Raw genomic sequence first — 227,477 nt, forward strand, 5'->3', positions numbered from 1 at the left:
GGGGATAACAGGCTGATACCGCCCAAGAGTTCATATCGACGGCGGTGTTTGGCACCTCGATGTCGGCTCATCACATCCTGGGGCTGAAGCCGGTCCCAAGGGTATGGCTGTTCGCCATTTAAAGTGGTACGCGAGCTGGGTTTAGAACGTCGTGAGACAGTTCGGTCCCTATCTGCCGTGGACGTTTGAGATTTGAGAGGGGCTGCTCCTAGTACGAGAGGACCGGAGTGGACGAACCTCTGGTGTTCCGGTTGTCACGCCAGTGGCATTGCCGGGTAGCTATGTTCGGGAAAGATAACCGCTGAAAGCATCTAAGCGGGAAACTTGCCTCAAGATGAGATCTCACTGGAACCTTGAGTTCCCTGAAGGGCCGTCGAAGACTACGACGTTGATAGGTTGGGTGTGTAAGCGCTGTGAGGCGTTGAGCTAACCAATACTAATTGCCCGTGAGGCTTGACCATATAACACCCAAGCAATTTGCTGACCTGAGAAGGCACCAGATTGCGGTGTGTGAAGACGAAACGAACCGAAAGTTCGAAGCGCACAAACACCGAAAGCTGTCACATACCCAATTTGCTGAAGCGAGGCCATCTGGTCACGAGTCAGTACCCGAATTTCTTGACGACCATAGAGCGTTGGAACCACCTGATCCCATCCCGAACTCAGCAGTGAAACGATGCATCGCCGATGGTAGTGTGGGGTTTCCCCATGTGAGAGTAGGTCATCGTCAAGATTAAATTCGAAACCCCAATTGCGAAAGCAGTTGGGGTTTTGTTTTGCCTGCGGGAAAGTTTTCAGCCTGCTACCGGGGAAATTCATCCTGAAGTGGATGGCGAGTTTTGGTATGGTGCAGCTCGTTTTTTAACGGACTGATATCCGGCCCACGGATCGGCACTCATTTATGTCAAAGAGTTGCTGTAGAAATGCCTGAACCAATCCCAATCAAGGATCATGAAAAAGAGACGCGGCTGGTCAACAAACGATTGATCGCCTGCGCTCTGTTTGTCTTCGCCATCAGCTGCGCTCTGGTGGTGCGCCTGTACATCCTCCAGGTCGTGGAATTCGACTATCACTCGACCATCTCCGAAAACAATCGCGTCCATGTCCTCCCGATACCGCCGACGCGTGGATTGATCTACGACCGCAACGGTGTGTTGCTCGCCGACAATCGCCCCAGCTACAACCTGACCATCACCCGTGAGCGTGCCACCGACGTCAATCAAGAATTGGACGAAGTCATCAACTTGCTGCACTTGCCTGCTGAAGACCGCACGATATTCGACAAGGCGATGAAGCAATCCCGGCATCCGTTCACACCGGTCACCCTGTTTTATGAGCTGACGGAAGAGCAGATTGCCGTCCTGGCGGTTAATGAATTTCGTCTGCCGGGTATTGATGTCGAGCCGCAGTTTGTCCGGCACTATCCCCTTGGGGCCCATTTCGCCCATTCGATTGGTTATGTCGGTCGGATCAATGAAAAAGAATCGAAGACCCTCGATTCCGTTGAATACCGAGGTACGCAATCCATTGGTAAAACTGGTATCGAGCGTTTTTATGAAGCGCAGTTGCACGGCCATGTCGGTTACGAAGAAGTGGAAACCAATGCTCAAGGCCGCGTGCTGCGGGTGCTCAAGCACACGGATCCGGTTCCAGGTAAAAACATCATCCTTAGCCTCGATGTAAAGCTGCAGGAAGCTGCCGAAGCTGCTTTGGGTGACCGTCGTGGTTCAGTGGTAGCCCTTGATCCGTCCACGGGAGAAGTGCTGGCGATGGTCAGCAATCCGAGCTTCGATCCGAATCTGTTCGTGACTGGCATCAGCTCAAAGGAATATTCAGCGTTGCGTGATTCCATCGACCGTCCGCTGTTTAACCGCGTACTGCGCGGCCTGTACGCCCCAGGCTCGACGATCAAACCGGAAGTCGCCATCGCAGGGCTGGACGCAGGCGTCGTGACCCCGCAGACCCGCGTATACGATCCCGGCTACTACCAATTACCGGACTTCGATCACAAGTATCGCAACTGGAACCACAGCGGTGATGGTTGGGTGGACATGGACGCGGCGATCATGCGCTCGAACGACACCTACTTCTATGATCTGGCGCACAAGCTTGGCATCGATCGTCTGCACGACTACATGGCGATGTTCGGCCTTGGTGAAAAAGTCTCGCTGGACATGTTTGAAGAGTCCCCCGGTCTGATGCCGTCGCAAGCGTGGAAACGCGCTACACGGCGGCAGGCCTGGTATCCCGGCGAGACAGTTATTCTCGGCATCGGCCAGGGCTACATGCAGGTCACCCCGCTGCAATTGGCCCAAGCCACGGCACTGATTGCCAACAAAGGGATATGGAATCGGCCGCACCTGGCCAAGTCGGTCGACGGTGTAGCGCCGGTTGACGAGCACCCGATGCCGAACATTCTGCTCAAGGATCCGCGTGATTGGGAGCAGGTCAACCACGGTATGCAGATGGTCATGCACGATGCTCGAGGCATCGCCCGAGCGGCGGCTGCGGGGGCGCAATACCGCATCGCTGGCAAGAGTGGTACGGCGCAAGTGGTGGCGATCAAGCAGGGTGAGCGCTACAACCGTGAGAAAACCCTCGAGCGCCACCGTGACAACGCCCTGTTTGTAGGATTTGCACCGGCCGAACATCCAAAGATCGCCATCTCGGTAATGATCGAGAACGGCGAGGCGGGTGGTCGTGTTGCCGGTCCAGTAGTGCGGCAGATCATGGACGCCTGGTTACTCGATCAGGATGGTCACCTTAAACCTCAATACGCTGCGCCGAGCAAAGCGCCGGGCGATCCTCACGTCTGAGGCGTAACGGTTTCACAGCACAGGCTCCCGTAAGTGAGCCTGTGATTACGCACCGGGTACCGGGCAACTCATATCACCTTCCTCACATTTCAAATACTGCTTCAGCGTTTCTACTCTGGCCTTGGTTAACGCGTTAAGACAACTACTGTAAACCAATGGATAAACACTCCCGCCCGCCACCCCGGATGCCGAAAACTTGCACTCGGCATCCCGAAAGCTGACCCATGCCCGCTGCGCGTTGACCAGCAGCTTCTTTCCGTCCGGGTTGTCCTTAAGGCGCCCGGTGACCTGCTGATAGAGCGTATTCAATTCCTTGTCCGCCGCTTTGAAGGCTTGCCCCGCGCATTGATTCATCGTCGCCTGATCGCTGGCGTTGGCGCAATCAACGGCGGCATGGGCGAAAGGGGCAAACAAAAAAGGCACAGAGGCCATAAGCAAACGTACTGACATAAGGTTCTCGCTATCTCGAGTGGAAAGAGTGTATCGATTGTTATGTACGTAGCCGGGAGGCCTCAAGCAAGCGATCCGCAGTGGCGGTGATTTCCTCGCCTTCATGCAACTGCTCCAGCCAGTGTTCGGGAATCGCCCGAGCGCCGTAGTAAGCACCTGCCAACTGACCGACGATAGCAGCCGTTGTATCCGCATCATCACCGAGATTGGCTGCTTTCAACACCGCTTCGGCGAATGTCTGCGTATGGTGAAAGCACCACAAAGCGGCTTCCAGAGCTTGCACGCTGTAACCGCTGCCTTTGATTTCGTTTGCCGTTTTTTCGAGGTACTCACCTCGCGCAATCGCAACCACCTTAGGCTGGGAAAGCTGGAGCAGTGGCGACCGCCGAAGCTGTGTTTTCTCCGCTCCCTCAAGCGCTCGTGCGATCAGATCAGCCAGCAATTGGCAGCACTCGATTGCCTCCGGCGCCGCATGGGTTGTGCGCGAACTGTCGGCAGCTTGGATCTGGATCTGTCGAGCGTCCGGAAAATAAAACAGCACAACTGGTGCCAACCGCATCAGCGACCCGTTACCAGCAGTCAACGGATCAGTCGACCCTGCGAAAGGCTCTCCGGTTCGCTGATACTGTTGCAGCGCCTGGCTGACGGTCATGCCGATGTCGAAACATTCTCCGGTGGAGCTTAGGTATCCCCATTTCCACCAATTGAGATAGCGGCCCATCTGATCAGCCGCGTCGAAACCGTTTTTGCGCAGCAGGCTCTCAGCCAGGCACAGTGCCATTGAAGTGTCATCGGTCCATTGCCCTGGCTTGAGCTGGAACGGGCCACCGCCGACCATGTCGCTCAGCGGCTGGAATGATCCTCGCGGCTGGAACTCAACCGTTGTGCCGACCGCATCGCCGCAAGCCAGGCCGAGGAGGGCGCCGCGATACCGATCGGCAAGAGAGGGCTGCATGATTCGTCCTTGTTTCTGCGGATTCGCTGGAAAGATAACAGGTCATGCGGCGCCGATCACAGAGCGCAAACTACCGCAGAATGTGTCCGCTCGAATCGGTGTCTGCAGCGCTTCGATACAACTTCGCATTGGACATGTGGTCATACAAGCCTAGTGTTCAGAACAGGAGGTGACGTATGAAACCAGTACCTAACAGTTTCGAACGCAAGATCAAGCTCAAGGCGTCGCGTTCCCACGTCTGGCGTGCATTGGTCGATGCAGAGGCGTTTGGCCAGTGGTTTGGCGTGGCGCTCGAGGGCCGGCGTTTCATTGCCGGCGAGTGGACGCAGGGCCAGGTCACGTACCCCGGTTATGAACACGTATTGTGGAATGTGCTGATCGAGCGGGTCGAGCCGCAGCAGTTGTTTTCTTTCCGCTGGCACCCGTATGCGGTCAACCCGAAGATCGACTACTCACAAGAGCCGACCACGCTGGTCAAGTTCGAATTGCAGGACTTCGAAGACGGCACACTACTCAAGGTCTCGGAATCCGGCTTCGCGCACATCCCTGATATCCGTCAGAAAGAGGCGTATTACATGGACAGTCGCGGCTGGGAGGAGCAGTTGAGCAGGCTTGAACAGTTTCTCGCCGAAAGCGCCAGGGCTCGTGAAAGCGGCGGTGCCTGACAGGTCTAAGGGTTTTCGGAAGTGTTTGTATGGCGAATGTCTTACACGCGTTGGTAGCTTTTACGACTATTGCTGATTGGATCCACTGGGTAATCTACACACATCAACTGAGACACAGGGAGTGTTTCAGGATCATGGACGATCGACCATCGCAAGGATCGCTGCCGACAGGGAGTCGATAATGGTCTTGGGAAAAACCCGCTTCGGCGGGTTTTTTTTCGCCTGAATGCAGGAGCCGCCGAAGGCTGCGATCTTTTGATCCTGCCTTTGAAAGCCAAGTCAAAAAGATCACAGCCTGCGCGAATTTCACTCCATTACGAAGCAATCAACTGCCGCAACACATAATGCAGAATCCCCCCGGATTTGAAGTACTCAACTTCATTCAAGGTATCAATCCGGCACAAGACTTCAATCTTCTCCTGACGCCCATCCTCGCGAGTGATAACCAGCGGCAGGTTCATCCGCGGCGTCAGCTCGACGCCGGTCAATCCCAGAATCTCGAACGTCTCTTTGCCGGTCAGATTGAGGCTCTTGCGGTTCTGATCAAGCTTGAACTGCAACGGCAGCACACCCATGCCGACCAGATTCGAGCGGTGAATGCGTTCGAAGCTCTCCGCAATCACGGCTTTAACGCCCAGCAGATTGGTGCCTTTCGCCGCCCAGTCACGGCTCGATCCTGTGCCGTACTCCTGACCGGCAATCACCACCAGCGGCGTGTCCGACGCCTGATATTTCATCGCTGCATCGTAGATGGCCATTTTTTCCCCGGTGGGGATGTAAATGGTGTTGCCGCCTTCCTCGCCGCCAAGCATTTCGTTGCGAATACGGATGTTGGCAAACGTGCCGCGCATCATCACTTCATGATTGCCGCGACGGGAACCGTAGGAGTTGAAATCGCGCGGTTCGACGCCTTTTTCCTGCAGATACCGCCCGGCCGGGCTGTCGATCTTGATGTTGCCGGCGGGGGAGATGTGGTCGGTGGTCACTGAATCGCCGAGCAAGGCCAAAACCCGCGCACCTTTGACGTCTTTGACTTCCGGCAGCGGGCCGGAAATGTCGTCGAAGAAAGGTGGATGCTGAATGTAGGTCGAATCGTCCTGCCAGACGTATGTGGCCGCTTGCGGCACCTCGATGGCCTGCCATTGTTCGTCGCCGGCAAACACTTCGGCGTATTCCTTGTGGAACATCGCCGTATTGACCTGATTCACCGCTTCGGCGATTTCCCGGCTGCTCGGCCAGATATCGCGCAGGTACACCGGATTGCCCTGCTGATCCTCGCCCAGCGGTTCGCTGCTGATATCGGTGCGCACGCTGCCAGCCAGTGCGTAAGCGACGACCAGCGGAGGCGAGGCCAGCCAGTTGGTTTTCACCAGTGGGTGTACGCGACCTTCGAAGTTGCGGTTGCCGGACAGGACTGATGCGACGGTCAGATCGGCCTTTTGAATGGCTTTCTCGATCGGCTCCGGCAGTGGCCCGGAGTTGCCGATGCAGGTGGTGCAGCCGTAACCGACCAACGAAAAACCGAGCTGATCAAGGTACTGAGTCAGCCCGGCAGCCTTGTAATAGTCGGTGACGACTTTCGAACCGGGGGCCAGTGAGCTTTTGACCCAGGGCTTGCGCGTCAGACCTTTCTCGACGGCTTTCTTCGCCAGCAACCCGGCCGCCATCATCACGCTCGGGTTGGAAGTGTTGGTGCAGGAAGTGATCGCGGCGATGACCACGGCACCGTTTTTCAGGCGATAGGTCTTGCCCTCGTATTCGTAGTCCGCTTCGCCGACCAGATCGGCGTTGCCCACCGCCACGCCGCCACCGCCCTCGCTTTCCAGGCGTCCTTCTTCCTTGCTGGTCGGTTTGAATTGCAGGTCGATGAAATCACTGAAGGCCTGTGCGACGTTCGGCAGCGAGACGCGATCCTGCGGCCGTTTCGGCCCGGCCAGACTGGCTTCGACGCTGCCCATGTCCAGCGCCAGGCTGTCGGTGAACACCGGCTCCTGACCAGGCAGACGCCACAGGCCTTGAGCCTTGGTGTAGGCCTCGACCAGCTTCACCACTTCCGGCGGCCGGCCGGACAAGCGCAGGTATTCCAGCGTGACATCGTCGACCGGGAAGAAGCCGCATGTCGCACCGTATTCCGGGGCCATATTGGCGATGGTCGCGCGGTCGGCCAGTGGCAGGTCGGCGAGACCGTCGCCATAGAATTCGACGAATTTGCCGACCACGCCTTTCTTGCGCAGCATCTGCGTCACGGTCAGCACCAGATCGGTGGCGGTGATGCCTTCCTTGAGCTTGCCGGTGAGTTTGAAGCCGATCACTTCCGGGATCAGCATCGATACCGGTTGCCCAAGCATCGCCGCTTCCGCTTCGATCCCGCCAACGCCCCAGCCGAGTACGCCGAGGCCGTTGATCATGGTGGTGTGTGAGTCGGTGCCGACCAGCGTGTCGGGGAACGCGTAGGTGCGGCCATCCTCGTCTTTGGTCCAGACGGTGCGGCCGAGGTACTCAAGGTTGACCTGGTGGCAGATGCCGGTACCCGGCGGGACCACGCTGAAGTTATCGAACGCACTCTGGCCCCAGCGCAGGAAGGCATAGCGCTCGCCGTTGCGTTGCATTTCGATGTCGACGTTCTGTTCAAACGCACTGGCGCTGCCAAACTTGTCGACCATCACCGAGTGGTCGATCACCAGATCCACCGGCGACAACGGATTGATCCGTTGCGGGTCGCCACCAGCCTTGGCCATCGCCGCGCGCATTGCGGCGAGGTCGACCACGGCGGGCACACCGGTAAAATCCTGCATCAATACGCGGGCAGGGCGGTACTGGATTTCGCGATCGGAGCGGCGCTCCTTAAGCCAGGCGGCGATGGCCTTGAGGTCAGCGCCGGTGACGGTTTTTTCGTCTTCCCAGCGCAGCAGATTTTCCAGCAGGACCTTCAACGACATCGGCAGCTTGTCGAGGTCGCCCAGGCTTTTGGCGGCTTCCGGCAGGCTGAAATAGTGGTAGGTCGTGGCGTCGATTTGTAGGGTTTTCAGTGACTTCAGACTATCGAGGGACGGCATTACGATCACTCCTTTGAGTCCGCACGGCTACGGACTGAGGGGACGGGCAGAGCATTAAACCTAGCCCTGTTTTGAGTAGCTGGCTAATAACTGGACTCTATCGGCGCAACCATGGTTCCGACTTCAGCTATCATGCGCCGGTTTTCGTGACAGGCATTGCGGCAACGCAAGGCTTGAGCATCGCGCAGCGGCCGAATGATCGACCGCTGCCCAGGAGTAAGAATGAACACCCTATTCATGCATTGCCGGCCCGGCTTCGAAGGCGAAGTCTGTTCGGAGATTTCCGATCTCGCCGCCCGTCTCAATGTCGCCGGTTACGCCAAAGCCAAAACCGCCACGGCCTGCGCCGAGTTTGTCTGCACTGAAGCGGACGGCGCCGAACGCCTGATGCGCGGTCAGCGTTTCGCCGAATTGATCTTCCCGCGGCAGTGGGCGCGGGGCTTTTTCATTGATCTGCCGGAAAACGACCGGATCAGTGTGATTCTCGCGCACATGGCCGATTTCCCGGTGTTTGGCAGTCTGTGGCTGGAAGTGGTCGATACCAATGACGGCAAGGAACTGTCGAACTTCTGCAAGAAGTTCGAAGGCCCGCTGCGCAAGGCGCTGACCGCCGCTGGCAAACTGGTGGAAGACGCCAGCAAGCCGCGTTTGTTGCTGACTTTCAAGAGTGGCCGCGAAGTATTTCTCGGCATGGCCGATGCCGGCAATTCGGCGATGTGGCCGATGGGCATTCCGCGCCTGAAGTTTCCTCGCGAGGCGCCCAGCCGTTCGACCTTGAAGCTGGAAGAAGCGTGGCATCACTTCATTCCACGTGATCAGTGGGAAGACCGCCTGCACAGCGACATGACCGGCGTCGATCTCGGCGCCGCGCCGGGCGGCTGGACCTGGCAACTGGTCAACCGGGGCATGCTGGTGACGGCGATCGACAACGGCCCGATGGCTGAAAGCCTGATGGAAACCGGGCTGGTCCAGCATCTGATGGCGGACGGTTTTACCTTCAAGCCCAAACAGCCGGTGGACTGGATGGTTTGCGACATTGTCGAGAAACCGGCGCGTAACGCGGCGATGCTGGAAGAGTGGATCGGCGAAGGACATTGCCGCGAAGCAGTGGTCAACCTGAAGCTGCCGATGAAGCAGCGTTATGCCGAAGTGAAACGTCTGCTCGAGCGCATTGCCGATGGATTCAAGGCGCGTGGGATCAAGGTTGATATCGGCTGCAAGCAGCTATACCACGACCGCGAGGAAGTGACTTGCCATCTGCGCCGGCACGACACCAGGAAAACCAAAACGCGCTGATACAACACTGAACCTGTGGGAGCGAGCCTGCTCGCGAGAGCGGTGGGGCTGACGGATTGCCTTCGCGAGCAGGCTCGCTCCCAGATGGGTTGGACGATATCCCAAGCAATGCGCGACAATGCCGGCCAGTTTCTGGAGTGAACCATGAGTGAAATGATCGATACCCCGGTCGACGGCACCCTCGACGCCACCGGCCTCAATTGCCCGGAACCGGTGATGATGTTGCACCAGCACATCCGCGATCTGGTGCCCGGCGGCCTGCTCAAGGTGATCGCCACCGATCCCTCGACCAAGCGCGATATCCCCAAGTTCTGCGTGTTTCTTGACCATGAACTGGTCAGCCAGCATGAACAGGCCGGCACCTATCTGTACTGGATTCGCAAGAAGTCCTGACTCCGGGCAAAAAAAGACCTGCAAATGCAGGTCTTTTTTATGGGTGATCAACCCATCGAACGACTGATCCGAATCCGCTTGCGCGCGCTGCATGTCAGCCGGATCGACAGCATCAGTGCAGCGCAGCTCAAACCGACGATCAAACCCTGCCACAAACCGCTCGGCCCACGTGGCTCACCGAGCCAATCGGTCAGGCCCAGCGCGTAACCGACCGGCAAACCAATCCCCCAGTAGGCGAACAGGGTCAGGATCATCGTCACCCGAGTATCCTGATAGCCGCGCAGCGCGCCGGCGGCAGTCACCTGAATTGCATCGGAAAACTGGAACAGCGCCGAGTAGACAATCAGCATTGCCGCAATGTGAATCACCGTTGGATCAGCGGTATAGATCGCCGCAATCGGCTCGCGCAGCGCCAGCATCAGGCTCGCCGACAGGCAGGCGTAGGCCAGCGCCGTGCCCATGCCGACTCCAGCGGCAAAACGTGCCTCTCGCGGTTCCTCGCGGCCCAGCGCCTGGCCGACACGCACGGTGACCGCCATGCCCAGCGAATAGGGAATCATGAACACCAGGGAGCTGACGTTCAGCGCGATCTGATGCCCGGCCACCACCGTCGCGCCGAGGCTGCCGATCAGCAGGGCGATCACGGCGAAGATGCTCGACTCGGCAAACACCGCGATGCCGATCGGCAGACCAATCGACAGCAGACGTTTGATCACCGCCCACTGCGGCCAGTCGAAACGGCTGAACAGTTCGCTTGAGCGATAGGCTGGTGCCCAGCGTTCGTACCCGGCCAGGCCCAGCGCCATTACCCACATCACGATCGCCGTGGCCCAGCCGCAACCGACGCCGCCCATGGCCGGTACGCCGAAGTGGCCATAAATGAAGATGTAGTTCAGCGGGATGTTCAATGCCAGACCGCACAGGCCCAGCACCATGGCCGGGCGGGTGCGGCCGATGCCGTCGCTGGTGCAGCGCAGCACGTGATAGAAGGCCACCGCCGGCAAGCCGCTGGCGATGCCGTGCAGATATTGCATGCAGGGGCCGATCAGCTCGGGATCGACCTTCATCAGGTGCAGCACCGGTTCGGCGGCGACCAGCATCGAGGTGGCGATCAATCCGACTACCAAGGCCAGCCATAACGCCTGACGCACGATCGGGCCAATTTCGCTGTGCTTGCCGGCGCCGAAACGCTGGGCGACTTTTGGTGTGGTGGCCAGCAGGGTGCCAGTCATCAACAGAAACACCGGAACCCAGATCGAGTTGCCCAGTGCCACTGCCGCCAAGTCCTTGGGCCCGACGCGCCCGGCCATCACCGCATCGACGAAGCCCATGGCCGTGGTCGCCAGTTGCGCGATGATGATCGGCAGGGCGAGGGCGAGCAGGTTTTTCAACTCCAGGCGAATCCGCGCAGGGCGGCTCAGCGAGACGGCGACAGGTTGGTCAGTTACAGGGTTCACAGGCAAAGCGTCCAGAAAGTATTGATGCGCAGAGCGGCGCATTCTACGCCGCTGACGCCTCGGTCAGGAAATATCCTCTGTTGCGTATTTGTAAGCGCAAACCCTGCTGGCTGATCGACGCGTCAGCACCTAAACTGCCGATCCGCCCAAGGAGCCCGCCATGCTGATTGTTGCCGACGAAAATATCCCGCTGCTCGATGCCTTTTTTGCCGGTTTCGGCGACATCCGCCGAGTGCCGGGCCGCTCCATTGACCGCGCGACGGTCGAGCACGCCGATGTGTTGCTGGTGCGTTCGGTGACCCACGTCAATCGCGCGCTGCTTGAAGGCAGCAAGGTGCGCTTTGTCGGCACCTGCACCATCGGCACCGATCATCTGGATCTTGATTACTTCACCGAGGCCGGGATCTGCTGGTCGAGCGCGCCGGGTTGCAATGCCCGTGGTGTAGTCGACTACGTACTGGGCAGTCTGATGACACTGGCCGAAATCGAAGGGGCTGATCTGACGCAGCGTACTTACGGTGTCGTCGGCGCCGGTGAAGTGGGGGGGCGCTTGATCAAGGTCCTGAAAGGCCTGGGCTGGAACGTCAAGGTTTGCGACCCGCCGCGTCAGGCTGCCGAGGGCGGCGATTATGTCAGCCTCGAGCAGATCATCGAACAGTGCGACGTGATCAGTCTGCATACACCTTTGACTCGCAATGGCGACGACGCGACGTGGCACCTGTTCGATCAACAGCGTTTGCAGCAACTCAAGCAGGGTGCCTGGCTGATCAACGCGGCGCGCGGCCCTGTGGTGGATAACGTTGCGCTGCGTGAGGTGCTGCTGGAGCGCGAGGACCTGCAAGCGGTGCTCGACGTCTGGGAGAAGGAACCGGAAGTCGACCCTGCGCTGGCCGAGCTCTGCGTTTTGGCCACGCCCCATATTGCCGGTTACAGCCTCGACGGCAAGCAACGCGGGACCGCGCAAATCTATCAGGCCTACTGCGCTTTCAGCGGCCAACCTGCAGCTATCCAGCTCAGCGATCTGCTGCCAGCAACCTGGTTGTCGGAAGTTTCCCTGCACGGTGACAGCGATCCGGCGTGGGCGTTGGCGATGTTGTGCCGGGGCGTGTACGACCCGCGCCGCGATGATGCGGATTTCCGCCGCAGTCTGGTGGGGAATGTCGCCGAGCAGCGTGCGGCGTTTGACGTGTTGCGCAAGCAATATCCGGTGCGACGCGAGATCGAAGGGCTGAAGGTGCGAATTGAAGGTGATGCGCCCAGGTTGCGGCAGATTGTGGCGGCGCTGGGGGCAACCCGTGTCCTGTAGGAGCTGTCGAGTGAAACGAGGCTGCGATCTCTTGATCTTGCTTTTTGAAGATTAAAAGATCGCAGCCTTCGGCAGCTCCTACACGATTCGCAGCTAAATTACAGACATAAAAAACCCGGCCAATCAGGGCCGGGTCAGGAAGACGGTGGCTACATCACTCTTGTTCGGCAGGCTTGACCAATCGCTTCTCCAGTTCGCGGCAAGCGTCCTGGATCATGTCTTCAGTGATCGGTACTTCGCGGCCCTGCTCATCGATAATCGAGCAACCCAGAGACTGGTCGGGTTTGGTGCGGATCACTTCAATCTTGTCTTCGCTGCTGTGTTGCAAGGACATGGCCTGTCTCCTCATCAGGTTGTGTGCCTAAGTTAAAACCGCCACGTGACCAGGCTGTGACAACTCCCTGCGGTCTGTCGGCGGGCGGCATCTCTACTCAAACAGAAATGACCGCTCGTCTCAACCGCAACCTTAGACCAATCGTTTCTAGCATCCGGACATCCCGGGCATATTTAACCTGACTCATTGTGATTTACAGAGTTCCACCCCATCTGAGTCTGTAGGCTGGCCCGATCCATCTGCGCAGACGTGAACTCCATGATCTCCATGCTCTCTTCCCGACACCGGCGCGCCCTGCGCCTGACCAGTCATTTTCTCCTGCCGTACCGCTGGCATGCCTTCGGCGCTCTACTCGCGCTGATCGTCACCGCCGGCATTACCCTGTCGATGGGGCAGGGCATCAAGTTGTTGGTAGACCAGGGTTTCATGACCCGTTCGCCGCATCTGCTCAATCAGTCCATCGGCATTTTCATGTTGCTGGTGCTCGGGCTGGCGCTGGGCACCTTTGCCCGTTTCTATCTGGTGTCGTGGATAGGCGAGCGCGTGGTCGCCGACATTCGCCGCCAAGTGTTCAATCACTTGGTGTATCTGCATCCGGGCTTTTATGAGGACAACCGCAGCTCGGAAATCCAGTCGCGCCTGACCGCTGATACCACGCTGCTGCAATCGGTGATCGGCTCGTCGCTCTCGCTGTTCCTGCGCAATCTGCTGATGGTCATCGGTGGTGTGGTGCTGCTGTTCATCACCAATCCGAAGTTGACCAGCATTGTCGTGATTGCACTGCCGCTGGTGATCGCGCCAATCCTGATTTTCGGCCGCCGTGTGCGCAATCTGTCGCGCCAGAGCCAGGACCGTATCGCCGACATTGGCAGCTATGTGTCGGAAACCCTCGGCCAGATCAAAACCGTGCAAGCCTACAACCACCAGGTGCAGGACGAGCAGCGTTTCGCCTCGACCGTCGAGCAGGCGTTCGAAACTGCGCGCAAACGGATTTTCCAGCGAGCGTGGTTGATCACTTTGGTGATCGTGCTGGTGCTTGGCGCGGTGGCGGTGATGTTGTGGGTCGGCGGCATGGATGTGATGGCCGGGCGGATATCAGCCGGCGAGCTGGCGGCATTCGTTTTTTACAGCCTGATTGTCGGCAGCGCGTTCGGCACGCTGAGCGAAGTGATCGGCGAACTGCAACGCGCTGCGGGCGCTGCTGAACGCATCGCAGAATTGCTGCGCTCGGAAAACATCATCCAGCCACCGTCGACCGGACTGGTCACTTTGCCAGCGCGAGTCAAAGGAGAACTTGAACTGCGCGACGCGCGTTTTTCCTACCCGTCGCGTCCGCAAAGCTACGCAGTTGATGGCTTGAATCTGACGGTGAGGGCGGGCGAAACCCTGGCATTGGTGGGGCCGTCGGGCGCGGGCAAGTCCACGGTTTACGACTTGTTGCTGCGCTTCTACGATCCACGCGAGGGGCAGATTCTCCTCGATGGCGTGCCGCTGACCAGCCTTGACCCGCTGGATCTGCGCCGCTGTTTCGCCCTGGTCTCGCAAACCCCTGCATTGTTCTTCGGCAGTGTGGAGGACAACATCCGCTACGGTTGCCCGACGGCCACGCTTGAACAGGTCAAGGAAGCTGCGCGAATTGCCCACGCCCACGACTTCATCGAACAAATGCCGGACGGCTATCAAACTCATCTGGGCGACGGCGGCCTCGGGTTGTCCGGCGGTCAGCGCCAACGTCTGGCCATTGCCCGCGCCTTGCTGGTAGACGCGCCGATCCTGCTTTTGGACGAAGCCACCAGCGCCCTCGACGCACAGAGCGAGCATCTGATCCAGCAGGCCCTGCCAACGCTGATGGAAAACCGCACTACGTTGGTGATCGCGCACCGACTGGCCACGGTGAAGAACGCTGACCGCATTGCAGTGATGGATCAAGGCAAGCTGGTAGCGGTGGGGACACATCAGCAATTGATCGCCAGCAATCCGCTGTACGCACGGCTGGCGGCGTTGCAGTTTAATGATGGCCAGCCTGATTAACCGACCCAGTAACCGACCCAGTAATGCGCCATAAAAAATGCCCGTATCTCACGATACGGGCATTTTTCATTCTCCGGCGGTCGCTGCCTGCTCATTGATCATCAAAATACCGCTCATGCCAATCCACCAGCGGTTGCGGCGAGTTGAGCTTTTGCCCATAGATCACCGAGTAAGACAACACGTTCTGCACGTATTGACGGGTTTCGTCGAAAGGGATGCTTTCCACCCACACGTCAAAGCTCAGGTGATCAGCGCCGCGCAGCCACTGACGCACACGGCCGGGGCCGGCGTTGTAAGCGGCGGAGGCGAGCACGCGGTTGCCGTTGAACTGGCTGTGAACCTGGCTGAGGTAAGCGGCGCCGAGCTGGATGTTCTTATCCGGATCGAGCACTTGCTGCGGTGAGGCCAATGGAATGCTGAACTTGCGCGCGGTTTCCTTGGCCGTGCCGGGCATCAATTGCATCAGACCGCTGGCGCCGACGCCGGAGCGCGCGTCGTCCATGAAGGCGCTTTCCTGCCGGGTGATGGCGAACACCCAGCTCGAATGCAGGCCGCGAACCTTGGCTTCACGCACGAGGGTATCGCGGTGCGCCATCGGGAAGCGGATGTCCAGATCATCCCAGTACTGCGCCTGACTGATGGTGCGAATCGCCGGGAAGTACCATTTCAGGTCGTAGGCCAGTTTGGCCTGGGCGACCATTTCATCGCGATTGAAATGTCGGCTGACGTGATACCACTCGCGACGCCCGTCGACGATCTGCCCACGTGCATGAAACTCCAGCGCGCGACGTACGCCGGGGGTGTTACGGACTTTGTTGATCAACGCCTGGCTGAGCACCAGCGGCTTGTTGTTCAGCGAGTAAGGCGATTGTGAACGGTCTGCGGCGAGGAAGCCGTAGAAGTCTCGTTCCCGCGCCAGATTCTTGTACAGGGTCAGCGCTTGCGGGTTTTGTGGCTCGGCCAGTTCCAGGCTGCGCGCCTGCCAGTAGCGCCAACGGTTGGTGGTGGCCAGGTCTTGCGGCAGACGTTTGGTCAGCTCATAGGCATCATTCCAGCGTGCCAGACGCAAGAGCAGGCGCAGGCGCCATTCCGAGACGGTGTTGTCGCGCAGCTCCGGATCGTATTTGGTCATGACGTCCAGCGCGCGGCTGTCGAAGCGGCGCGCAAGGGTCAGGCCGATCTCGCGAGCAATCGCGACTTTTTCATCACGAGAGAAATGCATGCTGCTGGCGTAACCGTCGAGCAAAGCCATGGCCTTGTCCGGATCCTGCCGAGCGAGGCGGCGCAGGCCGAGGCTGACGACGTCTGACATCGGCTCGTCGGCCGGGGTGAAGCGCGACGGCTGGTTGAGCAGTTCGGGTTTCTGCGCCACGTCGACCAGCAAGCGACCGCGCGGAGCGAGGGTGGTCAGGCCGTTGATCAGGCTGTTGGCCAGCGGATAGTTGCGTGCCTGCGCGGCAAGTTTGGTGCGCTCCCAGCGTTTCTGCTCGGTGAGCTGGCCATCGGCGGCCCAGATTCCGAACAACGCGTCACACGCAGCCGGTTGCGATTTGCCGGTCAGCCAGAGTTTTTCCGCACTGGCATACCCTTCGGCTTTCTTGTCGTGGCTGATCTGGTACTGCGCGTTGAGGCAGTCCAGTTCGGTGAAATTCAGCTTCGGATCGTAATACTTGACGAAGGTCGCCCAGTCGCCACGGTCGGCGAGCCAGCGCAACCAGCGCAGTTTCATCCAATTGGCCTGCGGCAAATCACCGTGTTCGGCGAGGAATTTCTCGATCTCGGCGTTGCTCGCCGTCTTCAGACGCGCGGTCAGTTCGTCGTAAGCCAGATACGGTTCCAGCGGATAATCGGCCAGCGCCTGGCTGTAACGGAAATACGGGCCGGTATCACCCTTGGCCAAGGCGCGCTTGGCTTCATCGTAATACTGGCGTTGGGTGGACAAGTCCACCGCCTGGACGGATTGAGCGGCAGCGGCGGTAAGAAACAAGCAGGACAAAACGCTGAAAAGGCGACTGCGCATGAGACATCCGGGCAGAGAAATCATGACAAGTGCCGATCGGAATCCGCACTGAATTGCCTGTAGCTTAGCCTTTTGCCAGCAAGCGGCGAAAGCTTTGCGAGCCTCGCTGCACAAGTTCGCAACAAATGTTGTGCAGAGTGCTTCGACAGACAAATTGCCGGCCTGCTGAAGCCTCAAGTCAGGTAGAATGCGCGCCCGGTTTTTGGAGAAGCTCATGACCCTGCTCAAATTCAGCGATGTGTCCCTTGCGTTCGGCGCTATGCCGTTGTTGGACAAGGTGTCCTGGCAGATCGCCCGTGGTGAGCGGGTGTGCATCATCGGCCGCAACGGCACTGGCAAGTCCAGCATGATGAAACTGGTCAAGGGCGACCAGAAGCCCGATGACGGCTCGGTGTGGCGTGCCCCCGGTCTGAAAATCGGCGAATTGCCGCAAGAATTGCCAGTGGCCGACGACCGGACGGTATTCGACGTGGTGGCTGAAGGCCTCGATGGTGTTGGCGCCCTGCTCGCCGAATACCATCACCTGAGCCAGAACATCGTCACCGACGCCGATCTGGACAAGCTGATGCACGTTCAGCACGACCTTGAAGCCCGTGACGGCTGGCGCTTGCAGACGCTGGTCGACAGCACCCTCAGCCGCCTGCAACTGCCGGCCGACAAGACTCTCGCCGAACTCTCCGGCGGCTGGCGTCGTCGCGTGCTGCTGGCTCAGGCGCTGGTGTCCGAGCCCGATCTGCTGCTGCTCGACGAACCGACCAACCACCTGGACATCGGTGCGATTGCCTGGCTCGAAGAGGCGCTGAAAGACTTCCAGGGCGCCGTGCTGTTCATCACGCACGACCGTTCCTTCCTGCAAAACCTCGCCACGCGCATCCTCGAACTTGATCGCGGCGGCCTGATCGACTGGAACGGCGACTACGCCAGTTTCCTCGTGCACAAAGAGGCTGCGCTGGCCGCTGAAGAAACTGCCAACGCGCTGTTCGACAAGCGTCTGGCTCAGGAAGAGGTGTGGATCCGTCAGGGCATCAAGGCCCGCCGCACTCGTAACGAAGGTCGCGTGCGCGCGCTGAAAGCCCTGCGCGTTGAGCGCAGTGAGCGTCGCGAGCGTACCGGCAAGGCCAACATCCAGCTGGAAACCGCCGACAAGTCCGGCAAGCAGGTAATGGTCCTCGAGAATGTCAGCTTCGCGCATCCGGGCGGGCCGTTCCTGATCAAGGATTTCTCCATGGTCCTGCAGCGCGGCGACCGTATCGGTCTGCTCGGCGCCAACGGTACCGGCAAGACCACCCTGTTGAAACTGATGCTCAGCGGTCTGCAACCGACCAGCGGTAAGGTGGAAGAGGGCACGCGGATCGACGTGGCGTACTTCGACCAGTTGCGCCATCAGTTGGATCTGGAAAAAACCGTGATCGACAACGTCGCCGAAGGTCGCGACTTTATCGACATCGACGGGCAGAGCCGCCATGTGCTGAGCTATCTCGGCGACTTCCTGTTCAGCCCGCAGCGTGCACGCACGCCGGTCAAGGCGTTGTCCGGTGGCGAGCGTGCGCGTCTGTTGCTGGCGAAGCTGTTCAGTAAACCGGCGAACCTGCTGGTACTCGACGAACCGACCAACGACCTCGATGTGGAAACCCTCGAGCTGCTCGAAGAAGTGCTGCTGACTTTCAACGGCACCGTGCTGATGGTCAGCCACGACCGGGCATTCCTCGACAACGTGGTGACCAGCACCCTGGTCTTCGAAGGCGAAGGCAAGGTTCGTGAATACGTCGGTGGCTATCAGGACTGGATCCGTCAGGGCGGCTCGCCGCGTCTGTTGGGCGTGACTGAAAGCAAGTCGGGCAAGGCTGACCTGAACTCGGCGGTGGTCACCGCTGAGCCTGCTGCGGTGGCTGCGCCTGCCGCTGCCGCTCCGGTTGCCAAGAAGAAACTGAGCTACAAGCTGCAGCGTGAACTGGAAGCCTTGCCGGGCGACATCGACGCCAAGGAGCAGCAGATCGCCGCGGTTGAGGCGGAAATGGCTGAAGCCGGTTTCTACCAGCGTCCGCCGGCGGAAACGGCCAAAGTGATTGCTTCGCTGGAGCAATTGCAGGCCGAGCTGGATGCGTTGGTGGAGCGTTGGGCCGAGCTGGATGCCTGATTGCTGCTGATGTGAAAAAGCCCGGCGCTCAGTGATGAGCGCCGGGCTTTTCATATGTAACGCGATCTACAGGCTGAAACAAATCACCTGCGGTAGCGAGCCTGCTCGCGAAAGCGGTGTGTCAGGCAGTACTCATATTGAATGTGCCGACGTATTCGCGAGCAGGCTCGCTCCCACAAAGAGCAAGACAGATCAGCGTTTGACCAGGTGCACCGCCAGTACATCGCATGGCGCACCGTGCAGCACATCATTCGCGGTCGAGCCGAGCAGCAGTGCCAGGCCATGACGGCCGTGACTGCCGACCACGATCAGATCGCACGCTTGTTCCTTGGCGAAATGATGGATTTCCTGGCGTGGCTGGCCGTAGGTCAGATGGCAATTGGCGCCTTCGAGCTCGGGGTATTTCGATTTGAGTTTTTCAAGACGCTCCTTGGCCTGATCAAACTGCTGTTGTTGCAGTTGTGACAGGTCCATCGGCACGTCGCCACCGAAGGCCATGGCCATAGGTTCAACGATATGCACCAGCGACAACTTGGCAGCGTTGCTCACTGACAGCTCGCGGGCGCGGTGGATCACAGGGTCGCACTCTTCGGTCAGATCTACGGCGACCAGTATGTGGTGGTAGGGCATGAGGTGCTCCTCCTGAGGGTTCGATATTGGTAAGTATGGCTGGTTTCAAGCGCATTGGTTCGCAAGTGACACAATGGGCTCATCAAAAATCGGGAGTACAGATATGACGGTCTGGCTGGTGGTGTCAATCCTGCTGGTAGTTTTAAGTCCACTGGCATGGTTGCGCCCATCGCGCACGCAGAGCGGGCGCATGGCCTTGCGCATGGAGGCGCGACGCATCGGCCTGGCGATGCAGCTGGCGCCGCAGGAGTGGCCGCACTGGCTGCTGCCGGAGCCGCCGAATCCCTGCGCCCAGTACCACCGACCGCGGCGTGGCAGACAACCGGCGTGCTGGACCTATTGGCAGAAAACCCCGGGCGTGTGGGTCAATCAATGGCAAGAAGTCTGCGATGACCGGACCCTGCTCGATTATTTCGAAAAATTGCCGGGCAATGTTTTCAAGATCGAAGCGGACAAGCAGATGATCGCCTTGTACTGGGGCGAGAAGGGCGAGGCGACAGTTCTGCAGGATATCGACGCGACCCTGAAAGCACTGGCGTGATGCGCGGACTTTTCTCACTGCAACGGTGTGAAACGTCCGGCAGACGCGCAATAAAAAGCCCGACATGATTCGTCGGGCGGGTTGGCCAGGCAGGCCGGTAATCTTTTTTTGCGGCAGGCGCTTTGATCGCCCCGGCAAATTTCCTCGCAGTCCACCCAGCGTAGCCTTATGAACAGGGCTCGGGAGAAATTAGGGCGACTTTTCTAACTATTGATTCTATGAATGGCTCAACATCGAGACGGGTGTTGCTGCTCATCATGGTGCAGAAATGACTGCAAAGTCGCATTTCAGCCCGAATTTAGGGCGATTGACAATTGTCAGAAATTCCGTGAAGGTGACGTACCCGAATCAAACGGGCGTATGAATTGAGCGTTTGTCTTACAGAGTGCTCCTACAGAATCCCGACTATCGCGTTGGCGGGTGTGCCAGGCGGACGGTGTCAGTATCGACGAGCAAAGCGTCCTTCTGAGCCATAAGCCTGCGTCCGACGTGTACTGTTCAGCTTCCATATCGTGGAGATCAGTTGATGATTTACGAAGGTAAAGCCATCACGGTTAAAGCTCTTGAAAGTGGCATCGTCGAATTGAAATTCGACCTCAAGGGTGAGTCCGTCAACAAGTTCAACCGTCTAACCCTGAACGAACTGCGTCAGGCCGTAGACACCATCAAGGCAGATGCTTCGATCAAGGGCGTGATCGTCAGCAGCGGCAAGGACGTGTTCATCGTCGGCGCCGACATCACCGAATTTGTCGACAACTTCAAGCTGCCGGATGCCGAGCTGGTTGCTGGCAATCTCGAAGCCAACAAGATCTTCAGCGATTTCGAAGACCTCAACGTGCCAACCGTCGCGGCCATCAACGGCATCGCCCTCGGTGGCGGTCTGGAAATGTGCCTGGCGGCTGACTATCGCGTCATGTCCACCAAGGCCAAGATTGGTCTGCCGGAAGTCAAACTGGGCATCTACCCAGGCTTCGGCGGCACCGTGCGTCTGCCACGCCTGATCGGTGTCGACAACGCTATCGAGTGGATTGCCGCCGGCAAGGAAAACCGCCCGGAAGACGCGCTGAAAGTCAGCGCCGTCGACGCCGTAGTCGCCCCTGAAAAATTGCAGGAAGCTGCACTTGAGCTGATCAAGCGCGCCATCTCCGGCGAGTTCGATTACAAGGCCAAGCGTCAGCCGAAACTTGAAAAACTCAAGTTGAACGCCATTGAGCAAATGATGGCTTTCGAAACCGCCAAAGGTTTCGTGGCTGGCCAGGCCGGCCCGAACTACCCGGCGCCGGTTGAAGCGATCAAGACCATCCAGAAAGCCGCGAACTTCGGTCGCGACAAAGCACTGGAAGTGGAAGCTGCAGGCTTCGTCAAACTGGCCAAGACCTCTGCTGCGCAGAGCCTGATCGGCCTGTTTCTGAACGATCAGGAACTGAAGAAAAAGGCCAAGGCCTACGACGAAATCGCCAAGGACGTGAAGCAGGCTGCCGTACTCGGCGCTGGCATCATGGGTGGCGGCATCGCCTATCAGTCGGCCTCCAAAGGCACGCCGATCCTGATGAAGGACATCAACGAGCACGGTATCGAGCAGGGTCTGGCCGAAGCCGCCAAGCTGCTGGTCGGCCGCGTTGACAAGGGTCGCATGACCGCGGCGAAGATGGCTGAAGTGCTTAACGGCATTCGTCCGACCCTGTCGTACGGCGACTTCGGTCACGTCGATCTGGTCGTCGAAGCTGTGGTCGAGAATCCGAAGGTCAAGCAAGCGGTGCTGGCTGAAGTCGAAGACAAGGTCAAAGAGGACACCATCCTCGCGTCCAACACCTCGACCATTTCCATCAGCCTGCTGGCCAAGGCCCTCAAGCGTCCGGAAAACTTTGTCGGCATGCACTTCTTCAACCCGGTGCACATGATGCCGCTGGTGGAAGTGATCCGTGGCGAGAAGTCCAGCGAACTGGCGATCGCCACCACCGTTGCCTATGCGAAGAAAATGGGCAAGAACCCGATCGTCGTCAATGACTGCCCGGGCTTCCTGGTGAACCGCGTGCTGTTCCCGTATTTCGGCGGTTTCGCCAAGCTGGTCAGCGCCGGTGTCGACTTCGTCCGCATCGACAAAGTCATGGAAAAATTCGGCTGGCCGATGGGTCCTGCGTACCTGATGGACGTGGTCGGCATTGACACCGGTCACCACGGTCGCGACGTCATGGCTGAAGGTTTCCCGGATCGCATGAAGGATGACCGTCGTTCGGCCATCGACGTGCTGTACGAAGCCAAACGCCTCGGCCAGAAGAACGGCAAGGGCTTCTACGCCTACGAGGCCGACAAGAAAGGCAAGCAGAAGAAAGTCGCCGATCCGTCGGTACTCGAAGTGCTCAAGCCGATCGTTTACGAGCAGCGCGAAGTCACTGACGAAGACATCATCAACTGGATGATGATCCCGCTGTGCCTGGAAACCGTGCGTTGCCTGGAAGACGGCATCGTTGAAACCGCCGCCGAAGCCGACATGGGTCTGGTTTACGGTATCGGTTTCCCTCCATTCCGTGGCGGTGCGCTGCGCTACATCGATTCGATCGGTGTTGCCGAGTTCGTTGCCCTGGCTGACCAATACGCTGATTTGGGCGCGCTGTACCACCCGACCGCGAAGCTGCGCGAAATGGCCAAGAACGGTCAGAGCTTCTTCGGTTAAGCGCCCCCAATTAGAGTGAGAGTGAACTTATGAGCTTGAATCCTAGAGACGTCGTGATTGTCGACTTCGGTCGTACTCCGATGGGCCGCTCCAAGGGCGGCATGCACCGCAACACCCGCGCCGAAGACATGTCGGCGCACCTGATCAGCAAACTGCTGGAACGCAACAGCAAGGTCGACCCGGCGGAAGTCGAGGACGTGATCTGGGGCTGCGTCAACCAGACCCTGGAACAGGGCTGGAACATCGCGCGCATGGCGTCGCTGATGACCCAGATCCCGCACACTTCTGCTGGCCAGACCGTCAGCCGCCTGTGCGGTTCGTCGATGAGCGCGTTGCACACCGCTGCGCAAGCGATCATGACCGGCAACGGTGACGTGTTCGTGGTCGGCGGCGTCGAGCACATGGGCCACGTGAGCATGATGCACGGTGTCGATCCGAACCCGCACATGTCGCTGTACGCGGCGAAAGCCTCGGGCATGATGGGCCTGACCGCTGAAATGCTCGGCAAGATGCACGGCATCACCCGTGAGCAGCAGGATGCCTTTGGCGTGCGTTCCCACCAGTTGGCCCACAAGGCAACCGTGGAAGGCAAGTTCAAGGACGAAATCATCCCGATGCAGGGTTACGACGAGAACGGTTTCCTGAAACTGTACGACTACGACGAAACCATTCGTCCGGAAACCACCCTGGAAAGTCTGGCGGCGCTCAAGCCGGCATTCAATCCGAAAGGCGGCACCGTGACTGCCGGTACTTCGTCGCAGATCACCGATGGTGCTTCGTGCATGATCGTGATGTCGGCGCAGCGTGCCCAAGACCTGGGCATCCAACCAATGGCGGTAATCCGTTCGATGGCAGTGGCCGGTGTGGACCCGGCAATCATGGGCTATGGTCCAGTGCCGGCGACACAAAAAGCCCTGAAGCGTGCGGGCCTTGGCATCAACGATATCGACTTCTTCGAGCTCAACGAAGCTTTCGCCGCACAGGCCTTGCCAGTGCTGAAAGATCTGAAAGTGCTCGACAAGATGAACGAGAAGGTTAACCTGCACGGCGGCGCGATCGCCCTGGGTCACCCGTTCGGTTGCTCCGGTGCACGTATTTCCGGCACCCTGTTGAACGTGATGAAGCAGAATAGCGGCACCTTCGGGGTGGCCACTATGTGCATTGGTCTCGGCCAAGGCATCTCCACCGTCTTCGAACGCGTTTAAGCGTCTCGTCGATGGAAGCCGGGGCCCAGTGCCCCGGTTTTTGTTTTTGGGTTTTTTATTTATTTTTGAAAAGATTTCAGTGAGGGCCGAAGCATGCCGATACAACCTGGGCTCTACCAACATTACAAAGGTCCGCAATACCGTGTATTCAGTGTTGCGCGGCATTCCGAAACCGAAGAAGAAGTGGTCTTTTATCAAGCCCTGTATGGCGATTACGGCTTTTGGGTGCGCCCGTTGAGCATGTTCGTCGAGTCGGTCGAGGTTGACGGCGAGCAGGTGCCGCGCTTTGCTTTGGTGCAAGCCGAACCGAGCCTTTTTGACAAGGTTTGAGGCGACTGCGCAGACAACCCTGCGCTTGACCTCACCTTGTATCAACTATATATAGCGGTGCCGCGTCAGGCGCCAACCGCCTTTCACTTCTAGAATTCAGGAATTTTCTGATCCATGGGCAAATCGCTGGTCATTGTGGAATCCCCGGCTAAGGCCAAGACCATCAACAAGTATCTGGGTAACCAATACGTGGTGAAGTCGAGTATCGGCCATATCCGAGACCTGCCCACCAGCGGTTCGGCTAGCGCCAGCAAAGAGCCAGCCGCCAAGCGCGGCAAGGCGGCTGCGGGCGAAGGTCCGGTGCTCTCGCCGAAAGAGAAAGCGCGCAAGCAGCTGGTCTCGCGCATGGGCGTTGATCCCGAGCACGGCTGGAAAGCCCAGTACGAGATCCTTCCGGGCAAAGAAAAGGTCATCGAAGAGCTGCGCCGGCTCGCCAAGGATGCTGACACCATCTATCTCGCAACCGACTTGGATCGCGAGGGGGAAGCCATTGCCTGGCACCTGCGCGAAGCCATCGGTGGTGACGACAGCCGTTACAAGCGCGTGGTGTTCAACGAAATCACCAAGAAGGCGATCCAGGAAGCCTTCTCCGAGCCGGGCGAGCTGGACATTGATCGTGTCAACGCCCAGCAGGCGCGTCGCTTCCTCGACCGCGTCGTCGGCTACATGGTCTCGCCGCTGCTGTGGGCCAAGATCGCCCGTGGTCTGTCCGCCGGTCGCGTGCAATCGGTTGCGGTAAAACTGGTGGTCGAGCGTGAGCGCGAAATCCGTGCGTTCAATCCCGAAGAATACTGGGAAGTGCATGCCGATCTCGGCACTGCCAAAGGCTCGACCGTGCGTTTCGAAGTGGCTCGCGAAAAAGGCGAAGCCTTCAAGCCGCTGAACGAAGCCCAGGCCATGGCTGCGCTGGAGAAGCTAAAGTCCTCCAGCTACAGCATCGTCAAGCGCGAAGACAAACCGACCAGCAGCAAGCCGTCGGCGCCGTTCATCACGTCGACCTTGCAGCAGGCTGCGAGCAACCGCCTCGGTTTCGGCGTGAAGAAAACCATGATGATGGCGCAGCGTCTGTACGAAGCCGGCTACATCACTTACATGCGTACCGACTCGACCAATCTCTCGGCCGACGCCGTGGCGATGGCGCGCACTTACATCGAGGACGAATTCGGCAAGAAGTACCTGCCGGAAACGCCGAACGTCTACAGCAGCAAGGAAGGCGCGCAAGAGGCTCACGAAGCGATTCGTCCGTCCGACGCCAACACCACGCCAAGCAAGCTGGCGGGTATGGAGCGTGACGCCGAGCGTCTGTACGAGCTGATCTGGCGCCAGTTCCTCGCCTGCCAGATGCTGCCGGCGCAGTACCTGTCGACCACCGTCAGCGTCGGCGCTGGCGACTTCGAACTGCGCGCCAAGGGCCGTATCCTCAAGTTCGACGGTTACACCCGCGTGATGCCGCAGATTGCCAAGCCTGGCGATGATGACGTGCTGCCGGACATGGCCCAGGGCGATGTGATGAAGCTGATCAAGCTCGATCCGTCGCAGCATTTCACCAAGCCACCGGCGCGTTACTCCGAGGCCAGTCTGGTCAAGGAAATGGAAAAGCGCGGCATCGGTCGTCCTTCGACCTACGCTGCGATCATTTCGACCATTCAGGATCGCGGTTATGTGACCCTGCACAACCGTCGTTTCTACTCGGAAAAGATGGGCGACATCGTCACCGAGCGTCTGTCCGAGAGCTTCTCCAATCTCATGGACTACGGCTTCACCGCCGGCATGGAAGAGAACCTCGATGACGTGGCGCAGGGCGAGCGCGACTGGAAAAATGTGCTGGACGAGTTCTACGGCGACTTCAAGAAGAAGCTCGAAGTAGCGGAAAACCCGGACAGCGGCATGCGCGCCAACCAGCCGGTCATGACTGACATTCCGTGCACCACCTGCGGTCGTCCGATGCAGATTCGTACCGCATCGACTGGCGTGTTCCTCGGCTGCTCGGGCTACAGCCTGCCGCCGAAAGAGCGCTGCAAGGCCACCGTCAACCTGGTGCCGGGCGATGAAATCGCAGCGGACGACGAGGGCGAATCGGAATCGCTGGTACTGCGTGGCAAGCATCGCTGCCCGATCTGCAGCACGGCGATGGACGCCTATCTGCTGGACGAAAAGCGCAAGCTGCACATCTGCGGTAACAACCCGGATTGCGCCGGTTACGAAATCGAAGAGGGCAGCTATCGCATCAAGGGCTATGAAGGTCCGAGTCTGGAATGCGATAAGTGCGGCAGTGAAATGCAGCTCAAGACCGGCCGTTTCGGCAAGTTCTTCGGATGTACGAACCCGGAGTGCAAGAACACCCGCAAGCTGCTGAAGAGCGGTGATGCGGCGCCGCCGAAGATGGATCCGGTGAAGATGCCTGAGCTGAAATGCGAAAAGGTCAACGACACCTATATCCTGCGCGACGGTGCCTCCGGTCTGTTCCTGGCCGCCAGTCAGTTCCCGAAAAACCGCGAGACTCGCGCTCCGCTGGTGATCGAGATTCTGCCGCACAAGGACGAGATTGATCCGAAGTACCACTTCCTGTGCGAGGCTCCGCAAAAGGATCCTGACGGTCTGCCAGCGGTCATCCGCTACAGCCGCAAGACCAAGGAGCAATACGTACAGACCGAAGTCGATGGCAAACCGACAGGCTGGAAGGCGTATTACGACGGTGGCAAGTGGACTGTTGAAGACAAGCGCAGCGCAAAGGCCAAGGCTGAGTAAGCGCTAGTCTGAACAGCGAAAAGGCCGCATGAAACCTTGAGGGTTTCATGCGGCCTTTTTGTTTTGTGCTTGCGGTGGCATCGGCTGATCCACGACACTGTCCGACCCGTGTGAAGCAATTATTTCGTTGTGGAGGCTGCCGTCATGGCCCACGAACTCTATACCCGCACCAACCAGAAGATCTATTTCGCTGGGCTGTCACTCGAAGCTCTGGCTCGTGCTGAAGAAGGGCGGGCGATGAATTCTCTGGCGCTGATCCAGGCCGGGCGTGAGTCGGCGTTGTTCCACCTATACGGCGCGCTGCTGGGCTTGTGTCATGAGATCGCTGGCTTTTATCGTCTGCCGCAGGCCAATTCGCCGAGGGCAGAGGAGTTGCTGAGGCGCGAAGTGCTGGAATCGATAGCGATCCCGGAGCTGGCGGAAATGGTCGAGCTGGCCGGTAATCCGGAAACCTGGCTGGCGAAACTGCTGGCGGCGCACGCAGCACTGTTTCAGCCACCGAGGGCGCCACGCAAGCCGAAAGGCGACGTGACGCAGCCGCTGATCCAAGCGATTAATCTTGATGAAGAAGAGGCGCCACAAGAGCTCAGTCGAGATGAGCTGGAGAGCTGGCGGCAGAACCTCAAGGGCCTTGCCCTGCGTTTCCGGGAAGGCTTGAACGAGTGCTGAGGTAGTTTGGCGCAGTGGCAATCTGAAACATGCTGCTGGTCAAGATCCTGAGCGAAGCTCGAATGATGTCTATATAATCGCTGCCTTTCGTGGAGAACAGACCTATATGCCAACGTCCTTTCTAGAAATTGTCGAGTTACCAGACGGCCGAATCGAACTGCGCAGGGCTGAGGACGAAGGTTCTCTGGTGACGCTGGATTTCTCCGAGGATGCCAAAGCGTTCCTGCAGGGCCAGCACGTTGAAATCGCCAAAGCGATGTTGAGCGTCGGCGTGCAGATGGCAGGTCGTATGGTGGAAGGCGAGTTTGATAAGGAAGAGGGGCCGCGGGTTCTTCATTGATTCACGCTTTGGCCTTTTCTCGGTCGCTTGCGCTTCAGATCGGCTTCTCTGTCCCTGGAGAAGCCCTGCGCTTCACACAGCGCGCATTACCATCAATCAACCCAAACGAATGTTCAGGCTCTGCGCTTCGCCCGTACGCGCGGCGCTGATCAGTTGTTGCCGCGAATTGGCATTCAACGGGTTTAGCCATGTCACCACGGTGTGGCTGCGACCCAGTCGCAACGCTTCGCACGCCAGTTGCTGAGCACTTTGAGTGCCGCGCGGTTGCAGCAGTAGAATGCGTTCGCGATTCAGGCCGGCATCGCGCAGCCAGGTTTGCGTCAGGCTGGCGGGTGGGGCGATCAGCGTCAGCCAGCGCGCATCCTGATCCTCGCTCAATTCACGCAGGATCGGCGCTAGCAGGTTCAGGCAGTTCCCGGCCGCACCGCGCAGTGATAGCTCACTGAAGGCGTCAGGTTTGGCATTCCAGTCACGCTCGACCACGTCTTTGAGGATCGGCGCTATCGGCTGCGCCAGAAACGCTTCAAACAAAGGCAGTTGTGTTTGCTGAGGTGTGTGTGGGAACTGCATGGAGCCTCCTTTAGCGGCGAATGACGCCGACACTCAAGCCTTCGATCACCAGTTCCTGATCTTTCAGGTCGACTTCGATAGGGGCAAACTCGGGGTTTTCAGCGATCAGCCAGACCTTGCTGCCTTCACGCTTGAAGCGTTTGACCGTCACTTCGTCGCCGATACGCGCAACCACAACCTGGCCGTTACGCGCTTCGCGGGTGGTATGTACTGCCAGCAGGTCGCCGTCGAAAATACCGATGTCCTTCATGCTCATGCCGTGCACACGCAACAGGTAGTCGGCGCGAGGATGGAAGAAGGTCGGGTTGATGTTGCAGGATTCTTCGATGTGCTGCTGGGCGAGGATCGGCGCGCCGGCAGCCACTCGGCCAATGATCGGCAGGGTGGAATCGTCGGCCTTGGCTTCGAAGCCGGGAATACGGATGCCGCGGGAAGCACCTGGGGTCATCTCGATCGCGCCTTTGCGGGCGAGGGCCTTGAGATGTTCTTCCGCCGCGTTGGGCGATTTGAAACCCAGTTCCTGAGCGATTTCCGCACGGGTGGGCGGATAGCCGTTGTCTTCGAGGCAACGTTTGATAAAGGCCAGAATCTCGGCTTGGCGTGGCGTCAGCTTTAGCATATTGATCGCTCTGTCTTTTTATACAGTGACTGGGATTATATACAGTGAGGCGGTCTTGGCAATGGGCGTTTTTTTGCCGCCCGCCGAGCGGTCGCGCAGGGCACTTATTAATGCTGGCGCCTTGTGTGGTTAAATAGCTGACCGACCATTCCCAAAACGAACCGGCAGGCTTGACAAGGCACAGGCTGAAACGTATGTTTCAAACAAGTGTTTGTCAGGCGGAGTAGCCATGGCCCAGTCGGAAACCGTTGAACGCATTCTTGATGCTGCCGAGCAGTTGTTCGCGGAGAAAGGATTCGCTGAAACCTCATTGCGTTTGATCACCAGCAAGGCTGGCGTCAATCTGGCTGCGGTGAATTATCACTTCGGCTCGAAAAAGGCGCTGATCCAGGCGGTATTCTCGCGCTTCCTCGGTCCGTTCTGCGTCAGTCTCGATAAAGAGCTGGAGCGCCGTCAGGCCAAGCCTGAGAACAAGCCGACCCTCGAAGAATTGCTGGAAATTCTCGTCGAGCAAGCGCTCGTCGTGCAGCCTCGCAGCGGTAATGACCTGTCGATCTTCATGCGCTTGCTCGGCCTCGCGTTCAGTCAAAGCCAGGGCCACTTGCGACGTTATCTGGAAGACATGTACGGCAAGGTGTTCCGCCGCTATATGCTGCTGGTCAATGAGGCGGCGCCACGCATTCCACCGATTGAGCTGTTCTGGCGCGTGCACTTCATGCTTGGCGCCGCTGCGTTCAGCATGTCCGGGATCAAGGCCTTGCGCGCGATCGCCGAGACCGATTTCGGCGTCAATACCTCCATCGAACAAGTGATGCGCCTGATGGTGCCGTTCCTCGCTGCCGGCATGCGCGCCGAAACCGGCGTCACCGATACAGCCATGGCCAGCGCGCAATTGCGTCCGCGCAGCAAATCCATGCCGGTCGCCGCCAAGGTTTGACCGCGCACGGGTGGGCGCGGCAGCTGGTATCCGCTAAGCTAGCCGGTCATGCCGACTCTCGTACTGAACCCGATCTGCATGAATTCTGCTGACCGTCCGGGCATTGCCCACGGTAGCGATTGCGCGCAGATCGGGTTTTTCGTTTTCAAGGAATCTCTATGACTGCTGGCCTGCAAGGCTCGTTGATGGTGGACGTCGCCGGTACCTGGCTGACGGCCGAAGATCGCCAATTGTTGCGTCAGCCCGAAGTGGGCGGCCTGATTATTTTCGCCCGTAACATTGAGCATCCTCGCCAAGTGCGCGAACTAAGCGCCGCGATCCGCGCGATTCGCCCGGATCTGCTGCTGGCGGTGGATCAAGAGGGCGGGCGCGTGCAGCGCCTGCGTCAGGGTTTCGTCCGTCTACCAGCGATGCGCGCCATCGCCGATAACCCGAATGCAGAGTATCTCGCCGAGCAATGCGGCTGGATCATGGCCACCGAAGTGCTGGCGGTCGGGCTCGATCTGAGTTTCGCCCCTGTATTGGACCTGGACTATCAGCGCAGCGCTGTGGTCGGTACCCGTTCCTTCGAAGGCGATCCCGAGCGCGCAGCCTTGCTCGCCGGTGCATTCATTCGCGGCATGAACAGCGCCGGCATGGCCGCCACCGGCAAACATTTCCCGGGCCACGGCTGGGCCGAAGCCGACTCCCACGTGGCGATTCCGAACGACGAGCGCAGTCTCGACGAAATCCGCGCCAATGATCTGGTGCCCTTCGCCCGTTTGAGCAAGCAGCTGGCCGCCGTGATGCCGGCCCACGTCATCTATCCGCAAGTCGACTCGCAGCCCGCCGGTTTCTCCCGACGCTGGCTGCAGGAGATCCTGCGCGGCGAGTTGCAGTTCGATGGCGTGATCTTCAGCGACGATCTGTCGATGGCCGGCGCCCACGTGGTCGGCGACGCTGCCAGCCGCATCGAAGCCGCACTCACTGCTGGCTGCGACATGGGTCTGGTGTGCAACGACCGCGCGGCAGCCGAGCTGGCGTTGAGTGCCGCCCAGCGTATGAAGGTCAAGCCTTCCGCGCGCATCGCGAAGATGCGCGGGCAGGCCTTCGCCAGCACCGATTATCGTCAGGCTCCGCGTTGGCTCACCGCCCTCGGCGCGCTCAAAGACGCTCAACTGATCGATTAAGGATTTTTTCGTTATGACCGTTTACGCAATCATCGGCGGCACTGGCCTGACTCAGCTCGAAGGCCTGAGCATTCGCCAGTCGCTGGCAGTCGACACCCCGTACGGCGCGCCTTCGGCCGAGGTGCAGATTGGTGAGTACGCCGGCAAGGAAGTGCTGTTCCTCGCCCGTCACGGTCACCCGCATCGTTTCCCGCCGCACAAGGTCAACTACCGCGCCAATCTGTGGGCGCTGAAGCAGGCGGGTGCCGAAGCGATCATCGCCGTGAATGCAGTGGGCGGGATTCATCCGGCCATGGGCACCGGGCATTTCTGCGTGCCGCACCAGATCGTCGACTACACCAGTGGGCGCGAGCACACCTATTTCGCCGATGATCTGGAACACGTCACCCACATCGATTTCAGCTTTCCCTACAGCGAGCCGTTGCGTCAGCAACTGATTGCCGCGGTCGCCGCCGAAGGCTGCGAATACAGCGATCAAGGCGTGTACGCCTGCACCCAGGGTCCGCGTCTGGAAACGGTCGCCGAGATCGTGCGACTGGAGCGTGACGGCTGCGACATCGTCGGCATGACCGGCATGCCGGAAGCGGCGCTGGCCCGCGAGCTGGATCTGGATTACGCCTGTCTGGCGCTGGTGGTGAATCCGGCAGCCGGCAAAACCACCGAAGTCATCACCATGGCTGAAATCGAGCAGGCCCTGCACGACGGCATGGGCAAGGTGAAATCAACGTTGGCCCGGGTGCTGGCCAGCTAAGGACCGTCCATGAGCATTTTCATCGAGCGGCTCAAAGGGCTGACATGGACCCACGCATTCAGTAGCAAGGCGTTGGCCAAGGCCCGCGCTTATGCCGCCGATGACCGGGTCGAGATCCTCGAGATCGATGACAGGAAGATAGAGGCGTTCTGCGTCGGATCGCAACTTCAGGCGTATGAGCAAACCATTTACCTGTCAGAAGATCGGTTGGGATCGGTTAGCTTGCGATGTCTGTGCAGCTGTCCGGTTGCACTGGACTGCAAGCACAGCGCAGCGGTGCTCTATCACCTGCTGGGCACTGGCGAGGATGCGTCTGGAAGTGACGCGCAGACCCCGTTGGGACGAGCGCTGGAGCATTGGCTTTCGACAATTCCCGTGCCGGCCAAGCCCGCTGAAGAAAGTGCGCAAACCGCAGGTACGCGTCTGTTTTACAAGCTCAAACCGACGTCTGCGAACGGCAAGTGGCTGCTGGATATTTTCAAGGTCTACCAGCTCAAGAGCGGCGAGTTACGCGAAGTCAAACCGATGTACTCGCTCGCGGAAATGCTCATGCGCCAGCCGGGTTATCTGTCCGAGCTGGATCTGCGCATCGCCCGGCTGTTGGTCGCCATGCATTCCCATCACGCCTATTACAGCGGCTATCCGCTGGAAGGCAGCAGTGGTGCCGAACTGCTGGAAATGCTCCTGCGCACCTCGCGGCTGTTCCTCGACTTCGAAGACCTGCGAGCGCTGACACCGGGGGCGAAACGCGTCGGTCAGTTCTCTTGGGCCGAGCAGGCTGACGGCGGATTCCGCGCGCAATGGAGCAGTGCCGAAGCCGCGCAGGAAACCGTGCTGGCGCTGGAGCCGCTTTATTACCTTGATCGTGAGCAGCGCCAGGTTGGCCCGCTGTTCACTGAGCTCGAAGAAAAGCTCGCCTGCCATTTGACCCTGGCGCCAGACATTCCGGCGCGTCAGGCCATGCAGTTCAGCCATCGCATGAGCGCGGCGACCCAAATTGCGCCACCACACAAGCTCACTGAACGGATCATCGATGACGTGCTGCCGCAGCCGCAACTGACCCTGGTCAGCGGCCGAGAACGCTCGCGCTGGGAATATGTGCTGGAGCACCGCGCCGCTCTGCTGTTTACCTACAACGGTCATCCGGCGGTGGATCGCAACCCGGAGGTGATGATCCTCAACGGCAGCGAAACCCAGCGCATTCAGCGTCAACCGGCGCTGGAAAAGAAGCTGCGCCAGAACCTGCAAAAACATGGCTTCAAGAAAGCCACGCGCAAGAGCGCCATGGATCGTCCCGGCGAGATGTTTACCTTGCCGGATGATTCCGCCTGGCTCGGGTTCATGCACGAAGGGCTGGCCACACTGCGCGCCGCAGATTGGAAAATCGAGATCAGTCCCGGTTTCCATTTCGATGTACAACCGGTTGAACAGTGGTACGCCGAGGTCGAAGAAGAGGCCACGCATCAGTGGTTTGATCTGCAGTTGGGTATCGTCGTCAACGGCGAACGTTACAGCTTGCTGCCGATCCTTCTGCACCTGTTGCGGACCCAGCCGCGCTTGCTCGACCCGGTCAATCTGGCGCAGCGCAGCGATGATGAAAAAATCCTGATCGAGCTCAAGCCCAGCGGTTTTGGCGAACCGGCGGGCGCCAAAGTCGCGTTGCCGCTGAGTCGGGTCAAACCGCTGATGGCGACGCTGGGCGAGTTGTACCTGGGCGGCCATCAGGGTGATGCGCTGCGCTTGACCGCTCCAGACGCCGCGCGCCTGAGTATGCTCGATGGCGTGCCGCTGGATTGGCAGGGCGGAGAACGTCTGCGCACTTTTGCCAAGCGTCTGCAGAATTCCAGTCACGCCCAGGTTGCTGCGCCGGACGGCCTCAACGCGCAGCTGCGTCCGTATCAGCTCGAAGGCCTGAACTGGATGCAGACCCTGCGCGAGCTGGAGGTCGGCGGCATCTTGGGCGATGACATGGGCTTGGGCAAAACTTTGCAGACCCTTGCGCATCTGCTCACGGAGAAACACGCCGGGCGTCTGGACTGTCCGGCACTGGCGGTGATGCCGACCAGCCTGATTCCCAACTGGCTCGACGAAGCCGAGCGCTTCACGCCGCAGTTGAAAGTCCTGGCGCTGCACGGCACCGGGCGGCAAAAGGACTTTGCCAATCTGGGCGCATACGACTTGGTGCTGACCACTTACGCATTGCTGCCCAGGGATCTGGAGATCTTGCAGCCGCAGTCGTGGAGCGTGCTGATTCTCGACGAAGCGCAGAATATCAAGAACCCGCTGAGCAAAGCCGCCCAGGCCGCCCGTGACTTGCAGGCCCGTCAGCGCTTGTGTCTGAGCGGTACGCCGCTGGAAAACCACCTCGGTGAGCTGTGGTCGCAGTTCCATTTCCTCATGCCCGGCTGGCTCGGCGACAGCAAATCCTTTAACCGCGATTACCGCACGCCGATCGAGAAGCACGGCAATGTGCAGCGCATGCAGCACCTGACCGCGCGGATCAAGCCGTTTTTGCTGCGGCGCAAGAAGGATCAGGTCGCTACCGAGTTGCCACCGAAAACCGAGATCATTCATTGGGTCGAACTCAGCGATGGTCAGCGCGACGTCTATGAGACGGTGCGCGTGGCGATGGACAAAAAGGTCCGCGACGAAATCGCCCGCAGTGGCGTGGCGCGCAGTCAGATCATCATCCTCGATGCGCTGCTCAAACTGCGCCAGGTCTGCTGCGATCTGCGCCTGGTCAATATGCCGCTGACGGCGAAGGCGTTGCGCTCGGGCAGCGGCAAGCTGATCAGCCTGATGGAGATGCTTGAAGAATTGCTCGGCGAAGGTCGGCGCATTCTGCTGTTCTCGCAGTTCACCTCGATGCTGGCGCTGATCGAGCAGGAATTGCAGCAACGCGGGCTTGGCTACTCGTTGCTGACCGGCGACACCACCGATCGGCGCACGCCGGTGAGGGATTTCCAGGGCGGCAAGGTGCCGTTGTTCCTGATCAGCCTCAAGGCCGGGGGCACTGGTCTGAACCTGACGGCGGCGGACACGGTGATTCACTTCGATCCGTGGTGGAACCCGGCGGTGGAGAATCAGGCGACTGATCGGGCGTATCGCATCGGGCAGAACAATCCGGTGTTCGTCTACAAGTTGATTGCCAAAGGCACCGTCGAAGAGAAGATCCAGGCGTTGCAGCAGGAGAAAGCGGCGCTGGCCGGGGCGGTGCTTGAGGGTGGCACGACGGGCGGATTCAAACTGGAACAGAGTGATATCGAGGCGTTGTTTGCGCCGTTGCCGGTTTCGAAGGGTTGAGCCCTGAGTGACTGCGCAATATCCGATGACCCCATCGCTGGCAAGCCAGCTCCCACAGATATCGAGTTGAATCACAATCTTTGGTACAGCTCATAACCATGTGGGAGCTGGCTTGCCAGCGAAAGCTATCTAACCAGCGACGCCGATTTCAGCGCTTGTCGATCTTGTCCGGCAACGGCGCAAACAGCGCTTCAATATCATCGCTCTGCAACTTCCAGTCCCCGGCCTTGCGCCCATCGAGCACGCCCGCTGCCAGGTCTGACTTTTCCTTCTGCAGGTGCTGAATCTTCTCTTCCACTGTGCCCCGGGCAATCATCTTGTAGACGAACACCGGTTTCTCCTGGCCGATTCGATAGGCCCGGTCAGTCGCCTGATTCTCGGTTGCCGGGTTCCACCACGGGTCGTAGTGAATCACCGTATCGGCTTCGGTCAGGTTCAAGCCGACGCCACCGGCCTTCAGGCTGATCAGAAAAATCTGACGCGTGCCGCTCTGGAATTCCTTCACCGGTGTGCGCCGGTCGCGGGTCTGGCCAGTGAGGAGGGCGTAAGCGATCTTGCGTTTTTTCAATTCCTCTTCGATCAATGTCAGCATCGAAGTGAATTGCGAAAACAGCAGAATCCGCCGGCCTTCCTCGAACAACTCCTCAAGCATTTCCATCAGGCTGTCGAGCTTGCCCGAGGTGCTGCCGCGTGTGGGCAGGGTGGCGTCGTTGACCAGGCGCAGATCGCAGCAGACCTGGCGCAGCTTGAGCAGCGCTTCGAGAATGATGATCTGGCTGCGCGCCACGCCTTTGCGGGTGATCTCGTCACGGACTTTCTTGTCCATCGCTAGGCGCATGGTCTCGTACACGTCGCGCTGCGCTTCGTTGAGTTCGACCCAATGGATGATTTCGGTTTTCGGCGGCAGCTCCGTGGCGACCTGCTCTTTGGTGCGGCGCAGCAGAAACGGTTTTATCCGACCGTTGAGGTGTTGCAGTCTGACTTCACTGCCGCGCTTTTCGATCGGCACACGGTAATCGGCATTGAAGCTTTTCACGTCGCCGAGCCAGCCCGGCAGCAGGAAGTGGAACAGCGACCACAGCTCGCCCAAGTGGTTTTCCAGCGGCGTGCCGCTGAGGCACAGGCGCTGGCGCGCGTTCAGCTCGCGGGCGGCCTGCGCGGCTTTGCTGTTGGGGTTCTTGATGTATTGCGCTTCGTCCAGCACCAGCACGTGCAGCGGCTGTTTGGCCAGGCGCTCAAGGTCCTTGGGCAACAGGGCGTAAGTGGTGAGGATCAGGTCGAAGTCGGCCAGATTGTCGAAGTGTTTCTTGCGCGTGGCGCCATACAGGGCTAGCACTTTCAGTTGCGGGGTGAAGTGCGCCGCTTCATCTAGCCAGTTCGGAATCAGGCTGGTCGGCATCACCACCATGCACGGACGATCGAGGCGTCCGGCGTTCTTCTCGCTGAGAATATGCGCCAGGGTCTGTAGGGTTTTGCCCAAGCCCATGTCATCCGCAAGAATCCCGCCGACCTCCAGTTGCCGCAGCGATTGCATCCAGCTCAAACCTTCGAGCTGATACGGGCGCAGCGTTGCATTCAGACCTTGCGGCGCTTCGGCCGTGAAATCGCGGATGTCGCGCAGGCGCTGGGCGAAGGTGCGGATCTGCTCGCCGCCTTCCCACAACAGCGGCAGGCCTTCCAGCGAATTGAGCCGGGTGGCGTCAGCCTTGCTCAGGCGCAGGGTGGTTTCGCCCGGCTCCTGCAAATAAAACTCGCCCAGCGTCATCAATACCGGCTTCAAGCGACCGAGCGGCAGCGCCACTTGCAACGGCCCATGCTCGCTGGTGCGTTGCGGAATGTTGACCAGAATCAGCTCGTCATCGCGACGGCGGGCGAGGCGTTCCGGGTTGAGGATCTCGGTGTGCGAGCGCATCAGATTCAGCAGGATCGGCAGTAGGCTCAGGCGCTCGCCGTTGACGATGATGCCCAGCTCCAGATCGAACCAGTCGCGTTCCGGCGCCTGTTCGACGGTGGCGTACCAGTCGTCGACGGCGGTCAGGTCGAAACCGAATTCCTCATCGATCTGCAACTCCCAGCCCTGGCTGCGCAATTTCGGCAAGTCATTGAGCGTGAAGGTCAGCCAGGCGCTGTCGTTGACCATCTCGTAGAGTTCGCCGGCGCTTTCCGGCAGCGCTTTGCTCTGCCGGGTGGCGATGCGGAAACCGAGGATGCGCAACTGTTCGCGGTAGGACTGTTCGACGTCCGGGTGGCGTTTTATCCGCAGGGTCTGGGCTTCCTGACGGATCAGGATATCGCTGTGTTTTTGCCCGCTGACGTATTCGTCCAGATAGCTGAACGACAGCGCCGCGCGGTGCTGAATGTAGCGCTGCATCTTGCCGTTGCGCGGCTCGAAGGCGCTGAACTCGACGCTCGCCAGCCACAGGCGCGGCACCGGCTGCACGTTGTCCACCAGCACTTGCGGTGGCGCTTTCGGGCTGCGGTTTTCCAGCACGGCCTGGAGCTTCTCCAGCAGCTCGGCATCTTTAGCGGCGGCGGGGTAGTCGAGGGTTTCCTGGATTTTCAGCAGCACCGCCGCGCAGTGTTTGCAGTTGCTGCGCACCGGACAGGTGCAGGTGGCGTCGACCAGCAACAGCGTCGCTTTGGCTGACTCGCGCAGATGGATGGTCTGCCGGTAGACACTGCCGCCGGAGCCTTCGCAACTGGCGGTGATGGTCGCATCGCCGACCTGGGCGATGCGCACCCGATTCTCCAAAGCGTAGCGGCGGCCGCGCTCCAGACTCTGTTCTTTGAATCGGCTGACCCACGACGGGGCCAGCGGTTTGCTCAGGGGCGGCGGCATAAGGACTTCGATCAGTCCGGCACGACTTCAGGCGCTTCGCGAGGCGCTGGCGCGGTCAGGGAAGTGATCTTGATCAGCAGGGCCAGATGACCGTTGTCGAGGTAATTGAGCTGGCCGTTCTTGGTGTGGCTGTCCTGACGCAGGCGCTCACTGGCGGTGACCAAGCCATTGGCGTCGATCTGATTGACCCAGAAATCGGCGGTCACGTCGGTGAAGCGGCCGAGTTTCATTTCCAGCGTGCCCTCGATCGGGAACTGGCCGAACTGCTCCTGACCTTCGCTCACTGCGACTTTCGCCGGCGCTTCGCCGAGGCTCTGCTGCCAGGCTTTGTGCATCAGCACGGTGTACTCGCCGCTGGCGGTGAGTTTGTTCACTACATCATTCAGCGCTGGGGTGCGCTGGCTGTCGCTGCCCAGACGCTGGGCGCCTGCGGCCCAGTCTTCCGGGGCGGCGCGGCTGACGATGGCCGGGACGGCATTCTGGCGCACCAGGATCATTTCGACCTGATACGTGTCATCGGCAAACGCCGTCGGTGCTGCAAGTGCAAGCAACAAAGTCAGAGAGCGGAACAGGCGCATCGGGCGTCCTTCAAGCGGATTTCGGGATGAGACGCTCAAACAGCGCCTCGACAGTATTGAAACGTTCTTCCGGGCGCTCCATCGGCACCTGGAATTTAAACATCGTCGCGCCTTCGAACTTGTAGCGCTTGGGCTGCGTCTGGATCAGCTTGATCAGGGTCATCGGGTCAACCGGCGTCTGCGCTTCGAACTCGATACGTCCGCCTTGCGGCCCGCCGTCGACTTTCTTGATGCCGAGCTTTTCCGCCTGCAATTTCAGCGCGGTGATCCGCACCAGGTTCTTGGTCGGCTCCGGCAACAGACCGAAGCGGTCGATCATCTCCACCTGCAGGTCCTTGAGGCCTTCCTCGTCGGTGGCGGAGGCGATGCGTTTATACAGAATCAACCGCGCATGCACATCCGGCAGATAATCTTCCGGAATCAGCGCCGGCACCCGCAGATTGACTTCCGGGCCGCCGCCCAGCGGTTGATCGAGGTTCGGCTGCTCGCCCTTGCGGATCGACTTCACCGCGCGCTCGAGCATTTCCATGTACAGGGTGAAGCCGACGGCCTGAATCTGCCCGCTCTGACCATCGCCGAGCAGTTCGCCGGCGCCACGGATTTCCAGGTCGTTGGTGGCCAGCACGAAACCGGCGCCGAGGTCCTGGGTATTGGCGATCGCTTCCAGACGCTTTTCCGCGTCGGAAGTGATCTGCTGGCGCGGCGGCGTCAGCAGGTAGGCGTAAGCCTGGTGGTGACTGCGGCCGACACGACCGCGCAACTGGTGCAGTTGGGCCAGACCGAACTTGTCGGCGCGCTCGATGATGATGGTGTTGGCGCTCGGCACGTCGATGCCGGTCTCGATGATGGTCGAGGCGATCAGCACGTTGAAGCGCTTGTGGTAGAAGTCGCTCATCACCTGTTCGAGTTCACGTTCGCGCATCTGCCCGTGGCCGATACCGATGCGCGCTTCCGGCACCAGTTCGGCGAGGTCGGCGGCGCATTTTTCGATGGTCTTCACATCGTTGTGCAGGTAGTAAACCTGACCGCCACGCAGCAGTTCACGCAGCAGGGCTTCCTTGACCGTGCTCTTGTTCTGTTCCATGACGAAGGTGCGCACCGACAGGCGTCGCGCTGGCGGCGTGGCGATGATCGACAGATCGCGCATGCCCGACACCGCCATGTTCAGCGTGCGCGGAATCGGCGTCGCAGTCAGGGTGAGGATGTCGACTTCGCTGCGCAGGGCCTTGAGCTGTTCTTTCTGGCGTACGCCAAAACGGTGTTCTTCGTCGATGATCACCAGCCCGAGGTTTTTGATCTTCACGTCGTCGGACAGCAGCTTGTGCGTGCCGATGACAATGTCGATCTTGCCTTCCGCAAGATCGGCGATCGCCGCGTTGACTTCCTTGGCCGATTTGAAGCGACTCATCACTTCGACCGTCACCGGCCAGTCGGCGAAGCGGTCGCGGAAACTGTTGTAGTGCTGCTGGGCGAGCAGGGTGGTCGGTACCAGAATCGCCACCTGACGCCCGCCGTGCACGGCGATGAACGCGGCGCGCATGGCCACTTCGGTCTTGCCGAAGCCAACGTCGCCGCAGACCAGGCGATCCATCGGTTTCGGCGCGAGCATGTCTTCGCGCACGGCCTCGATGGTGGCTTGCTGATCGGGTGTTTCTTCGAACGGGAAACCGGCGCTGAACGTCGCGTAATCGGCCTTCGGATCGGCGAAGGCATAACCTTCGCGGGCGGCGCGACGGGCATAAATGTCGAGCAATTCGGCGGCGACGTCACGCACCTGCTCGGCGGCTTTGCGCTTGGCTTTCTGCCAGGTTTCCGAGCCGAGGCGATGCAACGGCGCGAGCGAATCGTCGCTGCCGGTGTAGCGCGCGATCAGGTGCAGGTTGGCCACCGGCACGTAAAGCTTGGCGTTCTCGGCGTATTCGAGGGTGAGGAATTCGGCGGCCTGATTGTCGATTTCCAGAATTGTCAGGCCAAGGTAGCGGCCGACGCCGTGATCGATATGCACCACCGGCGCGCCTTCACGCAGTTCGGTGAGGTTCTTGATTACCGCATCGTTGCTGACGTCGCTGCGCTTCTCGCGGCGACGACGTTGCATGACCCGTTGGCCGAACAGCGGACTTTCCGCCACCAGCGCCAGCGCCGGGTCGTCGAGCAGCAGACCTTCGTCGAGCGGGGCGATAGTGATCGCCAGACGATCCTTGCTGGCAACGAAGTCTGGCCAGCTGTCGACGGTTTTCGGCCGCAACTTCAGGCGTTCCAACAGTTCCAGCAGGACTTCGCGACGACCCGCCGATTCGGCGGTGAACAGCACGCGCCCGGGGAATTCTTCGAGGAAGCCGGCCAGCGCCGCCAGTGGTTGCGTGGCCTTGGCTTCGATGGCCAGGTCCGGCAGCGCATGGGCCGGGAAGCGCTCACGGCCGACGCCGCTTTCAACGTCTTGCTGACTTGCGACGACTCGCGGCCAATTCTTCAGGCGCGCGAAGCAATCTTCCACCGGCAGGAACAGTTCGGCCGGTGGCAATAAAGGACGCGAAGGATCGACGCGGCGTTCTTCGTAACGATTGCGCACGTCGTTCCAGAAGTTCTCCGCTGCCTGCTCGATGCCCGGCAGCGAGAACACCTGAGTGTCCTGGGGCAGGTAGTCGAACAGCGTCGAGGTTTCGTCGAAGAACAGCGGCAGGTAGTACTCGATGCCGGCCGGGGTGATGCCGCTGCTCAAATCCTGAAAGATCGGGCAGCGACGGAAGTCGACGTCGAAGCGCTCACGGAAACGCGCCTTGAAGCGGGTGACTGCGTCTTTCTGCAATGGAAACTCGCGGGCCGGCAGCAGCTTGACCGACTCGACCTTGTCGATCGAACGCTGGGTTTCCGGATCGAACGTGCGCAGGGTTTCGATTTCGTCATCGAACAGGTCGATGCGATACGGCAGTTTGCTGCCCATGGGGAACAGGTCGATCAGCGCGCCGCGTACGGTGAACTCGCCGTGCTCGTACACCGTGTCGACATAGCGATAGCCGCTGGCTTCGAGCCGCGCGCGCATCTGTTCGACGTCGAGCTTCTGGCCGATGTCCAGCACCAGGCTGCTGCCGAGGAGGAACTTGGTCGGCGCCAAGCGATGCAAAGCGGTGGTGATCGGAACCACCAGCACGCCGTGGGCCAGTTCCGGCAGGCGATACAGGCTGGCGATGCGCTGGGAGATGATGTCCTGGTGCGGCGAGAACAGGTCGTAGGGCAGGGTTTCCCAGTCGGGGAAATGCAGTACGGGCAAATCCGGGGCGAAGAAACTCAGCTCCTGTTCCAGCCGTTCGGCGCTTTGGCTGTCGGCGGTCAGCAGCAGGGTAAAGCGCTTGGCAGCGCTGGCAGCCTCGGCAATCGCCAGGCTGAGGGCGGCACCGGGCAGATTGCCCCAGTGCTGTTTACCTGCTTCGGCAGGGAGTAGCGGTAGACGCAGAACAGGCACGGAAGGTTGAGCTCCAGGCGTTGCGACAAAGTCGGTAATTGTAGCGGCCTCCGGTGCCGCCTGTCAGTTGCAGACTGCGTCTATCTTCATGGTTTGGACGAAATGTAGTGGTAACCATAAAAACGAGCACTTTTTTCATGGTTATGTAGTGCCGAAACCGGGTGGTGTTACGGAGGGTTACAGACATCGTCTAACAGTCGTCGAAAAATTGACTGCGCTGAAAGCCCCGGTTTTACTGGGCTGGAGAAAGGCGTAAATTTTTTGAACGGGAATTTGTTACCGATTGCGCGACAAGCGCGCATTGCTGAAAGGGCTTGTCGGCGGCATAATGTAGCCCCTTTTTTCTGCCCCTACATGTGGAAGGTTACCGTGACTCAGAAGCCCGACCAGTGTCTTGGTGAATGGATCGACCGTGAAGCACTCGCAGAAGCGATGATCCCGCTTATCGGTCAGCTCTACCGCAATAACAACGTGGTTAGCTCGATCTATGGCCGCAGCCTGATCAACCAGTCTGTCATCGCGATTCTCAAAGCTCACCGCTTTGCTCGCCACCGTTCTTCGGACGACAGCGAACTCTCCGTCCACGAAACATTCCCACTGCTCAAGGCCATGAGCGAGCTCAAGCTCGGCGCGGCGTCGGTGGATCTGGGCAAGCTGGCGTTCAAATTCCGCAATGAAGGCAACGGCCGCAGCGCCGAGCAGTTCGTGCGTGAAGAGATGGCTGACGTGGTTGGCCAGCAGAACGCTTCGGCCCGCAAAGGCACCGACGTTGTTCTTTACGGCTTCGGTCGTATCGGCCGTCTGCTGGCGCGTATCCTGATCGAGAAAACCGGTGGTGGCGACGGCCTGCGTCTGCGCGCCATCGTCGTGCGTAAAGGCGCCGAAAACGACCTGACCAAACGCGCCAGCCTGCTGCGTCGCGATTCGGTACACGGTTCGTTCAACGGCACCATTACCATCGACGAAGAAAACAACACCATCACCGCCAACGGTAACCTGATCCAGGTGATCTACGCGAAGAACCCGACCGAGGTGGATTACACCCAGTACGGCATCAAAGACGCGCTGCTGGTGGACAACACCGGTGTATGGCGTGACGCCGATGGCCTGGGTCAGCACCTGGCGTGCCCGGGCATCGACCGCGTTGTTCTGACCGCGCCTGGCAAGGGCAAGCTGAAGAACATCGTTCACGGCATCAACCACGGTGAAATCACCGCTGACGACAAGATCGTCTCGGCTGCTTCCTGCACCACCAACGCCATCGTGCCGGTGCTCAAAGCGGTCAACGACAAGTTCGGCATCATCAACGGTCACGTCGAAACCGTTCACTCGTACACCAACGACCAGAACCTGATCGACAACTTCCACAAGGGCGATCGCCGTGGCCGCAGCGCCGCGCTGAACATGGTGATCACCGAGACCGGTGCCGCCACCGCTGCTGCCAAGGCTCTGCCTGAGCTGGCCGGCAAGCTGACCGGTAACGCGATCCGCGTTCCGACGCCGAACGTGTCGATGGCCATTCTCAACCTCAACCTTGAGAAAGCCGCCACCCGTGAAGAGATGAACGAGTACCTGCGCTACATGGCGCTGCACTCCGAGCTGCACAAGCAGATCGACTTCGTCAATTCGCAGGAAGTGGTGTCGACCGACTTCGTTGGCTCGCGTCACGCTGGTGTGGTCGACGCTGAAGCGACCATCGTGCAGGACAACCGCGTCGTTCTGTACGTTTGGTACGACAACGAGTTCGGCTACAGCTGCCAGGTAGTTCGCGTAATGGAAGACATGGCTGATGTGAATCCGCCAGCGTTCCCGCGCTAAGCCTCAGGCTTGAATGAAAACGCCCCGGCATTTTGTCGGGGCGTTTTTGTTTGTGGGCCTGTTGGATCTTCTGTGTCCTTGCCGGCCTCTTCGCGAGCAGGCTCGCTCCCACACTGGATCAGTGTCGTTCACAATCTTCTGTGGGAGCGAGCCTGCTCGCGAAAGCATTCTGTCAGGCGCCGCTGGCTACCGAAGCCTGCGCCGTGCGCAACTCATGCCGGTTGCCACGGAACAATACCAACGTCGCAATCAACCCCAACACCGCCGCGCCACTGAGCCAGATCCCCGGTGCTGCCTTGTTGTCCAGCACATGAATCAGGTAGGTACACGCCGCCGGGGTAAAGCCGCCGAACGTCGCCGTCGCCAGGCTGTACGCCAGCGAGAAACCGGTCGTGCGCACTTCCACCGGCATGATCTCGGTCAGCGCCACCACCATTGCGCCGTTGTACGAGCCATAAAGAAACGACAGCCACAGTTCGACAATCAGCAAATGGCTGAAGCTCGGGTTCGCCACCAGCCACGACAGCGCCGGATACGCCGTGAGGATCGCCAGAATCGTCGCTGCCAGCAGTAAGGGTTTTCGGCCGATCTTGTCGGATACCGCGCCCATCACCGGTAGCCAGAAGAAATTCGACAAGCCGATGCACACCGTCACCAGCAAGGCGTCGAGGTCCGACAGATGCAACTCGGCCTTGCCGAACGTCGGCGTGTACGCAGTGATCAGGTAGAACGAAACCGTGGTCATCACCACCAGCGCCATGCCGGCAATGACGATGCCGAAGTTCTGCCCGATCGAGCGGACGATCTCGCCGAGGGTAGGGCGGTGGGTTCGCGCCTGGAATTCCGGAGTTTCTTCCAGCGAGCGACGGATGAAAAAAATCACCGGCACGATCATGCAGCCAATCAGAAACGGCACGCGCCAGCCCCATTCGCCCATTTGCTCCGGACTCAGCCAGTGATTCAGAGCAACGCCGAGCAGGCCGGCGAACACCACGGCTGCCTGTTGGCTGGCCGACTGCCAACTGACGAAAAAGCCTTTGCGCCCCGGCGTAGAAATTTCCGCCAGATACACCGACACGCCGCCCAATTCCACGCCCGCCGAGAAGCCTTGCAGCAGGCGGCCGAACAACACCAGTAGCGGTGCGGCGACGCCGAGCGTCGCGTAACCGGGCACGCAGGCAATCAGCACCGTACCGGCGGCCATCATCGCCAAAGTGATGATCAGCCCTTTGCGCCGTCCGTGACGGTCGATATAGGCGCCGAGGAAAATTGCCCCCAGCGGGCGCATCAGGAAGCCGGCGCCGAAGGTCGCCAGCGACAGCATCAGCGAAGCGAAGGCGCTGTCGGTGGGGAAGAAGGTTTTGGCGATGGCCGTGGCATAGAAGCCGTAGACCATGAAGTCGAACATTTCGAGGAAGTTGCCGCTGACAACGCGAAAGATCGCTTTGCCTTTGCCCGTGGTGGAGGACATGGGAGGTACTCACTGTTCAATTTTGTATAAAGGCGTTGCAGCCATGGGGAAGCGAGCGGGCGCTTGTAGTTCATAATGGCCGCCGTGGTTTTGCGGGGAGATGAAGAATTGTTAACTGGACGCTGGTGGGGGCCTGTGGTGTTGGCGGTGGCAATCGGCGGCTGCGGCACCGGCGATTCCCTGGAACAGGTTGGCGGTTCGACCATGGGCAGCACCTGGTCGGTCAAGTACGTGCGCCACGCCGGGGTCGCCGATCCTGCGCGGGTGCGCGGCGAAGTGCAGGCCATCCTCGGTGAAGTCGATCAACAGCTGTCGACTTACCGAAGTGACTCCGCCATCGAACGTTTCAACGCCTTGCCCGCCGATAGCTGCCAAGCCATGCCGGCAGCGGTGCTCGAATTGGTCCGCATCGGCGAACAGCTTTCAACGCAAAGCGAAGGCTCCTACGACCTGACCGTGGAACCGCTGCTGGACCTCTGGGGATTCGGCCCGCAAGGACGCGAAGAAAAGATCCCTGATGCGGCCGCTGTGGCCGAGGTCATGCAGCGGGTCGGCCATCAGCACCTGCGCATCGATGGCGAGCGGTTGTGCAAGGACGCCGCCGTCGAAGTCGACTTCAACAGCATTGCCGCCGGTTACGCCGTGGATATCATTGCTGCCAGATTGCAGGCCATGGGCATCGACAATTATCTGGTCGAAGCAACGGGCGAACTCAAAGCCCGCGGCAAGAAACCGGATGGTTCAGCGTGGCGCATCGCTCTCGAAGAGCCTCGCGATGACCAGCAAGTGGCCGAGCGGATTATCGATGTCGACGGCTATGGCGTATCCACCTCCGGTGACTACCGCCACTATTTTCTGCAGGACGGTCGGCGTTATTCCCACACCTTCGATGCACGCAGCGGGCGACCGGTCCTACACGACCTGGCGTCAGTCACGGTGATTCATCCTTCAGCGTTGATGGCCGATGGACTATCGACGCTGTTGCTGATTCTCGGGCCGGAAAGGGCGCGGGACTATGCCCAAAAACATGACATTGCTGCATTCTTTGTCTTGCGTGCCGATACAGGTTTCGTCACCCGCAGCAGTCAGGCATTTACGCAGCTTGTCGGTGAAAAAAACTGACCGAAGACAAGACGAAAGCTGGCGTTGTAGTGCAGGCAAAAGTAGCCTACGACGCGACCAAGGGTTAATGTGCGCGGCGTTGACGCTTCTATAGACTGTGTCCGGGTTCTTCACTGGCCCCCAATTGTTCCTTCGCGCCGCCGTTCGGCGTGATTTAGCCGCCGGTGCTGCTGGCACCGCGGCCTGTTCTGAGGAGTACGCATGGCTGTCTACAACTACGACGTGGTGGTACTGGGTTCCGGCCCGGCGGGAGAAGGCGCGGCAATGAACGCCGCCAAAGCGGGGCGCAAGGTCGCGATGGTCGACAGCCGTCGCCAGGTCGGCGGCAACTGCACCCACCTCGGCACCATCCCGTCCAAGGCACTGCGTCACTCGGTGCGGCAGATCATGCAGTTCAACACCAACCCGATGTTCCGCGCGATCGGCGAGCCACGCTGGTTCTCCTTCCCGGACGTGTTGAAAAGCGCCGAAAAAGTCATTTCCAAACAAGTCGCATCGCGCACCGGCTACTACGCCCGTAACCGCGTCGACGTGTTCTTCGGTACCGGCAGCTTCGCCGACGAGCAAACCATCGAAGTGGTTTGCGGCAACGGCGTGGTCGAAAAACTGGTGGCCAAGCACATCATCATCGCCACCGGTTCGCGTCCGTATCGCCCGGCGGACATCGATTTCCACCACCCGCGTATCTACGATAGCGACACCATCCTCAGCCTCGGCCACACCCCGCGCAAACTGATCGTTTACGGCGCTGGTGTGATCGGTTGCGAATACGCATCGATCTTCAGTGGTCTGGGTGTGCTGGTCGAGCTGGTCGACAACCGTGGCCAGTTGCTGAGCTTCCTCGACTCGGAAATTTCCCAGGCGTTGAGCTACCACTTCAGCAACAACAACATCACCGTGCGTCACAACGAAGAGTACGACCGCGTCGAAGGCGTGGACAACGGTGTGATCCTGCATCTCAAATCCGGCAAGAAGATCAAGGCCGACGCCTTGCTCTGGTGCAACGGCCGTACCGGCAACACCGACACGCTGGGTCTGGAAAACATCGGGGTCAAGGTCAACAGCCGTGGCCAGATCGAAGTTGACCAGAACTACCGCACCTGCGTGGAGAACATCTACGGCGCCGGTGACGTGATCGGCTGGCCAAGCCTGGCCAGCGCCGCCCACGACCAGGGCCGTTCGGCTGCTGGCAGCATCGTCGACAATGGCAGCTGGCGCTTCGTCAATGACGTGCCGACCGGCATCTACACCATTCCGGAGATCAGCTCGATCGGCAAGAACGAGCAGGAGCTGACCCAGGCGAAAGTGCCGTACGAAGTCGGCAAGGCCTTCTTCAAGAGCATGGCGCGGGCACAGATTGCCGGTGAGCCGCAAGGCATGCTGAAGATCCTCTTCCACCGCGAAACGCTGGAAGTGCTCGGCGTGCACTGCTTCGGTTATCAGGCGTCGGAGATCGTGCACATCGGTCAGGCGATCATGAACCAGCCGGGCGAGCTGAACACCCTGAAGTATTTCGTCAACACCACGTTCAACTACCCGACCATGGCCGAAGCCTATCGGGTAGCGGCGTACGACGGCCTCAACCGGCTTTTTTGACGGGCTCCGGCCGGTGGCCTGAGCCGGCCGGGGAGACCGATTTCAGCAATTCTCAAGGGTGGCAGTGGCCAAACCGGGAAAGTCTGTAATCAGGCTGTCAACGCCGAAGTCGGCGAGTCTGCGCATCAGCGCAGGCTCGTTGACGGTCCACACCGACACATGCAGGCCCTGACGCTGCGCCTTCTGCAGGCGTTCCGGCGTACACAGCGTCCAGTTCAAGGCGAGAATCTCGCAGCCGTAGCTCGCCGCGACTTTCAGCGGATCGAGCCAGGCATATTCGGCCACCAAGCCACGGGATACGTCGGGTACCAGATCCAGCGCTGCCTTCAAGACTTCCCGCGAACTCGAAGTGATCGTCACCTTGTCGAGCAGGCCGTGGCGCTGAGCCATTTCCCGAATCGCCAGCACGGTAGTCGCCGCGCGGGTGCGTGATGCGCTTTTGACTTCCAGCTGCCAGTGCTCGAAATCACATTGCTCGAACAACTCTTCTAGCGTCGGAATCGGGCACGGCTTGATCCAGCCCGGGCCGCCCTTGCGCGCGTCGTAGGTGACCAGCTCGGCAGCGGTGTGCTCGACGACTTTGCCGCGACGGTCGGTGGTGCGCTTGAGGGTCGGGTCATGGATGACCATCAGCTCGCCGTCCTTGGACAGGTGCAGATCCAGTTCGCAGCGGCGCACGCCGTGCTTGAGGCATTCCTGAAAGCTGCTCAGGGTGTTTTCCGGTGCTTCGCCCTTGGCGCCGCGGTGGCCGTAGATGAGGGTCACGGTGCTTCCTTAAGTTAAATGCCAGATTCGTTCTGTTCGCGGGCCAGACGGCGTTCCTGAGCCTGCTTTTGCAAGATGTAGCGCGCGAGCAATTGGCGCTGGGCATCGGTCGGACGCTCGAACTCGGTGCCGACGTCATACCCATCCCCCTTGGGATCGCAATGGGTGACCCGGGCACGCAGCAGCAGGCCGAGTGCCTGCGGCATCAGCACCAGTTTCACCGACAGGTGTGCGCCAGTGGCAATCGGGGTCGGGTACTGAAAGTCGATCCCGCCCTCGGAGATGATCACCGGCTGCGGCTCGCCGATGTGGCCGAGCACGGTCAGGGCGATCACCTGGCTGAGCAGGTCAATGCGTTTGTTCTGCGATTTGAGAAACGCCGCGATGGCGCGGTCGCGCTCGCTGATCTGCCGCAACAGGTGCTGCGACTCGAATTCGCTCAGGTGCAGTTCGCTGAGCAGGTTGAAGAGTGGGGAAGCATCCTGCAACACTTCCTGGCCTGCGGCTTCGGGAGCGGACAGGGGCCGAATTTCCAGTGCGATCGTGTCCTCGATACGGTAGTATTCGCGGCGATCTTCTTCATCTAATGTCGACATGGCGAACCCATGGTAGCGGCGGTGGTCTGAGTGTAAAGCTGGTTTTCGACCCCCGCCACAAGGACGTTCCTTTTCCCTCCGAACAAGCCCCGACATGTTCAGACCTCTCTTCGTATTTATCGGCACGCGTTATACCCGTGCAAAGCGTCGCAATCATTTTGTGTCATTCATTTCCCTGACTTCGATGATCGGGCTCGCCCTTGGCGTGGTCGTGATGATCGTCGTGCTGTCGGTGATGAACGGCTTCGACCATGAGATGCGCACCCGCGTGCTGGGCATGGTGCCCCACGCTACTCTCGAGACCGGCGAGCCGATCAATGACTGGCAGAGCCTGGCCGACAAGGTCAAGCAGAACCGGCAGGTGACGGCGGTGGCGCCGTTCACCCAGATGCAGGGCCTGCTGACCAACAACGGTCAGGTTTCCAAGGTGTTGCTCAATGCCATTGATCCTGCGCTCGAGCGCAATGTGTCGATCATCGACAACTTCATGAAGCAGGGCAAACTCGACGACCTGACACCGGGCAGCTTCGGCATCGTCATCGGCGACAAGGCGGCGACCAGGCTCGGCGTCGGCATTGGCGACAAGGTTACGTTCGTTGCTCCCGAGGTCAGTGTGACCCCGGCCGGCATGTTCCCGCGCATGAAGCGCTTCACCGTGGTCGGCATTTTCCATGTCGGCGCCGGTGAGCTCGACGGCTACCTCGGCGTGACCAATCTGCAGGATCTGGCGAAAATGCACCGCTGGAAAGCCGATCAGGTGCAGGGCCTGCGGCTGAAGTTCGACGACCTGTTCCAGGCGCCGCGCGAGGCGTGGAACATTGCCCAGCAGCTCGGCGAAGATCGTTACTACGCCCGCGACTGGACCCGCACCCACGGCAACCTGTATCAAGCGATCCGCATGGAAAAAGCCATGATCGGGCTGCTGTTGCTGCTGATCGTCGCCGTCGCCGCGTTCAACATCATTTCCACGCTGGTGATGGTGGTGAACGACAAGAAGGGCGACATCGCCATTCTGCGTACCCTAGGCGCGACTCCGGGCACGATCATGCGCACGTTCATGGTTCAGGGCACGGTAATCGGCGTGGTCGGCACGGCGATCGGCGCGGTGGTCGGGATCCTTGCGGCACTGAATGTCAGTGCGGCCATTTCGGCGCTTGAAGGGCTGATCGGCCACAAGTTCCTTAATGCTGACGTGTATTTCATTGATTATCTTCCTTCGCAGGTACAGAGCCAGGACGTCGTCATGGTCTGCGCCGCTGCGTTGGTCCTGAGTTTCCTCGCCACCCTGTATCCCGCCTGGCGTGCCGCGCGCACCCAGCCGGCGGAGGCGTTACGTTATGAGTGAGTCGGGCATGAGTGAACAAGCAATTCTGAGCTGCCGTAACCTGGGCAAATCCTACGAGGAGGGTCCGGAGTCGGTACAAGTGCTGGCCGGCCTGCAACTGGAGTTGCACCCGGGCGAACGTGTAGCGATCGTGGGCAAATCCGGTTCCGGCAAAAGTACCTTGCTCAACCTGCTCGGCGGCCTCGATACGCCTAGCAAGGGCAGCGTCTGGCTCGACGGCGAAGAGCTGTCGGCGTTAAGCGAGAAAAAGCGTGGCCTGCTGCGCAATCGCGCGCTTGGTTTCGTTTATCAGTTTCACCATTTGCTGCCGGAATTCACCGCACTGGAAAACGTCTGCATGCCGCTGCTGATCGGCAAGACCGCCATCCCGGAGGCGCGTCAGCGTGCCACGGCATTGCTGGAACGTGTCGGTCTCGGCCATCGTCTGGAACATAAACCGGCGGAACTGTCCGGCGGCGAGCGTCAGCGCGTGGCCATCGCCCGTGCCCTGGTCAACAACCCGGGGCTGGTAATGCTCGATGAGCCAACCGGCAACCTCGACCTGCACACCGCCGAAGGCATTCAGGATCTGATGCTGGAGCTGAGCACTTCGATGCGCACGGCATTCCTGGTGGTGACGCACGACATGAACCTGGCTCGCCAGATGGATCGCGTTCTGCAGCTGCAGGAAGGCTGCCTCACTCCCATCTGACTGGCTGAAACCCGGCGCCCGTAACGGCGCCGGGTCTTTTATTTCTACACGGTGCCCCAGCGAATGTTCAGACCGTTATCGATCTTTATCGGCACGCGCTATACCCGCGCCAAGCGCCGCAATCGCTTTGTTTCGTTCATTTCGATGACCTCGATGATCGGCCTCGCCCTCGGCGTGCTGGCGATGATCGTGGTGCTGTCGGTGATGAATGGCTTTCAGCGCGAAATGAGCTCGCGCATCCTTGGCATGGTGCCCCATGCGACCATCGTTGGCGTCAAGCCGATCGACGACTGGCAGCCGGTCGCTGCGGCTGCGATGAAAAATCCCGAAGTGACGGCCGCCGTGCCGTTCACCGAGATGGAAGGCATGCTTTCTTACAGGGGTTCGATGCAGCCGATTCAGATCAGCGGCGTTGATCCGGCCCAGGAAGGCAAGGTGTCGATCGTTGCCCAGCACATCGTCCAGGGTCGTCTGGATGCCCTGAAGCCGGGCGAATTCGGTGTGGTGATCGGTGAGATCACCGCGCGGCGTTTTCGCCTCAATGTCGGCGACAAGATCACCTTGATCGTTCCGGAAGTCAGTACCGCACCGGGCGGTATCACCCCGCGCATGCAGCGCCTGAATGTGGTTGGCGTGTTCAAGGTCGGCGCCGAGCTGGACGGTTCGATGGGCCTGATTCATGTCGCCGATGCCGCGACCATGCAGCACTGGCAGCCGAATCAGGTGCAGAGCGTGCGGCTGGCAGTCAAGGATCTGTACGCCGCGCCGAAGGTGTCTGCGGACATCGCCAGTGGCCTCGGCGCTGACTTCAAGGCTGACGACTGGACTCACACCCAGGGCAGCCTGTTCAGCGCGATGAAGATGGAAAAAACCATGATCGGCCTGCTGTTGCTGATGATCGTCGCGGTGGCGGCGTTCAACATCATTGCGACGCTGATCATGGTGGTGAACGACAAGGGCGCCGACATCGCGATCCTGCGCACGATCGGCGCTACGCCCCGGCAGATCATGGCGATCTTCATGGTGCAGGGCACGGTGATCGGTATTGTCGGCACCATCATTGGCGGCGTGCTGGGCGTGATTGCGGCGCTCAATGTCAGTGAGCTGGTCGGCTGGGTCGAGCGTGTGACCGGCCAGCATATCTTCAGTTCGGACGTGTATTTCGTCAGCAACCTGCCTTCGGAACTGCAGGGCGGCGATGTGCTGTTGATCTGCTCGGCGGGATTCATTCTGAGCTTCCTGGCCACGGTGTATCCGGCGTGGCGGGCGGCGAAGATCGAACCGGCGCATGCCTTGAGATATTCGTAAGCGACTCCATGCTCGTTCCCACGCTCTGCGTGGGAACGATCAGGTCCGAGGCAACTCGATTACAAACCGCGTCCAACCCGCTTCAGATTCGCAATGAATCGTCCCACCATGGGCACGCACGATCGACTGGGTAATTGCCAAGCCCAACCCCGCATGCTCACTACTGCCTTCCTGCCGCGCCGGATCCGCTCGATAGAAGCGGTCAAACAGACGTGGCAGTAATTGCGCTGAAACCCCCTCGCCACTGTTTTCGACGCAGACGCGCACGGTCTCCCCCTCGTCGACGATGCTCAAGCGCACATAACCCTCGGCCGGGGTAAACCGCAGCGCGTTATCCAGCAGATTCGACAAGGCCCGGCGCAACATGCCGCGATCACCTTTGATACGCGCCTCGCCTTCACGGCTCAAACTCACGCCAGCGTCTTCCGCCAATGGCGCAAAAAACTCCAGCAACATGTCAGCTTCATCCGCCAGTTCCAGCGGTTCGCGCTTGGGCATCAGCAAGCCGTGGTCTGCCTTGGCCAGATAGAGCATGTCGTTGACCAGTTGCGCCATCCATTGCAGTTCTTCGAGGTTGCTGTGCAGCGCTTCGCGGTATTCCTCCAGTGCCCGTGGGCGGGTGAGGGTGACCTGGGTGTGGGTCAGCAGATTCGACAACGGTGTGCGCAGCTCATGGGCGATGTCGGCGGAGAACGCCGAGAGGCGCTGAAACGAGTCGTCGAGGCGTGCGAGCATGGCGTTGAAGCTGTGGGCCATTTCCGCAAGCTCTGGTGGCATCTTCTCTTCAGGCAGTCGGGCATTCAGCGATTGCGCGGAAATCCCACGGGCCACTGCGCTCATCCGCCGCAACGGGCGCAGACCGCTGCGCGCGGCCCAGGCCCCGAGCACGGCAGTAGCCAGCGCCGACAGGCCGACGGTCAGCCAGATCAGATGCTGCATGCGCGTAAGAAAATGCTGGTGATGGGTGATGTCCAGCAGCAGCGTCAGTTGTGGCGAATCCGCTGTGTCCGGGTAGAGCGGGGCGCGCAGCACGCGGTAATCGGTGCCGTCATGGCTGATGGTAGACAGGCCGGTTTGCAGCGGCAGATTCTTCGGAATCTGCACCGAGCTGTCATACCAGTGCTGCCCGTCGCCACTGGTGATGCGCAACGACAGATCCGACTGACGGCTGAGTTCATCGGCCAGCCGCGCCTCGCGCTGGGCAGGTTGGAGATCCTGCAAGGCGCGGCGCAGGCCGATCAGTTTCGTCTCCAGTTGTTGCTGGTCAAGCTCGATAAAGTGCGCCTCGCTGGCGCGGTCGAACAGCACCCCGGCGAACAGCGAGACCACCGCAGTGCAAGCGGCAAACAACAGCGCCAGGCGCGTGCTCAAGGACCAACGACGCATCACAGCGAACGCTCTTCGAGCACGTAACCCATGCCGCGCACGGTGTGGATCAACTTGTTGGGGAAGTCATCGTCGATCTTCAGGCGCAAGCGGCGGATCGCCACTTCGATGACGTTGGTGTCGCTGTCGAAATTCATGTCCCAAACCTGCGAGGCGATCAGCGATTTGGGCAGGACTTCACCCTGACGGCGCAGGAGCATTTCCAGCAGGGCGAATTCCTTGGCGGTCAGGTCGATGCGCTGGCCGCTGCGTTCGACCCGGCGGCGGATCAGATCCAGGCGCAGATCGGCCAGTTGCAGACTGGTTTCCTGGGCGATTGCGCTGCCGCGCCGCAACAGGCTGCGCACCCGCGCGAGCAGCTCGGAAAAGGCGAATGGCTTGACCAGATAATCGTCGGCGCCCAGTTCGAGGCCGTGAACCCTGTCCTCCACGGCGTCTTTGGCGGTGAGAAAAAGTACCGGCGTGTCGAGGCCGGCGCTGCGCACCGCTTGGAGAATCTGCCAGCCACTGCGCCCGGGCAGCATTACATCGAGGATCAACAGCGCGTAGTCGCCGCTCAAGGCCAATTGCTGGCCGCTGATCCCGTCGGCCACCAGCTCGGTATTGAATCCGGCCTCGGTCAGGCCCTGACGCAGGTATTGGCCGGTTTTCGCTTGGTCTTCGACGATCAACAGTTTCATGGGCGACTCGGCCGGGGTTGGTATTTGGAAGGGCGAAGGCGTTATACCGTGAGATCCGGCGGTTAGCGCCAAGCTGACAAAGTTGTAATCTGCCTGTCAGGTCGATGCCAGCCCTGGGTGGTTAGAGTTTCCCACAGGCTGAACCTTCTCTTGTTGGAGTACGACCATGTTTTTGCGCACCTCCCTGAAAATAGCCGCCTGTCTGCTGGCATTGAGTACGCCAGCTTGGGCGACACCGGTGCACACCTTCGCCTTCGGCCAGCCGGCAGCGGCGAGCCAGGCCACGCGGACTATCGAAATCGTCATGGGCGACATGAACTTCGACCCGAAAGCCATACAGGTCAAGGCCGGTGAGACGATTCGCTTTGTGCTGGTGAATAAAGGCCAGTTACTGCACGAATTCAACCTCGGTGATGCGGCGATGCATGCCAGTCACCAGCAGGAAATGTTGCAGATGCAGCAAAGCGGCATGCTTACGCCTACCGGCATGAAAGAAATGTCCCACGACATGGCGGGCATGGATCACGCAACGATGGGCCATGGCATGCAGCATGACGACCTCAACAGCGTGCTGGTCGAGCCGGGCAAAACCGCCGAGTTGACCTGGACTTTCAGCAAGGCCACGGCGCTCGAGTTTGCCTGCAATATCCCCGGGCATTATCAGGCGGGCATGGTCGGCAAACTGACAGTCAGTCAGTAAGCACTCAAAGGCGCGGGCAAAGGCTGGTAGAATCCGCTGATTCTTCAGTCAGGTTTCCGCCATGCATCCCGCAGCCGAACATTCGCCGCTGGGCAAATCCAGCGAATACATCGCCACCTACACGCCGTCCCTGCTGTTCCCGATTCCGCGCACCGCGAAATGGGCGGAGCTAGGTCTGACCGCCGAAACCCTGCCGTATACGGGTGTGGATTTCTGGAACTGCTTCGAGCTGTCGTGGCTGCTGCCCTCGGGCAAGCCGGTGGTGGCGATCGCTGAATTCAGCATTCCGGCGGACTCGCCGAACATCATCGAATCGAAGTCGTTCAAGCTCTACCTCAACTCGCTGAACCAGACATCGTTCGCCGACGTCGCCACATTGCAGGCGACGCTGGTCAAGGATCTGTCCGCCGCTGCCGGCAAACCGGTGGGCGTGCGGGTGCGCAGTCTGAAAGACGTGGAAGCTGAAGGCGTGGTGGCGTTGCCGGGCGTGTGCATCGACGATCTGGATATCAGCGTGAGCAATTATGAACACCCGCGTCCGGAGCTGCTGCGTTGCGATGATTCGCGGATCGTTGAAGAGAGCGTGCACAGCCACCTGCTCAAATCCAACTGCCCGGTGACCAGCCAGCCGGACTGGGGCAGCGTGGTAGTGGAATATCGCGGCGCGGCGCTGGATCACGCCAGCCTGCTGGAGTACATCGTCAGCTTCCGCCAGCATTCGGACTTCCATGAGCAATGCGTTGAGCGGATTTTTCTTGATCTGCAGCGGTTGTTGAAGCCGGAGAAACTCACGGTGTTTGCGCGCTATGTGCGCCGGGGTGGGCTGGATATCAACCCGTATCGCAGCACTGAAGAGGTGCAGCTGCCGAATCACCGGCTCGTACGTCAATAAAGAAACGGAATGTGCGATATCCCTTGTGGGGGCGAGCCTGCTCGCGAATGCGGTGTTTCATTCAACGATGATGTCGACTGACACGACGCCTTCGCGAGCAGGCTCGCTCCCACAAGGGCTTGCATGCACATTTTGCAAATGAAAAAGCCCTGCCATCGCTGGCAGGGCTTTTTTTGTGCGGCGGGGCGTCAGATGCCCATGCTGCCCAGCGTATTCATGATATTGCGCAGAGTGCCGGCGATCGCCGGGTGTTCGACTTCGAAGCGCTCGACCGCCAGGTTCACGCCGTCGGCGATGCTCGCGTCCTGGGTGGCAGTTTCCAGCTGGATTTCCGATTCGATCTGCGCCATCAGCGCATGCAGATCCTCACGCTCGGCTTCCGACAGCGGTGGATTGTGTTCCAGCTGCTCGCGCAGGGTATCGAGCTGTTTTTGCAGTTCTTGGGCGGGCATGGTGGTTTCCTTTTATCAATAGGCACTGGCATTGACCGCAGCCACGCGCCAAAGGTCTATGGCTGACCTTTAGATTAATCCACTCTTGGTAAACCTGCATGACGCCGATCAGGGCTTTTCGCCTTTGGCGCGGCGCAGGCTGATGTCGGCGAGGCAGGCGTCCAGTTCGCCGAGATGATCGATTACCGAATGCACGCCCAGGCCGAACAATTGCACGGTTGCCTTGCCGCGCAACTGTTCGCGCTCCTTTTGCGAGAGCGCCTGCCATTCGCTTGGGTTAAGGCCGCACAGCGAGCCGCAGGACGCCAGACCAATTGTCCATAATCCGGCGTTCAGGCCGGCCTGTAACAGCCGCGGTTCACCGCTGACCAGTACGCAGCCATCGAGGCGATCGATGTTCAGATCCATCAATGCCTGCCAGCACGCATTGGGCGCTGGCCATGGATTCATTGTTGCTGAATGTTGCGGCGGTTTGATCCAGTCTGGCAGCGAGGCGGCCAGTGGCTGAGCGAGGGCAGGGGGCAATTCGTCGAGCCACGCGCAGGGAATTCCCTGGCGCTGCAAACTTTTCAGGCTATCGAGTGCGCCGGGCGTAGTTTGGGCATGTTCCGGCTGGGCGTTGAGCTCTTGCGCGGCGCGGGCACCGAAATCCACCAGGCAACCGCTCAGGCCGAACAGCACGGCAGTCAGGCCGGGCGCGGCGACGGGCAAGGTTTCGGCGTGAGTCATGGCAACGTCCCTGAAATAACGCTCAAGACTAGGGCGCTGGGGTGACAGTTGCATGACAGGCGGGTGAAAGCCGGCGTAGGAAACTTCCTGCATATCCTTGCAGCGGCAGACTGCCCAAATTGCCGTTTACGCTTATACTAGCGGCCTTAATGCCCGGGCCGAGAGGACCGCGCCAGTATCGAATCCAAGGAGTTTTTCTATGCGCTGGAGCCCTTCGCTCACTCAGCTAAGTGTATGTGCCAGCCTGTTGCTGGCGCCGTTCGCCACCCAGGCGGCCACCGAAGAAGACCCTTGGGAAAGCGTCAACCGGCCGATTTTCCAGTTCAACGACTTCGTTGACACCTACGCGCTGAAGCCATTGGCGCAGGGTTATGAGTTCATCACCCCGCAGTTCGTTGAAGACGGCATTCACAATATGTTCCGCAACGTCGGTGACGTGACCAACCTGGCGAACAACATCCTCCAGGCCAAACCGGCTGCGGCGGGCGTTGATACCGCCCGACTGATTTTCAACACCACCTTCGGTCTGCTCGGTTTCTTCGACGTCGGCACCAAGATGGGCTTGAACCGCAGCGACGAAGACTTCGGTCAGACCCTCGGTTACTGGGGCGTGGGCAGCGGCCCGTACGTGATGCTGCCGCTGATGGGCCCGAGCACCCTGCGTGACGCACCGTCGAAATACGTCGACAGCTTCACCGGCGCGTACCGCTACATCGACCACGTGCCGACGCGTAACTCGATCTTCGGCCTGAACATCGTCGACACCCGCGCCAGCCTGCTGTCGAGCGAGAAGCTGATCAGCGGCGACAAATACACCTTCATCCGCAATGCTTACCTGCAAAACCGCGAGTTCAAGGTGAAGGACGGTCAGGTCGAAGACGATTTCTGATTTCGACCGGCGACAGAAAGGCGACCCTCGGGTCGCCTTTTTTGTCCGCGCCAGAGCGTCACCGGCGACTGCCGCTACCTTCCATCGGGTTACCGTTGGAGCGGTTCTTATAACTCCCGGTGATTTGACAAACAAAGTCGTCAAGCGACAATCGGCGCATGCTTGAAACGCTCTGCGGATGGGAGTACCGTCTGCGCCTTAGAAGGGCACCTCTGTTTAAAACCGCGCGCCAGGCGAATGCTTGAAAGCGCTGCAACAGAGAGGCTAGAAAGCGAATCCAGTAGTCTGCGCAGGGCCGTTGCCCCGCTCACTACGCCAACCTAATTCTGGCGCCGTTTGCCCACATGCCAAAAACCAGTGCCACGCTGCTGATAATCGATGATGACGAGGTAGTGCGCGCGAGCCTCGCGGCCTATCTGGAAGACAGTGGTTTCAGCGTCCTGCAGGCCGGCAACGGTCAACAGGGTCTTCAGGTATTCGAGCAAGACGAGCCCGATCTGGTCATCTGCGATCTGCGCATGCCGCAGATGGGCGGTCTCGAACTGATCCGTCAGGTCACCGAGCGCTCACCCGATACGCCGGTGATCGTGGTCTCGGGTGCCGGGGTGATGAATGACGCGGTCGAGGCCCTGCGCCTGGGCGCGGCGGATTACCTGATCAAGCCTCTCGAAGATCTGGCTGTGCTCGAGCACTCCGTGCGCCGGGCCCTGGATCGTGCGCGGCTGCTGCTGGAAAACCAGCGCTACAGCGAGAAGCTGGAAAAGGCCAACCGCGAGCTCGAAGCCAGCCTGAACCTGCTCCAGGAAGACCAGAACGCCGGTCGCCAGGTGCAGATGAACATGCTGCCGGAAAGCCCGTGGAGCATTGACGAATTCAATTTTGCCCACCAGATCATCCCGTCGTTGTACCTGTCGGGTGATTTTGTCGACTATTTCCGTGTCGACGAGCGCCGGGTCGCGTTTTATCTGGCGGATGTTTCCGGGCATGGCGCGTCATCAGCCTTCGTCACCGTGCTGTTGAAGTTCATGACCACGCGTTTGCTCTTCGAATCGAAACGCAGCGGTACCTTGCCGGAGTTCAAGCCTTCGGAAGTGCTCGGTCATATCAACCGGGGGCTGATCAGTTGTAAGCTGGGTAAACACGTCACAATGGTCGGTGGAGTCATCGACGAGGAGACCGGTTTGTTGACCTATAGCATTGGCGGCCATCTGCCTTTGCCTGTGTTGTACACGCCTGACAGTGTTCGTTATCTCGAAGGCCGTGGCCTGCCGGTGGGGCTTTTCAATGAAGCCACTTACGAAGACCACGTGCTTGAGCTGCCGCCGACGTTCAGCCTGACGCTGATGTCTGATGGCATTCTGGACCTTTTGCCGGAAGCAACGCTCAAAGAAAAAGAGGCTGCTTTGCCCGAACGGGTGAAGTCAGCGGGCGGCAGCCTGGATGGTCTGCGGCAAGTGTTTGGTTTGGCCACGCTAGGGGAGATGCCGGATGATATCGCCCTGTTGGTGTTGAGCAGGAATCTTTAATGAGTACCGGTAGAATCCAGTTCGCCGAGCAGGACGGCACCTTCGTCCTGAAGTTCGTCGGTGAAGTTCGCCTGACCCTGTGTTCGGCGTTGGATGCGACTATTGAGAAAATCTTCACCGCGCTGAATTTCAACGCGATCGTGATCGATTTGACCGAAACCCGCAGCATCGACAGCACCACCTTGGGCCTGCTGGCCAAACTGTCGATCCTGTCGCGGCAGAAGGTCGGCCTGTTGCCGACGGTTGTCACCACCCACGAAGACATCACTCGGCTTTTGCAGTCGATGGGCTTCGAGCAGGTGTTCAACATCGTCAACCACCCGGTGCCGTGCCCGGAGTGCCTGGACGACCTGCCGGATCAGGACCAATCCGAAGAAGTGGTGCGAATCAAGGTGCTGGAAGCGCACAAGATTCTGATGGGCCTGAACGATTCCAATCGTGAAGCGTTTCATGATCTGGTGAATGCGCTGGAGCGGCATTGATCCAAGTGAATTGATGGTGCATGGCTGGCCTCTTCGCGAGCAGGCTCGCTCCCACAGGGAAGCGACGTCGATCACAAATCCCTCTGTGGGAGCGAGCCTGCTCGCGAAGGTGGCCACCACCGATTTCCAACAGCCACAAAAAAGGGCGAACCCTCACAGGTTCGCCCTTTTTGCATTCTACAGGCTCAAATCACAGCTTGGCCTGCAACAACGCTTCCAGCTTCTCCTGGTCGCGGGCGAACTGACGGATGCCTTCAGCCAGTTTCTCGGTGGCCATCGCGTCTTCGTTGGACAACCAGCGGAATTGCGCTTCGTTGAGGCTCAGGCGTGCTTCACCGGCATTGCCCGGTGCCAGTTTGCGTTCCAGCTTGCCGGTATCGGCGGCCAGCTTCTCCAGCAGTTCCGGGCTGATGGTCAGGCGATCACAGCCAGCCAGTTGTTCGATCTGGTTGATGTTACGGAAGCTGGCACCCATGACCACGGTCTTGTAGTCGTTGGCCTTGTAGTAGTTGTAGATGCGCGTCACCGACTGCACGCCCGGATCATCAGCGCCGGTGTAGTCGTTGCCGTTGGCCTTCTTGTACCAGTCGTAGATACGGCCCACGAACGGCGAAATCAGGAACACCCCGGCGTCAGCGCAGGCGGCCGCCTGGGCGAAGGAGAACAGCAGGGTCAGGTTGGTCTGGATGCCTTCCTTCTCGAGGATCTCGGCGGCGCGGATGCCTTCCCAGGTCGAGGCGATCTTGATCAGCACGCGGTCGCGGCCGACGCCGGCCTTGTCGTACAGCTCGATCAGACGATGCGCACGCTTGAGGATCGCATCCTGGTCGAAGGACAGACGCGCATCCACTTCGGTGGAGATGCGGCCCGGAACCACGTTGAGAATTTCCTTGCCCACTGCGACGCCGAAACGGTCGCTGGCCAGGCCGACATCGCCCTTGCAGTCGCGAACGCAATCGTTCAGCAGTTCGGCGTAACCGTGAATGGCCGAAGCCTTGAGCAGCAGGGAAGGGTTGGTGGTGGCATCGGTCGGTTTGACTCGGGCGATCGCTTCGAAGTCGCCAGTGTCGGCAACTACGGTGGTGAACTGTTTGAGTTGTTCCAGCTTGGAAGTCATGGGCGTGCTCTATCCTATGGGTCTGAAGACATTACCCGAGCGCTGACGGGCACTCAAGGGTGCATTCGTGGATCGATGGCCCCTGCGGCAACAACCTGAAAACGATTGTTTGAAAGGTGGGGCGCGGTGTCGCTGAATACGATGCCAAAACAGCCCACAGGTTCAAAGCAACCGACCTGTGAACAGACCGGTTGCCCAAGGCTTACTCAGCGTTCAACAGACCTTCTACCGACAAGCGCGCCGGTTTTGGCTGGCCGTCAGAGGTGAGAAAGCCGAAGTTCTTCTCGCGATCGTTGCTGCCCGAATCACTGTTCCGCCATTCATAGATAGAGGTCAGCGGAATATTCAGGCGTTTAACGTCGGTAATAAACGCGTTGATCTTGGTCGCTTGCCCCTCGGGACCACCGTTGGAGGCGAGGGCAGAAACACCCCATTCACTGATGACCCCCGGCAGATTGAAGTTCTGCTGGATGAACGTCTGCGCGTTGCTGATCTGCGTGGCGGTCATGCCGTAAGGGTGATAAGACACGGCGTTGAGGCATTTCGGGTACTCGCTGACGATACTTTTCATCGCCACCGTCGACGCCGAGCCGGCGCTTGGCGGCCGGGCGAAGCCGAAACCGACCCGTGGCGTCGTCTGCGGCTGACCTTCGAAGGCCTTGCACATGCCGGCCATGAACGGCACGAAGGTGGTATCGAAATTGCGCGTCGGCCAATAGGTTTCCAGATCCGGCTCGTTCCATATTTCGATCGCTACCAATTGCGAGCTCCAGGATTTTTCCAGCCCGGTCACGGTGTTGGCGAACTTACCGCCGGCGGCGTTCAGCTCCTCGGGCGATGTGGCCGGCAATGCCTTGATCGCGCGCACCGTCAGCAGCACCGGCAGGCCGGCGGAAGCGGCGGCGGCGAAGGCGTCGCTGACCTGTTTCTGATACGTCTTGGCGGTGAGGCTGTCGCTCCACACACCGAAGCGCACAAAGCTGAAGCCGGCGGCCTTGATTTGTGCGGCATCGGCGGCGGTAAAGCTCTGGATCTTCACCTGCACGCCGATGGTTTTCGCTGGAAGGTTGGGGAACAGCTCACTGGCGTGAACCTGGCTGGTGGCACCGAGCGCCATCAGGGCGAGGGCGGCGAGTTTATTGCGCTGTGCTGTTTTCATGTCTGCTCTCCTGAAGAGAATGACAACTACGAATATTTATCCCGTTACTCAATTTCCGATAACGGTGATGGCACTAAGTGCGCGAATGTTATTTTTTGTCAGGAAAGCAGCAACTGAAAATCACAGTTATTTTTAGTCCGCTAATTGTGGTTGGGGCGGCTTAAAACGCTGTGGTACTTAATGTTCCTGTACTAACAGGGCGAAGCTATTTCTGAGTGCAGGAAAGTCGTGAGGGTTCATTAACTTTCACGGCATGTTGGCTGTTTGATATTACACAGGAAAGCAAGACTTGTTCAAAAAGATCCTCGTTGTCTGCGTGGGCAATATATGCCGAAGTCCGACGGCTGAACTGCTGCTGCGCAACGCGCTTGGCCCATCCGCCATCACCGTGTCCTCTGCCGGCCTGTCCGCCCGCGTGGGCGAGGGCGTGGAAGCCTCGGCGCGGCAGGTTCTCGAAGAGCACGGGCATTGCGCCGAGGCTTTCAAGGCGCGGCAACTGACTTCGGACATCGTCAATGACTCGGACCTGATCCTGGTCATGGAAAAAGCCCACGTCAATCAAGTGCTGAAGATTGCCGCGCACGCCCGAGGCAAAGTGTTTCTGCTCGGCAAATGGCAGAGCGAGCGCGAAATACATGATCCGTATCGTCAAGGCAAAGCCGCGTTTATTCATGCCCACGCATTGATTGAAGATGCGGTTAGTTCATGGGCGAAGCGTCTCGCGAATTGATGAATCTTCTTCAGAACAGTAAATGGTAAGAACAGACTTATGCAGTTACCGTCCGTAATCGGCACCCGCGACAATGACCAAGACAGTATTGATCTGCTCGGCATCTTCGGCAGCCTGATCGATCAGAAGTGGCTGATCGGTGCGCTGACCGGTGCCTTCATGGTTACCGGCGTCGCCTATGCGGTGCTGGCAACGCCGGTGTACCTGGCGAACGCGCTGGTGCAGGTCGAACCGAAAAAGAACGACATGCTCGGTTTCTCCGACCTCAACAGCATGCTCGGCGGGCAATCGCCGTCGGTGACCGAAATCGGCATCATCAAATCCCGCGCGGTGATCGGCAAGACCGTTGACGACCTGCGCCTGGATATCGACGTCACCCCCAACACGTTCCCGTTGATCGGCGGCTTCCTTTCGCGGCGCTATCGCGGTGACAGCGAGACCAGCGTCGCGCCGCCGCGTTTCGGTTTGAACAGTTATGCCTGGGGCGGCGAGCGCCTGGAATTCACTCGGCTGCAATTGCCGAAAGACCTGCTCGGCAAGAAACTCACCCTGATCGCCGGCGAGCAGCAGCGTTTTCAGCTGTTCGATGAAAACGACAATCTGCTCGCCGAAGGCGTGGCCGGCGAAGCGTTTGCCAACAACGGCGTAGAAGGGCAGATCGCGCACTTGTCGGCCAACCCGGGCACACATTTTCAGGTGGTGCGCAATCCACGCATCGTGACCATTCAGGGCTATCAGGACGCGCTGGATATCTCCGAACAGGGCAAGGAGTCGGGGATCATTCGTCTGGCGCTGGCCAGCTCCGACGCGGCCGAGGCGGTGAAGATCCTCAACAAGATCGCCTCGCTCTACGTCGAGCAAAACGTACGGCGCACTTCGGCGGAAGCCGCGCAGAGCCTCGCGTTTCTGCAAAGCCAGTTGCCCCAGGTCAAGCGTGATCTGGCCAAGGCCAGCGACGCCTTGAATGCCTACCAGACCCACGGCAAGACCGTGAACATCTCGCTGGAAACCCAGTCGGTGCTGGGCCAGTCGGTGGCGCTGGAAACGCGCATCTCCGAACTGAAAATGCAGCAGGCCGAGCTTGATCGCAAGTTCACCAAACAGCACCCGGCCTATCGCGCCTTGATGACGCAGATCGGCGAATTGACCCAGCAGCAGAAATCCCTCGAGGGCAAGGTTCAGGACTTGCCGGCTACTCAGCAGGAATTGCTCAACCTGACCCGCGACGTCGAGGTGGCTTCGCAGATCTACACGCAGTTGCTGAACAAATCCCAAGAACTCGACATCGTCCGCGCCGGGGCCGTCGGCAACGTGCGCCTGATCGACACTGCCGATGTCGACCTGACCAATCCGATCAAACCGAAGAAACCACTGATCGTGCTGATCGCGACATTGCTCGGCGCGTTTGTCGGCGTGGCGCTGGTGCTGCTGCGCAAATCCCTCAGCCGAGGCCTTGAAGGCCCGGAAGGCATCGAGCAGTTGGGCCTGCCGGTTTATGCGTCGATTCCCTACAGCGCCTTGCAGGAAGAAGAGGACAACAAAAAGGGCCGCGCCCGCGACGGCGTCGACAAGCCGGCGTACCTGCTGGCGCTGCGCAACCCGACCGATCTGTCGATCGAATCGATCCGCAGCCTGCGCACCTGCCTGCACTTTGCCGGGCTCGATTCGACCAACAACCGCATCATGATTTCCGGGCCGAGCCCGCAGGTCGGCAAGACCTTCGTTTCGTCCAACCTTGCGGCGGTCATGGCCCTCAGCGGCCAGCGCGTGGTGCTGATCGATGCCGACATGCGCAAAGGGCACCTGCACAAAACCCTCAACACGCCGATCAGCAACGGGCTGTCCGACCTGCTGGTCAAGCGCTGCACCCTTGAGCAGGCGATCAACAAAGTCGAAGTCGACAACCTGCACTTCATCAGCCGGGGGCAAGTGCCGCCCAATCCTTCCGAATTGCTGATGCACGCCAACTTCCGCGAACTGCTGGCAGAACTCAGCGAGCGCTACGACTTGGTGATCATCGACACGCCGCCACTGCTGGCAGTTACCGATGCTGCCATCGTCGGTCGCGAAGCCGGCATCAGCCTGATCGTCACCCGCTTCGGCGTGAACCCGGCCAAAGAGATCGAACTGACCATTCGCCGCTTCGCCCAGAACGGCATCGAGTTGAAAGGCGCGGTGTTCAACGGCGTCGAGAAGCGTGCGGCCAGCTATTACGGCGGCACTGGCTATTACAACTACGAATACGCGTCCGACAAATCCTGATGGTTGCCGATTGTTCTTTCCTGTTTGAAGTGGGTGAGTTGTGAAAAAAATACTGCACGTGGCAGAGACGATCAAAGGTGGCGTGGCGACGGTGATCCGCACGATCTCGGCATCGCCCGAAGATGACGCAGCGAATTATCAACTGGTCTATCTGGTACCCGAGGATCAGGCCAGGGAGCTGCACGGCATCGCCCCGCAGCAGGTGCGCACCTTCCCGCGCAGCGGTCGCAACGTGCCATCGCTGCTGCGTTTCGCCTGGCGTCTGAGCCAGGTGCTGCTCAAGGAAAAACCCGACGTGGTGCATTTGCACAGCACCTTTTCCGGGGTGATCGGCCGCGTTGTGTGCGTGCTGTTGCGACCATGGCGCAAGCCGAAAATCGTCTACTGCCCGCATGCGTTTTCGTTCCTGATGGAAAGCTCGCCGACCAAGCAGAAGGTCTATGCGTGGATCGAGCGGGTGCTGCAGAAAGTCACCGACGTGATCATCTGCGTCAGCCAGTACGAGCTGGATAAAGCCGCGCGTTTCGGCATCGAGCGCAAGCGCATGAAGCTGATCTACAACGGCATTCACCACAAGGACGACGCACCGAAAAGCGCTGGCGCCGAGCCGATTCATCTGCTGTTCGTCGGGCGTCTGGATTACCAGAAAGGCTTCGACGTGCTGCTCAAGGCCTACGCCAAGGTCAATCGCAACGACCTCAAACTGACGGTGGTTGGCAGTGCGGTCAACGAAGACTCTGTCGAGTGCCCGCCGATGGATTCGGTCGAGTACCTGCCCTGGGTGACGCCGAGTGAAGTGCAGGCGCTGTATCAGAAAGCCGATGCGCTGATCGTGCCGAGTCGCTGGGAAGGCTTTGCCATGGTGCCGCTGGAAGGCATGGCCATGGGGTTGCCGGTGATTGCCAGCAACTGCACTTCGCTGCCGGAACTGGTCACCAACGAAGTGTCCGGCTACGTCTTTCCGTCCGGTGATCACCAGGCGCTGGCCGACGTGTTGACGATCATCCAGAAGCCGCGCCTGCTCGACCTCGGCAATGAAGGCCGGAGCATTGTCCGCGAACGCTTCAGCGCCGCGTTGATGATCCGCCAGACCTACGACCTGTATCACGCTCCCACTTATTAAGTAGAACTCAAGCTTATGAACGTAACGATTTTGCATGGCTACAGTGCGTCCAACTCCGGTGACGGTCTGCTCGTCGATCTGGCCATTGCTCTGGTGCAGCGTAACTTCGGTGACGACACCGCGATCAGTGTCGTGGCGTCCGACCCTGAGTCGTTCAACTATCTGCCGCACCCGCGTTTCGATGCGCCGGTGATGGCGGCCAAAGGTCTGGGCCGGGTCAAGCAAGCGGTGTTTCTCAATCAGTCCTACGCCGGGCTCGCCGATCTGCTGAAGAAGACCGATCTGATCGTCGGCGTTGGCGGCGGTTACATGCGTTCGAAAAGCGCCTTCGAGCACATCAAGCTGAAGCTCGGCCATGCCAAGCAACTGGAAACCGCGATTCTCAGCAAAGTGCCGTCGGTTTACCTGCCGCAGAGCATCGGCCCGTTCCACGGCGAGAGCAGCAAGATTGTCGAGCACTACGCCAGCGCCGATGCGGTGTTCGTGCGTGACAACCGTTCCTCGGCGATTTTTGACGCTTGCGAAAACGTCTACCGCGCGCCGGATCTGGCCGTGCAGTCGCTGGCGAGCAAGATTCTTCAGCAACCGAAATTCACCCGCTGCGCCGCGTCGCTGGCGACAGTCTGCGTGGTGCTGCGCAAGCCACCGGAGTGGAGCAAAGAGAAGAAGGTCGCCTACGTGGCGAATCTGAAACTGCTGCTGCAGCGTCTGAAGAACAAAAGCAAAGTGGTCTGCGCCGTGCAAAGCGCGGTACGTGGCAACGATGACGGCGCGTTCTACCGCGAGCTGGGCATCAACGAAGACCTGCTGTCGCTGAAGGCAACCATCGCCAAATACCAACCGGACCTGGTGATCTCGGTGCGTCTGCACGGCGCCATCGAATCGCTGCTCTCCGGCGTGCCGGCGTATCACATCAGCTACGAGCGCAAAGGCTTTGGCGCCTATCAGGACATGGGCGTCGAGGACTGGGTGATCAACGGCGGCGATATCGACGTCGACACCATCATCAACACCGTTTACGCACCGAATGCGCTGGCGGATTTCGGCAAGCGCCTGACCGACACCTGCCGCGAAATCGAAGCGAAAACCGTGGCCATGGACGAAATCATCAAGGGTGTCGTTCGATGATATTTCGGCTGTTGCTTCGCGGCGGAGCCTTGGGCGCGAAGTTCTTGCTGGTGTTGGCCATCACCCATTACCTCGGTTACGAGGCGCTGGGCTTTTATGGTGTGGTGGTCGCGGCGTCGTTGATCGCTTCGAAGTTCTACAGCGTCGGCTTCAGTTCCGAAATAAACCGGCTGATCAGCGTCGGCGGCAGTTCGCGGCGGGTGGTCGACAAGGTTCTGCTGCTGTATCTGGCGGTGGGGCTGTTGCTGTCGGTGCTGACGGTACTGATCTATTCGCTGTTCCAGTCGGTGGAAGCAACCGCCACGTTGATCCTGTGCGTGACGCTGGTGCTGCTCACCGAGCACCTGTCGTTCGAAATCAATTCCTTCGTGTTTTCCGCGCAGAAAGCCACCGCCGGTGCCTTGCTATTCTTCATCAAGACTGGCCTGTGGGCGGTGTTGGCGGTGGGCGGCATGGTGCTCGGCTGGGTCGCGGGCATCGCCAGTGTGTTGTGGCTGTGGGTCGCCGCCAACGTGCTGGTGATCGTCGCTGGTTATTTGATCGTGGTGAACGTGCACAAGGGCCGCGAAGCCGCGCCGCTGGACACCGCCACGGTGTGGAAGGCCGGGTTGCCGTTCTATCTTGGCACCGGTCTGATCGCCCTGAGTCAGTACGCTGAGCGCTTTCTGATCATCGACCTGGAGCCCTACGCCAGCCTCGGTAAATATGTGTATGCGTGGTCGGCGGCCAACACTTTGCAGGCGTTGTCCTATGCGGTGGTGGCAGTGGTCGGCATTCCGGTGTTGGCCAAGCGTTTCCAGGCCGATCAGCAGGCATTTACGGTCAGGCAACTGTTCGTCAACAAATGGGTGATGCGCTCGCTGGTGGTCTCCGCCGTTGTGGCCGTGGCGATCTATGTGTTTTTCAATGTGCTGCTCGATTACGTCGCCGCCAGCGTGCCGCGTCCGGATAACGCGCTCCTCGCGGTGCTGATCTTTTCGTTCGCCTTGCGGGCGATTGGCGACATTGTCTGGGGCGGTTTGATTGCCTCGAAAAACAGCCGGGTGTCGCTGGCCAGCGCGGCGCTCTGCCTGCTGATTTCAGTGCCGGTCAGCTATGTGCTGATCAAGCATTACTCGATCTATGGCGCGGCGTGGGGCAATGTTTTCGCCATCGTCGTGCAGCTCAGTGTGATTGCAGTGTTGACCCGTGTCACCGGCGCGAAAAAGGCTGCGCTGTCATGGGCCTGAAACTGCCGCGCATCGAGTTTCGTGGGCGCAAATTCGATTCGTCGATTTCCTTTCTGATTCTGTTCACCGGGCTGTTTCTGTCAGTGGCGATGCCGCTGTTGGTGCCGCGCGATCCGGGGCCGGATGCGATGACCTTGTGGTCGTCGTATGCGCGCGCCGACAACTGCAATTTCTGGAATCCGTTCTCGCCGGATCGCTCGTCCTACGAGTGTTCGGCGTTCCTGCTGCGGCCCACCGGGATCAACCTGACCAATGCCTGGGCCTACGGCATGTTCTGCAATTTCTTCCTCACCGCAATTCCGGTAGTGGTGTTCCGGCGCATGCCGTTGACCATTTTCGGCACCCTGTGCCTATGGGGCATCGTGCGTTCGTTTTTCCTCGAGAACCTGACCAAGGAAATCATCGTGTCGGTGGCGGTGTTGAGCATTCTGCTCAGCGCATTGACGCGCAAATATCGCGGCGGTTTTTTTCTTTCGGCGGTGATTTACGGTGTGCTGATCCGGCCGTACTGGATTCTGTTTTCGCTGTCGTGGGTCGGCGTCTGCGTGATGAAAAAGTACGTCTCGCGTTTCACCTTCTTTCTGATGCTGTTCCTGTTTTATCTGGCGGTGGCCATGGCCATTCAGCTGGCGCTGGGCTTTCCGGTGTCGTCGATCCGCGCCAGTAACAACGAGCTGCGCACGGCGGGCGAGGAGGGCTCGAAATCGCTGATCGTCTCGTGGCTCAGCGGCAGTGACTTCGTCTCCCAGGCACTGGATTCGATGATCATTTTCTTCCGCCTGTCGTTCCCGGTTGAGCTGATTCTGCTGTCCGGGCCGGGGCAGGTGATCTTTGTTGCGCTGATGATCATGACTGCACTGCTGCTGTTCAAGGTCATCACTTCGACCGACTACAAGGGCGCGCCGATCCAGACCAAACCCAAGGAACTGATCGCGATTCCGCTGGCGTTTCTGTTGGTACAAGGCTTGTTCGAGCCGGACTTCGGCTCCTTCGCCCGCCACTTCTCGATGGTCGTGCCGGTGTTGTTCGTTGGCCTGGGCTTGATGCTGCGCGCGAACAAACCGGCGCAGGTCGAATCAAGAATTCTCACTTAAGGCAGGTGCTCTATGTCGAGCAAGAAAAAATCCCTGGAGATCGAAACCCTGCGCGGCCTGGCGTGCCTGCTGCTGGTGCTCTATCACGTCATCGGCCCGCTGGGCGGCGGCTTGAAGATCGACATCGGCTCACCGTTCCGGGTCATCGCCGACTCGATGGTGTACGTGCGCATGCCGCTGTTCACGTTCATCTCCGGCTACATCTATTCGATCTACAAGATTCGCGGTAATGACTTTTCCGCCTTCTTCGCTGGCAAGGTGCGGCGGCTGATCGTGCCGCTGTTCTGCGTCGGCGTGCCGTTCTCGGTGCTGCAAGCGGTGGGGCCGGGGGTGAACAAGGACGTCGGCGTGATCGATGCGTTGTTGTCGTTCTGGGTACCGATCAACCACTTCTGGTTCCTGCAGGCGGTGTTCAGCATTTTCATCTTCGTCGGCTTGCTGGAGTGGCGCGGCCTGCTGCGTTCGGCGACGCGGTTGTATGGTTTGTTTGCGTTTGCGGCGGTGCTGTTCCTGCTGCCGCCGTTGCCGCTGGATGCGTTCGGTATCAACGGTGCGATTTACCTGCTGCCGTTTTTTGTTGCAGGGATGATCGGTCAGGAAAATGTCGATATTTTGAAGCAGCGTTTCAAAGTGATCGGGCCGCTGTTGTTTGTGCTGATCTCGCTGACGCTGTTGTACGTCGCGGCGATCGATCGTGAGCTGATTGTCGATCGCCGCAGCCTGATTGGTTTAGCTGTGGGTTGCGTGTCTTGCATCGCGTTGCTGTCGAGTGACATGCGCTCGAAAGCGCTGACCTGGCTCGGTGGATATTCCTATGCGATTTTCCTTTTTCATGTGCTGTTCGCAGCGACCTCGCGGTTTGTCCTCGGGCGCCTCGGCGTGAAGGATGAGAGCTTGCTGGTGCTCGGTGGTCTGAGTTGTGGATTGCTCGGGCCGGTGCTGTTGGCGATGGTGTTCAGCCGGTTCAATTTCACCTCGGTGCTGTTCCTTGGCGAGCGCGCGGCGAAGCGGAAACCGTTGGCGCCCATCACCCCGGTGGTACAGACGCAATCCTCCCTGTAGGAGCTGACGAGTGAAACGAGGCTGCGATCTTTTGATCTTTTGTCGTGGCTTGCGAAGGTCAAAAGATCGCAGCCTCGTTTCACTCGTCAGCTCCTACAGTGGATTCGTGCAAGTCACACCATCCTTGTGGGAACGAGCCTGCTCGCGAAGGGGCCATCTCGGACAAAGGAAATATTCAATGATGCCAGTAGACGCCCCTCCACCAGTCGCCACTTCGGCCATCACGGTAGACGATGCCCGCCAGCGTTTTGCGCAATGGCGCGAGGGCAAGGCCGGCAAGGTGTTGGCGGTTTCGGTGATCGGCGACAGCTACACCGCCGGGCAGGATTTCTACCTGAACAAACTGGTGCAGCGAGTGGCCGCCGAGGTGGGTTTTGCCGGCCCCGGTTACGTCGGTTTCAACCACGGCGCGGCGCTGGGCGGCACGCACTTCAAATACACCCGCAGCAGCGACAAATACTTCGGCGGCGGCTGGAAGGTTTCCGAGCTGGGCCAGGCCAGTCCGGACAGTCGCACGATCAGCGGCAAGCCGGGCGCCTGGTTGCAAGTCTCTGCCAGCCCTTCGCCGCGCATCGATACCACGGTCACTCAGGCGAAACTGTTGTATCTGGGCAACGGCGAAGCCGACGAGCTGCGCTATCGCTGGTCGCCCGCGCAAGCCTGGCAACCGTTGAAACTCGCAGGCTCGGGCGTTCAGGAAGTCGCGCTAGCGGGCGTTCCATCAGCCGCAGACTGGTCATTCAGACTGGAAGTGGTGAAGGGCGCGCCCACGTTGTTCGGCCTTTGGATGACGAATGATGAGAAGGGCATTCGGGTGTCGAAACTGGCGGCCTCCGGCGCGGCATCCGCGGATTTCTATCACGCCGGTCGACAGTGGCAGGCGCAATGGAAAGCGGTGGTGTCGAAGATCCCGGCCGACGTTTACCTGATCATGCTCGGCGGCAACGATCAGGGCTTCGGCGTCAAACCTGCGCAGTACCTGCAAAACGTTCAGGGCCTGGTGAGCATGCTGCGCGAGATTCAGCCGGCGGCGAGCATCAACCTGATCATGCGCCAGGACACCACGCGCTCCAGCGCTTATCCGATGTCGGCCTACGCGCAGGTGCTCGAACCGTGGGCGCGTGAGCAGCAGCTCGGTTTTGCCAACCTGCAATGCGCGTTCGGCCCCGACGTCAAACGCTACGCCAGCGCGATGATCGGCCCGGACAAGATTCATCCGTTGCCGGCCACGGGCGGGAAGGTGATTGCCGATTATTTTTATGGCTGGATCATGGGTACGAGTACCGGTTGCGACGACTCGCCACCATGATCGTTCCCACGCTCCGCGTGGGAATGCCGCCCGGGACGCTCCGCGTCCCTCCGCAGTGTGACGCAGAGCGTCACTGGATGCATTCCCACGCGGAGCGTGGGAACGATCAATGCTGACTGTGCCGCCGCTTTCGCGAGCAGGCTCGCTCCCACAATGGATTGGCGTGAAGCCCGGGTGATCAGGCGTCGTGTTTGAAGGCGTCGATGAGCCCCAGCAGTTCGTCAAGCTTGCGCGGCATCAACCGCGCATCACAGCGGGTCTCGACGTTAATGATGATCGCCGGGTCGTTGCAGCAGATGCGCACGCGAAAGCGCCAGTCGCTGAAGATCACTTTCAGGCCATCACGGTCATCCATTTCCAGCGCCTGTTCGCCATACAACGCTTTCAGGTGCGCGAGCAGCGGATAGGGATCACGCAGCGGCCGGCGAATATCGCCGGACGCAGGGAACACGCCGATTCGCTCCACCAGCAGAATCGTGCCCAGCCAGGTCTCGTTGGCGCTGGGCAGCGGTTGATGGCGCGACAACCAGCTCATCACCCCGAGGTTGCCCACCTCACGTTCAATCTCTGTCGAATGTTGTGCAATGTTCATGGTTGCCTGCCTCTGGTGGTGGGGAGTCGTCTCAGCGGCCCTTGAGGTACACGTTGTCGTAGCAGAAGTTGGTCGCCTGCAGATAACCCTCGGCATCGCCGCAATCGAAGCGCAGGCCTTTGAATTTGTAGGCCAGCACGCAGCCGTTTTGCGCCTGTTTCATCAGTGCGTCGGTGATCTGGATTTCGCCGCCCTTGCCCGGTTCGGTGTCGGCGATCAGGTCGAAGATGTCCGGGGTGAGGATGTAGCGCCCGATGATCGCCAGGTTCGACGGCGCGTCCTGCGGCGCCGGTTTCTCCACCATGTTGTTGACCCGGTAGATGCCCTCGGAAATCAGCTCACCGGCAATCACGCCGTACTTGTGGGTCTGGTCGGCCGGGACTTCCTGAATGGCGACGATCGAGCAGCGGAATTTCTTGTACAGCTGAATCATCTGCGACAGCACGCCGTCGCCTTCGAGGTTCAGGCACAGGTCGTCGGCCAGCACCACGGCAAACGGCTCGTCGCCGATCAATGGGCGGCCGCTGAGAATGGCGTGGCCCAGGCCTTTCATTTCCACCTGACGGGTGTAGGAGAAGGTGCAGGTGTCGATCAGCTCGCGGGTGCCGGCGAGGAATTTCTCTTTCTCGGTGCCACGGATCTGGTGCTCAAGTTCGTAGCTGATGTCGAAGTGGTCTTCCAGCGCGCGCTTGCCCCGGCCGGTGACGATGGCCATGTGTTGCAGGCCGGCGTCCCGCGCTTCTTCAACGGCGTATTCGATCAACGGCTTGTTGACGATCGGCAGCATCTCTTTCGGCATGGCTTTGGTCGCCGGCAAGAAACGCGTGCCGTAGCCGGCAGCGGGGAACAAACATTTACGAATCATAAAAGTATCCTGAACAGTCATGGAACACAGGCGACGGTTGCGCACCACAAAGTGGCGGCAAGTTTCAATGATTATTGAAGGCTTACTTTAATACCCGAGTCAGGTTGTTGCTGGCAATTAGTTGCGCTGTTAAAAAGCGCTAATGTTATGAGATGTCGACTACTTGGTTATTAGTTATTTTTAGTCGGTATCTGTCGATAGTGATAAGTGTCCAGGGAGTGCTAATAAGTATCCGTCAAACAGTTTGACCGGCAAAAATAATTATTGCCAGTGGTTGAACTAAATTTGTTTGAGGTTGTTGTCGCCCTGTTTGTGTGAATTGCTCCGCATATCCACCAGGCATGGCTTGACACGCTACCGGGTATTTATTCAATGACGGACCGCGCTATGAAGATTCTGGTAACGGGTGGTGCCGGCTATATCGGCTCGCATACCACACTTGCATTGCTTGAGGCAGGTTATGAAGTTGTCGTTCTGGATAATCTTTGTAACAGCAGCGACGCAGCACTTCACGCCGTTGAAGCCATTTGTGGGAAAAGTGCATGGATGATTCGCGGCGATGTCTGCGATCGGCCGCTGCTCGACCGGATTTTCCGCGAGCATCAGATCGACGCCGTGCTGCACTTCGCTGGGTTGAAAGCCGTGGGCGAGAGTGTGCGCAAGCCGCTCCAATACTACGAAACCAACGTCGGCGGCAGCATCACCCTGTGTCAGGCGATGGCAGCGGCGGGGGTGTTCCGGCTGGTGTTCAGTTCCTCGGCGACGGTGTACGGCGAGCCTGAAGAGATGCCGATTCGCGAGGATTTTCCTACGGGCAATCCGACCAATCCCTACGGTCAGTCCAAGCTGATCGTCGAGAACGTGCTGCGCGACCTGAGCCTCGCCGAGCCGCGCTGGAGCATTGCGCTGCTGCGCTATTTCAACCCGATCGGCGCCCACGCCAGCGGGCACATGGGCGAAGACCCCAACGGCATCCCGAACAATCTGGTGCCGTATATCAGCCAGGTTGCGGTCGGCAGCCTGCGCGAGCTGTCGATCTTCGGTAACGATTACCCGACCGCCGATGGCACCGGCGTGCGCGATTACATTCATGTCGTCGATCTGGCGGACGGGCATTTGAAAGCGTTGCAGTCGATCAGCGAGCGCACCGGCATTCACACCTGGAACCTCGGCACCGGCGATGGCTACAGCGTGCTGCAAGTGCTGCATGCCTTCGAACAGGCCTGCGGGCGGCCGGTGCCGTACCGGATGATGCCGCGCCGCGCCGGTGATATCGCCGAGAGTTTTGCCGATGCTTCGAAAGCGGCGAAAGAGCTCGGCTGGAAAGCCACGCGCAACTTGCAGGACATGGTTGCCGACACTTGGCGCTGGCAATCGAATCATCCCAATGGTTATTCGCGATGATGGCCATTTAGTCCGATGTTAGTTTCAGTCAGGTTGTTAGATAACGTCGGGAAATTACACTGGCAATGCCATTTGCAAATCCGTAGATATAAACCTGCCGTTCGACTTTAGCAGTTGCACAGGACTGTGAAAGAACAACGGATCTTGTTCGCGCTCTTTGCGGACTTGAAAGCTACCAGCTCTGACACAGATCTGTTTTTTAACAGTTCGAATGTTAGAAAGGAGTTGTTATGAAAAAAGTGATGGCAGTTGCCCTGTTGACGATGTTGAGCAACTGGGCTGCCGCCGCTGAAGCGCCGTTGACAGCGGTAACCAATGTAGGTGGCAGTGTGGCGGCTTCGCAAGCGCCCGCGGCCAGTACTGCAATGGTTGCCAGTGCTGTAGCGGCGTCCAACAGCGGTGGCAGTGCCAACGGCGGTACCACCGGTACGACGGGTACCACCGGTACAACCGGCACGCATAACTAACAGGAACATTTGTTAGTGCAGTACAGAGTCGCCCGACGCAAGTCGGGTGACTTTGTTTTTGGATTCGCCCTTGAATAGCGTAGTGCCATTATGACTCGTAGTGTTTATCTTTTAATGTTGGCAAGTCTCGCTTTGCAAGGTTGCATGTTTTCCCCCGGCCAGTACCTGAGCACCAGCGATATCACCCGCCAGGGTGCCAGCGAAAGCAGTCGGGTCGAGCTGATTCCGATCACCCCGAAGCTGATCGCCATGAACCGCGCCACCCAGAAGCGTGAGTCGCTGCCGGCGGAGCTGCTGGTGACGCCGGCGGAATATCGCATCGGCAACAATGACGTGCTGTACATCACCGTCTGGGATCATCCGGAGCTGACCGCCCCCTCCGGCGCGCAACAACAGATCGATGCCAACGGCCGTCTGGTGCGCTCCGATGGCACGCTGTATTACCCGTTCATCAAGGAAGTCCAGGCCGCTGGCCGGACTATCCAGCAACTGCGCGCGGACATCGAACAGCGCTTGTCGGCGTTCATCGCCGAGCCGCAGGTCGACGTCGCGGTGCTGCGCTTCGCCAGCCAGAAAGTCGTGGTCACCGGCGCCGTCACGAAGGCCGGCCCGCAAGCGATTTCGACCAATCCGCTGAGTGTGGTCGAAGCCCTCGGTTCTGCTGGCATCGACACCAATAACGCCGACTTGTCGGGCCTGCTGCTGACACGCAACGGGCGGGTCTATCCACTCAATCTCGACACGCTCAATCAGCAGGATTCCGAACTGCAGAACGTCTACCTCAAGGGCGGCGATCAGCTGTATCTGCCGTACAACGACAACAAGCGCATCTACGTCATGGGCGAAGTCAACCAGCCGCGCGCGCTGAGCTTCAAGACCGCGACCATGAACCTCTCTGACGTGCTCGGTTCGGTCGGTGGCCTGAGTCAGACCAGTTCCAACGGCAACGCGGTGTACGTGATTCGCGGCGTGGAAAACCTCGACGTCGAGCCGGCAAAGATTTATCAGCTCGAAGCCGAATCACCGACCGCCATGGCGCTTGCATCGCACTTTCAGGTGCGGCCGCAGGATGTGGTCTACGTCGGCCCGGCCAACGTCACTCGCTGGAACCGTTTCATCAGCCAGTTGGTGCCGTCGGCGTCGATTGTCGGCACCGGGGCTTCGGCAGCGAAGAACTGGAGCGAATACAGCAACAACAGCAAATAAGGCCGCCCGACTGTGAACCTATTGAAAGTGGGCGTCTGCCTGATGGCGGCCTCGTTGCTGTGCGGCTGTAACCCGCTGATGAGCGCATCGCTGAACAACCTCAAAGCCGCCGTCGTCGGCCCCGACGAGGTTGATGTGACAGCGGCCGAAGTCGCCGGGGTCAACTACCCGCAACTGAAACTGACCACGCCTTCTGGCTCAGGCGTGCTGGCGCTGGTGCGCGAGCGTGAAGACCTGCAATTCTGGGTCGCCTCCGGCAAGCAGGTTTTGCTGCTGCGCGATGGCCTCGCCGTGCGCAGCATCGGCCTCGGCCTGCAAGGTGATCTGGATGGCACGCGGCTGGCCGATGACTCGCCGTTCAAGCAAGGCCTGCATCACGTTGCCGACGGTTTCACCACACGGCGCTGGATCGATCTGTACAAGGGCCAGGAAGTCGGCGTGATCGTCAACAGCCGCTTTTCCCGCCGTTCCACCGAGACCCTGGAGATTCTCGACAAGGCTTACTCGGTGCTGCGCGTCGATGAACAGATCGACGCGCCAGCCATCGGCCTCAGTGCGACCAACCGTTACTGGGTCGACCCGCGCGACGGTTTCATCCTGCAAAGCGAGCAACAACTGACCTCGCAACTGCGCGTGAAGCTGGTGCAATTGACTCCTGACCGCAGGCATCTGCCGTGAAGCGCTTAAGCCTAATCGCGGCGGGTCTTCTGCTGATCGCAGGGGCGAGTCAGGCCGCCGTCACTGTGTCTGGCGACGTCGCCAATCCCGGTCCGATCGCGTTGCCGCCGGGTGGACGCCTGTTCGATGTGATCAGCGAAGCCGTGCCCAATGCCGAAGGCTATTGGCTGGCGGGCGGCTTGTTGCGCCAGTCGCTGGTCGAGGAGCAGACGCGGCTCAAGGTCGGCGTGCTGTTCGATCTCGAGGTGCTGCAACGCATGGCGACGCTGTTCGATCGGCCAAGCCGCGCGGCATTGGCGCAGCGCATTGCCGAAGAGGTTCGACAAATGCCAGTGACCGGACGGCAGATCGCTGACCTCGATCCGGTGGCGGTGGAAGTCGGCTTCGCGCGCAACATTCGTCTGGATGACGGCGATCGGCTGATCTATCCGAAACGGGTTGATGAAGTGCAGGTGTTGGGCGCGGTCACCGAGCCGTGCCACCTGCCGTACCAGCCATTGCAGGAGGCCCGCGAATATCTCGAAGGCTGCTCGATTCTCGACGATGCCGAGGCCGATTACCTGTGGTTGATCCAGCCCAACGGCGTGTCGCGGCGCGTCGGCATCGCCCACTGGAATCGCGAGTCCGGGCAGTTTCCGGTGGCCGGCAGCAGGATTCTGGTGCCGATTAAAAATGATGATCTAGATCCGCCTCTTCCTGAACTGAATCAGCAGTTGGCCGAATTCATTGCCACGCAGCTGGCCGAGGTGGTTCGTTGAAGTTACGTTTTGCAGCTGTGTTGTTATTGCCCTGCGGTCTGGCTCACGCCGAGCCGCGCGTTACTCAGAATGACTTCGGTGGCGCCGGTCTGTTGCAGACGCCAACGGCGCGCATGGCCCCGGCCGGCGAGCTGAGCGTCAATGCCAACCGCACCGACCCGTACAGCCGCTACAGCGTGTCGTTGCAACCGCTGGACTGGCTCGAAGGTTCGTTCCGCTACACCGCGATCACCAACCGGCCGTACGGCTCGGAGGCCCTCAGCGGCAGTCAAAGCTACAAGGACAAGGCGGTCGACGCCAAAGTGCGCCTGTGGCAGGAAAGCCACTGGGCGCCGGAAGTGGCGCTGGGCTTTCGAGATATCGGTGGTACCGGTTTGTTCTCCAGCGAATTCTTCGTCGCCAACAAGCGCTTCGACAATTTCGACTTCAGCGCCGGCATTGCCTGGGGCTACATCGGTAATCGCGGCGACTTCGACAACCCGCTGGGTTACGTCAGCAATCGCTTCGATACGCGCCCGGCGCTGGAAGGCACCGGTGACGTCAACTCCGGCTCGTACTTTCGCGGCAAGCCTTCACTGTTCGGTGGCGTGAGCTACCAGACGCCGTGGGATCGGCTGAGCCTGAAGCTGGAATTCGAAGGCAACGACTACAAGAACGAGCCGAAGGACAACGAGATCAAACAGGACTCGCCGATCAACCTTGGCGCGGTGTTCAAGGTGACCGATTCGATCGACCTGAGCGCTGCCTGGGAACGGGGCAACACGGCGATGTTCGGCGTGACCTTTCACACCAATTTCGTCAGCCGCAAGGCGCCGGCCAAGACCTACGATCCGACCCCCGAACCGCTGCCGGCGAAGGCGCCGACGACCTCAATGGAACAGGTCAACTGGGCCGATGTGTCGCGGCGTTTGCAGCAGAATGCCGGGTACAAGGTCGAGCGCATCAGCCAGCGCGATTCCGAACTGATCGTCTATGGCGAGCAGCAGCGTTATTTCCATTCGTCCAAAGCCGTTGGCCGCGCGAGCCGGATTCTCGACAACAGCGTCAACGACGACATCGACTGGTTCACCGTGGTCAACAAGCGCTACGACTTGCCGCTGGAAGAAACCAGCCTGCCGCGGCAGACCTTCCGCGAAGTGATCAACAACGAAGAGCCCTTGGAGGCGCTGCACCGCACCACCGAAATCAACCCGGCGATGCCGCACAACGAGAAGACCCTCTACACCGAAGCGCCGCAGCATTTCAGCTATGGCGTGGGTCTGGGCTTCAAGCAGAACGTCGGCGGCCCGGATGGTTTGCTCTATCAATTCAGTGCTGATGCGGACGCGGAATATCGCTTCAACCGCAACACCTGGTGGAGCGGATTGCTCAGCGCCAACCTGGTCAACAACTTCGACAAATTCGTCTACGACGCGCCGAGCGGATTGCCCCGCGTGCGCACGGATCTGCGCCAGTATCTGACCACCTCAAACACGACCATGCCGTTGTTCCAGCTCAGCCATGCCGAGCAGTTGGACAAGGATTTGTACGGCATGGTGTACGGCGGCTATCTGGAGTCGATGTTTGCCGGCGTTGGCGCGGAAGTGTTGTTCCGCCCGACCGGCGAGCGCTGGTCGCTGGGCGCGGATCTGAACTGGGTGCGCCAGCGTGATTTCGATCAGGGCTTTGCCTTGCGCGATTACTCGGTCGTGACCGGGCATATCACCGGCTATACCGATCTGCCGTTCGACACGCTGGCGGCGGTCAGTGTCGGTCGCTATCTGGCCGGAGACTGGGGCACCACCGTGGACATCTCGCGCGAGTTTTTCAACGGCGTGCGCGTCGGTGCCTGGGCAACCATCACCACGGCCAGCAGCGCCGAATATGGCGAAGGTAGTTTCGACAAAGGCCTGTACCTGTCGATCCCGTTCGACGAAATGATGAGCATGTCGACCATGCGCCGCGCCAACCTGGTCTGGGCACCACTGACCCGAGATGGCGGCGCCAGACTGAGCCGCAGCTATCAACTGCACTCGATGACGGATAGCCGGGAAGGGGACATGTTCTATCGCAACTTCGAGAAGATTACCGAGTAGGCGCCAGGGTCCGGGCGCAACTCGAACCCTGTGGGAGCTGGCTTGCCAGCGATGGGCCGCTCAATTACAACTCCATTGCCTGGGCTAACGCTATCGCTGGCAAGCCAGCTCCCACAATGATCCTGCGTGGTTGAGCAATACCGGTGTGCCAAATCCCGCGCACAAAAAAGGGGACTTTCGTCCCCTTGTGATCTGCAGCGCTAAGCCTCAGTAAATATCCTTCGACAACAACGTAAACGGCGTCTTCACCAGGATCTTCAGATCCAGCCACAACGACCAGCTGTTGATGTACTGCAGGTCGATCTCGACACGCTTTTGCATCTTGTCGATGGTGTCGGTCTCACCGCGGCAGCCGCTGATCTGTGCCAGGCCAGTGATGCCCGGTTTGATTCGGTGACGCGCCATGTAAGCGAGGATCTTGCCCGAGTAGTAATTGTTGTGCGCCACCGCATGCGGCCGTGGACCCACCAGCGCCATATGCCCCTGCAACACGTTGAACAACTGCGGCAGCTCGTCCAGCGAAGTTCGGCGGATAAAACGACCTACTGCGGTAATGCGCGAGTCATTGCGGCTGGCCTGTTTTACTTCGCGGTCATCGTGGACACGCATCGAGCGGAATTTCCAGACCTTGATCACCTTGCCGTTCCAGCCATGGCGGTCCTGCTTGAAAAATACCGGGCCGGGCGAGTTGATTTTCACCGCCAGAGCGATGATCAACAGCAGCGGACTGAGCGCGATGATCGCCAGGAATGCCACGGTTTTTTCAACCAGACTCTTGCTCAGGGCAGCGGTGGGGCGGCTGGTCAGCGGACTTTCGTTCAAGTAGATCGCCGGTAGGCCGTCCACGACTTTCACGGAGTGGTTGAGCAGGGTCAGGCTGTTCAAGTCCGGCACCCACACCACATCGACGTTGGCCCCGAGCAAATCGACATACATCGCTTCGATTTTCGCTGCTTCGCACAGCGGCAGGGTGATGTACAAGCGGCGGATGTCGTGGGCTTCGATCAGCTCGAGCAACTCATCCTGAGCGCCAACGACACGCGGTGCGTCGGAAGCGAGGACCGGTTTGTCACCGTTGCTGACCAGACCGATCAGCGGCAGGTTTTCCAGTTGGCTGAGCTTTTTCGCCAGGCCCAACGCCAATTCGCCAGTACCGACGATCAACGTCCGGTGTTCGCTTTTACGCGAACGCTGGTAGTACTTGGAAAACGCATGCAGCGGCGCGTAGAGGAACGCCTGACCGAGGAAGCCATACACCGCCCAGCTGAGAATCACCTGACGGGAAAACAGCTCATCGGCCTGGCAGACAAACGCGATGCACGCCAGCGCGGCCATGGTCATCGACCAGCCCATGAACAAGCGGCCGAGGCCGGTCAGGTAGTTGTCGCGTTTGCGATAAACGCCGCTGAATGTGTAAGCCGGCACCGAGGCCAGGACGGCGAGGGTGGCGCACATTCGGTAGTAGAACGCGACGGTGCCGGTGTGCTGTTCAGCGAGAATGAACAGCAGCGTCACAACGAAAGCCTGTGCCAGCGCCCATTGGCCCCAAAAGGTCAGTCCCTTGAGGCCCGTGCTTCGATTAATACTGAGAGAAAGATCCATACGATATCCCCAAAAGACGTCCATTCAGGTTTCAACAGTTGAAAGCCGAGTTGTTATGCAGACTTATTGTTTTTGTTTTAGCGAGTGTCTTGAGGTAACAACATCGAGAGCCGAACTGTCGTCAGCCAATAGACTAAGTTATTGCCGGGAATGGTGTCTGACGAGTTCTAACAAGATGGCACAATGCCAACTTTTTAATAATTAAATAGAAGGTTGTTAGAAAAGGTCGTAGAGCGGGGGATGAAAAAGCGAGGGAGTATTTGTTACTGTTGAAGGGTGGAGGCAGGGAAGCTTTTATTGAATCAGGGAGGGAAAACCAAACAGAGTGCTCTTCTTGTTGTTGTAGTCGCACTTTATATCTGTTTGTCTCGGTTTGTGTGTCGCTTGTGATTAAGCGACGACTTCCTGGATCAGGCAATATCCGCGATTTCTTACGGCTCGGAACAATCGCTCGCCATTACTTGCGCTCTTGAATTTATCCTGCAATCGGCTCAGGCACATTTCCAGGCCACGGTATTGCTCGGGTTCCCGACCAATGCTGATGATCAAGTCATCACGACTGACCACGCGCTCTTCATGGCTCAGCATTTTCCTGACCAGAGCGGTTTCCAAACCAGTCAGGCTGATCGCAACATTGTCCTTGAGCAACACGCCTTGTTCATCGTCAAGATGCCAGGTGTCGCTGCAAGGCTCAGTGCTCTCGCAGACATTGGAGATATGAGCGCGTTCTGCACTGCGTGTCGGGAAGCTTTGAAACGGATTGTCTGTTTGCGCAGCTCGCCATTCATTTTCAAGGGTGGCCAGTATGCGTTGGGTATCATGTTCGATACTGCGCGCAACATTCTTTCGGCTGAGGCTTGGGTAACTGAACTCCATGACCATCGGGGCGGAAGAGGGCGAAGCAACACCTTCAACAAACATTTGTGCCTGCGACGTGCCAAACGAATTGAAACGCTCACTGGACAAGATGCTTTCCAGTTCACGTTGCGACGTTGTGCTGTGCGTCACAACAACAAAATATTTTCTGGGGAGGGTTGTACTCGTTTCCATGTCTCTCTCCTAAATACACACCAAAATTGGCTAAAAGATAAATCGGCAGGCGAGCAATGACTTCCTCGGAAGTAATCGTAGGCAGGGTTCTGGCCGAAAATGGCCATCGATAAATTCCACTCGATCTGCTGCTATGTTATGGAGTTTTATTGTTATGTGGCGTGATGCCGTGCTCATTCAAGTGCTTGAGTTTTAATAAGTATGAGGCGCAATTGAAACGATATGGCTGCATCAGACGATCCTTCGTACGTATGCAAAAGGGAAGACTGCCCGAGACTCAGGCAGTCGATATCAGGCCCCGCATCAGGCGATAGCCGTAGCCGCGGATGCTCTGAATCGCGTTTGTACCATACATGTCCTTGATTTTTCCACGCAAGCGACTGATTGATTTTTCCAGTGCCCGAGGGTCGTAGAAATTGGTGTTGAGGCCCATGATGCTGGCGATTTCATCATGACTCAGAATGTGATTGCCGGTGTGCGCAAAGGCCTCGAGGATCTTCATTTCGGCGAAAGAGATATCCAGTTTGCGCCGACTGTCCATCAGGCAGATCCGCGTCGGATCAAGCGTGAGATTGATATCTCGTTGCCAGTCTTCGCTGTTGAAGAACTCCGCCAGCAAGTCTTCGCTGTCATCGCTCAATGTGTTGAGCTTGATACAGGCATCTGCCCCGGCGAGGAAATATTTGATCTTGTTGACGGCACCGCGGCCGGTAACGACAGCGCAAATAAGCGGCTTCAAGTTGTCATCGCGCAGGTTCTGCACCAGGGCCAGATTTTCTTCGATAGCTTGTGGATTATCGATGATGACAAAAATGGCGCGGTAGGAACCGATGTAACCGTGCTGCTTATATGAACGAGTGAAAGCACCTGTTTCCAGGATCATATCGGGCTGCACGTGCTTTGCGATCAGCGATCTGAAATGATCAGCCACACCCAGTGTACGACCCAGCGCAAGAACACCGGATTCATTATTTGTCGGGCGCGGACTTCTCGTCGCCAAGTTCCCTGAGAGCATCATGCGTTGACTCGAATTAGGTGCTGACATCGGGATGTTAAAGCACCGGTTCTTATCTGTGACTGACAATTGGTAACATTTGCGCGGATTTTAGACGTGTCTCCCGAGATTTCTAACAATAACTAAGCTTTTCAAGCTTTTAGTTGATTTTCTCGGGGTTGTGAACTAGCGCGTAGATGATGGCTATATGCAATGGTGCCACTATTTTGAGCTTGTGGCGATGGCTTTGTCTATGTCCTTTTGCCACTGATTGGCCATGTCAACAGTGTGTGAAGTTGATCACACTTCATATCTGAACTGAAATATTTGTAGTAATAGATGTAAATTTCTTCCGTTTAGTTCGTCGGCCGACGATTACTAACAGCTCTTGAGTCTAACTCTGCATAAACCCTATTCTTCCGGATCGGCGAATCGCTGTATGAATTACTTCAGATACTCAACCCCTGAGTGTTATTGACTGGTCGCTCACCCTGAGTGCTCTGACGGAGGATTAATGGATTTCTGGACCCTTTTCCAGGTATTGATATTGGGCGCGGTTGAAGGCCTGACCGAATTCTTGCCCATTTCAAGTACCGGCCACCAGATTATTGTCGCCGACCTGCTCGAGTTTGGCGGCGAACGCGCCATGGCGTTCAACATCATTATTCAACTGGGGGCCATTCTTGCTGTGGTTTGGGAATTTCGTCCGAAGATCTTCGAAATCGTCAAAGGCCTGCCCACCGAGCGCAACGCGCAACGTTTCACCCTTAATCTGCTGATCGCGTTTTTCCCGGCCGTTATCCTCGGCGTGTTATTCGCCGACGCGATTCATGAATACCTGTTCAACCCAATCACCGTTGCGGTGGCCCTGGTTGTTGGCGGCATCGTCATGTTGTGGGCCGAACAGCGCAGCCATGTAGTCAGCGTCGAACATGTCGACGACATGCGCTGGTCCCACGCGTTGAAGGTCGGTTTCGTACAATGTCTTGCGATGATTCCCGGCACCTCGCGCTCCGGCTCGACGATCATCGGCGGCCTGCTCTTCGGCCTTTCACGCAAAGCCGCCACTGAGTTCTCGTTCTTCCTCGCCATGCCGACCATGGTTGGTGCCGCCGTTTATTCCGGCTACAAATATCGCGACCTGTTCCAACCCAACGACCTGCCAGTCTTCGCCCTCGGCTTCGTCACCGCGTTCATCTTCGCCATGATCGCCGTGCGTGGCCTGCTGAAATTTATCGCCAACCACAGCTATGCCGCGTTCGCGTGGTACCGGATCGGTTTTGGTTTGTTGATTCTGGCGACTTGGGTGTTTGGCTGGGTGAACTGGACGGCGGCTGCTGCCGCTTGAGGCGTCAAGCCAGGCGAATCAAACCGCCTGGCTGGAGTGAGGGGAGGGCATCAACGACCTTCAAGCAACTCAGCCGCCTGATCCAGCAACGCCAACGGATCTTTTGCCTTGTGAATATCCACCGACAACAACTGACGGAATTTCCGCGCCCCCGGGAACCCGGTGCCCAGGCCCAGCACATGCCGCGTGATGTGATGCATCGCACCACCGGCCAGCAAATGCTCGGCGATATAAGGACGCAACTGCGCCAACGCCTCAGCACGACTAATCACCGGCGCCGAACTGCCAAATAACTGCTGATCCACCTCCGCCAGTAAATACGGATTGTGATAAGCCTCACGCCCGAGCATCACGCCATCGAATGTCTGCAAATGCTCATGGCAGGCTTCCATGGTCTTGATCCCGCCGTTCAGCACAATCTCCAGCTCCGGAAAGTCCGCCTTCAACTGCGCCGCGACGTCATAACGCAACGGCGGAATGTCGCGATTCTCCTTCGGCGACAACCCCTCCAGAATCGCAATCCGCGCATGCACGGTAAAACTCGTGCACCCTGCATCCCGCACAGTCCCGACGAAATCGCACAACTCGGCATAACTGTCGCGCCCGTTGATGCCGATCCGGTGCTTCACCGTCACCGGAATCGACACCGCATCACGCATCGCCTTCACACAATCGGCCACCAACTGCGGATGCCCCATCAGGCACGCGCCGATCATGTTGTTCTGCACACGATCGCTCGGGCAGCCGACGTTCAGGTTCACCTCGTCGTAGCCGTGTTCCTGGGCCATGCGCGCGCAGGCGGCGAGATCGAGCGGAACACTACCGCCGAGCTGCAACGCCAGCGGGTGCTCGGCTTCGTTGTGACGCAGGAAACGTTCATGATCGCCGTTGAGCAGTGCGCCGGTGGTGACCATTTCGGTGTAGAGCAGGGCGTTCTTCGACAGGAGGCGTAGGAAGAAACGGCAATGACGGTCCGTCCAATCCATCATGGGTGCCACACTGAAGCGTCGAGACGGCTCAGGCATGGATTTTACTGGGCTGAAGCTCTGATTCTGGACCATTTTACTCAACGTGTTTTCTGCGTGCTTTTGGGCGTTTTCAAGGGTTTTCGGGATCTGGTTGGTACGATGTACCCATTCGAAGCCAATGCGTACCACTTTCGTTTATGGCACCTGTAGGACATGAAAACTGGCCGATGGGAGCTCTGTGCTACACAGCGCAGCACCGCATCAGGCGCAATGGGTTGCAAGTCTACCAAGAGAGCCGGATTTACGCCCGGATACGGACTGCGCAATCGTGAATCAGAGCTGGATTGTTGGCCGAGGTTCTTGATGGCTACAACATCTTCATCGAGCAGGGGCCTGCATTCTGTCCAGCCTGGCATTTGCGCTAGGTCGAGACCTGTCGCCGTATGACGATTCCCAATCCAGCAGAAGACTGATTCGCCAGGCATTTGAATCCGCATTTTCAACCCCGTTTTCCGTCAGTAGCGATGTGCCACAAATCATGATGGCAATGCGTTATCACGCCGCTCAAAAAGTTCAACGATTATACAAAAATATAAAGTTGTACAAGTTTTCCCAAAATTAATAGCATCCCTCCAGACACCTTTGCTGAAACGATAAATCCAGCGTGCAAATGCTCTGTTTGCGAGGTGAAGGGTTTGTCTGCCGGTGCTCGCGTCGGGTCTCTTTTCGACGCTTCAACAGCATCGGCATTTGCATCTCCGGGACAGCTGGAGCGTCCCGTATTACGCCTTGGATGACGACCCCCGAATGTCTGGACGGTGACTGTGGTTACCGGAGATCAATTTTTGTGCCTGGCGTTTCGCGTCAGGACGTTTGAGGCTGAATATGGCAGTAGCATCGAATTTCCTCGGTGACATCAAAGTTTCCCGCAAGCTGGGAACCGGCTTCGGCATTCTTCTGCTGGCCGTTTTGGCGGTTGCCTTCATTGGCTATAACAGCAACAGCGTGCTGGTTGATCGCTTGAGTACGACGCGTCTGATCGGCACGTTGAATGACGCTACGCAAAATATGCGTCTGTCCGAGAAACAGTACGAAGCCGCCGCTGACGCAGCCTTCGCCGAATCCTATAACGCGCAGTTGAATGTCTTGCAGGGCCTTGTGGGCAAGGCGCTGGACACCTTGACCCGCGCTGAAAACCAGCAAGCCTTGAAGGCTTTGCAAACCACGATTGTTGCCTACGACCAGAAGGTCAAACGGCTGATCGCTGCCGATCAGTCGACCACGGATGCGCTGAAACCGCTGACGGCGCTGTCGGACAAGTACGCGCAAACTTTTGCCGGCATGCTTGAAGGCACCACGACCAGTGCCTTGGCGTCTGCCGATGGAGAAAGCGTTCGGGAGCTGCGCACGGTGGCCGATTTGCGCAATGGCATGACCACGTTTCGCCTGATGTTGCGTCGTTACATTGCGGTGCCCAACGACGTGAACAAAAAACTGCTGATGGAAACCATCGATAGCTTCTTGAGTGATATCACCAAGGCGCGCACCAACCTGCCGACGGCGCTGTCGAGCCAACTGGAAGAAGCCCACGCCGGCATGCGGCGTTATCGCGAAGTACTGGTGGAAGTGGCCGGGCTGTTTGAGCAGAAGCAGAACATGCGCGAGCAGGTCGACCAGGAAAGCAAGGCGATGGACAAGATCATGAGTGGCCTGATGGACACCCAGCAGCGTCTGGCGCATGAAGATCAGCGCTCAGCCTTTGTTCAGATGGCGGTATTGACCCTGCTGGCGCTGGCGATCGGGCTGTTTGCTTCGGTGGTCATCTCGCGTCAGATCACTGCGCCGCTAGCGCTGACGGTTGATCTGGCACGACGTATTGCCAAAGGCGACCTGACGGTACAGGCCAGGTCTGCGCGCAAAGATGAGTTGGGCGATCTGCAAAATGCGATGCAGGAGATGGCGCAGAACCTGAACACGCTGGTGCAAGGTATCGGCAATGGCGTCACGCAGATTTCCACCTCTGCGGAAAAGCTCTCGGCCATGAGCGAGCAGACCAGCGCAGGTGTACGTCAGCAAAAAAGTGAAGTGGATCAAGTTGCCACGGCGATGCACGAAATGGCTTCGACGGTGCAGGAAGTTGCGCGTAACACCACCGATGCCTCCGCTGCCGCGACCCTCGCCGATCAGCAGGCGCGCCACGGCAGCACGGTGGTCAAGCAGGCGACGGTGCAGATCAGCGAACTTGCCATGGCCATTGAGGAGTTGGGCGGTGCGATGAATGTGCTGACTCAGGACAGCGAGCAGATCGGCAAAGTCATCGATGTGATCAAAGCCGTCGCCGAGCAGACCAATCTGCTCGCGTTGAACGCCGCTATCGAAGCCGCGCGGGCGGGTGAGCAGGGTCGTGGTTTTGCTGTGGTGGCAGACGAAGTGCGCTCGCTGGCGCAGCGCACGCAGGACTCGACCAAGGAAATCGAAGCGCTGATCGTTACCCTGCAACAAGGCACGCAAGCGGCCGCGACGCTGATGACCTCAAGCCGCGAACGCACCCTCGATACGGTGGTACTGGCGCAGAAAGCCGAATTGGCGATTACCGAGATCAATCAGTCCATCGGTACGATCCAGGAGATGAGTCTGCAGATCTCGGCCGCCGCCGAGCAGCAAAGTGCCGTGGCCGACGAAATCAACCGCAGCATTGTCAGTGTGCGTGATGTGGCTGACCAGTCGGCTGTCGCCAGCGAAGAAAGTGCGGCGGCGACGATCGAATTGGCGTCCCTGGGGCAGGACCTGCAGCGAATGACCGCGCATTTCCGCACCTGACCATTTTACGTCGAGCACGCGGCGCCTTTGAATATTCAGGCGCCGCAGGGCTGCAGTTGTTGCCTGGTTTGCAGATGACGCAATCCTGCAACTGATCATTTATCACCATGGAAGGTTACAACCCGTTATCAGGGGTGTCATGACCGACTTTCCAAAATCATTCGCGTCTCCCGGTGGCTGCCAGGGCTGTAGGAACAAAGGCGTGCCAGAGATGGATTTCGCCTTCGCTTTCCAGCCCATTGTGGATCTGCGCGATCAAACGACGTTTGCCCATGAAGCGTTGGTTCGCGGCGTAAACGGTGAAGGCGCCTTGTCTGTCCTGGAGCAGGTGGACGATCAGAACCGTTATCGATTCGATCAACTGTGTCGTGTGCGGGCGATTTCCACGGCGGCTGACTTGGGCATGACGCAGTACCTGTCGATCAACTTTCTGCCGAACGCCGTTTACCGTCCGGAAATGTGTATCCGCAGCACATTGGAAGCGGCGCGCACATACGGCTTTCCGCTGGAGCGGCTGATCTTCGAGGCTGTGGAAGGCGAGCACGTCGAAAGCAACAAACACTTGATGAATATCTTGCGTGAGTATCGTGAGTTTGGTTTCAAGACGGCGATCGACGACTTTGGCGCAGGCTATTCCGGCCTTAACTTGTTGGCGGATTTTCAACCGGACCTGATCAAGCTGGATATGGCGCTGATCCGCAATATTCACCGTGACCGCGTACGCCAGACCATCGTGCGCAACGTGGTGAACATGTGTAGAGAGTTGGGCGTGGAAGTGATCGCCGAGGGCATAGAAGATGCCGAGGAAAGAGACTTTCTCGCCGATTGCGGCATTTATCTTATGCAGGGCTACTGGTTCGCCAGGCCCTCGTTCAAATCGTTGGCGCAGATCTCGACGAGTGCGTGGCAGGGGAGATCATCCAATCCGCGCTCTTGTGCAAAACATTGATCACCACGAACACTGGCTGCCGTCGGTGCCATGCGCCTGAATGCCGGTTGTTCTGCGGTCACGGGTTGCGTCGGGTTTCCTGCAGCGTAAATAGCCCCATGCCTGCGATCATCGCCAATACGAAAACGATTGCCTGCCAGTGGCCCGTCAACAGGATGGTCACTGCCGGGCCGGGGCAGATGCCGGCTATCCCCCAACCGACGCCGAACAGCAGGCCGGCCAGGAATGCATTCAGTTTGAGCATGCTCAGATTCCCGACACCGCGTGCATTGAGCGAACCGTTCCCTCAATGCGCGCGTCGGCCGGGTTCCGTGGCTTACTGCGGCACCGCAATCCACTCACTCAACGTCTGCTGATACTTGCCACTGACCTTGCTCAAATGCAGCCACTGATCGACATACAGTTTCCAGCTGATGTCGTCGCGCGGCAGCAAGTACGCCTTCTCGCCGTATTGCATGTACTGATGCGGATTCACCGCGCACAAACCGGGTTTGAGTTTCTGCTGATACAGCGCTTCCGAGGCGTCGGTGATCATCACGTCGGCTTTGTTGTCGAGCAGTTGCTGGAAGATCGTCACGTTGTCGTGCAGGGCCAGTTGCGCTCTGGGCAGGAAGGCGTGGACGAAGGCTTCGTTGGTGCCGCCGGCAGGTTCCACCAGGCGCACGTTGGGCTGGTTGATCTGGTCGATGGTCTGGTATTTGGACTGGTCGGCGCAGCGCACCAGCGGGATCTTGCCGTCGGTGTCGAGGGTGTTGCTGAAGTAGGCCTTTTTCTGCCGTTCCAGTGTGACCGAGATGCCGCCCATGCCGATGTCGCACTTGCCGGCCTGCATGTCGGGCATCAGGGTTTTCCAGGTGGTCTGCACCCATTGCACCTTGACGCCGAGGCTGTCGGCCAGGGAGCGGGCCATGCTGATGTCGATGCCTTCGAAGTCGCCGTCGCTGCGCTTGAAGGTGTAGGGCTTGTAGTCGCCGGTGGTGCAGACGCGCAACTGGCCTTGTTGCTGAATGCTGTCGAGGTGGGACGTGGCGGGGTCAGCGTGAGCGCCAGTCGCCAGGGTCAGCAGGCCGCCGAGGATCATCGTGCTTTTTAGTGTTGTCATTGAGATCGGGCTTCTGAAAGGGAAGGTGGCCCAGTGTAGTGAAAGCCTTCCACGGGTGTCATCCCGGGTCCGGACTCAATGTGCCCAGCCACGCCACCAGCGCCACGATCAACAGGGCAAGGGCCAGCTCCATCACTACACTGCGCCGCAGCGCGTTCGCGGCGATGAGGTGCTGGCCGTCGCGCAGCGATTGTTGCAGTGACGGTCCAAGATGAAAGCGGTTCAACGCAGCCAGCACCAGCATCACGGCAAACGCCAGCACCTTGATCGTAAGCAACTGCCCGTAGGTCCCGAACAGCACTCCGTCGAGCCTTGGGCCGACGATGAAGAGATAATTCATCACGCCGGTGACCGACACCGTCAGCACGATCAATGCGCCCACCCATTCGAAGCGTTTCACTGCATCGGCGAGCAGGCGAAAGCGTGTGTCACCGATCCGCCCGCTCGCCATCAACACCAGCGCCAGCAAGGCACCCAACCACGCTCCCGCCGCAAGCAAGTGCAAGATGTCGCTGAGAAAGTGCCAGAACCGCAGCCATCCTTCGTCCATCGCTCCGTGCCCGCTCCATGCCAGCGAAGCGAGGGCAATGGCGCCTGCCAACGACGCTGGCCACAGACTCGGCCGGATCACTACGATGGCCAGCGCTGTCATCCGCAGCGCCCACGCCAGGCCAACGTCCGTTTCCAGCAGCATCATCTGCAGGTGCGGCCACAACGCCGCGAGCTGGGTTTCGCCACTCATGGCGCGGGTCATCAGCACCAGCCCGGCCACTGACAGCAATGCCCCTGTCACCGCCATGCCCCGCAACAACGGACGGAACCGCAGCAGCGCGTTGAAGCTGTACAAGCCAAACAACGCCAGGCCGAACAACAGCAGCAAATCCACGTACAAGGCGAACCGCAGGATGATATTGAGCAGGTCCGCCATTGTTCACTTCACTTTGAACGTGACGTTACCGGTGATCGGGTGCGTGTCGGCGGACACCGCGCGCCACTGCACCTGATAGGTGCCGGCAGGCAGCGGGGCGAGCGGGGTGATCAGCATGGTTTTCGGATCGCTGCTGGCGCTGACCTTGGCTTTCATCGGCATCGGCGAGTGAGCCATGCCACCCATTTCGGTCATTACCAGTTTGGCCCCGGAGAACTGCGTGACCAGGTTCTCGGAAAAGTGCAGCTCGATCCTGTTCGGCGCGGCACCTTCCGCGCCTTCGGCCGGCGTTGACGAAAGCAGTTTCGGATGGGCCTGGGCGAGGGTGCTCAGGAGCAATCCGCTGGCGAATATCAGGGGCAGGGTCAATGTGCGCATGCAAGGTCTCCGGTTTGTTTTTGTAGAAAAATTCAGAACCACAGCCTGACGCCGAGGACGAGGCGCGCCTCACTGCGGTCCTCGTCTTCTTCGCGGGCATAGTCAGCGGTATTGCCGTAAGTGCGATTCCACGTCACGCCGATATAAGGCGCGAATTCGCGGCGGATTTCATAGCGCAACCGCAGGCCTGCCTCGGTATTGGACAACCCTGAGCCGATGCCTCGCTGCGGATCGTTTTTGCCGTAGATGTTGAGTTCTGCGGTCGGCTGCAGGATCAGTCGGTTGGTCAGCAGGATGTCGTAGTCGCCCTCCAGGCGTACCGCACTCTGGCCGCCCTCGCCAATGAAAGCCGTGGCTTCGGCCTCGAAGTTGTACAGCGCCATGCCTTGCACGCCGAACGCGGCCCAGGTTTGCGGTGCGCCGGGTTTGAAGTCCTGACGCACGCCGCTGACCACGTCCCACCATGGTGAAATCGCGTGGCCCCATAGCGCTTGAATTTCCGCGTCTTCAGTCTTGCCGTTGTTGCGCTCGCCTTCAGAGCGCAGCCACAGCCGATCGGTATCCCCGCCGATCCAGCCGGACAGATCCCAGGACAAAGCGCTGCCGTCATCGGCGTTCTGCCATTCGAGTTTGTCGGCAAGAAAGTAGCTGTTTATAACGCTGTCATGCACCTGATGACCGCCGGGGCTGGTGAACACCGCAGCGCGGTCGGCGTCGGTCACGGGCGGAATCGGCGTGCGGCTTTCGCTGGGCGCGGCGGGCTGCATCATGCCGTCGTCCATGCTTTGCATTGCCGAATGATCCATCCCGGGCATCTGGCTGTGGTCCATGCCGTGCATGGCGTCGGCGGCCATGGATGAGGTGCCGGCGAGCAGCAGCGAAAACACGCTGAGTCGAGTCATGATCGGCCTCTTCATTCTTCCACCCGCACTTCGCGGAACATGCCCGTTTCCATGTGATAAAGCAGATGACAGTGATAGGCCCAGCGGCCGAGGGCGTCGGCGGTGACGCGATAGCTGCGGCGGCTGCCGGGCGGCATGTCGATGGTGTGTTTGCGCACCTGAAAGTTGCCGTTTTCGTCCTCCAGATCGCTCCACATCCCGTGAAGGTGGATCGGGTGGGTCATCATGGTGTCGTTTACCAGCACCAGGCGGATGCGCTCGCCGTATTTCAGACGTAGAGGCTCGGCATCGGAGAATTTGATGCCGTTGAACGACCAGGCGAATTTCTCCATGTGGCCGGTCAGGTGCAGTTCTATCGTGCGGCCCGGATCGCGGCCGTCCGGGTCCTCGAAGGTGCTGCGCAGGTCGGCGTAGGTCAGCACTCGGCGGCCGTTGTTGCGCAGGCCGAGGCCTGGGTCGTCGAGCTTTGGCGCGGTGATCATGGCCTGCATGTCCACCAGCGGATTGTTGTTTTCACTGTCGGGATGGGCTTGCATCGGGCCCAGGGCGGAGTGATCCATGGCACTCATGTCCATGCTGCCGTGGTCCATGCCGCCCATGCCCATGTCGTCCATGCTCACCAATGGACGCGGATCCAGCGCCGGCACTGCTGCCGACATGCCGGCGCGTGTGGCGAGAGTGCCACGGGCGTAGCCGGTGCGATCCATTGCCTGGGCGAAAAGGGTATAGGCCTCGGTTTCAGGTTCGACGATCACGTCATAGGTCTCGGCCACGGCAATGCGCAGTTCATCGACGCTGACCGGTTTGACGTGCAGGCCATCGGCAGCCACCACAGTCATTTTCAATCCCGGAATACGCACATCGAAATAGGTCATGGCCGAGCCGTTGATCAGGCGCAGGCGCAGTTTTTCGCCGGGACGGAACAGCCAGGTGAAGTTGTCATCGGGCGCCTGGCCGTTGAGCAAAAAGGTATACGTGGCGCCACTGACGTCGGCGATGTCGGTGGGGTTCATGTTCATTTGCGCCCACATCGTGCGATCGGCAACTGTGGCGCCCCAGCCTTTTTCACTGACGTCGTTGATAAAGTCGCCAACGGTGCGTTTGTGAAAGTTGTAGTAGTCGGACTGCTTTTTCAGGGTCTTCATCAGGCTGGCCGGGTCTTCGTCGGTCCAGTCGCTGAGCATCACCACGTAGTCGCGATCGTACTGGAACGGCTCCGGCTCTTTGGCCTCAATGACCAGCGGCCCATAGACGCCGGCCTGCTCCTGTAAGCCGGAATGGCTGTGATACCAGTAGGTGCCGTGTTGCCGAACCTTGAACTGGTAAACGTACACGCCCCCCGGTTCGATGCCATGGAAACTCAGACCCGGTACGCCGTCCATGTTCGCCGGCAGCAGAATGCCGTGCCAGTGAATCGAGGTGTCGGCGGTGAGCCGGTTACGCACCCGCAGCGTCACGGTATCGCCTTCGCGCCAGCGCAAAAGCGGGCCGGGCAGGCTGCCATTGATGGTCATCGCTGTGCGTGCCGAACCCGTGAAATTGACCGGAGTTTCGCCGATGAACAACTCGAATTCGTTGCCGCTCAGTTCGTTGACGGGCGCGGCGCCGTTCAGCGCCCAGACCGGTGTCCGCCAGAGCCCGAGGCCACCGAGCAAGCTACCGGCGGCCAGGCCTTTGACAAAAGTGCGTCTTGTGAGAATGGAAGGCATGCGCTGGAAATCCCCGTCTGGCTCATGACAGAGAGACTAGCCAGCCCCGGCTTTCAGTTGGCTGAGGCAAACATTACAGTTTTGTCAGTTAACCTGGGCGGCTTACAGGCTCAACCCTTGCTGCACCACCTGCAGCAGATTGTTTTCCGTCAGCGCGATCGCATCCAGCTCCTGGCCGGTCTCGATAGTCTGCAACCACCAATGGCTTTCGCCATGCTCGTCAACCGTGCGCAGCAACGACTGATCGCGCCCCGGCACCTTGATCTCGACACGTCCGCAACCGTCCTCGGTGAACCGCGCAATCGGATCGAAAATCAGACTGTGATTGTTCGCTTCGATCACCAACTGGTCGATGGCGTAGTCGTGGCTTTCGCCGTCCGGCGAACTTTCGCAAACGTGCGTAGGATTGCGCCGAATCTTCAGTCCTACTTCGGTGACTGGCTGCAGCCAGCCCTCAATGCGGTGGTACAAGTCGTACACCTGAGCAGGCCAGCAATCGATTTCCAGCGCCGCATCAGCCTGGGTATGCCGTGTCTGCTTGAGTCTGGCGGCGAGTTCGTCTGCTTTACTCATGTCGGTTCCCTTGTTGGATGTCTGCCTGTTCAGCGTAGACCTTTGCACGACGCAGGGCCTTGCCTTGCGTCATGCGCTTGCAATACAAGCGTGTCGAAATCAGCACTGGCCAGGTCTGGCCAACAACGAAAACCACGGACGCAGGCGTCCCAAGGAACGGGTTAATGAAAAAGCTGTTTACAATTCTAGCGCTGATCGCGCTGACGGCCGGTAGCATCGGCATGAGTTCGGCGCGTCAGCCGGAGTCGAACAAAGCGCAGGCGGAATCGGTGGCGGGGGTGTTCGACTACTACCTGCTGGCGCTGTCCTGGTCGCCGACTTTTTGTCTGTCGCACAAGGACGACGCGCAGTGCACCGGCAAGGGTTATGGTTTTGTCCTGCACGGTTTGTGGCCGCAATACGCCAAGGGCGGCTGGCCAGAATCCTGCCCGCCGCTGACCAGGCTATCGGCGGCAGAAACCAGCAAGGGCCTGACGATGTACCCGACGAAAAAACTTCTTGATCACGAATGGTCCAAGCACGGTACCTGCAGCGGTCTTGGCGCGGAGGGCTATCTGGACAAGTCCGATCAGGCCCTCGGCGCGGTGAAGATTCCGCAGGCGTTACAGCCGTTCGGCTCGACGTCGTACTACTTCGAAGCGCAGGAGATTGTCGATCTGTTTCGCAAGGCCAATCCGGGTATTCCCGAAGACGGAATTGCGGTGGTTTGCAGCGGCCCGCAGCTGTCGGAAGTGCGGGTGTGCATGGACAGGGATTTGCAGTTCGGCGCGTGTGGCAAAGGGGTGAAGACGCAGTGTCGTGCGGGGGATATTCGGGTGCCGCCGGTACGGTGAGCATCAGTAACAGCCTATGAAAAGAGGCGCTCGCACGAGCGCCTTTTTTTCGCCTGACGATTTGTAGCGTTTGGCAAATTCGCGCATGCTGCGCGCCTCAAAGGATCTGCACGACACATTGCAAGGAGCTGTTCATGAGCGGAAAACCCGCTGCCCGCGTCACCGACCCCACCGCCTGCCCGTTGCCGGGACATGGCACCAACCCGATCGTCAGCGGCTCGCCGAACGTGAGTTTCGACGGACTGGCGGCTGCGCGCATCACTGACAAGTCCGCTTGCGGCAGCGCGATCAGCGGCGCTGTATCTGGCACCGTGTTCATCAATGGCCTGAACGCGGCGACGCTGGACAGCACCGGTGGCCACGGTAATGTCGTCATCGGCGGTTCAGGCACGGTGATCATTGGCGACACCGTAGTCGCGGCGCCTTTCAGTGGTCTGCTGCCGATGCCGGTGCACTTCACCGACAAGCTGAAACTGGTCAACGATGTGACCGGTGAACCGATGCCCAACCATCCCTACATGATCCAGCGCGCCGACGGGCGCATGGAGCATGGCGTGTCTGATGCCGACGGATTTACCCATGAAGTCAGTTCGCACCTGCCTGAAACCATCAAGCTGTTTCTGGAGGAGTGAGGCAATGACGGCTGAGACGGTAACGTGCGCGAAGGGCAACACTTACAAGCTGCACAAGGAGCATACGCTGACCGACAAGAAGGATGTCAGTGCCAAGCCTGTGCCGGTGGAAAGTACCAAGGCGATCGTGCTTTTTATTGGCGGGGCTGGGGATAAGGAGAGTTATTACTTTTCAGGGCCTTTCGAAAACGTCAGCGATGCTAAAACCGTTTTCGATAAGCGAAATGACGCGTTGGAGAAGGCGGGGAAGTATAAGTCCAAGTGGCTTGGTTATAACGAAGTGCGAGGGAAGAAGGACATTCAGAAAAATGTGCTTAGTTTGATTCCCTATAAATCCTGCCCCATCTTCATCGTCGGTCACAGTCTGGGCGGCTGGAATGGTGCGCATCTGTCCAGTGTCATGTCCGGGTGGGGCTACGAAATCAAGATGCTGGTAACGCTCGACCCAGTGGGGGAAGGCACGCTGGTCTGGCTAGGGTCCGACATTTATGGAGACAAGCCAACGCCGGTAGCTAATTACTGGATCAACATAAAGGCTGTGCCATCGAGGCCTGATCAATCCGACTCAGTAGCTGATTTCGGAGAAAAATGGCAGATCAATAGCGGGCCAGATATCAATGTGAATATGAATACGAACCACGCTAATGCTTCAGCGATGTTCTTGTCGCCCATCGCCCAAGGACGGTCAGTGAGTGACCTTATGTACGATGCAATCAACAAGGAAACCTGTTGAATGAAGAAGTTGTCGGTTGGGCTCATGCTCATTTTCTGTACCTCTTGCGCCAAGGATCACAGTGTTCCTCCCGCAAACCTGAACTTTCATACTTTAGAAAGGGAGGGCAATAGCTCCCTTTACGCTTTTTATTATGGCTCTGACGTAGATCTATTGGATTTATTCAACAGGGGCAAAAGGGTAGGTGCCGCTTCGACAATGCTGAAGTGCGCACTGGGTGAAGACAAGGATTTTTCGATTACTAACCGGTTCAGGTATTCCGCATACGGTTTAATCGACGAAGATGCGTCGAACAAAGCACGGGGCAGATTCAACTATGTAACAAGTGCCTTTTTAAGCCAAACCCAAGATAACGGCAGCACGCAGGACAATCTTTCAGTACCGGAACTCAACGACCTGCTATCCCGCAAAAAAAACATACCCTGCAAAGTCGTCATCACCGCCTTCGGCTACAAACCCTACTACTCAAACACCATGAACATCCCCGCCGCCGACCTGCTCCGCGAAATCAACAAACCCCAATAACCCTCCGGGGGGGATTCACGCAAATCCCCCCGCATCCACCCCCAACTCCCCACGCAAAAACTCCACCAACCTTCGCTGCAGCCCGCTCAAAACCCCCTCACGACTAACCAGCGCCAGTTCCGTCGGCGCCAACTCATGCATATCCGTACACACCTCATGCTCTGGCAAGACCGCTGACACCGGCAGCACCGAAATCCCCAACCCGGACGCTACCGCCGCTTGAATCCCGGTCAGGCTATGGCTGCCGAACGCCACTCTCCATGGTCGCTGCGCCACATCGAGCAAGCGAATCGCCCGTTGTCGGTACAGGCAGCCCTGCGGAAACAGCGCCAGCGGCAGCACACCGTCGCAGGTGTTGACCTCAGCGCCTTTGACCCACACCAGCCGTTCCGGCCAGGTGGCCCATGCCGGGCCGCTGTCGGGTTCGCGTTTGATCAGGGCAATGTCGATGTCGCCGGCGTCGAGGCGTTGGCGCAGGTCGAGGCTCATGCCACTGATGGTTTCCAGGCGCGCCTGCGGATGGTTGCGGGTGAAACCGGCGAGGATCAGTGCCATGCGCCGGGCGTCGAAGTCTTCCGGCATGCCGATGCGCAGCACTTCCAGGTCGACGTCACTGGCCAGCGCTTGCGTGGCTTCTGCGGACAGTGCCAGTAATCGGCGCGCGTAGTGGATCAGCAGTTCGCCGTGTTCGGTGACCGCGACGTTCACTCCGCTGCGGTCGCGAAGGAGTAGCGGGTGGCCGATCAGATCCTCGAGTTTGCGCACCTGCTGGCTGACCGTCGATTGCGTGCGGTGCACACGTTCGGCAGCGCGGGTAAAGCTGCCTTCGTCGACCACGCAGACAAAGGTTTTCAGCAGTTCCAGATCCAGCATGGCGGCGTTCCAGATAGTGGATTTGCGAATGACGATCGATTGTTTATTTAATTTCACACTATCACCGCACGCTCATATGCTGAAGTCCTCACTTTGGAGGAATCGACCGATGACCTTGAACAACACGCCGCGCCCGCAATGGCTGACCTTCGATTGCTACGGCACGCTGATTCAGTGGGATGAAGGACTGAAAGCCGTGGTCGAGAAAATACTCAGTGACAAGGGCGAGCACGCAGTCGACGCCCCTAAGTTGATCGAAGTCTACGACCGTCACGAGCATCGTCTGGAACAAACTCCGCCGCACCGTTCCTTTCGGGAACTGAGCACCCTCGGCCTGCACCTGGCGCTGGCAGAGTTGGGCTTGCCGAGCCAGCCCGAGGACAGTCAACGCCTGGCGACAGCCATCCCGAACATGCCGCCATTTGCCGAAGTGGTCGACACCCTCGCGCAGCTCAAAGCCTTGGGCTTCAAGCTGTGCATCGTCTCCAACACCGACGACGACATCATTGCCGGCAACGTTGCGCAGCTCGGCGGCCATATCGACCGGGTGATCACCGCGCAACAGGCCGGTGCCTACAAACCGGCGCCGCGTCTGTTCGACTACGCTCATGAGCAATTGGGCGTGACCCGGGATGAAGTGGTGCACATCTGCGCCAGCCCGACGCTCGATCACACGGCGGCGCGGGACATGGGTTTTCGTTGCGTGTGGATCGATCGCGGCACGGGTCGTCAGTTGTTGCCGGACTATCGCCCCGACGCGATCCTCTCCAGCCTCGATCAAGTGCTGCCGCTGTTCAAATCCCTCGGCTGGACCTAAGGAGAATTGCCATGGCTCATATCTTGAGCGGCACTGGCAAAGCCAGACCACGCGCAACGCTGCACCTGGAAACCGAGGCGATCATCACCGCCCGCAACGAACTTGCTGCGTGCTTTCAACTGGCCGCATTGCATGGTCTGGAGGAGGGCATCTGCAATCACTTTTCGGCGATGCTGCCGGGGCATGATGATCTGTTTCTGGTCAATCCGTACGGCTACGCTTTTTCGGAAGTGACCGCGCAGAATCTGCTGGTCTGTGACTTCGCCGGCAATGTGGTCGATGGCGATGGCGAGCCCGAAGCAACCGCGTTCTATATCCACGCGCGCCTGCACAAACAACTGCCACGGGTAAAAGTCGCGTTCCATACGCACATGCCGCACGCCACCGCGTTGTGCCTGTTGCAAGGCCCGCCGCTGCTGTGGCTGGGGCAGACCGCGCTGAAATTTTACGGGCGCACAGCGGTGGACGATGATTACAACGGTCTCGCGCTGGACGCATCCGAAGGCGACCGCATCGCCAGCGTCATGGGCGACGCCGACATTCTCTTTCTGAAAAACCACGGGGTGATTGTCGCCGCGCCGACCATTGCCGAAGCCTGGGACGATCTGTATTACCTGGAACGCGCTGCGCAGGTGCAGCTGCTGGCGATGGCCACTCAGCGCGAATTGAAACCGGTGCCCCATGCGATTGCGCAGCGCGCCTATGAGCAAATGCGTGAAGGCGATGCGCAAAGTGCCCGCGCACACCTGACCAGCGCGATGCGACGCCTGGCCCTGCACAACTGATTAACCGTAAAAGAGCAATCGTAAATAAATCGACGAAAAGCGATCATCCAAACTCGCGACGCGCCGATAACTGGGCGGGAGGCGGGCGTTTGCCCGGTACATCCCGGTGGGCTACGCTCACACATACAAGGGTTTCGGGCTCGCGCCCCTGTCGTACCTGCCCAGGACATGCTTTTGCCAATCCCCATTCACGATCCGCATCAGGCCCCCGGCACGCTCAAACGGTTGCCGCTTCGCAAAGCGGCGGTGCTGTTTATCGTTGCGGTGAGCCTGTGCCTGTGCGGTCTGCTGTACCTGCAACTGGAGCAGTCGCGGCGTCAGGATCTGGCGGTGGCGAAAATGGCCTCGGGCAACCTGACCCGGGCTATGGCGCAGCAGGCCGAGGACACCGTGCGGGCGGCGGATCTGGTGATGACCAGCCTGGTCGACTGGATTCAGGACGATGGTTACGGGGCGGCGCAGCGCCCTCGGTTGCAGCGGATCTTTGCCCGCCGCGCGCAGCAACTGGATCAGCTGCATGGCATCTTTCTCTTCGATCGCGAAGGGCAGTGGATCATCACCTCGTTCGCCGATCTGCCTCGTGGCAACGGCGTGGCCGATCGCGACTATTTCAAGTTCCATCAGCAGAATGCGTCGACCGTTGCGCACATCGGCCCGGCGATTCGCAGCCGCGAAAACGGCGAATGGATCATCCCGATTTCCAGACGCGTGAACGACCAGCTCGGCAACTTTCAGGGCGTGCTGATGGCGGGCATCCGCATGTCGTACTTCGATCAGTTCTTCAAAAGCTTCAGCCTCGATGACAGCGGCATCATGTTTCTGGCGCTGACCGACGGCACCTTGCTGGCGCGACGGCCCTTTGATGAGTCGTTGATCAATACCTCGGTGGCCCACGGCGAGATCTATCAAACCCTGTTGCCGAACGCTAACGCTGGCACCGCGATGCTCAACTCCGTGGTCGACGGCGTGACCCGCTTGTATGGCTATCGCCAGCTCGCCTCGTATCCGCTGGTGGTCTCTGCCGCGACGTCGCAAGACACGATTCTGCAGGGCTGGTATGACCGCGCATTTCAGTCCAGCGTGATTGTCGCGCTGGTGATTCTCGGGGTTGGCCTGTTCGGCTGGGTGTTCATTCATCAAGTGCGCGATGGCGAACGTATCGAGAAAAACCTGCGCAAGGCGCAACGGGCGCTGGAGCAGATCGCCACCCACGACAGCCTGACCGGGTTGGCCAATCGGCGCTTGTTCGAGCGCTCGCTGGACATCGAATTTGCCCGGGGCGCGCGCCAGGTCAGCCCGGTGAGCCTGATCATGCTCGATATCGATTTCTTCAAGCGCTACAACGACGCCTACGGCCATGTCGCCGGCGATCAATGCCTGGCGCAGGTGGCGCAAGTGGTGAAGGCCTGCTGCCAGCGCAAGTCGGATCTGGCGGTGCGTTACGGCGGCGAAGAATTTGCCGTGCTGCTACCGGACACCGACATCAACGGCGCGCTGGCGATTGCCGGGCAGATTCGGCGCAGCGTGATCGACAAGCACATCATCCACAGTGGGTCGCCGACCGGTTATCTCACCGTGAGCTTGGGCTGTTATGCGTTTATTCCACACGGCAACGACAGCCCGCAGGTGTTTATCCAGCGCGCGGACGCGGCGTTGTATCAGGCGAAAAATGCCGGACGCAACCGCGCGGCGGTGTATGCGCCGGAGGAAGGTTTTGCCGAGCTGATGCGGTCGGATCGCTGATTTTATCAATCAATGTAAATCGAAAGTGGGAGCGAGCCTGCTCGCGAAGAGGGCATGTCAGTCACCCTATTTGTTGACTGGTACACCGCTTTCGCGAGCAGGCTCGCTCCCACATTGGTCCGTGATGGACTCAGGACTATCCGGGATGGCTCTTGTTCGTTCAGCCGCCGGTGCCACCGCCCGCACCACCCGTGCCGCCGCCGGCCGAGCCGGTGCCGCCACCCGCGCCGGAACCCGAGCCACTGGCGCCGCCATTGGTGCCCGTGCCGGTGCCCATCCCCGAGCCAGTACCGGTGCCGGTGCCGTTATTGGTTCCGCCAGAACCAGTGCCGCCCGATGGCGAGCCCGGGGTGTTGTCTGGCGGCATGGTCGAGCTGCTGGCGCCGCCGGACTTGGTGCCCGTCGCATCGGTGCTGTCATTGGCCGCGAAGCTGGCGGCGGATGCCGTGGCGAGCAGGCCGGCCAACAATAACGAAGTGAGTTTGCGCGTCATCATGGTACGTCTCCTGATAAAGGGGATTACCTGATATTGGTCTTGCGCACTGAAACCTTGGTGCCCGTCGAGTGACGAGCGGTCAGTCGCTGCGCCAAGTGGCCTACCGTTCTTCTGCAATATTGGCTATTTGCCGAACCACCCCCGGGGACTAACGTAGCCACACATTCAATCGCTACCCCGGAGCCCACCATGCAACCTCGTGCCGATTTCTACACCGCTTCCCCCGATGCCATGAAAGCGATGATGGCGCTGGAAAATGCCGTCTCGAAACTGTCGCTGGAAAAGAGCCTGCTCGAACTGGTCAAGCTGCGCTCTTCACAGATCAACGGTTGCGCATTCTGCATCGACATGCACACCGCCGACGCCATCAAGGACGGCGAAACCCCACGCCGCCTGTTCGCCGTGACGGCATGGCGGGAAGCGCCGTTCTTCAGCGAGCGTGAACGTGCCGCGCTGCTGTGGACCGAGTCGCTGACACAACTGAGCCTGACCCACGCGCCGGACGAAGACTATGAAGTCGTCGCTGCGCAATTCTCGCCAAAGGAGCTGGTTGACCTGACCGTTGCGATCAACACCATCAACGGCTGGAATCGCCTGGCGGTGGGCTTCCGCAAACTGCCGCAGGCCTGAAACACTCACGCTATTCCCTTGTGGGAGCGAGCCTGCTCGCGAAGGCGACGTGTCAGTCACCATCATCGTTGCTGACATACCGCATTCGCGAGCAGGCTCGCTCCCACAGGGACCTGCTCAATGCCCATCGGAGCTCGGCGTCGTCGGTGGTTGCACCTTGCGCATCAAGAACACCATCACAGCGTGCATTGCTTTGTATTAATACGAAGCATTACTATTCACGCCCCTTTCTCACCACGCCGCCCATCCCCCATGCGCTCCCGCAGATCCGGCTTTTTCGAGCATTACGAAGAGTTGATCGGCACCTGGACTCGGCGCCTGCGCAATCGCGCGCAGGCCGAGGATCTGGCGCACGACACCTTTGTGCGGGTGCTCGAGGCGGATTCGGCGGCGGTGCAGCAGCCGCGTGCGTATTTGCACCAGACCGCGCGCAATATCGCCGTTGATGGTTATCGGCGGGAGGACCGGCGGGGCGCCCTGGAGTCGGAGGCAGTCGAGGACACTGCGTCGTCGGCGGGCGATCCGGAGCATTACATGCACGCGATCCAGTTGGCCGATTCCATCGAACGCGCGCTCACCGAGCTGCCGCTCAACTGCCGCAAGATCTTTGTCTGGCAGAAGATCGAAGGCCTGACTCAGGCAGAAATCGCCGAACGCCTGGGGCTGTCCAAGAACATGGTCGAAAAGTATATGATCCGCACCCTGCGCCATCTGCGTGAGCGGCTGGATGGCTTGCAGTCATGAGCGTTCGCACCTTTTCATTCTCAGCCGGACAGGACATTCCATGATGGAGACGGGTGATTGCGCCTGTGGGCAAGCGGCGGTGCGTGACGAGGCGGCGGCCTGGTTCGTGCGATTGCAGGAGCCGAATGTCAGCGTCGAGCAACAGCAGCGCTTCGAGGCCTGGCTGAACGAGCATCCGCAGCACCGCGAAGAATTCCAATTGCTGCAGGGTTTGTGGGCGGCGGCTGATCTGCTGCCGACGCCGCGTCTTCAGGCGCTTGCGCAAACTCCCCGCCGCGAACGCCGGCCGTTGTTGCGTTATGCCGTGGCCGCGAGTGTTCTGGCCGTGGCGCTGGGGCTTGGCTTGTTCAGTGGTTTGAATCATCCGGGCGCTTACCGCGCCGAATTCGCCACGGCGCCGGGCGAGCGCAAGCATGTGGCGTTGCCGGACGGTTCGCTGATCGATCTGAACAGTCGCAGCCGCTTGCAGGTGCGTTATGAGAAGGATCGACGGTTGATCGAATTGAGCGCGGGCGAGGCGATGTTCAGTGTTGAACACGACGCCTCGCGTCCGTTTATTGTCGAAGCCGGCAGCGGCAGGGTCACGGTCACCGGTACGCGTTTCGATGTGCGCCGCGATGCCACGCAGACCCGCGTGGCGGTGGAGCAGGGCACGGTGAAGGTGCAGGGAAGTGCTGCCCCGGACAACCAATTCATCAACCTCACCGCAGGCCTCGGCACTGCGGTCGATGCCCAAGGCAAGGTCCTGCCGGCCTACGCGGTCAACCCGGCGGAACTGACCGCATGGCGCAACGGCAAACTGGTGTTCAACAACGCCAGCCTCAGCGAAGTAGCGGCGGAAGTATCGCGCTATCGCGACAAACCGCTGACCGTATCCCAGCCGAACGTGGCCAGCCTGCGCCTGACCAGCGTGTTCAAATCCGACGACACCGACGCCTTGCTCAAAGCCTTGCCGAGCATCCTGCCGGTGACGGTGCGCACCCTCGCCGATGGCAGTCAGGAAATAATTTCCAGATAGCATTCAGGTTTTTTCCCCGTTCATCGTCTTCCTGTTCAACTGCAACTGGTTTGCATTAACAGCCGCACACTCTTGCGATCCACAGGACTCCGTACGACGTGAACACCACCACAATTCACAATAAAAAATCCCCTTGGTTGCTACTGGCCTTAGCGCTCGCGGTCACCACAGCAATGCCCGCGTTTGCCGCTGAAGCCATTCATATCCGCGCGCAACCGCTGGGCCAGGCCTTGAGCGAACTGGGCCAGCAAACCTCGCTGCAGGTGTTTTTCAGCCCCGAACTGGTGGCCGGCAAACAGGCGCCAGCGGTCGACGGCGACCTTTCGCCAGAGCAGGCTTTGCGGCAGCTGTTGCAGGGCAGCGGTCTCGATTATCAGATCAATGAAGGCTCAGTGACGCTCGCCCCAGCCGCCACCTCCACAGCCAGCAACGGCCCGCTGGAGCTCGGCGTGACCGACATCAAAGTGGTCGGCGACTGGCTCGGTGACGCCGACGCGGCGGTGGTGCAGAACCACCCCGGCGCACGTACGGTGATTCGCCGCGAAGCGATGGTCGAGCAGGGCGCGATGAACGTCAGCGACGTGCTCAAGCGCGTGCCCGGCGTGCAGGTGCAGGACTCCAATGGCACCGGCGGCAGTGATATTTCCCTCAACGTCGGCGTACGCGGTCTGACTTCGCGCCTGTCGCCACGCTCGACCGTGCTGATCGACGGCGTACCTGCCGCGTTTGCTCCGTACGGCCAGCCGCAACTGTCGATGGCGCCGATTTCCTCGGGCAACCTCGACAGCATCGACGTCGTGCGTGGCGCCGGTTCCGTGCGCTACGGGCCGCAGAACGTCGGCGGCGTGATCAACTTCGTGACACGCGCGATCCCGGAGAAAACCACCGGCGAAATCGGCACCACCCTGGAAACGACGCAGTACGGCGGCTGGAAACACATCGACACCGCATTTATAGGTGGCACCGCCGGCAACGGCATGGGCGTCGCGCTGCTGTACTCCGGCGTCAACGGCCACGGCTATCGCGAGCGCAACAACGGCAACGACATCGACGACGTGCTGCTCAAGACGCACTGGGCGCCGACCGACCAGGACGATTTCAGTCTCAATTTCCACTATTACGACGCCAGCGCCGACATGCCCGGCGGTCTGACCCAGCGTCAGTACGACGACAAACCGTACGAATCGGTGCGTGACTACGACCAGTTCACAGGCCGGCGCAAAGACGTGTCGTTCAAGTGGATTCGCCAGATCGACGAGCGCACCCAGGCAGAAATTCTCACCTATTACACCGACAGCTTTCGCGGCAGCACCATCGCCGCGCGCGATCAGCGCACCCTCAGCTCGTACCCGCGTTCCTACTACACCCTCGGCATCGAACCGCGCGTGTCGCGGGTGTTCGATGTCGGCCCGACCACCCAGGAAGTCAGCGTCGGTTATCGCTATCTGAAAGAGGCGATGCACGAAGAGTCGAGTCGTCTGGCGCTGGTCAACAACCAGCCAGTAGTCACGCCGACTTCCGACGGCCATGTGTTCCAGGATCGCACCGGTGGCACCGAGGCCAATTCGGTGTATGTCGACAACAAGATCGACGTCGGCAACTGGACCATCACCCCAGGCATTCGCTTCGAACACATCAGCACCGATTGGCACGACCGCGCCGTGCTCGACACCGCTGGCCGCCCGGTCCCGGAGAAAAACCGCAGCATCGAAAGCAACGAACCGCTGCCGGCGCTGAGCGTGATGTATCACCTGTCCGATGCCTGGAAGCTGTTCGCCAATTACGAAACCTCATTCGGCAGCCTGCAGTATTTCCAGCTCGGCCAGGGCGGTTCGGGTGACAGCACCGCCAACGGTCTGGAGCCGGAAAAGGCCAAGACCTACGAGATCGGCACGCGCTACAACGATGATGTCTGGGGCGGCGAGGTGACGCTGTTCTACATCGACTTCGATGACGAACTGCAATACATCAGCAACGATGTTGGCTGGACCAACCTCGGCGCGACCAAGCACCAGGGCATCGAAGCCTCGGCGCACTACGACATGGCGGCCCTCGATCCGCGCCTCGATGGCCTGACCGCCAACGCCGGTTTCACCTACACCCGCGCCACCTATGAAGGCGAGATCCCCGGCTTCAAGGGCCGCGATCTGCCGTTCTATTCGCGGCAGGTTGCCACGGTCGGATTGCGTTACGAGATCAACCGCTGGACGTACAACATCGATGGCTTCGCCCAATCGAAACAGCGTTCGCCGGGCACCGGTGTGAATGCGGATGGCAGCTTCAATGGCAACTACATCACTGAAGGCACGGCGGACGGGCAGTACGGCGACATCCCGGGTTACGTGACCTGGAACGTGCGCGGTGGCTACGACTTCGGTCCGCAGGTGTCGAACCTCAAGCTCGGTGCCGGGGTGAAGAACGTCTTCGACAAGCAGTACTTCACCCGCTCCAGCGACAACAACTCGGGGATGTATGTCGGCGCACCGCGCACGTTCTTCGTGCAGGCCAGCGTAGGTTTTTAAAGCACAAGATCAAAAGATCGCAGCCTTCGGCAGCTCCTACAGGGGAACGCAAATCCATGTAGGAGCTGCCGAAGGCTGCGATCTTTTGCTTTAGACCTTCAGAACTTTGCCGCCGATCGCCACAGCCACCAGCAACACCGCCATCAATCCAAAGGCAAAACTCAGACTGCTGGCATGCGCGACAAAACCGATCACCGCCGGCCCGGCGAGAATCCCGGCATAACCCAGCGTGGTAATCGCCGGTACCGCGATGCTCTCCGGCATCACCGTCTGCTTGCCCACCGCCGTGTACAGCACCGGCACGATGTTCGAGCAACCGGCGCCGACCAGCGCATAACCGAGCAGCGCCGCTTGCCAGCTCGGCGCGAAGGTGGCGAGAAACAACCCCGCCGCCGCCAACAGCCCGCCGAACAGAATGATCCGCGTGGCACCCAGCTTGCGCACGATGCGATCACCGAGCAGACGGCCGACGGTCATGGTCAGGGCAAACGCTGCGTAACCCAGGCCCGCGTAGGCCGTGTCGATCCCGCGTTCCTGAGCGAGGAACACGGCGCTCCAGTCCAGCGCCGCGCCTTCGGTGAGGAACACGATGAAGCACATGCCGCCGATAAACAGCACGATGCCATGGGGAATGGCGAACGCCGGGCCGGAGCTTTCGCTGCCATAGGGCAACATGTGCGGCACGCACTTGAGCAAGGCGCCGATCAGCAAAACCACTACCACCAGCATCGCCGCCAGCGGTGTCAGCCCGAGGCCGAGCAGGGCACTGACGCCCGCCGCACCGACAATGCCGCCGAGGCTAAACAGGCCGTGGAACCCCGACATCATGTGCTTGCCGCTGGCGCGCTCGACGATCACCGCTTGCAAGTTCACCGTCGAATCCACCGTGCCGAGACCGGCGCCGAACATGAACAGCGTGGCGATCAGCGCCGGGATCGACGACACCGTCGCCAGCAAGGGCAGTGCCGCGCAGATCAGCAAGGTGCCGGCGGTGGCCACACGTCGGCAACCAAAACGCGTGGCAAGAATCCCCGCCAGCGGCATCGCCAGAATCGAGCCGACGCCCAGGCACAACAGCAATAACCCCAGCGTGCCCTCATCCAGCCCGGCTCGCGCCTTGGCATACGGCACCAGCGGCGCCCACGCGGCGATGCCGAGGCCGGCAATGAAAAAGGCAACGCGCGTGGACATCTGTTGCAGGCGTCCGGGGACGAACGTGTCTTGGGGGTTGAGGCTGGTCATATCGATCCTTGGCAAAAAAACAACTGCATCCCGAGTGACATTCTGACGGCGTTGAGGTTCGATCTCAGGCCTTTCGGGGCATAACGGTGAACATCCTACCCTGTGGGAGCGAGCCTGCTCGCGAAAGCGGTGGGTCAAATATGGAATTGTCGACTGACGCACCGCCTTCGCGAGCAGGCTCGCTCCCACGCTGGTTTGCGGTTTACAGTCGAATTTTCGCCAGCATGGAATACGGGAACAAGGCATGACGAAGTTCTACGACGCACGCGGCAATATCTACGCTGTGGTCTCACCCCAAGCCTTGCGCGAGGTCGGGATTGCCTTGCCGGCCAGCGCCACCGAGTGCGCCGCATCTCGGCAGCACTGGAGCGAAGCCGCCATCGCCCTGTGCTGCGGCTGGCCCGCCGGCCAGCGTCCGGCCAACAGTAAACCCCACCGCAGCGACGGCCTGCTGATCGGCCCGTTTCAGGCATCTGCGCCGTTCGATGTGCTGATCGTCAACACTGACGGCAGTCTCGCCGAGCGCAGCGGTAACGGCCTGACGATTTTTTCTCAGGCATTGACCGAGCAAGGCTTGATGGCGGAGCAGGGCGCCATGCTGCGCGTTCATCATGACAAAGGCGCGGCGCTGGAAACCTCGGTGAGACCCGCCCAAGTCGAAGGCGTGCGCGGTTTTTGGCTCGACCTCGGTCAGCCCAAATTTGGCCCGGAGGTTGTGGGTGCGCATACGGTTGAAAGCGTTCAATTCAACAATCGCGACGTCAGCCAGGTCCAGCCCCTGGCGGAACTCGATCCTGACTGGGCACACAGCCAATTCGTCCGTATCGGCAATCCGCACTGTGTAACGCTGCTCAGCGATGCAAGCGCTTTGCCGAGCAATGAACAGATGCGTGAACCCACCTTGAACCAACGGCTTACAGCGATCGCCTATGCGATGCCCAACGGTGCCGGCAATCCGTGCCCGGCGGGCGTCAATCTGCAATGGGCCGTGCTGGCGTCGCCGCAGCAAATCCTCGCCCGTGTATTCGAACGTGGCGAAGGACCAACCGCATCTTCCGGCACCAGCGCCAGTGCGGTCGCGTGTGCCGGGTGGCGGGTGGGTTGGGTCGAGGCGGGTGAAGTGCGGGTGGTCATGCCGGGTGGCACCGCACCGGTTTTGCTTGAGGTTTCGCAAGGGGAGTTGCTGCGCGTGAGATTGTTTGGCACGGCGCGGTTGATCGCTTGATTCGGCCGACGCCATCGCTGGGATCTTCTGTGAGAGCGAGCCTGCTCGCGAAGAGGTCGGCACATCCAACATCGAGGCGCCTGGCATGGCGCTTTCGCGAGCAGGCTCGCTCCCACAGGTTTTGGTCTCGGCCCATCGGGTTCAGCGTACTTCTCAACTGAACTCCACTACCGGCATCTGCCGCTTCATCAACACCTTGCCGCCACGAATCGAATACAGCGGCAGGCCCTGGCTGCGGATCACTTCGTAGTCGCTGTCCGCCGAGAGAATCAGCAGGTTCGCCGGGCGGCCCTGTTCCAGTCCGTAGCGCTCGCCCAGGTGCATGGCTTTGGCGCTGTTGTCGGTGACCAGATCCAGCGCACTTTGCAGGTTGCGATAACCGAGCATGTGGCAGATGTGCAGACCGGCTTCGAGCACGCGCAGGATGTTGCCGTTGCCCAGCGGATACCACGGGTCGACGATCGAGTCCTGGCCGAAACACACGTTCATCCCGGCTTCGAGCAGTTCATTGACGCGGGTGACGCCCCGGCGTTTCGGGAAGTTGTCGAAGCGTCCTTGCAGGTGAATGCTTTCGGTCGGGCAGGAGACGAAACTGATCCCGGAATGGCCGAGCAGGCGGAACAGTTTGGCGCAGTAGGCATTGTCATAAGAACCCATCGCCGTGGTGTGGCTGGCGGTGACGCGGGCGCCCATGTCGCGGCTGCGCGCTTCTTCGGCGAGCACTTCAAGGAAGCGTGAATGCGGATCGTCAGTCTCGTCGCAGTGCACGTCGACCAGGCAGCCGGTGCGCTCGGCCAGGTCCATCAGGAACTTCACCGAGCTGACGCCCTGATCGCGGGTGTACTCGAAATGCGGAATGCCGCCGACCACGTCAGCGCCCATGCGGATCGCTTCTTCCATCAACTCGCGCCCGTTGCGGAACGACTCGATGCCTTCCTGCGGGAACGCGACGATTTGCAGGTCAATCAGGTGACGGCTTTCCTCGCGCACTTCGAGCATGGCCTTGAGCGCGGTGAGTTGCGGGTCGGTGACGTCAACGTGGGTGCGCACGTGCTGAATGCCGTGGGCGGCCAGGGCCTGAATGGTCTTCTTGGCGCGGGTCTTGGTGTCTTCTTCGGTGATGGTGACCTTGCGCTCGCCCCAGCATTCGATGCCTTCAAACAGCGTGCCGCTCATGTTCCAGCGCGGCTCGCCAGCGGTGAGGGTGGCGTCGAGGTGGATGTGCGGCTCGACGAAGGGCGGCACCACCAGATTGCCGCCGGCATCGAGGTCATCCGGGCCGAGGGTCGGCGCTTCGGTCTGACGGGCGATGCTGTGGATCAGGCCGTCTTCAAGGTGCAATTCGTGCAGGCCTTCCTGGTTGCGCAGGCGGGCGTTGATGATGTGCATCAGGCGAATCCTTTTTTATAGGTCTTGTAGTGGTGCGCTGACGCGACGGGCGCCGAGCACACCGGTGACGATGACATACGTTAGCGCGGCAGCGGCAATGCCTACCAGCGGCGCGACCCAGGGCGAACTGAATGCAGCGACGGTGCCAACCCCGTAGGCCCCGAGCCCCGGCCAGTTGAACGCCGGCAACCGTGCGTCGGCCAGGCGCGGATAGTGCCCGCGCCAGCGGTAGAAGAAGTCAGCCATGATCACCCCGCCAATCGGCGGAATCACCGTGCCGAGCAGAATCAGATACGGCACCAGCATGTCGTACATGCCGAGCAGGGCGAGCAGGGTGCCGATCACCGCGCCGCCCAGGGTCACGGTCTTGCGCCGACCGGTACGCAGCAGGTTGCAGCCGGCCACAGCGAAGTTGTAGATGGTGTTGTCCTGCGTACTCCAGATGTTCAGCAACAGCATGGCCATCGCGGCCATGGCGAAACCTTGCAACAGCAACACTTCAACCACATCCGGCTGTTGATAGACGATCGCGCCATATGCGCCGATCAGCACCATCAGGCCGTTGCCGATGAAAAAACCGATCAGGCTGGCCAGCACTGCCACTTTTGCCGAGCGCGAAAATCGCGTCCAGTTGGTGGCTTGGGTCGCGCCGCTGACGAAGGTGCCGAAGACCAGGGTGATCGCTGTCGACCAGTCCAGCGAACCGCTCGGCACCACGCTGAGCAAGCCTTCGAAGCCGCCGACTTTCACGGTCGCTGCCCACATCGACAACATCAGCAGCAACATCATCGCCGGCACCGCGATGTACGAGAGAATCTCCAGTCCGCGATAACCGATGTACGCCGTAGCGCAGAAGCCCAGACCGAACAGCACCATCAGGACCAGCACGGTGGTTTCATCGAGATTGAAATACTTGCCGATCACCACCGCTGCCGTCGCCGTGCCCCAGGCGTACCAGCCGATCTGGGTAAAGCCGAGGATCAGGTCGCTGAGCTTGCTGCCGACTTCGCCAAAACAGAAGCGGCCCATCAGCACCGAATTGAGGCCGCTCTTGAAGGCGATGTAACCCAAGCCTGCCGCGTACAGACCGAGCAGCAGGTTGCCGACAATGATCACCGCCATCATCTCGGCGAAACCGAACGCAACCCCGAGCTTGCCGCCGGCAAACATGGTCGCGGTGAAAAACGTGAAGCCCAGTAACACCATCGCCGTCGAGGCCAGGCCTTTGCGCGCGTGCATGGGCACTTCACTGAGCGGGTAATCGTTGCCGGAGGCGTTCTGCGTCATGGGGCAGTCCTTGCTGGAAGGGGAAGACGCAGAAGGGTTGCAGCGGTCGTGCCAAGCGACGCAAGTGACCGAATGTGGAGACGCGACTGGGGTTTTCAGCGCGAAAGCAGTGCACTTAATGCACCAGGAGCCCAATGTGGGAGCGAGCCTGTGATGTGCACGGCAGATGAGTCAAACCTGGCGCCGGACTCTTGTGGGAGCGAGCCTGCTCGCGAATACGGAGTGTCAGTCATCGAATAAATTGACTGGAACGACGCTTTCGCGAGCAGGCTCGCTCCCACAGGGGCGGGGAGATGTGTGTTGCTTATTCGCCGCGATAGATGCAGCCGCTGGTGCACGTCTCATGAATGCGGATCGCGCTGAGTTCCGGCAGCAACGGCTTCATCTCATTCCAGATGAATTTGGCCAGCACTTCGCTGGTCGGGTTTTCGAGGCCGGGAATGTCGTTCAGGTAGTTGTGGTCGAGGCGTTCGTAGAGCGGCTTGAAAATCGCTTTGATCTCGGAGAAATCGCGAATCCAGCCAGTGTGCGGATCGAGGTCGCCGCTCAGGTGCAGCGCGACCTTGAATGAGTGACCGTGCAGGCGTCCGCACTTGTGGCCGTCCGGGACATGCGGCAGGCGGTGGGCGGATTCGAAAGTAAACTCTTTGAAGATTTCCACGGTATTTTCGGCTCTGTTCAGATGGCGTTCGCCGCAGCGATTCGGGCAGGCGGCGAGTTTATCAGCTTGTCTTTGACCGTGCTGACTAAAGGGTCAGCAAGCGCTCGGCGAGGCGACCGTTGGCCGTCAGTTCGAGAAATTCGTCGCCCAGTCGGCGGCTCTCGTCCATCGCCGTGTGCCAGTATTTCTGCCGGCTCGGCGCATCGCCCATAAAGCGTTTGAAGTCATTACGATCGGGCAGTTTGCCGTAGGGCAGGCGCGCCAGATATTCCTTCGACGGCGCGACCAGCAGCACATCCTGCAGACGCTGCACCGAAGCGCGGCGCCAGGGCAGGGTCTTGTCGAACCAGCCGGGAATCACTCGATCGGTGAAGTGCGGATAGAGCACGATACCGTCGCCGCTGTAGGGCAGGTCGAGGTGGTAGTCGAGCAAACCGCCGTCGCGGAACGTACCCGCGCCGGCGCCGGGCAGGTCGCGCACGCCTTCCATGACCATCGGGATCGATCCGGAAGCGAGCAGGGCCTGGCGCAGGTTGCCGGTATTGAGCGCAACGAAACGCGAGGGGAAATCGCTCAAGGCATCAAGCGGCGGCGCCAGGCGCGGATCGTGGATGATCAGCCGTTCGAAGTGCCGCGACAGCCGCGCACGACCGCGCAGGTTGTCGGCGATCACCGAGCCCAACGCCAGACCGAGGCGCCCGCGATGGTCTTCAGCGAGGCGGCCTTGGCTTTTCACCACCATGATGTTCAAGCGGTAATCGGCGTTCTCGAGGATGCTCGCATCGCGGCCGTCGAGCAGGTCATTGAGCATGCGCTGCGAGCTCTGGCTGATCTCGGCCATGCTCACGCCTTTGTTGAAATTCTGCTCGGCGTAGAGCTGGCCGAGGCGGCGAATGCCTTCGGCGGCGTCCGGCAGGCAGGCGCTGGCGAAGCGCCAGGAACCCACCGAGGCGCCGATCAGCGAACGCTCACGCGGCGCACTCGGCAGCCACTCGCCGAACAACGCCAGATCGAGCCCCTGAATCCCCAACGCCTTTGGCCCACCGGCCGCACCGGGCAGGGTGCCGACGTCCGCGGCGTGCAGCCCCTGCGCACGAATCCGCGCCATGGCCCGCGGGCCGGCCTTGAGGGTGAGGGCGGGGAACTTGATGTGGATGGCGGTCATACCGGTCTCGATCGTTAGCAAGCTGGCGATTATAAGCACATGTTGCAGGCCCATGTAGGAGTGAGCCTGCCCCACAAGGGGGGCAGACGCAAACCAGTGTGGGAGCGAGCCTGCTCGCGAAAGCGGTGGGTCAGAAACATCGTTGCGGCTGACACTGCGCCTTCGCGAGCAGGCTCGCTCCCACAGGGGACCTTGCCAGCAATGGGGCACAATGATGGCCATTCAGTTTCAGTTAAGTTGACCCCGCTAAGGTGCCCACCGTAAGCAACATATAAGAATTCGGAGACACCCATGAAAACCCTGACTGCCCTGACCACTGCCTCGATCATCTACTTCACCGCCAGCACCGCATACGCGCGCGATCTCGGACCTGACGAAGCGCTTCGTTTGCGCGACGCTGGTACTATCGTCTCCTTCGAGAAGCTCAACGCCATCGCCCTGGAAAAACATCCCGGTTCGGAAATCACCGAAACCGAGCTGGAGGAAGAGTACGGCAAGTTCATTTACCAGATCGAACTGCGCGACCCGAAAGGGCTGAAGTGGGATCTGGAGTTGAACGCGGTCGATGGTGAAGTGCTCAGGGATCATCAGGATACGTAATGAAGCTGAATAGTCGCGCCACCCGCCTGACGGCGCTGGCGCTGGTGTTGTTGTGCAGCACGGCCATGGCTCGCGACCTCGATCAGGACGAGGCGCTGGCCCTGCGTCGCGATGGCGTGATCCTGCCGCTGGAGCAAGTGCTGCAGCAGGCCATGGATCGCTACCCCGGCGCCAAACTGCTGGAAGTCGAGCTGGAAGAAAAACACGACGTGTACATTTACGAAGTCGAATTGCTGACGGTCGAAGGCGTGGCGCGCGAGCTGCACCTGAAGGCCGATACCGGCGAGTTAGTCAAAGACAAGGAAGATTGATCGATGCGTTTGCTTCTGGTGGAAGACCACGTACCGCTGGCCGACGAATTGCTCGCCGGCCTGCAACGCCAAGGCTACGCGGTGGATTGGCTGGCCGATGGCCGGGACGCGGTGTATCAGGGCGGCAGCGAGCCCTATGACCTGATCATCCTCGACCTCGGCCTGCCCGGCGTGCCGGGGCTGGACGTGTTGGCGCAGTGGCGTGCGGCCGGACTGGCGATTCCGGTGCTGATTCTTACCGCGCGCGACTCATGGGCCGAGCGCATCGAAGGGCTGAAGGCCGGCGCTGACGATTACTTGACCAAACCGTTCCACCCGGAAGAACTGTACCTGCGCATTCAGTCACTGTTGCGCCGCTCCAAGGGCCAGGCCAACCAGCCGACCCTGCAAGCCGCCGGCCTGCATCTGGACGAAGGCCGCCAGTGCGTGGTTCGCGACGGCGCCGACATTCAACTGACCGCCGCTGAATTCCGTCTGCTGCGCTATTTCATGCTGCACCCGGAACAGATCCTCTCGAAAAGCCACCTCGCCGAACACCTCTACGACGGTGAGACCGAGCGTGACTCCAACGTCCTCGAAGTCCACGTCAATCACCTGCGGCGCAAGCTCGGCAAAAGCGTGATCGAAACCCGTCGCGGCCAGGGTTACCTGTTCGGCGGGCAAGCTTCATGAGATCAATCCAGCGCCGTTTGAGCCTGGGTTTGATCAGTGTGATGGTGATCGTCGGTCTGGTACTGGCGCAAACCAGCCTGTGGTTGTTCGAAGTCGGTTTGCAGCGCTACCTCGAAGCCGGCCTGCGCAACGACAGCGAAAGCCTGCTGGTGGCGCTGGTGCGCGGCCCGCAAGGTTTGCAACTGGATGAGCGGCATCTGTCGCCGGCCTATCAGCGGCCGTTTTCCGGGCATTACTTTCGTATCGATTTTTCCGACAGCCACTGGCGTTCGCGCTCGCTGTGGGATCAGGAACTGCCGCTGCTGCAACACCCGGGACTGCACAGCAATCTGCAACTGGGCCCGGGCGGGCAACGCTTGCTGATACTGCGCTCGGACTATCGGCGCCTGGGTCAGTCGATCTCTATCAGCGTCGCCCAGGATTACACGCCGGTCAGCGACAGCTTCCAGCGCATGCGCCAGATCGGCCTCGGCCTGGGGCTGGCGGCGTTGCTGCTGATCCTGTTCCTGCAACGCCTGACCGTGCGCCGCGCGCTGAAACCGCTGGAACGCGCGCGCGAACAGATCGCTCAGTTGCAGCAGGGCCAGCGCTCGCAACTCGACGATCAGGTGCCGGTGGAACTGGAGCCGCTGGTGGCGCAGATCAACCACTTGCTCGCCCACACCGAAGACAGCCTCAAGCGCTCGCGCAATGCCTTGGGCAACCTTGGCCACGCGCTGAAAACCCCGTTGGCGGTGCTGCTTAGCCTGGCCTCCAGCGACAAGCTCGATGACCATCCCGAGCTGCGCAGAATTCTCAAGGAGCAACTGGAACAAGTGCAGCAGCGCCTCAATCGCGAACTCAATCGTGCGCGGTTATCCGGTGATGCACTACCGGGAGCGTTGTTCGATTGCGATGCCGAGCTGCCGGGGTTGCTGGCGACCTTGAACATGATTCACGGCGAGCATCTGGCCTTGAGTTACGTCGCACCGCCGGGCTTGCAACTGCCGTGGGACCGCGAGGACTTGCTCGAACTGCTCGGCAACCTGCTCGACAACGCCTGCAAATGGGCCGATGCCGAAGTGCGCTTGAGTGTGATCGAAAGGTCAGACGGCTTTGCTCTGAGCGTGGAAGATGACGGCCCGGGGATTCCCGAGGAGCAGCGGTCTCAAGTGTTCAGCCGTGGCACGCGGCTGGATGAGCAGACCCATGGGCATGGGCTCGGCCTTGGGATCGTGCGGGATATCGTCGATACGTGGGGTGGCTTGCTGGTGCTGGGAGAAAGAGAGTGGGGCGGGTTGAAAGTGGTGATTGAACTGCCTAAGCGCTAATTGCCAAAACACCCTACATCCCCTGTGGGAGCGAGCCTGCTCGCGAATGCAATCTGTCAGATAAATGTTCGCTGACTGACACGACGCTTTCGCGAGCAGGCTCGCTCCCACATTGGGTTTTTGCGGTGGATTCTAGACCCGAAACTGATCCATCAACCGCTGCTGCTGATTCGCCAGACTGTTGAGCGACTGACTGACCCGCGCCGACTCGTTCGCCTGCCCGGACAGCGATTCGGTCACATCGCGAATTGTCGCCACGTTGTTGTTGATCTCCTCAGTCACTGCGCTCTGTTCTTCGGCAGCGCTGGCGATTTGCAGGTTCATGTCGCTGATCACCGTCACCGCATCGCCGATCTGCCGCAACGCGGTCACGGCCTGGCCCACCTGCTCGACACTGCCCTGGGCCTGACGATGGCTGTTACCCATCGAACCGACCACTTCCTGCGTGCCGTTCTGCAATTGCTCGATGACCTGGCGGGTTTCCTCCACCGACTCCTGAGTGCGGCGCGCAAGGTTGCGCACTTCGTCGGCGACCACGGCAAAACCGCGTCCGGCCTCACCGGCGCGGGCGGCTTCGATGGCGGCGTTGAGCGCCAGGAGGTTGGTCTGCTCGGCGATGGCACGAATGGTTTCCAGCACCGTGCCGATCTTCTCGCTGTTGGCGGCCAGGCCTTCGACCTGGACCATCGCTGCGCTCATGTCGGCGGCGAGGGTGTCGATGCTTGCGGTGGTGCGGTCGATCACGGTCAGGCCCTGACGGGTGGCGCGGTCGGCGTCCTTGGCAGCTTCGGCGGCCTGCGCGGCGCTGCGTGCAACGTCCTGGGCAGTGGCGCTCATTTCGTGGGACGCGGTGGCGACCTGATCGACCTGGCGATATTGCTGCTCCATGCCGGCGCTGGTCTGAGTGGCGATGGCCGAGGACTGGTCGGCAGTGTTGCGCGCGTCCTGCACCGAGCGTTTTACCTCGGCAATGATCGGCTGCAACTTGTCGAGGAACTTGTTGAACCAACCGGCCAATTGGCCCAGTTCGTCTTCCTTGTCATAGGCCAGACGCCGGGTCAGGTCGCCTTCGCCGCTGGCGATGTCTTCAAGCATGTGCGCCACACCGAGAATCGGCTTGGTCACGCTGCGCGCCATCAGCCACACCAGCAGCAGGCCGATCAGCGCGGCGAGCAGGCCCAGGCTCAGTTCGATCAGTGTGCCCGAGGTATTGCTCGCATCCAGTTGCTGTTTGAGCGCTTCGGCGCGGCTGACCAGGACTTTCTCCGGCACATCGAGCAACACGCCCCACGCCGGGCCGTCGGGAATCGGCTGGAACGGCGACAGCACTTTCAACTGGCCGTTGCTGTGCAGGCTGCTCACGCCAGTGCTCGCGGCGAGCAGGCGCAGCAACTCGCTGCCGCTGGCCTGATCCACCGCATCCAGGCGCTGGCTGAGTTTGCCGGCATCCGGGCTGTAACCGGCGAGCAGGCCGGCGGGGCTGACAATACTGACGGCGGTCTGACCGTCATACAGCTTGCGGCTGGCGTTCTGGCTGATCGCTTGCAGGCTGTTGAGGTTGATGTCGACCGACAGCGAGGCGATGACTTTGCCGTTGACCTGCAGCGGGAAGACGATGCTGGTCATCAGCACTTTGTGGCCGTCGATGACATAGAAGTACGGCTCGATCACACACGGTTTGAGCGTGGTGCGCGGGCAGGTGAACCAGGCGTTGGCGGCCTGACCGCTGGGGCCGGTGCTGGTGTCGCTCATGTCGCTTTCCGGCAGCGCCATCGAGGTGACTTTGCCCGGGGTCGGCTGCGACCAGTACAGGGCGAAACGGCCCTTGTCGTTGCTGCCCAGTTCAGCCTGATCGGCGAACAGTTCGTCCTTGCCGTCCAGCGCGTTGGCTTCGAACACCAGCGACAGGCCGAGCAGGTCCGGGTTGGCTTGCAGCGCGGATTTGACCTGACGGGTCATGTCCTCGCGCAGGTCGAAGGCATCGAGAAAACGCTTCTCGGCCTGCTCACGCAAAAACAGTACCTGCCGCGAGAAGCCGTGGCCGTACTGATAGGCGTCCATGAATTGCTGACGAATGCCGGCGGCCTGCACTTCACCTTGCGATTCGATCCGCGCCTGCGCCGACTCGGTGAGCATCTCCATGCTCGAGGCCTTGACCAGCGCCGAGCTGTGTTCCATGCGATACAGCGAAAGACCGACCAACAGGGTCACGATACCGGCCAGGCAGAGGCCGGCGAGCAGGGTGATTTTCCATTGGATGGAAAGTTGTCTGAGCGACATGGAAAACATCCTTATCCGATAAATATCTGAGACTTTGCACTGTAGCGGCCGCGTTTCGGCTTTCTTTATGCCGTGAGCGCAATATGACCGATTGCCGCATGCGGGGCCTGTGGTCCTGTGATCCTGTGATCCTGTGGTCCTGTAGTCCTGTGGCGAGGGGATTTATCCCCGTTCGGCTGCGAAGCAGTCGTGACATTTGCGTATAGGGTTATGATCGTTCCCACGCGCAGCAAAGGAATGCCTCAACGGATGCTCCGCGTTCGGCTCTGGAAGGGACGCGGAGCGTCCCGGGCTGCATTCCCACGCAGAGCGTGGGAACGATCAATCCCCTCACCACGGGGCTTTGACAGCGCCGCCACTCTGCGGCACAGTGCGCGCCCTCTAACAAGACCCTCTGTACACATCCGCCGGCCAACCCCGGGCGGACTCATCCTGTCTGGCGGTGTGTTTTCACCCGCAGTGTTTTTTGAGGTAGTGAAATGAATGCAGTCATAGCAGCCGTCGGCGTCATGCTGATCCTCAGCCTGTCGCGCGTGCATGTGGTGATCGCGCTGATCGTCGGGGCGCTGGTCGGTGGCCTGACCGGCGGTCTGGGCATCGACGCAACACTCAAGGCGTTCAACAGCGGCCTGGGCGGCGGCGCGACCGTGGCGTTGTCCTACGCCTTGCTCGGCGCTTTCGCCGTGGCGATTGCCAAGTCGGGCCTGGCCCATGCGCTGGCCGACAAGGCTTTGGCGATGGTGGATCGGCAGCATGCAACCGGCGGCGGTAACGTCAAATGGCTGCTGATCGGGCTGCTGTGGGTGGTGGCGATTGCCTCGCAGAACATCCTGCCGATTCACATCGCCTTCATTCCGCTGCTGGTACCGCCACTTCTATATGTACTGACCAAGCTGCAACTCGATCGCCGTTTGATCGCCTGTGTCATGACCTTCGGCCTGATCACCCCGTACATGTTCCTGCCGGTGGGCTTCGGCAACATTTTCCTCAACGAAATCCTGCTGGCCAACGTCGCCCGCAGCGGCGTCGACATCAGCGGCATCAATGTCACCCACGCCATGGGTATTCCGGCGCTGGGCATGGTTTTCGGCCTGGCGATCGCGTTCATCAGCTATCGCAAGAAGCGCGTGTATGACCTGGCGAAGATCGAACAGGTCGAGCAGACGGCGGTGCACTACAACCCGCTGAGCCTGATGATCGCCGGTGTGGCCATTGCTTCGGCATTCGTGGTGCAGTTGCTGCTGGACTCGATGATTATCGGCGCTCTGGTCGGGTTCCTGATTTTCTCGGTGTCGGGCATCGTCAAATGGCGCGAGACCGATGATCTGTTCACCGAAGGCATGAAAATGATGGCGATGATCGGCTTCATCATGATCGCCGCCTCAGGTTTTGCCGAGGTGATGAAAGCCACCGGGCAGGTACAGACGCTGGTCGAATCGTCGGCGGCCTGGATCAATCACAGCAAAGGCGTCGGGGCTTTGTTGATGCTGCTGGTGGGCTTGCTGGTGACCATGGGCATCGGTTCGTCGTTCTCCACCGTGCCGATTCTCGCAGCGATTTTCGTGCCGTTGTGCGTGCAACTGGGCTTCAGCCCGATCGCCATCGTCTGCATCGTCGGCACTGCCGGCGCGCTGGGCGATGCCGGTTCACCGGCCTCGGACTCGACCCTCGGCCCGACCTCGGGCCTGAACATCGACGGCCAGCATCACCACATCTGGGACACCGTCGTACCGACCTTCCTGCACTACAACCTGCCGCTGCTGGTGTTTGGCTGGGTGGCGGCGATGGTTCTGTAAGAATCCACAATTGCCCCTTGTGGGAGCGAGCCTGCTCGCGAAGGCGTCGTGTCAGTCGACACACAGGTTGCTGAGCCAACGCTTTCGCGAGCAGGCTCGCTCCCACAGGGGGGCGGCGATGTTTCAAGACTCAACTTTTGCTCCGGCGTGCCGTTAAAGCCTTTAACCACGCCAACAAAATCAAAAGAGTGAGTCCCCCGATGCGCCTGAGTCTCAAGGCTAAAGTCCTGTCCCTTGCCGTTCTGCCGGTGCTGCTCTTTGCGCTGGTCATCAGCGTGACCACGCTGTTCATCCTCCAGGAACAGGCGCGCAAGGAGGTCGAACAGACCCGCGAGCGGCTGCTCAGCGACGCCAAGGCCACCCTGCAAAGTTACGTCGCCGTGGCCATGACCACGATCAAACCGCTTTACGACGCCGCCGCACCGGGCGACGACGCGGCGCGGGCGCAGGCGATCAAATTGCTTTCGGGCATCCGCTACGGCAAGGATGGCTACTTCTTCGGCTACGACTCCGAGACCGTGCGTCTGTTCAAGGCCAACGACCCCGACGGCGTGGGCAAAAGCTTCAAGGACAACCGCGATCCGAACGGCGTCTACGTCAACCTCGGCCTAGTCAAAGTGGCCAAGGACGGCACCCACTATCTGCAATACAGCTCGCCGCTGCCGGGTAACGCCAAGGTGCTGGTGCCGAAGCTCGGCTACACCGAATACCTGCCGAAGTGGGACATGGCGGTCGGTACCTCGGTGAACCTCGACGGCATCGAAGCGCAAGTGGCGCAGGTCGAGGCGCAAGTGCAGGAGCGCGTGCAAGGCGTGGTGCTGAGCATTGTCGGCGTTGCGGTGCTGGTGCTGTTGGTGATCGCGGCGGCGGGCATGCTGCTGGCCAACACCATTCTCCGCCCGCTGACCCTGATGAAAGCCAACCTCGACGACATCGCGGCAGGCGAGGGCGACCTGACCCGGCGCCTGAACATCACCAGCCAGGACGAACTCGGCGAACTGGCCGGCTCGTTCAACCGCTTCGTCGACAAGATCCACGGCCTGGTTCGGCAGATCACCGAGATGACCACGCAACTGACCGGGCTGGTTACTCAGGTCTCGGAACAGGCGCAGCGTTCCGATCAGGCGATGGAGCGTCAACGCCACGAAACCGATCAGGTCGCCACGGCGATCAACGAAATGTCCGCCGCCGCCCAGGAAGTCGCCAAGAGCGCGCAAAACGCCGCCGTCGCCGCGCAGCAGACCGACGAAGAAGGCCAGAGCGCCAAGCGCGTGGTGGCGGGCAGCATCAAGCAGATTCATGCGCTGGTCGACGATATCCGCAACAGCGGCGTATCGCTGGACAGCCTGCAGCAGGACGTCAGTTCGATTGTCGGCGTGCTTGGGGTGATCCGTTCGATTGCCGAGCAGACCAACTTGCTGGCGCTCAACGCCGCGATCGAAGCGGCGCGCGCCGGTGAGGCCGGTCGTGGCTTTGCGGTGGTCGCCGACGAAGTACGCGCACTGGCCAGCCGCACGCAGATCAGCACCCAGGAAATCCAGGGCATGATCGACCGCTTGCAGGCCGGCACGCAGCAGGCGGTCGAAGCGATGCGCCGTTCCAGCGAGGCCGGCGACGGCACTTCGCAGCAAGCCAATCAGGCCGGTGCATCGCTGGACGCCATGGCGCAGTTGATCGCCACGATCAACTCGATGAACGCGCAGATCGCCAGCGCAGCGGAAGAGCAGACGGCGGTGGCCGAAGAGATCAACCGCAGCGTGCATCAGATTGCCGTGGCGGTGGACAGCGTCGCCGATGAAACGCAACTGGGGGCGCAGACGTCGCGCAGTCTGGCGGAGCTGGGGCAGCGGTTGGGCAAGCTGGTCGGGCAGTTCCGTATCTGATGGCCTGAAAAGCCCCTCACCCTAGCCCTCTCTCAGAGGGAGAGGGAACCGATTGGGGAATATTGCGGGATTACGCCGACCTGAAAGTCCTGCTTTGAATCCATAATCGACGCGGTTTTTCAGGTCGATGCAGTAGGTGGGACACCTCGGTCGGTTCCCTCTCCCTCAGGGAGAGGGCTAGGGTGAGGGGCTCTTGATCTTCAGGCTCTGTCCCAATAGGGAATCTCGCCAAAACACTCGACAAAAAAATCAATCACCGTCCGCACCTTCACCGACAACCTTCGGCTCCCCGGCCACAGCACGGCGATCTGCTGCGGTTCCAGACTGTTCGACACCTGATACTCCCCCAGCACCGGCACCAGCGTGCCTTCGCGCACCGCTTCGCCAATCAGCCACGACGGAAACATCACCAGCCCGAGGCCTTGCTGAGCGGCCTGGGTCAGGGTGTCAGCGTGGTTGCCGGTGATCGGGCCTTTGACGGTGTACGGCGTCCAGTCCTCGCCATCACGGCGGAAAAACCAGCGCTGCTGACCGGCCGCGCCTTTGTAGGCCAGGCACTGATGTTGCGCGAGTTGGTCGGGATGCTGCGGCGTGCCGTGGCGTTTGAGATAGGCCGGGCTGGCGGCGACCTGAAAGCGGTGCGGCGCCAGAATGCGTGCCTGCATGCTCGAATCGTGCAGCGCGCCGATGCGAAACAGCAGGTCGGCGCCTTCCTGTAGCGGGTCGACGTAATGGTCGGTTTGCTGGATATCCAGTTGCAGCTTCGGATAGCGCGCGCAGAGCTCGCCCAGCCAGGGCGTCAGATGGCGCTGGCCGAACACCACCGGGGCGTTGATGCGCACCAGTCCGGTGGGTTCGCTTTGCTGTTCCTGCAACGCCTGTTCGGCTTCCTCCAGTTGCACCAATAGCAGCCGCGCATGGTGGCCGAGCGTGCGTCCGGCTTCGGTCGGGGTGACGGCGCGGGTGTGGCGATAGAGCAATTGCTGGTTCAGCGCCTGTTCCATCAATTGGATCTGCCGCGAAATGGAGGAGGGCGCGACCCCTTCGCGGCGGGCGACTTCGGAAAAACTGCCTTGGTCGAGGACCGCCACAAACAGCCTTAACGCTTTGAATCCGAGTTCGTTGAGCCCGTGCATGCCATGTCTCGCTGTGCGTGATGCGCAAAAGTGTTGTCCGGATGCTCCCATTTATCGCACAGCGGCGCCAGCCGATAATCCGCGCCATTGTTTTTGAGCGTGGAAGGTTATGTATGCAGACGTTGGATGAAGGGGTGGTTGCTGCACCGGTGAAAAGATCGGTGTTGCGTCTGCTGTTGCTGCCGCTGGTGATCCTTGCCGGCATGGGCTTGTCGGTAGAAGCCGGATTGCTCGGGCCGCTGGGTGAGCAGGTCGGGCATTTGTGGGCGACGTTAAGCATCTTCGGCGTGGGTTCGGCGATCCTGTTTTTGCTCCTGCTGTTTGCCGGACCGCAAAAAGGTCCGGCGCTGACCGAGTTGCCGCGCTGGCAGTTGATCGGCGGTTTTCTCGGGCCGATCTACGTGGTGGTGCTGACGCTGGCGACGCCGCATATCGGCATCGCCATGACGATGATTGCGATTTTGTCCGGTCAGGTCGGCAAGAGTGTGCTGATCGACCATTTCGGCTGGTTCGGCGCGACACGCAAGAAGGTCAACGGCGAGCGCTGGCTGGCGTTGGGCTTGATTGTGGTGGCTTTGGTTCTGATTGCGCGGGGGTGAGTGATGGGTCTGGTGATTTTGTTGGCGGTGGTGGTGTTGGCCGGTGCGGTGTTGAGTGTGCAGGCTGCGATCAATGGTCGTCTGGGTGAAACGGTGGGGGTGCTGCGTAGCAGTCTGCTGACCTTTGCGGTGGGCGCGGTGGTGACCGGGTTGTTGATTCTGTTTTTCGAGCCGGCGCAGGCGGTGAGTCTGCTTGAGGTGCCGAAGTGGCAGTTGACCGGGGCGCTGTTCGGCGTGGTGTACATGATGGTGATGGTTGGCGCGGTGCCGGTGGTCGGGACGGCTGTGGCGACGGTGGCGGTGATTGTCGGGCAGTTGGGCATGGGGATGTTGATCGACAATTTTGGCTGGTTGGGGAATCCGGCGATCGGCTTGTCTCCGAGCCGGATGCTGGCCATGGTGTGTCTGGCGGTGGCTTTGGTGTTTATGTATCGGAGTTCGCGGCAGGCGCAGTGATTTTTGAGTACATATCCGGTGCTGCGGGTGTTGCCCTCCGCTCAGCCTGCCGACGGGCTCTGAGATCAAGATCAAAAGCTGTTCGAGCTAACGTTCATTGCTTTGTGCGGCGAACACCTGTGGGAGCGAGCCTGCTCGCGAAAGCCATCTCTGTGTCGCCCAATCTCTCAACAGTTGGCCAGCCTGCAACACCACCTTCTACACTGTCCCTTATGGCTTGCTCGCAAGCCTCAGACAACCACCACGCAAGGAGTCTGTCCCATGTCCGATAAAAAATGCGACTGCCCGGGCTGCAACTGCACGATCAAAGAAGGCGAACATTCCTACGCTGTACACGGTAAACACTATTGCTGCGAGGCTTGCGCTCATCACCACAAACACGGTGAAGAGTGTGCGATGAAGGGTTGCGGTTGCGCTCATCCGAAATAAGCGCGGCAAAAAAAAGTGGAGCCTAATCAGGCTCCACTTCCATTTTCAGACTGTCGTCTTCCTGTCGCTCAAAGTGCCTCACCGTGCCTTGCAAGGTTCGCCCTTCGACTTTGACCACCACAATCTTCGCTTGGTCGAGGTCTTCGGGTAGCGGTGCCTGGACGCACAGGGTGAAGCGATAAGGGTCATCCGCGACCGTTTCCAGTGCGACCGCGCAATTCACCGTTTTGGTGATCTGGCCGAAGAAGGTGGTCAGGCCGTAGTCCAGTCGGGCCGGGTGATAGGTGTCGGTCATCGGTCGATTCCCCCTGTCGATTGCCAAGCCTGCGGTGAAGGCGGTGGGGTCAGTTGGTCTGGCGCCAGGTGACGTTTTCCAGACCGAATTTTTCTGCCATCGGTTTGCTGGTCTTTTGCACTTTCTCGCGGCCGAAGCGCGGGATGCGACCTACGCCCGCGTCGCAGCTTGCCCAATGCCAGGCTTCGGCGTTGTCCATTTTGTCCGAGCGGATAATGAACGACTTGGGGGTGCCATGCAGTGTGTAGTCGATGACGTAAAGTTTTGCGTTGTTCATAAAGCCCGAATTCCTCCCTGTGGTATTAAACGGATCGCGCTGTGCCGGGAAAATTCATTCGGATTGTCCGACGGTAGCTATCGTTGGCGAGGGCGGGGCAGGCTGGTTACCATGGCGGCTTCGCCAACCCCCCTGTGAACGCTCGCCATGGCCCTCGCCGCGCCCCCTGATCTGACCGACACCGATGTGCCCGTGCAACCGCTGGCGCGAACCTATCCGCGTGGTTTGTTCATCGAGCCGCACGAGCATGTCTGGGGGCAGTTGCTGTATGCGATGAGCGGGGTGATGTGGGTGGAAACCCCGCACGAAGCGCTGGTGGTGCCGCCGCAGCGGGCGGTGTGGTTGCCGCCGGGAGTGCCGCACGGGATTCGTGTGGTGTCGGATTTGCAGATGCGCAATATCTACCTGCGCCCGGCGCTCGCGGCGACCCTGGATGCGACGGTGCAGGTGATCGAGGTCGGTGGTCTGCTGCGCGAGTTGATTGTCGGGCTGGTGGCGCAGGGCGATGCCGGCGAGGCCGAGTATTACGAGGCGCTGGTCGGGCTGGCGTTGCTGGAATTGCGCCGGGCCAGGCGTTCGCAACTGAAGATTCCGCTGCCGGATGAGTCCGACCGGCGTCTGATGAATCTGTGTCAGGCCGTGATGGCCGCGCCGTCGCTGGAGATCCCGTTCGAGCAGCATGCGCAGAACGCCGGGGCCAGCGTGCGTACGCTGGCGCGCTTGTTCAAGGACAGCCTCGGCATGGGCTTCGCCGAATGGCGGCGCCAGGTGCAGCTGGCGACGGCGGTGGCGGCGTTGATTCAAGGCGTGGCGGTGAGCGTCATTGCTCGCGAACTGGGTTATTCACCGAGCAGCTTCAGCGACATGTTTCGCCGAGAGCTTGGCGTGGCGCCTTCGCAATTCTCGGCAACTTGAACAGATCCCTGTGGGAGCGAGCCTGCTCGCGAAAGCTTTGCACCAGGCAATGAAGTGCTGACTGGAAGACCGCATTCGCGAGCAGGCTCGCTCCCACACGGTTCTATGGCGGCTGCAGAAGGTTTGTCCGAAATTCAGAAGTCCTTGGCCGATAGCGCCCCGGCTCATTCCCTAGACTCTGCCCATCACTTATCGCGGCGGAGTTCCTTTCATGAACTACCTCATTTCTCTGGCCATCGGCCTGGGCGTCGGCCTGCTCTACGGCGCGCTCGACTTCCGTTCTCCCGCACCACCGGCGATCGCGCTGGTCGGTCTGCTCGGCATGTTGGCCGGTGAGCAGTTGTGGCCGCTGGGCCGGCAACTGGTCGCTGGCTGGTGGTCCTGAATTTCCCTTTTTCCTTTCGGTGGATGTGCCCATGAAAGCGTTGCAATTCGATCAGACCGGCGACCTGTCTTCCCTGCGTTTCGTCGACGTTCCGACCCCGGTGCCCGGCGCCGATGAAGTGCTGGTGCAGATCAAGGCTGCCGGCCTCAATCCCAGCGATGTGAAAAACGTCCTTGGGCGTTTTCCTTACACCACGCTGCCACGGGTTCCGGGGCGGGATTTTGCCGGGGTGGTGGTCGAGGGGCCGCAAGCACTGATCGGTCAGGAAGTCTGGGGTACCGGGCGCGAGCTGGGCTTCTTCGCCGACGGCGCCCATGCGCAATTCGTCAAACTTCCTGCGAGCGGCGTGGCGCACAAACCGGTGCATCTGAGTTTCGCCCAAGCGGCCAGCTTGGGCGTGCCGTACACCACGGCGTGGGATGCGTTGGAACGCAGTCTGGTCAGCGCCGATACACGTTTGCTGGTGATCGGCGGCGGGGCAGTGGCAACTGCGGCTTTGGCCCTGGCAAAAGTGCGCGGCGCGCAATTGCTGGCGGCGGCGCGCCGGCCCGAGCAGGTCGCCGATCTGCAGCAGCAGGGCTATCAGACGATTCAACTGGATAAGCCAGAAGACCTCGGTGCCCAGGTCAATGCGGTGTATCGCGGCGGCGCCGATGTGATTTTCGACACCACCGGTTTCTGGCTGCCCGCCTCGGTGGCGGCACTGGCGACCTTCGGCCGCATCGCCATCATCGCCGCACCGGTCGACGGCCACGTGCAATTGCCGGCGCTGGCGCTGTATCGCAAGGGCGGTTCGGTGGTCGGGATCAACTCGTTGTTGTACGGCGTTGAGGCGTGCGCGGCGATGCTCGAGCAGTTCGGGCGGTTCTTCGATGAGGATCGCTTGCCACTGCCGCAGGGCCTGGTGGAGGTGCCGCTGGCTGAAGGGCCGGCGCGCTATGACGAGGTCAATCAGGGCGGCGGCGACAAGATCATTTTGCTGCCCTGACTCACGCAAACCCCTGTAGGAGTGAGCCTGCTCGCGATGACGGTGGATCAGTTAAACAGTCGGCGACTGACACACCGTTTTCGCGAGCAGGCTCGCTCTCACAGGAGACCACCGTACAAATGTGGGAGCGAGCCTGCTCGCGAAAGGGCCGCTCGGTCAGCACAAAAATCTGCGCGCTCGCGCTCTGCTAGAATCCGCCCCATTCATTGCCAGAGACTCTCCCATGAGCGAGCCGATTCGTCTGACCCAATACAGCCATGGCGCCGGTTGTGGCTGCAAGATTTCCCCGCAGGTGCTGGAAGTGATCCTCGCCGGCAGCGGCGCACAGAACCTCGATCCGAAACTCTGGGTCGGCAATGCATCGCGTGATGACGCGGCGGTGTATGAGATCGATGCCGAGCGTGGTGTGGTGTCGACCACCGATTTCTTCATGCCGATTGTCGATGACCCGTTCGACTTCGGCCGCATTGCCGCAACCAACGCGATCAGCGACATCTACGCGATGGGCGGCGATCCGTTGATGGCGATCGCGATCCTCGGCTGGCCGGTGAATGTGCTGGCGCCGGAAGTGGCCCGGGAAGTGATTCGTGGCGGTCGCTCGGTGTGTGACGCGGCGGGTATTCCACTGGCGGGCGGGCATTCGATCGATGCGCCGGAGCCGATCTTCGGCCTCGCCGTCACCGGGCTTGTGGAAAAGCGCCACATGAAGCGCAACGACACCGCTTCCGCCGGTTGCCTGTTGTACCTGACCAAACCGTTGGGCATCGGCATCCTCACCACCGCGGAAAAGAAGGGCAAGTTGCGCGCCGCCGACGTCGGTGTCGCCCGCGACTGGATGTGCACCTTGAACAAGCCCGGCAGCCGCTTCGGCAAACTCGCCGGCGTCACCGCGATGACCGATGTCACCGGTTTCGGCCTGCTCGGGCATCTGGTGGAAATGGCCGACGGCAGCCAGTTGACCGCGCGCATCGCCTACGACCGCGTGCCGCGTCTGGACAGCGTCGAGTACTACCTCGATCAGGGTTGCGTGCCGGGCGGTACGCTGCGCAACTTCGACAGCTATTCGAGCAAGGTTGGCCGCGTGCAGGAGTTGCACAAACGCGTGCTTTGCGATCCGCAGACCAGCGGTGGTCTGCTGATTGCGGTCACGCCTGAAGGCAATGACGAGTTCCTCGGCGTTGCCGCCGAACTGGGCCTGAACCTTGCGCCGATCGGCGAACTGGTTGAGCGACAGACGAACGCGGTCGAGGTGATTTGATGCTCCGCGACTGCACCGACTACCGCGACATTTTCCTCAACGACCGGCCGATGATGGATGCCCGCGCGCCGGTCGAGTTTCACAAAGGCGCGTTCCCCGGCGTGGTCAATCTGCCGCTGATGAATGATCTGGAACGGCAGAAGATCGGCACCTGCTACAAGCAGCACGGCCAGCAGGCGGCGATCGAGCTGGGCCATCAAATGGTGTCCGGCGCAGTCAAGGCCGAGCGCATCCAGGCCTGGGCCGACTTCGCCCGGGCTCATCCCGATGGTTATCTGTACTGTTTTCGCGGTGGCTTGCGCTCGCAGATCACCCAGCAGTGGCTGCGCGACGAGGCCGGCATCGACTATCCGCGTGTCGGCGGCGGCTACAAGGCGATGCGCAGCTTTTTGATCGACACCCTCGAGCAAGCCATCGCGCAGTGTGATTTTGTTTTGCTCGGCGGCATGACCGGCACCGGCAAGACCGAAGTGCTGGTGCAGTTGCGCAACGGTGTGGATCTGGAAGGCCACGCCAACCATCGCGGCTCCAGTTTCGGCAAACGTGCCACCGGGCAGCCGTCGAACATCGATTTCGAGAATCGCCTGGCGATCGACTTCCTGAAGAAACGCGATGCCGGGATCGAGCAGTTTGTGCTCGAAGACGAGAGCCGTGTGGTCGGCAGTTGCGCCTTGCCGTTGCCGCTGTATCAGGGCATGCAGCAGTACCCGATGGTATGGCTGGAAGATCGTTTCGAGGATCGTGTCGAGCGGATCCTGCGTGATTACGTCATCGATCTGTCGGCGGAGTTTGCCTCCCTCCACGGCGACACCGGGTTTGCGCTGTTTTCCGAACGTCTGCTGGAAAGCCTCAACAACGTACAGAAACGCCTCGGCGGCGAGCGCCATTCGCGGATGCTGGTGTTGATGGAGCAGGCGCTGGCCGAGCAGGGCCGCAGCGGCGCGGTGGACCTGCATCGCGGCTGGATCGAGGGTTTGCTGCGTGAGTATTACGACCCGATGTATGTGTTCCAGCGCGAGAAGAAGGGCGGGCGGATCGAGTTTGCCGGAGAGCGTCAGGCGGTGATCGAGTATTTGCGTGGGCGGGTGAGCCAGAAGGCTTGAGGCGCAAGCGACTGGCCTCTTCGCGAGCAGGCTCGCTCCCACAGTTGAAATGCGTTCCCCTGTGGGAGCGAGCCTGCTCGCGAAGACGCAATATCAGGCGCTACAAAACTCAGGTCGGGCAGGTGTCCTTGCCGTTATCCAGTCCCTGCTTGTAGCTATGACTCTGCAGACTGGCCTTGCCGTTGTGCCACTTCAGGGTCAGCACATACAGCGAGTCGAAGTCATCGCCGGCCCAGTCATCGGTGATTTTCTGCCGCTCGCCCACCGCATTGCCGGCGACCTTGTTGATCAGCTCCGGCAGATAACCGTGAGACCAGGCGGTGTAGATCGTCGAGTTGTGGTACTTCTCGTCCAGCAGCTCGCGGGCCAGATCGCTGGTGTCGTTGGCGGAGAACTCGATGTTCACCGGCAGGCCGAGCTTGATCGCGGCCGGGCTGATGGTCATCAGCGGACGAATGTAGCTGTAGGAATTGTCCAGCTCGCCTTCCTCGACGTTGCGCGTCGGGTTGGCGGCGAACACGTAATCAGCCTTGCCGAATTTTTCCGGCAGCAGCGTCGACAGGTCGATGGCGCGGTTCAGGCCCTGGCAGTTGAGCTGGCCGAGGCCGCCCTCGGGTTTCTCCGCGTGGCGCAGGAACACCAGCGTCTGCGTGCCGTCCGCCGGTTGTGCGCGGCTTTCGCTGGATTCGAGGGACAGAAAAAGCGCGCTGACTGCCAGCAGGGAGGGCAGGGCCACGTACGCGCGATGTTTGAAACGTTTGGCGAAACTCATCAGATTCGTCATCAATTCGAGGGTTCTTCAGCAAAATCGGTTAAGGCTGACAAACCTTGGCACCGCGGGCTCCCAGCACCGGGTGTTTCCCTGTCATGAACAGCTTCCTCTGCGAGAAAGGCATAACTCAGAGTCCTGTAACGCCGTTTGGTTCGTTCCAGGCCAGTGCGCAGCACTCTAGCGGCAACCTTTGCGGGCATGCAGGCAGGTTAGCGACAGGATGTTACGGTTCGTGTAGGCGCAGCGGCAGGCCTACTTTATGATCGGTTTTTCAATTTGTGACTGGATGCTTCCAATGACCGATCTGTCTGCATTCTCGATTACTCAGAAATGGCCGGCGCAGTACCCGGACTGGATTCAGCTCTACTCCCTGCCGACCCCCAACGGCGTCAAAGTGTCGATCATGCTCGAAGAGATCGGCCTGCCGTACGAGCCGCACCGCGTCGGTTTCGACACCAACGACCAGACCTCGGCGGAATTTCTTTCGCTGAACCCGAACAACAAGATCCCGGCGATCCTCGACCCGCATGGCCCTGAAGACAAACCGCTGCCGTTGTTCGAATCCGGCGCGATCCTGATTTATCTCGCCGACAAGAGCGGCCAGTTGCTCGCTCAGGAAGGCGCGCTGCGCTACGAGACCATCCAATGGCTGATGTGGCAGATGGGCGGCATCGGCCCGATGTTCGGCCAGCTCGGTTTCTTCAACAAATTTGCCGGTAAGGATTACGAGGACAAGCGCCCGCGTGATCGTTATGTCGAGGAGAGCAAACGCCTGCTGAATGTACTCAACACCCGCCTCGAAGGCCGCGACTGGATCATGGGCGAGCGCTACACCATCGCTGACATCGCCACGTTCCCGTGGGTGCGCAATCTGCTTGGCTTCTATGAGGCCGGGGATCTGGTCGGCATTCAGAATTTCCCCAACGTCACCCGAGTGCTGGAGCGGTTTCTTGCTCGCCCGGCAGTCATCCGCGGCCTGACTATTCCTTCCTGACTCACCGCGTGCCACCTGTAGGAGCTGCCGAAGGCTGCGATCTTTTGACTTTGATCCCAAAAAACAAGATCAAGAGATCGCAGCCTTCGGCAGCTCCTACAGGGATTGTTGCACCTGCGGTAACGCTCTCTTGATTGATCCAGGTTTGTCCCGCACCCGCCGCAAGGCATAAGCTTCGTCCCCTACGACTTTCGTCTCATCCGCTGTTTTCAGGAAAGGCCCCATGTCCAGTCAGTTCCCCGAAGCACGTCCCCGCCGTCTGCGCCGCAATGCGAGCCTGCGCAGTCTGTTCCAGGAAACCGAGTTCAGCCTGAACGATCTGGTCCTGCCGATCTTCGTCGAGGAAGAGATCGACGACTTCGTGCCGATCACCAGCATGCCCGGCGTGCAGCGCATTCCCGAGCGCAAACTGGCCAGCGAAATCGAGCGCTATGCCCGTGCCGGCATCAAGTCGGTGATGACCTTTGGCGTGTCCCATCATCTGGACGCCAATGGCAGCGACACCTGGCGCGAAGACGGTCTGGTCTCGCGCATGTCGCGCATTGCCAAGGACGCCGTGCCGGAAATGATCGTGATGTCCGACACCTGCTTCTGCGAGTACACCGATCACGGCCATTGCGGCGTGATGCACAACCACGAGGTCGACAACGACCAGACCCTGATCAATCTCGGCAAGCAAGCCGTGGCCGCCGCCCGCGCCGGTGCTGACGTGATTGCGCCCTCGGCGGCGATGGACGGCCAAGTGCGCGCGATTCGCCAGGCGCTCGACGCCGCCGGCTTCACGCAGATTCCGATCATGGCCTACTCGACCAAATTCGCTTCGGCACTCTACGGCCCGTTCCGCGAGGCCGGTGGCAGCGCGCTCAAGGGCGACCGCAAAAGCTATCAGATGAACCCGATGAATCGTCGCGAGGCCCTACGCGAATCGCTGCTCGATGAGCAGGAAGGTGCCGATGCGCTGATGGTCAAACCGGCCGGCGCCTACCTCGACATCATCCGCGACATTCGCCAGGCCTCGAACCTGCCACTGGCGGCGTATCAGGTCAGCGGCGAGTACGCGATGATCAAGTTCGGCGCCCAGGCCGGTGCGATCGACGAAGAGCGCGTGGTGCGCGAAAGTCTTGGCGCAATCAAGCGTGCCGGGGCGGATCTGATCTTCACCTACTTTGCGATGGATCTGGCACTCGCCGGGATCTAAGCCGCATCGCATAACCCCTGTGGGAGCGAGCCTGCTCGCGAAGCGTCCGGTCAAACACCACAAAAACCAAAAAGGCCCCGCAACCGTGAAGCTGCGGGGCCTTTTTTACGACGCAATCACGCTTAGAAGTCGATGGTCCCCGACAACTTCGCCACTCGCGGTTCGCCCTGGGTCAGGTAGCCGCCCTGAGCCGATTCCCAGTACTTCTTGTTCGCCACGTTCTCGACGCCGAACCGCACGGTCACGTCCTTCTCCGACACCTTGAACGCATAGCGCGCGCCCGCGTCGAAGCGGTTCCACGTCGGCAGGCTGAGGTTGTTCGCCGCGTCGGCGTATTGCCCGCCGGTGCGCAGCATCCGCGCGTTCAGCGCAACGCCTTGCAGGCCCGGCACGTCCCAATCCACGCCAGCGTTGAACTGGAAGGTCGGCACGCCGATGGCGTGGTTACCGTCGTTGGCGCCGTTGAGGGTGTTTTTCAGTTCGGTATCCATCAGCGTCAGGCCGCTGATCAGGCGCAGGCCGTCGATCGGCTCGCCGAACACGTTCATCTCCACGCCTTTGTTGATCTGCTCGCCTTCGCGGACGTAGGTGCAAGTGGTGGCGCTGTTGATTTCGCAGTAGCCGTCGCTTGGCTGTTCGATGCGGTAAACACCGAGGCTCGCACCGTAGGTGCCCATGTCGACTTTCACGCCCAGCTCGGTCTGCTTGGAGCGCTTCGGTGCGTAAACCTCGTTGCCGTTGGTCACGCGGAAACCGCCAGAGCTGGTTGGCGAAGTCGGTCCTTGGGCCAGGCCTTCGATATGGTTGGCGTAGAACGACACATGCTCCCACGGCTTGAACACGATGCCGTACACCGGCGTGGTGATCGACTCGTCGTAGCTCGACGAGCGCGGGCCGCTGCCGTAGCTGGCGTAGCTGTAACCCTGCACCACCAGTTGCTGACGACGCAGACCAGCGGTGACCAGCAGGCGATCATCGAAGAACCCGAGGGTGTCGGAAATCGCCACACTGCGGTTGAAGGTCTTGCCAACGATGCCTGGATCGTTGAGATCGCCACCGGCGAAGTTGCCGACCGGCGCTGGGGTAGTGATCGGGTGATAGATGTTGTTCGAGTAGCGGGTCAGGTCGAAGTCATAAGCACTGCGCTGCTCGGCCCAGATCCCGGTCAGGCCGAAATTCAGCTTGTGGCTGACCGGGCCGGTGTTGAATTTGCCGTTGAGGCCGGCCATGACGCTGGTGTTGTCCTCGTCATGCGGGACGAACGAGCCAGTGGTGAACGAGGCGCCGCTGTTGCCGACCAGCGTGGTCGAGTTATAGCGCCCGACTTCACGGGTGTGCTTGGCGCCACCGGCGGCGTAGGCGGTCCAGTTGTCGTTGAGGTCGTATTCGGCGCGGAGCATGCCGAAGGTGTCTTCGATATCCGTGTAACCCCATTTCGGCGCGTAGTTGGTGTCCGCCGATGGCGCGTCCGGGATGTGCGTGGCGGTGCCGAGGTTGACCGAGCTGCGGCCACCGTTGACGCGTTCCTTCTGATAGGCAAAGTCGCCGGACACCCGCAGCGCATCGCCGCGATAATCCAGGCCGATGGCGAACAGTTTCGAGCGCTGGTTCTCGTGATCGATGCCGGTGTCACCTTCGCGCTGCGACAGGTTGACCCGCGCGCCGAAGCGGTTGTCTTCACCGAAACGCTGGCCGATGTCGAAGTGGTGACCGATGCGGCCTTCGCTGTTGATGTCGGTGGTGTAACGGCGCAGCGGCACGTCGCCGGCGCGCTTGGGTTGCAGGTTGACGCCGCCGCCGATGCCGGAACCGGTTGGGGTCACGCCGTTGATGAAGGCATTGGGGCCTTTGAACACTTCCACGCGCTCCAGCGCGTCGGTGGAAATGATCTGACGGGGCAGCACGCCGTACAGGCCGTTATAGGAAATATCATCGCCATTGAGCGGCAGGCCGCGAATCATGAAGACCTGCGCCTGGTTGGAGAACCCCGAGGCCTGACGCACCGAGGAATCGTTGAGCAGCACATCGGCGACGTTTTCCGCCTGCTGATCCTGGATCAATTGCTCGGTGTAGGACGCTGCGCTGAACGGCACGTCCATCATGTCCTGATTGCCGAGCACGCCCAACTGGCCGCCGCGCGCGACCTGACCGCCAGCATAGACCGGGGGCAGGGCGTTGGATGCAGGGGCCTGGGCATTGACGTTGACGTCGTCGAGCACCAGCGCTTTGCTGTTGTCTTCAGCGGCGTGGGCGGTGACGGTCAGGGAGCACAGCAGAGCAAGCAAAGTCGGGCGGAACGGAGCGCCGAGTCGAGCAGAAGCGGGCATGTCGGATACCTGGAGGCGAGCGGCCAATGAAAAAATAAGGGCGGCGCGGAACTCCTTGCGCTAATGCGACTCCAGGCGCGAATGATAGGGTTTCGCAGTAACGTTTTGCAATCAGTTTGTCATCCGTAGGAGCTGCCGCAGGCTGCGATCTTTTTGATCTTAATGTTGACTTTGATCTGCAAAAAGCAAGATCAAAAGATCGCAGCCTGCGGCAGCTCCTACGGGGGTTGTGTATGGTGTTGTGGCTAATTTGATTGGATGGAGCAACATGCGATTACTCATTACTCTCGGCGCTTTGCTGCTGCTCGCCGGTTGCGCCAGCCAGCGCAGCAACGAACCTGCGCCGCGTCCGCCGGCTGAAGTGAAGGCGGAAATCGTTCGGCTGTTGCCGGCGAAAACTGCCGACCGTCAGGGCTGGGCCACGGACATCTACGCCGCGTTCGCCGCACAGGGCATCAACACCACCACGCAGAATCTGTGTTCGGTACTGGCCGTGGCCGAGCAGGAGTCCACTTTCCAGGCCGACCCGACAGTGCCCGGCCTGGGCAAGATCGCCCGCGACGAAATCGACCGCCGCGCCGCCAAGGTGCACATCCCCAGCCTGCTGGTCAGCGGCGCTCTGCAAGTGCGCTCGCCCAACGGCAAGAGCTACAGCGAACGCCTGAACGCTGCGCGCAGTGAAAAAGAGCTGAGCGCGATTTTCGACGATTTCATTGGCATGGTGCCGATGGGTCGCACGTTGTTCGGCGGGTTCAACCCGGTGCACACCGGCGGGCCGATGCAGGTCAGCATCGAATTCGCCGAGGAGCACGCCAAGGATTACCCGTACCCGGTGGACGGCACGATTCGTCGTGAAGTGTTCAGCCGGCGCGGCGGCATGTATTTCGGCATCGCCCATTTGCTCGGCTATCCGGTGAATTACCGCGAGCCGCTGTATCGCTTCGCCGATTTCAACGCCGGCTGGTACGCCAGTCGCAATGCCGCGTTTCAGAATGCGGTGAGCCGCGCTTCCGGCATCCCGCTGACCCTGGACGGCGACCTGATTCGCTACGACTCGATCATGCCCGGCAGTACCGAACTGGCGGTGCGCACCCTCGGCAAGTCGCTGGGCATGCGCAACCCGACGATTCGCGATCAATTGGAGAAAGGCAAAACCCTGGAATTCGAAGAGACCAAACTCTATCAGCGCGTGTTCGAACTGGCGGAGCGGGCCGAAGGCAAGGCGTTACCGCGCGCGGTATTGCCGGGGATTGTGCTGCAGAGTCCGAAGATCACCCGCAAACTCACTACAGCCTGGTTCGCCAAGCGCGTGGACGAGCGCTACAAGCGCTGCATGGCCAAGGCCGGATAAAACACGCAGACATAAAAAACCCGGCTGCGGGAGCCGGGTTTCTCTGCGGTGTTGCGCTTGCAGTCATGCATCAGGCAACACGGCGTTCGATCAGGCGATCCGAACCACCTTCGGCAACACGGCGTTCGATCAGACGATCCGAACCACCTTCGGCAACACGGCGTTCGATCAGACGATCCGAGCCACCTTCGGCAACACGGCGTTCGATCAGACGATCAGAACCACCTTCGGCAACGCGGCGTTCGATCAGACGATCCGAGCCGCCCTCGGCAACACGGCGCTCGATCAGACGATCTGAACCACCTTCAGCCAGACGGCTTTCGATCAGCTTGTCCGAACCGCCTTCGGCGATCATGGTGTGCGCCGGGGTGGCGGCGAAAGCGTTAACTGCGAAAACCGAGAAAGCGATGCTGAGAAGAGTCTGGCGTTTCATGATGGTGTGCTCCGGGGTGTTGTTGGTTGGTATGGAGCTGATGTTACGCCCGGAATTTTTTATGAGAACTTCATTGCCGTGATGGTGAACATCGACGTCGATGATGGTTGCGGACAACCGCGTAGCAGAGCCTCAGAGCACCTTCACCGCACGCCCGATCGCCTGAATCGGCCCGGTCGGTTTGCCAATCGGCGAGCCATTGGCGCCTTCCAGCGTCAGCTCAAACAGCTGGTTGGGTTGCAGCGGCGGCAGTTTGTCCAGCGGCACCGACAAAGCCTGCCCCGGCTTGACCAGCCCCAACGACACCGGCCCCGACCAGCCGTCAGCCTTGGTCCAGAACTCCAGCGCCTTGTCCGCCGGCACCTCGACCACTCCTAACGGGATCAACTGGATCTCCCGCGCATTGCTCGCCTGAATCACCCAGCCCGGCGCCTTGTCCTGCGGCGCTACCAGCACCACCAGATAACTCGGTTTCGGCGCAGTCTGGGTCAGCAGCATCGTGCCCAGAATCAGCGTTGCAGCCAGGCCCGCCGCACTCAAACCGCGCCACAGTGGCAGCAGGTTCCACCACGAAGTCAGTGGTTTCTTCACCGTCAGCCGTTCGAGACTGCGCTCGATGCGCGGCCATAACTGCGCCGAGGGTTGCTGAGGTTCGGCCAGATCGGTCAGCTCCAGCAGACGCCGCTCCCAGGCATCCACCGCTGCACGCAATTCGGGATCGTTCGGCAGGCGCCGTTGCACCTCGATGCGCTGCTCGAATGACAAGGTCCCGAGTACATATTCACCGGCCAGTTCATCCCGTTCCTGCGCTGATTCGCCGGTCATCCCATGCACTCCCGCAAAGCATTGAGGCTGCGCTTGATCCACGCTTTGACCGTGCCCAGCGGCGTGTCGAGGCGTGCGGAAATCTGCGCGTGGCTGTAACCGTCGACGTAGGCATGGAGGATGCAGCTGCGCCGCTGCGGTTCCAGTTGCTCGAGGCAGCGATGAATGCGTGCCGAGTGAACATCGACCGCCTCATCAGGCGCCGCTGCCTCATGTTCTTCACTGAACGGCGTTTCCCGACTTTGCTTGCGCAGCTGATTCAAGGCCAGATGCCGGGTCACGCTGAACATCCAGCCCCGCGCCGAACCCCGCGCCGGGTCGAACCCGGCCGCGCCGTGCCAGATCTTGATGAATGCCTCATGCACAATGTCCTCCGCCAGCGCCGTATCGCGCACCAGCCGCTTGGCCACGCCGAGCAGGCGCGGGCCTTCCTGCACATACAAATCGCGCAAAGCCGCGCGCTCGCCCCGGGCACAGGCTTTGAGGCGGGCTTCGTAATCGAAAACGGATTCGGCTAAAGGCATGGGGTGCAATCTAGCTCACATTTCCCAAACATCCAGACGCATTGTTCCCTGTGGGCGCGAGCCTGCTCGCGAATGCGGTGGGTCAGAAAGTAATAAGGCGACTGACACTCCGTCTTCGCGAGCAAGCTCGCTCCCACAGGATTGTGCACTGCTTCCGGAAATCAGTTCGCCGCCCAGAAAATATAATCCGCCTGGTACTTCACCACTTCCTGCTTGCCCTTGTTTGCCATGGTGCACTCACTGCCCGGCGCGACGCCGCCCTTGAGCGCGACACGCTGGATATAGCTGACCCCGGTCATCGCGCCTTTGCCCTCGGCCGGATTGGCCTTGACCAGTTGATAGGGCAGGTTGCCCGGGCTCGACGGTGCCACGGCGAGTTGTGTGCCGGTGACTTTCGAACCGTCCTTGGCTTGCCAGGTCGCTGGCGGGCCGAAATAGGTGCCGACCTGTTTGCCGCTGCGATCATTGAGCACCGCTTTCGGGCCGACAAAGGTCCACTCGGTCTGCCCGGCCATATTGGGCTTGTCGCGGCATTCGTAGGTGATCTCGCCAACCCCAGTGGTTTCCAGGGCAATCTTGTGCCCGTCCGGCACCTTGATCGCGTCGGGATAACTGCTCTGGGCGAAGGTGGTCGCGGTGAAGGCGAGCAAACCGGTGAAGCCAATCAGCTGGGTGATGTTCATCCGATGATTCTCCGAAAAGGGTAGGGCGCTGACAGCACCAGAGTGGGCTGTTACAGGGACTACCCGTGGCGGAGGCGATTGGATGCAGTGCCGGAAAAATAAATTTCAAACACCACCGATCAAACCTGTGGGAGCGAGCCTGCTCGCGAAGGCGTCGGGTCAGTCAGCACTTATGTGACTGACGCAGCGCATTCGCGAGCAGGCTCGCTCCCACAAGGCTCTCTGTAAGGCTTGAGGGCCGAGGCTTTCAGTAACTCTTGGGTGTACGGATGTTTCGGCGCAGCGAAAATCTCCCGCGACGAGCCTTGTTCAACCACCTTGCCGTCCTTGATCACCATCAAGTCATGCGCCAGCGCATGCACCACCGCCAGGTCATGGCTGATGAACAGGTACGTCAGCCCATGCCTGATCTGCAACTGGCGCAACAATTCCACCACTTGCTTCTGCACCGTGCGATCCAGGGCCGAGGTCGGTTCGTCGAGCAGGATCAGCGCCGGTTCCAGCACCAGTGCGCGGGCGATGGAGATGCGCTGGCGCTGGCCGCCGGAAAACTCGTGGGGGTAACGATGGCGGCTTTGCGGGTCGAGGCCGACTTCCTCCAGCACGCGAATCACCGCTGCCTCGCGCTCGGCCTCGCTGCCGATGCCGTGGGTCAGCAAGCCTTCGGCAATGATCTGCTGCACCGACATGCGCGGGCTGAGGCTGCCGAACGGGTCCTGAAACACCACCTGGATCTGCCGGCGCAGCGGGCGCATCAGGCGCTGATTGAGCAGGCTCAACTGCTTGTTGCCAAAACGGATATTGCCCTCTGATTCGACCAGTCGCAGGATCGCCTGGCCCAGCGTCGACTTGCCCGAACCCGACTCGCCGACGATGCCCAACGTCTTGCCGCGTTGCAGGGTGAAACTGACCCCGTCCACCGCTTTGATGTAATCCTGCTGACGGCTGAAGAGTTTTTTCGGCAGGGGAAACCACACCTTCAAATCATCCACTTCCAGCAGGTTGTGCTCGTACTCACTGGGCACTGGCGCGCCGCTCGGTTCAGCCTCGATCAACAAGCGGCTGTAAGGATGTTGCGGCGCCTGGAATAGCGTCTCGCAATCGGCCTGTTCAACGATCTCGCCTTGACGCATTACGCACACACGCTGAGCGATCCGGCGCACCAGATTGAGGTCATGGCTGATCAGCAACAGCGACATGCCGAGGCGCTGCTGCAACTCGATCAGCAGTTCAAGAATCTTCTGCTGTACGGTTACGTCCAGCGCCGTGGTCGGCTCATCGGCAATCAACAGTTCCGGCTCGTTGGCCAGCGCCATGGCGATCATCACCCGTTGGCGCTGACCACCGGAAAGCTGATGCGGATAGGCTTTCAAGCGCTGCGACGGCTGGCGAATACCCACCAGCTCGAGCAGCTCCAGGGTCCGCGTGCGGGCGGCGCGGCCCTTGAGGCCCTTGTGTATTTCCAGCACTTCGCTGATCTGTTTTTCCACCGTGTGCAGCGGGTTCAGCGAGGTCATCGGCTCCTGGAAAATCATCGCAATGCGATTGCCGCGCAAACCACGCATCTGCTGTTCGCTGGCGTGCAGCAAATCCACGCCGTTGTAGCGAATCGCGCCGCTGCTGCTGACGTTCTTGCCCGGCAACAAACGCAGAATCGAATGCGCCGTCACTGACTTGCCCGAGCCGGATTCACCGACCAGCGCCAGACACTCGCCACGGCGGATATCCAGGTTCACACCGTGCACCACTTCCTGCCCGGCGAAGGCGACGCGCAGGTCGCGGATCTCGATTAAATGGTCTTGCATGTCAGCTCCTCGGATCAAAGGCATCTCGGCACGCTTCACCGATGAAAACCAACAAAGACAGGATCAGCGCCAGGGCAAAAAATGCCGTCAGCCCCAGCCACGGTGCCTGCAGATTGCGTTTGGCCTGGCCGATCAACTCGCCCAGCGACGCGGTGCCGGCGGGCATGCCAAAGCCGAGAAAATCCAGCGCGGTCAGGGTGGCGATGGCGCCGGTGAGAATGAACGGCAGGTAGGTTAGGGTGGAGGTCATGGCGTTGGGCAGAATGTGCCGGCGCATCAGTTCGCTGTCGGTCAGGCCCAGCGCCCGCGCGGCTTTCACGTATTCGAGATTGCGTCCACGGAGGAACTCGGCGCGCACCACATCGACCAGCGCCAGCCAGGAAAACAGCGCCATGATCCCCAGCAACCACCAGAAACTCGGCGAGACGAAGCCGGACAGAATGATCAGCAGATACAGCACCGGCAGCCCCGACCAGATTTCCAGTACACGCTGCCCGAGCAAGTCGACCCAGCCGCCGTAGTAGCCCTGCAAGGCCCCGGCGAGAATGCCGATCAACGCGCTGATGGCGGTGAGGATCAGCGCGAACAGAATCGAGATCCGCGTGCCGAAAATAACCCGCGCCAGAACATCGCGAGCCTGATCGTCGGTGCCCAGCCAATTGCTCGAAGACGGCGGGCTGGGCGCCGGTTCGGTGAGGTCGTAGTTGACCGTGTCGTAGCTGAACGGGATCGGCGGAAACAGCATCCAGCCGCCCTGATCCTCGATCAGCTTGTGTACGTAGTTGCTGGCGTAATCCGGCTGAAACGGCAGCTCGCCGCCGAAATCGGTTTCCAGGTAATCGCTGAGGATCGGAAAGTAAAAAGCGTCGTGGTAGCGGATCACCAACGGCTTGTCATTGGCGATCAGCTCGCCACCGAGGCAGATCAGGCACAGGCCGATAAACAGCCACAGTGACCAGCGCCCACGGCGGTTGGCCTTGAATTGCGCGACACGGCGCTGGCCCAGAGGCGACAGTGTGAACATCAGGCAGTCCTCGCCGAGAAATCGATGCGCGGGTCGAGCAGGGTGTAGCAGAGGTCGCCGATCAGCTTGATCAGCAGGCCGAACAGGGTGAACAGAAACAGCGCGCCAAACACCACCGGATAGTCGCGCGACACCGCCGCTTCGTAGCTCATGCGCCCGAGGCCGTCGAGATTGAAAATGGTTTCAATCAGCAGGGAGCCGGCGAAAAACACTTCGATCAGCGCCGACGGCACACCCGCAACCACCAACAACATGGCGTTGCGAAACACGTGGCCGTACAGCACGCGCCGCTCGGTCAGGCCCTTGGCTCGTGCGGTGATCACGTACTGCCGGCTGATCTCGTTGAGAAAGCTGTTTTTGGTCAGGATCGTCAGCGTGGCAAAGCCGCCGATCACCAGCGCCGTGACCGGCAGCACGAGGTGCCAGAGGTAGTCGCCGACCTTGCTCAATGTGCTGAGGCTGTCGAAGTTGTCCGACACCAGTCCCTGCACCGGAAACCAGTTGACGTAGCTGCCCCCGGCGAACACCACGATCAACAGAATGGCGAAGAGAAACGCCGGCATCGCATAACCGACGATGATCGCGGTGCTGCTCCAGACATCGAAGGCACTGCCGTTCCTGATTGCCTTGCGAATGCCCAGCGGGATTGAAATCAGGTAGGTGATCAGCGTCGCCCACAAACCCAGCGACAGCGACACTGGCAGCTTCTGCACGATCAGGTCGGTGACCTTGGCGCCGCGAAAGAAGCTGTTGCCCAGATCCAGTTGTGCGTAGTTTTTCAGCAGCAGCCACAGGCGTTCGTGCAGCGGTTTGTCGAAGCCGTAATGGTGTTTGATTTCCTCGATCAGTGCCGGGTCCAGCCCACGGCTGCTGCGCCCGGCACCGCCGACCGCCGCGACTTCGCCGCCACCGCCCATGCTGTGCCCGCCAAAGCCTTGCAGGCGGGCGATGGCTTGTTCCACCGGGCCGCCGGGCGCGGCCTGCACGATAAGAAAATTCACCACCAGAATGCACAACAGCGTGGGGATGATCAGCAGCAATCGGCGACTCAGATAACGCAGCATGTCACTGGCCTCCCGCAAGCTGAGCGCTCATCTGCTGAGTCGTCAGCGGCCTGGCCGAGACTTCCCACCAGGTGTTGAGGCCTTCGTCATACGAAGGTTGCACGGCGGGCATGCCGAAGCGGTTCTGATACACCGTCGGCGTGCCTTTGGAGTAGTAGTTGGGAATCATGTAGTAACCCCATTGCAGCACCCGGTCGAGGGCGCGGGCGTAATGCACCATGGCTTCGCGGCTGTTGGCCTGGACCAGCCCGTCAATCAGTTGATCGACCGCTGGATCGGCCAGCACCATCGCGTTCGAGCTGCCGACTTGCGTGGCACTTTGCGAGCCATACAGGCTGTACAACTCGCGGCCCGGCGAGACGATCGGATCGCCACTGCGCGGGAAAGCGCAGACGATCATGTCGTAGTCGCGAGCGTTGAGGCGGTTGATGTATTGCGCTGAATCGATGCGGCGCAGATTGAGCGTGATGCCGATCTGCGCGAGGGTGCGTTTGAACGGCAGCAGCATGCGATCGAAGCCGCCCTGACCATCGAGAAAGGTGAATTCCAGCGGCTCGCCGGCGGCGTTGACCAGACGATTGTTTTTCGCCGTCCAACCGGCTTCGGCGAGCAGTTTTAGCGCTTGCAATTGCTTGTCGCGGATGTAGCCGCTGCCATCGGTTTTCGGCGCTTCATAGGCCGTGGTGAACACCTCGTCAGGAACCTTGCCGCGCAACGGTTCGAGGATCTTCAATTCCTCGGCATCGGGCAGGGCGCTGGCGGCCATTTCACTCTTGGGCCAGAAGCTGTTCTGACGCACGTAGAAGCCACGCATCATCTGTTTGTTGGTCCACTCGAAATCCCACAGCAGGCTGATCGCCTCGCGCACGCGGCGGTCCTGGAAGATCGGGTTTTGCAGGTTGAACACAAAACCTTGGGCGGCGGTGGGTTTGTGCGGCGCCAGAATGGCTTTTTGCAAGCGCCCGTCGCGCAGGGCCGGGCTGTCGTAGCCAACCACGTAACCCGAGGAAGAAAACTCGCGGTTGTAGTCGAACGCGCCGGCCTGCAACAGTTGGCGAGCGACGTCGGTGTCGCCGTAGAAATTCACCGTCAGGCTGTCGAAGTTGTACATGCCGCGACTGACCGGCAGGTCCTTGCCCCACCAGTCCGGGTCACGCTGGAAACTGATGCTGCGCCCGGCGTCGACCTTGCTCACCCGGTACGGGCCGCTGCCCAGCGGTGGCTCGAAGCCGCCACCATTGGCGAAGTCGCGGGTTTTCCACCAGTGCTCGGGCAGCACGCGCAGCGTCGCCAGATCCAGCGCGAGGGTGCGATTGAGGTTGTTCTTGAAGGTGAAACGGACCTGCCGTGGACCTTCGACCAGCACGTCCTGCACGTCGGCATATTGCTGGCGATAACTCAGGCTGCCCTTGGTCATCAGCAGGTTGAAGGTGTAGCGCACGTCTTCGGCGGTGATCGGCGTGCCATCGGCGAAACGTGCCTTGGGGTTGAGGGTGAAGCGCACCCACAAACCCTCAGGATCGCGCTCGATCTGCTGCGCAACCAGAGCGTAAACCGTGTAAGGCTCATCCAGCGAACGGAACGCCAGCGGCGCGTAGACCCAATCATTGACCTGCACCACCGAAATGCCCTGATCGGCATACGGCGTGATGTAGTTGTATTGACCGATCTCCATCGACGCACGGCTGAGCGAACCGCCCTTGGGCGCGTCGGGGTTAACAAAATCGAAATGCTTGAAGCCGGCCGGATACTTGGGCGCCTCGCCATACACCGTCAGCGCATAACTGCCGCCGGCCAGCGCCGAAGTGCCAATGCACAGCAGCGCACTGCCGAGCAGCAGGCCAGCCATGTTGCGCAAAAAACTCATGAAGTCACTCCTGAAAATCCCTGAAAGTCCACGGACCCAATGTGGGAGCGAGCCCTTGTGGCGAGGGGATTTATCCCCGATCGGCTGCGCAGCAGTCGCAAGATCAATGCATGCGGTACTTCTGATGCTCCGCGTTGGCAGGTCCTGGGGGCGCTTCGCACCCCATCGGGGATAAATCCCTTCACCACAAAGGCTCGCTCCCACAGAGGGATGCGTTTTATTTGGGGTTAGAAGTGGTAAGTCATGCGCGCAAACAATGTCCGGCCCAGCGGGTCGGTGTAGCGCGGGTCATAGCCGCTCTGGAAGTTGTAGGCCTGGTTGGAGAACGGCGGGTTGCGGTCGAACACGTTCTTCATCCCGGCATCAACGTCGAGCACTTTGTTGAAGGTGTAGCCGGCCGACAGGTCCCACACCGAATACGACGCCACCCGCGCGTGCGTCTCGCGGTCGTAATCGTTGTAACCGGTGGTGAAGCGGTTGGTCAGCGCTGCTCGCGCCGCACCGAGGCTCCAGCTGCCGGTGAGGTTGTGCTTCCAGCGCGCGATCACGCCGTCGCCCTGAAAGTCGCCGACCTTGTCGGTGAACGGGCCTTTGATGGTGCTCTGGAAGTCGTACTCGTCGACATAGGTGCCTTGCAGGCCGAGGCCGAACTGACCGTATGGCGTGTTCGGGAAGCGATAGTCGAGCGACACGTCGACACCATTGGTCTCGACGATGCCGAGGTTGGCGTTGCCGGTAACGATGTAGTTGAGCGTGCCGTCGGCGTTGCGCACGAAGCGGTCCGGGTAGGAGCCGGCCTGATCGAACACGGTGGATTCCGGGAACGGCTGGATCTGGTTGGAGATGTGAATCCACCAGAAATCCAGACCCACCGACAGATTGCTGATCGGCTGGTAGACGAAGCCCAACGTCACGTTGCGCGCCTTCTCCGGGGCCAGATCCTCGTTGCCGCCAATCTGGTTGAGGAATTGCTGACCGCAATCACGCCCGCCGTTACCGCCCGGTTGCACCACGCCGCCGGTACACAGCACGGGATCGTTGTAGAAACCCTGGGTGAAGGTGATGCTGCGCGGCGAATACAGTTCATACAGCGACGGCGCGCGGAAACCTTCGCTGTAGGCGCCGCGCACTACCAGCTCTTTCAACGGCTGATAACGGAACGAGTATTTCGGGTTGGTGGTGCTGCCGAAGTCGCTGTATTTGTCGTGGCGCACAGCGGCGGACAATTCAAGGCTGTCGAGCACCGGCACGTTGAGTTCGGCATAGGCGGCCTTGACGCTGCGATCGCCCTCGACGCTGCCGGCCGGGTCGATGCCGAGGCTCTGGATGTCGCCGGCGAACGACTCGAAGTCCTGATGAAATTTCTCCTTGCGGTACTCGCCGCCCAGCGCCAGACCGGACGGACCTGCGCCGAACCAGTCGCCGATTTCACGGCTGACGCGGCCATCGAAACCGGCGACGCGGCCCACGGCGGTGGAGTAGGCGCCGTGGTACGCGGCGGCATCGATGTACTGCTGGCCGGCAGCGGTCTGCGGGCCGAACGGGTTGAGCAGACCGCTGGCCAGCCCGTCAATCATCGCCTGGTCGCTGACATAACCACTGGTGACGCTGGAGACGATTTTGTTCTGGTTGTACGAGGCGCCGACGTTGTAATCCCAGCCGCCAACCAGACCATCGAAGCTCAGCAGAAAGCGCTGGCTGGTGTTCTGGTCTTTCGATTCACGCGGGCCGGCGGCAGTCTCGCGCCAGTTGACGTCGACCGGCTGCGTCGGGTCGAGGGCGAAATCGGTCGGCGCCGGGGTGATGCCGTTGCCGGGGTAGTAAGGCGACGAGGAATCCAGGCTCAGACCAGTCAGTGGCGCCGGGCCGACGGCGACGGCGTTGTTGTTGCGCGACCAGAAATATTCGAGGTTGGCGTTGTGATCATCGCCGAGCTTGGCAGTGGTCTTGCCGAAGAACGAGGTCTTCTCGGTCTGTGGCACCAGGTCGATGAATTCACGGGTGCTGAAGCGGCACAAGCCGTCGCGGGCGATCAGGTTGGGGCCGTTGCAGTTGCTGTTGGCCAACGGGTTGGTGGCGTTGCCGTTCTGGCTGTAGTTGCCGGGGAACGCGGTGCCGGAGGTCTGATCGAGACCGCGACCGGGCGCGTAGTCGGTGGCGAAGGAGCGGTCGTTGGCGTCGAGGTTCTGCTGCTTGTTGTAGTTGAACACGCCGAGGACGTTGAAGCGGTCTTCTTCCAGATCGCCGTAGCCCCAACTGGCGCTCATGTCCTTGGTCGCGCCGCCACCGCTGTGGGTCGGCGTTTCACCGCCGAGGGTCAACGCGCCGTCGGTAAGGGATTTCTTGGTGATGAAGTTGATCACACCGCCGATGGCGTCGGTGCCGTACAGGGCCGAGGCGCCGTCGCGCAGCACTTCCACGCGCTCGATGGCGGCAAACGGGATCATGTTCAGGTCTACCGCGCCGCCGGCCGAGTTGGTCCCCGACAGGGCATTGTTGGCCAGGCGTCGGCCGTTGAGCAGCACCAGCGTCTTGTTCGCGCCGATGCCGCGCATGTCGGCAAACGACGCACCGCCAGTGGCCGCGCCGACGGAGCCGGCGCTGTTGTTGATCGACTGGCTGCCGGTGATGCGCTGCACCAGTTCGGCGGTGGTGGTCACGCCCTGTTTGCGCAGCTCTTCAGCCTTGAGAATGGTGATCGGCACCGCCGTTTCCGCATCGACCCGGCGAATCGCCGAACCGGTCACTTCGACCCGTTGCAGTTGCGTGGTCGGCGCTGCCACGACAGCAGCTGCCGGCGTCGCGCTGCTGTCGTCCTCGGCCGCTTGCACGGTCCCGGCGCCCATCCCCATGGCCACCAGATACAGCGGAACGAAACGGTGGCGAGACATCGTTGCCACCAAAGGTTTGAGCGTGAAGCGTGGAGTGTTCATCAGCATGGTTGTTTCCGATTTTCAGACGTTATCGAATTGGCCTTGTGAGCCGCTCATTGCTCCGCTTCCGGTGATACCGCGCGCGGAAAACCACTTTCTTCAAGCAAGCCGATCCCCTCCGAAGACGCGTAGCGTTGTTTCGGTCGGCCGGGTGCGACGGGATTTCTTTTTTCAGCGGTGCCGGGCGGGTGTTTCATCACCCATCCGGCACCGCACTCAGTGGGTGGTCATCACCGAAATCTTGCTGATGCCGGAGCGTTCGATCGATGCCATGGCCTTGGCCACCTGGCCGTAATTGACGGCGGCATCGGCCTGCAACTGCACGCGCACGTCGGCGTCTTTGGCCTTGACCTCCTTGAGGCTGGCCTCGAGGGATTCCGGGGCCAGTTCGGTCTTGGCCAGATAGAACTTGCCGTCCTGATCGACGCTGACCACCACCGGGTCTTTCTTTTCGGCAGGGGCGACGGCGTCGGTTTTCGGCAGGTTGACCTTGATCGCGTTGGTCATCAGCGGCGCGGTGACAATGAACACCACCAGCAGCACGAGCATCACGTCGACCAGCGGCGTGACGTTCATTTCGCTGAGCACTTCATCGCTGTCTTGAGTGGAGAATGACATCAGCTGGCCTCCCGCACGGCGTTGGTGCTTTTGCTGGCAATGGCCTGGCGGCTGATGGAAAACGCACTGCGCGAGGCGAGGGCGTCGAAGTCGTGGGCGAAGTCGTCCATGTCCGCCGAGGCGAGTTTCAGCCGACGCAGGAAGAAGTTGTAGATCAGCACTGCCGGCACGGCGACGGCGATGCCCACGCCGGTGGCGATCAGCGCGTGGCCGATAGGCCCGGCGACCGCTTCAAGGCTGGCCGAGCCGGTTTCACCAATGCTTTGCAGGGCTTCCATGATTCCCCACACGGTGCCGAACAGGCCAATGAACGGCGCGGTGCTGCCGATGCTGGCGAGGATCGCCTGGCCGTTTTCCAGGGAGCGACGTTCTTTCTGGATCTGCTGGCGCAGGTTGCGTTCCAGGCGATCGGAACGGTTGATGGTGTGCGCCAGTTGCTGCGTGGTGCGCGGCGACTCTTCCACCAGCAGGGCTTCGAAACCGCTGCTGGCGATGCGCGCCAGCGAGCCTGGATACTGGCTGGCGTGTTCGGCGGCGGTGAGCAGGTCCGGCGCGCTCCAGAAGGCTTTGGTGAACTGTTTGTTCTGCGCTTTCTGGCGCAGGTACTGGGCCGACTTGACCAGCAGGATCGCCCAACTGACCACGGAAAACAGCACCAGGCCCCAGAGCACACCGGGGACAATCATCGAAGACAGTGAATCGTTCATGGCTACACCTCGCTTGCGTTAATCAGTAATGAGTCGGTTGCGCCGTCATTGCGGCAATTTGAAATCGATGGTCTGGGTGGCGAAGCCGTCGATCGGCGTGTCGCCGCGCTTGGCCGGAATGAACTTCCAGTTCTTCACCGCCGCGACGGCCGCCTCATCCAGTTGCGGCTTGCCGCTGGACTTGGTCACCGTCACGCTGCCGGCACGGCCGTTGGCCAGCACCTGAATGCGCAGCACCACGCTGCCTTCCCAATTGCGCCGCAGCGCCAGCGACGGATATTCCGGCGGCGGGTTGCCAAGGCTGGCCAGGCCGGATATCGCCGCCGACTCCTTGACCGGAGCGGGCGCAGCAGGTGGTGCCGGTGGTGCGCTTGGTGTTGTCGGCGCCGCAGGTGCGGCAGGTTGCGCCGGGGCCGGCGGCGCTTTCGGTGGCTCGACTTTCTTCACCGGTTTGGGTTTCTCGACCGGTTTGGGTTTTTCGATTGGCTTGGGCTTCTCCACCGGTTTGGGCGGCGGCTTGACCGCGTCCTCGTCCTCCACCGGCTGCTCAGGCTCCGGCGGCGGTGGAGGCGGGGGCGGCGGTGGTGGTTCCGGTGTCGGTGGGGCCGGAGGCGTCGGGCTGGTCAGCTCGACGGTCATTTCCGGGATTTCCGGCGGCGTCGGCAGTGGCTCAGGACGCGCCTGATGGAAGAACCACCACGCGCCGCCGTGTATCAGCGCCGACACGGCGATCAGCAAGAGCAACTGTGGTTTGTTCAACCCGCCGGGTCGTGACGTATTGGCTGTAAACGCCGGCCTGGCCATTGCCGGCGGGACCGGTGCTTGCCGCAACGGCCCCGGCAGGGTTTTGTGCTTTACCGCATCGTTCATTAAAGCTCCCTCGGGTCAGATGAAGGGCAATAAGGTGCCGTCCGAACATATGGCTGATGTTCGAGTGAGTAGGTGTAACTTTCTTCAAGGTGTACGCGGGCCGATAGTTGGACTATCTGTTTAAACGGCCTCGGACAAACTTAGTGGCTTAGTAGCATCTATATCGATTGTTCATTATCCATTCCGTGGCTTGTTGTTGTGTGGAGACGTGAGCTGTCTCAGGTTTGTTACAGTTTGCAACAGGTGTGCCAGATGTTGCTGAAACGGGTTGAACGCAAATCTTCGGTGTTACTGATGTCGCATTTATATAAGTTTCAGTTTCGCCCACTGTTTATTCGGCGCGAAGCGGTCCTCAAGTCCTCGCAGAAGGGCTTTTTCCAGAGCGAGTCAGAGGGAACGCTGTATCACGCCAATCGGCGGGATAGAGCGGCTGCTCGGTGATCAGGCTTAGCACCTATCGGTGCGTAGCGAATCGATTTGGTGCAGGTGAGTCATTCAGCGGTTCACAGGACATGTTCCTTATTTTGATTCTGGAGTTTTGGTTAACTGCATCACATTCGGGCGTGCGCTTTTGGTGCAACTTCAATGACGCAAAGTCATTGTTCGACAATCTTGTTGTTGTGCCTTTTATTAATTGCCGTATTTAAAAAATAAATAACACTCGGCGCTTGGCGATCGCTCGATCGCCAGGCACGCAAAGTGTGCATTGGGTTTCAGGTAATAAAGGAGAAACGCGCCAGGCTGAATAGGTTCGGCGGAACTTGGGGCTGGATTTGCGAGTAAGTCGGGTATGTCGTACGGCGGAGCATTTGAAGATTCACGGGTGAACTCCTTATTGCCAGCTCGGACAGGCGAACTTTTGGTTCGCTGTCGCACCTTACAAGAACGCGGATAGCGTTCGATGAATGCTCTTGGTGCGGGATGGGCACCGCCAGCGCTGATTGGCGAAGGTTGATTTCGCAAGTCGGCAGTGCATGGGAAAAACGTGCCAATCACGACACATTTGCAGAATTTTCTACGTCAGGCCAGCCAGCCATCTACCCTGTGCAAAGGCCTTATCGGGGGAACGGACATGTACCAGCTCTACGGGCACAAGAATTCCGGCGCGGCTGCCGTCGAGGCGGCACTGGAGTTGTGCCAGATCGCCTATCGCTTCATTGATACCGAAGCCAGCGCCGAGGCCGACGAGGCGCTGGGCAAACTCAATCCGCTGAAACAGATACCGACCCTGCAACTGCCCGACGGCAGCGCCATGACTGAAAGCGCGGCGATCCTGATTCACCTGGGCCTGACGTTTCCCAAGTCCGGCCTGCTGCCGAGCAAGGCTGCCGATCGTGATCAGGCGATTCGCGGCCTCGCCTATATCGTCAGCAATTGCTACGCGGCGGTCGGCATCATCGATTACCCCGAGCGCTGGCTGAGCACGCCCGACGAGAACGCACGGCAAAACCTGATCGCCGGCACGCGCCAGCGCCTGCACTTCAGTTGGGAGGTGTTTGCCGATCAGTTTTCCGGGGAGCTGTATCTGGATGACGAAACGCCCGGCGCGCTGGATGTGCTGGCGGCCGTGGTAAGCCGCTGGGCCGGCAGCCGCGAACACCTGCGCCGGACCCGCCCGGGCTTTTATGCGTGGCTGCAAAGGATCGACCGGCACCCGGTGCTGGCACCGGTCTTTGAGCGGCATTGGCCGGCCTGACAGGCGCGATCGTTCCCACGCTCTGCGTGGGAATGCCTCAACGGACGCTCCGCGTTCGGCTTTAGAGGGACGCGGAGCGTCCCGGGCTGCATTCCCACGCAGAGCGTGGGAACGATCATCACTGACCTGGCGCATTCGCGAGCAGGCTCGCTCCCACAAGGGGATCACGGCGGTGGGCTCATTCGCCGCGAATGTACTGCTCCAGCTGTTTGATCAGCTCGGCCTGTTCGGCAATCGCTTCTTTGACCAGGTCGCCAATCGATAGCAAGCCGATCAATTGCCCGTCCTCGACCACCGGCAAGTGGCGCAGGCGTTTGTCCGACATGATGCCCAGGCAGGTGTCGACGGTTTGTCGGGTATCCACGGTAATCACGTCCTTGACCATGATGTCGCGCACTGGCGTACCGACCGAAGAGCGCCCGTGCAGCACCAGTTTGCGTGCATAGTCACGCTCGCTGATGATGCCGACCACTTTGTCGTCTTCGACCACCAGCAAGGCGCCGACGTTTTTCTCGGCCATCTTCATCAGCGCTTCGAGCACCATGTGATCGGGTTTGATCTGGTGCACTTCCTGATTTTTCTGATCTTTGAGCTTGAGCAGTTGGGCGACGGTCTTCATGGCGGTTACTCAGGTGTTGTCGTTGTTCATCAAGCATCGTAGACGCAGCCGCGCAGAGCAAGGTGGCAAAGCGGCAGTTAGCGTGCAAAAAACGCCATTTGCCGGAAAAAGTTCTTTGTATCGGTAAATGAAGCGTCTTTGTATCGGTAAATGAAGCATCTGTGGCGAGGGGATTTATCCCCGCTGGCCGCGAAGCGGCCCCGCTTTTAATGAAAGGGCCTGCTGCGCAGGCCAGCGGGGATAAATCCCCTCGCCACAGATAAATCCCCCTTGCCACAGATAAATCCCTAGCCACAAATGCTGCGTAGAATGGCGTTCTGATTGAAACGTTGAGGTCGCAGTGGTGGATTTACAGCAGGGCTTCGTTCTGACCCGGCATTGGCGCGATACGCCGGTCGGCACCGAAGTCGAGTTCTGGCTGGCAACGGACGCCGGGCCGCGCCGCGTGCGTCTGGCGCATCAGCCGTCGGTCGCGTTTATTCCTGCCGCACAGCGAGAAGCGGCCGAGCGTCTGCTGCACGATGAAAAGAACGTGGAATTGCGACCGTTGGCCTTGCTCGATTTTCAGCATCGTCCGGTGCTCGGTCTGTATTGCCAGCAGCACGGCCAGTTGATGCGCCTCGAAACCGCGCTCAACCGCGCCGGCGTCGACGTCTTTGAAGCCGACGTGCGTCCCCCGGAACGCTATCTGATGGAGCGCTTCATCACCGCGCCGGTGCTGTTTGGCGGCACCCCGGATGCTGACGGAGTACTGATCAACGCCCAGCTGAAACCCGACCCCGATTACCGGCCGAAACTGCGCCTGGTCTCACTCGACATCGAGACCACCGAAAACGGCGAGCTGTATTCCATCGCGCTGGAAGGCTGTGGCGAGCGCCAGGTGTACATGCTCGGCGCGCCGAACGGCGACGCCAGCATTGTCGATTTCGACCTCGAGTACTGCGATTCGCGCACGCTCATTCTCAAGAAGCTCAACGACTGGTTCGCCCGCCACGACCCTGACGCAATCATTGGCTGGAACGTCGTGCAGTTCGATTTGCGCATCCTCCATGAACATGCGCGGCGTCTCGGCGTGCCGCTGAAGATCGGTCGTGGCGGCGAAGAAATGCAGTGGCGCGAGCACGGCAGCCGCAATCACTACTTCGCCTCGGCAGCGGGGCGGCTGATCATCGATGGCATCGAGTCGTTGCGTTCGGCGACCTGGAGTTTTCCCTCGTTCAGCCTGGAAAACGTCGCACAGACCCTGCTCGGCGAAGGCAAGGCGATCAACAATCCGTACCAGCGCATGGACGAGATCAACCGCATGTTCGCCGAGGACAAACCGGCGCTGGCCAAGTACAACCTCAAGGACTGCGAACTGGTCACGCGGATCTTCGCCAAGACCGAACTGCTGACGTTTTTGCTTGAACGCGCCAGCGTCACCGGTTTGCCCGCCGACCGCAGCGGCGGTTCGGTCGCCGCGTTCACCCATTTGTACATGCCGTTGATGCACCGTCAGGGCTTCGTTGCACCCAATCTGGGCACCAATCCACCCCAGGCCAGCCCCGGCGGGTTTGTCATGGATTCACGGCCGGGGCTTTACGAATCGGTGTTGGTCCTCGATTACAAAAGCCTCTACCCGTCGATCATTCGCACCTTTCTGATCGACCCGGTGGGGTTGATCGAGGGCCTGCAACACCCGGACGACGCTGACTCGGTGGCGGGTTTTCGTGGCGCACGCTTCTCGCGCACCCGCCATTGTCTGCCGTCCATCGTGGCGCGGGTGGCCGAAGGGCGCGAAACCGCCAAACGCGAGCACAACGCGCCGCTGTCCCAAGCGCTGAAGATCATCATGAACGCCTTCTACGGCGTGCTCGGCTCCAGCGGTTGCCGTTTTTTCGATACCCGACTGGCCTCGTCGATCACCTTGCGCGGCCACGAAATCATGCTGCGCACCCGGCAGTTGATCGAAGAGCAGGGCCATGCGGTGATTTACGGCGACACCGATTCAACCTTCGTCTGGCTGCGCCGCCTGCACGGTCAGGAAGAGGCGGCGCAGATCGGCCATGCGCTGGTCAAGCACGTCAATGATTGGTGGCGCGCGCATGTGCGCGAGGAATATGGGCTGGAAAGCGCGCTGGAATTGCAGTTCGAGATTCACTACAAGCGCTTTCTGATGCCGACCATTCGCGGCGCCGAGGAGGGCAGCAAGAAGCGCTACGCCGGCCTCGTCACCCGCGCCGATGGCAGCGAAGAAATGGTCTACAAGGGCCTGGAAACCGTGCGCACCGACTGGTCGCTGCTGGCGCGGCAGTTTCAGCAAGAACTGTATGAGCGGATCTTCCAGCGCAAGCCGTACCAGGATTACGTCCGCGATTACGTGCGCAAGACCCTCGCCGGCGAGTTCGACGATCGGCTGATCTACCGCAAACGTCTGCGCCGCACTCTCGACGATTACGAACGCAACGTACCGCCGCACGTCCGCGCCGCGCGGCTCGCCGATGACTACAACGCCGAGCAGGGGCGGCCCCGGCAGTATCAGAACGGCGGCTGGATCAGCTACGTCATCACTCTCGCCGGCCCGGAACCGCTGGAAGTACGCCGCGCCGCCATCGACTACGACCATTACATCACGCGACAGCTGCAACCGGTGGCGGACGCGATTCTGCCGTTTGTCGACGACGACTTCTCAACCCTGATCGGTGGGCAACTGGGCCTGTTTTGAGTCGAGCAGTTGCAGCGTCCATTCATCGAGAATGCCGTGGAAGTACCGCTCCAGCGCCTGATGGAACAGGCTGTCCTCGGCGCTGAACTGGGCGAACAGGGTCATCGAAGAATGAAATTTCAGGTCATCGGGATGGCCAAACATTTCTGCAATCGAGCGCTGCGGCACATTTAGGACCAGTTGCGTGCAGGTGCGCAGCCGCGCCCCGAGCAGGTCGTGGGCCAGATAAGCCTGGGCTTCTTCGGCTGAACCAATGGCGAAGCGTCGGGCCATTTCGCTGCCGCCCAATCCGGCGAACTGCGGGAAGACGAACCACATCCAGTGGCTGCGCTTGCGGCCCGTTTCGAGTTCGCGCTGGACCCGCTCGAACACCGGGTCCTGAGCCTGGACGAAACGTTGCAGGTTGTACGGGTCGTGCAGATCTGTGCTTCTCATGGCGAAGCCCTCGCAGTCGGCCGCTCAGACCATCGCCAGCCGCTGTTTGCGTTGAGGCGCCGGGAACACCTTGTCCAGCGCCGCCAGATCCCCGGCGTCCAGGTGCAACCGGGCCGCCTCGGCATTGAGTTGCACATGCTCCGGGCGCACAGCCTTGGGAATCGCAATCACGCCGCCCTGGCGCAGGAGCCACGCCAGTGAAATCTGCGCCGGGGTGGCGTTGTAACGACTGGCAATGTCTTGCAGAACCGGCTCGGCGAGCATCGCGCCGCCCTGGCCGATCGGACAGTACGCCATCAACGGCAGGCGCTGATGCTGGCACCACGGCAGCAGATCGAATTCGATGCCGCGCTCTTCGAGGTTGTACAGCACCTGATTGGTGGCGCAGGCCGAGCTGGAGAGTTCTTCGAGGTCGTCGACATCGAAATTCGACACACCCCAACGGCCGATCTTGCCGTCCTCGCGCAGACGCTCGAAGGCTTCGACGGTTTCCTCCAGCGGATACTGACCGCGCCAGTGCAGCAGATACAGATCGATGTAGTCGGTGCCGAGCCGACGCAAACTGCGCTCGCAGGCTTGCGGGATGCCCTGGCGGCTGGCGTTGTGCGGGTAGACCTTGCTGACCAGAAAGACTTGATCGCGCAGACCGGCGATGGCTTCGCCGACCACCGTTTCGGCACCGCCCTCGGCGTACATCTCGGCGGTGTCGATCAGGCTCATGCCCAGCTCGATGCCGGTGCGCAGCGCCGCCACTTCACGGCTGTGCGCCGAACGATCCTCGCCCATGCGCCAAGTGCCCTGACCAATCACGGGAACCTGCATGCCGGCCAACTCAAGGGTACGCATTCAAACCTCCTGCCTTAAAGAGTCGATATCTTTAGTGGGCAGCAGGATAGAGCAAGGGTTCCCGGAAGGAAGGGGGAGTCAAGGATGAAACCGGATCAATTGTGGTCATGAGATCTTGTGGCGAGGGGATTTGTGGCGAGGGGATTTATCCCCGCTGGGCTGCGAAGCAGCCCCAAAAACCTGCAATAGAACGCTTTCTGATACAACGCGTGTTGCAGGATCGGGGCTGCTTCGCATCCCAACGGGGATGAATCCCCTCGCCACGGGGGCGCATGGCAGGTTACTTGGCGGAGAACTTGAGGATCACGCTGTGGGCATAGGTCTGCCCCGGATCAAGCCGCGTGCTCGGGAAGTCCGGCTGGTTCGGCGAATCCGGGTAGTGCTGGGTCTCGAGGGTGAATGCGCCCCAGTGTGGATAGACCTTGCCGCCCTTGCCCTTGACCGTGCCGTCGAGGAAGTTGCTGGTGTAGAACTGCACGCCCGGCTCGCTGGTGAACAGTTGCAGGACGCGTCCGGATTGCGGGTCGCTGACTTCGGTAGCGAGCTTGCTGACATCGCCCTTGGTGTCCAGCGCCCAGTTGAAATCGAAGCCGCCCTGTTTCGGCTCGGCGAATTTCAGCTGCGGATGATCAGCCTTGATGTGCGTGCCGATCGCCGTCGGTTTGCTGAAGTCCATCGGCGTACCGGCGACAGGCGCCAGCTCCCCGGTCGGGATCAGTTTGGCGGTGACCGGCGTGTAATGGCTGGAGTTGATCATGGCGACTTGCTTGAGAATATCGCCATTGCCGGCGCCGGCCAGGTTGAAGTAACTGTGGTTGGTCAGGTTGAGCACGGTCGGTTTGTCGGTGCTGGCCTTATAGTCGATGCGCAGTTCGTTGTTGTCGGTCAGGCGATAGGTGACTTCGGTGGTCAGATTGCCCGGGAAACCCATCTCGCCGTCGGCCGACAGGTAGGTAAGGGTTACGCCTACCGAATCCTTGTCCTTGGTTTCCCTGGCCTTCCAGACTTTCTTGTCGAAACCTTCAGGGCCGCCGTGCAGGGCGTTGGATTTGTCGTTCTGCGGCACTTGATAGCGTTTGCCATCGAGTTCGAAAGCACCTTCGGCCAGGCGGTTGCCGAAGCGGCCGATGGTCGCGCCGAAGTACGCGGTGCCTTTCTGATAGCCCTGTACATCGTCAAAACCCAAGACGATGTCGTCGAACTTGCCGTGTTTGTCAGCGACTTTCAGCGCTTGCAGGGTCGCGCCGTAGGTGATCACGGTGGCTTGCATGCCGTGGCTGTTGCGCAGGATGTACTGTTCGACAGGCGTGCCGTCATTGGTTTTGCCGAAAGCTTTGTGTTCAGCGGTCAGGCCCGCCGCGTTGGCGGAAAGGGTAGCGATCATCAGGGACAGTCCGAGGCCGGAGAGCAGGTGACGGGATTGAAGCATGGTTGACCTTCCTTTTTGTTGTTGTTTTCGCATTGACCGTAGGAGCTGCCGAAGGCTGCGATCTTTTGATCTTGATCTTGATCTTGATTTTTAGAAGCAAGATCAAAAGATCGCAGCCTTCGGCAGCTCCTACATGTCACTAGTCATGCTATTTGAGTCGAGAGAGAAGATTTATAGCGGATTTACCGCTGTTGGCAAATATAAAGTCCGACTAATTGATATGGCGAAAAGCACCGAAGGTCGGCTCACCGCCCGGGCACTGCACTTTTTCGCAATCGGCGGCTCTATGCATGGCCAGGATGCGGTGACTCCCGCCGCACAGGAATGTGCCTGTCCGAGACTTCATGCCGAATGTTTTTGCCCTGATCACCGTCGCTCACCGCCGCCCGTGCCTGCTGCTGGCCTGCCTGTTGTCGCTGTTGCTCAGCGGCTGCAGCCACCAGAACGGCAACGGATTTTTCAATCAGATGCGTGAAGGGCAGCCGCAGGAATTTCTGCAGACCAGCGTCGACCGCATGGCCACCCTGGCGATGCGCGACAACCTCGACAGTCTCTATCGATTGATGGGCAAGCTTTACCTGCGCAACCCGGAAGAACTGCGCAAATCCGGTTTCCTCACCGTCAACGCCGCCGTGAAACAGGTGCGCCTCGCTGTCGAGCAACAGCAGCCGTTGCCCGTGCTGGGCGGGCGCAAGGACCTGGCGGCGCTGAGCTATGCGATGAGTCCGGAATTCCTCGGCGACCGCGTCGGCGCGTTCATCTATGCGATCGGCAGCATGCTGGTTACCGCCCACGGCAATCGCACCGAGTTCTACATGACCGACGCGATCAACCCGACGTTCGTGCACAACGCCGCGCGCAACATCGAAAAAGCCATGTGGATTTTGTCGCAACGGCAGAACAAGGAAGGCCAGCCGTTGCTGTTCTCCAACGAAATCTCGGAGGAGGGCAGCAACCTCAGCTTCGCCACCGAATTCAGCAAAATCGTCGCGCGCCTGGATCTGCTCACGCAGATGCTCGATGAGCGCTATCGCAGGATCGGCCTGAATTACGCGCAGAGTCTGCTGTTCTTGAATTTCCTGCCGGTGCAGTGAGCCCCGCAGGTTTGCTGTAGCGCAAAGATCCACTGTGGGATCTGCGGTGAATTCGATATGGCATAACGATAGACCGCATCGATATATGTGGTTATAAGAAAAATCGCTATGCTGCGGGCCAGATTTTCCTGTCGTTTTCTGGACGTTTGAATGGAATTGGCAAATTTCGGCCTGGTGATTGCCGGGCTGGTGGTGGGGTTTATCGTAGGCATGACCGGTGTCGGCGGCGGTTCGTTGATGACGCCGATCCTGCTGTGGTTCGGCATCAACCCGGCGACGGCGGTCGGTACCGACCTGCTGTACGCCGCGATCACCAAATCCAGCGGCGTCCTCGTTCACAGGAAGAACAAGAACATCGACTGGGCCATCACCGGCTGGCTGACCCTCGGCAGTGTGCCGGCCGTGGCCATGACCCTGTGGTTCCTCAGCACCCTGCACACCGCGCCGGACGCGATGAACGCCATCATCAAACAGGCGCTCGGCTTCGTCCTCTTCGCCACCGCCCTGGCAATCTTCTTCAAGAAACGCTTGCTCGAATTCGCCCACAAACGCGCGGGTGGCAACTACAACCCGAGCGGTTCGCGCCTGAATATCATGACGGTGATCACCGGTCTGATCCTCGGCACCATGGTCGCCCTGACCTCGATCGGCGCCGGCGCACTGGGCACCGTCGCCTTGTTCATCCTCTACCCGCTACTGCCAACCCGCCGCCTGGTCGGCACCGAAATCGCCCACGCCGTACCCCTGACCCTCGTCGCCGGCCTCGGCCACGCAAGCATGGGCAACATGGATTGGGGCGTGCTGGGCTTCCTGCTGATGGGCTCGCTGCCAGGCATCTGGCTCGGCAGCCACCTGACCGGACGCATCTCCGACGAAGTCCTGCGCCCGTGCCTGGCGACGATGCTGGTGTTGATTGGTTATAAGTTGGCGTTCTGATCCGTCGATGAATGAAACCTATGTCCACTGCGAAGGCCGTCTCGTCATCACCGTCGAGCCACGTGAGATGCGCATGAGCCATTGGCTGTACGCGCCGCGGTTAGTCGATCTGCAGCAGCAAAAAGTGCTGCTGGATATGAGCGAGAGTCTGTGGGATTTGCTCGGTACCGCCGACGAGACCGCCAGTGGCATCGAGCTGGTGCTGCGCAAGTACCCTGGCGACCGGGCGTCGGTGAGGTTGAGAGTTGATCTCGATAGCGGTGAACTCAAACTCGGTGGACAACCCGTCGCCCCCTCGCAATTGCTCTCGGCACTCGATTCAGCGCTGGAGTGAGGCGGCAGCTTGCGGCGAGCCGCCTCACCACGGGTTAGCGCTGAATGACGTATTTCATCACCACCACCGGCAGCTCCTCATAAATCAGCTTCTCGACTACTTGCCAGCCCAGTCGCGCATACAGTGACTGCGAAGTGTCGGTGTAAAGATATAGCTCAGGCACGCCCAGCGCCGCTGCTTCTTCAACACTCGATTGACCAGTTGCGAAGCCACGCCTTTGCCGCGGTGTTCGGCTTTGACGTAGACCCCGGCCAGCCACGGCGTCAGTTCCGGCCGCAGGTCAAGATCGCTGTCGATCAGCAAGGCACCGCCGAGCAGCTCCGCGCCTTCCAAAGCCACCACCACGCTGGGTATCTCGCCCTTGCCACACGCAGAGCGCATCAACTCGATGCGGGCTTCGATGCTGTCGCCTGGCGCGAAATCACCCCATTCCTTGAAGTTGAGTGTGGCCAGTTCTTCGATAAATCCGGGGTGGTTGCACAGATAGTCGATGTGCATGCAGGTGAACTCCATTTCATTGGCAGAGCAGCCACGGTAGTGCGCCGTTGGCCGGTAAGCAAATCGACAGCATGATCACGTCTGCCATGTTGCGCAAAGCGCTCCCTGACCTAAGCTTCTGACAGGGCAATGCCTTTTTGCCAGACGCCGCCGGAACAATCGCCACGATGCGCAATCAGTAGTGCGTGGATATCAAAAGGAGATGCGCATGCTCATCAGGTCCCTGACCCTGACCCTCTTGCTGGCAATCGCCGGCCCCCTGTTCGCCGCCGACAGCGATTCACCCCTGGCCGGGGACGTGGGCCGCGCCCGCCCGCTGATCGTGATTGCGCAAAGCACTGTCGACCCGGTCTGGCTGAGCCTGAAGAAGTCGCTGGAAGATCCGGCCAACAAAAAGGGCGTCACCGACCGCAACATCAAGGTCTACACCATCCTCAGCATGTCCGGACAGCTCGACGGCAAGGACATGGGCCAGCAGGACACCATGGCCCTGCTGCGTTCGCTGAAGCTCGGCGCCGGCGCTTATCCCAAAGTGTTCCTGGTAGGCAAGGACGGCGAAACCAAGCTCTCCGCCTCGGGTGATGAAGCCAAGGCATTGAGCCTGGCGAAAATCTTCGAAACCATCGACGCCATGCCCATGGCCGAAAAAGAAGCCGCCGCTGCGGCCGCCGCCGCACAAACGCCTGCCGCCACCGAGCCGGAACCGGCCAAAGGCGCGAAGGGCAGCAAACCGGCGAAACCGAGCAAACCGCCGCAGATGCCGGATGATTGATTGATTGCGCGTTGCGTGAGTGAAGCAAAATCCCTGTGGGAGCTGGCAAACCAGCTCCCACATTTTTTTGTGAAGTGCACAGTTCAAATGTGGGAGCGAGCCTGCTCGCGATAGCGGTTTTTCAGGCGCTGAAAGGTGACTGATCGAGCGCATTCGCGAGCAGGCTCGCTCCCACAAGTCATCTGCTGATCGAAAGTCATTGCAGCATGTGCCTGCCGAAATGTCTGACGCCAACACCCTTCAAACCCAGTGGATTTTTCCTGCAAGACGCGGCGGCCGTGGTGAACTGGTGCGTTGTGACGCAGAGGGATAACCTCTTTTGGCCGCTGAAAAACACAGTGGTCGGATGTGGAAGTCCGGTTGTTTGGTTACATCCATCAATGTCTCAAAAGCGCATGTCGACGGGTTTTATGTCAACATCGCCGCGTTTTGGCGGCTGTGCGCAGGAGCACTCTCGAGTGCGCCGGGTATTGGTGGGTTGGCCTGGTCTTCCACACCTGCGTACAGCTGCCACCCTCATGTGGAAGTGAGACAGGTAGTGTTTCCTACAATCCACAACGGTAATCAACATGAAAAAACACACTCCAAATCCCCCCGAATCCCCCATGGATTCAAGCTCCTTCGACTCCAATAATCCGCGTCTGCGCCACCCCGGCCAACCCGATCCCATCAGCCACGTCTTCACCATTCTCCCCGACATCGACACGGCGACACTGCTGAGCCATGCCTGCGAAACCCTTGCCTCACTGAACGTACTGACCACCGATCTGGCCTGCGAGTTGAGCGGTGCGCAGCGCAGCCTGACGTTGTCGATCCAGCAATTGGCGGTAGTCGGAGAACTGCTGGTCAACCGTGCGCTGGACAATCTCGATTCACCCGCAACGGCGACTCAACATTGAACAGGGAGGTTCTACCGTGGCGCGTTACATACCGATCACCGGGATTGACTGCAAAATTCCCTGTGTGCTGATCGACAGCGAAGCCCCCATTGACGTGTTGCACGGCACCGCGGCTTACCGCTTGCGCTGTGTGACGCAGCTGATGGAGAGCCTTTCGCTGGACGAGGGCAAGGGACAAGATGCATTGCTGTTGCAGGATTTCGCCCGGGTGCTGGCGATTCCGTTGCGCGATAGCTGTGACTTGATGGATGTCATTGGCTGGCGCTTGCAGGCGCAGCTTTAAGCGCTGAAACGAAAAAGATCGCAGCCTGCGGCGGCTCCTACAGGATCGGGTTTTCACTCGGTCAATGGAGCTGCCGCAGGCTGCGATCTTTTGATCTTTATTCGGTCAACTGACTGAAAATCTCATGCGCAATCTTCACCCGTTCGGCATTCGGGTAATTCTTGTTGGCCAGAATCACGATGCCCATGTCCCGCGACGGCACGAACGCCACATACGCGCCAAAGCCCCGCGTAGAACCGGTTTTGTTGAACAGCACGTTGGCCGGTTCAGCTTGCGGTGGAGTCAGCCATTCGACTTTGTGCGGCTCCATGGCCATGGGGGTCGAGTTGCCGTTTTGCAGTTTTTCCAGGCTGATCGGGTAGGCGTAGCGTTCCCAGCCCAGGCCTTGGGTCATGTCGCCGACGCGGTAATAACCGATGTGGGTGTTGGCGATGGCTTGGTGCAGATCAGGCGCAAGGCTGGCCGGTTGCAGCTGTGCCTGGACGTATCGCAGCAGGTCGGCGGCGCTGGTTTTGATGCCGTAGGCTTCGGCGTCGAGGGCGCCGGGGCTGACGCGTACCGGTTGGTCGGCGCTGTCGTAGCCTTGGGCATAAAGCTTCGACTGCGCTGACGGTACGCTGAGGAAGGTGTGCTGAAGGCCGAGTTTCGGCAGCAGGGTTTGCGTCATTGCCTGGTCGAACGGCTGGCCGAGGCTTTTCGCCGTCAGGTAGCCGAACAGGCCCAGGCTCGGGTTGGAATACAGGCGATGGCTGCCGGCGGGAAACTGCGGTTTCCATTGTTGGTAATAGCCGAGCATCCTGTCGGAAGAATCCGCCTCAGCGGGAAATTGCAGCGGCAGTCCGCCAGCACTGTAGGTGCCCAGTTGCAGCACGCTGATGTTGTCGAAGGCGCTGCCCTTGAGCTCCGGCCAGAGTTGGCTGGCCTTGCTCGACAGGTCGAGTTTGCCTGTGGCCTGGGCGTAACCGGCGAGGGTGGCGGTGAAGGTTTTACTCACCGAGCCGACTTCGAAGAGGGTGTTTTCGCTGACCTTTTGTGCGGTGTCTTTAGCGGCGACCCCGTAGTTAAAGTAATGCGCTTGGCCATTCAGGGTGATCGCTACGGTCAGCCCCGGGATGTTGTTTTGCTGCATGACCGGGGTGACGGCTTGGCTGACCAGTGCCTGCAATTGCGCATCCGTCGGCGTTGCGGCATGACAGGCAACGCTGCCGATGAACAGTGCGAAAGCGCTGTAGGAAAAGACCTTGCTCGGTTTTAAGGAACACATGATTGAATCACTCTCCATGAGTGTCGATTGTTGTATCCCGCTACACTGCGGGTGATTTTTCATCGGACGGCCGATCAGCGCGGCCAATTTAGGCACTTCGCCGGCCCTCGACAAACGATGAAAACTCGCATGAGCCATTAGAAAAATTTGAGGCAACGCATGATTCGACCGCAACTGCCGCTCAACGCTCTGCGCGCATTTGAAGCCTCGGCACGTCACTTGAGTTTTACCCGTGCTGCCGTCGAGTTGTGCGTGACACAAGCGGCGGTGAGCCATCAGGTCAAAAGCCTGGAAGCGCAGCTCAACCTGACCCTGTTCAAACGCCTGCCCCGAGGGCTGATGCTGACCAGTGAAGGCGAAACCTTGCTGCCGGTACTCAGCACATCATTCGATCATATTGCGCAGATGCTCGAGCGTCTGGCCGGTGGGCAGTATCGCGACATGTTGACGGTCGGCGCGGTGGGCACGTTTGCCGTGGGCTGGCTGTTGCCGAGGCTGGCGGACTTTCGGGGGAAACATCCGCTTATAGATTTACGTCTGTCGACCAATAACAACCGGGTGGATGTGGCGGCGGAAGGACTGGATTACGCCATTCGTTTCGGTGCTGGCGCCTGGCATGGCATCGAGGCGACACGCTTGCTCGATGCGCCGTTGTCGGTATTGTGCGTGCCGGAGATTGCCCGGCAACTGCACTCGCCGGCGGACCTGTTGCAGCAGACCTTGCTGCGTTCCTATCGCACCGATGAATGGCCGGAGTGGTTTCACGCAGCGGGCCTGGCGACGCAGGCCGCGCCACCGCAAAGCATCGTGTTCGATTCGTCGCTGGCAATGATGGAAGCCGCATTGCAGGGCGGCGGCGTGGCGTTGGCGCCGCCGCTGATGTTCGCCCGGCAACTGGCGGCAGATGCGATCTGCCAGCCGTTTGCGATCGAGATCACCACCGGCAGTTACTGGCTGACGCGGTTGCAGTCGCGAGCGGAAACGGTGGCGATGAAAGCGTTCAAAACCTGGTTGCTGCAAATTAATGCCTGATTCACCTCATTCCCTGTGGGAGCTGGCTTGCCAGCGATGGGGTCGCAATGGCCAACATTGATGCTGGCTGACCCACCGCTATCGCTGGCAAGCCAGCTCCCACAGGTTTATCAGTTGAATTACAGGGCCGGGCTTTAATCCTCGATTTTTCTCACCGCACCAGACACGGCCGCTTGTTATCGAATTTCCACCCCGGAATCAGAAACTGCATCGCCACGCTGTCATCCCGCGCGCCGAGGCCCATGCCTTTGTACAGTTCGTGGGCCTTGGCCACTTGATCCATGTCCAGCTCCACACCCAGCCCGGGTTTTTTCGGCACCTGCACGAGACCATCGACAATCTGCAGCGGTGCCTTGGTCAGGCGCTGACCGTCCTGCCAGATCCAGTGGGTGTCGATGGCGGTGATCTCGCCGGGTGCGGCGGCGGCGACATGGGTGAACATGGCCAGGGAAATATCGAAGTGGTTGTTGGAATGCGAGCCCCAGGTCAGGCCCCACTCGTGGCACATCTGCGCGACGCGTACCGAACCCTGCATGGTCCAGAAGTGCGGGTCGGCCAGCGGGATGTCCACAGACTGCAACTGAATCGCGTGGCCCATTTCGCGCCAGTCGGTGGCGATCATGTTGGTCGCGGTTTTCAGGCCGGTGGCGCGGCGGAATTCAGCCATGACTTCGCGCCCGGAGTAACCGTTTTCGGCACCGCACGGGTCTTCGGCGTAGGCGAGTACGTGGTGCTGATCGCGGCACAGACGGATCGCCTCTTTCAGCGACCAGGCGCCGTTCGGGTCGAGGGTGATTCGCGCTTCAGGGAAGCGCTCGGCCAGTGCCGTGACCGCTTCGATTTCGGCATCGCCGCTGAGCACGCCGCCCTTGAGTTTGAAATCCTTGAAACCGTACTTGGCGTGCGCCGCCTCCGCCAGACGCACGACCGCTTCGGCGGTCATGGCTTTCTCGTGACGCACACGGAACCAGTCGTTGTCGGCGTCCGGTTCGCTGCGATAGGCCAGATCGGTTTCGTGTTGATCGCCAACGTAAAACAGGTAACCGAGCATCTTCACTTCGTCGCGTTGCTGACCTTCACCGAGCAGCGCCGCCACCGGCACGTCCAGATGTTGGCCGAGCAGGTCGAGGAGGGCGGCTTCCAGGCCGGTGACCGCGTGAATGGTGATGCGCAGGTCGAATGTTTGCAGGCCGCGGCCGCCGGCATCGCGGTCGGCGAAGGTCTGGCGCACCTGATTGAGGATCTTCTGGTAGGTGCCGATGGGGCTGCCGACCACCAGATTGCGCGCGTCTTCCAGGGTCTGGCGAATGCGCTCGCCACCGGGCACTTCGCCGACGCCGGTGTGGCCGGCGTTGTCCTTGAGGATGACGATGTTGCGGGTGAAAAACGGCCCGTGGGCGCCGCTCAGGTTGAGCAGCATGCCGTCGTGACCGGCCACCGGAATGACCTGCATGTCGGTGATGATCGGAGCTTTGGCGGTGTCATGAACAGTCATTGTTGTTTTCCTTGTCGAGACGTAGTCAGGCGTGTTTCGGCGCGGCGTCGGCCACAGCCTTTTCAGCAGCGGGTTTCGGCGTGGTGCGTGCGGCGAAGACGATGATTGCGGCGATGATCGAGGTCGCGGCCAGACCATAGAGGCCGCCCTGGATCGAGCCGGTGTGTTGCTCCAGCAGGCCGAAGGTGGTCGGTGCGACGAAGCCGCCGAGGTTGCCCACCGAGTTGATCAGCGCGATCACTGCCGCCGCGATGCGTGCATCCAGATAAGCCTGTGGAATCGGCCAGAACAGCGACGAGGCGGATTTGAAACCCAGCGCTGCAAAGCAGATCGCGACGAAGGCAAAGATCGGCCCGCCAGTGGTGGACATGAACATCCCCGCTGCGGCGATCAACAGGGCAGTGGCGACCCACGCTTGCTGATGTTTCCACTTCGCCGACAGCGAGGCGAAGGCGTACATGCCGACGATCGACAGCAACCATGGAATCGAGTTGAACAGGCCGACCTGCACGTCGCTGAGTTCGCCCATCTTCTTGATGATGCTCGGCAGCCAGAAAGTCGCCGCATAAATGGTCAGCTGAATGAAGAAGTAGATCAGGCAGAACAGAATGATCTGCCGGTCCTTGAGCAGTTTGCCCAGCGACGGCCGGATCGGCGTCGCGGCTTCGCGGGCCTTTTGCTCGTCGTCGATGGCGCTGACCAGCGCATCCTGTTCGGCGCGGCTCAGCCATTTCGCGTCGTGGGGTTTGGCATCCAGCCAGAACCAGACAAACACGCACAGGCACACCGAGAACATCCCCTCGATGAAGTACATCCACTGCCAGCCGTGCATGCCCAGCCCATTGATCTGCAGGAGCAGACCGGACAGCGGACCGGAGATCAGCGAGGCCACGGCCGAGCCGCTGAGGAAGATCGCGATCGCCTTGCCGCGCTCAACGCCAGGCAGCCAACGGGTGAAGTAATAAATCACCCCGGGAAAGAACCCGGCCTCGGCGACACCGAGCAGGAAGCGCAGGATATAGAAGTGGGTTTCGTTCTGGATGAAGGCCATGCAGGCGGCGACTATGCCCCAGGTGAACATGATGCGGGTCAGCCAGATGCGTGCGCCGACTTTCTGCAAAAGCATGTTGGACGGCACTTCGAACAGCGCGTAACCGATAAAGAACAGCCCGGCGCCGAAGCCGTAGGCGGCAGCACCAATGCCCAGATCGGTTTCCATGTGCGTGCGGACGAAACCGATGTTCACCCGGTCAATGTAATTGACGATGAACATGATCACGAAGAGCGGCAGGACGTGGCGTTTGACTTTGGAGATGGCTGAGGCGAGCGTCGGATCGACGCTGTCCTGCATCCCGGAGATGGAGGTTTTCACGTGTGTTTCTCCCACTGATTATTTTTATGCGGGTAGGACTGTGTGTTGCGTTGTTGATAGACATCATACAACTGTGGTTTTTTGTCCTACAAGTGGGGAGGGCGATCAAATTCTTCTGATTGTTCGGTTTTTTATGCGAAAACCGGATTATAGCTCGTATTTATTGAACATTCCGCCAGTCGAGCGCAGCGCCTTTTTGAGATGTGAATGGTGATTCGTGGTGGCTGGCTATCAAAAATATTCGACGTAATTGAGTGTTGTCATACAAGTTGATGGCCCATCGACCGCTAAAATCCATCTCAACCGTCATCCCGCAGTGCTACGATCGGCAAGCCCCGATCACCGGAACCGATCATGCAAGAAGACCTCGACGCGCCCGCGCGCAAACGCACGCACAACCTCGCTCATGACCTGGTGGAAAAGCTCACCCAGAGCATCCTGCTCGGACAACTGTCGCCCGGTGACAAGCTGCCTTCGGAGAACTCCATCGTTCAGGAGCACGGCGTCAGCCGCACGGTGGTGCGCGAGGCCATTTCCAAGTTGCAGGCCTCGGGGCTGGTCGAGACGCGCCACGGCATCGGTACCTTCGTGATCGAGCGTGCAGCGGAGCAGGGCCTGCGCCTGAACGTCGATACGGCGCTCGGCGTGCGCAGCATTCTCGAATTGCGCATGGGCCTGGAGACGCAAGCGGCGGCGCTGGCGGCGCAGCGGCGCAGTGAGCAGCAGGTGCAGCAGATGCGTCAGGCGCTGGATGACTATCAACGGCTGCTGGCGAACAACGACAGCTGCGTGGAGGCCGATCGGCGTTTTCATCTGCTGATCGCCGAGGCCACCGGCAACGCTTGTTTCAGCGAGATCATGCAGCACCTGGGCAGTGCGATGATCCCGCGCAATCGCCTGAATGCCGCCGAGCGCGGCGCGGCGGATCTGAGCAAGCTCGGCCACTTGGCCAATCTGGAACACGAGGCGATTCTGAATGCGATCAAACGTCAGGACGCCGATGCCGCCCGCGCTGCGATGTGGCTGCACTTGACCAACAGTCGCGATCGTTTTATCGCCCAAGGCTGATGCCGCTGGTCTGATCCACCGCACGCCCTCAGCATCCGCGCTTCCAAGTAATACGCCCCGGATAATCCGGGCCAGTAATGTGAGGTGCAGCATGGCTGATGACTCGCTTGTTCCCGGTGGCATGGCGCCCACCGATCAGACCCGCCCCGTATCCGGCACCGACGAGCCGACCCTGAGCGATTACGACGCACCGCCGGGCATGGACCCGGGGCGCGATCCCCTGAGCGATGCCGACCGCCCGGATGACTGGAAGGATCCGCCGGATGACGAGGATGTACCGCCGGCGGATGAGCCGACACCGTTGTCGGATGATATGCGCTGAGGTCTGGATTATTCATTGAGTGGGCCGGCCTCTTCGCGAGCAGGCTCGCTCCCACAGTGGATGACACAAACTCCCTGTGGGAGCGAGCCTGCTCGCGAAGACGGCATCGGCTTCGCAGCAAATCACGGCCATGCGGCGAGTGCCAGACAAGATCGCCAGTCAACCAACACGCAAATCCCGCATCAACAACCCAAAGCGCAAATCCACCGCATCCGGTATCGGCACGTACACGGTGTGCCCGTCTCCCGGCGCCACTTTGATCGCTTGGCCGCTGACACTCTGCAATTCATGCAGATCAAAATGGAAATTGCCCATGGGCGTCATCAGTTCCAGATGATCGCCCACAGCAAAACGATTCTTCACTTTCACCTCGGCCAGGCGATCCCGGCGCTCGCCGGTCAGCTCGCCAACGAACTGCTGCCGCTCCGACACCGAACTGCCGTGCTGATAGTTCTGATATTCGTCATGCACATGGCGGCGCAGAAAACCTTCGGTGTAGCCGCGCTGGGCCAGCGACTCGAGATCCAGCATCAGGCTGCGATCAAACGCGCGCCCGGCCACGGCATCATCGATCGCCCGGCGATACACCTGGGTGGTGCGTGCGCAGTAGAAATGCGATTTGGTCCGGCCTTCGATCTTCAATGAATGCACGCCCATGCGCGTCAGGCGCTCGACATGCTGCACCGCGCGCAGGTCCTTGGCGTTCATGATGTAGGTGCCGTGTTCGTCTTCGAAGGCCGGCATCAATTCATCGGGGCGGTTGGCTTCCTGCAACAGGAAGACCTGATCGGTCGGTGCGCCGAGGCCCAGCGTCGGCTCGGGTTGAAAGGTCTGGACGATCTCGCCGAGCTGGTTTTCCGTGGCTTCCTGCGCCGTGTACTTCCAGCGGCAGGCGTTGGTGCAGGTGCCCTGATTGGCATCGCGCTTGTTCATGTAGCCGGAGAGTAGACAGCGCCCGGAATAGGCCATGCATAGCGCGCCGTGCACGAACACTTCCAGCTCCATGCCCGGCACCTGCTCGCGGATTTCACCGATTTCCTCGAGCGACAGCTCGCGCGACAGAATGATCCGGCTCAGTCCCTGTTGCTGCCAGAACTCGACGCTCGCCCAATTCACCGTGTTGGCCTGCACCGAAAGATGAATCGGCATCAGCGGAAAATGCCGGCGCACCAGCATGATCAGGCCGGGGTCGGACATGATCAGCGCATCCGGGGCCATCTCGATCACCGGCGCCAGATCCTTGAGGAACGTCTTCAGCTTGGCGTTGTGCGGGGCGATGTTGACCACCACGTAGAAGCGCTTGCCCTGCGCCTGCGCCTCACGAATGCCCAGCGCCAGGTTGGCGTGGTCGAATTCGTTGTTGCGCACCCGCAGGCTGTAGCGCGGCTGGCCGGCGTAGACCGCATCGGCGCCATAAGCGAAGGCGTAACGCATATTTTTCAGGGTGCCGGCGGGGGCGAGAAGCTCGGGGGCAATGAGAGTCTGCATTTGGCTGTCGGTCGCAAAAGCCGCGCAGGGTAGGGCAGCTGTCGCAAGGGTTTATTGATCTGCATCTATGCTCCATGAATAAACATGGCACTCGCGCGCTCGGCGGCTGACTAAGTGGGGCGGGCGTGCGTGACGCCTGACTGACATGGACCGGATATGAACGAAAAGAGTCTGCAATTCAAATCCCTGACGGTGCTGCTGGTGCTGGTCACGGTGGCCTTTATCTGGATTCTGCTGCCGTTTTACGGCGCGGTGTTCTGGGCTGTCATCCTCGGCATTCTGTTTGCGCCGGTACAGCGCAGGTTGCAGCAGAAGTTCGGCTGGCAACGCAACGTGACGTCGCTGTGCACCTTGAGCCTGTGCCTGGTGATCGCGATTCTGCCGGTGATCATCGTCAGCATCCTGCTGGTGCAGGAAGGCGCGACGGTCTACAAGAACATTGAAAGCGGCGAGCTGGACATCGCTGCGTATCTGGCGCAGTTCAAGCACAGCCTGCCGCCGTACTTTCAGCACTTGCTCGACCGCTTCGGCATGGGCGAACTCGACAGCTTGCGCGAGAAGATCGTCAAAGCGGCGATGCAGGGCAGCCAGGCACTGGCGACTCAGGCGTTCAGCTTCGGCCAGGGCACATTCGAATTCGTGGTGAGCTTTTTCATCATGCTGTATCTGCTGTTTTTCTTTCTGCGTGACGGCCCCGAGCTGGCGCGCAAGATGCGCACTGCCGTGCCGCTGGAAGAAAACCACAAGCGCCGCCTGCAACTGAAGTTCAACCGCGTGGTGCGCGCGACGGTCAAAGGCAACGTGGTGGTGGCCGTGACCCAAGGCGCGCTGGGCGGGTTGATTTTCTGGTTTCTCGATATTCCCAGCGCGCTGCTTTGGGCGGTGCTGATGGCGTTTCTGTCGCTGTTGCCAGCGGTGGGCGCGGGGATTGTCTGGGCGCCGGTGGCGGTGTACTTCCTGCTCAGCGGCATGATCTGGCAGGGCGTGGTGCTGGGCTTGTTCGGCGTATTCGTGATCGGCCTGGTCGACAACGTGCTGCGCCCGATCCTGGTCGGCAAAGACACCAAAATGCCCGATTACCTGATCCTGGTCTCGACCCTCGGCGGCCTCGCGGTCTTCGGCCTCAACGGCTTTGTGATCGGGCCGCTGATTGCCGCACTGTTCCTGTCGAGCTGGGCGCTGTTCGTCGAGACCAAGCCGAAGGTGCAACTGCCTTAAGCGTGAAACGTGCTGCTGGCGACCTGTTGCGACAAGGCCTGTGCTGCTGGCAAGGAGGTGAGCGGGCCGCTGATCGGCTCGCCATCGCGCACCAGATACCAGCAAGCGAGCAAACCGGATGCACGCAGCGAAGCGGGAACTGCGCTGCCGATCACCGACATGATTTGAACCTGTGCCATGGGAAACCTCCATCAAACTGATGGGGCTACCTTAGGGATTTGCCGGCACCACGGACAATCAACGCTTTCGATAGTGGTCATTGATGCCAGTGAGGTCTGGCGTCATTCCACCACTTGATCGAGCATGTGCATGACTTCGCGCTCATTGAGCAGGCCCTTGTGCACCAGGTTTTCGGCGAGCAGGGACAGCAGCTTGGCGCAGCGATGGCCTTCCAGATGCTTGAGCTCGGTAAGTGCGCTGTACACCTTGCTCGAGGTGCACAGACCGACGATGCGGTGCGGGTTTTGTGTGGGCATACAGTCGTCCTTGTTGTTATCGATCTGTTGTTTACGGACGGATTCAGATTGCGGTTCCGTCATGACAAAGCGGTGACCGTTTGATGAAAAAAGCCCGACGGTCGATTCCATCATGCCGACTTTAGCTGGTCGAACTGTCCTCACAGCGACCTTGGCGCGATTTTTTCAGACGTTGGCCGACCAACGGTCATAAAAAAGCCCCGCTCGAAAGCAGGGCTCTGTGTTGCGCTTACCAGCGCGGACCGCCGTAGTAGCCATGCGGGCCACCGTAGTAGCCGTGGGGACGGCCGTAATAACCACGAGGCGGGCCGTAATAGACGGGGGCCGGCTGCACGTAGACCGGTTGTTGTACATACACCGGCGCGGGTTGGTAGTAGACCGGTGGCGGCGGTTGCTGCACGTAGACCGGTTGCGGCTGAACATAAACCGGTTGTTGCTGCACATACACCGGCCGATCCTGGTTGATCAGTGCCGAGCCGATGATGGCCGAGCCGACGATCGCGCCAAACACTGCAGGGCCCTGCCAGCCATGGCCACCACCCGCTTCAGCCTGGCCGGTGACGGCAAGTGCGCCAATCAACAAAGCCATGATGGGAAGTTTACGAATCATGATAAGTCCTCGGTTCTTCGACCCGGCGCCGCAGCCTGAATCAGGCCCACAGTTGTTGCGGGGATACAGCTAAGACAGCAAATTTGCGAAATTCAGCACAGCCGCTGGGTAAATTTTGTGTAAGGTCTGTACCGGCTTCTTTACCCGGCTGCGCGGCGCCACAAACAAGCCTCAATGATGATTCAGAACCCGGTGGGCAGGCCAATCCCGTCTATCCGAAAGTGCGTTTGAAGGAGAAGTTTCATGCAGATGAACCCGAACAAAGACACCCAACTGTGCATGTCCCTGTCGGGGCGGCCGGGGAATTTCGGTCTGCGTTTTCACAACCATTTGTATGAACAGCTGGGCCTGAATTTCTACTACAAGGCGTTCTGCAGCCAGGACCTGACCGGCGCGGTCGGCGGCATCCGGGCGCTGGGCATTCGCGGCTGCGGCGTGTCGATGCCGTTCAAGGAAGCCTGCATTGCGCTGGTCGATGAGCTGGATGCGTCGGCGGCAGCGATCCAGTCGATCAACACCATCGTCAACACTGGTGGCCACCTCAAGGCCTACAACACCGACTACATCGCCGTCGCGCAATTGCTGGAAAGCCACGCGGTGCCGAAGGATTCCACCTTTGCCCTGCGCGGCAGCGGCGGCATGGCCAAAGCGGTGGCCAGCGCCCTGCGCGATGGTGGGTACAAGAACGGTTTGATTGTCGCCCGTAACGAACGCGCCGGCCGCGCCCTGGCGGATTCGCTGGGTTATCGCTGGCAGGCCGAGCTGGGTGACGAGCGCCCGCAGATGCTGATCAATGTCACCCCGGTAGGCATGGACGGCGGGCCGGAGGCGGGGCAACTGGCGTTTGAGCCTGAAGTGATCAAAACGGCTGAGACTGTATTCGACGTGGTGGCGATCCCTTCGGAAACGCCGCTGATCGTGCGGGCGCGGGCCGAGGGCAAGCGGGTGATCACCGGGCTGGAAGTGATAGCGATCCAGGCGCTGGAGCAGTTCGTGCTGTACACCGGCGTGCGGCCGAATGAGGCGCAGTTTGCGGCGGCGGTGGATTTTGCGCGTAGCTGATTGATCTTTTAGTGGCTGGGCTGGCCTCTTCGCGAGCAGGCTCGCTCCCACAGGTTGAGCGTGTTCCTCCAGTTGGAATGCGATTGAATGTGGGAGCGAGCCTGCTCGCGAAGGCGGCGGGTCATTCGAGGTCGTGGTGACTGACACTACGCTTTCGCGAGCAGGCTCGCTCCCAAAAAGGTTCTGTTGTGATTATTCGAGGCGGGCCAGGCGTTCTTCCAGTGCGGCGATCCGCGCTTCCAGTTCTTCGATACGCTCCAGGGACACGCCACTACTCGATCGCTCCCCAGGATTCTGCCGCGCCGCCAGGATCGCTTCGATATCCGCCGGATCGCCCAAGCCATGGGTATAACGATCCTCGCGCTGCCCGGCCTGACGCGGAATCAATACCGCCAGTCCGCGTGCAATCAGGCGTTCGAGCTGATGCACGACCTGCTCGGCGTCTTCGAACTCGTGCATGCGCCCGCTGCGGGTCAGCAGTTCGTTGACGGTCTGCGGACCGCGCAGAAACATCAGACCCGTCAGAATCACCTGCGCCGGCACCAGTTCCAGCGCCTTGTCGACCTTGTGCTCCCAGCGGTCGGCACGGCTGCCCATTACCAGCCGGGTAAAACCACGCCCCTCCAGAGCGCGCAGGCTCTGCCCGACCTGGCCCTGATTGAGGTTCATCACCGGTTCACGACTGGTTTTCTGATTGCAGGCCAGCACCAGTGCGTTGAGAGTCAGCGGATAGGTTTCCGGGCTGGTGGCCTGTTTTTCGATCAGCGCACCGAGAATGCGGATTTCCGTGGCATTGAGCCGTGGCTGGTCGGAGGTGGATTCTTGTTCGTTGCTCATCGCGCGTTCCCTCTGCAGTCGAAGCCGCCTAGCCTAATCCTTGCCAAACAAAAGGCAAGCCGTGTGCTCATCAAGCATGGCTATAATCGCCACCACGTATTACCCAGCCATCACATGAGATTGCCATGACCATTTCACTGTACGCCGCATCCGTCCCGGTTTTTCAACAAATGCTCAACGCCCTGAGCGATGTGCTGAAAAAGGCCGAAGCCCACGCCAGCGCGAAAAACATCGACCAGAGCGTCTTCCTGCAAGCGCGTCTGTACCCGGACATGTTCCCGCTGGTGCGTCAGGTGCAGATCGCCGTGGATTTCGCCAAAGGCGTGTCGGCGCGTCTGGCCGAAGTCGAACTGCCGAAGTACGACGACACTGAAACCACCTTCGCCGAACTGCAAGCGCTGATCGCCAAGGTTCTGGCCTTTATTGGCGAGATCAAGCCAGAGCAGATCGATGGCAAGGAAGGCATCGAAATCGTGACCCGTCCGGGTACGCCGAAAGAGAAGCGCTTCAGTGGTCAGGCGTATCTGCTGACTTACGGCTTGCCGCAGTTCTTCTTCCACGTCACCACCACTTATGCGTTGCTGCGTCATAACGGCGTTGAAGTGGGCAAGCGCGATTACATGGGCGCGTTCTAAACACCCGGACACGAAAAAGCCCGCCAAGGTTCGCGCCTTGGCGGGCTTTTGTTTTCCTGTGGGAGCGAGCCTGCTCGCGAATGCGGCGTATCAGGCGATATTAATGCTGAATGTCTCGCCCCTTTCGCGAGCAGGCTCGCTCCCACAAGGTAAGGCGGTTACGCCGTACGCTGAGCCTTCTCTTCCTCGCCCAGGCAAGCCGCCGCTGTAAACAGCACGTCAGTCGACGAGTTCAGCGCGGTCTCCGCCGAATCCTGCAGTACGCCAATAATGAAGCCAACCGCCACGACCTGCATGGCGATCTCGCTCGGGATGCCGAACAGGCTGCACGCCAGCGGAATCAGCAGCAGCGACCCACCGGCCACACCCGAAGCACCACAGGCGCAAATCGCGGCGACGACGCTGAGCAGGATTGCGGTCGGAATGTCCACGGCGATGCCCAAAGTGTGCACCGCCGCCAAGGCCAGTACGGTAATGGTGATCGCCGCACCGGCCATGTTGATGGTGGCGCCGAGCGGGATCGATACCGAGTAGGTGTCTTCGTGCAGGCCCAGGCGCTTGCTCAATTCCAGGTTGACCGGAATGTTCGCCGCTGAGCTGCGGGTGAAGAACGCGGTGATACCGCTTTCGCGCAGGCACATCAGGGTCAACGGGTACGGATTGCGGCGCAGCTTCCAGAACACGATCAGCGGGTTCATCACCAGCGCGACAAACAGCATGCAGCCCAGCAGCACCGCCAGCAGGTGCGCGTAGCCGAGCAGCGCGCCGAAACCGGAGGTGGCCAGTGTCGACGCGACCAGGCCAAAGATGCCCAGCGGTGCGAAGCGAATGACCACGCGGACGATCACGGTGACGCCGTTGGACAAGTCACCGAGCACTTCGCGAGTGGTGTCGCCAGCGTGGCGGATGGCAATGCCCATGCCGATCGCCCAGGCCAGAATGCCGATGAAGTTGGCATTCATCAGCGCGCTGACCGGGTTATCGACTACGCTCAGCAACAGGCTTTGCAGGACTTCGCCGATGCCGCCAGGCGCAGTCACGGCAACGTTTTCGGTCGATAGCACCAGATTCGACGGGAACGCCATGCTGGCGACCACGGCCACCACCGCAGCGCTGAATGTGCCCAGCAGGTACAGGAACAGGATCGGCCGGATGTGGGTTTCCTGACCGTGCTTGTGGTTGGCGATCGAGGCCATCACCAGCACGAACACCAGAATCGGCGCCACGGCTTTCAACGCCGAGACAAACACCTTGCCGATGAACGCGGTGGACTTCGCCAGCTCCGGTGCAATCAGGGCCAGGGCAATACCGGCGATCAGACCAATGACGATCTGGCTGACCAGACTCAGGCGTTTCAGGCGTTGCAGTAACGAAGGGGATGAAGCGGTCATAGCGGCATCTCTGTTTTTTATAGGGTGCGAAGCGCCGTGGGCAGTCACGAAACGCCTGTCGAAGTGACATCAACGCCGCCAAACGGCACGTTGAACATCTGTACGATTTTCAGGGCGCGGACTTTATCACAGCGTAGGCGTGAACCTTCAGACCTGTGACGATCTGCCACCGGATCGGCCCGGCAGATCGGCAGTTTTGGGCAACTCAGTGGGGACGCAGTCTGTTAAGCTTCGCCATCCTCATTTTCAAGTTCTGCCAGCGGGCCTCCGGGTCATCGCTGGTGTCGTCGTTTTGCTGGAGTTGCGCATGCTGTTGCCTATTCTTCTGTTGTCCGCCGCCGGGTTCACGGTGCTGACCACGGAATTCGTCATTGTCGGCCTGTTGCCGGCGATCGCCCGAGACCTCGAAGTCAGCATCCCGCAAGCCGGGCTGCTGGTGACCTTGTTCGCCTTTACCGTGGCGCTGTTCGGCCCGTTCCTGACCGCTTATTTCGCCCGTTTCGAACGGCGCAAACTGTTTATCAGCATTCTGATCATGTTCGGTCTGGCCAATACCGTTGCAGCGTTGGCGCCGAATATCTGGGTGATGGCCATCGCGCGTCTGATTCCGGCGTTGGGTTTGCCGGTGTTCTGGGCCTTGGCCAGTGAGACGGCGGTGGACATCGTCGGCCCGGATTTCGCCGGCCGCGCCATCGCCAAGATCGGTTTCGGGATCGTCTGCGCCACGGTGTTCGGCATTCCGGTCGGCACGCTGATTTCCGACGCGTTCGGCTGGCGCAGCGCATTCGGCATTCTGGCGTTGATCGCGTTTGCCAAAGCCTTGCTGCTGTTTGTCTACCTGCCGAAAACCAGTCTGCACCAGCATCAGGTCAGCTTCCGTTCGCAGTTCAAAATCTTGCGCAGCCCGCTGATGCTCGGCCATATCTTGTTATCGATTCTGGTGTTCAGCGGCATGTTTACCGCTTACACCTATCTTGCTGACATCCTCGAACGACTTGCCGGTTTCAACGGCACTGTGGTCGGCTGGTGCCTGATGGCGTTTGGCGCCGTCGGGCTGATCGGCAACACGCTCGGTGGGCGAGCGGTGGATCGGCATCCGCTGGGGGCGTCGGTGTTGTTCTGTGCGTTCATGATCGCCGGCATGGTTTCGCTGGTGCCGAACATTCATTCGCCGGTGGGTCTGGCGGTGGCGATGGGCATTTGGGGCGTGACTCAGGCGGCGTTGTTCCTGGTCAGCCACGTGCGCCTGATGAAAGCCGCGCCGGAAGCGCCGGCCTTCGCCGCGTCGCTGAACATCGCCGGAGCCAATCTCGGCATCGGCCTGGGCGCGATGGTCGGCGGCCGGGTGATCGACAGTGCCGGGCTGGGCTTCCTGGGCTTTGCCGCGGCCGGTTTCATTTTGCTTTCGGTGTTCCTCGCCATGGTGCTGATGACGCTCAAGCCGCGGGAAGTCTGCGCTTCATAACCCGGTAAACAGCTCGCGTCGGGCACCCTCGGTAATCGCTACGATGCCAGGGTGCTTGACCTTGCGTTCCACGGAAATGGCATAGAACGACTCGCTCACCGCGTCGGTCTGGCCGATCAATTCGACGCCGTATTGGCGCTTCACTTCCTCGGCAATCACGCTCGGGCCGATAAAGATCCCGCTGCCGGATTGGCCGAAGGCCTGCATCAAAGCACTGTCATCGAATTCGCCGACAATCTGCGGCTGGATCTGCTGTTCGGCGAACCAGCGCTGCAAACGGCTGCGCACCACGGTTTCCGCGCCGGGAATCAGCAGCGGTGCGCCGTGCAGGCTGCGCGGGAAATCCTGGCCATACTGCGCGGCGAGTTCGGCGGTGGCGAAAAAACTGATCCCGCATTCACCGAGCTTCTGGCTGTAGCCTTTGATGTCCAGATGCGAAGGCATCGGACTGTCGGAAATCACCAGATCCAGACGCTGAATGGCCAGATCGGCGAGCAGGCGCTCGAGTTTGTCCTCGCGGCAGGTGATGCGCAGCGGCTCGCTCAATTCCATGGTCGGCGCGATCAGGCGGTAGACAATGGATTTGGGCACCACGTCGGCCACGCCGACGCGAAAGAGGATCTGCTGCTCGTTGGGCTGCGCACGCAGCATCAGCTCCAGCTCGCCGCCCAACTGAAACATCTGCTCAGCGTAGGGCAGGGCCTGGCGCCCGGCTTCGGTGAGCTCCAGTTGTCGGCCAACCCGGCGAAACAGTTCTACGCCATAGGTTTGTTCAAGCAGTGAGATCTGTCCGCTGATGGTCTGTGGCGTCAGGTTCAGCTGCTCGCAGGCGCGGACGATGCTGCCGGTTTTGGCCACAACCCAGAAGTAATGCAGTTGTCGGTAATTAAGCATATCGGTCGCCACTTCGTGAAAACCGAAGTATAGCCGCTAAAAATACGAATTTTCCTGAAGTGTTCATCTCCCTAGAATGCCCAGCCATCGACGGCCGGTGTGTGCGCCTGTCTGTTCATTCGAAGGAAACCTTATGAAATACACATTTCCCGCAGTGATGTTTGCGTCTTTACTGGTTCTGGCCGGTTGTGATCAGGCGGAAAAAAGCGCCCAGCAACTGATGGGCGCGGCGGCTGAAACTGCCAAGCAAGCGATTGACGACACCCATAAAGCCGCTGAGCAAGCGCTCAGTGATGCCACCGGCGGTTTGATCGAGAAAAAAGAAACACCGGAAAAACAAGCGAAACAATCCGAATCTTCCTCCAAGACCATCTAAACCGTCTTAAACAGAGTCAGGACTGACCCATGGAATATCTGTTAGAACTCGCCGCCAGCCCCACCGCTTGGGTTGCTTTGGCCACACTGGTGGTAATGGAAATCGTGCTTGGCATCGATAACCTGATCTTTATTTCGATCCTGACCAACAAGCTGCCCGAACAGCATCGGCAGAAGGCGCGCCGTATCGGTATCGGCATGGCCCTGATTCTGCGTCTGGCACTGCTGAGCACCATCGCGTTCATCGTGCAGTTGACCGAGCCTGTGATCGAAATCCTTGGCCAGGCGTTCTCCTGGAAGGACATGATCCTGATCGCCGGTGGCCTGTTCCTGGTGTGGAAAGCCACGACCGAGATCCATCACAGCATGGACCCGTCGCCGGAAGACCCGAAAACAGCGACTTCGACCGTAACGCTTGGTTTTGCCGCAGCAATCGGTCAGATCCTGATGCTCGACATGGTGTTCTCGATCGACAGCATCATTACCGCTGTCGGCATGACCGAACACTTGCCGATCATGATCATTGCGGTGGTGGTGTCGGTGCTGGTGATGCTGCTCGCGGCTGATCCGCTGGCCAAGTTCATCAACGATAACCCGACGGTGGTCATGCTGGCGCTGGGCTTCCTGATCATGATCGGCATGACGCTGATCGCCGAAGGCTTCGGCGCCCACGTACCGAAAGGTTATGTGTACGCGGCCATGGCGTTCTCGGCGGGAATCGAAGTGTTGAACATGATGTCGCGCCGGGCGAAGCAGAAGAAGGTTGCTCAGCAGGCGTAACTGCTGAGAACACAAAAAACCGCCTGGGCTGGTTGAGCTCAGGCGGTTTTTTTATTCACCTTTTGCTGAGTTATCGAAAGCGCGGTGCTGCTGAGCGCTCTCATGAGGGAAGGACCTTGTTGGTCTTCAATGCGCAGCAACGTGCCGCACTGGGTGCTTCTCTGTCTTCTCAACCGGCGTCGTCTGCACCGGATGATGGCGTCGCGAAATCCGCAGCACGCCCCACAACATGGCAGTCGCCACGGCCAGCCAGCCGGCTATCAACATCACAATGGTCATGGTCAGGCTCATTGGTGCCTCCTCTTCGCCCTGCATCGGGCGCCCGCTTTTCGCAATTCGCTCTATTTCAGTGACAGTCTAGTCAATGGGGTGTTTCAAGCTATTGACCAAAGGTCGTTAGTCACCAATCAGTTTGCTCTATGCAATCGCCCGCTCTGCGGTTTAAGGCTATACCGCAGGCTGGTGCGGCTCTATGATCGCTGGCGTTGCCGGAACACGATGACCGGCGTCTGGAAGAGAGTGATTGATGGTGCAGGTATTTTCTCGAGTGCGCGGAGCGTTGCTTGCCGGCGCTTGCGCGGTGTTGCTGAGCGGATGTGCGGGCAGCGTAGCGCCAGAAGTCAAACGCTTGCCGGAGCGGGTTGAGCTCAGTGGCACCTTCTATCGTGGCGAAGCCAACCAGAGTGGGCCACAGGTGCTGGCCAGTCTGCTGTCGCAACAAGGCATCGTCATCACCCCGGGACTTCTGGAAAAACCGCTGCACTTGCCGGGCGCTGAGGACAAGCTGCAGCAGAACATGCAGAACCTCGCCCGCGAGTACGGTCTGGTGGTTTATCCGCTCGACAGCAAGCTGCCGGCCTTGCTGACCCAGGTCGCAGCGGGCTACCCGGTCATGGTGCGTTTCAGTGAAGGTTCGGCATTCTGGGCCGAGCCGCGTTACGCGATCCTGTCCGGCTACGATCGCAATAAACAGAAGGTCCTGCTGCGCGCCGGCATGAACCGTCGGCAGTTGATGGATTTCGGCAGCTTTCAAGCAGCGCTCGAAAAGGCCGGTGGCTGGGCGATCCTGATTCAGAAACCGTCGCAGATCCCGGCAGCCGTCGACCGCTCCCGTTGGCTGAAAGCCGCCGATGAACTGGCCCAGGCCGGTGAAGAAAACGCTGCGGCGCAGGCGCGAAAGGCTCTGGCGGCGCAATAAACCTCCGTTCGTCATCTGCCGGGCACGACTGCGCCCGGCCATCCTCTGAAGATTAATGCCCGTGCTTCGCGGGTGAATCAAGGAGGCAACATGGCAGATTCCCAAACCCCGAAAGGCCCGCATTCGTCCGAACATTCTGCGGGCGATGATCTGGGCTTCGATCCGGATTCGCCGGACCTTGACGATCCGCAAGTTGATCCGGTCGGTCCGGCCAAAGCACCGCTGGATGTCGAGCCCGGTAAAGATCCGAAGAAACCGGCCAAGCCCTATGATCCGTTAGCCGATCTGAAACCTTGATGTGAGGTGCGTATGAGTACCGATTCAAGCTTCGATGACCACAAACCTGACAGCGTGCCGACCACGTCGGAGCCGGAGGTTGATCCGGTGCTGGACCCGGACAGCCCGATGCGTGACCCGATGGCCCGGCCCAATGTGCTGACGCCGGAGGTTTCGCCAGAGCCGAGCTCGGGCGATGGCATCCCCGATGACGACAAGATGCCGCTGCCCAACGACTGATGCGCAGACGAAAAAAAAGCCCCGAAGATTCGGGGCTTTTTCATGAACGCTGGATTTACTTGGCCGCCTCGACTACGCCGCTCTGACGGCTCTTGAGGTTTTTGTCGGCTTTGTACTGCTGTGCCACCGCTGGAACACTGGCGCTGCGCCCGGTTTCCACCCAGCTGCGGATACGGCTGGCATCGGCAAAATGCGTGTATTTGCCAAACGCATCGAGAATCACCAGGGCGACCGGACGGTTGCCCATCTTCGTCACCAGCACCAGGCAATGGCCGGCCGGGTTGGTGAAGCCGGTCTTGGTGATCTTGATGTTCCAATCGGCCTTGTTGACCAAGTGGTCGGTATTGCGGAAGCCCAGGGTGTAGTTGGGCTTGCGGAACGCCACGGTCTTTTCCTTGGTGGTGGTCAGTTGCACCAGAAGCGGTTGCTTGTGCGCAGCCACCAGCAGTTTGCTCAGGTCGCGGGCGGTGGAAACGTTGCGCTCCGACAAGCCGGTCGGCTCGACAAAGTGCGTGCTGGTCATGCCCAGTGCCTTGGCCTTGGCGTTCATTGCCGCGATAAAAGCAGCGTAGCCGCCCGGATAGTGATGGGCGAGGCTGGCGGCGGCGCGGTTTTCCGAAGACATCAAGGCGATCAGCAGCATCTCGCGGCGCGGCAGCTCACTCTTGAGTTTGACCCGGGAGAACACGCCCTTCATTTCCGGGGTGTTCCTGATGTCGACATCGATCCATTCGTCCATGTTCTGTCGAGCTTCTACCACGACCAGGCCCGTCATCAGCTTGCTGACGGAAGCGATCGGCACGATCACGTCAGGGTTGCTGGAATAGATGACTTTATTGGTCTGCATATCCATAAGCAGGGCGCTGCCGGACGCGATCTTCAAAGTCGAAGCGTCACGTGGGGCAGCGGTGGTTTCCGCAGCGTTGATCGTTGGCGTGATGAATGTGCCTGTAACAGCAAACAACAGGCTCAGAATCGAGAGACGAATTTTCACGCGGGTGAACTCTAAAAGGTTGGGTATACCGTTAGTTTGTAACGGGTTATTTCTTAAAACCGGCGCATTTTAGGAGTATGGCTGAAGAACTGTCGATGGTTGTTTGTAAGACCTGAAAATCTCGTGAAAAGGCCTGTAAAAAGAGCGGTTTCCGGCGAACGGTTGAAGTTTTTTCTCAGGCACGAAAAACCCCGCACAAGGCGGGGTTCTGGCGCAGCGGAAAATTCCGATCAGACGTGCAGGGTTTCTGCGGCGTAGAGCGTGTTTTCCAGCAGGCAGGCGCGGGTCATCGGGCCAACGCCGCCCGGTACCGGGGTGATCCAGCCGGCGCGGGGCAGGGCGGTTTCGTAGACAACGTCACCGACCAGTTTGCCGTCGTCCTGACGGTTGATGCCGACGTCGATCACGATCGCGCCTTCCTTGATCCACTCGCCCTTGACCAGGCCCGGCTTGCCGGCGGCGACGACCACCAGATCAGCACGGCCGACGTGGCCCGCCAGATCCTTGGTGAAGCGGTGAGTGACAGTGACGGTGCAGCCGGCCAGCAACAATTCCATGGCCATCGGGCGACCGACGATATTGGAGGCGCCCACGACTACCGCGTCCATCCCGTAAAGATCAGCACCAGTGCTTTCCAGCAAGGTCATGATGCCTTTCGGGGTGCAGGGGCGCAGCAGCGGGATGCGCTGGGCCAGGCGGCCGACGTTGTACGGATGGAAACCGTCGACGTCTTTGTCCGGGCGAATGCGTTCCAGCAGCTTGGACGCGTCGAGGTGTTCGGGCAGAGGCAACTGCAGGAGCACGCCGTCGATGGCCGGATCGTCGTTGAGGCGATCGATCAGGTCGGTCAGGGCGTCCTGAGTGGTGTCGGAGGGCAGGTCGTAGGCTTGAGAGAGGAAGCCAACCTCTTCACAGTCTTTACGCTTGTGCGAGACATAAACCTGAGAGGCAGGATCGCTGCCGACCAGGATCACCGCGAGGCCGGGGGTGCGCAGGCCTTGCTGGCGACGCTCGGCAACTCGTTGGGCGATCTGCTGGCGCAGGCTGGCGGCGATCGATTTGCCGTCGATTAGTTGTGCAGTCATTGCGCGTGATTAACCATCGAGAGGGGAAAAAATGAGAACGCATTCTCGCATGTCGAGCGGTGAGGGCAAAGGCGCTTGGTCAGCAAATTCCTCTAACTCCTTTAATTAAATGAATTTTTTTCAAAAAGGATTTGACGACCTTTGGAGCCCTCTATACTATTCGTCGCACTTGTCGGGCACAGCCTAGCACTGGTTAAGAAGGTGGAGCGGAATCAAGGTTCTGCGACGCTGGAAAGCACTTAGTTTGTAGTCCTTTAAGAGTACAGATTAACAAGGCGCCCGTAGCTCAGCTGGATAGAGCATCCGCCTTCTAAGCGGATGGTCGCAGGTTCGAGTCCTGCCGGGTGCGCCATTAGGCAGCTTTGGCACAAGTAACGCGATATGGTGGGCGTAGCTCAGTTGGTAGAGCACGGGATTGTGACTCCCGTTGTCGTGGGTTCGATCCCCATCGTCCACCCCATATTTCGAAAGGCGCCAGATTTAACGGTCTGGCGCCTTTGCTTTAAAAGCTTCATCCGCGGATGTGGTGGAATTGGTAGACACACTGGATTTAGGTTCCAGCGCCGCGAGGCGTAAGAGTTCGAGTCTCTTCATCCGCACCAAATAAAGCTTCATCTGTGCCTCCGGCCTGATGAAGTTTCGACAAAGAAGTTGTTTGGCTTTTTTGTTACGCAATATGGTGGGCGTAGCTCAGTTGGTAGAGCACGGGATTGTGACTCCCGTTGTCGTGGGTTCGATCCCCATCGTCCACCCCATATTTCGAAAGGCGCCAGATTTAACAGTCTGGCGCCTTTTTTGTTTTAGCGGTTTCGAAATCCGGCCATGGCCGATTTCGAAGCGCAGGGCAGGGCACTTCATCGCTTTTAAAGGATCGGATGACGCTGAACTGCTCGTCGTTCCGGTTTTGCCGGAACGTCTGTCGGGGCGGATTTGATAGTTGCTTCTATATATAGAAGCGTTGCTGCAGAGCCCTGACGTGATCGCTTGTATTCGCCAGTGGAGTGCACGGCATTCGTGCGGCGCTCCCTATAAATTGCCTGCTGTTTTTTTACCCGTTTCCAGTAGGGTGACTTCTTGAGTTTGACCCACTAGAATGCATGCCCTTGATTCTGGGGTCGGAAACGGCCGGCTAACGTCTGTGCAACGAGGAATATCCATGCAAGTTTCTGTTGAAAATACTACTGCTCTCGAGCGCCGCATGAGCGTCACCGTGCCGGCAGAGCGCATCGAGACTCAGGTCAACAAGCGTCTGCAGCAGACTGCCCAAAAGGCCAAAATTGCTGGCTTCCGTCCAGGCAAAGTGCCAATGAGCGAAATCAAGCGCCGTTTCGGTGCTGATGCGCGTCAGGAAGCGGTAGGCGACGTCATCCAGTCTTCCTTCTACGAAGCTGTGGTCGAGCAGAAGCTCAACCCTGCCGGTTCGCCTTCGATCGAGCCAAAGTCGCTCGAAGCGGGCAAGGATCTGGAATACGTTGCTGTATTCGAAGTCTTCCCTGAGTTCACCGTTGCTGGCTTCGAAGGCATCACCGTTGAGCGTCTGAGCGCTGAAGTGGCTGACGCTGACCTGGACAAGATGCTCGACATCCTGCGCAAGCAGAACACCCGTTTCGAAGTGGCCGACCGTTCTGCGCAGAACGAAGACCAGCTGAACATCGATTTCGTTGGCAAGGTTGACGGCGAAGTGTTCGCTGGCGGCTCCGCCAAGGGCACTCAGCTGGTACTGGGTTCCGGCCGTATGATCCCGGGCTTCGAAGAAGGCCTGGTTGGCGCTAAGGCTGGCGAAGAGCGCGTTCTGAACCTGACCTTCCCTGAGGACTATCAGAACCTGGACCTGGCTGGCAAAACCGCCGAGTTCACCGTGACCGTCAACACTGTGTCCGAGCCTAAGCTGCCTGAGCTGAACGAAGAGTTCTTCGCTCAATTCGGCATCAAGGAAAGCGGTATCGACGGTTTCCGCACCGAAGTTCGCAAGAACATGGAGCGTGAACTGCGTCAGGCGATCAAATCCAAGGTCAAGAATCAGGTAATGGACGGTCTGCTGGCCACCAACCCGATCGAAGTGCCAAAGGCTCTGCTGTCCAACGAAGTTGACCGTCTGCGCGTGCAGGCTGTTCAGCAGTTCGGCGGCAACATCAAGCCAGACCAACTGCCGGCCGAGCTGTTCGAAGAGCAAGCCAAGCGCCGCGTCGTGCTGGGCCTGATCGTTGCTGAAGTGGTCAAGCAGTTCGACCTCAAGCCTGACGAAGCTCGTGTTCGCGAAATGATTCAGGAAATGGCTTCCGCTTACCAGGAGCCAGAGCAGGTCGTGTCGTGGTACTACAAAAACGAGCAGCAGCTGAACGAAGTGCGTTCGGTTGTGCTGGAAGAACAAGTTGTGGATACTGTTCTGCAGAAAGCTAGTGTGACCGACAAATCGGTCTCCTACGAAGAAGCAGTCAAGCCGGTAGAAGCTCCAGCAGCCGACTGATTGATTTTGCGTTAGAAGTGCACACCATAAGCCAGCTCTCGAGCTGGCTTATGCGTATTCAAGACATAACTATTTGGGAGCGACTGCAGAGCATGTTCCGTAATTCTTATATTCAGCAGAACTCTGATATCCAGGCCGCCGGCGGCCTGGTCCCGATGGTTGTCGAGCAGTCCGCTCGTGGCGAACGCGCCTACGACATCTACTCGCGCCTGCTCAAGGAGCGAGTGATCTTTCTGGTGGGCCCGGTAGAGGACTACATGGCCAACCTGATCTGTGCGCAACTGCTGTTCCTTGAAGCGGAAAACCCGGACAAGGACATCCATCTGTACATCAACTCGCCGGGCGGTTCGGTGACTGCCGGCATGTCGATCTACGACACCATGCAGTTCATCAAGCCGAACGTATCGACCACCTGCATCGGTCAGGCCTGCAGCATGGGCGCATTCCTGCTCACCGCAGGTGCACCGGGCAAGCGTTTCTGCCTGCCGAACTCGCGCGTGATGATTCACCAGCCACTGGGCGGTTTCCAGGGCCAGGCGTCGGACATCGAAATCCACGCCAAGGAAATCCTCTTCATCCGCGAGCGTCTGAACATGCTGATGGCCAAGCACAGCGGCCGTACTCTGGAAGAAATCGAGCGCGATACCAATCGCGACAACTTCATGAGTGCCGAAGCTGCGAAGGAATACGGCCTGATCGACGAAGTGATCAACCAGCGTCCAGCTTAATATAAGCAGCGCAAAACAGGCCTGATCGGCATGTCCGATCAGCGGCGGGCTTGAAAAAGCCCGCAATAGCCTTCATCTTGTGTTGCAAGCCTATCGGATTTGGATCGAACGAATGACTGACACCCGCAACGGCGAGGACAACGGCAAGCTGCTCTATTGCTCCTTCTGTGGCAAAAGCCAGCATGAAGTGCGCAAATTGATTGCCGGCCCCTCGGTCTTTATCTGCGACGAGTGCGTCGACCTGTGCAATGACATCATCCGCGAGGAGGTGCAGGAAGCACAGGCCGAAAGCAGCGCGCATAAATTGCCTTCGCCTAAAGAAATCAGCGGCATCCTTGACCAGTACGTCATTGGTCAGGAGCGTGCGAAAAAGGTTTTGGCCGTAGCGGTGTACAACCACTACAAGCGCCTGAATCAGCGTGACAAAAAGGCTGACGACGTCGAACTCGGCAAGAGCAACATCCTGCTGATCGGCCCGACAGGCTCCGGTAAAACCCTGCTGGCCGAAACACTGGCCCGCTTGCTGAACGTTCCGTTCACCATCGCTGACGCAACTACCCTCACCGAGGCAGGTTACGTGGGTGAAGATGTCGAGAACATCATTCAGAAGCTGCTGCAGAAGTGCGATTACGACGTAGAGAAAGCCCAGATGGGCATTGTCTACATCGACGAAATCGACAAGATTTCCCGCAAGTCCGACAACCCGTCGATCACCCGTGATGTTTCCGGTGAAGGCGTGCAGCAGGCCTTGCTCAAGTTGATCGAAGGCACGGTCGCTTCGGTACCGCCGCAAGGTGGCCGCAAGCATCCGCAGCAGGAGTTCCTGCAGGTCGACACCCGTAACATCCTGTTCATCTGCGGTGGTGCGTTCTCCGGCCTGGAAAAGGTCATTCAGAACCGTTCCACCAAAGGCGGCATCGGCTTCAACGCCGAAGTGCGCAGCAAGGAAGAAGGCAAGAAAGTCGGTGAATCCCTGCGTGAAGTCGAGCCTGACGATCTGGTCAAGTTCGGTCTGATCCCGGAATTCGTCGGTCGTCTGCCGGTCCTGGCGACACTGGATGAGCTCGACGAGGCTGCGCTGATGCAAATCCTCACCGAGCCGAAAAATGCTCTGACCAAACAGTATGCCAAGCTGTTCGAGATGGAAGGCGTGGATCTGGAATTCCGTTCCGACGCGCTGAAATCGGTCGCCAAGCGTGCTCTGGAACGTAAAACCGGTGCCCGTGGCCTGCGTTCGATTCTCGAAGGTGTATTGCTCGACACGATGTATGAGATCCCCTCGCAGTCCGAGGTGAGCAAAGTCGTGATCGATGAAAGCGTGATCGAAGGCAAGTCCAAGCCACTGTATATCTACGAAAACAGTGAGCCGACGGCCAAGGCAGCGCCGGACGCGTAGGTGTTCACAGCGCCGCAACAAAGAAGGGGCCTTCGGGCCTCTTTTTTTTTAAGTCGTTTTTTACCTCCGCTTTGCGCTTGTTTTTTTTCGAGGCAGCCCCCATCTTGGTTTCAAGCTTAATTCCATCTGATTACGGCCATACGGCCGCCGTAGAGGCGAGATCATGAAGACAACCATCGAATTGCCTCTCCTGCCATTGCGTGATGTCGTGGTTTATCCGCACATGGTTATCCCGCTGTTCGTGGGGCGCGAGAAATCCATCGAAGCCCTCGAGGCAGCGATGACGGGTGACAAGCAGATTCTGCTGCTGGCCCAGCGAAACCCGGCTGACGATGATCCCGGTGAAGACGCTCTCTATCGCGTAGGTACGATTGCCACGGTTCTGCAACTGCTGAAGCTGCCTGACGGCACCGTCAAGGTTCTGGTCGAAGGCGAGCAGCGTGGCACTGTCGAGCGCTTCAGCGAAGTCGATGGCCATTGCCGCGCCGAAGTGTCTCTGATCGAAGAAGTCGGCGCCGCCGAGCGTGAGTCGGAAGTCTTCGTGCGCACACTGCTTTCGCAGTTCGAACAATACGTTCAGCTGGGCAAGAAGGTCCCGGCTGAAGTCCTGTCGTCGCTCAACAGCATCGATGAGCCCGGTCGTCTGGTCGACACCATGGCCGCGCACATGGCGCTGAAAATCGAGCAGAAGCAGGAAATCCTCGAGATCATCGATCTGTCAGCCCGTGTCGAGCACGTGCTGGCACTGCTGGATGCCGAAATCGACCTGCTGCAGGTTGAAAAACGCATTCGCGGTCGCGTCAAAAAGCAAATGGAGCGCAGCCAGCGCGAGTACTACCTGAATGAGCAGATGAAGGCCATTCAGAAAGAACTCGGCGACGGCGACGAAGGCCACAACGAAATCGAAGAGCTGAAAAAGCGCATCGATGCTGCCGGCCTGCCGAAAGATGCGCTGGCCAAAGCCACTGCCGAGCTGAACAAGCTCAAGCAGATGTCGCCGATGTCGGCTGAAGCCACCGTGGTGCGCTCCTACATTGACTGGCTGGTGCAGGTGCCGTGGAAGGCGCAAAGCAAAGTGCGTCTCGACCTGGCTCGTGCAGAAGACATTCTCGACGCCGATCACTACGGCCTCGAAGAGGTCAAGGAGCGCATCCTTGAATACCTCGCCGTGCAGAAGCGTGTGAAGAAAATCCGTGGCCCGGTGTTGTGCCTGGTCGGTCCTCCAGGCGTGGGTAAAACCTCGCTGGCGGAATCGATTGCCCATGCCACCAACCGTAAATTCGTACGTATGGCCTTGGGCGGCGTGCGTGACGAAGCGGAAATTCGTGGTCATCGTCGGACTTACATCGGTTCGATGCCGGGTAGATTGATTCAAAAGATGACAAAAGTGGGCGTGCGCAACCCGCTGTTCCTGCTCGATGAAATCGACAAGATGGGCAGCGATATGCGTGGCGATCCGGCTTCGGCGTTGCTGGAAGTGCTTGATCCTGAGCAAAACCACAACTTCAACGATCACTATCTGGAAGTCGATTACGACCTTTCCGATGTGATGTTCCTGTGCACCTCGAACTCGATGAACATCCCGCCAGCGCTGCTGGACCGGATGGAAGTGATTCGTCTGCCGGGTTACACCGAAGACGAGAAGATCAACATCGCCGTGAAATACCTCTCGCCGAAACAGATCGCCGCTAACGGTCTGAAGAAGGGCGAGCTGGAGTTCGACGAGGAAGCCATCCGCGACATCATCCGTTATTACACCCGTGAAGCGGGTGTGCGGGGCCTCGAGCGGCAAATCGCCAAGGTCTGCCGCAAGGCAGTCAAAGAGCATGCGCTGGAAAAACGCTTCTCGGTAAAAGTGACAGCTGAGTTGCTTGAGCATTTCCTTGGCGTGCGCAAGTTCCGCTACGGCCTGGCCGAGCAGCAGGATCAGGTGGGGCAGGTGACTGGCCTGGCGTGGACTCAGGTTGGCGGCGAATTACTGACCATCGAAGCCGCAGTGATTCCGGGTAAAGGGCAACTGATCAAGACCGGTTCGCTCGGTGATGTGATGGTCGAATCGATCACTGCCGCACAGACCGTTGTGCGCAGCCGCGCCAAGAGCCTGGGCATCCCGCTGGACTTCCACGAGAAGCGCGACACCCATATTCACATGCCGGAAGGTGCTACGCCGAAAGACGGCCCTAGCGCTGGCGTGGGCATGTGCACCGCGTTGGTCTCGGCATTGACCGGCATTCCGGTGCGCGCCGATGTCGCCATGACCGGTGAGATCACTTTGCGTGGTCAGGTGTTGGCAATTGGCGGTTTGAAAGAAAAACTGCTGGCGGCACATCGCGGCGGAATCAAGATTGTGATTATTCCGGAAGAAAACGTCCGCGATCTGAAGGAGATTCCTGACAATATCAAGCAGGATCTGCAGATCAAACCGGTTAAATGGATTGACGAGGTCCTGCAAATTGCGCTGCAATACGCGCCGGAGCCCTTGCCGGATGTGGCTCCGGAGATAGTTGCCAAGGACGAAAAACGCGAGTCTGATGCCAAGGAAAGAATTAGCACGCATTAATACGTTTTAGCCTGGGGGGCTTTCCTTGACAGCATTTTAGAGCCCTTGTTATAAAGCGGCTCTTAAGTGTCTGTAGGCCATTCAGCACTCGTTTTTGCTTTCACCAAAAAACTTAGAAACATCTCAAAATAGATATAAGGGGACTTAGAGTGAACAAGTCGGAACTGATTGATGCTATCGCTGCATCCGCTGATATCCCGAAAGCTGCTGCTGGCCGTGCGCTGGACGCTGTAATCGAATCCGTCACTGGCGCTCTGAAGGCTGGCGACTCCGTTGTTCTGGTTGGTTTCGGTACTTTCTCCGTGACTGACCGTCCGGCTCGTACCGGTCGCAACCCGCAAACCGGCAAGTCTCTGGAAATCCCGGCTGCCAAGAAGCCAGGTTTCAAAGCCGGTAAAGCGCTGAAAGAAGCTGTTAACTGAGTTTCTAGGTTTTTACCCATCCGGGTCGGGGTCAAGCCTGACTTGGCAGCGGAGCGGTAGAGCAGGTGGCTGAAAGAGCCACCTGTAACGCCGGGATCGAGGGTTCGAGCCCTGTCCGCTCCGCCAGTTACGAGAAGGCGCATCCTCGGATGCGCCTTTCTTCTATCCGGATTCTACCCACGCTCCACGGTTGCCTAAATTGAAGTTCAACCGTTTCTGGGGGACGCATGCTGCAGAATATCAGGGACAATTCACAAGGCTGGATTGCCAAGACCATTATCGGGGTCATCGTTGCACTGATGGCCCTGACCGGTTTCGATGCCATTTTCCAGGCCACGACTCACAAGAACGAGGCGGCCAAGGTCAACGGTGACGAAATCAGCCAGAACGAGCTGAGCCAGGCCGTTGATATGCAACGCCGTCAGCTGATGCAACAGTTGGGCAAGGACTTCGATGCTTCCTTGCTCGACGAAAAAATGCTGCGCGAATCGGCGCTCAAAGGCCTGATCGACCGCAAGTTGCTGCTGCAAGGCGCCGAACAGGCGAAGTTCTCATTCTCCGAAGCCGCGCTGGATCAAGTGATCCTGCAGACGCCTGAATTCCAGGTCGACGGCAAGTTCAGCTCGGAGCGTTTCGACCAGGTGATCCGTCAACTGGGCTACAGCCGCATGCAGTTCCGCCAGATGCTGGCTCAGGAAATGCTCATCGGCCAATTGCGCGCTGGCGTTGCCGGCAGCGGTTTCGTCACCGACGCCGAAGTGCTGGCATTCGCCCGTCTGGAAAAACAGACCCGTGATTTCGCCACTCTGAACGTGAAGGCCGACCCGGCTGCGGTCAAGCTGACCGATGACGAGGTCAAGGCTTACTACGACGAGCACGCCAAGGAATTCATGACGCCGGACCAGGTGATCATTGATTACGTCGAGCTGAAGAAGTCGTCGTTCTTTGATCAGGTCGCAGTCAAGGATGAAGATCTTGAGGCGGCGTATCAGAAAGAGATCGCCAACCTGTCGGAACAGCGTCGTGCCGCGCACATCCTTATCGAAGTGAACGACAAGACCACCGAAGCGCAGGCCAAGGCGAAGATCGACGAAGTCCAGGCGCGTCTGGCCAAGGGCGAGAAATTCGAAGCGCTGGCCAAGGAGTTCTCGCAGGATCCGGGTTCCGCCAACAATGGCGGTGACCTCGGTTACGCCGGTCCTGGCGTTTACGACCCGGCCTTCGAAAAGGCTCTGTACTCGCTGTCGAAAGACCAGGTGTCCGAGCCGATTCGTACCGACTTCGGTTATCACCTGATCAAGCTGTTGGGCGTGGAAGCGCCTGAAGTGCCGACCCTGGCCAGCCTGAAAGACAAGCTGACCCGTGAGCTGAAAGCCGCTCAGGTCGAGCAGCGTTTTGTTGAGGCGACCAAGCAACTGGAAGACTCGGCGTTCGAAGCCTCTGACCTGGCGCAGCCAGCAGCGGATCTGAAACTGACCGTGCACACTTCCAAACCGTTCGGCCGTGAAGGTGGCGAAGGTGTTGCCGCCAACCGTGCCGTGGTCACTGCCGCGTTCAGCCCGGAAGTGATTGACGAAGGTGCCAACAGCACCGCCATCGAGCTGGACCCGGAAACCGTGATCGTGCTGCGTTCCAAGGAGCACCTGAAGCCTGCGCAACTGCCGCTGGAAAGTGTGAGCGCGGCAATCCGTACTCAACTGACCAAGGAGCACGCCAGTGCCGAGGCCAAGACCCGTGCCGAGAAGCTGATCGCTGATCTGCGCGATGGCAAGGCGCCGCTGGACAAGGCCATTGACGGTCAGAACTGGAAGATCACCGAAGCGGCCACCCGTGGTCAGGAAGGGGTTGATCCGGCTGTGCTGCAGGCACTGTTCCGTATGCCGAAGCCGGCTGCCAAGGACAAGCCGACGTTCTCCAGCGTTACGTTGCCGGATGGCAGCCTGATGGTTGTGCGACTCAACGGTGTTAACGAAGCTGCCGCGCCTACTGATGAAGAGAAGGCGCAATATCGTCGCTTCCTGGCTTCCCGTGAAGGGCAGCAGGACTTTGCGGCGTATCGCAAGCAGTTGGAAGCTGAGGCGGAGATCGAGCGGTTCTGATCTTTTGACTGACGTTTGAAGGAGCCCCGGCCTGGTTGGTCGGGGCTTTTTTGTTTTTTGGGCGTGGCGGCCTTTGGGCCGGCCATGCTGTTGGGTTTTGGGTGAATATCCGTTTTTTGCGGTGTTGCGGCTGGCGGTTTCGCCCTTACGGCGACTCACTTTTTTTACAAACGCCTAAAAAAAGTAAGCAAAAAAACGCTTGCTCCTACGTTCGGCCCTCGCAGGCTCGGGTTCCTTCGCTGCGGGATCGATCCGGGAGCAGCGGCTCCGGTTTGCTTCGCTGCACCTCCTTCCGCTGTGTCTGGCTGCGCCAGACGGTCGCTACGCTCCCACACCCGGATCAATCCCTCCGCTCAGCCTTCCGACGTCGCCGATGGATCAAAAGCAAGATCAGAAGCACTCGAGCTTGCGCTCATTGTTGAGTGGGGCGGCTTTGCCGCGGGCAGCTGCGCTGCTTTGCTTTTCTGTGGGAGCGAGCCTGCTCGCGAAGGCGGCCTGACAGCCGACCTGATCTTGAATTTTTACCTTTCTTTTGCATTTAGAACACGCCGGTCAGTTCTGGGGCGTTATGGCCGTCGAGCCGACAAGCCACGGCGAAATTGCGCGCGTTGATCGATCATTTGTCCACGCGGCTTTTTCCTGATGGCCATGACCGGTAAAGTTGTAATCGATTCTTGACACTATTCCATACGCCATGGGGCAACGATCTGTTGCACAATACGCCCCGGACTGTTTTCCCTCAGGATGTTCAATGTTGATTTCCACTCCCATGCGTGTTGTCGGGCTGGCGCTGTTGTTGACTGCGGTGGCCGGTTGTTCGAAGGACAAGCCGATCTATGAGCATGAGAACTTCGATGACTCCGGCACCTTTTCGCGCAATTACCCGGTGACCGACACCGCCAGTTGCGAAGCGGCCCGGCGCGCGTTGCTTAGTCAGGGCTACATCATTACCAGCAGTGATCCGAAACTGGTCAGCGGGCACAAGAGCTTCCAGCAGACCGGCGAGACCCATCTCGAGATCAGCTTCAACGTGGTCTGCGCCGAAGACGGCAGCGCCGGGCATCATGCGACGGTGTTCGCCAACGCCTTGCAGGATCGTTATGCGTTGAAGAAGACCAACAATTCCGCCAGCCTCGGTGTGGGTGTGTTGGGCTCGGTGTCGATGCCGATCGGCTCTTCGGACGATTCGATGGTCAAGGTCGCCAGCGAGACGGTTACTGCGCAGAAGTTCTACGAGCGCTTCTTCACGCTGGTGGAGCAGTTTTTGCCCGCCGATGCGAAGAAAGCGGCGCATATCGAAGAAAAACCGAAAACCGACCTCGGCGTGCCTGAGCCGAAGGTGACGCCCGCTCCGGCGCCTGCGCCACTGGTGCCGACACCGGCAGCGGAAACGGCCCCAGCGCCGGCTGCAGAACCTGCACCGGCCCCGGTTGAAGCCGCGCCGGTGAATTCCGAGCCGGTGGTACCGCCAGCGGAGTCGACGCCGATTACGCCTGCGCCAGCGCCCGTGGAAGAGCCCGCGCCGGCCAGCGAAACCATCACGCCACCGACCAACCCGGATATTCCTCCACCGTCCGAGCCGATTCCGGCGATGCCTGCGTCGGGCCAATAAGAGACCAAGCGAAACCCTGTGGGAGCGAGCCTGCTCGCGAATGCGGAGTGTCAGTCGACAGATGATCAGACTGACACACCGCCTTCGCGAGCAGGCTCGCTCCCACAGTGGTTTTCGGGTTGGCTTAAGATCTGGTTACACACCTGCGACACCATCGCCGCGATAAATCCCCAGCCACCTGCTACGTTTTATTCATGAAGGTCGCGTTTCACTTTTCCTTCATACGGGCACTTTATGCTCGGGGCACAGGTCGATTGATCAGGCCATTTTCATTGCGAGCAGTTGGGGGATTTATACGATGGATGAGTATCAGGAAGAACTGCTCGAATACCAGGCCTTTGAACTGGATCAACCAGAGCCGGCTGACGACGCAACCGAACTATAAGCTTCAAGCTTCAAGCGTTCGGCTGTGCTTGGCTCTCGCTTGCAGCTTGCAGCTTGCTGCTTGCAGCTTGCAGCTTGCAACTCACGCTCCCGAACGATGACTGCGCCGGAACTCGCCGGGCGTCTGCCCGCTCCAGCGCTTGAATGCACGCTGGAAGGCTTCAGCTGAGGCAAAGCCCAGCAGGTAAGCGATTTCGCCGAACGCCAGTTCGGTGTCGCGGATGTAGGTCATTGCCAGGTCGCGGCGTGTGTCATTGAGGATCGCGCGAAATTGCGTGCCTTCTTCAGCAAGTTTGCGCCGCAGGGTCCAGGTTGGCAGTTTCAGGCGTGCCGCGACTTCCTCGAGATCCGGCTCGCGGCCGCCGTTGAGCAGCGGGCCGAGCAACTGAGTTATGCGCTCGCGCAGGCTGCGGGTGCGGGTCAGTTGTTCCAGCTCCCGCTCGCACAATTGCAGCAGATGTCGCCAGGTGCTCGGGCAATGTTCGGGATTGCGCAGGGCAAGGCTGTTCAGGCTCAGGCGCAGCTGATTGCGTTCGGCGCTGAACTGGATCGGGCAGTCGCCAAGCATTGTGTAGGCGTCGCGGTAATCCGGCGCTTCGAATTCGATTTCGATTCTCTCGGCGCGCAACGTTTCGCCGCACAGGCTCGACAACTGATGCAGCCAGCCGGCGAGGATCGAGTCGACCACGAAGCGGTTATAGGTGTTGTACGGGCTGATCGAGTAGAAGCGCAGCCAGGCACCGTTGGCATCTTCATGAAAACTGGACTGCCCGCGATAGTTCGAGCCGTAAAGCGGCTCGAAGCGCGTCAGGCAGCGGGCCGCTTCACGCACGGTGGGTGCTTGCGCCGCAGTGATGCCGGCCAGACCGGCCTGATTCAAGCGGATCATCCGGCCCATGCGCAGGCCCAGGGCCGGGTCGCCGGTGAGTTGAATCGCCGCATGGCCCAGGCGCATGTAACGCGGGATCGACAAGCGTGCCCCGGCCTCGGCCAGTCGCGCGGCATCGAGGCCGTATTGCTCGAGCAGAGGCAGCGGGTCGGTACCGTGGCTGCGCACGGCGTCGGCCAGACTATGGACGAAGCCCACCGACAGATCCCCGAGGCGCATCGGCTGCGGCTTCATGGTTTACAGCCAGACGTTCAGCAAACGCGCACCACGGGCCTCGCCATCGGCGAACTGCTGGCCGTTGCTGCTGAGGAAGCTTGTGCCGGTACTCGGCTTGTCCCAGAACTGCCCGCGCATGAATACACTGACGCCGGCAATCGCGTGGCTGCTTGGCGGTTGCGCGGTGAGGGTCAGTCGATGCCAGGCTTGGCCTTCACTGAGGTCGCCGGGCTTGAGGCTGACCGAGCCCGGCGTGCTCGAACCCTTGTAGCCACGCCATGGCTTGTCCCAGGCGCCTTGACCAATAACCTGCGCCGGCACGGCCACCAGTTGCGCGCCTTGTTCATCGAGGGTGCGGTAGTTGCCGGGATACCAGCTGTCACTGCCGATCAGGATGCCCAAGCGTCCGGCCGGTGTGTCGACGACCTGGATGGCATGTTTGTCTTCGGCCTGAATCACACCTTGCTGATCAAAGATCGGATGCATCTGCCGCTGCGGCTGGCCCAACGGTACGCCGTCGCGACCAAACACCACGCTGCTGTTGAACAGGGCGCCGCTGCCGGGCTTGAGCCGGCCGTCGCGGATGCTTGGCTCCGGCAGCACGATGGAGCCGGCTACAAGGGTGACCTGAAACTCCTTGGCCAGACCGCCGAACAGCGCCTGGTAATCCTTGGCCATGGCCTTCGCTTTCATCCGCAGATAAGCATCGTTCAGCCGTTGCTCGCCCTTGGCCCGCAGCCACGCTCGGGCAAACAACAGCGGATTGCTCGCCGCCAGCCAGTTCAGTGCCTCCGCCAGGGTCGGCGCCTGATACAACTCGTCTTTCTCGCCGCTGATCATCAGCCAGGTGCCGACGTGCTCGGGCAATACCACCACGGTTTTTTCGTTGAGCAAGCCCTGATCGCGGGCCTGCTGCAGATACGCTGCGAGTTTGCGGTGCAGGCGTGCGGAGCTTTGGTAATCGGTGGGGAACAGTTCGGGCTGAATGCCGAGCAGATTGCCTCGGTCGGCGGGCGTGCCCTGATTGACGGCGAGCTTGATGCGCAGGTCCGACAGGTAATGCCCCGCCGGCCGGTCTGCCGCCCACATGGCGTAGGTGGTCAGGGCGGCAATGAGGGCCATGGAGAAAAACAGATACAGAAGTTTGCGCATGAAAACCAACAACAGCCGGGTACAGAATGTGCCGACTAGGGTAGGGCCCATGGCTCGGGTTGCCAAGGGGCGCTGCGCATTTGGATCAATAACTTGTCAGTTACGGTCATTGAGTGACAGCGGTGCGACTCTTAGTCTGTCGAACATGACTGACGGGGGACGCAGAGCTCCCGCAACTTTCCGTGATCGCTCGTTGTGGAGTTACCGATGACCGCCGCTCATTACCCGCATTTGCTGGCCCCGCTGGACCTGGGATTCACCACGCTGCGCAACCGCACCCTGATGGGCTCGATGCACACCGGCCTGGAAGAAAAGCCGGGTGGCTTCGAGCGCATGGCGGCGTACTTCGCCGAACGTGCCCGTGGCGGTGTCGGCCTGATGGTCACTGGCGGCATTGGCCCGAATGATGAGGGCGGCGTGTATTCCGGCGCGGCCAAGCTCACTATCGAGGAAGAGGCGCTCAAGCACCGCATCGTCACTCGTGCGGTGCACGAGGCGGGCGGCAAGATCTGCATGCAGATTCTCCACGCCGGGCGTTACGCCTACAGCCCGAAACAGGTAGCGCCGAGCGCGATTCAGGCGCCGATCAACCCGTTCAAGCCCAAAGAGCTGGACGAAGAGGGCATCGAAAAGCAGATCAGCGATTTCGTCACCTGCTCGGTATTGGCGCAAACCGCCGAATACGACGGCGTCGAAATCATGGGTTCGGAAGGTTACTTCATTAACCAGTTCCTCGCCGCGCACACCAACCACCGCACCGACCGCTGGGGTGGCAGCTACGAAAACCGCATGCGCCTGCCGGTAGAAATTGTCCGTCGTGTGCGCGAAGCGGTCGGGCCGAATTTCATCATCATCTTCCGCCTGTCGATGCTCGATCTGGTCGAAGGTGGCAGCACCTGGGATGAAATCGTCACGCTGGCCAAAGCCATCGAACAGGCGGGCGCGACGATCATCAACACCGGTATCGGCTGGCACGAAGCGCGGATTCCGACCATCGCCACCAAGGTTCCGCGTGCAGCTTTCAGCAAGGTCACGGCCAAGTTGCGCGGCTCTGTGAGCATTCCGCTGATCACCACCAACCGCATCAATACTCCGGAAATTGCCGAGCAGATTCTTGCTGAAGGCGATGCCGACATGGTCTCCATGGCCCGACCATTCCTCGCCGATCCGGACTTCGTCAACAAGGCCGCAGCAGGGCGTGCCGACGAAATCAACACCTGCATCGGCTGCAACCAGGCGTGCCTCGACCACACCTTTGGCGGCAAGCTCACCAGTTGCCTGGTCAACCCGCGTGCCTGCCACGAAACCGAACTCAATTACCTGCCGGTGCAGCAGATCAAGAAAATCGCCGTGGTCGGTGCCGGCCCTGCCGGTTTGTCCGCCGCCACCGTGGCCGCCGAGCGCGGTCATCAGGTGACGCTGTTCGATTCAGCCAGTGAGATCGGTGGCCAGTTCAACATTGCCAAGCGCGTACCGGGCAAGGAAGAGTTTTTCGAAACCCTGCGCTACTTCAACCGCAAGCTGCAAACCACCAATGTCGAGGTGTGCCTGAACACCCGCGTCGACGTGGCCAAGTTGGTTGACGGCGGTTACGACGAGATCATCCTCGCCACCGGTATCGCCCCGCGCGTGCCGGCGATTCCGGGCGTCGAGAATGCCAAGGTCCTGAGTTATCTGGACGTGATCCTCGAGCGCAAGCCGGTCGGCAAGCGTGTCGCGGTGATCGGTGCGGGCGGGATCGGTTTCGATGTCTCGGAATTTCTCGTTCATCAAGGCGTGGCCACCAGTCTGGATCGCGCGGCGTTCTGGAAAGAGTGGGGCATCGACACGCAACTGGAGGCCCGTGGTGGTGTGGCGGGAATCAAAGCGGCGCCGCATGCGCCGGCCCGTGAGGTGTTCCTGTTGCAGCGCAAGAAAACCAAGGTCGGCGACGGTCTGGGTAAAACCACCGGCTGGATTCATCGCACCGGTCTGAAGAACAAGCAGGTGCAGATGCTCAACAGCGTCGAATACCTGAGCATCGATGACCAAGGCTTGCACATTCGCATCGGCGAAAGCGGTGAGCCGCAACTGCTGGCGGTGGACAACATCGTGATCTGCGCGGGGCAGGATCCGTTGCGTGAATTGCACGATGGTCTGGTTGAAGCCGGGCAGAACGTGCACTTGATCGGCGGCGCGGATGTCGCGGCGGAGCTGGATGCCAAGCGCGCGATTAATCAGGGTTCGCGGCTGGCGGCTGAGTTGTAAACACATTCTGTAGGAGCTGCCGAAGGCTGCGATCTGTTGATCCTGATTTCAAAAGCAAGATCAAAAGATCGCAGCCTGCGGCAGCTCCTACTAGTATGTGGTCTTTTCCAGATTGTGCAGTGCCCATGCTTTTGCCTCCCCCCGACTGGCTAGCCCAAGCCCCCCTCGAACCGCTCCGTCTAGGCTGGCTGGCAGACGCCGGCATCGAGGTCGCGATCCTGCGCCTGGACCGCATCGACCCGCTGATCAGCGGCAACAAGTGGTTCAAACTCGTTGAACATCTCAAAGCCGCCGAGCGTGCCGGCGCCGAGGGCATCATCAGCCTTGGCGGTGCGCATTCCAATCACCTGCACGCGCTGGCGGCGGCGGGCAAGCGGTTGGGATTCAAAACCGTGGGGCTGCTGCGCGGGCACCCGCAGGACACGCCGACAGTGCTGGATCTGCAAACGTTCGGCATGCAGTTGCATTGGCTCGGTTACGCCGGCTACCGCGCGCGGCACGGAGCGGGATTCTGGGTGCCATGGCAAGCGCAATTTCCGACGCTGCATGCGGTGCCCGAGGGCGGTGGTGGACTGGCCGGCGCCTTGGGTTGCGCAGCGATCAGGCAGCAGGCCGAAGAGCAATTGGCCAAGCTGGGCTGGAATGATTTCGACGCCTGGTGGCTGGCCTGTGGCACCGGCACGACACTGGCCGGACTGGCGCTCGCCGAGCGAGGCAAGCGCGTGGTGTACGGTGCTCTGGCAGTGCCGGATGATCACGGCGTAGCGCCGAACATTGAGTCGATCCTCGCGCACGCCGCCGAGCCTGCGGCGGACTATCAACTGATCGATGCCAGTCGTGGTGGTTTCGCCAAAGTTGACCAGGCGTTGCTGACCTTCATCGATCAGACCGAGCAAACCAGCGGCATCCCTTTGGAACCGCTGTACACCGGCAAGGCCTTGCTGGCGCTCAAGCAGCATGTCGAGTCAGGCGAATTCGCGGTCGGCACGCGTCTGGTCTTTGCCCACACGGGTGGCCTGCAGGGACGGCGCGGATTTGCAGCGAAGTAGCCGATGGTCGCGATCAACACATGCCAACCTTCGGCGTGATGATATTTGCAATCAATCGAAGTACGAGTTTTATGGTTTATGACTTCTGTTTGTTGAAAGTTATTGTTGTACGTTGGTCTGCGCAGCGTAACTCTATGTTGTTTATATCTTGTGGTTTCTTTTGGTTTGAATAGTTTGTTGTGCGTGATTATTGTCGGGTCGGCTCTTTAGTTTGTTATTAAAGATCAAAACTATATTTATCAATTTGAGTGTGAATATGAAAAGTCCGATCTCGAAGCCTCGCCCTACTACCACGACGTCAAAGCCGGTAACACCAACAAAGCCAGTTGCGCCAACCAAACCAGTTGCGCCAACCAAGCCACTAATTCCAACCAAACCAGTGGCGCCGACCAAGCCGGTAGCGCCGACCAAGCCAGTTGCGCCAACCAAGCCAGTGGCCCCGACCAAGCCGGTAGCGCCGACCAAGCCAGTGGCGCCAACCAAGCCGGTAGCGCCGACCAAGCCAGTGGCGCCGACCAAACCAGTGGCGCCGACCAAGCCGGTAGCGCCAACCAAACCAGTGGCCCCGGTTGACACCAAGCGTCCGCCAATGCCATGGCCGACCCTTAACATCAACATCGATCCTGTGGCCTTGATAACGCTGATTCAAACAATTGGTGCGAAAGTCAATGTCGATGGCTCCACCACACTGCCTGACGGCAGCGTAGTCGCTGTAGATAAAACTTCGATCAAGCGTCCCGACGGTATCATTCAATATGAAGACGGCCGGGTAGAGTATCCGGACGGGCGAATCGTCTGGCCGGATAATACCGTTGAATATCCGGATGGCCGTATTGTCTGGGAAGATGGAACTGAACAATTGCCGGACGGAAGTGTTAAACATCCCGATGGTCTTGCGTACGATGCGCAAGGTAACCTTATTTCCGAATAAGTCATAACAAGCGATGTCTTTACTCAAGACAGTGCAAAAAAACACCGCTGATTGCCATCAGCGGTGTTTTAGTTTTCCAGCCTCAAGCGTTTTGCGGCATCTCCCCGTTGGCCAGACGCTTGTTGATGTCGGCGATCACTTCCGGCAGATCGCTGATGGTGTCGATCATGTAATGCGGCCGCGAATCTGCGAACAGCGCGTGGATGCGCTTGCGCTCGCTGGCCAGTTCATCGCTGCCCAGCGCGCGGAAACCCTCATAATCCAGACCCAGCGCGTTGCCCGAGCAAATCAGCGCAACCGTCCACATGCCGGCCCGGCGACCTTCGAGAATGCCCGGCACGGTGTCGTCGATCTTCACGCACGCTGCAACATCGTCGATGCCCAGAGCGATCACGTTGGCCAACGCTTGCGCCGGCCATGGACGACCGTTTGGCACTTCATCGGTGGCGACCACGTGGTCGGCGACGTAGCCGTTGCTGGCGGCGAGTTCGACAACTTTGTCCATCACCGCTTTCGGGTAGCCGGAGCAGGAACCGATCTTGATGCCTTGTGTGCGCAGTTGGGCGATGGCGTCCAGCGCGCCGGGAATCAGTGCCGAGTGCTCGGCGATTTTCTCGATCTGCAACGGCATGAAGCGGTTGTAGATAGCGGTGACGTCATCGTCGGTCGGCGTGCGACCGAACACCTTGCGATAACGCTCGGCCACTTGCGGCTGATCACAGAGGGTGCGGATGTGATCCCACTTGCCCATGCCCATCGGCCCACGGGCTTCTTCGATCGATACCTGAACATCGAATTCGGCGAAGGCTTCGACGAAGATCTGCGTCGGCGCGAACGAGCCGAAATCGACCACGGTACCGGCCCAGTCGAGGATCGCGGCTTGCAGCTTGCTTGGATTGGTGTAGTTCATGGCAATTAGTTCCTGATTTGAAAATGAGATCAAAATGTGGGAGCGAGCCTGCTCGCGAAAGCGGTCTGACATCAGCTTATGTGTCGCCTGGGACGACGCTTTCGCGAGCAGGCTCGCTCCCACAGGGGATTTGAGGTGAGGCTCAAATGTCGAGCACTTCCATTTCGCGCAGCACTTCACCCACTGCTGCTACGGCCTGGCGCATTTCGTCCGGGGTGACGTGGCCGATGCAGCCGACGCGGAAAGTTTCGACCTGGGTCAGCTTGCCGGGGTAGAGGATGTAACCCTTGGCCTTGACCCGCTCATAGAAGTCCTTGAACTGGTAACGCGGATCCTGCGGGGCATGGAACGTGGCGATGATCGGCGCCTGAATTGCCGCCGGCAGGAAGCTGCGCAAACCGAGCTTGTTCATCTCTTCCATCAGCGCCTGACAGTTGGCCGCATAACGCGCATGCCGCGCTGGCAGGCCGCCTTCTTCGCTGTATTGCAGTAGCGCTTCGTGCAGCGCCGCGACCACATGGGTGGGCGGGGTGAAGCGCCATTGCCCGGTTTTCATCATGTAGACGTGCTGGTCGTACAGGTCCATCGCCAGCGAGTGCGAGTTGCCAGCCGCGGCGGCCAGCGATTCCTTGCGGGCGAAGACAAAACCCATCCCCGGTACACCTTCCAGGCATTTGCCGGAGGCGGCGATCAGCGCGTCGAACGGTACTTTTTGCGCATCCACCGGCAACGCGCCGAATGAGCTCATGGCGTCGATGATCAGGCGTTTGCCGTGTTGCGCGACGACCTCGGCGATCTCGGTCAGCGGATTGAGAATGCCGGTGCTGGTTTCGCAGTGGATCAGCGCCACGTGGGTGATGTCAGCGTCGGCGCGCAGCAAGCGGTCGACGTCAGCGGCGGTGGTCGGTTCGTCTTCGGCGGTTTCGAAGGTGCTGAACGAGCGGCCGAGCACTTCGCAGATTTTCGCCAGGCGCTTGCCGTACGCGCCATTGATCAGCACGAGGATTTTGCCGTCGCGCGGTACCAGCGTGCCGATCGCCGCTTCGACGGCGAAGGTGCCGCTGCCCTGTAACGGTACGCAATGGTGGCTGGCGGCGCCGTTGAGGATGGCCAGCAATTGCTCGCACAGGCTGGCGGTCAGCTGGTTGAAGCGGTCATCCCACGAACCCCAATCGACCATCATGGCCTGACGGGTGCGGGCCGAAGTGGTCAACGGGCCGGGAGTGAGCAGAATCGGTGCGGCGGTACTCATTCGTGTGTCCTCGCGAAAACGCTGTGGGATGAAGCTACGGGGCCTACGTTGCAATTCGCCGTTGCATCAATCAAATTGTTTGTTGTTATGCCAGCCATCAGTGAGGGTTATCCATGAATCTGTTTCAGCTGCGCGCCTTCGATGCCGTGGCCCGCGAAGGCAGTTTCACCCGGGCGGCTGCGCGGTTGTTCATCAGCCAGCCGGCAGTCACCGGACACATCAAGTCGCTGGAGGAGCACTACCAGATCACCTTGCTGCGGCGCACCGCGCGACGGGTGGAACTGACCGAGGAGGGCACCAAACTGGCGGCGATCACTCGCGCCATGTTCGGCCTGGCGGAAGAAGCGCAGACGCTGCTCGAGGCCAATCGGCAGTTACTGACCGGGCGTCTGGAGGTGGCGGCGGACGGGCCGCACATGGTCATGCCGATGCTGGCAAGCCTGCGCGCACGCTATCCGGGGATCACCGTCAACCTGCGTCTGGGCAACGCGCAGGAAACTTTGGCGGCGCTGTTGTCGGAACACGCCGATGTCGCGGTGCTGACCGAGGTCGAGCCGCGCAAGGGCCTGCATCTGCAAGCGCTGAGCGAATCGCGGATCTGCGCGCTGGTGCCGGCGGGGCATCGCTGGGCGAATCGCTCCGGGGAAATGAAACTCAAGGAGCTGGACCAAGTGATCATGGTCCTGCGCGAGCCGACTTCGATCACCCGGCGCACGTTTGACCAGGCGTGTGCGCAGGCCTCGATTCAGCCGCGGGTGTTGCTGGAGCTGGACAGTCGCGAGGCGGTGACCGAAGCGGTCGCGGCCGAGTTGGGGGTCGGTGTGGTGTCATCGGTGGAGGTCAGTCATGACCCGCGCGTGGTGGCGATCCCGATTGCCGGGGAAGGGCTGGTGAACCGGCACATGATTGGCTGTATGGAGCGCCGGCGCGAGTTGCGCTTGATTCAGGCGTTTTTTGATCTGGCGCCAGACTGAAAACCGAGGCGACTCCTTCGCGAGCAGGCTCGCTCCCACACTACAGAGCGCGGTCCCATGTGGGAGCGAGCCTGCTCGCGAAGGGGCCAGTGCTGCTTACACAAGGCTCTCGCGAACCATATCGAGAAACGTCGCCACCACCCGCCGCGAACTCTGTTCGCGCAAGCACACCAGGGTTTCGGTCAGGCGCCTCGTGCAGTCGGTGATCGGCAACGCGCAGACCCGTGAGTCGGCGCCGAACTCCGCCGCTGAAACCACACCAACCCCGATCCCCACCACCACGGCTTCGCGCGCCGCTTCCCGACCTTCAACCTGAATTGCCGGGCGAATGCGCAAGCCCGCTCGGGCCATTTCCTCTTCCAGGGTCTGCCGGGTTACTGAACCGATCTCACGCAGCACCAGTGGCGTGTCATCCAGATCGGCCAGACAGATCGATTCGCGTTCGGCCCACGGATGATTGCGCGAAACGAACGCCACCATCGGATCGTTGCGCAACGGCACGCACAGCAAGCGTTCATCGGTTACGTCGCGGCCGAGCAGCGCCAGATCGGCCTGATAGTTGAACAGGCGAAACAGCGATTCATCGGTATTGCCGGTTTCGATTTTCACGCTGATCCCCGGGTAGCGCTCGCAGAACCGCGCGATCTGCGGCAACACGTGGATCGGCGCGTCCACGGCGAGAATCAGGCTGCCGGTCTGCAGGGCCTGGGATTCCTGCAGCAATTCCTGCGCTTCGGCTTCGATCACGAACAGGCGCTGGGTGATCGCCAGCAGGCGCTCGCCCAGGTCGGTCAGGCGCACGGAACGTTTATTGCGGTGAAACAGCAGCACGCCGAAGCGTTCTTCGAGTTTGCGTACCTGGTCGGAAATCGCCGGTTGCGTCAGATAAAGCCGCTCGGCGGCGCGGGTGAAGCTGCCATGGACGGCCACCGCATGGAACGCTTTGAGTTGGGCATGAGAGACGGACATGGTGGCTCCAGTAACAAGCTCAGCTTATGTGTGAAATACGATAAATCGATTTTATTTATTAAACAGTAATTGCTTTGATCGGCTCACGCCATCGCTGACTGTTCGGTCGAACAGCAGCGCCGGCCCATGAGCCTGTGCGTGCAACAGCAGACTCATCTGACCGTTATCGCCGAAGGGAAGGGGCGGTAACGCAGTGCTCAACAATAAAAAACACAGGCGTTTTTCTTAATCGATTCTGCCGGCACACTCACACCCTGAGGTCAGAACCACCATGAACAAGCACATCGGCACCCTGGCGCGTTGGCGCGTGCAGATCTTCGCTATTACCTGGCTCGCGTACGCCGCGTTCTACTTCACCCGCAAAGCATTTTCGGTGGCCAAACTGGGCATCGCCGAAGACCCTGATTTCACCCTCGACAAAATGGCCATGGCCAACCTCGACGCAATCTATCTGGCGGCGTATGCCCTCGGACAGTTCACTTGGGGCATGCTCGCCGATCGCTTCGGTCCACGAGTGGTGGTGCTTGGCGGTTTGCTGATATCCGCCGCTGCGGCGCTGGTGATGGGCAGTTTCGCTACATTGCCGATCTTCGCCACGTGCATGTTGATTCAAGGTTTGGCGCAGTCCACTGGCTGGTCGGGGCTGTGTAAAAACCTTGGCAGCTTCTTCCCGTCAGAGCAGCGCGGGCGCGTGCTCGGTTTGTGGAGTTCCTGTTACGCGTTTGGTGGTCTGGTCGCCTCACCGTTCGCCGGCTGGTGGGCCTACACGCTGGTCGGCACCTGGCACGCGGCATTCATTTCCAGCGCGGCGGTGGTCGCGGTGGTCGCCGTGCTGTTCTTTATCTTCCAGCGCAACAAACCGGAAGACGTCGGCTTGCCGGCGGTGGAGCCCGAGCCGGAACTGACCGCCGAAGAAACCGCAGCCAACAGCAAACTCAGCGTCTGGGAGCCACTGAAGGAAATCCTGCGCAACCGCACGGTGCTGGTGCTGGGCCTGGCGTATTTCCTGCTGAAACCGGCGCGCTACGCGATTCTGTTGTGGGGCCCTGTGATTGTTTTCGAACAGATGCCCAGTGTCGGCAAGGTCGGCGCGGCGATCATTCCCACCGCGTTTGAACTGGCCGGATTGCTCGGGCCGATCATGATCGGCCTGGCCTCGGACAAACTCTTCGGCGCCCGACGCATGCCGGCCTGCGTGCTGAGTCTGCTGGCGCTGACCGTGACGCTGGCGTTGTTCATGGCTGCGCTGAACACCGGCAGCGTGTTGTTGGTCGTCGCGTTGCTGTTCGTCATGGGCCTGACGTTGTATGGCCCGGACTCGATGATCAGCGGTGCGGCCGCCATCGATTTCGGCAAGGCCAAGGCCGGCGCCACCGCCGCCGGTTTCGTCAACGGCTGCGGCTCCGTTGGCGCGGTGCTCGGCGGTTTGCTGCCGGGCTACTTCGACTCGGTGACGGTGTTTATCGTCTTCGCCGGATGCGCGCTGTTCTCGGCGCTGGTGCTGTTTCCGCACTGGAACAGTCGGCCGGTCGGCGTGATGGAGCCGCGCGCGGCGATCCCCAACTGCCCGCTGAGCGTCAAACCGCTGCGTTCCTGAAACCCTTCGCCCCGTGGCCTGCTGCGCGGTGCGCGGCAGGCTGCGTCGTGGCTATCTGACTGGAGATTTCCCATGCGACCGTTCTGGCTCGAGCAAGCCTTGCAGGCCGACCCATCCGAGCAGTGTCCACCGCTGCAAGGCGAGGTGCGCACGGATGTGTGCATTGTTGGCGGTGGTTACACCGGATTGTGGACGGCGATCATGCTCAAGCAGCAAAACCCGGAGCTGGATGTGCTGCTGATCGAAGCAGACATCTGCGGTGCCGGCGCCAGTGGCCGTAACGGTGGTTGCGCACTGTCATGGTCGGCCAAGTATTTCACCCTGGAGCGCTTGTTCGGCGTCGAAGAAGCAGTGCGTCTGGTCAGGGAATCGGAGCGCAGCATCCATGCGATCGGCGAGTTCTGCGAGCAGTACGGCGTCGATGCCGACTACCGCCTCGACGGCACGCTGTACACCGCGACCAATCGCGCCCAGGTCGGCGCAACTGATGCGGTGATCGCGGCGCTGGAGCGGAACGGCATCAACTCGTTCAGCCAGCGCCCGCTCGCCGATGTGCAGCGCATGGCTGGCTCAGCGAAACACCTGGAAGGCTGGTTTTCCCCGGCGGCTGCCAGCGTGCAACCGGGCAAACTGGTACGCGGTCTGCGCCGGGTGGCGCTGCAATTGGGCGTGAAGATACATGAAGGCACGGCGATGACCGGTCTGGAAGAGGGCCGCCCGGCACGCATCCACACACACAGCGGCAAGGTCATCGCCGACCGCGTGGTGCTGGCGATGAATGCGTGGATGGCCCGCGCGTTTCCTCAGTTCGAGCGCAGTGTGGCGATCGTTTCCAGTGACATGCTGATCACCGAACCGCGCCCGGACCTGCTGCAGCAAATCGGTTTGACCAGCGGCGTCAGCGTCCTCGATTCGCGGATTTTCGTGCATTACTACCACAACACCCCGGACGGCCGGATCATGCTCGGCAAGGGCGGCAACACCTTCGCCTATGGCGGGCGGATGCTGCCGGTGTTCGATCAGCCGTCGCCTTACGCCGGATTGCTCAAGCGCAGTCTCGCGGATTTTTTCCCGGCGTTCGCCGAGGTCAAAATCGACGCGACGTGGAACGGCCCGTCGGATCGTTCGGTGACCGGTTTGCCGTTTTTCGGCCAGATGAGCTCGGCGGGCAATGTGTTTTACGGCTTCGGTTATTCCGGCAGCGGCGTCGGCCCGTGTCACATGGGCGGGCAGATTCTCGCCGCGCTGGTGCAGGGCCTGGATAACCCGTGGACCCGTTCGCCGCTGGTCAACGGGCCGCTGGGTTATTTCCCGCCGGAACCGATTCGCTACCTCGGCTCGCTGATGGTGCGCAACGCCATCCGCCGCAAGGAGCGCGCCGAAGATCACGGGCGCCGGCCTCGGCATCTGGACGTGCGCTTGGCCAAGTTCGCGGCGGCGGCGGGCAAGGCGGACAAAGGCTGAGGCGCCAATCAATGCTCGGCGCGGTGGCTCAGCCAGTCGAGCAACAGGCTGTCGCGCGCGGGTTCTGATTCGCGCTCCGGCGGCTGGCGTGCGTGGCTGAGGCACAGGATCGGTCGGTCCGGATCACTGTCGAGGAAACTCACCCACACTTCACTGCCGGCACGCGGTAATTGATCGACCGCGACGGGGCCGCTGAACCGGCTCATGGCGATCGGCAGCCACAGGGCGTCGCTGGCGGATTTATCCGCAGACGGCCACAGGCTTACAGCGAGGCAGCCGTTTTCGTCCACTTGCGCAGGTTGCCCAGGCGCACCCGCGACTTTCGCCAAGTGATAACCGGCAATATTCGGGCGAGCTTGTTTGAGTGGCGGACGGAAATCGGTCGACCAGGGCTGCGCAGTGAAGTCGTTGTGATAACGCTGAACGCTTGGCGTCGGGTCAAGGATCGAAGGGTGCTGCCCTTGGTGGCGCACGGCGCATATCAGCCATTGTTCGTTGAAATGATGGATCGGGTGATCGGCCACAAGCAGCAGTCGGCCACTGAGCAAATCGCTGCAATCACTGCGCCCGTGAATGGAACGCAACTGGCAGCGCTGGCGTTGCAGATGGCGCCGGCTGCGCTGTTCGGCGTGCAGACGTTCCGGCGATCGCGCGGGCATCGGCAACTCGGTCGAGACTTCGTTGGCGGCTTCGGCGTTGCCGGTTGGCTGGCCACGATTGCGCACCGCATGCAGCATCGGCACGGGCGCCGCGCGATGCTGTTGATAGAGTGCGCTGACGCAGGGCGATGGTGGTTGCTCATCAGCATTGAAAGGGATTTCAACCGGTTCCTGCGGCAGGCTCAGGCTGTCGTCGGCGAACACCACGACGTGTCCGTGCGGCCCGTGTTCGAAGTGATAGTGGATGCCTTCTTCTTCGCATAGCCGCTGCAGCAGGGCCAGATCGCTTTCTTCGTACTGAATGCAAAACGCCCTTGCCGGGTAGTGACCGACGCTCATTTCAATGCGGTAGCTGTGCGCTGGCAGGGCATGTTCCTCGAGCAGTTGTTGAATGATCTGCGGCACACTCAGGTGAGTAAACACGCGGCGCTTGTGCGCTTGCGCCAGTTGTTGCAGATGCGGCACCAGAATCAGTCGATAGCCGACCCGATGGGTCCCGCGATGTTCGCAGCTGGCGCTGGAAATGACGCCGTGGAACCCGTGCTGCTCACTGAGCCGCAGAAAGGCCGGCCTGTGCAGGAAGGATCCCGGAACGATGGCCGGGGCCAGGCCGAGCAGTTCGATGTCGAAACGGTAAGGCTGGTTCAGCGCTTCCTCGCCGCGAAAACGCACCACCGGCAGGCGCAATCCGCTGTCGGTCAGCGTAAGGGTGAAGGGACTTTCCTTGTCATTGAGCATTCGAGCAGGCCCTGTCAGGCGATACGGGGTTTCAAGGGTACGAAACCGTCGGCCTGAATGGTCATGTCAAAGGCGCTTTTCAGAATCCCCCTACATGCTTTGGTGAAGATGTCGATTCCGTCGGCTGTTTTTTTGGTCGATTGCCGACTTTAGGCCGTATAAACTTGCCGCCACGCGTCGGCCAATAGATGTCTCGGCGCCACAGATCAAGAGAGTGAGTAATGGGCGCACAGTGGAAGGTTAAACACAAAGAAGCGGCAGCCAACGCCAAAGGGAAGATCTTCGGCAAACTGGTGAAGGAAATCACCATTGCTGCACGCAACGGTGCCGATACCGCCACCAACGCACACCTGCGTCTGGTGGTCGAGCAGGCGAAGAAAGCCTCGATGCCAAAAGAAACCCTCGATCGCGCGATCAAGAAAGGCGCCGGTCTGCTGGGTGAAACCGTGCAATACCATCGCGTGACCTACGAAGGCTTCGCGCCGCATCAGGTGCCGCTGATCGTCGAATGCGTCACCGACAACATCAACCGCACCGTCGCGGAAATCCGCGTGGCGTTCCGTAAGGGCCAGTTGGGCGCTTCCGGTTCGGTGGCGTGGATGTTCAACCACGTCGGCATGATCGAAGCCGCGCCGGACAGCCCGGATGCCGATCCGGAAATGGCTGCGATCGAAGCCGGTGCCCAGGATTTCGAGCCGGGTGAAGAGGGCGCGACGTTGTTCCTCACCGACCCGACCGACCTCGACGCTGTGCAGAAAGCTCTGCCCGAACAAGGTTTCACCGTGTTGTCGGCGAAACTCGGCTACCAGCCGAAGAACCCGGTCAGCGGCTTGAGCGACGAGCAGATGGCTGAAGTCGAAGCGTTCCTCGAAGGCCTCGACAACCATGATGACGTGCAGGACATGTTCGTCGGTCTGGCTGGCTGATCTGTCGCGCCAGTAATGACCTCTTCGCGAGCAGGCTCGCTCCCACACTGGAATGTATTTCAACTGTGGGAGCGAGCCTGCTGGCGATTGACCGTGCAGCGGTCACAGGTTCTCCAGCACCTCGATCACTTCACTGAACCCCGGCCGCCCCAGCACATCGGCCTGACAGCAACGTCGTTCCAGCGCCTGCAGTTGCGCGCGGCGCTCCGTACTCAATCCTGAGTCGACACGCTCCAGCAATTCCCCCAACAACACACCGAACGCACGGACTTCCAGGCGCTGCAATGCGCGCGTCTGCACATCATCGCCGGTGGCATGAAACGACGCCGCGCCGAAATCCCCCAGCAGACAATCGCCCTGATCGTTCAACAGAATGTTGTGGCCATACAGATCGCCGTGGGTGATGCCTTGGCGGTGCAGGTGCTCGGCCGCTGAGGCGATGCCTTTGGCGACGCGCAGGGCGACCTCGGCGGAGAACCGGCGATCTTCGGCATAAACATCCCGCGAGCAGGAGTCCAGGCTGGGCAAACCGGCGAGATTGCCGAAGCTCGGATCAATCAGTTGCATCACCAGCCCCTGCTGTTGATCGGGATGGCCGCTGACGCGCCCTTCGATGCGGATCAGGTTCGGGTGCAGGCCTGCGGTGATGCAGGCGTTCATCTCATGCAACGGCGAACCGTCGCTGGTCATCTCGCCTTTGTACAGCTTCACCGCAACCGCCTGCGCCGTGCCATCGTCACGCTGCCAGACCGCCCGGGAAATCACCCCGGAAGCGCCTTCGCCCAGTTGCTGTTCAAGGCGCAGCGCCGACCAGTCGATCAGCGGCGTGGCCTCAAGTGCAGCGGCATCGGCTTCGGTCTCCAGCGGATTGCCGGCGTAGGCCAGCCAGGTCAGGCTCGGCAAGGTCAGCAACCACTGCGGCAGTTCGCTGAGTTGATTGGCAGCGATGCGGAGCAATTCCAGCCGATGGCAGTGACGCAGGGAGTCTGGCAGCGATTGCAGGCGATTGCCGGCGAGCATGAGCTTCTGCAAAGCGGGGCGTTCACCGAGTTCGCTGGGCAGGCTTTCGATGCGGTTATCGGTGAGGATCAGCCAGCGCAGCTGCGGCGGCAGGGCGGCACCGGGCACATTGACGATGCGGTTGGCCTTGAAGCCGACCATGGTCAGCGCGGGGCACTGGCCGAGGCAGGCCGGCAGTTCGCTGAACTGGTTGTCGGAGCAGAACAGCACGCGCAGGCGGGTCAGGCGATGCAGGTCCTCCGGCAGGCTGCTCAGCGCGTTGCCGCTGAGGTTGAGCACTTCCAGCGTGTCGGCCAGTTGGAAAATTTCGTTGGGGAATTCGGTCAGCCCGCAAGACAGGTCGAGGCGGGTAATGCCGGACAGCTCGCCGGCGCGCAGTTGAGCAAGGGTGTGCATGTCTGGTTTCGCTATTGATCGGTGGAGCGACGCGTGGGCGCTGGAATGGGCGACATGATAGCGGTAAAGCGGATGCTGAACGGATTTTGAGTTGTCCCGGGACCTTGTGGGAGCGAGCCTGCTCGCGAAAGCGGTGTATCAGTTAAATGAACTCTGACTGACATACCGCTTTCGCGAGCAGGCTCGCTCTCACAGGGTAGGGTGTCAGTTGGGTTCGTGGATTTCCTGCAACTGCCCCAACCGGCTGCGCGTGCGCGCCAGGTCGATGGCGTGACCTTCCAGGCTCTGGCCCAGCGGTAGCTGGCCGAGCAAGGTCAGGTGTTTGTCTTGGTCGTAAAGCACGTCAATCAGATTGATGAAGCGCTGCTGCACGGCGATCGGACATTCGCCGAGCTGCGGCAGGTCATCGATGATCCACTGGTCGAAACGCTGGCACAGTTGCAGATAATCCATCACTGCCGTTGGCTGTTCACACAGATCGTTGAAGGTGAACGCGACTCGCCGGCCTTGGCAAAAACGGGCCTGAAGCTGGCGCTTGCCAACTTCGAGGGCCAAGGCAGGCGCGTCGGCTGCTGGCAGGTCCAGTGTCTGACGTTGAGCTGATGTCGCTGGCCATACGTAATGTCCTTGGGTAAATACTTGATGCGTGTGTTGACGGTTGAGCGTGCGGTAGTCGTGGGCGCCGCCGACTTCCATCACTTGCATGCGCGTGTTGATCAGCTCGATCACCGGTTTGAAGCGCGCGTGATACAGCGGATTAGGCAGCAGGCCCTCGGGTGCATAGTTGGAGGTCACCAGCAGCATGATCTGCCGTTTGAACAGGGCCTTGAACAGCCGCGTGATCAGCATCGCGTCGCCGATGTCGTGCACATGGAATTCGTCGAAACACAGCACCTGGCAATCTTCCAGCAACTCATCCAGGGTGATTTCCAGCGCGTCTTCCTCCTGGCGATGACGGAACATGCCGTCGTGCAACCGGGCAAAAAACTGATGGAAGTGCAGGCGACGTTTGCGCGGGATCGGCAGTGCCTGGAAAAAACCGTCGAGCAACCAGCTCTTGCCGCGCCCGACGGCTCCGTACAGGTACAGACTCGGCGGGGTGTGGCCGCTGTCGCCGAGCAGCACGCTGGCTTGCTGCGCCATGCAGTCGATGACTTGCTGCTGACTGCGGCTGAGGGTGTAGCCCTGGCTTTTGGCCTTGTGGCGGAAATAATCGCGGATGGTCGCGGCATGAGCATCGTGCCCGGCGCTGGCGGGCAGGCCTTTGCCGAACAGGCGGCGCAGCAACGGCCAGCGTTGGCTCAGTCGTGATCGTTTCGGCGTTCGGGCGGGCACGCGGGACAGGCTCCTGGTTTCTCAGACCGGCTCCACAGCGAGCGCGGTGGCCCCAGTGTAACCAGAGCCCGGGCGTCGGCTCCATGAAATATGTGCACGGTCCCCTGTAGGAGCTGACGAGTGCAACGAGGCTGCGATCTTTTGATCTTGGTTGCCACCAACAGATCGCAGCCTCGTTGCACTCGTCAGCTCCTACCAGAGGTGGATTTCAGAACGGTGGCGATTGCTTGAGTAACTCTGCTGCCGGCGAGTCGGTCGGGCTGACCACCGCATAGTTGTAGCCCGGCCCTGACCAGTAATCGGCCTGCAGATCGCCATCGCTGCGCGAGCCACGCGGCAGCAGGGTGTTTTTCGGCCCCGGTGGACGCAGGTAAAAGCTCACTTTGTGACCGCTGCCATCCTCATACATCACCATCGCCGCCGCGCCTTCATCGGTGCTGAGCAAGCGCCCGCTGACCGGCTCGAATCCGGCAGCTTTCAAGTCCGGCAAGCGCCCGGCACCGCTGAAGTAGCGGTCGAGCCAATGCTGCATGTCGCCGTCGCTGTCGACCTTGTAATCGGCGGGCAGTACGCCTTGCTGGGCGATCAGGCGATAGGCTTGCAATGCGTCAGTCATCGGCAATGGCGCAGGGCGCGCCAGGGTCATTTCCCGCGCCTGCCAGCCACTGAAACCACCAATGCTCACGGCAATGAGCAGCACCGCCGCGCTGGCCAGGTGCCGACGGGACTGCTGGCGGCGGCGCTGGCGAATCATCATCGGGTCGAGCGCCGGATTGGCCGGTTGCTGCAAGGCGCCACTCAGCGCTGCGCGCAACTTTTGGGCATCGCGTTGCCAGGCGCGCACCTGAGCCGCTTCTTCAGGGTGGCTGGCCAGCCAGGTCTCGAGCACGCGCCGATCGGCGTTGCTGAGCTGGTGGTCGACGTAGGCGTGCAAATCTCGTTCGCTGGGAGGCAGGCTGATCATTTGAGTATCCGCAAGGAAGGGCTGCTGATTTCGCCGTCGCTGAGTTGGCGCAAGGCCTGGCGGGCGCGGGACAGGCGCGACATCACGGTGCCGATCGGGGCGCCGAGGATCTCGGCGACCTCTTTATAGGACAGGCCTTCCACCGAGACCATCAGCAGCAAAGCGCGCTGTTCGGTGGGCAGGCGTTCGAAGGCTTGCAGGGTCGACTGGGCAATCACGGTGCGTTCCACCGACGGCTCGGCGTCGTCACGACCTGTGAAAAATTCCAGCATCCGCGCATAGCGCCGCGAACGACGGTGCGCATCGAGAAATTGCCGATAGAGGATTGCAAACAGCCAGGCGCGCAAGTCGCCCTCGGCGCGTTTCTCGCCCCACGCCGACAGCGCCCGCTCGAGGCTGGCCTGGACCAGATCGTCAGCGCTGCTGCTGTTGCGCGTCAACGACACGGCGAAGCGGCGCAATCTGGGAATGATTTCTCTCAACTGTTCGTCGAATTCGCTCATGAATGTCTGCTGGTCGCTACGCTGTGGACTAGGAAGACGCCCGTCAGCGCAGGTTATTCCCCGTGCGCAAAAATAAATACCGCGCCGTGGAATAAACCCGGACGGGGTGCGTCTTGCTGACTCTTTCCACTTGTGGCCGATGGCCTGGAGATATTCATGGTTGATCGCTCGTCCCCCAACGCTGCACCGCCCGGCAGGCCGCCGCGCCAGCCACTGAGCGCCGCGAGCCTGGTTTTTCGCCTGGGCGGCATTGCCTTGATTGTCGCCGCTGTGGCCGGGGCGTTTGCCTACGTGCATGGCAACCTTGACCCACAACGATTGACGCCAAAAGCGTTGGTCGATGTGCTGGAAAAGAACAACGGCGTGCATCCCGGCTTTCGTCGCAATCACGCCAAGGGCGTGTGCGTGATCGGCCATTTCGAAAGCAGTGGCGAGGCGCGGGCATTCTCTACAGCACAAGTGTTCAACCTGCCGCAGACACCGGTGGTGGGGCGTTTCGCCTTGCCGGCCGGCAATCCCTATGCGCCGGACAGCGCCGTACCGATCCGCAGTCTGGCGCTGCGCTTCACCCAGGCGAACGGTCAGCAATGGCGCACCGGCATGAACAGCATGCCGGTGTTCCCGGTGGGCACGCCTGAAGCGTTCTACCAATTGCAGCAGGCGCAGTCGCCGGATCCAGCCACCGGCAAGCCCGACCCGACGAAGGTGCCGGCGTTCTTCGCCGCGCACGCGGAAGCCGTGCCGTTCTTGACGTGGGTAAAGACCGCCAAGCCTTCGGCCAGCTACGCGACCGAAACCTATAACAGTATCAATGCGTTCTATCTGGTCGATGGCAACGGTAAAAAGCAGGCCGTGCGCTGGAGCATGACCCCGTTGGCGCAGGACGCGGCAGGTGCCGCAGCCCCAGAAGGCGCCGATTTTCTCGAGAAGGACCTGGTGCAACGCCTGGCCGCCGCACCCTTGCGCTTCCAGTTGAACATCACGTTGGCCAACGCCGACGACCCGGTCAACGATGCCAGCAAGACCTGGCCCGCTAATCGCAAAGTGCTGAACGCCGGGACTTTGGTGCTGGAGAAAACCCAGCCGCAGCTCAGCGGTGAATGCCGCGACATCAACTACGACCCGCTGGTGCTGCCGGCCGGGATTCAAAGCTCGGAAGATCCACTGCTGGCCGCGCGTTCTGCCGGCTACGCCGATTCCTACCTGCGTCGCACCAGCGAAGTCAGCCAGTTGCCCGCCGCCAAACAGGAGGCTCGTCCATGAGCAAGCAACCGACGCATTTCGTTTTGCTGGCGCGCCTGCTGCACTGGCTGATGGCGCTGATGATCATCGCCATGCTGTTTATCGGTGCGGGCATGGTCACTTCGGTGTCGTCTCGCCATGAATGGCTGATTCATTTGCACAAGCCGCTGGGCATCGCGATTCTGGCGCTGGTGATCGTGCGCCTGCTGGTGCGCTTCACCACCCGCCAACCGCCGCTGCCGGATGATCTGCCAGGCTGGCAGGTGCTGGCAGCCAAGGCTTCCCACGTCTTGTTGTATGCGTTGATGCTGGTGTTGCCGCTGCTCGGCTGGGCGATGATCAGTGCCTCGGGCGAGCCGGTGATGCTCACGGCGTCGCTGCATCTGCCGTCGATTGTGCCGGCTGACGCGCAACTGTTTGCGGTGCTGCGCAAGTCCCATGGCTATCTGGCGTATCTGCTGTTTCTGACGGTGCTGCTGCACCTGGCGGCGGCGCTGTTTCATGGCTGGGTGCGTCGTGACGAAGTTCTCGACAGCATGTTGCGCGGGCGTGATCGCGGCTGACCCTGTAACGCAAAAGATCGCAGGTCGGCTGCGATCTTTTGTCGTTACAGAGGAGGGGATCAGCGCAGGGTGTCGACCATGTCGGCGAGGGTGGTCAGCACATCCTTGCCCAATTGCTTGGAACGTTTGCCCGACCAGCCGGTGATCTTGTCCGGGTGGTCGTCGTGGTCCTTGAACGGCATCTCCAGGGTCAGCGACAGGCAGTCGAATTTCTGCCCGACGCTGTTGCAGGCCAGGGTCATGTTGGCCTGTCCCGGTTCGTCGCGGGTGTAGCCGTAGGTGGTCTGGAAGTCTTTGGTGGTGTGCTTCAGATGGCTGCGGAAATGCTCTTCAAGCTTTTCGATGCGAGGTGTAAAGCCAGGATTACCTTCACAGCCGGCGGTAAAGACGTGGGGGATTTCCTCGTCGCCGTGCACGTCGATAAACGCATCGACGCCATATTTTTCCATCTGCTGCTGGACGAAAAGCACTTCCGGACTGATGTCCTGGCTAGCGTTCTGCCAGGCTCGGTTCAAGTCCTGACCCATGGCATTGGTGCGCAGATGGCCATGGAAGGCGCCGTCCGGGTTCATGTTCGGCACCAGATACAGATCGGCGCTGGCCAGCAGTTTGTTCAATACCGGATCGTCCTGGCGCTCCAGACGCTCAATCACGCCTTCCATGAACCATTCCGCCATGTGCTCGCCCGGATGCTGCTGGGCAATGATCCAGATCTTGCGCTGGCCTTCGGCACCGGTGCCTTTGCGCAGCAGCTGAATGTCGCGGCCCTCGACACTTTTGCCGGTCGCCAGCAATTCGGTGCCAGCCTTGCTCAGCGCCTGCTCGATCAACCAGTCGTGGCGGCCGCGGCTGTAGGGCTCGAAGTAGGCGAACCAGGCGTGGGTCTGTTCGGCTTCGAGGCAAAAGCGCAGGCTGTCGCCTTCGAAGCTGGTGGGGATGCGGAACCAGTTGACGTGGTCGTAGGAAGCGACTGCCTGATAGCCGGTCCAAGCCTTGTTATAGGAGGACTGGCTGGCGTTGACCAGACGAAACCAGTGTTCCTGATGCACATGCAGGCCGCTGGCCTTGAAATGGAACCACTGAAAATGAGCGCTGCGGGTGTCCGGGCGGATGGCCAGAACCGGATTGAGCGGGTTGCTGATGTCGATGACTTGGATATTGCCGCTGTCGAAATTGGCGCTGATGTCGAACGAAGATTTGGCCACGGTCATAATCGCTTCCAGAGCAGGATTTTTATGACCGGTACTTTACACGCAGGCAGGGCTGAAACCGAGGGGAATTGCGGGTGTAGCGGGGGGCGTCTTCCGTGACGCGCCAGCAGCTTAGAGGCTATGCGATTGATTCTCAAGTGCTGATTGCCATTAGTTTTGCCCAATGTGGCCGGGATCGGCTTGCCAATCAATATTCTTTTGCTATTATCCGCGCCATCGAATTTGCAGCACCCAAAGACTTCATTAGCCTGAAGACACAAGCCCGAAAAACGGGCAAAAAAAGACCCGGCAAAAAGCCGGGTCAAAAACCGTGATTAGCCTGATGAGGAGATAGTCCAGAAGACCGACCTAAGGTCTCTGGTCCATCGACTGATCTCGCGACCAGCTGCTTGCAATAATAATCATTATCATTTGCAAGTCAAATGTTTTTATCTGCGCGATGGGAAAATTCTTTCCTGTCCGCCCGTACCTTGTCCGCCGTGACTTCGTCGTTGTCGATCGAATGGTCGACCATCGCCCGCGCCATATCCACCATGTGCACCACCGAAAAGGCCAGATCGCGACTGGTGCCTTGCAGGTTTTCTGCGGCCTTGAACGCGGTGGCGGCTGCACATCGCAACAGATCCGAGGCATGCACCAGCGCTTCCTCGCCGCTGAGATGGCCTTTGACATTGAAAAAACGTTCGTCCGTCTCGGGTTCTGAAACAGCCGGTTTCAAGTAGTAATCCAGCGCGCGCTGTGCGGCGGCATTGCCTTGAGGGGAGGTGAAGCTGGTGTCGATTTGCAGATCGGGCAGGTCTTTGCTGCTGATGTTCATCATGAAACGTCACTCCATGTTCGATTGAAAGTCCGTTTCCTTAGGATAGTACCGCCTGTATTTGTGACGAGAATTTAAATACTACAATATGTGTTTTGCCGGTCGAAGACGTCCGCGTAAGGTGCGGCACATGGATAAATGGATTGAGTTGGTCAAGGCCAAGATGAGTGAGCTCAAAGTCACTCAAACAGAGCTCGGAGAGCGCGTCGGCATGTCCCAGGGCGGGATCGGTCATTGGCTGAACAAGCGTCGCGAACCCGGTGTTACCGAAATGAACCGCGTGCTCAAGGCGCTGGGAATGGACTTCCTCGAAGTCGTTCTGGTGATCCGCGAACCGCAGCCGACGCCGGAAGACGAAATGCCGCTGGCGCAGAAGTACAACCCGTACTTCCGTTATCCGGTCTGCGATTGGCGTGCACCGTGCGAAGTGCGTGACACTGCGGCGAGCTATCCCGGAGCATCAGCGAAGCAGCGCTTCGAACTCACGGATTACCACGCTCGCGGCGGTGCGGCATTCTGGCTGACAGTAACCGGGGATTCGATGACCGCGCCGAGCGGCCAGAGCGTTGCCGAGGGCATGCTGATTCTGGTCGATCCGGAGTTGGAGGCAGTGCCTGGCAAACTGGTGATCGCCCAGTGGCCGGACAGCGAAGAAGCGATTTTCCGCAAACTCGACGAGCAGGCCGGCCAGCGCTACCTGGTTCCGCTCAATCCAACCTGGCCGAAAACCCTGCTAACCGATGAATGCCGGATTATCGGCGTGGTGGTTCAGGCGACGGCGCGTTACTGAACGGATCGATCCTCGCTCAAGGCCAGGATCGATCCTTTTATTTCATCCCTCTTCCAGTTCAACCAAAGCGCTGCCTTCGCTGACCATATCGCCTTCCTGGCAATACAGCGCTTTGATCACACCGGCATGCGGCGCGCGGATGCTGTGTTCCATCTTCATGGCTTCAAGCACCACCAGTTGCGCCCCGGCCTCAACCGACTGTCCCGTTTCGATCAGCACGCGCACGATGCTGCCGTTCATTGGCGCGGTCAGACCGCCCTGATGGCTGTGGCTGGCTTCAACGGCACTGATCGGATCGAACGCTTCGATGCGCCGCAACTCGCCGTCCCATTCCAGATACAACGCGCCACCCTGACGCATCGCCCGCAATGTGCGGCGCACGCCGTCATGCTCGACGACCAGCGCTTCGCCCAGCAGTGTCGCAGAGGCCGCAGAGCCCAAAGTCAGCGCGCGATCCTGTCCCTCGCAGCTCAAGTGCAAGGTGATTTGCGCCGGCAAACCTGCGCGCAAACCACTGCCGCAAGACCAGGGCGAGGCGGGATCATCCGCCCGCGCACGCTTCGGCAAACTCTGCGCAAATGCCTGCGCCGCCGCTCGCCAGAACTCATCGCTCAACGTGCCCGGCGCTGGCAGCAATTGCTCCTGATAGCGCGGAATAAACCCGGTATCCAGCTCTGCCGCCGCAAACGCCGGATGCGCGATGATCCGGCGCAGGAAATTGATGTTGGTCTTCAGCCCGCCAATCGCAAACTCGTCGAGCATGCTCAACAGACGCAAGCGTGCCTGCTCGCGATCTTCACCCCAGGCAATCAGCTTGCCGAGCATCGGATCGTAGAAGGGCGATATCGCGTCACCTTCCTCAACGCCGCTGTCTACCCGCCGCCCCGGTCCCTGTGCCGATTCGCGGTACAGATCCAGACGCCCGGTGGCCGGCAAAAAATCATTCGCCGGATCTTCGGCATACAAACGCACTTCGATCGCGTGACCATTGAGCGGTACCTGCGCCTGGGTGATCGGCAGCGCTTCCCCACGGGCGACGCGAATCTGCCAGGCGACCAGATCCAGCCCGGTGATTGCTTCGGTCACCGGGTGCTCGACTTGCAGCCGCGTGTTCATCTCCATGAAGAAAAACTCGCCGCGCGCATCCAGCAAAAACTCCACGGTACCGGCGCCGACATAACCGATCGCCTGCGCCGAACGCACGGCCGCTTCGCCCATTGCCCGGCGCAACTCGGGCGTCAGACCCGGCGCCGGGGCTTCTTCGACGACTTTCTGGTGACGGCGCTGGATCGAGCAATCGCGCTCGTTGAGGTACAGGCAGTTGCCGTGCTGATCGGCGAACACCTGAATCTCCACATGACGTGGCTTGAGCAAATACTTTTCCACCAACATCCGCGAGTCGCCAAACGACGATTGCGCTTCGCGCTGCGCCGAGGCGAGGGCTTCAGCGAGTTGGCTGACATCCTCGACCACTTTCATGCCTTTGCCGCCACCCCCCGCAGTGGCCTTGAGCAGCACCGGATAACCGATGCGTTCGCAGGCTTCGCGGAAGGTGTCGAGGTCCTGCGCCTCGCCGTGATAGCCCGGCACCAGTGGCACGCCGGCCTTTTCCATCAGCGTCTTAGCGGCGGATTTGCTGCCCATCGCATCGATGGCCGAGGCGGGCGGGCCGAGGAAGATCAGCCCGGCGCCTTCGATGGCGCGGGCGAATCCGGCGTTTTCCGATAGAAAGCCGTAGCCGGGATGAATCGCCTGGGCACCGCTGGCCTTGGCGGCGGCGATCAATTTATCGATTTGCAGATAACTCTCGGCAGCCTTGCTGCCGCCCAGATCCACACGGATATCGGCCTCACGGCTGTGCCGCGCATCGCGGTCGGTGGCGCTGTGCACGGCGACGGTGGTCAGGCCCAAGGCCTTGGCGGTGCGCATAACCCGGCAGGCGATTTCGCCACGGTTGGCCACCAGCAGGGTGGTAATCACAGGTGCGCTCATCAACGCGACTCCTTGGTGGATGCGGCTTGCCAGTTCGGTGGGCGTTTTTGCAGGAAGGCGCGCAAGCCTTCCTGGCCTTCAGGGCTGACGCGAATCCGCGCGATGGCATTTTCGGTATAGCGGCGCAGGGCCGGGGTCAGCGCGCCGTTGCCGACTTCGCGCAGCAAGTCCTTGCTGGCGCGCATCGCGGCCGGGCTGTTGAGCAAAAGGTTGTCGATCCACTGTTCGACCTGTTGCTCCAGTTCCGCCGCAGGATAGCTTTCGGCGAGCAAGCCGATCTCCCGCGCCCACTGCCCGCTGAAGCGCTCGGCGGTCAGCGCATAACGCCGCGCCGCCCGCTCACCGATCGCCTGCACCACGAACGGGCTGATCACGGCCGGTGCCAGACCGATGCGTACTTCCGACAGGCAGAACTGCGCGTCATCGGCGCCGATCGCCATGTCACAGCAACTGATCAAGCCCAGCGCGCCACCAAACGCCGCGCCCTGAACCACGGCCAGCGTGGGGATTTTCAGTTTGGCGAGGTTGTACATCAGCTCGGCCAGCTCGCGGGCGTCGTCGAGGTTGGTGTGGTAATCGAGTTCCGCTGATTGCTGCATCCACGCCAGGTCGGCACCGGCACTGAAATGCTTGCCGCGCCCGCGCAGCAGCAGGAAGCGCAGGCTCGAATCGCTGGCCACCTTGTCGAGGGCGAGGATCAGTTCGCGGATCATCTCGGCGTTGAAGGCGTTGTTTTTCTCCGCGCGATTGAGCCATAGCGTCGCGAAACCGCGTGGGTCGTTTTGCAGTTCGAGGGTATTGAAGTCGTTCATCAGATTCTCCCCATCACATCCGGAACACGCCGAAGCGGCTCGGTTCGATTGGCGCGTTCAGCGACGCGGACAAGGCCAGGGCCAGTACGTCGCGGGTCTGCGCCGGATCGATGACGCCGTCGTCCCACAGCCGCGCGCTGGAATAGTAGGGGTGACCCTGTTCTTCGTACTGGTCGAGAATCGGCTGCTTGATCTCGGTCTCCTGCTCGGCGCTGAACGCCTGACCGCTGCGTTCGGCTTGTTCGCGTTTGACCTGCACCAGAACGCCTGCGGCCTGTTCGGCGCCCATCACGCCGATCCGCGCGTTCGGCCACATCCACAAAAAACGCGGATCGTAAGCGCGCCCGCACATGCCGTAGTTGCCGGCACCGAAACTGCCGCCAATGATCACGGTGAATTTCGGCACCTTGGCGCAGGCCACCGCGGTCACTAGTTTCGCGCCGTGCTTGGCGATGCCGCCGGCCTCGTATTTCTGGCCGACCATGAAACCGGTGATGTTCTGCAGAAACAACAGCGGGATGCCGCGCTGGCAGGCCAGTTCGATGAAGTGCGCGCCTTTCTGCGCGGCTTCGGCGAAGAGGATGCCGTTGTTCGCCAGAATCGCGATCGGGTAGCCATGCAGGTGAGCGAAACCGCAGACCAGCGTGGTGCCGAACAGCGCTTTGAATTCATCGAACACCGAGCCGTCGACCAGCCGCGCAATCACTTCGCGCACATCGAATGGCTGCTTGGCGTCAGCCGGAACCACGCCGTACAACTCGTCGCTGGCGTACAGCGGCGCAATCGGCGTGCGCTGCTGCACCTCACCGAGTTTGCGCCAGTTGAGGTTGGCGACGCTGCGGCGGGCGAGGGCGAGGGCGTGTTCATCGTTCTCGGCATAATGGTCGGCCACACCAGAAGTCTTGCAATGCACATCGGCGCCGCCGAGGTCTTCGGCGCTGACCACTTCACCGGTCGCGGCTTTCACCAGCGGCGGGCCGGCGAGGAAAATCGTCGCCTGGTTGCGCACCATGATCGCCTCGTCCGCCATCGCCGGCACATACGCGCCGCCAGCGGTGCACGAACCCATGACCACGGCGATCTGCGGGATGCCCATGGCGCTCATGTTGGCCTGGTTGAAAAAGATCCGCCCGAAGTGCTCGCGATCCGGAAACACTTCGTCCTGACGCGGCAGGTTGGCGCCGCCCGAGTCCACCAGATAAATGCACGGCAGGCGATTCTGCTGGGCGATGGTCTGCGCGCGCAGGTGTTTTTTCACGGTGAGCGGGTAATACGAGCCACCTTTCACCGTCGCATCGTTGGCGACGATCATGCACTCCACGCCTTCAACGCGACCAATCCCGGCGATCACCCCGGCAGCCGGGACGTCTTCGCCATACACGGCGTGAGCCGCCAGTTGGCTGATTTCGAGAAACGGCGAGCCCGGATCGAGCAAGCGATTGATGCGCTCGCGCGGCAGCAATTTACCGCGCGAGGTGTGGCGTTCCTGAGCTTTGACGCCGCCACCCTGCGCCACTTGGGCGAGCAGGGTGTGCAGCGCGTCGACCTGTTTGAGCATCGCCGCACTGTTGGCGGCGAACTCCGCTGAACGCGGGTTGAGCTGAGTGTGCAGAATCATGGGGCTTACTCCGTAAGCAGCTTCTAGCTACAAGCGGCAAGCTGCAAGTTGGGGCGAGAGCGTGGTTCTCTTGCAGCTTGTAGCTTGCGGCTTGCAGCTGACGAGATTCATTTCGTCTCGTTGAACAGTTCGCGG

At 60.1% G+C, this 227,477-nt stretch carries 205 protein-coding genes, 4 tRNA genes, 2 rRNA genes and 4 pseudogenes (2 of these 215 cut by a window edge); 121 read left to right on the top strand and 94 right to left on the bottom strand.

Annotated features, from left to right (window positions below; all coding sequences use genetic code 11):
• The 3 genes from AB4N47_RS05435 to mrdA form a co-directional block, all read left to right on the top strand.
• A 23S ribosomal RNA gene (locus tag AB4N47_RS05435) occupies positions 1-461 on the top strand (it extends 2,433 nt beyond the left edge of the window).
• Positions 462-617: 156 nt separating this feature from the next.
• Positions 618-733: ribosomal RNA gene (gene rrf, locus AB4N47_RS05440) — 5S ribosomal RNA — on the top strand.
• Between the two features lie 190 nt (positions 734-923).
• Entirely contained in the window at positions 924-2,816 is a 1,893-nt protein-coding gene (mrdA, locus tag AB4N47_RS05445) for a penicillin-binding protein 2 (protein WP_341637048.1), read from the top strand.
• Positions 2,817-2,861: 45 nt separating this feature from the next.
• On the opposite strand, the gene AB4N47_RS05450 is transcribed toward mrdA, so the two are convergent.
• Entirely contained in the window at positions 2,862-3,266 is a 405-nt protein-coding gene (locus AB4N47_RS05450; protein ID WP_341637049.1) for a lysozyme inhibitor LprI family protein, read from the bottom strand.
• 40 nt (positions 3,267-3,306) lie between these two features.
• Positions 3,307-4,221: an ADP-ribosylglycohydrolase family protein gene (locus AB4N47_RS05455; protein ID WP_341637050.1), complete on the bottom strand. Its 915-nt coding sequence runs from the start codon at positions 4,219-4,221 to the stop codon at positions 3,307-3,309.
• A 176-nt stretch (positions 4,222-4,397) separates the two neighbouring features.
• Here AB4N47_RS05455 and AB4N47_RS05460 point away from each other — a divergent pair, with 176 nt between their 5' ends.
• The gene (locus tag AB4N47_RS05460; RefSeq protein ID WP_341637051.1) at positions 4,398-4,886 is read left to right on the top strand and encodes an SRPBCC family protein; all 489 of its coding nucleotides are present in this window, start codon (positions 4,398-4,400) and stop codon (positions 4,884-4,886) included.
• A 314-nt stretch (positions 4,887-5,200) separates the two neighbouring features.
• On the opposite strand, the gene acnA is transcribed toward AB4N47_RS05460, so the two are convergent.
• Positions 5,201-7,942, bottom strand: coding sequence for an aconitate hydratase AcnA (gene acnA / locus AB4N47_RS05465; RefSeq protein WP_341637052.1), 2,742 nt, complete (start codon positions 7,940-7,942; stop codon positions 5,201-5,203).
• A 222-nt stretch (positions 7,943-8,164) separates the two neighbouring features.
• Here acnA and rlmM point away from each other — a divergent pair, with 222 nt between their 5' ends.
• A complete protein-coding gene (gene rlmM / locus AB4N47_RS05470) occupies positions 8,165-9,238 on the top strand; it encodes a 23S rRNA (cytidine(2498)-2'-O)-methyltransferase RlmM (protein ID WP_341637053.1) in 1,074 nt (357 codons plus the stop codon).
• A gap of 144 nt (positions 9,239-9,382) precedes the next feature.
• Positions 9,383-9,631, top strand: coding sequence for a sulfurtransferase TusA (tusA, locus tag AB4N47_RS05475; RefSeq protein WP_122699495.1), 249 nt, complete (start codon positions 9,383-9,385; stop codon positions 9,629-9,631).
• A gap of 47 nt (positions 9,632-9,678) precedes the next feature.
• Here tusA and AB4N47_RS05480 read toward each other — a convergent pair whose 3' ends face one another.
• Positions 9,679-11,088 carry an MATE family efflux transporter gene (locus tag AB4N47_RS05480; RefSeq protein WP_341637054.1) on the bottom strand — a complete coding sequence of 470 codons (1,410 nt, stop codon included), beginning with the start codon at positions 11,086-11,088 and terminating at the stop codon, positions 9,679-9,681.
• Positions 11,089-11,248: 160 nt separating this feature from the next.
• Between AB4N47_RS05480 and pdxB the strand changes: the two genes are divergently transcribed.
• Entirely contained in the window at positions 11,249-12,394 is a 1,146-nt protein-coding gene (gene pdxB, locus AB4N47_RS05485) for a 4-phosphoerythronate dehydrogenase PdxB (protein WP_341637055.1), read from the top strand.
• A 154-nt stretch (positions 12,395-12,548) separates the two neighbouring features.
• Here the strand turns inward: pdxB and AB4N47_RS05490 are convergent, their stop codons facing one another.
• Entirely contained in the window at positions 12,549-12,728 is a 180-nt protein-coding gene (locus tag AB4N47_RS05490; RefSeq protein ID WP_024013646.1) for a PA1571 family protein, read from the bottom strand.
• Positions 12,729-12,986: 258 nt separating this feature from the next.
• Between AB4N47_RS05490 and AB4N47_RS05495 the strand changes: the two genes are divergently transcribed.
• Positions 12,987-14,759 carry an ABC transporter transmembrane domain-containing protein gene (locus AB4N47_RS05495; RefSeq protein ID WP_341637056.1) on the top strand — a complete coding sequence of 591 codons (1,773 nt, stop codon included), beginning with the start codon at positions 12,987-12,989 and terminating at the stop codon, positions 14,757-14,759.
• 91 nt (positions 14,760-14,850) lie between these two features.
• On the opposite strand, the gene AB4N47_RS05500 is transcribed toward AB4N47_RS05495, so the two are convergent.
• Positions 14,851-16,779, bottom strand: coding sequence for a transglycosylase SLT domain-containing protein (locus AB4N47_RS05500; RefSeq protein WP_071173063.1), 1,929 nt, complete (start codon positions 16,777-16,779; stop codon positions 14,851-14,853).
• 214 nt (positions 16,780-16,993) lie between these two features.
• Here AB4N47_RS05500 and AB4N47_RS05505 point away from each other — a divergent pair, with 214 nt between their 5' ends.
• Positions 16,994-18,916 carry an ATP-binding cassette domain-containing protein gene (locus tag AB4N47_RS05505; protein ID WP_341637057.1) on the top strand — a complete coding sequence of 641 codons (1,923 nt, stop codon included), beginning with the start codon at positions 16,994-16,996 and terminating at the stop codon, positions 18,914-18,916.
• Positions 18,917-19,108: 192 nt separating this feature from the next.
• Here AB4N47_RS05505 and AB4N47_RS05510 read toward each other — a convergent pair whose 3' ends face one another.
• Positions 19,109-19,546 carry a universal stress protein gene (locus AB4N47_RS05510; protein WP_016775498.1) on the bottom strand — a complete coding sequence of 146 codons (438 nt, stop codon included), beginning with the start codon at positions 19,544-19,546 and terminating at the stop codon, positions 19,109-19,111.
• 103 nt (positions 19,547-19,649) lie between these two features.
• Between AB4N47_RS05510 and AB4N47_RS05515 the strand changes: the two genes are divergently transcribed.
• From AB4N47_RS05515 to AB4N47_RS05545, 7 genes are all read left to right on the top strand, one after another.
• Positions 19,650-20,087 carry a hypothetical protein gene (locus AB4N47_RS05515; RefSeq protein ID WP_341637058.1) on the top strand — a complete coding sequence of 146 codons (438 nt, stop codon included), beginning with the start codon at positions 19,650-19,652 and terminating at the stop codon, positions 20,085-20,087.
• 526 nt (positions 20,088-20,613) lie between these two features.
• Positions 20,614-22,761 (top strand): fatty acid oxidation complex subunit alpha FadB, encoded by a 2,148-nt coding sequence (fadB, locus tag AB4N47_RS05520; RefSeq protein WP_024013640.1) that lies wholly within the window; start codon positions 20,614-20,616, stop codon positions 22,759-22,761.
• Positions 22,762-22,790: 29 nt separating this feature from the next.
• Positions 22,791-23,966 (top strand): acetyl-CoA C-acyltransferase FadA, encoded by a 1,176-nt coding sequence (gene fadA / locus AB4N47_RS05525; RefSeq protein ID WP_016775495.1) that lies wholly within the window; start codon positions 22,791-22,793, stop codon positions 23,964-23,966.
• A gap of 93 nt (positions 23,967-24,059) precedes the next feature.
• The gene (locus AB4N47_RS05530; protein ID WP_024013639.1) at positions 24,060-24,296 is read left to right on the top strand and encodes a DUF1653 domain-containing protein; all 237 of its coding nucleotides are present in this window, start codon (positions 24,060-24,062) and stop codon (positions 24,294-24,296) included.
• Between the two features lie 114 nt (positions 24,297-24,410).
• Entirely contained in the window at positions 24,411-27,044 is a 2,634-nt protein-coding gene (gene topA, locus AB4N47_RS05535; protein ID WP_016775493.1) for a type I DNA topoisomerase, read from the top strand.
• Positions 27,045-27,188: 144 nt separating this feature from the next.
• Positions 27,189-27,713, top strand: a complete 525-nt coding sequence (locus tag AB4N47_RS05540; protein ID WP_341637059.1) for a DUF6586 family protein — start codon at positions 27,189-27,191, stop codon at positions 27,711-27,713.
• A gap of 106 nt (positions 27,714-27,819) precedes the next feature.
• Entirely contained in the window at positions 27,820-28,053 is a 234-nt protein-coding gene (locus tag AB4N47_RS05545) for a hypothetical protein (RefSeq protein WP_003226592.1), read from the top strand.
• A gap of 96 nt (positions 28,054-28,149) precedes the next feature.
• Here the strand turns inward: AB4N47_RS05545 and sulA are convergent, their stop codons facing one another.
• Entirely contained in the window at positions 28,150-28,623 is a 474-nt protein-coding gene (gene sulA, locus AB4N47_RS05550) for an SOS-induced cell division inhibitor SulA (RefSeq protein WP_041477346.1), read from the bottom strand.
• 10 nt (positions 28,624-28,633) lie between these two features.
• Positions 28,634-29,242, bottom strand: a complete 609-nt coding sequence (gene lexA / locus AB4N47_RS05555; protein ID WP_016775490.1) for a transcriptional repressor LexA — start codon at positions 29,240-29,242, stop codon at positions 28,634-28,636.
• A 229-nt stretch (positions 29,243-29,471) separates the two neighbouring features.
• Here lexA and AB4N47_RS05560 point away from each other — a divergent pair, with 229 nt between their 5' ends.
• The 4 genes from AB4N47_RS05560 (at position 29,472) to AB4N47_RS05575 (ending at position 35,402) form a co-directional block, all read left to right on the top strand.
• Positions 29,472-30,179 (top strand): TetR/AcrR family transcriptional regulator, encoded by a 708-nt coding sequence (locus AB4N47_RS05560; RefSeq protein ID WP_016775489.1) that lies wholly within the window; start codon positions 29,472-29,474, stop codon positions 30,177-30,179.
• Positions 30,180-30,349: 170 nt separating this feature from the next.
• Complete coding sequence (gene nagZ / locus AB4N47_RS05565; RefSeq protein WP_341637530.1) at positions 30,350-31,348, top strand: beta-N-acetylhexosaminidase; 999 nt, start codon at positions 30,350-30,352, stop codon at positions 31,346-31,348.
• Between the two features lie 13 nt (positions 31,349-31,361).
• The gene (locus AB4N47_RS05570) at positions 31,362-32,099 is read left to right on the top strand and encodes an S-methyl-5'-thioinosine phosphorylase (protein ID WP_016775487.1); all 738 of its coding nucleotides are present in this window, start codon (positions 31,362-31,364) and stop codon (positions 32,097-32,099) included.
• 9 nt (positions 32,100-32,108) lie between these two features.
• Positions 32,109-35,402, top strand: a complete 3,294-nt coding sequence (locus AB4N47_RS05575) for a DEAD/DEAH box helicase (protein ID WP_341637060.1) — start codon at positions 32,109-32,111, stop codon at positions 35,400-35,402.
• A gap of 148 nt (positions 35,403-35,550) precedes the next feature.
• Here the strand turns inward: AB4N47_RS05575 and AB4N47_RS05580 are convergent, their stop codons facing one another.
• The 3 genes from AB4N47_RS05580 to mfd are packed head-to-tail and all read right to left on the bottom strand — an operon-like array spanning position 35,551 to position 42,279.
• Complete coding sequence (locus AB4N47_RS05580; RefSeq protein ID WP_264365547.1) at positions 35,551-38,241, bottom strand: DEAD/DEAH box helicase; 2,691 nt, start codon at positions 38,239-38,241, stop codon at positions 35,551-35,553.
• Positions 38,242-38,252: 11 nt separating this feature from the next.
• The gene (locus tag AB4N47_RS05585) at positions 38,253-38,819 is read right to left on the bottom strand and encodes a CsiV family protein (RefSeq protein WP_056791507.1); all 567 of its coding nucleotides are present in this window, start codon (positions 38,817-38,819) and stop codon (positions 38,253-38,255) included.
• 10 nt (positions 38,820-38,829) lie between these two features.
• Entirely contained in the window at positions 38,830-42,279 is a 3,450-nt protein-coding gene (mfd, locus tag AB4N47_RS05590) for a transcription-repair coupling factor (RefSeq protein ID WP_024013632.1), read from the bottom strand.
• 354 nt (positions 42,280-42,633) lie between these two features.
• Here mfd and AB4N47_RS05595 point away from each other — a divergent pair, with 354 nt between their 5' ends.
• Positions 42,634-44,097 carry a glyceraldehyde-3-phosphate dehydrogenase gene (locus AB4N47_RS05595; protein WP_016775482.1) on the top strand — a complete coding sequence of 488 codons (1,464 nt, stop codon included), beginning with the start codon at positions 42,634-42,636 and terminating at the stop codon, positions 44,095-44,097.
• A 172-nt stretch (positions 44,098-44,269) separates the two neighbouring features.
• Here the strand turns inward: AB4N47_RS05595 and tcuC are convergent, their stop codons facing one another.
• Complete coding sequence (gene tcuC, locus AB4N47_RS05600; protein ID WP_016775481.1) at positions 44,270-45,568, bottom strand: MFS transporter; 1,299 nt, start codon at positions 45,566-45,568, stop codon at positions 44,270-44,272.
• 75 nt (positions 45,569-45,643) lie between these two features.
• On the opposite strand from tcuC, the gene AB4N47_RS05605 reads away from it, so the two are divergent.
• On the top strand, positions 45,644-46,690 hold the full coding sequence (locus AB4N47_RS05605) for an FAD:protein FMN transferase (protein ID WP_336464512.1): 1,047 nt from the start codon (positions 45,644-45,646) through the stop codon (positions 46,688-46,690).
• Positions 46,691-46,891: 201 nt separating this feature from the next.
• Positions 46,892-48,286: a Si-specific NAD(P)(+) transhydrogenase gene (sthA, locus tag AB4N47_RS05610; RefSeq protein ID WP_016775479.1), complete on the top strand. Its 1,395-nt coding sequence runs from the start codon at positions 46,892-46,894 to the stop codon at positions 48,284-48,286.
• A gap of 42 nt (positions 48,287-48,328) precedes the next feature.
• On the opposite strand, the gene AB4N47_RS05615 is transcribed toward sthA, so the two are convergent.
• Positions 48,329-49,051 carry a glycerophosphodiester phosphodiesterase gene (locus tag AB4N47_RS05615; RefSeq protein WP_008087738.1) on the bottom strand — a complete coding sequence of 241 codons (723 nt, stop codon included), beginning with the start codon at positions 49,049-49,051 and terminating at the stop codon, positions 48,329-48,331.
• Positions 49,052-49,065: 14 nt separating this feature from the next.
• A complete protein-coding gene (locus AB4N47_RS05620) occupies positions 49,066-49,647 on the bottom strand; it encodes a PilZ domain-containing protein (protein WP_016775478.1) in 582 nt (193 codons plus the stop codon).
• 94 nt (positions 49,648-49,741) lie between these two features.
• On the opposite strand from AB4N47_RS05620, the gene AB4N47_RS05625 reads away from it, so the two are divergent.
• The 3 genes from AB4N47_RS05625 (at position 49,742) to AB4N47_RS05635 (ending at position 52,991) form a co-directional block, all read left to right on the top strand.
• Positions 49,742-50,992, top strand: a complete 1,251-nt coding sequence (locus AB4N47_RS05625) for a lipoprotein-releasing ABC transporter permease subunit (RefSeq protein ID WP_341637061.1) — start codon at positions 49,742-49,744, stop codon at positions 50,990-50,992.
• Positions 50,985-51,683, top strand: a complete 699-nt coding sequence (gene lolD, locus AB4N47_RS05630) for a lipoprotein-releasing ABC transporter ATP-binding protein LolD (protein WP_024013628.1) — start codon at positions 50,985-50,987, stop codon at positions 51,681-51,683. The genes AB4N47_RS05625 and lolD overlap by 8 nt, the downstream gene beginning before the upstream one ends.
• A gap of 63 nt (positions 51,684-51,746) precedes the next feature.
• Entirely contained in the window at positions 51,747-52,991 is a 1,245-nt protein-coding gene (locus tag AB4N47_RS05635) for a lipoprotein-releasing ABC transporter permease subunit (protein ID WP_341637062.1), read from the top strand.
• A 39-nt stretch (positions 52,992-53,030) separates the two neighbouring features.
• Here the strand turns inward: AB4N47_RS05635 and AB4N47_RS05640 are convergent, their stop codons facing one another.
• Together AB4N47_RS05640 and AB4N47_RS05645 are read right to left on the bottom strand one after the other, a co-directional pair.
• Complete coding sequence (locus AB4N47_RS05640) at positions 53,031-54,377, bottom strand: heavy metal sensor histidine kinase (protein WP_341637063.1); 1,347 nt, start codon at positions 54,375-54,377, stop codon at positions 53,031-53,033.
• Positions 54,377-55,057: a heavy metal response regulator transcription factor gene (locus AB4N47_RS05645; RefSeq protein ID WP_071173049.1), complete on the bottom strand. Its 681-nt coding sequence runs from the start codon at positions 55,055-55,057 to the stop codon at positions 54,377-54,379. The genes AB4N47_RS05640 and AB4N47_RS05645 overlap by 1 nt, the downstream gene beginning before the upstream one ends.
• A gap of 166 nt (positions 55,058-55,223) precedes the next feature.
• Here AB4N47_RS05645 and copI point away from each other — a divergent pair, with 166 nt between their 5' ends.
• Positions 55,224-55,757 (top strand): copper-resistant cuproprotein CopI, encoded by a 534-nt coding sequence (copI, locus tag AB4N47_RS05650; RefSeq protein ID WP_341637064.1) that lies wholly within the window; start codon positions 55,224-55,226, stop codon positions 55,755-55,757.
• Positions 55,758-55,818: 61 nt separating this feature from the next.
• Complete coding sequence (gene queF, locus AB4N47_RS05655) at positions 55,819-56,649, top strand: NADPH-dependent 7-cyano-7-deazaguanine reductase QueF (RefSeq protein ID WP_323164801.1); 831 nt, start codon at positions 55,819-55,821, stop codon at positions 56,647-56,649.
• Positions 56,650-56,837: 188 nt separating this feature from the next.
• On the opposite strand, the gene AB4N47_RS05660 is transcribed toward queF, so the two are convergent.
• Together AB4N47_RS05660 and AB4N47_RS05665 are read right to left on the bottom strand one after the other, a co-directional pair.
• Entirely contained in the window at positions 56,838-57,101 is a 264-nt protein-coding gene (locus tag AB4N47_RS05660) for a DUF4404 family protein (protein WP_016775472.1), read from the bottom strand.
• A gap of 108 nt (positions 57,102-57,209) precedes the next feature.
• On the bottom strand, positions 57,210-57,830 hold the full coding sequence (locus AB4N47_RS05665) for an HAD family phosphatase (RefSeq protein ID WP_341637065.1): 621 nt from the start codon (positions 57,828-57,830) through the stop codon (positions 57,210-57,212).
• Between the two features lie 199 nt (positions 57,831-58,029).
• Between AB4N47_RS05665 and AB4N47_RS05670 the strand changes: the two genes are divergently transcribed.
• The 3 genes from AB4N47_RS05670 to rssC all read left to right on the top strand — a co-directional run bounded on the left by AB4N47_RS05670 (position 58,030) and on the right by rssC (position 60,727).
• The gene (locus AB4N47_RS05670) at positions 58,030-58,719 is read left to right on the top strand and encodes an MlaA family lipoprotein (protein WP_016775470.1); all 690 of its coding nucleotides are present in this window, start codon (positions 58,030-58,032) and stop codon (positions 58,717-58,719) included.
• A 344-nt stretch (positions 58,720-59,063) separates the two neighbouring features.
• Positions 59,064-60,245 carry a two-component system response regulator RssB gene (gene rssB / locus AB4N47_RS05675; protein WP_024013622.1) on the top strand — a complete coding sequence of 394 codons (1,182 nt, stop codon included), beginning with the start codon at positions 59,064-59,066 and terminating at the stop codon, positions 60,243-60,245.
• Complete coding sequence (gene rssC / locus AB4N47_RS05680) at positions 60,245-60,727, top strand: anti-sigma factor antagonist RssC (protein WP_003226553.1); 483 nt, start codon at positions 60,245-60,247, stop codon at positions 60,725-60,727. The genes rssB and rssC overlap by 1 nt, the downstream gene beginning before the upstream one ends.
• 190 nt (positions 60,728-60,917) lie before the next feature.
• Here the strand turns inward: rssC and tal are convergent, their stop codons facing one another.
• Complete coding sequence (tal, locus tag AB4N47_RS05685; protein WP_016775468.1) at positions 60,918-61,844, bottom strand: transaldolase; 927 nt, start codon at positions 61,842-61,844, stop codon at positions 60,918-60,920.
• Positions 61,845-62,046: 202 nt separating this feature from the next.
• Positions 62,047-63,003: a glycosyl hydrolase family 5 gene (locus AB4N47_RS05690; protein WP_341637066.1), complete on the bottom strand. Its 957-nt coding sequence runs from the start codon at positions 63,001-63,003 to the stop codon at positions 62,047-62,049.
• 289 nt (positions 63,004-63,292) lie between these two features.
• Here AB4N47_RS05690 and AB4N47_RS05695 point away from each other — a divergent pair, with 289 nt between their 5' ends.
• From AB4N47_RS05695 to AB4N47_RS05730, 8 genes are all read left to right on the top strand, one after another.
• Positions 63,293-63,733: a low molecular weight protein-tyrosine-phosphatase gene (locus AB4N47_RS05695; protein WP_341637067.1), complete on the top strand. Its 441-nt coding sequence runs from the start codon at positions 63,293-63,295 to the stop codon at positions 63,731-63,733.
• A gap of 39 nt (positions 63,734-63,772) precedes the next feature.
• Positions 63,773-65,995, top strand: a complete 2,223-nt coding sequence (locus AB4N47_RS05700) for a polysaccharide biosynthesis tyrosine autokinase (protein WP_341637068.1) — start codon at positions 63,773-63,775, stop codon at positions 65,993-65,995.
• Between the two features lie 40 nt (positions 65,996-66,035).
• On the top strand, positions 66,036-67,118 hold the full coding sequence (locus AB4N47_RS05705; protein ID WP_122603757.1) for a glycosyltransferase: 1,083 nt from the start codon (positions 66,036-66,038) through the stop codon (positions 67,116-67,118).
• Positions 67,119-67,133: 15 nt separating this feature from the next.
• Complete coding sequence (locus tag AB4N47_RS05710) at positions 67,134-68,246, top strand: polysaccharide pyruvyl transferase family protein (RefSeq protein WP_341637069.1); 1,113 nt, start codon at positions 67,134-67,136, stop codon at positions 68,244-68,246.
• Entirely contained in the window at positions 68,243-69,475 is a 1,233-nt protein-coding gene (locus tag AB4N47_RS05715) for an oligosaccharide flippase family protein (RefSeq protein ID WP_341637070.1), read from the top strand. Before AB4N47_RS05710 ends, AB4N47_RS05715 begins: the two co-directional genes overlap by 4 nt.
• Positions 69,466-70,569 carry a hypothetical protein gene (locus AB4N47_RS05720; protein WP_024013616.1) on the top strand — a complete coding sequence of 368 codons (1,104 nt, stop codon included), beginning with the start codon at positions 69,466-69,468 and terminating at the stop codon, positions 70,567-70,569. Before AB4N47_RS05715 ends, AB4N47_RS05720 begins: the two co-directional genes overlap by 10 nt.
• A gap of 12 nt (positions 70,570-70,581) precedes the next feature.
• Complete coding sequence (locus AB4N47_RS05725) at positions 70,582-71,631, top strand: acyltransferase family protein (RefSeq protein WP_341637071.1); 1,050 nt, start codon at positions 70,582-70,584, stop codon at positions 71,629-71,631.
• A gap of 178 nt (positions 71,632-71,809) precedes the next feature.
• Positions 71,810-72,940 carry an SGNH/GDSL hydrolase family protein gene (locus AB4N47_RS05730; RefSeq protein WP_341637072.1) on the top strand — a complete coding sequence of 377 codons (1,131 nt, stop codon included), beginning with the start codon at positions 71,810-71,812 and terminating at the stop codon, positions 72,938-72,940.
• Between the two features lie 178 nt (positions 72,941-73,118).
• On the opposite strand, the gene AB4N47_RS05735 is transcribed toward AB4N47_RS05730, so the two are convergent.
• The gene (locus tag AB4N47_RS05735; protein WP_016770593.1) at positions 73,119-73,532 is read right to left on the bottom strand and encodes a mannose-1-phosphate guanylyltransferase; all 414 of its coding nucleotides are present in this window, start codon (positions 73,530-73,532) and stop codon (positions 73,119-73,121) included.
• A 31-nt stretch (positions 73,533-73,563) separates the two neighbouring features.
• Positions 73,564-74,397: a UTP--glucose-1-phosphate uridylyltransferase GalU gene (galU, locus tag AB4N47_RS05740; protein WP_024013613.1), complete on the bottom strand. Its 834-nt coding sequence runs from the start codon at positions 74,395-74,397 to the stop codon at positions 73,564-73,566.
• Positions 74,398-74,784: 387 nt separating this feature from the next.
• Between galU and galE the strand changes: the two genes are divergently transcribed.
• The 6 genes from galE (at position 74,785) to AB4N47_RS05770 (ending at position 80,985) form a co-directional block, all read left to right on the top strand.
• Positions 74,785-75,801, top strand: coding sequence for a UDP-glucose 4-epimerase GalE (gene galE, locus AB4N47_RS05745; RefSeq protein WP_341637073.1), 1,017 nt, complete (start codon positions 74,785-74,787; stop codon positions 75,799-75,801).
• A gap of 230 nt (positions 75,802-76,031) precedes the next feature.
• On the top strand, positions 76,032-76,268 hold the full coding sequence (locus AB4N47_RS05750; protein WP_016775457.1) for a hypothetical protein: 237 nt from the start codon (positions 76,032-76,034) through the stop codon (positions 76,266-76,268).
• Between the two features lie 90 nt (positions 76,269-76,358).
• Entirely contained in the window at positions 76,359-77,474 is a 1,116-nt protein-coding gene (locus AB4N47_RS05755) for a polysaccharide biosynthesis/export family protein (protein WP_177180896.1), read from the top strand.
• A 12-nt stretch (positions 77,475-77,486) separates the two neighbouring features.
• Entirely contained in the window at positions 77,487-78,152 is a 666-nt protein-coding gene (locus AB4N47_RS05760) for a YjbF family lipoprotein (RefSeq protein WP_039760706.1), read from the top strand.
• Complete coding sequence (locus tag AB4N47_RS05765; protein ID WP_125927268.1) at positions 78,149-78,910, top strand: capsule biosynthesis GfcC family protein; 762 nt, start codon at positions 78,149-78,151, stop codon at positions 78,908-78,910. The genes AB4N47_RS05760 and AB4N47_RS05765 overlap by 4 nt, the downstream gene beginning before the upstream one ends.
• The gene (locus tag AB4N47_RS05770) at positions 78,907-80,985 is read left to right on the top strand and encodes a YjbH domain-containing protein (RefSeq protein WP_341637074.1); all 2,079 of its coding nucleotides are present in this window, start codon (positions 78,907-78,909) and stop codon (positions 80,983-80,985) included. Before AB4N47_RS05765 ends, AB4N47_RS05770 begins: the two co-directional genes overlap by 4 nt.
• A gap of 207 nt (positions 80,986-81,192) precedes the next feature.
• On the opposite strand, the gene AB4N47_RS05775 is transcribed toward AB4N47_RS05770, so the two are convergent.
• The 3 genes from AB4N47_RS05775 to AB4N47_RS05785 form a co-directional block, all read right to left on the bottom strand.
• A complete protein-coding gene (locus AB4N47_RS05775; RefSeq protein ID WP_016775452.1) occupies positions 81,193-82,587 on the bottom strand; it encodes an undecaprenyl-phosphate glucose phosphotransferase in 1,395 nt (464 codons plus the stop codon).
• Between the two features lie 390 nt (positions 82,588-82,977).
• Positions 82,978-83,637 (bottom strand): winged helix-turn-helix domain-containing protein, encoded by a 660-nt coding sequence (locus tag AB4N47_RS05780; protein WP_122699470.1) that lies wholly within the window; start codon positions 83,635-83,637, stop codon positions 82,978-82,980.
• Positions 83,638-83,914: 277 nt separating this feature from the next.
• On the bottom strand, positions 83,915-84,655 hold the full coding sequence (locus tag AB4N47_RS05785) for a winged helix-turn-helix domain-containing protein (RefSeq protein ID WP_341637075.1): 741 nt from the start codon (positions 84,653-84,655) through the stop codon (positions 83,915-83,917).
• 490 nt (positions 84,656-85,145) lie between these two features.
• Between AB4N47_RS05785 and AB4N47_RS05790 the strand changes: the two genes are divergently transcribed.
• Positions 85,146-85,979: an undecaprenyl-diphosphate phosphatase gene (locus tag AB4N47_RS05790; protein WP_137214685.1), complete on the top strand. Its 834-nt coding sequence runs from the start codon at positions 85,146-85,148 to the stop codon at positions 85,977-85,979.
• Between the two features lie 50 nt (positions 85,980-86,029).
• On the opposite strand, the gene dusA is transcribed toward AB4N47_RS05790, so the two are convergent.
• Positions 86,030-87,004 (bottom strand): tRNA dihydrouridine(20/20a) synthase DusA, encoded by a 975-nt coding sequence (gene dusA, locus AB4N47_RS05795; RefSeq protein WP_177434885.1) that lies wholly within the window; start codon positions 87,002-87,004, stop codon positions 86,030-86,032.
• Positions 87,005-87,832: 828 nt separating this feature from the next.
• Here dusA and AB4N47_RS05800 point away from each other — a divergent pair.
• The 3 genes and pseudogenes from AB4N47_RS05800 to rimA all read left to right on the top strand — a co-directional run.
• Positions 87,833-88,861, top strand: a pseudogene (locus AB4N47_RS05800) (methyl-accepting chemotaxis protein); the annotation flags it as partial.
• Positions 88,862-89,062: 201 nt separating this feature from the next.
• A complete protein-coding gene (locus AB4N47_RS05805; RefSeq protein WP_370593522.1) occupies positions 89,063-89,767 on the top strand; it encodes a methyl-accepting chemotaxis protein in 705 nt (234 codons plus the stop codon).
• Positions 89,768-89,906: 139 nt separating this feature from the next.
• Complete coding sequence (gene rimA / locus AB4N47_RS05810) at positions 89,907-90,716, top strand: S6 modification regulatory phosphodiesterase RimA (protein WP_150741235.1); 810 nt, start codon at positions 89,907-89,909, stop codon at positions 90,714-90,716.
• A 58-nt stretch (positions 90,717-90,774) separates the two neighbouring features.
• On the opposite strand, the pseudogene AB4N47_RS05815 reads toward rimA, so the two are convergent.
• The 7 genes and pseudogenes from AB4N47_RS05815 to AB4N47_RS05845 all read right to left on the bottom strand — a co-directional run.
• Positions 90,775-90,933: pseudogene (locus tag AB4N47_RS05815) on the bottom strand (DUF6691 family protein); the annotation flags it as partial.
• A 99-nt stretch (positions 90,934-91,032) separates the two neighbouring features.
• Positions 91,033-91,818, bottom strand: a complete 786-nt coding sequence (locus AB4N47_RS05820; protein ID WP_341637077.1) for a transporter substrate-binding domain-containing protein — start codon at positions 91,816-91,818, stop codon at positions 91,033-91,035.
• 58 nt (positions 91,819-91,876) lie between these two features.
• Positions 91,877-92,746: a copper homeostasis membrane protein CopD gene (copD, locus tag AB4N47_RS05825; protein ID WP_016775437.1), complete on the bottom strand. Its 870-nt coding sequence runs from the start codon at positions 92,744-92,746 to the stop codon at positions 91,877-91,879.
• A 3-nt stretch (positions 92,747-92,749) separates the two neighbouring features.
• A complete protein-coding gene (copC, locus tag AB4N47_RS05830) occupies positions 92,750-93,124 on the bottom strand; it encodes a copper homeostasis periplasmic binding protein CopC (RefSeq protein ID WP_137214691.1) in 375 nt (124 codons plus the stop codon).
• A gap of 32 nt (positions 93,125-93,156) precedes the next feature.
• On the bottom strand, positions 93,157-94,026 hold the full coding sequence (locus AB4N47_RS05835) for a copper resistance protein B (RefSeq protein ID WP_460154432.1): 870 nt from the start codon (positions 94,024-94,026) through the stop codon (positions 93,157-93,159).
• Positions 94,027-94,037: 11 nt separating this feature from the next.
• Positions 94,038-95,735 carry a copper resistance system multicopper oxidase gene (locus tag AB4N47_RS05840; protein WP_341637079.1) on the bottom strand — a complete coding sequence of 566 codons (1,698 nt, stop codon included), beginning with the start codon at positions 95,733-95,735 and terminating at the stop codon, positions 94,038-94,040.
• 102 nt (positions 95,736-95,837) lie between these two features.
• Positions 95,838-96,308 carry a hypothetical protein gene (locus AB4N47_RS05845; protein WP_122752110.1) on the bottom strand — a complete coding sequence of 157 codons (471 nt, stop codon included), beginning with the start codon at positions 96,306-96,308 and terminating at the stop codon, positions 95,838-95,840.
• A 164-nt stretch (positions 96,309-96,472) separates the two neighbouring features.
• Between AB4N47_RS05845 and AB4N47_RS05850 the strand changes: the two genes are divergently transcribed.
• The 4 genes from AB4N47_RS05850 to AB4N47_RS05865 all read left to right on the top strand — a co-directional run bounded on the left by AB4N47_RS05850 (position 96,473) and on the right by AB4N47_RS05865 (position 99,031).
• Positions 96,473-97,141 carry a ribonuclease T2 family protein gene (locus AB4N47_RS05850; RefSeq protein ID WP_130926845.1) on the top strand — a complete coding sequence of 223 codons (669 nt, stop codon included), beginning with the start codon at positions 96,473-96,475 and terminating at the stop codon, positions 97,139-97,141.
• A gap of 104 nt (positions 97,142-97,245) precedes the next feature.
• The gene (locus AB4N47_RS05855; RefSeq protein WP_341637531.1) at positions 97,246-97,773 is read left to right on the top strand and encodes a PAAR domain-containing protein; all 528 of its coding nucleotides are present in this window, start codon (positions 97,246-97,248) and stop codon (positions 97,771-97,773) included.
• A 4-nt stretch (positions 97,774-97,777) separates the two neighbouring features.
• Positions 97,778-98,506 (top strand): alpha/beta hydrolase, encoded by a 729-nt coding sequence (locus AB4N47_RS05860; protein ID WP_133340438.1) that lies wholly within the window; start codon positions 97,778-97,780, stop codon positions 98,504-98,506.
• Positions 98,507-99,031 carry a hypothetical protein gene (locus AB4N47_RS05865; RefSeq protein ID WP_341637081.1) on the top strand — a complete coding sequence of 175 codons (525 nt, stop codon included), beginning with the start codon at positions 98,507-98,509 and terminating at the stop codon, positions 99,029-99,031. It abuts the gene before it with no gap.
• 15 nt (positions 99,032-99,046) lie between these two features.
• Here the strand turns inward: AB4N47_RS05865 and AB4N47_RS05870 are convergent, their stop codons facing one another.
• Complete coding sequence (locus AB4N47_RS05870; protein WP_460154570.1) at positions 99,047-99,904, bottom strand: LysR substrate-binding domain-containing protein; 858 nt, start codon at positions 99,902-99,904, stop codon at positions 99,047-99,049.
• Positions 99,905-100,013: 109 nt separating this feature from the next.
• Here AB4N47_RS05870 and AB4N47_RS05875 point away from each other — a divergent pair, with 109 nt between their 5' ends.
• The 3 genes from AB4N47_RS05875 (at position 100,014) to AB4N47_RS05885 (ending at position 103,249) form a co-directional block, all read left to right on the top strand.
• Entirely contained in the window at positions 100,014-100,721 is a 708-nt protein-coding gene (locus tag AB4N47_RS05875) for a haloacid dehalogenase type II (protein ID WP_341637082.1), read from the top strand.
• Positions 100,722-100,732: 11 nt separating this feature from the next.
• Positions 100,733-101,506: an aldolase gene (locus AB4N47_RS05880; RefSeq protein ID WP_341637083.1), complete on the top strand. Its 774-nt coding sequence runs from the start codon at positions 100,733-100,735 to the stop codon at positions 101,504-101,506.
• A 174-nt stretch (positions 101,507-101,680) separates the two neighbouring features.
• Positions 101,681-103,249 carry a sensor domain-containing diguanylate cyclase gene (locus tag AB4N47_RS05885; RefSeq protein WP_341637084.1) on the top strand — a complete coding sequence of 523 codons (1,569 nt, stop codon included), beginning with the start codon at positions 101,681-101,683 and terminating at the stop codon, positions 103,247-103,249.
• Positions 103,250-103,409: 160 nt separating this feature from the next.
• Here AB4N47_RS05885 and AB4N47_RS05890 read toward each other — a convergent pair whose 3' ends face one another.
• Positions 103,410-103,745, bottom strand: coding sequence for a hypothetical protein (locus AB4N47_RS05890; RefSeq protein WP_212616753.1), 336 nt, complete (start codon positions 103,743-103,745; stop codon positions 103,410-103,412).
• 189 nt (positions 103,746-103,934) lie between these two features.
• On the opposite strand from AB4N47_RS05890, the gene AB4N47_RS05895 reads away from it, so the two are divergent.
• From AB4N47_RS05895 to AB4N47_RS05910, 4 genes are all read left to right on the top strand, one after another.
• The gene (locus AB4N47_RS05895; protein WP_016775423.1) at positions 103,935-104,375 is read left to right on the top strand and encodes a carboxymuconolactone decarboxylase family protein; all 441 of its coding nucleotides are present in this window, start codon (positions 103,935-103,937) and stop codon (positions 104,373-104,375) included.
• 252 nt (positions 104,376-104,627) lie between these two features.
• Positions 104,628-105,119, top strand: coding sequence for a sigma-70 family RNA polymerase sigma factor (locus AB4N47_RS05900; RefSeq protein ID WP_130926840.1), 492 nt, complete (start codon positions 104,628-104,630; stop codon positions 105,117-105,119).
• A 40-nt stretch (positions 105,120-105,159) separates the two neighbouring features.
• Positions 105,160-106,137, top strand: a complete 978-nt coding sequence (locus tag AB4N47_RS05905) for a FecR family protein (protein WP_341637085.1) — start codon at positions 105,160-105,162, stop codon at positions 106,135-106,137.
• A 98-nt stretch (positions 106,138-106,235) separates the two neighbouring features.
• Positions 106,236-108,659, top strand: coding sequence for a TonB-dependent siderophore receptor (locus tag AB4N47_RS05910; RefSeq protein WP_341637086.1), 2,424 nt, complete (start codon positions 106,236-106,238; stop codon positions 108,657-108,659).
• A gap of 90 nt (positions 108,660-108,749) precedes the next feature.
• Here AB4N47_RS05910 and AB4N47_RS05915 read toward each other — a convergent pair whose 3' ends face one another.
• The gene (locus tag AB4N47_RS05915; protein WP_341637087.1) at positions 108,750-109,901 is read right to left on the bottom strand and encodes an MFS transporter; all 1,152 of its coding nucleotides are present in this window, start codon (positions 109,899-109,901) and stop codon (positions 108,750-108,752) included.
• Positions 109,902-110,145: 244 nt separating this feature from the next.
• On the opposite strand from AB4N47_RS05915, the gene AB4N47_RS05920 reads away from it, so the two are divergent.
• A complete protein-coding gene (locus AB4N47_RS05920; RefSeq protein ID WP_341637088.1) occupies positions 110,146-111,126 on the top strand; it encodes a diaminopimelate epimerase in 981 nt (326 codons plus the stop codon).
• A 153-nt stretch (positions 111,127-111,279) separates the two neighbouring features.
• Here AB4N47_RS05920 and codA read toward each other — a convergent pair whose 3' ends face one another.
• From codA to AB4N47_RS05940, 4 genes are all read right to left on the bottom strand, one after another.
• Positions 111,280-112,515, bottom strand: coding sequence for a cytosine deaminase (codA, locus tag AB4N47_RS05925; RefSeq protein ID WP_071172997.1), 1,236 nt, complete (start codon positions 112,513-112,515; stop codon positions 111,280-111,282).
• A 15-nt stretch (positions 112,516-112,530) separates the two neighbouring features.
• A complete protein-coding gene (gene codB, locus AB4N47_RS05930; protein ID WP_122603777.1) occupies positions 112,531-113,802 on the bottom strand; it encodes a cytosine permease in 1,272 nt (423 codons plus the stop codon).
• Positions 113,803-114,106: 304 nt separating this feature from the next.
• Entirely contained in the window at positions 114,107-114,463 is a 357-nt protein-coding gene (gene queD / locus AB4N47_RS05935) for a 6-carboxytetrahydropterin synthase QueD (RefSeq protein WP_007915588.1), read from the bottom strand.
• 85 nt (positions 114,464-114,548) lie between these two features.
• Positions 114,549-115,628 (bottom strand): patatin-like phospholipase family protein, encoded by a 1,080-nt coding sequence (locus tag AB4N47_RS05940; protein WP_460154433.1) that lies wholly within the window; start codon positions 115,626-115,628, stop codon positions 114,549-114,551.
• A gap of 291 nt (positions 115,629-115,919) precedes the next feature.
• On the opposite strand from AB4N47_RS05940, the gene AB4N47_RS05945 reads away from it, so the two are divergent.
• From AB4N47_RS05945 to AB4N47_RS05960, 4 genes are read left to right on the top strand one after another with little or no spacing between them, the layout of a single operon-like run.
• A complete protein-coding gene (locus tag AB4N47_RS05945; RefSeq protein WP_341637090.1) occupies positions 115,920-116,228 on the top strand; it encodes a PepSY domain-containing protein in 309 nt (102 codons plus the stop codon).
• Positions 116,228-116,539: a PepSY domain-containing protein gene (locus AB4N47_RS05950; RefSeq protein ID WP_016775413.1), complete on the top strand. Its 312-nt coding sequence runs from the start codon at positions 116,228-116,230 to the stop codon at positions 116,537-116,539. Before AB4N47_RS05945 ends, AB4N47_RS05950 begins: the two co-directional genes overlap by 1 nt.
• A 3-nt stretch (positions 116,540-116,542) precedes the next feature.
• Positions 116,543-117,211 (top strand): response regulator transcription factor, encoded by a 669-nt coding sequence (locus AB4N47_RS05955; RefSeq protein ID WP_341637091.1) that lies wholly within the window; start codon positions 116,543-116,545, stop codon positions 117,209-117,211.
• A complete protein-coding gene (locus AB4N47_RS05960; protein ID WP_460154434.1) occupies positions 117,208-118,521 on the top strand; it encodes a sensor histidine kinase in 1,314 nt (437 codons plus the stop codon). Before AB4N47_RS05955 ends, AB4N47_RS05960 begins: the two co-directional genes overlap by 4 nt.
• Before the next feature lie 132 nt (positions 118,522-118,653).
• Here AB4N47_RS05960 and AB4N47_RS05965 read toward each other — a convergent pair whose 3' ends face one another.
• Positions 118,654-119,409, bottom strand: coding sequence for a methyl-accepting chemotaxis protein (locus tag AB4N47_RS05965; RefSeq protein WP_445941189.1), 756 nt, complete (start codon positions 119,407-119,409; stop codon positions 118,654-118,656).
• 102 nt (positions 119,410-119,511) lie between these two features.
• Positions 119,512-120,810 (bottom strand): annotated as a pseudogene (locus AB4N47_RS05970) (methyl-accepting chemotaxis protein); the annotation flags it as partial.
• Between the two features lie 470 nt (positions 120,811-121,280).
• Here AB4N47_RS05970 and AB4N47_RS05975 point away from each other — a divergent pair.
• From AB4N47_RS05975 to AB4N47_RS05985, 3 genes and pseudogenes are all read left to right on the top strand, one after another.
• Positions 121,281-122,597 (top strand): Na+/H+ antiporter family protein, encoded by a 1,317-nt coding sequence (locus tag AB4N47_RS05975; RefSeq protein WP_056791374.1) that lies wholly within the window; start codon positions 121,281-121,283, stop codon positions 122,595-122,597.
• Between the two features lie 200 nt (positions 122,598-122,797).
• Positions 122,798-123,622: pseudogene (locus AB4N47_RS05980) on the top strand (cache domain-containing protein); the annotation flags it as partial.
• 102 nt (positions 123,623-123,724) lie between these two features.
• On the top strand, positions 123,725-124,480 hold the full coding sequence (locus AB4N47_RS05985; RefSeq protein ID WP_370593524.1) for a methyl-accepting chemotaxis protein: 756 nt from the start codon (positions 123,725-123,727) through the stop codon (positions 124,478-124,480).
• A gap of 200 nt (positions 124,481-124,680) precedes the next feature.
• Here the strand turns inward: AB4N47_RS05985 and AB4N47_RS05990 are convergent, their stop codons facing one another.
• Positions 124,681-125,616, bottom strand: a complete 936-nt coding sequence (locus tag AB4N47_RS05990; protein WP_341637093.1) for a LysR family transcriptional regulator — start codon at positions 125,614-125,616, stop codon at positions 124,681-124,683.
• A 113-nt stretch (positions 125,617-125,729) separates the two neighbouring features.
• On the opposite strand from AB4N47_RS05990, the gene AB4N47_RS05995 reads away from it, so the two are divergent.
• The 3 genes from AB4N47_RS05995 (at position 125,730) to AB4N47_RS06005 (ending at position 127,100) form a co-directional block, all read left to right on the top strand.
• A complete protein-coding gene (locus AB4N47_RS05995) occupies positions 125,730-126,215 on the top strand; it encodes a DMT family transporter (protein ID WP_016775407.1) in 486 nt (161 codons plus the stop codon).
• A gap of 3 nt (positions 126,216-126,218) precedes the next feature.
• Positions 126,219-126,671 carry a DMT family transporter gene (locus tag AB4N47_RS06000; protein ID WP_016775406.1) on the top strand — a complete coding sequence of 151 codons (453 nt, stop codon included), beginning with the start codon at positions 126,219-126,221 and terminating at the stop codon, positions 126,669-126,671.
• 261 nt (positions 126,672-126,932) lie between these two features.
• Entirely contained in the window at positions 126,933-127,100 is a 168-nt protein-coding gene (locus tag AB4N47_RS06005; protein ID WP_016775405.1) for a metallothionein, read from the top strand.
• A gap of 22 nt (positions 127,101-127,122) precedes the next feature.
• Here the strand turns inward: AB4N47_RS06005 and AB4N47_RS06010 are convergent, their stop codons facing one another.
• Together AB4N47_RS06010 and AB4N47_RS06015 are read right to left on the bottom strand one after the other, a co-directional pair.
• Positions 127,123-127,395, bottom strand: a complete 273-nt coding sequence (locus AB4N47_RS06010) for a hypothetical protein (protein ID WP_341637094.1) — start codon at positions 127,393-127,395, stop codon at positions 127,123-127,125.
• Positions 127,396-127,444: 49 nt separating this feature from the next.
• Positions 127,445-127,672, bottom strand: a complete 228-nt coding sequence (locus AB4N47_RS06015) for a DUF6555 family protein (protein WP_016775403.1) — start codon at positions 127,670-127,672, stop codon at positions 127,445-127,447.
• 147 nt (positions 127,673-127,819) lie between these two features.
• Here AB4N47_RS06015 and AB4N47_RS06020 point away from each other — a divergent pair, with 147 nt between their 5' ends.
• From AB4N47_RS06020 to mnmH, 5 genes are all read left to right on the top strand, one after another.
• Complete coding sequence (locus AB4N47_RS06020; protein WP_024013509.1) at positions 127,820-128,587, top strand: AraC family transcriptional regulator; 768 nt, start codon at positions 127,820-127,822, stop codon at positions 128,585-128,587.
• A gap of 211 nt (positions 128,588-128,798) precedes the next feature.
• Complete coding sequence (locus AB4N47_RS06025) at positions 128,799-128,972, top strand: DUF1427 family protein (RefSeq protein ID WP_341637095.1); 174 nt, start codon at positions 128,799-128,801, stop codon at positions 128,970-128,972.
• Between the two features lie 31 nt (positions 128,973-129,003).
• Positions 129,004-129,960, top strand: coding sequence for a quinone oxidoreductase family protein (locus AB4N47_RS06030; RefSeq protein ID WP_341637096.1), 957 nt, complete (start codon positions 129,004-129,006; stop codon positions 129,958-129,960).
• A gap of 223 nt (positions 129,961-130,183) precedes the next feature.
• Positions 130,184-131,218, top strand: a complete 1,035-nt coding sequence (selD, locus tag AB4N47_RS06035; RefSeq protein ID WP_341637097.1) for a selenide, water dikinase SelD — start codon at positions 130,184-130,186, stop codon at positions 131,216-131,218.
• Positions 131,218-132,321, top strand: a complete 1,104-nt coding sequence (gene mnmH, locus AB4N47_RS06040; RefSeq protein WP_341637098.1) for a tRNA 2-selenouridine(34) synthase MnmH — start codon at positions 131,218-131,220, stop codon at positions 132,319-132,321. The genes selD and mnmH overlap by 1 nt, the downstream gene beginning before the upstream one ends.
• Before the next feature lie 109 nt (positions 132,322-132,430).
• Here mnmH and AB4N47_RS06045 read toward each other — a convergent pair whose 3' ends face one another.
• The gene (locus AB4N47_RS06045) at positions 132,431-133,105 is read right to left on the bottom strand and encodes a hypothetical protein (protein WP_039763430.1); all 675 of its coding nucleotides are present in this window, start codon (positions 133,103-133,105) and stop codon (positions 132,431-132,433) included.
• A 283-nt stretch (positions 133,106-133,388) separates the two neighbouring features.
• On the opposite strand from AB4N47_RS06045, the gene AB4N47_RS06050 reads away from it, so the two are divergent.
• Positions 133,389-134,087 carry a glutathione binding-like protein gene (locus AB4N47_RS06050; protein ID WP_341637099.1) on the top strand — a complete coding sequence of 233 codons (699 nt, stop codon included), beginning with the start codon at positions 133,389-133,391 and terminating at the stop codon, positions 134,085-134,087.
• 223 nt (positions 134,088-134,310) lie between these two features.
• On the top strand, positions 134,311-135,285 hold the full coding sequence (gene hemB / locus AB4N47_RS06055; RefSeq protein WP_223631114.1) for a porphobilinogen synthase: 975 nt from the start codon (positions 134,311-134,313) through the stop codon (positions 135,283-135,285).
• Positions 135,286-135,407: 122 nt separating this feature from the next.
• Here hemB and AB4N47_RS06060 read toward each other — a convergent pair whose 3' ends face one another.
• Positions 135,408-137,612, bottom strand: coding sequence for a TonB-dependent receptor (locus tag AB4N47_RS06060; RefSeq protein ID WP_341637100.1), 2,205 nt, complete (start codon positions 137,610-137,612; stop codon positions 135,408-135,410).
• 268 nt (positions 137,613-137,880) lie between these two features.
• Between AB4N47_RS06060 and AB4N47_RS06065 the strand changes: the two genes are divergently transcribed.
• Positions 137,881-138,963: a DUF1615 domain-containing protein gene (locus AB4N47_RS06065; protein WP_016775386.1), complete on the top strand. Its 1,083-nt coding sequence runs from the start codon at positions 137,881-137,883 to the stop codon at positions 138,961-138,963.
• Between the two features lie 70 nt (positions 138,964-139,033).
• On the opposite strand, the gene AB4N47_RS06070 is transcribed toward AB4N47_RS06065, so the two are convergent.
• The 12 genes from AB4N47_RS06070 to AB4N47_RS06125 form a co-directional block, all read right to left on the bottom strand.
• A complete protein-coding gene (locus AB4N47_RS06070) occupies positions 139,034-139,396 on the bottom strand; it encodes a hypothetical protein (protein ID WP_122508151.1) in 363 nt (120 codons plus the stop codon).
• 132 nt (positions 139,397-139,528) lie between these two features.
• Positions 139,529-140,221 carry an anti-sigma factor gene (locus AB4N47_RS06075; protein WP_016775384.1) on the bottom strand — a complete coding sequence of 231 codons (693 nt, stop codon included), beginning with the start codon at positions 140,219-140,221 and terminating at the stop codon, positions 139,529-139,531.
• On the bottom strand, positions 140,218-140,745 hold the full coding sequence (locus AB4N47_RS06080) for a sigma-70 family RNA polymerase sigma factor (RefSeq protein WP_341637101.1): 528 nt from the start codon (positions 140,743-140,745) through the stop codon (positions 140,218-140,220). The genes AB4N47_RS06075 and AB4N47_RS06080 overlap by 4 nt, the downstream gene beginning before the upstream one ends.
• A gap of 161 nt (positions 140,746-140,906) precedes the next feature.
• The gene (locus AB4N47_RS06085) at positions 140,907-141,428 is read right to left on the bottom strand and encodes a DUF3455 domain-containing protein (protein ID WP_016775383.1); all 522 of its coding nucleotides are present in this window, start codon (positions 141,426-141,428) and stop codon (positions 140,907-140,909) included.
• Between the two features lie 170 nt (positions 141,429-141,598).
• Positions 141,599-143,233, bottom strand: a complete 1,635-nt coding sequence (locus AB4N47_RS06090) for an ABC transporter ATP-binding protein (protein WP_341637102.1) — start codon at positions 143,231-143,233, stop codon at positions 141,599-141,601.
• A gap of 1 nt (position 143,234) precedes the next feature.
• Entirely contained in the window at positions 143,235-144,257 is a 1,023-nt protein-coding gene (locus tag AB4N47_RS06095; protein WP_122880158.1) for an ABC transporter permease, read from the bottom strand.
• Positions 144,257-145,321: a microcin C ABC transporter permease YejB gene (locus tag AB4N47_RS06100; RefSeq protein ID WP_341637103.1), complete on the bottom strand. Its 1,065-nt coding sequence runs from the start codon at positions 145,319-145,321 to the stop codon at positions 144,257-144,259. Before AB4N47_RS06100 ends, AB4N47_RS06095 begins: the two co-directional genes overlap by 1 nt.
• 1 nt (position 145,322) lies before the next feature.
• Positions 145,323-147,188, bottom strand: coding sequence for an extracellular solute-binding protein (locus AB4N47_RS06105; RefSeq protein WP_460154435.1), 1,866 nt, complete (start codon positions 147,186-147,188; stop codon positions 145,323-145,325).
• Positions 147,189-147,415: 227 nt separating this feature from the next.
• Positions 147,416-150,127 carry a TonB-dependent receptor gene (locus AB4N47_RS06110; RefSeq protein ID WP_263470339.1) on the bottom strand — a complete coding sequence of 904 codons (2,712 nt, stop codon included), beginning with the start codon at positions 150,125-150,127 and terminating at the stop codon, positions 147,416-147,418.
• A 210-nt stretch (positions 150,128-150,337) separates the two neighbouring features.
• Entirely contained in the window at positions 150,338-150,739 is a 402-nt protein-coding gene (locus tag AB4N47_RS06115) for an ExbD/TolR family protein (protein WP_041477201.1), read from the bottom strand.
• Positions 150,739-151,446 carry a MotA/TolQ/ExbB proton channel family protein gene (locus AB4N47_RS06120; protein WP_122611220.1) on the bottom strand — a complete coding sequence of 236 codons (708 nt, stop codon included), beginning with the start codon at positions 151,444-151,446 and terminating at the stop codon, positions 150,739-150,741. The genes AB4N47_RS06115 and AB4N47_RS06120 overlap by 1 nt, the downstream gene beginning before the upstream one ends.
• A 45-nt stretch (positions 151,447-151,491) precedes the next feature.
• Positions 151,492-152,316: an energy transducer TonB gene (locus AB4N47_RS06125; RefSeq protein ID WP_341637105.1), complete on the bottom strand. Its 825-nt coding sequence runs from the start codon at positions 152,314-152,316 to the stop codon at positions 151,492-151,494.
• A gap of 1,072 nt (positions 152,317-153,388) precedes the next feature.
• Here AB4N47_RS06125 and AB4N47_RS06130 point away from each other — a divergent pair.
• The gene (locus tag AB4N47_RS06130; protein WP_341637106.1) at positions 153,389-154,012 is read left to right on the top strand and encodes a glutathione S-transferase N-terminal domain-containing protein; all 624 of its coding nucleotides are present in this window, start codon (positions 153,389-153,391) and stop codon (positions 154,010-154,012) included.
• A 178-nt stretch (positions 154,013-154,190) separates the two neighbouring features.
• Here the strand turns inward: AB4N47_RS06130 and AB4N47_RS06135 are convergent, their stop codons facing one another.
• On the bottom strand, positions 154,191-154,631 hold the full coding sequence (locus AB4N47_RS06135; RefSeq protein WP_016775372.1) for a CBS domain-containing protein: 441 nt from the start codon (positions 154,629-154,631) through the stop codon (positions 154,191-154,193).
• Between the two features lie 343 nt (positions 154,632-154,974).
• Between AB4N47_RS06135 and AB4N47_RS06140 the strand changes: the two genes are divergently transcribed.
• Complete coding sequence (locus AB4N47_RS06140) at positions 154,975-157,335, top strand: DNA polymerase II (RefSeq protein WP_341637107.1); 2,361 nt, start codon at positions 154,975-154,977, stop codon at positions 157,333-157,335.
• Here AB4N47_RS06140 and AB4N47_RS06145 read toward each other — a convergent pair.
• The 3 genes from AB4N47_RS06145 to AB4N47_RS06155 all read right to left on the bottom strand — a co-directional run bounded on the left by AB4N47_RS06145 (position 157,300) and on the right by AB4N47_RS06155 (position 160,045).
• Positions 157,300-157,770, bottom strand: coding sequence for a DUF1810 domain-containing protein (locus AB4N47_RS06145; protein WP_122508141.1), 471 nt, complete (start codon positions 157,768-157,770; stop codon positions 157,300-157,302). The genes AB4N47_RS06140 and AB4N47_RS06145 overlap by 36 nt on opposite strands.
• Positions 157,771-157,794: 24 nt before the next feature.
• Positions 157,795-158,616 (bottom strand): aldo/keto reductase, encoded by an 822-nt coding sequence (locus AB4N47_RS06150; RefSeq protein ID WP_341637108.1) that lies wholly within the window; start codon positions 158,614-158,616, stop codon positions 157,795-157,797.
• Positions 158,617-158,896: 280 nt separating this feature from the next.
• Positions 158,897-160,045 (bottom strand): aldose epimerase family protein, encoded by a 1,149-nt coding sequence (locus tag AB4N47_RS06155; protein WP_341637109.1) that lies wholly within the window; start codon positions 160,043-160,045, stop codon positions 158,897-158,899.
• Between the two features lie 344 nt (positions 160,046-160,389).
• Between AB4N47_RS06155 and AB4N47_RS06160 the strand changes: the two genes are divergently transcribed.
• The 3 genes from AB4N47_RS06160 to AB4N47_RS06170 all read left to right on the top strand — a co-directional run bounded on the left by AB4N47_RS06160 (position 160,390) and on the right by AB4N47_RS06170 (position 162,409).
• Positions 160,390-161,139 (top strand): hypothetical protein, encoded by a 750-nt coding sequence (locus tag AB4N47_RS06160; RefSeq protein WP_341637110.1) that lies wholly within the window; start codon positions 160,390-160,392, stop codon positions 161,137-161,139.
• A 150-nt stretch (positions 161,140-161,289) separates the two neighbouring features.
• A complete protein-coding gene (locus tag AB4N47_RS06165) occupies positions 161,290-162,075 on the top strand; it encodes a sulfite exporter TauE/SafE family protein (RefSeq protein WP_039763409.1) in 786 nt (261 codons plus the stop codon).
• A gap of 7 nt (positions 162,076-162,082) precedes the next feature.
• Complete coding sequence (locus tag AB4N47_RS06170) at positions 162,083-162,409, top strand: hypothetical protein (RefSeq protein WP_122508138.1); 327 nt, start codon at positions 162,083-162,085, stop codon at positions 162,407-162,409.
• A 96-nt stretch (positions 162,410-162,505) separates the two neighbouring features.
• Here the strand turns inward: AB4N47_RS06170 and AB4N47_RS06175 are convergent, their stop codons facing one another.
• Positions 162,506-162,907, bottom strand: a complete 402-nt coding sequence (locus AB4N47_RS06175; protein ID WP_460154436.1) for a GNAT family N-acetyltransferase — start codon at positions 162,905-162,907, stop codon at positions 162,506-162,508.
• 208 nt (positions 162,908-163,115) lie between these two features.
• On the opposite strand from AB4N47_RS06175, the gene AB4N47_RS06180 reads away from it, so the two are divergent.
• The 3 genes from AB4N47_RS06180 (at position 163,116) to AB4N47_RS06190 (ending at position 164,861) form a co-directional block, all read left to right on the top strand.
• Entirely contained in the window at positions 163,116-163,679 is a 564-nt protein-coding gene (locus AB4N47_RS06180) for a DUF4174 domain-containing protein (protein ID WP_016775365.1), read from the top strand.
• A 569-nt stretch (positions 163,680-164,248) separates the two neighbouring features.
• A complete protein-coding gene (locus AB4N47_RS06185; RefSeq protein WP_039763404.1) occupies positions 164,249-164,578 on the top strand; it encodes a DUF6124 family protein in 330 nt (109 codons plus the stop codon).
• Between the two features lie 16 nt (positions 164,579-164,594).
• Positions 164,595-164,861, top strand: coding sequence for a hypothetical protein (locus tag AB4N47_RS06190; protein WP_110600717.1), 267 nt, complete (start codon positions 164,595-164,597; stop codon positions 164,859-164,861).
• Positions 164,862-164,958: 97 nt separating this feature from the next.
• On the opposite strand, the gene ampC is transcribed toward AB4N47_RS06190, so the two are convergent.
• Entirely contained in the window at positions 164,959-166,125 is a 1,167-nt protein-coding gene (gene ampC, locus AB4N47_RS06195) for a class C beta-lactamase (RefSeq protein WP_341637111.1), read from the bottom strand.
• 159 nt (positions 166,126-166,284) lie between these two features.
• Here ampC and AB4N47_RS06200 point away from each other — a divergent pair, with 159 nt between their 5' ends.
• Complete coding sequence (locus AB4N47_RS06200; RefSeq protein ID WP_016775361.1) at positions 166,285-167,157, top strand: LysR family transcriptional regulator; 873 nt, start codon at positions 166,285-166,287, stop codon at positions 167,155-167,157.
• A gap of 151 nt (positions 167,158-167,308) precedes the next feature.
• On the opposite strand, the gene gudD is transcribed toward AB4N47_RS06200, so the two are convergent.
• Complete coding sequence (gudD, locus tag AB4N47_RS06205; protein WP_024013479.1) at positions 167,309-168,652, bottom strand: glucarate dehydratase; 1,344 nt, start codon at positions 168,650-168,652, stop codon at positions 167,309-167,311.
• A 25-nt stretch (positions 168,653-168,677) separates the two neighbouring features.
• Positions 168,678-170,024 carry an MFS transporter gene (locus AB4N47_RS06210; protein ID WP_024013478.1) on the bottom strand — a complete coding sequence of 449 codons (1,347 nt, stop codon included), beginning with the start codon at positions 170,022-170,024 and terminating at the stop codon, positions 168,678-168,680.
• Positions 170,025-170,378: 354 nt separating this feature from the next.
• Between AB4N47_RS06210 and AB4N47_RS06215 the strand changes: the two genes are divergently transcribed.
• The gene (locus tag AB4N47_RS06215; RefSeq protein ID WP_016775357.1) at positions 170,379-171,092 is read left to right on the top strand and encodes a FadR/GntR family transcriptional regulator; all 714 of its coding nucleotides are present in this window, start codon (positions 170,379-170,381) and stop codon (positions 171,090-171,092) included.
• A 91-nt stretch (positions 171,093-171,183) separates the two neighbouring features.
• A complete protein-coding gene (locus tag AB4N47_RS06220; protein ID WP_341637112.1) occupies positions 171,184-171,414 on the top strand; it encodes a hypothetical protein in 231 nt (76 codons plus the stop codon).
• Between the two features lie 159 nt (positions 171,415-171,573).
• Here AB4N47_RS06220 and trhP read toward each other — a convergent pair whose 3' ends face one another.
• Positions 171,574-172,902: a prephenate-dependent tRNA uridine(34) hydroxylase TrhP gene (gene trhP / locus AB4N47_RS06225; RefSeq protein ID WP_341637113.1), complete on the bottom strand. Its 1,329-nt coding sequence runs from the start codon at positions 172,900-172,902 to the stop codon at positions 171,574-171,576.
• Positions 172,903-173,058: 156 nt separating this feature from the next.
• Between trhP and AB4N47_RS06230 the strand changes: the two genes are divergently transcribed.
• A complete protein-coding gene (locus tag AB4N47_RS06230) occupies positions 173,059-174,120 on the top strand; it encodes an AI-2E family transporter (protein WP_071172957.1) in 1,062 nt (353 codons plus the stop codon).
• Here the strand turns inward: AB4N47_RS06230 and AB4N47_RS06235 are convergent.
• The 3 genes from AB4N47_RS06235 to AB4N47_RS06245 form a co-directional block, all read right to left on the bottom strand.
• Positions 174,117-174,299, bottom strand: coding sequence for a hypothetical protein (locus tag AB4N47_RS06235; protein WP_041477171.1), 183 nt, complete (start codon positions 174,297-174,299; stop codon positions 174,117-174,119). The two genes, AB4N47_RS06230 and AB4N47_RS06235, sit on opposite strands and share 4 nt — an antisense overlap.
• A gap of 102 nt (positions 174,300-174,401) precedes the next feature.
• Entirely contained in the window at positions 174,402-174,596 is a 195-nt protein-coding gene (locus tag AB4N47_RS06240; RefSeq protein ID WP_016770691.1) for a hypothetical protein, read from the bottom strand.
• Positions 174,597-174,825: 229 nt separating this feature from the next.
• The gene (locus AB4N47_RS06245) at positions 174,826-175,206 is read right to left on the bottom strand and encodes a hypothetical protein (protein WP_024013471.1); all 381 of its coding nucleotides are present in this window, start codon (positions 175,204-175,206) and stop codon (positions 174,826-174,828) included.
• Between the two features lie 243 nt (positions 175,207-175,449).
• On the opposite strand from AB4N47_RS06245, the gene AB4N47_RS06250 reads away from it, so the two are divergent.
• Complete coding sequence (locus AB4N47_RS06250) at positions 175,450-176,268, top strand: shikimate 5-dehydrogenase (protein ID WP_341637114.1); 819 nt, start codon at positions 175,450-175,452, stop codon at positions 176,266-176,268.
• Between the two features lie 192 nt (positions 176,269-176,460).
• Here the strand turns inward: AB4N47_RS06250 and AB4N47_RS06255 are convergent, their stop codons facing one another.
• The gene (locus AB4N47_RS06255; RefSeq protein ID WP_341637115.1) at positions 176,461-177,105 is read right to left on the bottom strand and encodes a YceH family protein; all 645 of its coding nucleotides are present in this window, start codon (positions 177,103-177,105) and stop codon (positions 176,461-176,463) included.
• A gap of 125 nt (positions 177,106-177,230) precedes the next feature.
• Here AB4N47_RS06255 and AB4N47_RS06260 point away from each other — a divergent pair, with 125 nt between their 5' ends.
• Entirely contained in the window at positions 177,231-177,740 is a 510-nt protein-coding gene (locus AB4N47_RS06260; protein WP_016775348.1) for a DUF1993 domain-containing protein, read from the top strand.
• Positions 177,741-177,898: 158 nt separating this feature from the next.
• On the opposite strand, the gene sstT is transcribed toward AB4N47_RS06260, so the two are convergent.
• Positions 177,899-179,131, bottom strand: a complete 1,233-nt coding sequence (gene sstT / locus AB4N47_RS06265; RefSeq protein ID WP_073471344.1) for a serine/threonine transporter SstT — start codon at positions 179,129-179,131, stop codon at positions 177,899-177,901.
• 307 nt (positions 179,132-179,438) lie between these two features.
• Between sstT and AB4N47_RS06270 the strand changes: the two genes are divergently transcribed.
• Complete coding sequence (locus AB4N47_RS06270; protein WP_341637116.1) at positions 179,439-180,596, top strand: MFS transporter; 1,158 nt, start codon at positions 179,439-179,441, stop codon at positions 180,594-180,596.
• Here AB4N47_RS06270 and nhaR read toward each other — a convergent pair.
• Positions 180,591-181,490 (bottom strand): transcriptional activator NhaR, encoded by a 900-nt coding sequence (nhaR, locus tag AB4N47_RS06275; protein WP_016775345.1) that lies wholly within the window; start codon positions 181,488-181,490, stop codon positions 180,591-180,593. The two genes, AB4N47_RS06270 and nhaR, sit on opposite strands and share 6 nt — an antisense overlap.
• Before the next feature lie 133 nt (positions 181,491-181,623).
• Between nhaR and AB4N47_RS06280 the strand changes: the two genes are divergently transcribed.
• Positions 181,624-181,866, top strand: coding sequence for a hypothetical protein (locus tag AB4N47_RS06280; RefSeq protein WP_341637117.1), 243 nt, complete (start codon positions 181,624-181,626; stop codon positions 181,864-181,866).
• Positions 181,867-181,895: 29 nt separating this feature from the next.
• Positions 181,896-182,645, top strand: a complete 750-nt coding sequence (locus tag AB4N47_RS06285) for a TerC family protein (protein ID WP_071172950.1) — start codon at positions 181,896-181,898, stop codon at positions 182,643-182,645.
• Between the two features lie 126 nt (positions 182,646-182,771).
• Here the strand turns inward: AB4N47_RS06285 and AB4N47_RS06290 are convergent, their stop codons facing one another.
• Positions 182,772-182,936 carry a hypothetical protein gene (locus tag AB4N47_RS06290; protein WP_341637118.1) on the bottom strand — a complete coding sequence of 55 codons (165 nt, stop codon included), beginning with the start codon at positions 182,934-182,936 and terminating at the stop codon, positions 182,772-182,774.
• A gap of 235 nt (positions 182,937-183,171) precedes the next feature.
• Here AB4N47_RS06290 and AB4N47_RS06295 point away from each other — a divergent pair, with 235 nt between their 5' ends.
• The 3 genes from AB4N47_RS06295 (at position 183,172) to AB4N47_RS06305 (ending at position 184,359) form a co-directional block, all read left to right on the top strand.
• The gene (locus AB4N47_RS06295; protein WP_016775341.1) at positions 183,172-183,843 is read left to right on the top strand and encodes a cysteine peptidase family C39 domain-containing protein; all 672 of its coding nucleotides are present in this window, start codon (positions 183,172-183,174) and stop codon (positions 183,841-183,843) included.
• A gap of 90 nt (positions 183,844-183,933) precedes the next feature.
• Positions 183,934-184,140 carry a DUF6021 family protein gene (locus AB4N47_RS06300; RefSeq protein WP_341637119.1) on the top strand — a complete coding sequence of 69 codons (207 nt, stop codon included), beginning with the start codon at positions 183,934-183,936 and terminating at the stop codon, positions 184,138-184,140.
• Between the two features lie 12 nt (positions 184,141-184,152).
• Positions 184,153-184,359 carry a hypothetical protein gene (locus AB4N47_RS06305; RefSeq protein WP_341637120.1) on the top strand — a complete coding sequence of 69 codons (207 nt, stop codon included), beginning with the start codon at positions 184,153-184,155 and terminating at the stop codon, positions 184,357-184,359.
• Between the two features lie 55 nt (positions 184,360-184,414).
• Here the strand turns inward: AB4N47_RS06305 and pbpG are convergent, their stop codons facing one another.
• Both pbpG and folD read right to left on the bottom strand, forming a co-directional pair.
• Positions 184,415-185,353 (bottom strand): D-alanyl-D-alanine endopeptidase, encoded by a 939-nt coding sequence (gene pbpG / locus AB4N47_RS06310; protein WP_460154437.1) that lies wholly within the window; start codon positions 185,351-185,353, stop codon positions 184,415-184,417.
• Between the two features lie 230 nt (positions 185,354-185,583).
• Positions 185,584-186,438 carry a bifunctional methylenetetrahydrofolate dehydrogenase/methenyltetrahydrofolate cyclohydrolase FolD gene (folD, locus tag AB4N47_RS06315; RefSeq protein ID WP_016775338.1) on the bottom strand — a complete coding sequence of 285 codons (855 nt, stop codon included), beginning with the start codon at positions 186,436-186,438 and terminating at the stop codon, positions 185,584-185,586.
• Between the two features lie 275 nt (positions 186,439-186,713).
• Between folD and AB4N47_RS06320 the strand changes: the two genes are divergently transcribed.
• The 11 genes from AB4N47_RS06320 to AB4N47_RS06370 all read left to right on the top strand — a co-directional run bounded on the left by AB4N47_RS06320 (position 186,714) and on the right by AB4N47_RS06370 (position 197,722).
• Positions 186,714-186,790: transfer RNA gene (locus AB4N47_RS06320), tRNA-Arg, on the top strand.
• A gap of 32 nt (positions 186,791-186,822) precedes the next feature.
• Positions 186,823-186,898, top strand: a tRNA-His gene (locus AB4N47_RS06325).
• Positions 186,899-186,955: 57 nt separating this feature from the next.
• Positions 186,956-187,040: transfer RNA gene (locus AB4N47_RS06330), tRNA-Leu, on the top strand.
• A gap of 77 nt (positions 187,041-187,117) precedes the next feature.
• A tRNA-His gene (locus tag AB4N47_RS06335) sits at positions 187,118-187,193 on the top strand.
• Between the two features lie 401 nt (positions 187,194-187,594).
• On the top strand, positions 187,595-188,905 hold the full coding sequence (gene tig, locus AB4N47_RS06340; protein WP_341637121.1) for a trigger factor: 1,311 nt from the start codon (positions 187,595-187,597) through the stop codon (positions 188,903-188,905).
• A 92-nt stretch (positions 188,906-188,997) separates the two neighbouring features.
• Positions 188,998-189,633: an ATP-dependent Clp endopeptidase proteolytic subunit ClpP gene (gene clpP / locus AB4N47_RS06345; protein WP_016775336.1), complete on the top strand. Its 636-nt coding sequence runs from the start codon at positions 188,998-189,000 to the stop codon at positions 189,631-189,633.
• 112 nt (positions 189,634-189,745) lie between these two features.
• The gene (gene clpX, locus AB4N47_RS06350; protein ID WP_016775335.1) at positions 189,746-191,029 is read left to right on the top strand and encodes an ATP-dependent Clp protease ATP-binding subunit ClpX; all 1,284 of its coding nucleotides are present in this window, start codon (positions 189,746-189,748) and stop codon (positions 191,027-191,029) included.
• Positions 191,030-191,192: 163 nt separating this feature from the next.
• Entirely contained in the window at positions 191,193-193,589 is a 2,397-nt protein-coding gene (lon, locus tag AB4N47_RS06355; protein ID WP_341637122.1) for an endopeptidase La, read from the top strand.
• Between the two features lie 149 nt (positions 193,590-193,738).
• The gene (locus tag AB4N47_RS06360) at positions 193,739-194,011 is read left to right on the top strand and encodes an HU family DNA-binding protein (RefSeq protein WP_016775333.1); all 273 of its coding nucleotides are present in this window, start codon (positions 193,739-193,741) and stop codon (positions 194,009-194,011) included.
• A 227-nt stretch (positions 194,012-194,238) separates the two neighbouring features.
• Positions 194,239-196,110: a SurA N-terminal domain-containing protein gene (locus tag AB4N47_RS06365; RefSeq protein ID WP_056788760.1), complete on the top strand. Its 1,872-nt coding sequence runs from the start codon at positions 194,239-194,241 to the stop codon at positions 196,108-196,110.
• Positions 196,111-196,861: 751 nt separating this feature from the next.
• Complete coding sequence (locus tag AB4N47_RS06370; protein WP_341637123.1) at positions 196,862-197,722, top strand: DUF2242 domain-containing protein; 861 nt, start codon at positions 196,862-196,864, stop codon at positions 197,720-197,722.
• 466 nt (positions 197,723-198,188) lie between these two features.
• Here AB4N47_RS06370 and AB4N47_RS06375 read toward each other — a convergent pair whose 3' ends face one another.
• Positions 198,189-199,229, bottom strand: coding sequence for an AraC family transcriptional regulator (locus AB4N47_RS06375; RefSeq protein ID WP_341637124.1), 1,041 nt, complete (start codon positions 199,227-199,229; stop codon positions 198,189-198,191).
• 3 nt (positions 199,230-199,232) lie between these two features.
• On the bottom strand, positions 199,233-200,363 hold the full coding sequence (locus AB4N47_RS06380; protein ID WP_341637125.1) for a nitrilase-related carbon-nitrogen hydrolase: 1,131 nt from the start codon (positions 200,361-200,363) through the stop codon (positions 199,233-199,235).
• A 207-nt stretch (positions 200,364-200,570) separates the two neighbouring features.
• Here AB4N47_RS06380 and AB4N47_RS06385 point away from each other — a divergent pair, with 207 nt between their 5' ends.
• From AB4N47_RS06385 to AB4N47_RS06395, 3 genes are all read left to right on the top strand, one after another.
• Positions 200,571-202,610, top strand: a complete 2,040-nt coding sequence (locus AB4N47_RS06385) for an NADPH-dependent 2,4-dienoyl-CoA reductase (RefSeq protein WP_341637126.1) — start codon at positions 200,571-200,573, stop codon at positions 202,608-202,610.
• Between the two features lie 125 nt (positions 202,611-202,735).
• Positions 202,736-203,659, top strand: a complete 924-nt coding sequence (locus AB4N47_RS06390) for a 1-aminocyclopropane-1-carboxylate deaminase/D-cysteine desulfhydrase (RefSeq protein ID WP_341637127.1) — start codon at positions 202,736-202,738, stop codon at positions 203,657-203,659.
• A 256-nt stretch (positions 203,660-203,915) separates the two neighbouring features.
• The gene (locus AB4N47_RS06395; protein ID WP_341637128.1) at positions 203,916-204,590 is read left to right on the top strand and encodes a hypothetical protein; all 675 of its coding nucleotides are present in this window, start codon (positions 203,916-203,918) and stop codon (positions 204,588-204,590) included.
• A gap of 82 nt (positions 204,591-204,672) precedes the next feature.
• Here the strand turns inward: AB4N47_RS06395 and phnX are convergent, their stop codons facing one another.
• Both phnX and AB4N47_RS06405 read right to left on the bottom strand, forming a co-directional pair.
• A complete protein-coding gene (gene phnX / locus AB4N47_RS06400; RefSeq protein ID WP_341637129.1) occupies positions 204,673-205,500 on the bottom strand; it encodes a phosphonoacetaldehyde hydrolase in 828 nt (275 codons plus the stop codon).
• Positions 205,501-205,642: 142 nt separating this feature from the next.
• Positions 205,643-206,752: a 2-aminoethylphosphonate--pyruvate transaminase gene (locus AB4N47_RS06405; protein WP_217878517.1), complete on the bottom strand. Its 1,110-nt coding sequence runs from the start codon at positions 206,750-206,752 to the stop codon at positions 205,643-205,645.
• A 113-nt stretch (positions 206,753-206,865) separates the two neighbouring features.
• On the opposite strand from AB4N47_RS06405, the gene AB4N47_RS06410 reads away from it, so the two are divergent.
• Positions 206,866-207,726 carry a LysR substrate-binding domain-containing protein gene (locus AB4N47_RS06410; RefSeq protein ID WP_341637130.1) on the top strand — a complete coding sequence of 287 codons (861 nt, stop codon included), beginning with the start codon at positions 206,866-206,868 and terminating at the stop codon, positions 207,724-207,726.
• Positions 207,727-207,822: 96 nt separating this feature from the next.
• Here AB4N47_RS06410 and AB4N47_RS06415 read toward each other — a convergent pair whose 3' ends face one another.
• Positions 207,823-208,695 (bottom strand): LysR family transcriptional regulator, encoded by an 873-nt coding sequence (locus AB4N47_RS06415; RefSeq protein ID WP_122612111.1) that lies wholly within the window; start codon positions 208,693-208,695, stop codon positions 207,823-207,825.
• Between the two features lie 271 nt (positions 208,696-208,966).
• On the opposite strand from AB4N47_RS06415, the gene AB4N47_RS06420 reads away from it, so the two are divergent.
• Both AB4N47_RS06420 and AB4N47_RS06425 read left to right on the top strand, forming a co-directional pair.
• Positions 208,967-210,292 (top strand): MFS transporter, encoded by a 1,326-nt coding sequence (locus tag AB4N47_RS06420; protein WP_341637131.1) that lies wholly within the window; start codon positions 208,967-208,969, stop codon positions 210,290-210,292.
• 72 nt (positions 210,293-210,364) lie between these two features.
• Positions 210,365-211,756, top strand: coding sequence for an FAD-dependent oxidoreductase (locus AB4N47_RS06425; RefSeq protein ID WP_460154438.1), 1,392 nt, complete (start codon positions 210,365-210,367; stop codon positions 211,754-211,756).
• Positions 211,757-211,764: 8 nt separating this feature from the next.
• Here AB4N47_RS06425 and AB4N47_RS06430 read toward each other — a convergent pair whose 3' ends face one another.
• Positions 211,765-213,153, bottom strand: a complete 1,389-nt coding sequence (locus tag AB4N47_RS06430) for a type VI secretion system Vgr family protein (RefSeq protein WP_460154439.1) — start codon at positions 213,151-213,153, stop codon at positions 211,765-211,767.
• Positions 213,154-213,374: 221 nt separating this feature from the next.
• Here AB4N47_RS06430 and AB4N47_RS06435 point away from each other — a divergent pair, with 221 nt between their 5' ends.
• Positions 213,375-214,079, top strand: coding sequence for a YebC/PmpR family DNA-binding transcriptional regulator (locus tag AB4N47_RS06435; RefSeq protein WP_016775324.1), 705 nt, complete (start codon positions 213,375-213,377; stop codon positions 214,077-214,079).
• A 102-nt stretch (positions 214,080-214,181) separates the two neighbouring features.
• Here the strand turns inward: AB4N47_RS06435 and AB4N47_RS06440 are convergent, their stop codons facing one another.
• From AB4N47_RS06440 to AB4N47_RS06455, 4 genes are all read right to left on the bottom strand, one after another.
• Positions 214,182-215,495: a protein kinase gene (locus AB4N47_RS06440; RefSeq protein WP_341637134.1), complete on the bottom strand. Its 1,314-nt coding sequence runs from the start codon at positions 215,493-215,495 to the stop codon at positions 214,182-214,184.
• A 204-nt stretch (positions 215,496-215,699) separates the two neighbouring features.
• Entirely contained in the window at positions 215,700-216,830 is a 1,131-nt protein-coding gene (gene zapE, locus AB4N47_RS06445; RefSeq protein ID WP_341637135.1) for a cell division protein ZapE, read from the bottom strand.
• Positions 216,831-217,038: 208 nt separating this feature from the next.
• Positions 217,039-217,794: an anti-sigma factor family protein gene (locus tag AB4N47_RS06450; RefSeq protein WP_341637136.1), complete on the bottom strand. Its 756-nt coding sequence runs from the start codon at positions 217,792-217,794 to the stop codon at positions 217,039-217,041.
• Entirely contained in the window at positions 217,791-218,297 is a 507-nt protein-coding gene (locus AB4N47_RS06455) for an RNA polymerase sigma factor (protein ID WP_016775320.1), read from the bottom strand. The genes AB4N47_RS06450 and AB4N47_RS06455 overlap by 4 nt, the downstream gene beginning before the upstream one ends.
• 156 nt (positions 218,298-218,453) lie before the next feature.
• Between AB4N47_RS06455 and AB4N47_RS06460 the strand changes: the two genes are divergently transcribed.
• On the top strand, positions 218,454-219,560 hold the full coding sequence (locus tag AB4N47_RS06460) for a catalase family peroxidase (RefSeq protein WP_341637137.1): 1,107 nt from the start codon (positions 218,454-218,456) through the stop codon (positions 219,558-219,560).
• Positions 219,557-220,102 (top strand): cytochrome b, encoded by a 546-nt coding sequence (locus AB4N47_RS06465; RefSeq protein ID WP_024013443.1) that lies wholly within the window; start codon positions 219,557-219,559, stop codon positions 220,100-220,102. The genes AB4N47_RS06460 and AB4N47_RS06465 overlap by 4 nt, the downstream gene beginning before the upstream one ends.
• 59 nt (positions 220,103-220,161) lie before the next feature.
• Here the strand turns inward: AB4N47_RS06465 and AB4N47_RS06470 are convergent, their stop codons facing one another.
• On the bottom strand, positions 220,162-221,313 hold the full coding sequence (locus AB4N47_RS06470; RefSeq protein WP_122698442.1) for a M14 family metallopeptidase: 1,152 nt from the start codon (positions 221,311-221,313) through the stop codon (positions 220,162-220,164).
• A 95-nt stretch (positions 221,314-221,408) separates the two neighbouring features.
• Between AB4N47_RS06470 and AB4N47_RS06475 the strand changes: the two genes are divergently transcribed.
• Positions 221,409-221,627, top strand: coding sequence for a hypothetical protein (locus tag AB4N47_RS06475; RefSeq protein WP_460154440.1), 219 nt, complete (start codon positions 221,409-221,411; stop codon positions 221,625-221,627).
• Positions 221,628-221,731: 104 nt separating this feature from the next.
• Here the strand turns inward: AB4N47_RS06475 and AB4N47_RS06480 are convergent, their stop codons facing one another.
• Positions 221,732-222,130 carry a DUF6124 family protein gene (locus AB4N47_RS06480; protein ID WP_038862224.1) on the bottom strand — a complete coding sequence of 133 codons (399 nt, stop codon included), beginning with the start codon at positions 222,128-222,130 and terminating at the stop codon, positions 221,732-221,734.
• A gap of 130 nt (positions 222,131-222,260) precedes the next feature.
• Here AB4N47_RS06480 and AB4N47_RS06485 point away from each other — a divergent pair, with 130 nt between their 5' ends.
• Positions 222,261-222,920, top strand: coding sequence for a LexA family protein (locus tag AB4N47_RS06485; protein WP_071172928.1), 660 nt, complete (start codon positions 222,261-222,263; stop codon positions 222,918-222,920).
• Positions 222,921-222,962: 42 nt separating this feature from the next.
• On the opposite strand, the gene AB4N47_RS06490 is transcribed toward AB4N47_RS06485, so the two are convergent.
• From AB4N47_RS06490 to AB4N47_RS06505, 4 genes are all read right to left on the bottom strand, one after another.
• Entirely contained in the window at positions 222,963-224,912 is a 1,950-nt protein-coding gene (locus AB4N47_RS06490) for an acetyl/propionyl/methylcrotonyl-CoA carboxylase subunit alpha (protein WP_341637139.1), read from the bottom strand.
• Entirely contained in the window at positions 224,912-225,724 is an 813-nt protein-coding gene (locus AB4N47_RS06495) for a gamma-carboxygeranoyl-CoA hydratase (RefSeq protein ID WP_460154441.1), read from the bottom strand. Before AB4N47_RS06495 ends, AB4N47_RS06490 begins: the two co-directional genes overlap by 1 nt.
• A gap of 13 nt (positions 225,725-225,737) precedes the next feature.
• Positions 225,738-227,342, bottom strand: coding sequence for a carboxyl transferase domain-containing protein (locus tag AB4N47_RS06500; protein ID WP_056788823.1), 1,605 nt, complete (start codon positions 227,340-227,342; stop codon positions 225,738-225,740).
• Between the two features lie 107 nt (positions 227,343-227,449).
• Positions 227,450-227,477: the final stretch of an isovaleryl-CoA dehydrogenase gene (locus tag AB4N47_RS06505; protein WP_460154442.1), read on the bottom strand. It continues 1,136 nt past the right edge of the window; 28 of the gene's 1,164 nt are visible here — the last part of the coding sequence; its start codon lies beyond the right edge, outside the window — the gene reads right to left on this strand; it ends in the stop codon at positions 227,450-227,452.

The organism is Pseudomonas sp. S3_G06, from assembly GCF_054667565.1.

Coding starts and splice junctions, on each gene's coding strand:
- mrdA (WP_341637048.1), top strand. CDS start 924: ATGCCTGAACCAATCCCAATCAAGGATCATGAAAAAGAGACGCGGCTG.
- AB4N47_RS05450 (WP_341637049.1), bottom strand. CDS start 3,266: ATGTCAGTACGTTTGCTTATGGCCTCTGTGCCTTTTTTGTTTGCCCCT.
- AB4N47_RS05455 (WP_341637050.1), bottom strand. CDS start 4,221: ATGCAGCCCTCTCTTGCCGATCGGTATCGCGGCGCCCTCCTCGGCCTG.
- AB4N47_RS05460 (WP_341637051.1), top strand. CDS start 4,398: ATGAAACCAGTACCTAACAGTTTCGAACGCAAGATCAAGCTCAAGGCG.
- acnA (WP_341637052.1), bottom strand. CDS start 7,942: ATGCCGTCCCTCGATAGTCTGAAGTCACTGAAAACCCTACAAATCGAC.
- rlmM (WP_341637053.1), top strand. CDS start 8,165: ATGAACACCCTATTCATGCATTGCCGGCCCGGCTTCGAAGGCGAAGTC.
- tusA (WP_122699495.1), top strand. CDS start 9,383: ATGAGTGAAATGATCGATACCCCGGTCGACGGCACCCTCGACGCCACC.
- pdxB (WP_341637055.1), top strand. CDS start 11,249: ATGCTGATTGTTGCCGACGAAAATATCCCGCTGCTCGATGCCTTTTTT.
- AB4N47_RS05490 (WP_024013646.1), bottom strand. CDS start 12,728: ATGTCCTTGCAACACAGCAGCGAAGACAAGATTGAAGTGATCCGCACC.
- AB4N47_RS05495 (WP_341637056.1), top strand. CDS start 12,987: ATGATCTCCATGCTCTCTTCCCGACACCGGCGCGCCCTGCGCCTGACC.
- AB4N47_RS05500 (WP_071173063.1), bottom strand. CDS start 16,779: ATGCGCAGTCGCCTTTTCAGCGTTTTGTCCTGCTTGTTTCTTACCGCC.
- AB4N47_RS05505 (WP_341637057.1), top strand. CDS start 16,994: ATGACCCTGCTCAAATTCAGCGATGTGTCCCTTGCGTTCGGCGCTATG.
- AB4N47_RS05510 (WP_016775498.1), bottom strand. CDS start 19,546: ATGCCCTACCACCACATACTGGTCGCCGTAGATCTGACCGAAGAGTGC.
- AB4N47_RS05515 (WP_341637058.1), top strand. CDS start 19,650: ATGACGGTCTGGCTGGTGGTGTCAATCCTGCTGGTAGTTTTAAGTCCA.
- fadB (WP_024013640.1), top strand. CDS start 20,614: ATGATTTACGAAGGTAAAGCCATCACGGTTAAAGCTCTTGAAAGTGGC.
- fadA (WP_016775495.1), top strand. CDS start 22,791: ATGAGCTTGAATCCTAGAGACGTCGTGATTGTCGACTTCGGTCGTACT.
- AB4N47_RS05530 (WP_024013639.1), top strand. CDS start 24,060: ATGCCGATACAACCTGGGCTCTACCAACATTACAAAGGTCCGCAATAC.
- topA (WP_016775493.1), top strand. CDS start 24,411: ATGGGCAAATCGCTGGTCATTGTGGAATCCCCGGCTAAGGCCAAGACC.
- AB4N47_RS05540 (WP_341637059.1), top strand. CDS start 27,189: ATGGCCCACGAACTCTATACCCGCACCAACCAGAAGATCTATTTCGCT.
- AB4N47_RS05545 (WP_003226592.1), top strand. CDS start 27,820: ATGCCAACGTCCTTTCTAGAAATTGTCGAGTTACCAGACGGCCGAATC.
- sulA (WP_041477346.1), bottom strand. CDS start 28,623: ATGCAGTTCCCACACACACCTCAGCAAACACAACTGCCTTTGTTTGAA.
- lexA (WP_016775490.1), bottom strand. CDS start 29,242: ATGCTAAAGCTGACGCCACGCCAAGCCGAGATTCTGGCCTTTATCAAA.
- AB4N47_RS05560 (WP_016775489.1), top strand. CDS start 29,472: ATGGCCCAGTCGGAAACCGTTGAACGCATTCTTGATGCTGCCGAGCAG.
- AB4N47_RS05570 (WP_016775487.1), top strand. CDS start 31,362: ATGACCGTTTACGCAATCATCGGCGGCACTGGCCTGACTCAGCTCGAA.
- AB4N47_RS05575 (WP_341637060.1), top strand. CDS start 32,109: ATGAGCATTTTCATCGAGCGGCTCAAAGGGCTGACATGGACCCACGCA.
- AB4N47_RS05580 (WP_264365547.1), bottom strand. CDS start 38,241: ATGCCGCCGCCCCTGAGCAAACCGCTGGCCCCGTCGTGGGTCAGCCGA.
- AB4N47_RS05585 (WP_056791507.1), bottom strand. CDS start 38,819: ATGCGCCTGTTCCGCTCTCTGACTTTGTTGCTTGCACTTGCAGCACCG.
- AB4N47_RS05595 (WP_016775482.1), top strand. CDS start 42,634: ATGTGGAAGGTTACCGTGACTCAGAAGCCCGACCAGTGTCTTGGTGAA.
- tcuC (WP_016775481.1), bottom strand. CDS start 45,568: ATGTCCTCCACCACGGGCAAAGGCAAAGCGATCTTTCGCGTTGTCAGC.
- AB4N47_RS05605 (WP_336464512.1), top strand. CDS start 45,644: ATGGCCGCCGTGGTTTTGCGGGGAGATGAAGAATTGTTAACTGGACGC.
- sthA (WP_016775479.1), top strand. CDS start 46,892: ATGGCTGTCTACAACTACGACGTGGTGGTACTGGGTTCCGGCCCGGCG.
- AB4N47_RS05620 (WP_016775478.1), bottom strand. CDS start 49,647: ATGTCGACATTAGATGAAGAAGATCGCCGCGAATACTACCGTATCGAG.
- AB4N47_RS05625 (WP_341637061.1), top strand. CDS start 49,742: ATGTTCAGACCTCTCTTCGTATTTATCGGCACGCGTTATACCCGTGCA.
- lolD (WP_024013628.1), top strand. CDS start 50,985: ATGAGTGAGTCGGGCATGAGTGAACAAGCAATTCTGAGCTGCCGTAAC.
- AB4N47_RS05635 (WP_341637062.1), top strand. CDS start 51,747: ATGTTCAGACCGTTATCGATCTTTATCGGCACGCGCTATACCCGCGCC.
- AB4N47_RS05640 (WP_341637063.1), bottom strand. CDS start 54,377: ATGCGTCGTTGGTCCTTGAGCACGCGCCTGGCGCTGTTGTTTGCCGCT.
- AB4N47_RS05645 (WP_071173049.1), bottom strand. CDS start 55,057: ATGAAACTGTTGATCGTCGAAGACCAAGCGAAAACCGGCCAATACCTG.
- copI (WP_341637064.1), top strand. CDS start 55,224: ATGTTTTTGCGCACCTCCCTGAAAATAGCCGCCTGTCTGCTGGCATTG.
- queF (WP_323164801.1), top strand. CDS start 55,819: ATGCATCCCGCAGCCGAACATTCGCCGCTGGGCAAATCCAGCGAATAC.
- AB4N47_RS05660 (WP_016775472.1), bottom strand. CDS start 57,101: ATGCCCGCCCAAGAACTGCAAAAACAGCTCGATACCCTGCGCGAGCAG.
- AB4N47_RS05665 (WP_341637065.1), bottom strand. CDS start 57,830: ATGACTCACGCCGAAACCTTGCCCGTCGCCGCGCCCGGCCTGACTGCC.
- AB4N47_RS05670 (WP_016775470.1), top strand. CDS start 58,030: ATGCGCTGGAGCCCTTCGCTCACTCAGCTAAGTGTATGTGCCAGCCTG.
- rssB (WP_024013622.1), top strand. CDS start 59,064: ATGCCAAAAACCAGTGCCACGCTGCTGATAATCGATGATGACGAGGTA.
- rssC (WP_003226553.1), top strand. CDS start 60,245: ATGAGTACCGGTAGAATCCAGTTCGCCGAGCAGGACGGCACCTTCGTC.
- tal (WP_016775468.1), bottom strand. CDS start 61,844: ATGACTTCCAAGCTGGAACAACTCAAACAGTTCACCACCGTAGTTGCC.
- AB4N47_RS05690 (WP_341637066.1), bottom strand. CDS start 63,003: ATGAAAACAGCACAGCGCAATAAACTCGCCGCCCTCGCCCTGATGGCG.
- AB4N47_RS05700 (WP_341637068.1), top strand. CDS start 63,773: ATGCAGTTACCGTCCGTAATCGGCACCCGCGACAATGACCAAGACAGT.
- AB4N47_RS05710 (WP_341637069.1), top strand. CDS start 67,134: ATGAACGTAACGATTTTGCATGGCTACAGTGCGTCCAACTCCGGTGAC.
- AB4N47_RS05715 (WP_341637070.1), top strand. CDS start 68,243: ATGATATTTCGGCTGTTGCTTCGCGGCGGAGCCTTGGGCGCGAAGTTC.
- AB4N47_RS05720 (WP_024013616.1), top strand. CDS start 69,466: ATGGGCCTGAAACTGCCGCGCATCGAGTTTCGTGGGCGCAAATTCGAT.
- AB4N47_RS05725 (WP_341637071.1), top strand. CDS start 70,582: ATGTCGAGCAAGAAAAAATCCCTGGAGATCGAAACCCTGCGCGGCCTG.
- AB4N47_RS05730 (WP_341637072.1), top strand. CDS start 71,810: ATGATGCCAGTAGACGCCCCTCCACCAGTCGCCACTTCGGCCATCACG.
- AB4N47_RS05735 (WP_016770593.1), bottom strand. CDS start 73,532: ATGAACATTGCACAACATTCGACAGAGATTGAACGTGAGGTGGGCAAC.
- galU (WP_024013613.1), bottom strand. CDS start 74,397: ATGATTCGTAAATGTTTGTTCCCCGCTGCCGGCTACGGCACGCGTTTC.
- galE (WP_341637073.1), top strand. CDS start 74,785: ATGAAGATTCTGGTAACGGGTGGTGCCGGCTATATCGGCTCGCATACC.
- AB4N47_RS05750 (WP_016775457.1), top strand. CDS start 76,032: ATGAAAAAAGTGATGGCAGTTGCCCTGTTGACGATGTTGAGCAACTGG.
- AB4N47_RS05755 (WP_177180896.1), top strand. CDS start 76,359: ATGACTCGTAGTGTTTATCTTTTAATGTTGGCAAGTCTCGCTTTGCAA.
- AB4N47_RS05775 (WP_016775452.1), bottom strand. CDS start 82,587: ATGGATCTTTCTCTCAGTATTAATCGAAGCACGGGCCTCAAGGGACTG.
- AB4N47_RS05780 (WP_122699470.1), bottom strand. CDS start 83,637: ATGGAAACGAGTACAACCCTCCCCAGAAAATATTTTGTTGTTGTGACG.
- AB4N47_RS05785 (WP_341637075.1), bottom strand. CDS start 84,655: ATGATGCTCTCAGGGAACTTGGCGACGAGAAGTCCGCGCCCGACAAAT.
- AB4N47_RS05790 (WP_137214685.1), top strand. CDS start 85,146: ATGGATTTCTGGACCCTTTTCCAGGTATTGATATTGGGCGCGGTTGAA.
- dusA (WP_177434885.1), bottom strand. CDS start 87,004: ATGCCTGAGCCGTCTCGACGCTTCAGTGTGGCACCCATGATGGATTGG.
- AB4N47_RS05805 (WP_370593522.1), top strand. CDS start 89,063: ATGGCTTCGACGGTGCAGGAAGTTGCGCGTAACACCACCGATGCCTCC.
- rimA (WP_150741235.1), top strand. CDS start 89,907: ATGACCGACTTTCCAAAATCATTCGCGTCTCCCGGTGGCTGCCAGGGC.
- AB4N47_RS05820 (WP_341637077.1), bottom strand. CDS start 91,818: ATGACAACACTAAAAAGCACGATGATCCTCGGCGGCCTGCTGACCCTG.
- copD (WP_016775437.1), bottom strand. CDS start 92,746: ATGGCGGACCTGCTCAATATCATCCTGCGGTTCGCCTTGTACGTGGAT.
- copC (WP_137214691.1), bottom strand. CDS start 93,124: ATGCGCACATTGACCCTGCCCCTGATATTCGCCAGCGGATTGCTCCTG.
- AB4N47_RS05835 (WP_460154432.1), bottom strand. CDS start 94,026: ATGACTCGACTCAGCGTGTTTTCGCTGCTGCTCGCCGGCACCTCATCC.
- AB4N47_RS05840 (WP_341637079.1), bottom strand. CDS start 95,735: ATGCCTTCCATTCTCACAAGACGCACTTTTGTCAAAGGCCTGGCCGCC.
- AB4N47_RS05845 (WP_122752110.1), bottom strand. CDS start 96,308: ATGAGTAAAGCAGACGAACTCGCCGCCAGACTCAAGCAGACACGGCAT.
- AB4N47_RS05850 (WP_130926845.1), top strand. CDS start 96,473: ATGAAAAAGCTGTTTACAATTCTAGCGCTGATCGCGCTGACGGCCGGT.
- AB4N47_RS05860 (WP_133340438.1), top strand. CDS start 97,778: ATGACGGCTGAGACGGTAACGTGCGCGAAGGGCAACACTTACAAGCTG.
- AB4N47_RS05865 (WP_341637081.1), top strand. CDS start 98,507: ATGAAGAAGTTGTCGGTTGGGCTCATGCTCATTTTCTGTACCTCTTGC.
- AB4N47_RS05870 (WP_460154570.1), bottom strand. CDS start 99,904: ATGCTGGATCTGGAACTGCTGAAAACCTTTGTCTGCGTGGTCGACGAA.
- AB4N47_RS05875 (WP_341637082.1), top strand. CDS start 100,014: ATGACCTTGAACAACACGCCGCGCCCGCAATGGCTGACCTTCGATTGC.
- AB4N47_RS05880 (WP_341637083.1), top strand. CDS start 100,733: ATGGCTCATATCTTGAGCGGCACTGGCAAAGCCAGACCACGCGCAACG.
- AB4N47_RS05890 (WP_212616753.1), bottom strand. CDS start 103,745: ATGATGACGCGCAAACTCACTTCGTTATTGTTGGCCGGCCTGCTCGCC.
- AB4N47_RS05895 (WP_016775423.1), top strand. CDS start 103,935: ATGCAACCTCGTGCCGATTTCTACACCGCTTCCCCCGATGCCATGAAA.
- AB4N47_RS05900 (WP_130926840.1), top strand. CDS start 104,628: ATGCGCTCCCGCAGATCCGGCTTTTTCGAGCATTACGAAGAGTTGATC.
- AB4N47_RS05905 (WP_341637085.1), top strand. CDS start 105,160: ATGATGGAGACGGGTGATTGCGCCTGTGGGCAAGCGGCGGTGCGTGAC.
- AB4N47_RS05915 (WP_341637087.1), bottom strand. CDS start 109,901: ATGACCAGCCTCAACCCCCAAGACACGTTCGTCCCCGGACGCCTGCAA.
- AB4N47_RS05920 (WP_341637088.1), top strand. CDS start 110,146: ATGACGAAGTTCTACGACGCACGCGGCAATATCTACGCTGTGGTCTCA.
- codA (WP_071172997.1), bottom strand. CDS start 112,515: ATGCACATCATCAACGCCCGCCTGCGCAACCAGGAAGGCCTGCACGAA.
- codB (WP_122603777.1), bottom strand. CDS start 113,802: ATGACGCAGAACGCCTCCGGCAACGATTACCCGCTCAGTGAAGTGCCC.
- AB4N47_RS05940 (WP_460154433.1), bottom strand. CDS start 115,628: ATGACCGCCATCCACATCAAGTTCCCCGCCCTCACCCTCAAGGCCGGC.
- AB4N47_RS05945 (WP_341637090.1), top strand. CDS start 115,920: ATGAAAACCCTGACTGCCCTGACCACTGCCTCGATCATCTACTTCACC.
- AB4N47_RS05950 (WP_016775413.1), top strand. CDS start 116,228: ATGAAGCTGAATAGTCGCGCCACCCGCCTGACGGCGCTGGCGCTGGTG.
- AB4N47_RS05955 (WP_341637091.1), top strand. CDS start 116,543: ATGCGTTTGCTTCTGGTGGAAGACCACGTACCGCTGGCCGACGAATTG.
- AB4N47_RS05960 (WP_460154434.1), top strand. CDS start 117,208: ATGAGATCAATCCAGCGCCGTTTGAGCCTGGGTTTGATCAGTGTGATG.
- AB4N47_RS05965 (WP_445941189.1), bottom strand. CDS start 119,409: ATGGAGCAGCAATATCGCCAGGTCGATCAGGTCGCCACCGCGTCCCAC.
- AB4N47_RS05975 (WP_056791374.1), top strand. CDS start 121,281: ATGAATGCAGTCATAGCAGCCGTCGGCGTCATGCTGATCCTCAGCCTG.
- AB4N47_RS05985 (WP_370593524.1), top strand. CDS start 123,725: ATGGAGCGTCAACGCCACGAAACCGATCAGGTCGCCACGGCGATCAAC.
- AB4N47_RS05990 (WP_341637093.1), bottom strand. CDS start 125,616: ATGCACGGGCTCAACGAACTCGGATTCAAAGCGTTAAGGCTGTTTGTG.
- AB4N47_RS05995 (WP_016775407.1), top strand. CDS start 125,730: ATGCAGACGTTGGATGAAGGGGTGGTTGCTGCACCGGTGAAAAGATCG.
- AB4N47_RS06000 (WP_016775406.1), top strand. CDS start 126,219: ATGGGTCTGGTGATTTTGTTGGCGGTGGTGGTGTTGGCCGGTGCGGTG.
- AB4N47_RS06005 (WP_016775405.1), top strand. CDS start 126,933: ATGTCCGATAAAAAATGCGACTGCCCGGGCTGCAACTGCACGATCAAA.
- AB4N47_RS06010 (WP_341637094.1), bottom strand. CDS start 127,395: ATGACCGACACCTATCACCCGGCCCGACTGGACTACGGCCTGACCACC.
- AB4N47_RS06015 (WP_016775403.1), bottom strand. CDS start 127,672: ATGAACAACGCAAAACTTTACGTCATCGACTACACACTGCATGGCACC.
- AB4N47_RS06020 (WP_024013509.1), top strand. CDS start 127,820: ATGGCCCTCGCCGCGCCCCCTGATCTGACCGACACCGATGTGCCCGTG.
- AB4N47_RS06025 (WP_341637095.1), top strand. CDS start 128,799: ATGAACTACCTCATTTCTCTGGCCATCGGCCTGGGCGTCGGCCTGCTC.
- AB4N47_RS06030 (WP_341637096.1), top strand. CDS start 129,004: ATGAAAGCGTTGCAATTCGATCAGACCGGCGACCTGTCTTCCCTGCGT.
- selD (WP_341637097.1), top strand. CDS start 130,184: ATGAGCGAGCCGATTCGTCTGACCCAATACAGCCATGGCGCCGGTTGT.
- mnmH (WP_341637098.1), top strand. CDS start 131,218: ATGCTCCGCGACTGCACCGACTACCGCGACATTTTCCTCAACGACCGG.
- AB4N47_RS06045 (WP_039763430.1), bottom strand. CDS start 133,105: ATGACGAATCTGATGAGTTTCGCCAAACGTTTCAAACATCGCGCGTAC.
- AB4N47_RS06050 (WP_341637099.1), top strand. CDS start 133,389: ATGACCGATCTGTCTGCATTCTCGATTACTCAGAAATGGCCGGCGCAG.
- hemB (WP_223631114.1), top strand. CDS start 134,311: ATGTCCAGTCAGTTCCCCGAAGCACGTCCCCGCCGTCTGCGCCGCAAT.
- AB4N47_RS06060 (WP_341637100.1), bottom strand. CDS start 137,612: ATGCCCGCTTCTGCTCGACTCGGCGCTCCGTTCCGCCCGACTTTGCTT.
- AB4N47_RS06065 (WP_016775386.1), top strand. CDS start 137,881: ATGCGATTACTCATTACTCTCGGCGCTTTGCTGCTGCTCGCCGGTTGC.
- AB4N47_RS06070 (WP_122508151.1), bottom strand. CDS start 139,396: ATGAAACGCCAGACTCTTCTCAGCATCGCTTTCTCGGTTTTCGCAGTT.
- AB4N47_RS06075 (WP_016775384.1), bottom strand. CDS start 140,221: ATGACCGGCGAATCAGCGCAGGAACGGGATGAACTGGCCGGTGAATAT.
- AB4N47_RS06080 (WP_341637101.1), bottom strand. CDS start 140,745: ATGCCTTTAGCCGAATCCGTTTTCGATTACGAAGCCCGCCTCAAAGCC.
- AB4N47_RS06085 (WP_016775383.1), bottom strand. CDS start 141,428: ATGAACATCACCCAGCTGATTGGCTTCACCGGTTTGCTCGCCTTCACC.
- AB4N47_RS06090 (WP_341637102.1), bottom strand. CDS start 143,233: ATGCAAGACCATTTAATCGAGATCCGCGACCTGCGCGTCGCCTTCGCC.
- AB4N47_RS06095 (WP_122880158.1), bottom strand. CDS start 144,257: ATGTTCACACTGTCGCCTCTGGGCCAGCGCCGTGTCGCGCAATTCAAG.
- AB4N47_RS06100 (WP_341637103.1), bottom strand. CDS start 145,321: ATGCTGCGTTATCTGAGTCGCCGATTGCTGCTGATCATCCCCACGCTG.
- AB4N47_RS06105 (WP_460154435.1), bottom strand. CDS start 147,188: ATGAGTTTTTTGCGCAACATGGCTGGCCTGCTGCTCGGCAGTGCGCTG.
- AB4N47_RS06110 (WP_263470339.1), bottom strand. CDS start 150,127: ATGCTGATGAACACTCCACGCTTCACGCTCAAACCTTTGGTGGCAACG.
- AB4N47_RS06115 (WP_041477201.1), bottom strand. CDS start 150,739: ATGTCATTCTCCACTCAAGACAGCGATGAAGTGCTCAGCGAAATGAAC.
- AB4N47_RS06120 (WP_122611220.1), bottom strand. CDS start 151,446: ATGAACGATTCACTGTCTTCGATGATTGTCCCCGGTGTGCTCTGGGGC.
- AB4N47_RS06125 (WP_341637105.1), bottom strand. CDS start 152,316: ATGAACGATGCGGTAAAGCACAAAACCCTGCCGGGGCCGTTGCGGCAA.
- AB4N47_RS06130 (WP_341637106.1), top strand. CDS start 153,389: ATGTACCAGCTCTACGGGCACAAGAATTCCGGCGCGGCTGCCGTCGAG.
- AB4N47_RS06135 (WP_016775372.1), bottom strand. CDS start 154,631: ATGAAGACCGTCGCCCAACTGCTCAAGCTCAAAGATCAGAAAAATCAG.
- AB4N47_RS06145 (WP_122508141.1), bottom strand. CDS start 157,770: ATGAGAAGCACAGATCTGCACGACCCGTACAACCTGCAACGTTTCGTC.
- AB4N47_RS06150 (WP_341637108.1), bottom strand. CDS start 158,616: ATGCGTACCCTTGAGTTGGCCGGCATGCAGGTTCCCGTGATTGGTCAG.
- AB4N47_RS06155 (WP_341637109.1), bottom strand. CDS start 160,045: ATGCTTCAATCCCGTCACCTGCTCTCCGGCCTCGGACTGTCCCTGATG.
- AB4N47_RS06160 (WP_341637110.1), top strand. CDS start 160,390: ATGCCGAATGTTTTTGCCCTGATCACCGTCGCTCACCGCCGCCCGTGC.
- AB4N47_RS06165 (WP_039763409.1), top strand. CDS start 161,290: ATGGAATTGGCAAATTTCGGCCTGGTGATTGCCGGGCTGGTGGTGGGG.
- AB4N47_RS06170 (WP_122508138.1), top strand. CDS start 162,083: ATGAATGAAACCTATGTCCACTGCGAAGGCCGTCTCGTCATCACCGTC.
- AB4N47_RS06175 (WP_460154436.1), bottom strand. CDS start 162,907: ATGCACATCGACTATCTGTGCAACCACCCCGGATTTATCGAAGAACTG.
- AB4N47_RS06180 (WP_016775365.1), top strand. CDS start 163,116: ATGCTCATCAGGTCCCTGACCCTGACCCTCTTGCTGGCAATCGCCGGC.
- AB4N47_RS06185 (WP_039763404.1), top strand. CDS start 164,249: ATGAAAAAACACACTCCAAATCCCCCCGAATCCCCCATGGATTCAAGC.
- ampC (WP_341637111.1), bottom strand. CDS start 166,125: ATGTGTTCCTTAAAACCGAGCAAGGTCTTTTCCTACAGCGCTTTCGCA.
- AB4N47_RS06200 (WP_016775361.1), top strand. CDS start 166,285: ATGATTCGACCGCAACTGCCGCTCAACGCTCTGCGCGCATTTGAAGCC.
- gudD (WP_024013479.1), bottom strand. CDS start 168,652: ATGACTGTTCATGACACCGCCAAAGCTCCGATCATCACCGACATGCAG.
- AB4N47_RS06215 (WP_016775357.1), top strand. CDS start 170,379: ATGCAAGAAGACCTCGACGCGCCCGCGCGCAAACGCACGCACAACCTC.
- AB4N47_RS06220 (WP_341637112.1), top strand. CDS start 171,184: ATGGCTGATGACTCGCTTGTTCCCGGTGGCATGGCGCCCACCGATCAG.
- trhP (WP_341637113.1), bottom strand. CDS start 172,902: ATGCAGACTCTCATTGCCCCCGAGCTTCTCGCCCCCGCCGGCACCCTG.
- AB4N47_RS06230 (WP_071172957.1), top strand. CDS start 173,059: ATGAACGAAAAGAGTCTGCAATTCAAATCCCTGACGGTGCTGCTGGTG.
- AB4N47_RS06235 (WP_041477171.1), bottom strand. CDS start 174,299: ATGGCACAGGTTCAAATCATGTCGGTGATCGGCAGCGCAGTTCCCGCT.
- AB4N47_RS06240 (WP_016770691.1), bottom strand. CDS start 174,596: ATGCCCACACAAAACCCGCACCGCATCGTCGGTCTGTGCACCTCGAGC.
- AB4N47_RS06245 (WP_024013471.1), bottom strand. CDS start 175,206: ATGATTCGTAAACTTCCCATCATGGCTTTGTTGATTGGCGCACTTGCC.
- AB4N47_RS06250 (WP_341637114.1), top strand. CDS start 175,450: ATGCAGATGAACCCGAACAAAGACACCCAACTGTGCATGTCCCTGTCG.
- AB4N47_RS06255 (WP_341637115.1), bottom strand. CDS start 177,105: ATGAGCAACGAACAAGAATCCACCTCCGACCAGCCACGGCTCAATGCC.
- AB4N47_RS06260 (WP_016775348.1), top strand. CDS start 177,231: ATGACCATTTCACTGTACGCCGCATCCGTCCCGGTTTTTCAACAAATG.
- sstT (WP_073471344.1), bottom strand. CDS start 179,131: ATGACCGCTTCATCCCCTTCGTTACTGCAACGCCTGAAACGCCTGAGT.
- AB4N47_RS06270 (WP_341637116.1), top strand. CDS start 179,439: ATGCTGTTGCCTATTCTTCTGTTGTCCGCCGCCGGGTTCACGGTGCTG.
- nhaR (WP_016775345.1), bottom strand. CDS start 181,490: ATGCTTAATTACCGACAACTGCATTACTTCTGGGTTGTGGCCAAAACC.
- AB4N47_RS06280 (WP_341637117.1), top strand. CDS start 181,624: ATGAAATACACATTTCCCGCAGTGATGTTTGCGTCTTTACTGGTTCTG.
- AB4N47_RS06285 (WP_071172950.1), top strand. CDS start 181,896: ATGGAATATCTGTTAGAACTCGCCGCCAGCCCCACCGCTTGGGTTGCT.
- AB4N47_RS06290 (WP_341637118.1), bottom strand. CDS start 182,936: ATGAGCCTGACCATGACCATTGTGATGTTGATAGCCGGCTGGCTGGCC.
- AB4N47_RS06295 (WP_016775341.1), top strand. CDS start 183,172: ATGGTGCAGGTATTTTCTCGAGTGCGCGGAGCGTTGCTTGCCGGCGCT.
- AB4N47_RS06300 (WP_341637119.1), top strand. CDS start 183,934: ATGGCAGATTCCCAAACCCCGAAAGGCCCGCATTCGTCCGAACATTCT.
- AB4N47_RS06305 (WP_341637120.1), top strand. CDS start 184,153: ATGAGTACCGATTCAAGCTTCGATGACCACAAACCTGACAGCGTGCCG.
- folD (WP_016775338.1), bottom strand. CDS start 186,438: ATGACTGCACAACTAATCGACGGCAAATCGATCGCCGCCAGCCTGCGC.
- tig (WP_341637121.1), top strand. CDS start 187,595: ATGCAAGTTTCTGTTGAAAATACTACTGCTCTCGAGCGCCGCATGAGC.
- clpP (WP_016775336.1), top strand. CDS start 188,998: ATGTTCCGTAATTCTTATATTCAGCAGAACTCTGATATCCAGGCCGCC.
- clpX (WP_016775335.1), top strand. CDS start 189,746: ATGACTGACACCCGCAACGGCGAGGACAACGGCAAGCTGCTCTATTGC.
- lon (WP_341637122.1), top strand. CDS start 191,193: ATGAAGACAACCATCGAATTGCCTCTCCTGCCATTGCGTGATGTCGTG.
- AB4N47_RS06365 (WP_056788760.1), top strand. CDS start 194,239: ATGCTGCAGAATATCAGGGACAATTCACAAGGCTGGATTGCCAAGACC.
- AB4N47_RS06370 (WP_341637123.1), top strand. CDS start 196,862: ATGTTGATTTCCACTCCCATGCGTGTTGTCGGGCTGGCGCTGTTGTTG.
- AB4N47_RS06375 (WP_341637124.1), bottom strand. CDS start 199,229: ATGAAGCCGCAGCCGATGCGCCTCGGGGATCTGTCGGTGGGCTTCGTC.
- AB4N47_RS06380 (WP_341637125.1), bottom strand. CDS start 200,363: ATGCGCAAACTTCTGTATCTGTTTTTCTCCATGGCCCTCATTGCCGCC.
- AB4N47_RS06385 (WP_341637126.1), top strand. CDS start 200,571: ATGACCGCCGCTCATTACCCGCATTTGCTGGCCCCGCTGGACCTGGGA.
- AB4N47_RS06390 (WP_341637127.1), top strand. CDS start 202,736: ATGCTTTTGCCTCCCCCCGACTGGCTAGCCCAAGCCCCCCTCGAACCG.
- AB4N47_RS06395 (WP_341637128.1), top strand. CDS start 203,916: ATGAAAAGTCCGATCTCGAAGCCTCGCCCTACTACCACGACGTCAAAG.
- phnX (WP_341637129.1), bottom strand. CDS start 205,500: ATGAACTACACCAATCCAAGCAAGCTGCAAGCCGCGATCCTCGACTGG.
- AB4N47_RS06405 (WP_217878517.1), bottom strand. CDS start 206,752: ATGAGTACCGCCGCACCGATTCTGCTCACTCCCGGCCCGTTGACCACT.
- AB4N47_RS06410 (WP_341637130.1), top strand. CDS start 206,866: ATGAATCTGTTTCAGCTGCGCGCCTTCGATGCCGTGGCCCGCGAAGGC.
- AB4N47_RS06415 (WP_122612111.1), bottom strand. CDS start 208,695: ATGTCCGTCTCTCATGCCCAACTCAAAGCGTTCCATGCGGTGGCCGTC.
- AB4N47_RS06420 (WP_341637131.1), top strand. CDS start 208,967: ATGAACAAGCACATCGGCACCCTGGCGCGTTGGCGCGTGCAGATCTTC.
- AB4N47_RS06425 (WP_460154438.1), top strand. CDS start 210,365: ATGCGACCGTTCTGGCTCGAGCAAGCCTTGCAGGCCGACCCATCCGAG.
- AB4N47_RS06430 (WP_460154439.1), bottom strand. CDS start 213,153: ATGCTCAATGACAAGGAAAGTCCCTTCACCCTTACGCTGACCGACAGC.
- AB4N47_RS06435 (WP_016775324.1), top strand. CDS start 213,375: ATGGGCGCACAGTGGAAGGTTAAACACAAAGAAGCGGCAGCCAACGCC.
- AB4N47_RS06440 (WP_341637134.1), bottom strand. CDS start 215,495: ATGCACACCCTTGCTCAACTGCGCGCCGGCGAGCTGTCCGGCATTACC.
- AB4N47_RS06450 (WP_341637136.1), bottom strand. CDS start 217,794: ATGATCAGCCTGCCTCCCAGCGAACGAGATTTGCACGCCTACGTCGAC.
- AB4N47_RS06455 (WP_016775320.1), bottom strand. CDS start 218,297: ATGAGCGAATTCGACGAACAGTTGAGAGAAATCATTCCCAGATTGCGC.
- AB4N47_RS06460 (WP_341637137.1), top strand. CDS start 218,454: ATGGTTGATCGCTCGTCCCCCAACGCTGCACCGCCCGGCAGGCCGCCG.
- AB4N47_RS06465 (WP_024013443.1), top strand. CDS start 219,557: ATGAGCAAGCAACCGACGCATTTCGTTTTGCTGGCGCGCCTGCTGCAC.
- AB4N47_RS06470 (WP_122698442.1), bottom strand. CDS start 221,313: ATGACCGTGGCCAAATCTTCGTTCGACATCAGCGCCAATTTCGACAGC.
- AB4N47_RS06480 (WP_038862224.1), bottom strand. CDS start 222,130: ATGAACATCAGCAGCAAAGACCTGCCCGATCTGCAAATCGACACCAGC.
- AB4N47_RS06485 (WP_071172928.1), top strand. CDS start 222,261: ATGGATAAATGGATTGAGTTGGTCAAGGCCAAGATGAGTGAGCTCAAA.
- AB4N47_RS06490 (WP_341637139.1), bottom strand. CDS start 224,912: ATGAGCGCACCTGTGATTACCACCCTGCTGGTGGCCAACCGTGGCGAA.
- AB4N47_RS06495 (WP_460154441.1), bottom strand. CDS start 225,724: ATGAACGACTTCAATACCCTCGAACTGCAAAACGACCCACGCGGTTTC.
- AB4N47_RS06500 (WP_056788823.1), bottom strand. CDS start 227,342: ATGATTCTGCACACTCAGCTCAACCCGCGTTCAGCGGAGTTCGCCGCC.